This window comes from Pseudonocardia sp. ZF1 (genome assembly GCF_056835605.1).
In genome coordinates, this window is record NZ_JAJNBY010000001.1 from 3,008,178 (window position 1) to 3,236,207 (window position 228,030).

Annotated in this window: 218 protein-coding genes and 5 pseudogenes (2 of these 223 running past the window's edge); 93 read left to right on the plus strand and 130 right to left on the minus strand. The window is 74.7% G+C overall.

The annotated features are described in order from the left end of the window. Both ZF1_RS14595 and ZF1_RS14600 read right to left on the minus strand, forming a co-directional pair. Positions 1-1,200, minus strand: partial view of a molybdopterin oxidoreductase family protein gene (locus ZF1_RS14595; protein ID WP_405417028.1) — the 5' portion only. The gene continues 726 nt to the left of window position 1, outside the view; 1,200 of the gene's 1,926 nt are visible here — the first part of the coding sequence; the start codon lies at positions 1,198-1,200; its stop codon lies beyond the left edge, outside the window. A gap of 62 nt (positions 1,201-1,262) precedes the next feature. Continuing rightward, a complete protein-coding gene (locus ZF1_RS14600; protein WP_405417026.1) occupies positions 1,263-2,051 on the minus strand; it encodes an NTP transferase domain-containing protein in 789 nt (262 codons plus the stop codon). Positions 2,052-2,101: 50 nt separating this feature from the next. Here ZF1_RS14600 and fdhD point away from each other — a divergent pair, with 50 nt between their 5' ends. After that, positions 2,102-2,929 (plus strand): formate dehydrogenase accessory sulfurtransferase FdhD, encoded by an 828-nt coding sequence (fdhD, locus tag ZF1_RS14605; protein WP_482637524.1) that lies wholly within the window; start codon positions 2,102-2,104, stop codon positions 2,927-2,929. Between the two features lie 9 nt (positions 2,930-2,938). Here the strand turns inward: fdhD and ZF1_RS14610 are convergent, their stop codons facing one another. Beyond that, positions 2,939-3,895, minus strand: coding sequence for a DMT family transporter (locus tag ZF1_RS14610; RefSeq protein WP_482637525.1), 957 nt, complete (start codon positions 3,893-3,895; stop codon positions 2,939-2,941). A gap of 73 nt (positions 3,896-3,968) precedes the next feature. Between ZF1_RS14610 and ZF1_RS14615 the strand changes: the two genes are divergently transcribed. Next, positions 3,969-4,916: a LysR family transcriptional regulator gene (locus tag ZF1_RS14615; protein ID WP_062395109.1), complete on the plus strand. Its 948-nt coding sequence runs from the start codon at positions 3,969-3,971 to the stop codon at positions 4,914-4,916. A 52-nt stretch (positions 4,917-4,968) separates the two neighbouring features. Here ZF1_RS14615 and ZF1_RS14620 read toward each other — a convergent pair whose 3' ends face one another. Beyond that, positions 4,969-5,994 carry an LLM class flavin-dependent oxidoreductase gene (locus tag ZF1_RS14620; RefSeq protein ID WP_073574829.1) on the minus strand — a complete coding sequence of 342 codons (1,026 nt, stop codon included), beginning with the start codon at positions 5,992-5,994 and terminating at the stop codon, positions 4,969-4,971. Between the two features lie 88 nt (positions 5,995-6,082). Between ZF1_RS14620 and ZF1_RS14625 the strand changes: the two genes are divergently transcribed. Further along, on the plus strand, positions 6,083-6,592 hold the full coding sequence (locus tag ZF1_RS14625; protein WP_208823744.1) for a copper chaperone PCu(A)C domain-containing protein: 510 nt from the start codon (positions 6,083-6,085) through the stop codon (positions 6,590-6,592). A gap of 6 nt (positions 6,593-6,598) precedes the next feature. Here ZF1_RS14625 and ZF1_RS14630 read toward each other — a convergent pair whose 3' ends face one another. From ZF1_RS14630 to dop, 5 genes are all read right to left on the minus strand, one after another. Next, positions 6,599-7,117 (minus strand): SRPBCC family protein, encoded by a 519-nt coding sequence (locus ZF1_RS14630; RefSeq protein ID WP_374107506.1) that lies wholly within the window; start codon positions 7,115-7,117, stop codon positions 6,599-6,601. Then, entirely contained in the window at positions 7,114-7,929 is an 816-nt protein-coding gene (gene prcA, locus ZF1_RS14635) for a proteasome subunit alpha (protein WP_208823746.1), read from the minus strand. The genes ZF1_RS14630 and prcA overlap by 4 nt, the downstream gene beginning before the upstream one ends. 40 nt (positions 7,930-7,969) lie before the next feature. Continuing rightward, a complete protein-coding gene (gene prcB / locus ZF1_RS14640) occupies positions 7,970-8,857 on the minus strand; it encodes a proteasome subunit beta (RefSeq protein ID WP_083474099.1) in 888 nt (295 codons plus the stop codon). 164 nt (positions 8,858-9,021) lie between these two features. Further along, positions 9,022-9,219, minus strand: coding sequence for a ubiquitin-like protein Pup (locus tag ZF1_RS14645; RefSeq protein WP_020626587.1), 198 nt, complete (start codon positions 9,217-9,219; stop codon positions 9,022-9,024). 107 nt (positions 9,220-9,326) lie between these two features. After that, the gene (dop, locus tag ZF1_RS14650; protein ID WP_178373948.1) at positions 9,327-10,835 is read right to left on the minus strand and encodes a depupylase/deamidase Dop; all 1,509 of its coding nucleotides are present in this window, start codon (positions 10,833-10,835) and stop codon (positions 9,327-9,329) included. A gap of 109 nt (positions 10,836-10,944) precedes the next feature. Here dop and ZF1_RS14655 point away from each other — a divergent pair, with 109 nt between their 5' ends. Together ZF1_RS14655 and ZF1_RS14660 are read left to right on the plus strand one after the other, a co-directional pair. Further along, positions 10,945-11,502 carry an NUDIX hydrolase gene (locus ZF1_RS14655; protein ID WP_482637526.1) on the plus strand — a complete coding sequence of 186 codons (558 nt, stop codon included), beginning with the start codon at positions 10,945-10,947 and terminating at the stop codon, positions 11,500-11,502. Positions 11,503-11,668: 166 nt separating this feature from the next. Beyond that, on the plus strand, positions 11,669-11,863 hold the full coding sequence (locus tag ZF1_RS14660; RefSeq protein ID WP_062395124.1) for a hypothetical protein: 195 nt from the start codon (positions 11,669-11,671) through the stop codon (positions 11,861-11,863). 102 nt (positions 11,864-11,965) lie between these two features. Here ZF1_RS14660 and lpdA read toward each other — a convergent pair whose 3' ends face one another. Together lpdA and ZF1_RS14670 are read right to left on the minus strand one after the other, a co-directional pair. Further along, positions 11,966-13,369, minus strand: a complete 1,404-nt coding sequence (lpdA, locus tag ZF1_RS14665; protein WP_482637527.1) for a dihydrolipoyl dehydrogenase — start codon at positions 13,367-13,369, stop codon at positions 11,966-11,968. Positions 13,370-13,378: 9 nt separating this feature from the next. Beyond that, entirely contained in the window at positions 13,379-13,897 is a 519-nt protein-coding gene (locus tag ZF1_RS14670; protein ID WP_346107370.1) for a MarR family winged helix-turn-helix transcriptional regulator, read from the minus strand. Between the two features lie 90 nt (positions 13,898-13,987). Between ZF1_RS14670 and ZF1_RS14675 the strand changes: the two genes are divergently transcribed. Beyond that, a complete protein-coding gene (locus ZF1_RS14675; RefSeq protein ID WP_346107368.1) occupies positions 13,988-14,545 on the plus strand; it encodes a YceI family protein in 558 nt (185 codons plus the stop codon). A 76-nt stretch (positions 14,546-14,621) separates the two neighbouring features. Further along, positions 14,622-15,359 carry a DUF6597 domain-containing transcriptional factor gene (locus ZF1_RS14680; protein ID WP_482637528.1) on the plus strand — a complete coding sequence of 246 codons (738 nt, stop codon included), beginning with the start codon at positions 14,622-14,624 and terminating at the stop codon, positions 15,357-15,359. On the opposite strand, the gene ZF1_RS14685 is transcribed toward ZF1_RS14680, so the two are convergent. Then, the gene (locus ZF1_RS14685) at positions 15,356-16,315 is read right to left on the minus strand and encodes a LysR family transcriptional regulator (protein WP_251782495.1); all 960 of its coding nucleotides are present in this window, start codon (positions 16,313-16,315) and stop codon (positions 15,356-15,358) included. The genes ZF1_RS14680 and ZF1_RS14685 overlap by 4 nt on opposite strands. 109 nt (positions 16,316-16,424) lie before the next feature. Here ZF1_RS14685 and ZF1_RS14690 point away from each other — a divergent pair, with 109 nt between their 5' ends. From ZF1_RS14690 to ZF1_RS14700, 3 genes are read left to right on the plus strand one after another with little or no spacing between them, the layout of a single operon-like run. Continuing rightward, the gene (locus ZF1_RS14690; protein ID WP_482637529.1) at positions 16,425-17,726 is read left to right on the plus strand and encodes a CitMHS family transporter; all 1,302 of its coding nucleotides are present in this window, start codon (positions 16,425-16,427) and stop codon (positions 17,724-17,726) included. A 12-nt stretch (positions 17,727-17,738) separates the two neighbouring features. Beyond that, on the plus strand, positions 17,739-19,040 hold the full coding sequence (locus ZF1_RS14695) for an acyclic terpene utilization AtuA family protein (protein ID WP_482637530.1): 1,302 nt from the start codon (positions 17,739-17,741) through the stop codon (positions 19,038-19,040). Next, positions 19,027-19,347, plus strand: a complete 321-nt coding sequence (locus tag ZF1_RS14700) for an AtuA-related protein (protein WP_251782493.1) — start codon at positions 19,027-19,029, stop codon at positions 19,345-19,347. Before ZF1_RS14695 ends, ZF1_RS14700 begins: the two co-directional genes overlap by 14 nt. Before the next feature lie 19 nt (positions 19,348-19,366). Here ZF1_RS14700 and ZF1_RS14705 read toward each other — a convergent pair whose 3' ends face one another. The 5 genes and pseudogenes from ZF1_RS14705 to ZF1_RS14725 form a co-directional block, all read right to left on the minus strand. Further along, the gene (locus tag ZF1_RS14705) at positions 19,367-19,765 is read right to left on the minus strand and encodes a VOC family protein (RefSeq protein ID WP_482637531.1); all 399 of its coding nucleotides are present in this window, start codon (positions 19,763-19,765) and stop codon (positions 19,367-19,369) included. A 54-nt stretch (positions 19,766-19,819) separates the two neighbouring features. Beyond that, a complete protein-coding gene (locus ZF1_RS14710; protein ID WP_168172083.1) occupies positions 19,820-19,966 on the minus strand; it encodes a hypothetical protein in 147 nt (48 codons plus the stop codon). Positions 19,967-20,122: 156 nt separating this feature from the next. After that, positions 20,123-21,943 (minus strand): proteasome ATPase, encoded by a 1,821-nt coding sequence (arc, locus tag ZF1_RS14715; RefSeq protein WP_482637532.1) that lies wholly within the window; start codon positions 21,941-21,943, stop codon positions 20,123-20,125. A 226-nt stretch (positions 21,944-22,169) separates the two neighbouring features. Further along, positions 22,170-22,982 (minus strand): annotated as a pseudogene (locus tag ZF1_RS14720) (tRNA (adenine-N1)-methyltransferase); the annotation flags it as partial. A 233-nt stretch (positions 22,983-23,215) separates the two neighbouring features. After that, the gene (locus ZF1_RS14725; RefSeq protein WP_476651481.1) at positions 23,216-23,761 is read right to left on the minus strand and encodes a signal peptidase I; all 546 of its coding nucleotides are present in this window, start codon (positions 23,759-23,761) and stop codon (positions 23,216-23,218) included. A 127-nt stretch (positions 23,762-23,888) separates the two neighbouring features. Between ZF1_RS14725 and ZF1_RS14730 the strand changes: the two genes are divergently transcribed. The 5 genes and pseudogenes from ZF1_RS14730 to ZF1_RS14750 all read left to right on the plus strand — a co-directional run bounded on the left by ZF1_RS14730 (position 23,889) and on the right by ZF1_RS14750 (position 28,618). After that, positions 23,889-24,470 (plus strand): TasA family protein, encoded by a 582-nt coding sequence (locus ZF1_RS14730; protein ID WP_482637533.1) that lies wholly within the window; start codon positions 23,889-23,891, stop codon positions 24,468-24,470. Next, positions 24,467-25,711, plus strand: coding sequence for a calcium-binding protein (locus tag ZF1_RS14735; protein ID WP_482637534.1), 1,245 nt, complete (start codon positions 24,467-24,469; stop codon positions 25,709-25,711). Before ZF1_RS14730 ends, ZF1_RS14735 begins: the two co-directional genes overlap by 4 nt. Before the next feature lie 42 nt (positions 25,712-25,753). Then, entirely contained in the window at positions 25,754-26,641 is an 888-nt protein-coding gene (locus ZF1_RS14740) for a RecB family exonuclease (protein ID WP_482637535.1), read from the plus strand. Positions 26,642-26,648: 7 nt separating this feature from the next. Continuing rightward, on the plus strand, positions 26,649-27,494 hold the full coding sequence (locus ZF1_RS14745; protein WP_379672762.1) for a thioesterase family protein: 846 nt from the start codon (positions 26,649-26,651) through the stop codon (positions 27,492-27,494). A gap of 130 nt (positions 27,495-27,624) precedes the next feature. Continuing rightward, a pseudogene (locus ZF1_RS14750) lies at positions 27,625-28,618 on the plus strand (IS481 family transposase). A 102-nt stretch (positions 28,619-28,720) separates the two neighbouring features. Here the strand turns inward: ZF1_RS14750 and hisG are convergent. The 4 genes from hisG to metH all read right to left on the minus strand — a co-directional run bounded on the left by hisG (position 28,721) and on the right by metH (position 34,447). Further along, positions 28,721-29,611 carry an ATP phosphoribosyltransferase gene (gene hisG, locus ZF1_RS14755; protein WP_100877718.1) on the minus strand — a complete coding sequence of 297 codons (891 nt, stop codon included), beginning with the start codon at positions 29,609-29,611 and terminating at the stop codon, positions 28,721-28,723. A gap of 56 nt (positions 29,612-29,667) precedes the next feature. Next, on the minus strand, positions 29,668-29,931 hold the full coding sequence (locus tag ZF1_RS14760) for a phosphoribosyl-ATP diphosphatase (protein ID WP_062395155.1): 264 nt from the start codon (positions 29,929-29,931) through the stop codon (positions 29,668-29,670). A gap of 165 nt (positions 29,932-30,096) precedes the next feature. Continuing rightward, positions 30,097-30,798 (minus strand): HAD family hydrolase, encoded by a 702-nt coding sequence (locus ZF1_RS14765; protein WP_482637536.1) that lies wholly within the window; start codon positions 30,796-30,798, stop codon positions 30,097-30,099. Further along, positions 30,791-34,447, minus strand: a complete 3,657-nt coding sequence (metH, locus tag ZF1_RS14770) for a methionine synthase (protein WP_482638706.1) — start codon at positions 34,445-34,447, stop codon at positions 30,791-30,793. Before metH ends, ZF1_RS14765 begins: the two co-directional genes overlap by 8 nt. Before the next feature lie 138 nt (positions 34,448-34,585). On the opposite strand from metH, the gene ZF1_RS14775 reads away from it, so the two are divergent. Both ZF1_RS14775 and ZF1_RS14780 read left to right on the plus strand, forming a co-directional pair. Further along, entirely contained in the window at positions 34,586-35,476 is an 891-nt protein-coding gene (locus tag ZF1_RS14775; RefSeq protein WP_062395159.1) for a PAC2 family protein, read from the plus strand. A 13-nt stretch (positions 35,477-35,489) separates the two neighbouring features. Beyond that, a complete protein-coding gene (locus tag ZF1_RS14780; protein ID WP_482637537.1) occupies positions 35,490-36,617 on the plus strand; it encodes an MFS transporter in 1,128 nt (375 codons plus the stop codon). A 3-nt stretch (positions 36,618-36,620) separates the two neighbouring features. Here ZF1_RS14780 and ZF1_RS14785 read toward each other — a convergent pair whose 3' ends face one another. The 3 genes from ZF1_RS14785 to ZF1_RS14795 form a co-directional block, all read right to left on the minus strand. Beyond that, positions 36,621-36,980, minus strand: a complete 360-nt coding sequence (locus ZF1_RS14785; protein WP_251782485.1) for a DUF2237 family protein — start codon at positions 36,978-36,980, stop codon at positions 36,621-36,623. A gap of 57 nt (positions 36,981-37,037) precedes the next feature. Further along, positions 37,038-38,276: a cysteine--1-D-myo-inosityl 2-amino-2-deoxy-alpha-D-glucopyranoside ligase gene (gene mshC / locus ZF1_RS14790; protein WP_073574816.1), complete on the minus strand. Its 1,239-nt coding sequence runs from the start codon at positions 38,274-38,276 to the stop codon at positions 37,038-37,040. Between the two features lie 265 nt (positions 38,277-38,541). Continuing rightward, positions 38,542-39,534 (minus strand): bile acid:sodium symporter family protein, encoded by a 993-nt coding sequence (locus ZF1_RS14795; RefSeq protein ID WP_482637538.1) that lies wholly within the window; start codon positions 39,532-39,534, stop codon positions 38,542-38,544. A 49-nt stretch (positions 39,535-39,583) separates the two neighbouring features. Between ZF1_RS14795 and ZF1_RS14800 the strand changes: the two genes are divergently transcribed. From ZF1_RS14800 to ZF1_RS14810, 3 genes are read left to right on the plus strand one after another with little or no spacing between them, the layout of a single operon-like run. Beyond that, positions 39,584-39,919 (plus strand): helix-turn-helix domain-containing protein, encoded by a 336-nt coding sequence (locus ZF1_RS14800; RefSeq protein ID WP_482637539.1) that lies wholly within the window; start codon positions 39,584-39,586, stop codon positions 39,917-39,919. Next, entirely contained in the window at positions 39,805-40,488 is a 684-nt protein-coding gene (locus tag ZF1_RS14805) for a LysR substrate-binding domain-containing protein (RefSeq protein WP_482637540.1), read from the plus strand. Before ZF1_RS14800 ends, ZF1_RS14805 begins: the two co-directional genes overlap by 115 nt. A gap of 11 nt (positions 40,489-40,499) precedes the next feature. Then, positions 40,500-41,279 carry a transporter substrate-binding domain-containing protein gene (locus ZF1_RS14810; protein WP_482637541.1) on the plus strand — a complete coding sequence of 260 codons (780 nt, stop codon included), beginning with the start codon at positions 40,500-40,502 and terminating at the stop codon, positions 41,277-41,279. Between the two features lie 82 nt (positions 41,280-41,361). Here the strand turns inward: ZF1_RS14810 and ZF1_RS14815 are convergent, their stop codons facing one another. Together ZF1_RS14815 and ZF1_RS14820 are read right to left on the minus strand one after the other, a co-directional pair. Continuing rightward, entirely contained in the window at positions 41,362-43,320 is a 1,959-nt protein-coding gene (locus ZF1_RS14815; RefSeq protein WP_405416984.1) for a vWA domain-containing protein, read from the minus strand. Then, positions 43,313-44,707 (minus strand): sigma 54-interacting transcriptional regulator, encoded by a 1,395-nt coding sequence (locus tag ZF1_RS14820; protein ID WP_482637542.1) that lies wholly within the window; start codon positions 44,705-44,707, stop codon positions 43,313-43,315. Before ZF1_RS14820 ends, ZF1_RS14815 begins: the two co-directional genes overlap by 8 nt. Before the next feature lie 104 nt (positions 44,708-44,811). Between ZF1_RS14820 and ZF1_RS14825 the strand changes: the two genes are divergently transcribed. Further along, complete coding sequence (locus ZF1_RS14825) at positions 44,812-45,462, plus strand: TetR/AcrR family transcriptional regulator (RefSeq protein WP_482637543.1); 651 nt, start codon at positions 44,812-44,814, stop codon at positions 45,460-45,462. Next, positions 45,459-46,634 carry an oxygenase MpaB family protein gene (locus ZF1_RS14830; protein ID WP_482637544.1) on the plus strand — a complete coding sequence of 392 codons (1,176 nt, stop codon included), beginning with the start codon at positions 45,459-45,461 and terminating at the stop codon, positions 46,632-46,634. The genes ZF1_RS14825 and ZF1_RS14830 overlap by 4 nt, the downstream gene beginning before the upstream one ends. A 2-nt stretch (positions 46,635-46,636) precedes the next feature. Here ZF1_RS14830 and ZF1_RS14835 read toward each other — a convergent pair whose 3' ends face one another. From ZF1_RS14835 to ZF1_RS14875, 9 genes are all read right to left on the minus strand, one after another. Further along, positions 46,637-47,416, minus strand: coding sequence for a DUF6885 family protein (locus ZF1_RS14835; RefSeq protein ID WP_482637545.1), 780 nt, complete (start codon positions 47,414-47,416; stop codon positions 46,637-46,639). Continuing rightward, on the minus strand, positions 47,413-48,318 hold the full coding sequence (locus tag ZF1_RS14840; protein ID WP_482637546.1) for a M56 family metallopeptidase: 906 nt from the start codon (positions 48,316-48,318) through the stop codon (positions 47,413-47,415). The genes ZF1_RS14835 and ZF1_RS14840 overlap by 4 nt, the downstream gene beginning before the upstream one ends. 79 nt (positions 48,319-48,397) lie before the next feature. Then, positions 48,398-48,739: a BlaI/MecI/CopY family transcriptional regulator gene (locus ZF1_RS14845; protein WP_405421806.1), complete on the minus strand. Its 342-nt coding sequence runs from the start codon at positions 48,737-48,739 to the stop codon at positions 48,398-48,400. 74 nt (positions 48,740-48,813) lie between these two features. After that, positions 48,814-49,323, minus strand: coding sequence for a L,D-transpeptidase (locus ZF1_RS14850; RefSeq protein ID WP_482637547.1), 510 nt, complete (start codon positions 49,321-49,323; stop codon positions 48,814-48,816). Between the two features lie 188 nt (positions 49,324-49,511). Further along, positions 49,512-50,252 carry an enoyl-CoA hydratase gene (locus ZF1_RS14855; protein ID WP_482637548.1) on the minus strand — a complete coding sequence of 247 codons (741 nt, stop codon included), beginning with the start codon at positions 50,250-50,252 and terminating at the stop codon, positions 49,512-49,514. A 9-nt stretch (positions 50,253-50,261) separates the two neighbouring features. Then, entirely contained in the window at positions 50,262-52,601 is a 2,340-nt protein-coding gene (locus ZF1_RS14860) for an FUSC family protein (RefSeq protein WP_482637549.1), read from the minus strand. A 41-nt stretch (positions 52,602-52,642) separates the two neighbouring features. Further along, positions 52,643-53,626: an SGNH/GDSL hydrolase family protein gene (locus ZF1_RS14865; protein WP_482637550.1), complete on the minus strand. Its 984-nt coding sequence runs from the start codon at positions 53,624-53,626 to the stop codon at positions 52,643-52,645. Between the two features lie 194 nt (positions 53,627-53,820). Further along, entirely contained in the window at positions 53,821-55,137 is a 1,317-nt protein-coding gene (speD, locus tag ZF1_RS14870; protein WP_482637551.1) for an adenosylmethionine decarboxylase, read from the minus strand. A gap of 11 nt (positions 55,138-55,148) precedes the next feature. Then, positions 55,149-56,306 (minus strand): type III PLP-dependent enzyme, encoded by a 1,158-nt coding sequence (locus ZF1_RS14875; RefSeq protein ID WP_482638707.1) that lies wholly within the window; start codon positions 56,304-56,306, stop codon positions 55,149-55,151. 71 nt (positions 56,307-56,377) lie between these two features. Here ZF1_RS14875 and ZF1_RS14880 point away from each other — a divergent pair, with 71 nt between their 5' ends. Then, complete coding sequence (locus ZF1_RS14880) at positions 56,378-56,836, plus strand: pyridoxamine 5'-phosphate oxidase family protein (protein ID WP_346107315.1); 459 nt, start codon at positions 56,378-56,380, stop codon at positions 56,834-56,836. Positions 56,837-56,894: 58 nt separating this feature from the next. Here the strand turns inward: ZF1_RS14880 and ZF1_RS14885 are convergent, their stop codons facing one another. Together ZF1_RS14885 and ZF1_RS14890 are read right to left on the minus strand one after the other, a co-directional pair. Beyond that, the gene (locus tag ZF1_RS14885) at positions 56,895-58,514 is read right to left on the minus strand and encodes a flavin-containing monooxygenase (RefSeq protein WP_482637552.1); all 1,620 of its coding nucleotides are present in this window, start codon (positions 58,512-58,514) and stop codon (positions 56,895-56,897) included. Between the two features lie 27 nt (positions 58,515-58,541). Beyond that, positions 58,542-59,546: an alpha/beta hydrolase gene (locus ZF1_RS14890; protein WP_482637553.1), complete on the minus strand. Its 1,005-nt coding sequence runs from the start codon at positions 59,544-59,546 to the stop codon at positions 58,542-58,544. Positions 59,547-59,668: 122 nt separating this feature from the next. Between ZF1_RS14890 and ZF1_RS14895 the strand changes: the two genes are divergently transcribed. Beyond that, positions 59,669-61,414: a sigma-54-dependent Fis family transcriptional regulator gene (locus ZF1_RS14895; RefSeq protein ID WP_482637554.1), complete on the plus strand. Its 1,746-nt coding sequence runs from the start codon at positions 59,669-59,671 to the stop codon at positions 61,412-61,414. 10 nt (positions 61,415-61,424) lie between these two features. On the opposite strand, the gene ZF1_RS14900 is transcribed toward ZF1_RS14895, so the two are convergent. After that, positions 61,425-62,486: an acyl-CoA dehydrogenase family protein gene (locus ZF1_RS14900; protein WP_482637555.1), complete on the minus strand. Its 1,062-nt coding sequence runs from the start codon at positions 62,484-62,486 to the stop codon at positions 61,425-61,427. Further along, complete coding sequence (locus ZF1_RS14905) at positions 62,486-63,685, minus strand: acyl-CoA dehydrogenase family protein (protein ID WP_482637556.1); 1,200 nt, start codon at positions 63,683-63,685, stop codon at positions 62,486-62,488. Before ZF1_RS14905 ends, ZF1_RS14900 begins: the two co-directional genes overlap by 1 nt. Positions 63,686-63,749: 64 nt before the next feature. On the opposite strand from ZF1_RS14905, the gene ZF1_RS14910 reads away from it, so the two are divergent. After that, entirely contained in the window at positions 63,750-65,222 is a 1,473-nt protein-coding gene (locus tag ZF1_RS14910; protein WP_482637557.1) for an NAD-dependent succinate-semialdehyde dehydrogenase, read from the plus strand. A gap of 64 nt (positions 65,223-65,286) precedes the next feature. On the opposite strand, the gene ZF1_RS14915 is transcribed toward ZF1_RS14910, so the two are convergent. The 5 genes from ZF1_RS14915 to ZF1_RS14935 all read right to left on the minus strand — a co-directional run bounded on the left by ZF1_RS14915 (position 65,287) and on the right by ZF1_RS14935 (position 70,797). After that, a complete protein-coding gene (locus ZF1_RS14915) occupies positions 65,287-65,610 on the minus strand; it encodes a hypothetical protein (RefSeq protein WP_073574800.1) in 324 nt (107 codons plus the stop codon). Further along, entirely contained in the window at positions 65,607-67,664 is a 2,058-nt protein-coding gene (locus tag ZF1_RS14920) for a hypothetical protein (protein ID WP_482637558.1), read from the minus strand. The genes ZF1_RS14915 and ZF1_RS14920 overlap by 4 nt, the downstream gene beginning before the upstream one ends. Next, complete coding sequence (locus tag ZF1_RS14925) at positions 67,661-69,217, minus strand: lipopolysaccharide biosynthesis protein (RefSeq protein WP_482637559.1); 1,557 nt, start codon at positions 69,215-69,217, stop codon at positions 67,661-67,663. Before ZF1_RS14925 ends, ZF1_RS14920 begins: the two co-directional genes overlap by 4 nt. A 13-nt stretch (positions 69,218-69,230) precedes the next feature. Continuing rightward, positions 69,231-69,608 carry a hypothetical protein gene (locus ZF1_RS14930; protein ID WP_062395221.1) on the minus strand — a complete coding sequence of 126 codons (378 nt, stop codon included), beginning with the start codon at positions 69,606-69,608 and terminating at the stop codon, positions 69,231-69,233. Positions 69,609-69,708: 100 nt separating this feature from the next. Then, positions 69,709-70,797, minus strand: a complete 1,089-nt coding sequence (locus ZF1_RS14935) for a glycosyltransferase family 2 protein (RefSeq protein WP_482637560.1) — start codon at positions 70,795-70,797, stop codon at positions 69,709-69,711. A 567-nt stretch (positions 70,798-71,364) separates the two neighbouring features. On the opposite strand from ZF1_RS14935, the gene ZF1_RS14940 reads away from it, so the two are divergent. From ZF1_RS14940 to ZF1_RS14960, 5 genes are all read left to right on the plus strand, one after another. Further along, a complete protein-coding gene (locus tag ZF1_RS14940) occupies positions 71,365-72,237 on the plus strand; it encodes a glycosyltransferase family 2 protein (RefSeq protein WP_482637561.1) in 873 nt (290 codons plus the stop codon). 188 nt (positions 72,238-72,425) lie between these two features. Continuing rightward, positions 72,426-73,139, plus strand: coding sequence for an energy-coupling factor ABC transporter permease (locus ZF1_RS14945; RefSeq protein WP_174525502.1), 714 nt, complete (start codon positions 72,426-72,428; stop codon positions 73,137-73,139). Continuing rightward, on the plus strand, positions 73,136-73,486 hold the full coding sequence (locus ZF1_RS14950; protein WP_405416960.1) for a PDGLE domain-containing protein: 351 nt from the start codon (positions 73,136-73,138) through the stop codon (positions 73,484-73,486). Before ZF1_RS14945 ends, ZF1_RS14950 begins: the two co-directional genes overlap by 4 nt. Then, on the plus strand, positions 73,486-74,250 hold the full coding sequence (cbiQ, locus tag ZF1_RS14955) for a cobalt ECF transporter T component CbiQ (protein ID WP_482637562.1): 765 nt from the start codon (positions 73,486-73,488) through the stop codon (positions 74,248-74,250). The genes ZF1_RS14950 and cbiQ overlap by 1 nt, the downstream gene beginning before the upstream one ends. Next, the gene (locus ZF1_RS14960) at positions 74,247-74,990 is read left to right on the plus strand and encodes an energy-coupling factor ABC transporter ATP-binding protein (protein ID WP_208820854.1); all 744 of its coding nucleotides are present in this window, start codon (positions 74,247-74,249) and stop codon (positions 74,988-74,990) included. Before cbiQ ends, ZF1_RS14960 begins: the two co-directional genes overlap by 4 nt. A 161-nt stretch (positions 74,991-75,151) precedes the next feature. On the opposite strand, the gene ZF1_RS14965 is transcribed toward ZF1_RS14960, so the two are convergent. From ZF1_RS14965 to ZF1_RS14975, 3 genes are all read right to left on the minus strand, one after another. Further along, positions 75,152-76,402 (minus strand): SPFH domain-containing protein, encoded by a 1,251-nt coding sequence (locus ZF1_RS14965; protein WP_405416958.1) that lies wholly within the window; start codon positions 76,400-76,402, stop codon positions 75,152-75,154. Positions 76,403-76,490: 88 nt separating this feature from the next. Continuing rightward, positions 76,491-76,940: an NfeD family protein gene (locus ZF1_RS14970; RefSeq protein ID WP_405416957.1), complete on the minus strand. Its 450-nt coding sequence runs from the start codon at positions 76,938-76,940 to the stop codon at positions 76,491-76,493. Between the two features lie 112 nt (positions 76,941-77,052). Beyond that, on the minus strand, positions 77,053-77,892 hold the full coding sequence (locus ZF1_RS14975) for a DUF3097 domain-containing protein (RefSeq protein ID WP_251782453.1): 840 nt from the start codon (positions 77,890-77,892) through the stop codon (positions 77,053-77,055). A 145-nt stretch (positions 77,893-78,037) separates the two neighbouring features. Between ZF1_RS14975 and ZF1_RS14980 the strand changes: the two genes are divergently transcribed. Next, positions 78,038-78,832: a hypothetical protein gene (locus ZF1_RS14980; protein WP_224402445.1), complete on the plus strand. Its 795-nt coding sequence runs from the start codon at positions 78,038-78,040 to the stop codon at positions 78,830-78,832. A gap of 15 nt (positions 78,833-78,847) precedes the next feature. Here ZF1_RS14980 and ZF1_RS14985 read toward each other — a convergent pair whose 3' ends face one another. Continuing rightward, positions 78,848-79,732, minus strand: coding sequence for a LysR family transcriptional regulator (locus tag ZF1_RS14985; RefSeq protein ID WP_482637563.1), 885 nt, complete (start codon positions 79,730-79,732; stop codon positions 78,848-78,850). Between the two features lie 71 nt (positions 79,733-79,803). On the opposite strand from ZF1_RS14985, the gene ZF1_RS14990 reads away from it, so the two are divergent. Together ZF1_RS14990 and ZF1_RS14995 are read left to right on the plus strand one after the other, a co-directional pair. Next, positions 79,804-81,009, plus strand: a complete 1,206-nt coding sequence (locus ZF1_RS14990; protein WP_482637564.1) for an FAD-binding protein — start codon at positions 79,804-79,806, stop codon at positions 81,007-81,009. Between the two features lie 9 nt (positions 81,010-81,018). Next, positions 81,019-81,813, plus strand: a complete 795-nt coding sequence (locus ZF1_RS14995) for a potassium channel family protein (RefSeq protein WP_482637565.1) — start codon at positions 81,019-81,021, stop codon at positions 81,811-81,813. 7 nt (positions 81,814-81,820) lie between these two features. On the opposite strand, the gene ZF1_RS15000 is transcribed toward ZF1_RS14995, so the two are convergent. Next, positions 81,821-82,495, minus strand: a complete 675-nt coding sequence (locus tag ZF1_RS15000) for a response regulator (RefSeq protein WP_308215788.1) — start codon at positions 82,493-82,495, stop codon at positions 81,821-81,823. Next, complete coding sequence (locus ZF1_RS15005) at positions 82,492-83,643, minus strand: sensor histidine kinase (RefSeq protein ID WP_482637566.1); 1,152 nt, start codon at positions 83,641-83,643, stop codon at positions 82,492-82,494. The genes ZF1_RS15000 and ZF1_RS15005 overlap by 4 nt, the downstream gene beginning before the upstream one ends. A gap of 142 nt (positions 83,644-83,785) precedes the next feature. Here ZF1_RS15005 and ZF1_RS15010 point away from each other — a divergent pair, with 142 nt between their 5' ends. Next, on the plus strand, positions 83,786-85,375 hold the full coding sequence (locus tag ZF1_RS15010; RefSeq protein ID WP_482637567.1) for an alpha/beta hydrolase: 1,590 nt from the start codon (positions 83,786-83,788) through the stop codon (positions 85,373-85,375). Between the two features lie 120 nt (positions 85,376-85,495). On the opposite strand, the gene ZF1_RS15015 is transcribed toward ZF1_RS15010, so the two are convergent. Beyond that, a complete protein-coding gene (locus tag ZF1_RS15015) occupies positions 85,496-86,539 on the minus strand; it encodes a response regulator receiver protein (RefSeq protein WP_482637568.1) in 1,044 nt (347 codons plus the stop codon). Between the two features lie 768 nt (positions 86,540-87,307). After that, positions 87,308-87,607: a hypothetical protein gene (locus ZF1_RS15020; protein WP_405416945.1), complete on the minus strand. Its 300-nt coding sequence runs from the start codon at positions 87,605-87,607 to the stop codon at positions 87,308-87,310. 185 nt (positions 87,608-87,792) lie between these two features. On the opposite strand from ZF1_RS15020, the gene ZF1_RS15025 reads away from it, so the two are divergent. From ZF1_RS15025 to ZF1_RS15045, 5 genes are all read left to right on the plus strand, one after another. Next, positions 87,793-87,921: a hypothetical protein gene (locus ZF1_RS15025; RefSeq protein ID WP_482637569.1), complete on the plus strand. Its 129-nt coding sequence runs from the start codon at positions 87,793-87,795 to the stop codon at positions 87,919-87,921. Between the two features lie 2 nt (positions 87,922-87,923). Continuing rightward, on the plus strand, positions 87,924-88,595 hold the full coding sequence (locus ZF1_RS15030; protein WP_482637570.1) for a class I SAM-dependent DNA methyltransferase: 672 nt from the start codon (positions 87,924-87,926) through the stop codon (positions 88,593-88,595). Between the two features lie 4 nt (positions 88,596-88,599). After that, the gene (locus ZF1_RS15035) at positions 88,600-89,619 is read left to right on the plus strand and encodes a site-specific integrase (RefSeq protein WP_208820836.1); all 1,020 of its coding nucleotides are present in this window, start codon (positions 88,600-88,602) and stop codon (positions 89,617-89,619) included. A 2-nt stretch (positions 89,620-89,621) separates the two neighbouring features. Beyond that, on the plus strand, positions 89,622-90,584 hold the full coding sequence (pip, locus tag ZF1_RS15040; protein ID WP_482637571.1) for a prolyl aminopeptidase: 963 nt from the start codon (positions 89,622-89,624) through the stop codon (positions 90,582-90,584). Positions 90,585-91,229: 645 nt separating this feature from the next. After that, on the plus strand, positions 91,230-92,237 hold the full coding sequence (locus ZF1_RS15045; protein WP_482638708.1) for an MsnO8 family LLM class oxidoreductase: 1,008 nt from the start codon (positions 91,230-91,232) through the stop codon (positions 92,235-92,237). Between the two features lie 18 nt (positions 92,238-92,255). Here the strand turns inward: ZF1_RS15045 and ZF1_RS15050 are convergent, their stop codons facing one another. After that, complete coding sequence (locus ZF1_RS15050; protein ID WP_337831597.1) at positions 92,256-93,821, minus strand: alanine/glycine:cation symporter family protein; 1,566 nt, start codon at positions 93,819-93,821, stop codon at positions 92,256-92,258. Between the two features lie 142 nt (positions 93,822-93,963). On the opposite strand from ZF1_RS15050, the gene ZF1_RS15055 reads away from it, so the two are divergent. After that, a complete protein-coding gene (locus ZF1_RS15055) occupies positions 93,964-94,602 on the plus strand; it encodes a class I SAM-dependent methyltransferase (RefSeq protein WP_482637572.1) in 639 nt (212 codons plus the stop codon). Here the strand turns inward: ZF1_RS15055 and ZF1_RS15060 are convergent, their stop codons facing one another. The 8 genes from ZF1_RS15060 to ZF1_RS15095 form a co-directional block, all read right to left on the minus strand. After that, on the minus strand, positions 94,603-95,649 hold the full coding sequence (locus ZF1_RS15060) for a ferrochelatase (RefSeq protein WP_482637573.1): 1,047 nt from the start codon (positions 95,647-95,649) through the stop codon (positions 94,603-94,605). It abuts the gene before it with no gap. A 52-nt stretch (positions 95,650-95,701) separates the two neighbouring features. Beyond that, complete coding sequence (fabI, locus tag ZF1_RS15065; RefSeq protein ID WP_208820912.1) at positions 95,702-96,478, minus strand: enoyl-ACP reductase FabI; 777 nt, start codon at positions 96,476-96,478, stop codon at positions 95,702-95,704. A gap of 71 nt (positions 96,479-96,549) precedes the next feature. After that, complete coding sequence (gene fabG / locus ZF1_RS15070; RefSeq protein ID WP_208820828.1) at positions 96,550-97,260, minus strand: 3-oxoacyl-ACP reductase FabG; 711 nt, start codon at positions 97,258-97,260, stop codon at positions 96,550-96,552. Between the two features lie 52 nt (positions 97,261-97,312). Beyond that, a complete protein-coding gene (locus ZF1_RS15075) occupies positions 97,313-98,302 on the minus strand; it encodes a VWA domain-containing protein (RefSeq protein WP_405416939.1) in 990 nt (329 codons plus the stop codon). Next, complete coding sequence (locus ZF1_RS15080) at positions 98,299-99,213, minus strand: DUF58 domain-containing protein (protein WP_226357256.1); 915 nt, start codon at positions 99,211-99,213, stop codon at positions 98,299-98,301. Before ZF1_RS15080 ends, ZF1_RS15075 begins: the two co-directional genes overlap by 4 nt. Beyond that, positions 99,210-100,286, minus strand: coding sequence for an AAA family ATPase (locus tag ZF1_RS15085; protein WP_251782439.1), 1,077 nt, complete (start codon positions 100,284-100,286; stop codon positions 99,210-99,212). The genes ZF1_RS15080 and ZF1_RS15085 overlap by 4 nt, the downstream gene beginning before the upstream one ends. Beyond that, on the minus strand, positions 100,283-100,576 hold the full coding sequence (locus ZF1_RS15090) for a hypothetical protein (protein WP_476651532.1): 294 nt from the start codon (positions 100,574-100,576) through the stop codon (positions 100,283-100,285). Before ZF1_RS15090 ends, ZF1_RS15085 begins: the two co-directional genes overlap by 4 nt. Before the next feature lie 39 nt (positions 100,577-100,615). After that, the gene (locus tag ZF1_RS15095; protein ID WP_062395312.1) at positions 100,616-101,368 is read right to left on the minus strand and encodes a sulfite exporter TauE/SafE family protein; all 753 of its coding nucleotides are present in this window, start codon (positions 101,366-101,368) and stop codon (positions 100,616-100,618) included. A 106-nt stretch (positions 101,369-101,474) separates the two neighbouring features. On the opposite strand from ZF1_RS15095, the gene ZF1_RS15100 reads away from it, so the two are divergent. Continuing rightward, the gene (locus ZF1_RS15100) at positions 101,475-102,134 is read left to right on the plus strand and encodes a TetR/AcrR family transcriptional regulator (protein WP_482637574.1); all 660 of its coding nucleotides are present in this window, start codon (positions 101,475-101,477) and stop codon (positions 102,132-102,134) included. On the opposite strand, the gene ZF1_RS15105 is transcribed toward ZF1_RS15100, so the two are convergent. Next, complete coding sequence (locus ZF1_RS15105) at positions 102,135-103,745, minus strand: ATP-binding cassette domain-containing protein (RefSeq protein ID WP_482637575.1); 1,611 nt, start codon at positions 103,743-103,745, stop codon at positions 102,135-102,137. Between the two features lie 234 nt (positions 103,746-103,979). Here ZF1_RS15105 and ZF1_RS15110 point away from each other — a divergent pair, with 234 nt between their 5' ends. After that, positions 103,980-104,378, plus strand: a complete 399-nt coding sequence (locus ZF1_RS15110; RefSeq protein ID WP_482637576.1) for a VOC family protein — start codon at positions 103,980-103,982, stop codon at positions 104,376-104,378. Between the two features lie 59 nt (positions 104,379-104,437). On the opposite strand, the gene ZF1_RS15115 is transcribed toward ZF1_RS15110, so the two are convergent. Further along, positions 104,438-106,033, minus strand: a complete 1,596-nt coding sequence (locus tag ZF1_RS15115; protein ID WP_405416932.1) for an HNH endonuclease signature motif containing protein — start codon at positions 106,031-106,033, stop codon at positions 104,438-104,440. Between the two features lie 323 nt (positions 106,034-106,356). Here ZF1_RS15115 and ZF1_RS15120 point away from each other — a divergent pair, with 323 nt between their 5' ends. Then, positions 106,357-106,890: a hypothetical protein gene (locus tag ZF1_RS15120; protein ID WP_482637577.1), complete on the plus strand. Its 534-nt coding sequence runs from the start codon at positions 106,357-106,359 to the stop codon at positions 106,888-106,890. Position 106,891: 1 nt separating this feature from the next. Here ZF1_RS15120 and ZF1_RS15125 read toward each other — a convergent pair whose 3' ends face one another. Together ZF1_RS15125 and ZF1_RS15130 are read right to left on the minus strand one after the other, a co-directional pair. Continuing rightward, positions 106,892-107,068 carry a VOC family protein gene (locus ZF1_RS15125; protein WP_405416929.1) on the minus strand — a complete coding sequence of 59 codons (177 nt, stop codon included), beginning with the start codon at positions 107,066-107,068 and terminating at the stop codon, positions 106,892-106,894. Further along, positions 107,065-107,961: an EamA family transporter gene (locus ZF1_RS15130; RefSeq protein ID WP_482637578.1), complete on the minus strand. Its 897-nt coding sequence runs from the start codon at positions 107,959-107,961 to the stop codon at positions 107,065-107,067. Before ZF1_RS15130 ends, ZF1_RS15125 begins: the two co-directional genes overlap by 4 nt. Positions 107,962-108,033: 72 nt before the next feature. On the opposite strand from ZF1_RS15130, the gene ZF1_RS15135 reads away from it, so the two are divergent. Next, on the plus strand, positions 108,034-108,942 hold the full coding sequence (locus ZF1_RS15135) for a LysR family transcriptional regulator (RefSeq protein ID WP_224402348.1): 909 nt from the start codon (positions 108,034-108,036) through the stop codon (positions 108,940-108,942). Here the strand turns inward: ZF1_RS15135 and ZF1_RS15140 are convergent. Beyond that, complete coding sequence (locus tag ZF1_RS15140) at positions 108,926-110,293, minus strand: C40 family peptidase (RefSeq protein ID WP_251782430.1); 1,368 nt, start codon at positions 110,291-110,293, stop codon at positions 108,926-108,928. The genes ZF1_RS15135 and ZF1_RS15140 overlap by 17 nt on opposite strands. 331 nt (positions 110,294-110,624) lie before the next feature. Here ZF1_RS15140 and ZF1_RS15145 point away from each other — a divergent pair, with 331 nt between their 5' ends. After that, on the plus strand, positions 110,625-113,432 hold the full coding sequence (locus ZF1_RS15145; protein ID WP_482637579.1) for an aconitate hydratase: 2,808 nt from the start codon (positions 110,625-110,627) through the stop codon (positions 113,430-113,432). A 90-nt stretch (positions 113,433-113,522) separates the two neighbouring features. On the opposite strand, the gene ZF1_RS15150 is transcribed toward ZF1_RS15145, so the two are convergent. Continuing rightward, positions 113,523-114,272, minus strand: coding sequence for an IclR family transcriptional regulator (locus tag ZF1_RS15150; protein WP_251782428.1), 750 nt, complete (start codon positions 114,270-114,272; stop codon positions 113,523-113,525). A gap of 119 nt (positions 114,273-114,391) precedes the next feature. On the opposite strand from ZF1_RS15150, the gene ZF1_RS15155 reads away from it, so the two are divergent. From ZF1_RS15155 to ZF1_RS15190, 8 genes are all read left to right on the plus strand, one after another. Beyond that, on the plus strand, positions 114,392-115,675 hold the full coding sequence (locus ZF1_RS15155) for an SLC13 family permease (RefSeq protein WP_251782426.1): 1,284 nt from the start codon (positions 114,392-114,394) through the stop codon (positions 115,673-115,675). 25 nt (positions 115,676-115,700) lie between these two features. After that, entirely contained in the window at positions 115,701-117,086 is a 1,386-nt protein-coding gene (locus ZF1_RS15160) for an acyl-CoA synthetase (RefSeq protein ID WP_251782425.1), read from the plus strand. Positions 117,087-117,119: 33 nt separating this feature from the next. Continuing rightward, positions 117,120-118,514, plus strand: a complete 1,395-nt coding sequence (gene gad / locus ZF1_RS15165) for a glutamate decarboxylase (protein ID WP_482637580.1) — start codon at positions 117,120-117,122, stop codon at positions 118,512-118,514. Beyond that, entirely contained in the window at positions 118,511-119,386 is an 876-nt protein-coding gene (locus ZF1_RS15170) for a carbohydrate ABC transporter permease (RefSeq protein ID WP_482637581.1), read from the plus strand. Before gad ends, ZF1_RS15170 begins: the two co-directional genes overlap by 4 nt. Continuing rightward, a complete protein-coding gene (locus ZF1_RS15175) occupies positions 119,383-120,210 on the plus strand; it encodes a carbohydrate ABC transporter permease (protein ID WP_346103707.1) in 828 nt (275 codons plus the stop codon). Before ZF1_RS15170 ends, ZF1_RS15175 begins: the two co-directional genes overlap by 4 nt. An 8-nt stretch (positions 120,211-120,218) precedes the next feature. Then, positions 120,219-121,517 (plus strand): extracellular solute-binding protein, encoded by a 1,299-nt coding sequence (locus ZF1_RS15180; protein WP_482637582.1) that lies wholly within the window; start codon positions 120,219-120,221, stop codon positions 121,515-121,517. Between the two features lie 126 nt (positions 121,518-121,643). Continuing rightward, complete coding sequence (locus ZF1_RS15185) at positions 121,644-122,030, plus strand: VOC family protein (RefSeq protein ID WP_482637583.1); 387 nt, start codon at positions 121,644-121,646, stop codon at positions 122,028-122,030. Next, positions 122,023-122,712 (plus strand): NUDIX hydrolase, encoded by a 690-nt coding sequence (locus ZF1_RS15190; RefSeq protein WP_482637584.1) that lies wholly within the window; start codon positions 122,023-122,025, stop codon positions 122,710-122,712. The genes ZF1_RS15185 and ZF1_RS15190 overlap by 8 nt, the downstream gene beginning before the upstream one ends. 22 nt (positions 122,713-122,734) lie before the next feature. Here ZF1_RS15190 and ZF1_RS15195 read toward each other — a convergent pair whose 3' ends face one another. The 6 genes from ZF1_RS15195 to ZF1_RS15220 all read right to left on the minus strand — a co-directional run bounded on the left by ZF1_RS15195 (position 122,735) and on the right by ZF1_RS15220 (position 128,025). Beyond that, a complete protein-coding gene (locus ZF1_RS15195) occupies positions 122,735-124,027 on the minus strand; it encodes an HNH endonuclease signature motif containing protein (protein ID WP_482637585.1) in 1,293 nt (430 codons plus the stop codon). 82 nt (positions 124,028-124,109) lie between these two features. After that, complete coding sequence (locus ZF1_RS15200; protein ID WP_482637586.1) at positions 124,110-124,781, minus strand: hypothetical protein; 672 nt, start codon at positions 124,779-124,781, stop codon at positions 124,110-124,112. A gap of 3 nt (positions 124,782-124,784) precedes the next feature. Continuing rightward, a complete protein-coding gene (locus tag ZF1_RS15205) occupies positions 124,785-125,306 on the minus strand; it encodes a hypothetical protein (protein WP_482637587.1) in 522 nt (173 codons plus the stop codon). Between the two features lie 81 nt (positions 125,307-125,387). Further along, positions 125,388-126,566 carry a Cmx/CmrA family chloramphenicol efflux MFS transporter gene (locus ZF1_RS15210; RefSeq protein WP_482637588.1) on the minus strand — a complete coding sequence of 393 codons (1,179 nt, stop codon included), beginning with the start codon at positions 126,564-126,566 and terminating at the stop codon, positions 125,388-125,390. A 189-nt stretch (positions 126,567-126,755) separates the two neighbouring features. Further along, positions 126,756-127,544: a reverse transcriptase family protein gene (locus ZF1_RS15215; protein WP_482637589.1), complete on the minus strand. Its 789-nt coding sequence runs from the start codon at positions 127,542-127,544 to the stop codon at positions 126,756-126,758. Between the two features lie 103 nt (positions 127,545-127,647). Next, positions 127,648-128,025, minus strand: a complete 378-nt coding sequence (locus ZF1_RS15220; RefSeq protein WP_482637590.1) for a hypothetical protein — start codon at positions 128,023-128,025, stop codon at positions 127,648-127,650. Positions 128,026-128,338: 313 nt separating this feature from the next. Between ZF1_RS15220 and ZF1_RS15225 the strand changes: the two genes are divergently transcribed. After that, on the plus strand, positions 128,339-128,845 hold the full coding sequence (locus ZF1_RS15225; RefSeq protein WP_482637591.1) for a hypothetical protein: 507 nt from the start codon (positions 128,339-128,341) through the stop codon (positions 128,843-128,845). Here ZF1_RS15225 and ZF1_RS15230 read toward each other — a convergent pair. Further along, positions 128,784-129,242 carry a cupin domain-containing protein gene (locus ZF1_RS15230; protein WP_251782416.1) on the minus strand — a complete coding sequence of 153 codons (459 nt, stop codon included), beginning with the start codon at positions 129,240-129,242 and terminating at the stop codon, positions 128,784-128,786. The genes ZF1_RS15225 and ZF1_RS15230 overlap by 62 nt on opposite strands. Positions 129,243-129,252: 10 nt before the next feature. Further along, on the minus strand, positions 129,253-129,825 hold the full coding sequence (locus ZF1_RS15235; protein WP_482637592.1) for a class I SAM-dependent methyltransferase: 573 nt from the start codon (positions 129,823-129,825) through the stop codon (positions 129,253-129,255). Positions 129,826-129,931: 106 nt separating this feature from the next. Between ZF1_RS15235 and ZF1_RS15240 the strand changes: the two are divergent. After that, positions 129,932-130,093: pseudogene (locus ZF1_RS15240) on the plus strand (AraC family ligand binding domain-containing protein); the annotation flags it as partial. Between the two features lie 188 nt (positions 130,094-130,281). After that, positions 130,282-130,458: a helix-turn-helix domain-containing protein gene (locus ZF1_RS15245; protein ID WP_405416901.1), complete on the plus strand. Its 177-nt coding sequence runs from the start codon at positions 130,282-130,284 to the stop codon at positions 130,456-130,458. Here ZF1_RS15245 and egtD read toward each other — a convergent pair. The 4 genes from egtD to egtA all read right to left on the minus strand — a co-directional run bounded on the left by egtD (position 130,445) and on the right by egtA (position 134,958). Then, positions 130,445-131,434 carry an L-histidine N(alpha)-methyltransferase gene (gene egtD / locus ZF1_RS15250; protein ID WP_251782414.1) on the minus strand — a complete coding sequence of 330 codons (990 nt, stop codon included), beginning with the start codon at positions 131,432-131,434 and terminating at the stop codon, positions 130,445-130,447. The two genes, ZF1_RS15245 and egtD, sit on opposite strands and share 14 nt — an antisense overlap. Further along, positions 131,431-132,180, minus strand: a complete 750-nt coding sequence (gene egtC / locus ZF1_RS15255) for an ergothioneine biosynthesis protein EgtC (protein ID WP_346103683.1) — start codon at positions 132,178-132,180, stop codon at positions 131,431-131,433. Before egtC ends, egtD begins: the two co-directional genes overlap by 4 nt. Next, positions 132,173-133,462, minus strand: a complete 1,290-nt coding sequence (egtB, locus tag ZF1_RS15260) for an ergothioneine biosynthesis protein EgtB (protein WP_482638709.1) — start codon at positions 133,460-133,462, stop codon at positions 132,173-132,175. Before egtB ends, egtC begins: the two co-directional genes overlap by 8 nt. Before the next feature lie 68 nt (positions 133,463-133,530). Beyond that, complete coding sequence (gene egtA, locus ZF1_RS15265; protein WP_482637593.1) at positions 133,531-134,958, minus strand: ergothioneine biosynthesis glutamate--cysteine ligase EgtA; 1,428 nt, start codon at positions 134,956-134,958, stop codon at positions 133,531-133,533. A 123-nt stretch (positions 134,959-135,081) separates the two neighbouring features. Here egtA and ZF1_RS15270 point away from each other — a divergent pair, with 123 nt between their 5' ends. Genes ZF1_RS15270 through ZF1_RS15280 form a run of 3 tightly spaced genes read left to right on the plus strand, consistent with a single transcriptional unit; the run spans position 135,082 to position 137,309 of the window. Beyond that, entirely contained in the window at positions 135,082-135,654 is a 573-nt protein-coding gene (locus tag ZF1_RS15270; protein ID WP_226357288.1) for a TetR/AcrR family transcriptional regulator, read from the plus strand. A 27-nt stretch (positions 135,655-135,681) separates the two neighbouring features. Next, positions 135,682-136,686 carry a dihydroxyacetone kinase subunit DhaK gene (locus ZF1_RS15275; RefSeq protein WP_405416898.1) on the plus strand — a complete coding sequence of 335 codons (1,005 nt, stop codon included), beginning with the start codon at positions 135,682-135,684 and terminating at the stop codon, positions 136,684-136,686. Continuing rightward, positions 136,683-137,309, plus strand: coding sequence for a DAK2 domain-containing protein (locus ZF1_RS15280; RefSeq protein ID WP_346103675.1), 627 nt, complete (start codon positions 136,683-136,685; stop codon positions 137,307-137,309). The genes ZF1_RS15275 and ZF1_RS15280 overlap by 4 nt, the downstream gene beginning before the upstream one ends. Before the next feature lie 22 nt (positions 137,310-137,331). Here the strand turns inward: ZF1_RS15280 and ZF1_RS15285 are convergent, their stop codons facing one another. The 3 genes from ZF1_RS15285 to ZF1_RS15295 all read right to left on the minus strand — a co-directional run bounded on the left by ZF1_RS15285 (position 137,332) and on the right by ZF1_RS15295 (position 141,525). Then, complete coding sequence (locus tag ZF1_RS15285; RefSeq protein WP_476651562.1) at positions 137,332-139,203, minus strand: ABC transporter ATP-binding protein; 1,872 nt, start codon at positions 139,201-139,203, stop codon at positions 137,332-137,334. 186 nt (positions 139,204-139,389) lie between these two features. Further along, positions 139,390-139,599, minus strand: a complete 210-nt coding sequence (locus ZF1_RS15290; RefSeq protein WP_010240451.1) for a helix-turn-helix domain-containing protein — start codon at positions 139,597-139,599, stop codon at positions 139,390-139,392. 303 nt (positions 139,600-139,902) lie between these two features. Further along, on the minus strand, positions 139,903-141,525 hold the full coding sequence (locus ZF1_RS15295) for an ABC-F family ATP-binding cassette domain-containing protein (RefSeq protein WP_062395368.1): 1,623 nt from the start codon (positions 141,523-141,525) through the stop codon (positions 139,903-139,905). 149 nt (positions 141,526-141,674) lie between these two features. Here ZF1_RS15295 and ZF1_RS15300 point away from each other — a divergent pair, with 149 nt between their 5' ends. The 5 genes from ZF1_RS15300 to ZF1_RS15320 all read left to right on the plus strand — a co-directional run bounded on the left by ZF1_RS15300 (position 141,675) and on the right by ZF1_RS15320 (position 146,243). Beyond that, positions 141,675-142,466, plus strand: a complete 792-nt coding sequence (locus ZF1_RS15300) for an SDR family oxidoreductase (protein WP_405416894.1) — start codon at positions 141,675-141,677, stop codon at positions 142,464-142,466. 56 nt (positions 142,467-142,522) lie between these two features. Beyond that, positions 142,523-143,770, plus strand: coding sequence for a lycopene cyclase family protein (locus ZF1_RS15305; protein WP_476651565.1), 1,248 nt, complete (start codon positions 142,523-142,525; stop codon positions 143,768-143,770). Positions 143,771-143,878: 108 nt separating this feature from the next. Next, positions 143,879-144,328, plus strand: coding sequence for a universal stress protein (locus ZF1_RS15310; protein ID WP_476651566.1), 450 nt, complete (start codon positions 143,879-143,881; stop codon positions 144,326-144,328). Positions 144,329-144,332: 4 nt separating this feature from the next. Next, positions 144,333-145,373: an adenylate/guanylate cyclase domain-containing protein gene (locus ZF1_RS15315; RefSeq protein WP_405416888.1), complete on the plus strand. Its 1,041-nt coding sequence runs from the start codon at positions 144,333-144,335 to the stop codon at positions 145,371-145,373. 42 nt (positions 145,374-145,415) lie between these two features. Further along, the gene (locus ZF1_RS15320) at positions 145,416-146,243 is read left to right on the plus strand and encodes an arylamine N-acetyltransferase (protein ID WP_244327050.1); all 828 of its coding nucleotides are present in this window, start codon (positions 145,416-145,418) and stop codon (positions 146,241-146,243) included. A gap of 60 nt (positions 146,244-146,303) precedes the next feature. On the opposite strand, the gene ZF1_RS15325 is transcribed toward ZF1_RS15320, so the two are convergent. Genes ZF1_RS15325 through ZF1_RS15355 form a run of 7 tightly spaced genes read right to left on the minus strand, consistent with a single transcriptional unit; the run spans position 146,304 to position 152,788 of the window. Further along, positions 146,304-146,717 (minus strand): metal-sulfur cluster assembly factor, encoded by a 414-nt coding sequence (locus ZF1_RS15325; protein WP_020624271.1) that lies wholly within the window; start codon positions 146,715-146,717, stop codon positions 146,304-146,306. Next, positions 146,714-147,178, minus strand: coding sequence for a Fe-S cluster assembly sulfur transfer protein SufU (gene sufU / locus ZF1_RS15330; protein WP_062395379.1), 465 nt, complete (start codon positions 147,176-147,178; stop codon positions 146,714-146,716). Before sufU ends, ZF1_RS15325 begins: the two co-directional genes overlap by 4 nt. Before the next feature lies 1 nt (position 147,179). Beyond that, positions 147,180-148,517 carry a cysteine desulfurase gene (locus ZF1_RS15335; RefSeq protein ID WP_482637594.1) on the minus strand — a complete coding sequence of 446 codons (1,338 nt, stop codon included), beginning with the start codon at positions 148,515-148,517 and terminating at the stop codon, positions 147,180-147,182. A gap of 2 nt (positions 148,518-148,519) precedes the next feature. Then, complete coding sequence (sufC, locus tag ZF1_RS15340; RefSeq protein ID WP_253067930.1) at positions 148,520-149,305, minus strand: Fe-S cluster assembly ATPase SufC; 786 nt, start codon at positions 149,303-149,305, stop codon at positions 148,520-148,522. A 54-nt stretch (positions 149,306-149,359) separates the two neighbouring features. Next, a complete protein-coding gene (gene sufD / locus ZF1_RS15345) occupies positions 149,360-150,550 on the minus strand; it encodes a Fe-S cluster assembly protein SufD (protein ID WP_224402333.1) in 1,191 nt (396 codons plus the stop codon). Then, the gene (sufB, locus tag ZF1_RS15350) at positions 150,547-151,983 is read right to left on the minus strand and encodes a Fe-S cluster assembly protein SufB (RefSeq protein WP_062395386.1); all 1,437 of its coding nucleotides are present in this window, start codon (positions 151,981-151,983) and stop codon (positions 150,547-150,549) included. Before sufB ends, sufD begins: the two co-directional genes overlap by 4 nt. Then, positions 151,967-152,788 carry a helix-turn-helix transcriptional regulator gene (locus ZF1_RS15355; protein WP_476654891.1) on the minus strand — a complete coding sequence of 274 codons (822 nt, stop codon included), beginning with the start codon at positions 152,786-152,788 and terminating at the stop codon, positions 151,967-151,969. Before ZF1_RS15355 ends, sufB begins: the two co-directional genes overlap by 17 nt. A 201-nt stretch (positions 152,789-152,989) precedes the next feature. Here ZF1_RS15355 and mptB point away from each other — a divergent pair, with 201 nt between their 5' ends. From mptB to ZF1_RS15400, 9 genes are read left to right on the plus strand one after another with little or no spacing between them, the layout of a single operon-like run. Then, positions 152,990-154,669 carry a polyprenol phosphomannose-dependent alpha 1,6 mannosyltransferase MptB gene (gene mptB / locus ZF1_RS15360; RefSeq protein ID WP_482637595.1) on the plus strand — a complete coding sequence of 560 codons (1,680 nt, stop codon included), beginning with the start codon at positions 152,990-152,992 and terminating at the stop codon, positions 154,667-154,669. A 29-nt stretch (positions 154,670-154,698) separates the two neighbouring features. Then, positions 154,699-155,577 carry an ABC transporter ATP-binding protein gene (locus ZF1_RS15365; RefSeq protein ID WP_482638710.1) on the plus strand — a complete coding sequence of 293 codons (879 nt, stop codon included), beginning with the start codon at positions 154,699-154,701 and terminating at the stop codon, positions 155,575-155,577. Further along, positions 155,574-156,353: an ABC transporter permease gene (locus ZF1_RS15370; RefSeq protein WP_405416878.1), complete on the plus strand. Its 780-nt coding sequence runs from the start codon at positions 155,574-155,576 to the stop codon at positions 156,351-156,353. The genes ZF1_RS15365 and ZF1_RS15370 overlap by 4 nt, the downstream gene beginning before the upstream one ends. A 24-nt stretch (positions 156,354-156,377) precedes the next feature. Beyond that, a complete protein-coding gene (locus tag ZF1_RS15375) occupies positions 156,378-158,465 on the plus strand; it encodes a COX15/CtaA family protein (RefSeq protein ID WP_482637596.1) in 2,088 nt (695 codons plus the stop codon). Continuing rightward, positions 158,462-159,430, plus strand: coding sequence for an ABC transporter ATP-binding protein (locus tag ZF1_RS15380; RefSeq protein WP_482637597.1), 969 nt, complete (start codon positions 158,462-158,464; stop codon positions 159,428-159,430). The genes ZF1_RS15375 and ZF1_RS15380 overlap by 4 nt, the downstream gene beginning before the upstream one ends. Continuing rightward, complete coding sequence (locus ZF1_RS15385; protein WP_482637598.1) at positions 159,427-160,275, plus strand: ABC transporter permease subunit; 849 nt, start codon at positions 159,427-159,429, stop codon at positions 160,273-160,275. Before ZF1_RS15380 ends, ZF1_RS15385 begins: the two co-directional genes overlap by 4 nt. 46 nt (positions 160,276-160,321) lie before the next feature. Next, complete coding sequence (locus ZF1_RS15390) at positions 160,322-161,293, plus strand: quinone oxidoreductase family protein (protein ID WP_405416868.1); 972 nt, start codon at positions 160,322-160,324, stop codon at positions 161,291-161,293. A gap of 52 nt (positions 161,294-161,345) precedes the next feature. Further along, entirely contained in the window at positions 161,346-163,412 is a 2,067-nt protein-coding gene (locus ZF1_RS15395) for a S9 family peptidase (protein ID WP_100877642.1), read from the plus strand. Beyond that, on the plus strand, positions 163,409-164,476 hold the full coding sequence (locus ZF1_RS15400) for an amidase family protein (RefSeq protein ID WP_482637599.1): 1,068 nt from the start codon (positions 163,409-163,411) through the stop codon (positions 164,474-164,476). The genes ZF1_RS15395 and ZF1_RS15400 overlap by 4 nt, the downstream gene beginning before the upstream one ends. Positions 164,477-164,480: 4 nt before the next feature. On the opposite strand, the gene ZF1_RS15405 is transcribed toward ZF1_RS15400, so the two are convergent. Beyond that, positions 164,481-165,401, minus strand: coding sequence for a heme o synthase (locus ZF1_RS15405; protein WP_251782977.1), 921 nt, complete (start codon positions 165,399-165,401; stop codon positions 164,481-164,483). Positions 165,402-165,911: 510 nt separating this feature from the next. Between ZF1_RS15405 and tkt the strand changes: the two genes are divergently transcribed. The 9 genes from tkt to ZF1_RS15450 all read left to right on the plus strand — a co-directional run bounded on the left by tkt (position 165,912) and on the right by ZF1_RS15450 (position 177,257). Further along, on the plus strand, positions 165,912-168,032 hold the full coding sequence (gene tkt / locus ZF1_RS15410; protein WP_405416863.1) for a transketolase: 2,121 nt from the start codon (positions 165,912-165,914) through the stop codon (positions 168,030-168,032). 12 nt (positions 168,033-168,044) lie between these two features. Beyond that, the gene (gene tal / locus ZF1_RS15415; RefSeq protein WP_405416862.1) at positions 168,045-169,154 is read left to right on the plus strand and encodes a transaldolase; all 1,110 of its coding nucleotides are present in this window, start codon (positions 168,045-168,047) and stop codon (positions 169,152-169,154) included. Next, positions 169,155-170,843: a hypothetical protein gene (locus ZF1_RS15420; protein WP_482637600.1), complete on the plus strand. Its 1,689-nt coding sequence runs from the start codon at positions 169,155-169,157 to the stop codon at positions 170,841-170,843. 43 nt (positions 170,844-170,886) lie between these two features. Then, the gene (gene zwf, locus ZF1_RS15425) at positions 170,887-172,431 is read left to right on the plus strand and encodes a glucose-6-phosphate dehydrogenase (protein WP_062395412.1); all 1,545 of its coding nucleotides are present in this window, start codon (positions 170,887-170,889) and stop codon (positions 172,429-172,431) included. Positions 172,432-172,471: 40 nt separating this feature from the next. Then, complete coding sequence (opcA, locus tag ZF1_RS15430; protein ID WP_482637601.1) at positions 172,472-173,422, plus strand: glucose-6-phosphate dehydrogenase assembly protein OpcA; 951 nt, start codon at positions 172,472-172,474, stop codon at positions 173,420-173,422. Further along, positions 173,419-174,210, plus strand: coding sequence for a 6-phosphogluconolactonase (gene pgl, locus ZF1_RS15435; protein ID WP_476651580.1), 792 nt, complete (start codon positions 173,419-173,421; stop codon positions 174,208-174,210). Before opcA ends, pgl begins: the two co-directional genes overlap by 4 nt. Before the next feature lie 74 nt (positions 174,211-174,284). Next, the gene (gene purT / locus ZF1_RS15440; RefSeq protein ID WP_405416855.1) at positions 174,285-175,469 is read left to right on the plus strand and encodes a formate-dependent phosphoribosylglycinamide formyltransferase; all 1,185 of its coding nucleotides are present in this window, start codon (positions 174,285-174,287) and stop codon (positions 175,467-175,469) included. A gap of 71 nt (positions 175,470-175,540) precedes the next feature. Beyond that, on the plus strand, positions 175,541-176,014 hold the full coding sequence (locus ZF1_RS15445) for a VOC family protein (RefSeq protein ID WP_482637602.1): 474 nt from the start codon (positions 175,541-175,543) through the stop codon (positions 176,012-176,014). A gap of 10 nt (positions 176,015-176,024) precedes the next feature. After that, entirely contained in the window at positions 176,025-177,257 is a 1,233-nt protein-coding gene (locus ZF1_RS15450; RefSeq protein WP_405416851.1) for a patatin-like phospholipase family protein, read from the plus strand. A gap of 4 nt (positions 177,258-177,261) precedes the next feature. On the opposite strand, the gene ZF1_RS15455 is transcribed toward ZF1_RS15450, so the two are convergent. Continuing rightward, positions 177,262-177,600: a P-II family nitrogen regulator gene (locus ZF1_RS15455; RefSeq protein WP_179762659.1), complete on the minus strand. Its 339-nt coding sequence runs from the start codon at positions 177,598-177,600 to the stop codon at positions 177,262-177,264. Further along, a complete protein-coding gene (locus tag ZF1_RS15460; protein WP_482638711.1) occupies positions 177,597-178,916 on the minus strand; it encodes an ammonium transporter in 1,320 nt (439 codons plus the stop codon). The genes ZF1_RS15455 and ZF1_RS15460 overlap by 4 nt, the downstream gene beginning before the upstream one ends. Positions 178,917-179,233: 317 nt before the next feature. Here ZF1_RS15460 and ZF1_RS15465 point away from each other — a divergent pair, with 317 nt between their 5' ends. Then, entirely contained in the window at positions 179,234-179,659 is a 426-nt protein-coding gene (locus tag ZF1_RS15465; protein ID WP_482637603.1) for a DoxX family protein, read from the plus strand. Positions 179,660-179,736: 77 nt separating this feature from the next. Here the strand turns inward: ZF1_RS15465 and ZF1_RS15470 are convergent, their stop codons facing one another. The 11 genes from ZF1_RS15470 to uvrC form a co-directional block, all read right to left on the minus strand. Further along, positions 179,737-180,993, minus strand: coding sequence for a TrpB-like pyridoxal phosphate-dependent enzyme (locus ZF1_RS15470; protein ID WP_482637604.1), 1,257 nt, complete (start codon positions 180,991-180,993; stop codon positions 179,737-179,739). 61 nt (positions 180,994-181,054) lie between these two features. After that, positions 181,055-181,396, minus strand: a complete 342-nt coding sequence (locus ZF1_RS15475; protein WP_020627702.1) for an RNA polymerase-binding protein RbpA — start codon at positions 181,394-181,396, stop codon at positions 181,055-181,057. Between the two features lie 29 nt (positions 181,397-181,425). Then, complete coding sequence (gene secG / locus ZF1_RS15480; protein ID WP_020627703.1) at positions 181,426-181,659, minus strand: preprotein translocase subunit SecG; 234 nt, start codon at positions 181,657-181,659, stop codon at positions 181,426-181,428. 107 nt (positions 181,660-181,766) lie between these two features. Continuing rightward, the gene (gene tpiA / locus ZF1_RS15485) at positions 181,767-182,555 is read right to left on the minus strand and encodes a triose-phosphate isomerase (protein WP_482637605.1); all 789 of its coding nucleotides are present in this window, start codon (positions 182,553-182,555) and stop codon (positions 181,767-181,769) included. Beyond that, a complete protein-coding gene (locus ZF1_RS15490; protein WP_482637606.1) occupies positions 182,555-183,736 on the minus strand; it encodes a phosphoglycerate kinase in 1,182 nt (393 codons plus the stop codon). The genes tpiA and ZF1_RS15490 overlap by 1 nt, the downstream gene beginning before the upstream one ends. Beyond that, positions 183,733-184,746, minus strand: coding sequence for a type I glyceraldehyde-3-phosphate dehydrogenase (gene gap, locus ZF1_RS15495; protein ID WP_208821204.1), 1,014 nt, complete (start codon positions 184,744-184,746; stop codon positions 183,733-183,735). The genes ZF1_RS15490 and gap overlap by 4 nt, the downstream gene beginning before the upstream one ends. A gap of 313 nt (positions 184,747-185,059) precedes the next feature. Then, on the minus strand, positions 185,060-185,797 hold the full coding sequence (locus ZF1_RS15500) for a hypothetical protein (RefSeq protein WP_062395596.1): 738 nt from the start codon (positions 185,795-185,797) through the stop codon (positions 185,060-185,062). 105 nt (positions 185,798-185,902) lie between these two features. Beyond that, positions 185,903-186,898, minus strand: a complete 996-nt coding sequence (gene whiA / locus ZF1_RS15505) for a DNA-binding protein WhiA (protein ID WP_062395598.1) — start codon at positions 186,896-186,898, stop codon at positions 185,903-185,905. Beyond that, complete coding sequence (locus ZF1_RS15510) at positions 186,889-187,920, minus strand: gluconeogenesis factor YvcK family protein (protein WP_482638712.1); 1,032 nt, start codon at positions 187,918-187,920, stop codon at positions 186,889-186,891. Before ZF1_RS15510 ends, whiA begins: the two co-directional genes overlap by 10 nt. 29 nt (positions 187,921-187,949) lie before the next feature. After that, positions 187,950-188,849: an RNase adapter RapZ gene (rapZ, locus tag ZF1_RS15515; protein ID WP_208821208.1), complete on the minus strand. Its 900-nt coding sequence runs from the start codon at positions 188,847-188,849 to the stop codon at positions 187,950-187,952. Continuing rightward, positions 188,846-190,825 (minus strand): excinuclease ABC subunit UvrC, encoded by a 1,980-nt coding sequence (gene uvrC / locus ZF1_RS15520; protein WP_208821210.1) that lies wholly within the window; start codon positions 190,823-190,825, stop codon positions 188,846-188,848. Before uvrC ends, rapZ begins: the two co-directional genes overlap by 4 nt. 190 nt (positions 190,826-191,015) lie before the next feature. Here uvrC and ZF1_RS15525 point away from each other — a divergent pair, with 190 nt between their 5' ends. Next, entirely contained in the window at positions 191,016-191,816 is an 801-nt protein-coding gene (locus ZF1_RS15525; protein ID WP_346103620.1) for a DUF2786 domain-containing protein, read from the plus strand. Positions 191,817-191,820: 4 nt separating this feature from the next. Here the strand turns inward: ZF1_RS15525 and ZF1_RS15530 are convergent, their stop codons facing one another. From ZF1_RS15530 to metK, 11 genes and pseudogenes are all read right to left on the minus strand, one after another. Continuing rightward, positions 191,821-192,324: a PH domain-containing protein gene (locus ZF1_RS15530; protein WP_482637607.1), complete on the minus strand. Its 504-nt coding sequence runs from the start codon at positions 192,322-192,324 to the stop codon at positions 191,821-191,823. 31 nt (positions 192,325-192,355) lie between these two features. After that, entirely contained in the window at positions 192,356-192,847 is a 492-nt protein-coding gene (gene ribH / locus ZF1_RS15535; protein ID WP_405416842.1) for a 6,7-dimethyl-8-ribityllumazine synthase, read from the minus strand. 69 nt (positions 192,848-192,916) lie between these two features. Beyond that, the gene (locus ZF1_RS15540) at positions 192,917-194,185 is read right to left on the minus strand and encodes a bifunctional 3,4-dihydroxy-2-butanone-4-phosphate synthase/GTP cyclohydrolase II (protein WP_251782974.1); all 1,269 of its coding nucleotides are present in this window, start codon (positions 194,183-194,185) and stop codon (positions 192,917-192,919) included. 74 nt (positions 194,186-194,259) lie between these two features. Beyond that, complete coding sequence (locus ZF1_RS15545; RefSeq protein WP_405416840.1) at positions 194,260-194,892, minus strand: riboflavin synthase; 633 nt, start codon at positions 194,890-194,892, stop codon at positions 194,260-194,262. A 12-nt stretch (positions 194,893-194,904) separates the two neighbouring features. Continuing rightward, positions 194,905-195,936 (minus strand): bifunctional diaminohydroxyphosphoribosylaminopyrimidine deaminase/5-amino-6-(5-phosphoribosylamino)uracil reductase RibD, encoded by a 1,032-nt coding sequence (gene ribD, locus ZF1_RS15550; RefSeq protein WP_482638713.1) that lies wholly within the window; start codon positions 195,934-195,936, stop codon positions 194,905-194,907. A 70-nt stretch (positions 195,937-196,006) separates the two neighbouring features. Then, a complete protein-coding gene (rpe, locus tag ZF1_RS15555) occupies positions 196,007-196,693 on the minus strand; it encodes a ribulose-phosphate 3-epimerase (protein WP_482638714.1) in 687 nt (228 codons plus the stop codon). Between the two features lie 77 nt (positions 196,694-196,770). Next, a pseudogene (locus tag ZF1_RS15560) lies at positions 196,771-198,222 on the minus strand (RsmB/NOP family class I SAM-dependent RNA methyltransferase); the annotation flags it as partial. Between the two features lie 890 nt (positions 198,223-199,112). After that, entirely contained in the window at positions 199,113-200,045 is a 933-nt protein-coding gene (gene fmt, locus ZF1_RS15565) for a methionyl-tRNA formyltransferase (protein ID WP_405416836.1), read from the minus strand. Then, entirely contained in the window at positions 200,042-200,590 is a 549-nt protein-coding gene (def, locus tag ZF1_RS15570; RefSeq protein ID WP_062403164.1) for a peptide deformylase, read from the minus strand. The genes fmt and def overlap by 4 nt, the downstream gene beginning before the upstream one ends. Before the next feature lie 103 nt (positions 200,591-200,693). Then, the gene (locus ZF1_RS15575) at positions 200,694-202,787 is read right to left on the minus strand and encodes a primosomal protein N' (RefSeq protein ID WP_476651601.1); all 2,094 of its coding nucleotides are present in this window, start codon (positions 202,785-202,787) and stop codon (positions 200,694-200,696) included. A gap of 97 nt (positions 202,788-202,884) precedes the next feature. Continuing rightward, positions 202,885-204,087, minus strand: a complete 1,203-nt coding sequence (metK, locus tag ZF1_RS15580) for a methionine adenosyltransferase (RefSeq protein ID WP_238590020.1) — start codon at positions 204,085-204,087, stop codon at positions 202,885-202,887. A gap of 346 nt (positions 204,088-204,433) precedes the next feature. Here metK and ZF1_RS15585 point away from each other — a divergent pair, with 346 nt between their 5' ends. Then, the gene (locus ZF1_RS15585; protein WP_224402321.1) at positions 204,434-204,955 is read left to right on the plus strand and encodes an SH3 domain-containing protein; all 522 of its coding nucleotides are present in this window, start codon (positions 204,434-204,436) and stop codon (positions 204,953-204,955) included. 73 nt (positions 204,956-205,028) lie between these two features. Here the strand turns inward: ZF1_RS15585 and coaBC are convergent, their stop codons facing one another. From coaBC to pyrR, 11 genes and pseudogenes are all read right to left on the minus strand, one after another. After that, a complete protein-coding gene (gene coaBC, locus ZF1_RS15590) occupies positions 205,029-206,246 on the minus strand; it encodes a bifunctional phosphopantothenoylcysteine decarboxylase/phosphopantothenate--cysteine ligase CoaBC (RefSeq protein WP_482637608.1) in 1,218 nt (405 codons plus the stop codon). Positions 206,247-206,255: 9 nt separating this feature from the next. Continuing rightward, a complete protein-coding gene (rpoZ, locus tag ZF1_RS15595; protein WP_020627644.1) occupies positions 206,256-206,525 on the minus strand; it encodes a DNA-directed RNA polymerase subunit omega in 270 nt (89 codons plus the stop codon). A 38-nt stretch (positions 206,526-206,563) separates the two neighbouring features. Next, a complete protein-coding gene (gene gmk, locus ZF1_RS15600) occupies positions 206,564-207,175 on the minus strand; it encodes a guanylate kinase (protein ID WP_459559828.1) in 612 nt (203 codons plus the stop codon). Between the two features lie 12 nt (positions 207,176-207,187). After that, positions 207,188-207,502 carry an integration host factor, actinobacterial type gene (gene mihF, locus ZF1_RS15605; protein WP_020627642.1) on the minus strand — a complete coding sequence of 105 codons (315 nt, stop codon included), beginning with the start codon at positions 207,500-207,502 and terminating at the stop codon, positions 207,188-207,190. Positions 207,503-208,011: 509 nt separating this feature from the next. Further along, positions 208,012-208,845: an orotidine-5'-phosphate decarboxylase gene (pyrF, locus tag ZF1_RS15610; RefSeq protein WP_251782382.1), complete on the minus strand. Its 834-nt coding sequence runs from the start codon at positions 208,843-208,845 to the stop codon at positions 208,012-208,014. Further along, the gene (gene carB / locus ZF1_RS15615) at positions 208,842-212,153 is read right to left on the minus strand and encodes a carbamoyl-phosphate synthase large subunit (RefSeq protein WP_482637609.1); all 3,312 of its coding nucleotides are present in this window, start codon (positions 212,151-212,153) and stop codon (positions 208,842-208,844) included. The genes pyrF and carB overlap by 4 nt, the downstream gene beginning before the upstream one ends. Next, a complete protein-coding gene (locus ZF1_RS15620) occupies positions 212,153-212,425 on the minus strand; it encodes a hypothetical protein (protein WP_482637610.1) in 273 nt (90 codons plus the stop codon). Before ZF1_RS15620 ends, carB begins: the two co-directional genes overlap by 1 nt. A 404-nt stretch (positions 212,426-212,829) precedes the next feature. Further along, positions 212,830-213,933: pseudogene (gene carA, locus ZF1_RS15625) on the minus strand (glutamine-hydrolyzing carbamoyl-phosphate synthase small subunit); the annotation flags it as partial. After that, the gene (locus ZF1_RS15630; protein WP_482637611.1) at positions 213,933-215,225 is read right to left on the minus strand and encodes a dihydroorotase; all 1,293 of its coding nucleotides are present in this window, start codon (positions 215,223-215,225) and stop codon (positions 213,933-213,935) included. The gene ZF1_RS15630 and the pseudogene carA, both read right to left, overlap by 1 nt. Then, complete coding sequence (locus ZF1_RS15635) at positions 215,222-216,166, minus strand: aspartate carbamoyltransferase catalytic subunit (protein ID WP_392701008.1); 945 nt, start codon at positions 216,164-216,166, stop codon at positions 215,222-215,224. The genes ZF1_RS15630 and ZF1_RS15635 overlap by 4 nt, the downstream gene beginning before the upstream one ends. Then, positions 216,163-216,756: a bifunctional pyr operon transcriptional regulator/uracil phosphoribosyltransferase PyrR gene (gene pyrR / locus ZF1_RS15640; RefSeq protein WP_062395627.1), complete on the minus strand. Its 594-nt coding sequence runs from the start codon at positions 216,754-216,756 to the stop codon at positions 216,163-216,165. The genes ZF1_RS15635 and pyrR overlap by 4 nt, the downstream gene beginning before the upstream one ends. Before the next feature lie 583 nt (positions 216,757-217,339). Between pyrR and bldD the strand changes: the two genes are divergently transcribed. Next, entirely contained in the window at positions 217,340-217,831 is a 492-nt protein-coding gene (bldD, locus tag ZF1_RS15645) for a transcriptional regulator BldD (RefSeq protein ID WP_020625790.1), read from the plus strand. 107 nt (positions 217,832-217,938) lie between these two features. Here bldD and nusB read toward each other — a convergent pair whose 3' ends face one another. Further along, positions 217,939-218,358 carry a transcription antitermination factor NusB gene (gene nusB, locus ZF1_RS15650; RefSeq protein ID WP_073574690.1) on the minus strand — a complete coding sequence of 140 codons (420 nt, stop codon included), beginning with the start codon at positions 218,356-218,358 and terminating at the stop codon, positions 217,939-217,941. A gap of 1 nt (position 218,359) precedes the next feature. Next, positions 218,360-218,920 (minus strand): elongation factor P, encoded by a 561-nt coding sequence (efp, locus tag ZF1_RS15655; protein WP_100877618.1) that lies wholly within the window; start codon positions 218,918-218,920, stop codon positions 218,360-218,362. 105 nt (positions 218,921-219,025) lie between these two features. Between efp and ZF1_RS15660 the strand changes: the two genes are divergently transcribed. Genes ZF1_RS15660 through ZF1_RS15675 form a run of 4 tightly spaced genes read left to right on the plus strand, consistent with a single transcriptional unit; the run spans position 219,026 to position 223,947 of the window. Further along, a complete protein-coding gene (locus tag ZF1_RS15660; RefSeq protein WP_100877617.1) occupies positions 219,026-219,691 on the plus strand; it encodes a response regulator in 666 nt (221 codons plus the stop codon). Beyond that, a complete protein-coding gene (locus tag ZF1_RS15665; RefSeq protein ID WP_482637612.1) occupies positions 219,678-221,783 on the plus strand; it encodes a histidine kinase in 2,106 nt (701 codons plus the stop codon). The genes ZF1_RS15660 and ZF1_RS15665 overlap by 14 nt, the downstream gene beginning before the upstream one ends. 29 nt (positions 221,784-221,812) lie before the next feature. Beyond that, a complete protein-coding gene (locus ZF1_RS15670; protein ID WP_482637613.1) occupies positions 221,813-222,748 on the plus strand; it encodes an ABC transporter ATP-binding protein in 936 nt (311 codons plus the stop codon). Further along, positions 222,745-223,947 (plus strand): ABC transporter permease, encoded by a 1,203-nt coding sequence (locus ZF1_RS15675; protein WP_482637614.1) that lies wholly within the window; start codon positions 222,745-222,747, stop codon positions 223,945-223,947. The genes ZF1_RS15670 and ZF1_RS15675 overlap by 4 nt, the downstream gene beginning before the upstream one ends. On the opposite strand, the gene ZF1_RS15680 is transcribed toward ZF1_RS15675, so the two are convergent. Continuing rightward, on the minus strand, positions 223,934-225,013 hold the full coding sequence (locus ZF1_RS15680) for a M24 family metallopeptidase (protein ID WP_482637615.1): 1,080 nt from the start codon (positions 225,011-225,013) through the stop codon (positions 223,934-223,936). The genes ZF1_RS15675 and ZF1_RS15680 overlap by 14 nt on opposite strands. 46 nt (positions 225,014-225,059) lie before the next feature. Between ZF1_RS15680 and ZF1_RS15685 the strand changes: the two genes are divergently transcribed. Beyond that, positions 225,060-225,776, plus strand: a complete 717-nt coding sequence (locus ZF1_RS15685; RefSeq protein WP_482637616.1) for an MBL fold metallo-hydrolase — start codon at positions 225,060-225,062, stop codon at positions 225,774-225,776. 24 nt (positions 225,777-225,800) lie between these two features. Next, positions 225,801-226,316 carry a hypothetical protein gene (locus ZF1_RS15690; RefSeq protein ID WP_482637617.1) on the plus strand — a complete coding sequence of 172 codons (516 nt, stop codon included), beginning with the start codon at positions 225,801-225,803 and terminating at the stop codon, positions 226,314-226,316. Here the strand turns inward: ZF1_RS15690 and ZF1_RS15695 are convergent. Further along, positions 226,272-227,201, minus strand: coding sequence for a YhjD/YihY/BrkB family envelope integrity protein (locus ZF1_RS15695; protein WP_073574683.1), 930 nt, complete (start codon positions 227,199-227,201; stop codon positions 226,272-226,274). The two genes, ZF1_RS15690 and ZF1_RS15695, sit on opposite strands and share 45 nt — an antisense overlap. 140 nt (positions 227,202-227,341) lie before the next feature. Here ZF1_RS15695 and ZF1_RS15700 point away from each other — a divergent pair, with 140 nt between their 5' ends. After that, entirely contained in the window at positions 227,342-227,926 is a 585-nt protein-coding gene (locus ZF1_RS15700; protein ID WP_251782374.1) for an HdeD family acid-resistance protein, read from the plus strand. An 18-nt stretch (positions 227,927-227,944) separates the two neighbouring features. On the opposite strand, the gene aroB is transcribed toward ZF1_RS15700, so the two are convergent. Next, positions 227,945-228,030: the final stretch of a 3-dehydroquinate synthase gene (gene aroB / locus ZF1_RS15705; RefSeq protein WP_083658199.1), read on the minus strand. The gene runs 1,048 nt beyond the window's last position; 86 of the gene's 1,134 nt are visible here — the last part of the coding sequence; the start codon falls outside the window, past its right edge; it ends in the stop codon at positions 227,945-227,947.

The window sequence follows — 228,030 nt, forward strand, 5'->3', positions numbered from 1 at the left end:
CCAGTCCGCGGCCGCGGGCAGCACGACGTCGGCGAGCTCGGCCGTCGCGGTGCGGAAGATGTCCTGGACGACGAGGTGGTCGAGGGAGGACAACAGGTGCCGGGCGTGGGTGGCGTCGGCCTCGGACTCGGCCGGGTTCTCCCCGATGCAGTACAGCGCGCTCATCTGTCCGGCCTCCATCGCCTCGAACATCTGCGACAGGTGCCGGCCGGGACGGTCGGGGAACTCGACGCCGCCGTAGACGGCGTGGAAACGGGCGTGGGCCTCGGCGTCGCCGACGTCGTAGCCGCCGGGCAGCTTGGCCGGGATGGCACCCATGTCGCCGCCGCCCTGCACGTTGTTCTGCCCGCGCAGCGGCACCAGGCCGGAGCCGTAGCGGCCGACGTGCCCGGTCAGCAGCGCGAGGTTGATCAGGGCGAAGACGTAGTCGGCGGCGTTGTGGTGCTCGGTGATGCCCAGGGTCCAGCAGATCTGGGCGCGGTCGGCGCGGCCGTAGGCGTGCGCCAGCTCCCGGATCGACGACGCCGGTACCCCGGTGATCTCCTCGGCGCGCTCCAGCGTGTACGGCTCCACCGCGGCCCGGTAGTCCTCGAAGCCGGTGGTGGAGCGCTCGACGAACGCGTGGTTCACCAGCCCGGCGTGGATGATCTCGCGGCCGACCGCGTTGGCCAGCGCGATGTCGGTGCCCACGTCGAGCCCGAGCCAGGAGTCCGCCCAGTGCGCGGTGGAGGTGTGGCGCGGGTCGACCGAGAACATCCGGGCGCCCTTGCGGATCCCCTGCAGCACGTGGTGGAAGAAGATCGGGTGCGTCTCGCGGGCGTTACTACCCCACAGGACGAGGAGGTCGGCGTTCTCCGCCTCGACGTAGGCGGAGGTGCCGCCGCCGGCACCGAACACTGCCGTCAGACCGACGACGCTGGGAGCGTGTCAAGTGCGGTTGCAGCTGTCGACGTTGTTGCTGCCCATCACCGCCCGGGCGAACTTCTGGGCGACGTAGTTCATCTCGTTGGTCGCCTTGGAGCAGCTGAACATGCCGAAGCGGTCGCCCGGGACACCGGCGAACCCGGCCGCGGCACGGTCGAGGGCCTCGTCCCAGGACGCCGGGCGCAGCACCCCGTTCTCGCGGACCAGCGGCTCGGTGAGGCGGACGTGGCGGGGGCGGAAGCCCCGGCGCGATCCCTGCGGGCGGGTGGCGGTCATCGTCGACCTCCGGGGTGGTGGTGACCTTCGGCCTCCGCACCGTAGCAAGGTCGAGACCCCCGTCACACCCCTTCGAGCTCGTCACCGGTCACCAGCGGGAACCACGGCGGCAGCGGCCCCGTCCCGCCCGCGACGGCCACCGGGCGCCCCAGCTCCCCCGCCGTGCGGGCGCGGACGGTGCGGATCACGCCCCCCTCGACCAGCCGCACCGCGGGCAGCGGGCGGGCCCGGGCCGCGGCCAGCTCGGCGGGGGTGTTGACGTTGGTCAGCGACGCCAGGTCCGGGTCGAGGCGGGCCAGTACCGGGTCGCTGCGCAGGGTCTGCTCGCCGAGCCGGCGCACCGCGACCCGGTCGAACAGCGACGGCGGGCGGCCCTGCCCGGCCGCGGTCAGCCCGTCGATCACGGGGGCGAGTGCGGTGGCGTAGGCGGCGGCGAGCGGCTGGTGGTGCCCGAACGCCTCGGGCAGCGCGACGTCGTGCTCCCCGCGCAGGTCCAGCACGCGGGCGGCGAAGGCGGGGTGCAGCAGCGGCAGGTCGACCGACGCGACGAACGCCGCCTGCGCCCGGCCCGCGACGGCGGCCAGCCCGGCGCCGATCGCGGGCAGCGGGCCGAGCCCGGGGACCGGGTCGTCGACGACCTCGGTGCCCGGCGGCAGCTCCGGCAGCTCCTGCCCGGCGGCACGCACCACGACCAGCGGCCCGTCCACCGCCCGGCCCAGTACGGCGACGGTGCGGGTCAGCAGTGCCGCCCCGTGCCAGTCCAGCGACGCCTTCGCCGACCCCATCCGCGAGGACGCACCGCCCGCCGGCACGATCCCCGCCCCCGGCCGCCGACCCCCGTACCCGCGCACGCGGCCGATCCTCCTCCTACCCTGGGGGTCGACAGCGGGAGGGGATCGGAATGGGACGGCTCACCGTGCGGCGACCGGTGCTGCACCTGAACGCGGACGGCAGCACCCGCTCGCGGCCGGACACCCTCGTGGCCGAGGAGCCGCTGGAGCTGCGCGTCGGGGGGAAGGCGCTGTCGGTGACGATGCGCACCCCCGGCCACGACGTGGAGCTCGCGCACGGGTTCCTGCTGACCGAGGGTGTGATCGGCTCCGGGCTGGACCTGGCCGGGGCCCGCTACTGCAACTCCGTCGACGAGCAGGGCCGCAACACCTACAACGTGCTCGACGTGGACCTGGCCGAGGGCGTCGCCCCGCCGGACGCGTCGGTGGAGCGGAACTTCTACACCACCTCGTCGTGCGGGGTGTGCGGAAAGGCCTCGCTGGACGCGGTGAAGCTCAAGACCCGCCACTCCCCGGCCGCGGACCCGCTGCGGATCGGCCGGGAGCTGCTGCTGGAGCTGCCCGACCGGCTGCGCGAGCACCAGAAGGTGTTCGGCTCCACCGGCGGGCTGCACGCCGCCGCCCTGTTCGACGCCGACGGCGGCCTGCTCGCCGCCCGCGAGGACGTGGGCCGGCACAACGCGGTGGACAAGGTGCTGGGCCGGATGGTGATGGACCGCCGGGTGCCCGCCACCGGCACCGTGCTGATGGTGTCGGGGCGGGCGTCGTTCGAGCTGGTGCAGAAGGCCGTGATGGCCGGGGTGCCGATGCTCGCGGCGGTGTCGGCGCCGTCGTCGCTGGCCGTCGAGCTGGCCGAGGAGTCCGGGATGACCCTGGTCGGGTTCCTGCGCGGGCGGACCGGCAACGTCTACACGGGGGCCGAGCGCATCGAGCTCTGACCAGGCGGGTCAGGCCCGCGGGGTGAGCGTGGCCCAGGCCCGTTCGTGGCGGTCCACCACCCGTCGCAGCCGCCCGGTGGTCCCGGCCGGACCGACCAGCGCGGCGACGGTGGCGACGACCAGCGCGCAGCCCGCGACCTGCCACGCGGTCAGGGTCTCCCCGAGCACCAGCATGCCGAGCACCACCGACAGCACCGGGTGCACCAGCAGCAGCGCCCCCGCGGTGCCCGGCGCCAGCCCGGCCGAGCCGCGCCCGATCAGCACCCAGGACACCACCTGCCCGGCCAGTGCCAGCACGATCAGCCAGGCCCAGGTCGTCGCGGGCAGGGCGACCGCGATCCCGCCCCCGGCGACGGCGACGATCCCGCAGGTCACCCCGGCCCCGACGGTCGCCAGCGCGACCGGGGTCACCAGGTGACCCGGGCGGCCCCGCGACACCGAGCGGTTCAGGTGCAGGAACCCGGCGTAGGCGATCCCGGCGAGGGTGCCGAGCACCGCGCCGCGCACCGGCTCGGGTCCACCCACCCCGGCGCCGAGCACCCCGCCGGCCAGCGCGATGCCGCCCAGCAGCAGCGGCGCCGCGTACACCAGCCGGCGCGGGACCCGCTCCCCCGCGACGACCCAGGCGATCAGCGGCAGCGCCAGCACCTGGATGTTGAGCACCACGTTCGCGATCCCGGCGCCCGCGTCGAGCACCGCGCGGGTCCACAGGAGGAAGTCCGCACCGAGGAACACCCCGGACAGCAGGGACCAGCCGACCGTCGCCGGCGGGAGGCCACCGGCGCGGCGGTACTCGGCCAGTGCCCACGGCCCCAGCACGACCAGGGCGAGCACGCACCGCCAGACCGACGCCGTCGCCGGGTCGGCGCCCGCGAGCGCGACGAGGATGCCGGTCCAGGCCAGGACCGAGGCGCCGGCGACGAGAAGGAGGGCGGAGTGCGGATCGGGGGTGGTGCGTGCGTTCACGTGCTCCACGATCCCCGCCGGCACCGCGAAGCTCCAATGATTGTTCCTACCCGGTACCGATAAGCTGTGCTGTGTGATCTCCTGGGACCGGCTGCGGGTGTTCGACGCCGTCGCCGAGCACGGTTCGGTCGGCGCCGCCGCGGCCGCGCTGCACATCACCGGGCCCGCGGTGACCCAGCAGCTGCGCAAGCTCGAACGTGAGACCGGCACCCGGCTCGTCGAACCGGACGGGCGGGGGATCCGGCTCACCGCGGCCGGGCACGTGCTGGCCGGGCACGCGGCCACCGCGGCGGCGACCGTCGCCGGCGCCGAGCGCGACCTCGCCGCCCTGCACGACGACGCCGCCGGACCCCTGCGGATCGGCTCGGTCGCGAGCGCCCTGCGGACCCTGCTGCCCGAGGTCATCGACGGACTGGCCGCCGCGCACCCCCGGCTGGTCCCCACCGTCGACGACGGCGAGGTCGTCGACCTGCTGCCCGCGCTGCAGTCGCGCGACCTGGACGCGGTGCTCATGGAGAGCTGGACCCAGCGTCCGGCCCGGCTGCCCGCGGGGATCCGGGTGACCGCGCTGGCCACCGAGCCCGCGATGCTCGCCGTCCCCGCCGACGACCCGCTCACCGGGCCCGACCCGGTGCCGCTGCGCACCCTGGCCGGGCGGGTGTGGACCTCCGGCCCGGTCGGCACCGAGCCCTACGAGGCGCTGCTGCAGCTGCTGCGCGGCGTCGGGACCGAACCGGACATCCGCTACCGGGTCGGCGACTTCGCCACCCAGCTGGCGCTGGTCCGTGCGCGGCTCGCGATCGCGCTGGTCCCGGGCATGGCGGTGGCGGGGTCCGCGGTCCCCGGCGGCACCGGCCCGGTCCCGGTCACCGCCGACGACGGCGTGCGCCTGCTGCCCTGCCGGCCCGCGGCGGGCCGCTCACTGGTCCTGGCCACCCGCGGGTCCGACGCCGACCTCCCCGCCCTGCGCGCCCTGGTCGACGGCCTGCGCGCCGCGGCGGCCCGCATCATCCCCGCCTGAGTCCCGGGGCCGCAGCCACTCCCTCCGGCCGCCGGGGGGAGTGTGGGTCCGCTCAGGCGAGCATGTCGCGCACCATCGGGATGACCCGGGTGCCGTACAGCTCGACCGCGCGCAGCCGGGCGGACACCGGCTGCGGCCCGACGGTGTAGATCAGGTCGAAGCGCTGGGCGCCCAGCGAGCGGATCGAGTCGGCGATGCGGCGGGCCACCGTCTCGGGGGACCCGACGTGCAGCGCACCGCCGGAGACCTCGGCCTCGAACCGGGCGCGGTCCAGCGGCGGCCAGCCGCGCTGGGCGCCGATCCGGTCCATCTGCGCCTTGTACGGGGCGAAGAAGATCTCCTTCGCCTCCTCGTCGGTGTCGGCGACGAAGCCCGGCGAGTGCATGCCCACCGGCTTCGCCGCGTGCCCGAACTGTTCGACGGCGCGGTGGTAGAGGTCGACGTAGGGCGCGAAGCGTCCGGCCGGGCCGCCGATGATGGCGAGCATCAGGCCCAGGTCGTGGCGGGCGGTGCGGACCACCGACTCCGGCGAGCCGCCGACACCGACCCACACGGGCAGCCGGCGGCCGGTCGTCGGGAAGACCTCGACGCCGTCGAGCGCGGCGCGGGTGGCGCCCCGCCAGGTCACCGGCTTCTCGTCGAGGAGCTGCACGAACAGCTCCAGCTTCTCCTCGAACAGCTGCTCGTAGTCGTTCATGGAGTAGCCGAACAGCGGGAAGGACTCGGTGAACGAGCCGCGGCCCACGATGACCTCGGCACGGCCGTCGGACAGCGCGTCGAGGGTGGCGAAGCGCTGGTACACCCGCACCGGGTCGTCCGAGCTGAGCACGGTGACGCCGGAGGACAGCCGGATCCGGGAGGTACGGGTCGCGATCCCGGCGAGCACCGTCTCCGGGGTGGTGATGGCGTACTCGGGGCGGTGGTGCTCCCCCAGCGCGACGACGTCGACGCCGGCCCCGTCGGCCAGCACCACCTCGTCGACGACCTGGCGGATGGCCTGCGGGTGCGACAGCGGCGTGCCGTCGTCGCCCACCGGCACGTCGCCGAAGGTGTCCATGCCGAAGACGATGTCGCTCATCCGCTCCCCCAATATGGTTGATTCTTCAACCATCATGCCACGGAGACGGACCGTGCGTGGACGGGCCCGGAACGGGGAACCCGGGCACATGCGACGTACCGCGCCCGCACTGCTGGCCCTGTTCCTGCTCGCGGGGTGCGGCACCGCCGCACCCACCGTCGACCTGGACGACCCGATGGGCACCGCGGGCGACGCGGTCGCCTCGATCGGCACGATCGAGATCCGCGACGCGGCCATCGCACCCGCCGACGACGCCGAGGGCGGGATCGCCCACCCCGCGGGCTCCGACGTCGGGCTGCGCCTCGTCGCGGTCAACAGCGGCGACACCGCCGACCGGCTGGTCTCGGCGAGCTCCCCGCTGGCCGAGGACGTCGCCGTCGGCGGCGAGCAGGCCCTGCTCGGCGGCGCGACGCTGCTGGTGGGGGACACCGGGTCCACCGTCCCCGCCGGCGCGGCGTCGGTCACCCGGGCCACGGTGACCCTCGACGACCTGCGCCAGGCACTGTCGGTCGGCCCGACCTACCCGGTCACCCTCACCTTCGAGCGCGCCGGGTCGATCACCCTGGAGCTCCCGGTCGACAACCCGGACCGCGGCTGAACCCGCTCAGCGCTCGCGCGCCCCGAGGCGACGCAGCAGGTTGGCCGCGAACCGGTCCCCGGTCGCGTCCATCGTCGCCTTCATCGTCCGGGTCACCACCGGCGCCGCGAGCCGCGACAGCGGCATGTCGACGTCGACGGTCAGCGAGATCTCCAGATGCGTCGCCGGCGAGCCGTCCGGCTCCGGGTCGGCGTCGCTCAGCGCGTAGTAGCCCTCCGCGCCCGCCCACTCGCTGACTCCGGTGGGCGGCGCATGGGTGAACTCGATCCGCTTGCCCTCGACGAAGGTCATCCGCTCGGTGAACACCGGTTTGATGCCCACCCCGAGCACCGCGATCCGCACCATGTGCCAGCGCCACAGCTCGTAGCCGTCGACGGCCGCGTCCCGCGCGGAGTCGGCGTCGATCCGGTTGAGCAGCGGCGTCAGCGTCGGCAGCACATCGGGATCGGTCAGGACGCGCCAGACGTCGTCTCGCGAGGCCGTCACGACGGCCTCGGACGCGGTGGTCGCGGAGAAGCGGGTCAGGACGCCCCGTCCCCGCCCAGTGCCCCACCGGCGGCCGGGGTGTCGTCCCCGCCCGCCACGTCGGGCTCGGGCTCCTCGGTGCCGCGGTTCGCGGCCGGGAGCAGGTCGGCCAGCGCCGCACCCTCGAGACGGCGGAAGGTCCGCCGTGGCCGGGTCCGGTCGAGCACCGCGACCTCGAGCGCCTCGGCGCCCAGGACCCGCGGCTGCGCGTTCGCGCCGTTGCCGGGCGACGCCGGGTCCGCGCCCGGCACCTGCAGCCCGCCCAGCGCCACCTCGATCGCCGCGCCCAGCTCCAGGCCGTACTCGTAGGTCTCGGACAGCTTCTGCGAGATCGGCTCGGTCTGACCGCCCATGACGACGAAGCGCGGCTCGTCGGTGATCGACCCGTCGTAGGTGATCCGGTACAGCTGGTCCCCGGCCGCCTCGACGCCCACCTCGGCGACGCAGAGCTCCACCTCGAAGGGCTTCTGCTGCTCCACGAACGCGGTGCCCAGCGCCTGGGCGTAGGCGTTGGCCAGCATCCGGCCGGTCACGTCGCGCCGGTCGTAGGTGAACCCGCGGAAGTCGGCCATCCGGATCCCGCCGGTACGCAGGTTCTCGAACTCGTTGTACCGGCCGACCGCGGCGAAGCCGATCTTGTCGTAGATCTCGGAGACCTTGTGCAGCGCCGTCGACCGGTTCTCCGCGACGAACAGCACGCCACCGGCGTAGGTCAGCACGACCACGCTGCGGCCGCGCGAGATGCCCTTGCGGGCTAGCTCGGAACGGTCGCGCAGCAGCTGGTCGACGGAGGAGTAGAACGGCATCGTCATGGGGAGGCGCTCCAGGCTCGTGCTTCGTGCGGGGAGGGGGTCAGCGGGACGGACCGCCAGGGCGCTCCCGGCGCCCGGCGATCACCTGGTCGACGACGGCGGCGATCTCGGCGTCGTCGCGGCGCACGGCGCCCTCGGCGGTGATGCCGACGACCACCGGGTAGATGCGCCGCACCGTGTCCGGCCCACCGGTGGCGGTGTCGTCGTCCGCGGCGTCGTAGAGCGCCTCGACCGCGGTGCGCACCGCGCCGTCGAGGTCCGCGGCCGGGTCGTGCAGCTTCTTCAGCGACGACTTCGCGAACACCGAGCCGGAACCGACCGCGTGGAAGCCGAGGTTCTCGTCGTACCGGCCGCCGGTCGGGTCGAAGGTGACGATCCGGCCGGCCTGCGCCGGGTCGGCGGCGTCGGTGTCGTAGCCCGCGAACAGCGGGACGACGACGAAGCCCTGCATCGCCGCGCCCAGGTTCTGGCGGACCATGCCGGCGAGCTTGTTGGCCTTGCCGTCGAGCGAGAGCGGGACGCCCTCGAGCTTCTCGTAGTGCTCGAGGTCGACCGAGAACAGCCGGACCATCTCCAGCGCGATCCCCGCGGAGCCGGCGATGCCGACGGCGGAGTGGGTGTCGGTGACGAACACCTTCTCGATGTCGCGCTGGGCGATCACGTTGCCCGCGGTCGCGCGCCGGTCGCCGGCGATCACGACGCCGCCGGCGAACAGCAGCGCGACGATCGTGGTGCCGTGCGGGACGCCCAGGGCGTCGGCGGAGGTGCCGGGACCGGCTGTCCGGTCCAGGCCCGCGCCGGGGAGCAGGTGCGGGGCCGCGCCGCCGACGAAGTCGGAGAACGACTGCGACCCGGTCAGGAAGGTGCCGAGCTGACCCGTGTGGTGCCCGGGCACCAGCCCGGAGGTGACCGACGGCCGGAACTCCATCTCTCGGACGTGCCTTTCGTTCGAACTGCGTGCGCCGGTGGTCCCGCTCCCCCACGTCGGCGGGGTCCGCGGCCCTTCCGGCACGGCCGGGCCCGCAGGTGCGGACCCGGCCGGGACGGTACTGCTGGTGCCGGGGTGCGGCAGGGTGAGTGGCCTCGTGGGGCTCACTCACCGCCCTTCTGCACGTAGGACCGCACGAAGTCCTCCGCGTTCTCCTCCAGCACGTCGTCGATCTCGTCGAGGATGGTGTCGACGTCCTCACCGAGCTTCTCGCGGCGCTCCTGACCGGATCCGGACGCGTTCTCCCCGGACTCGTCGTCTCCGTCGCCGCCACCCTGGCGCTTGGTCTGCTCCTGGGACATGACGCCTCCTCCTCGCAGAGTTGCCTGCAGGTTCACCCTACCCACCGGGGGCGACAAAATCGCCTGTTGCGCAGCGGCGTGTGATCCGCTCCCCCCGGCGGGCGGGCTCAGGAGGCGGTGAGCTTGTCGACCAGCTCCTCGGCCGTCGACACCGCCTCGAACAGCTCCCCCACGTGCTTGCGGGTCCCGCGCAGCGGCTCGAGTGTCGGAATGCGCACCAGGGACTCGCGGCCCAGGTCGAAGATCACCGAGTCCCAGGACGCGGCGGCGACCTCGACCGGGAACCGGCCCATGCAGGTGCCGCGGAAGTAGGCGCGGGTGTCCTCGGGCGGCTCGGTCATCGCCGCGGCGACCTGCTCCTCGGTGACCAGCCGGCGCATCGACCCGCGGGTGACGAGCCGGTTGTAGAGACCCTTGGCCAGCCGCACGTCGGAGTACTGCAGGTCGACCATCCCGAGCCGGCCCGACGCCCAGGTCAGGCCGTCGCGCTCGCGGTAGGCCTCGAGCAGCTTGAGCTTGGCCGTCCAGTCGAGCCGGTCGGCGGTCAGCATCGGGTCGCGCTCCAGGTCGACCAGCACCGACTCCCACTCCTCGACGACCTCGCGGGTGTCGGGGTCCCACTCCTCGCGGCGCGGGGAGACGGTCTGCTCCATGTGCTCGACCGCGCGGGCCAGGTACTCCTGCTGGATCTGCACCGCGGTGAGGTGACGGCCGTCGGCCAGCGGGACGGTCCGCTGCAGCGTCGGGTCGTGGCTGATCCGCGAGACCGACTTCACCGGCTCGGCCAGGCGCAGGTCCTCGAACGAGCGCCCCTTCTCGATCATGTCGAGGACCAGGGCGGTGGTGCCGACCTTGAGCAGCGTCGAGATCTCGGACAGGTTCGCGTCGCCGATGATGACGTGGAGGCGGCGGTACTTGTCGGCGTCGGCGTGCGGCTCGTCGCGGGTGTTGATGATGCCGCGCTTGAGCGTGGTCTCCAGCCCGACCTCGACCTCGACGTAGTCCGAGCGCTGGGCGATCTGGTAGCCGGCCTCGTCACCCTGCTGGCCGAGGCCGACCCGGCCGGCGCCGCAGACGACCTGGCGGGTCACGAAGAACGGGGTGAGGCCGGTGACGATCGACGGGAACGTCGTCGTCCGGGCCATCAGGTAGTTCTCGTGGGAGCCGTAGCTGGCGCCCTTGCCGTCGACGTTGTTCTTGTAGAGCTGCATCCGCGGCGCGCCCGGCACGGTGGCCGCGCGGTTCGCCGCCTCCAGCATGATGCGCTCGCCGGCCTTGTCCCAGGTCACGATGTCGCGCGGGGACAGGACCTCGGGAGTGGAGTACTCCGGGTGGGCGTGGTCGACGTAGAACCGGGCGCCGTTGGTGAGGATGACGTTCGCCGCGCCGAGGTCGTCGAGGTCGGTGTCGAGCTGCGGCGCCAGCGACGGCGCCGACAGGTCGAACCCCCGGGCGTCGCGCAGCGGCGACTCCACCTCGTAGTCCCAGCGCGCCCGGCGGTTGCGGGGCACGTCCGCCGCGGCGGCGTAGGCCAGCACCACCTGCGTCGAGGTGACGACGGGGTTCGCGGTGGGGTCACCGGGCACGGCGATGCCGTACTCCACCTCGGTGCCCATGATCCGGCGGGCCGTCACGACCGGCCCCCTGCGCGAGAGTGCATTGCACGAGACTAACCGTCCGCGCCCCCACCCGGGGTGCACCGAGGCCCGGCGGGATCATCGTGGCGTGACCGATCCCGCATGTGAGCGCCTGACCGTCTTCGACGCCGGGGGCGCGCCCACCGGCGTCGCCGAACGCGGCGAGGTCTACGCGCGCTCGCTGTGGCACGCCACGACGGCGGTCCTGCTCCGCTCCGCCGACGGCACGCGGGTCTACGTGCACCGTCGCACCGACACCAAGCTGGTCATGGCCGGGATGTGGGACTGCCTCGCCGGCGGGGTCCTCGACGAGGGCGAGACCCCCGACGCGTGCGCCGCCCGCGAGCTGGGCGAGGAGCTCGGCATCACCGGCGTGCCGCTGGAGAAGCTGGCCGTGGTCGCCTTCGACGCCGCCGCGCTGGGTGTCGACACCGGGCCCGGCACCGGCCCGGACGGTCTGCGGGCCCACGTGCACGTCTACCGCGCCTTCTCCGACGGCCCGGTGACCCACCAGCCCTCGGAGGTGGCCGAGGGCGGTTGGTGGACCCTCGACGAGCTGGCGGCCCGGATCGGCGCGCCGGACCGGGCCTGGGTCCCCGACGGCCTGTACGTCACCCGCCTGCTGCTGGCCGACCTCGTCCGTTAAGGTCCTCGGGCCAGCGCGTTTACCAGTGGGTAACATACGTCACCCACATCGGTACCTGAATCGGTCGACACCGGGCGGGTCGCGCGACGCCACCCCGGGAAGGGCCCAGCGTGGAGCCTCCCCGACGCCCACCACGCCCACCACGCGACAGTTCCAGGAGTCACCCATGGTCAGCATCTCGGTCTCGGCCCGTTCCCTCGCCGCCGCCAGGCTGATCGATCCCGACGTCAACACCGCCGCCGTGCAGGCCGCGGTGGAGGCGGCACTGGCCGCCGAGCGCCACGAGCAGCGCGCCGCCGCGGGCTCCACCACGCGTCGCGAGCACACCGCCCGCCGCGAGCCGGACTCCCGCCGGTCCTGACCCTCCCCGCCCCGCCGGCGGGTCCCCGTGCACCCGGAGGCGGGGCCGGACAGCGCGACGGGCCCGCATCCCGGGTGGGACACGGGCCCGTCGCGGCCGTGATCAGAAGTTGATCATGTGGCCGGCCAGGCCGTGGATCGCCTCCTGCAGGCACTCCGACAGGGTCGGGTGCGCGTGCACGTTGCGCGCCATCTCGTGGACGGTCAGGTCCCACTTCTGGGCCAGGGTCAGCTCGGGCAGCAGCTCGGTCGCCTCGGCGCCGATGATGTGCCCGCCCAGCAGCTCGCCGTAGGTGTCGTCGGCGATCAGCTTGACGAAGCCGGCGGGCTCGGCCATGCCGTGCGCCTTGCCGTTCGCGGTGAACGGGAAGGTCGCGGTGTTGACCTTCCAGCCCTTCTCGTCGGCCAACTCGCGGGCCTCGGTCTCGGTGTAGCCGAACGACGCGACCTGCGGGTTGCAGAAGGTCGCGCGCGGCATCATCTTGTAGTTCAGCTCCTGGGTCTCGGCGCCCGCCAGGGTCTCGGCGGCGACGATGCCCTGCGCCTCGGCGACGTGGGCGAGCATGAGCTTCGCGGTGACGTCACCGATGGCGTAGACGTGCTCCACACTGGTGCGCATGTAGTCGTCGATCTCGATGGCGCCGCGCTCGGTGAGGTTCACGCCGAGCTTGTCGAGGCCGTACCCGTCGACCCGCGGGGCGAAGCCGATCGCCTGCACGACCTTGTCCGCGCGCAGCTCCTCGCTGCCCTTGGACGAGGAGACCGAGACGGTGACACCCTTGCCGTCGTCGGTGATGGACTCGACCTTCGTGGAGGTCCGCACCGTCACGCCGAGCTTCTTGTAGGCCTTGAGCAGCTCCTTGGACACGTCCGCGTCCTCGAGCGGGAGCAGCCGGTCCAGGTACTCGACGATGGTGACGTCGACGCCGTAGTTGGCCAGCACGAACGCGAACTCGACGCCGATCGCACCGGCACCGGCGATGATCACGCTCTCCGGCAGCTCGCGGGTGAGGATCTGCTCCTCGTAGGTCACGACGCGGTCGGACAGCTCGGTGCCCGGCAGCAGCTTGACGGTGGAGCCCGCAGCGATGATCACGTCGTCGTAGGTGACGGTCTCGTTGCCGCCCTTCGACAGCTCGACCTCGATCTCGCCCGGCTTGGTGAACCGGCCGAACCCGTCGAGCTCGGTGATCTTGTTCTTCTTCATCAGGAAGTGCACGCCCTTGACGCGACCGTCCGCGACCGAACGGCTGCGGTCGAAGGCGGCGCCGAAGTCGAGCGACACCTCACCGGACAGACCGAAGGTCTTCTGCTCCTTGGTGACGATGTGCGCGATCTCGGCGTTGCGCAGCAGCGCCTTGGAGGGGATGCAGCCCACGTTGAGACAGACACCGCCCCAGTACTTCTCCTCGATCACCGCCACACTGCGGCCGAGCTGGGCAGCACGGATGGCCGCCACGTATCCACCGGGTCCGGCTCCGAGTACGACGACGTCGAAATGAGGCATGTGCCCAGCCTAGGACGCCTGGGCCGGGTCCGGGCCGTCCGGTCCCGAGTCCCGGGTCACGGGCCACTCCCCGCCACCGGACAGGTGCGCGACGACCGCCTCGCACGCCTCGCGCAGCCCGGCCTGCTGGGCAGGGGTCAGCCCGTCGAACACCGCCTCGCGGACGCTCTCGACGTGGTCCGGGGCCGCACCGGCCAGCACCTCGAAGCCGCGGTCGGTCAGCCGGGCCAGCTGGCCGCGGCGGTCGGTGGGACAGGACCGCCGCTCGATCCAGCCCGCCTCCTCCATCCGGGCCACCGCGTGCGACACCCGGCTGCGCGAGGACAGCGCGGAGTCCGCGAGGACGCTCATGCGCAGAGTGCGGTCCGGCGCCTCGGACAGGCGGACCAGGATCTCGTAGTACGCCTGGGGCATCCCCGCCCCGGACTGCAGCCGTCGCTCGACCTTGTCCGACACCAGCCGCTGCGCGGCGAGGAACGCCCGCCACGTCCGCTGCTCCTCGTCGTCGAGCCAGCGTGTGTGACCCACAGCACCCTCCGAAACATTTGAGCGTTTCTCTTGTTGTCCCTAGTATCGCTCTCAACAAGTGAAAGTTCAACCATCTCGCGAGGAGACATCATGACCACGGCCACCACGATCCCCGGCTACGTCGTCGGCACCTGGGACATCGACGCGGCGCACTCCGACGTCTCGTTCTCCGTCCGTCACATGATGGTCAGCAAGGTCCGCGGGCGCTTCACCGGCGTCTCGGGCGAGCTCGTCACCGCGGAGAAGTTCGAGGACTCCAGCGTCACCGCGACCGTCGACGCCACCTCGCTGACCACCGGCCAGGAGCAGCGCGACGGCCACATCCGCTCCGCCGACTTCTTCGACGTCGAGAAGTACCCGGAGTGGGCCTTCCGCTCCACCGGCCTCACCGCCAAGGGTGAGGACTTCGTCCTGGCCGGCGACCTCACGATCAAGGGCGTCACCCGTCCCGTCGAGTTCGACCTCGAGCTGGGCGGCTTCGGCCCGGACGCCTACGGCGGCACCCGCGCCGGCTTCACCGCCACGACCACCGTCAAGCGCTCCGAGTTCGGGGTCGACATCGAGCTGCCGATGGACGGTGGCGGCGTCGTCGTCGGCGACAAGATCAGCGTCCTGCTCGAGATCGAGGCCGTCCTGAAGACCGCCTGACCGCACCCTCGCACGCCTGCGCGACCCCGGACCGCACCCGCGGCCCGGGGTCGCGGCGCGTCCGTAGCCTGACCGTGTGCGCAGCTACGCCGAGACGCCTCCCACCGGGCCGCTGCGCGCGGTCGTCGAGGTGGCCTGGCGGGCGCACACCGGTACCGCGCCGCACACCCAGCGGGTCCTCCCCGACGGCTGCATGGACCTGCTCCTGTCCGGCGGCCGGGCGGTCGTCGCGGGTCCCGACACCGCGGCGCACCTCGCCGGCTCGCCCGCGGGCGGCGTGACCACCGGCCTGCGCTTCCGCCCCGGCGCCCTCCCGGCCCTGCTGGGCGTCCCGGCCGACGCGCTGCGCGACCGCCGGGTCCCGCTCGCCGACGTGCTCGACCCCGGCCGGCGCCGGCTGCTCCGGCCCACCTCCGCCGGCGACGGCGACACCGGCGACGCCGCGTGGCTCGCCCGGCTGGCCCTCGCCCTGCAGGCGGCGGCCGCGGACGACCGGACGCCCGCCCCGCTCCCCCGTCCCGCGCTGCGCGCCCTGGCCGGGGGCATGCCCGCCGCGGAGCTGGCCGACCGGCTCGGCGTCACCGGACGCACCCTGCACCGCCGCTGCGTCGCCACTCTCGGGTACGGACCGGCCGTCGCACGGCGGGTGCTGCGCTTCCGGGCCGCGGCCGCGCTGCTGTACGACGGCGTCCCCCCGGCCGCGGTCGCCGCCCGCACCGGCTACGCCGACCAGCCCCACCTGTCCCGCGAGGTCCGGGCCCTGGCCGGGGTGTCCCCCGGCGCCCTCCCGGTCGCCGCCCGGCCGGGCTCCTAGGCCCGGTCCCCCGTGCCGGGAGGCGCGACCGGTGCCGCCCACCGCGCGTGCGCCGGCAGGGGCGGCCGTACCGACGCCCCGGTCAGCAGCCCGGCGAACGCGGACGCGGCCGGGACGGGGCGGCGTCCGCGCGGGAGCACCAGCGCGATCCGCCGCCGGACGACCGGATCGGCGAGCGGGACCGCGGCCAGTCCGGCGAAACCGGTGAGCGGCACCACCAGCCCGGGCACGGCCGTCACGCCGAGTCCGGCCGCGACGAGCCCCGCGACCGCGGCGATGTTGCGGGCCGCGACGCCGCGCCCGGGGCGGCTGCCCGACTCGGCCAGCGCCCGGTCCACGTGCTGGCGGATGCTCGTGGACGCGTCGAAGTCGACGAACTCCTCGCCGTCGAGGTCGGTCCAGCGCAGCTCCGGGCGCCCGGCGAGCGGGTGACCGGGAGGCAGCAGGGCGCAGAACCGGTCGGCGGCCACCGGGGTGACCAGGAGGTCCTCGGGGGCCCGGCCGTGCACCACGGTGACGGCGAGGTCGGCCCGGCCGGAACGCACCCGCTCGGTGACCTCGTCGGCGAGGGCGTCGGAGATCTCCGGGCGGACCCCCGGGCGGCGGCGCAGGAACGCCGACACCACCCCCGGGAGCAGGATCGCCGCGAGCGACGGCAGCGTCGCGATCCGCACGGTGCCCGCCTGCCCGTCCAGGACGTGCTCGACGTGGCGCAGCTCCGCCGCGACCCCGTCGAGGGCCCGGCGCGCGGCCGCGACGACCGCCGCGCCGGCCGGGGTCGGTTCCAGGCGGCGGGTGGTCCGCTCGAAGAGCCGCGCCCCGAGCAGCCGCTCGACCTCGGCGACCGTGCGGCTCAGCGAGGGCTGCGCAGTCCGCAGCACGGCCGCGGCCGCGGTGAATCCCCCCGCGTCGTGCACCGCGACCACCGTCCTGAGCTGCTGCAACGTCAGATCCATGTCGCCACCGCATCAGTCGATCCGGATTCGGTCTTTGACGATCATAGGTTCCGGCCCGCACCGTACGTCCGGGCCGATGCCGGCCCGGACGCCGACGAGGAGGTCGACGATGCTCGCCGCGATCGGATTCCTGACCATCGCCGTGTTCCTGGCGGCCGTGCTGTCCGGGCGGGTGTCGGTGCTGCTGGCCCTGACCGTCGTCCCGGCCGCCGCCGCCGTCGCCGCCGGGCTGGGCGGCGGGCTGGGCGAGTACGTCGCGACCGGTCTGGAGACCGTCGCCCCGGTCGCCATCATGATCACCTTCGCGATCCTGTACTTCAGCCTGATGCTCGACACCGGGCTGTTCGACCCGGCGATCCGCCGGGTGGTCCGGTGGGCGGGCGGGGATCCGTTGAAGATCTGCGTCGGCACGGCCGCGCTGACCGTGCTCGTCGCCCTCGACGGTGACGGCGCCTCCACCTTCCTGATCATGGTGAGCGCCATGCTGCCCCTCTACGACCGGCTCGGGATGCGCCGGATCGTGCTGGCGGCGCTGGTGTGCCTCGGGGCCGGGGTGATGAACATGATCCCGTGGGGCGGCCCGACGGCGCGGGCGATGGCCGCGCTCGACCTCACCGCCTCCGACGTGTTCGTGCCGCTGCTGCCCGCCATGGCCGCCGGGATCGCCTGGGTGCTGCTCGCGGCCTGGGTCATCGGCCGCCGCGAACGCGCCCGCCTCGGCGTCGTCGCGCTGCCCGAGCCCGCCGACGCACCCGGGGCCGCCGGGGCGCCCGCCGTGCGGTCGCGGGCCGACCGGGTCCGGTTCGTGGTCAACGTCGTGCTCACCCTGACCCTGGTCGTCGTGCTGCTCCTGCAGCTGGCCGACCTGCCGGTGGTGTTCCTCTGCGCCTTCGTCGTCGCACTGCTGGTCAACCGGCCGACCTGGGACGGCCAGCGCGCGCTGTTCGAGAAGCACGGCCACAACGTCGTGCTGGTGACGGCGATGATCTTCGCGGCGGGCGTGTTCACCGGCGTCCTGGGCGGCACCGGGATGATCGCCGCGATGGCGCAGTCGCTGGTCGGGCTCGTCCCCGAGGGCGCGGGCGGCGTGCTCCCCGTCGCGGTGGCGCTGACCTCGATGCCGCTCAGCCTGGTGTTCACCCCGGACGCGTACTACTTCGGCGTCCTGCCGGTGCTGGCGGAGACCTCGGCCGCGCTGGGCGGCGACCCGGCGGAGGTCGCCCGGGCCGCGATCCTGGGCCAGATGACCACCGGGTTCCCGCTCAGCCCGCTCACCGCCTCGACCTTCATCCTGCTCGGGCTCACCGCCGTCGAGCTGGGCCGCCACCAGCGGTTCGTCTTCGGGTGGGCGTTCGGCACCACCGCCGTCATGACCGTCGTCGCGCTGCTCACCGGCGCCCTGAACCTCTGAGGAGAGACCCCGATGCCCTCGGCCACCACCCGGATCGGCAGCGGTGCAGGCTTCGCCGGTGACCGCATCGGGCCCGCGGTCGACCTGGCCCGCCGCGGCGCGCTCGACGACCTCGTCCTGGAGTGCCTCGCCGAGCGCACCATCGCCCTCGGCCACCGCCGGCGCCTCGCCGACCCGGCCACCGGGTACGACCCCCGGCTCGGGCAGCGGCTGACCGCGCTGCTGCCGGACCTGCTCGCGGGCGGGGTCCGGCTGCTCACCAACATGGGGGCGGCCAACCCACCGGCGGCCGGTCGTGTCGTGCGCGAGCACCTCGACCGCCTCGGGTCCGCCGCGCCGGTGGCCGTCGTGACCGGCGACGACGTGTTCGACGTGGTCGACCCGGCGGCGCGCGCGGCCGAGGACGGCGTCCCCCTGCACGAGCACGGCGAGCTCGTGTCGGCCAACGCCTACCTCGGCGCCGACGCGATCGCGCCCGCGCTGGACACCGGCGCCGCGGTCGTCGTCACCGGGCGGGTGGCGGACCCCTCGCTGTTCCTCGCGCCGCTGGCGCACCGGCTCGGGTGGGATCTCGACCACCCGGACGAGGCCGCCGCGGGCACCCTGGTGGGACATCTGCTGGAGTGCGCCGGGCAGCTGACCGGCGGGTACGCCGCCGACCCCGGGCACCTCGACGTCCCCCGGCTCGCCGATCTCGGGTTCCCGTTCGCGGACGTCGCCGCCGACGGGACCGCGCGCTACGGCAAGCTCGACGGCACCGGCGGCCGACTCGACCGGCACACGGTCCGCGAGCAGCTGCTCTACGAGGTGACCGACCCGACCGGCTACCGCACCCCCGACGTCGTCCTGGACCTGCGCGGCGTGTCCGTGGACGACGACGGCCCCGACCGGGTCCGCGTCACCGGCGCCACCGGCCGGGCCCGCCCGGACGAGCTCAAGGTCAGCGTCGGCTACCGGGCCGGGCACCGGGTCGAGGCCGGGATCTCCTACGTGGGCCCGAACGCCGGGGCCCGGGCCCGGCTGGCCGCCGACGTCGTCGCCGAGCGGGTCCGCGGCCTCGCCGTCGCCCCCCGGATCGAGGTCCGCGGCGGCGACACCGACGCGCGGCTGCGGGTCGCGGCGCTGCACCACGACCCGGACGTGCTCGACGTCCTCGCCCACGAGGTGGAGGCGCTCTACACCAACGGCCCGGCGGGCGGGGGCGGTGTGCGCGCCCGGCTCGACGAGGTCGTCGGTGTGCTGTCCACCCTCGTCCCCCGCGCGGCCGTCGTCCCGCGGGTCACCGTCCTGGAGGCCGGCTGTGCTGCTGCATGAGATCGCGCACTGCCGCGCGGGGGACAAGGGGACGGTGGCGACGCTGACCGTGGTCCCGTACGACGACGCGTCCTACCCGCTGCTCGTGGCCGTGCTGACCCCGCAGCTGGTGCGGGCGGGCCTGGACCGCTGGGTCGGCGGCGAGGTCACCCGCCACGAGCTGCCCCGGGTGAGCTGCCTGCAGTTCGTCTGCACCGGGATCCGCGGCGGCGGGGTCACCGTGTCGACCGAGCTGGACACGCACGGCAAGTCGTTGTCGTCGCGGCTGCTGGCACTGGCGCTCCCGCCGCCGCCCGGCCCGCGGTGAGCGGGGTCCGCGCCGCGGGTCAGGCCCAGGCGAACAGGTCCAGCGACGAGCCGTCGGGGTCGGCGACGGTGGCGTAGCGCTGCCCCCACGGCGCGTCGAACGGGTCCAGCACCGAGGCGTGACCGGCCGCGGTGATCCGGCGCCAGGCGTCGTCGACGGCCGCGGCGGTCGGCAGCCGGAACGCCAGCCCGACCCGTCCGTGGCCGTCCGGGGCGACGCCCGGGTGGAAGCCCTCCACCATCGACTGCAGGTCCAGGGCCAGACGCACACCGCCGCGCAGCGTGGTCTCCACGTGCGCCTCGGTCTCGGAGCCCTCGGGGAACTCCAGCCCCAGCAGGCGGTAGAAGGCCAGCGAGCGGGTCATGTCGGTGACCACGATGCCGATCATGTCGAGCTCGGCGCCGATCGAGGTGTCCATGCCCACGACGCTAGGCCGCGGGCGGCCCGGCGTCGTGAACGGATCGGACAGCGCTCAGCGCTTCCCGCGGAAGCGGCGCAGCATGTCCTGCGCCCGCTGCCGGTTGCGCGGATCGCTCGCCATCCGCTTGGCCTGGTCGCTGTAGCGACGCCCCTGCGGGCTCTTCAGGAATGCGCTGATGCGCCCGATGATGCCGGCCATGACGACCTCCGTGGTGGCGGGCCGCGACACGGACGTGCACGGCTCCGGGCACAGGATGCCCGTTTCGTCCGGACATCATTCCACCGGGTGACGATCCCCGGACACACGACGGGCCCCGCCGCAGGATGCGGCGGGGCCCGTGCGCGCGGAGCGCGCCTACAGGTACTGGCCGGTGTTCGACGCGGTGTCGATCGCACGGCCGGTGGCGTCGTTCTTGCCGGTGACCAGGGTGCGGATGTAGACGATCCGCTCCCCCTTCTTGCCCGAGATCCGCGCCCAGTCGTCGGGGTTGGTCGTGTTCGGGAGGTCCTCGTTCTCGGCGAACTCGTCGACGATCGCGTCCAGCAGGTGCTGGACCCGCAGCCCCGGCTGGCCGGACTCGAGCACCGCCTTGATCGCGGACTTCTTCCCGCGGTCGACGATGTTCTGGATCATCGCGCCGGAGTTGAAGTCCTTGAAGTAGAGGGTCTCCTTGTCCCCGTTGGCGTAGGTGACCTCGAGGAAGCGGTTCTCCTCGGACTCGTCGTACATCCGCTCGACGATCCGCTGGATCATCGCGGTGGTGCACGCCGTGCGGTCGCCGCCGAACTCGGCCAGGTCGTCCTCGTGGATGGGCAGGGTGTCGGTGATGTACTTGGAGAAGATGTCGATCGCGCCCTCGGCGTCCGGGCGCTCGATCTTGATCTTCACGTCGAGCCGGCCCGGCCGCAGGATCGCCGGGTCGATCATGTCCTCACGGTTCGAGGCACCGATGACGATGACGTTCTCCAGGCCCTCGACGCCGTCGATCTCGGCCAGGAGCTGGGGGACGATCGTCGTCTCCACGTCGGAGGACACACCCGAGCCACGGGTCCGGAAGATCGAGTCCATCTCGTCGAAGAACACGATCACCGGGGTGCCGGCGCTCGCCTTCTCCCGCGCGCGCTGGAAGATCAGCCGGATGTGCCGCTCGGTCTCGCCGACGAACTTGTTGAGCAGCTCGGGGCCCTTGATGTTGAGGAAGAACGCGCGCCCCTCGTCCGGGTCGTCGCCCCGCTGCTTGGCGATCTTCTTCGCCAGCGAGTTCGCGACGGCCTTCGCGATGAGCGTCTTCCCGCAGCCGGGCGGCCCGTAGAGCAGCACGCCCTTGGGCGGGCGCAGCTCGTACTGGGTGAACAGCTCGGTGTGCAGGAACGGCAGCTCGACCGCGTCCTGGATCTGCTCGATCTGCCGGGACAGGCCGCCGATGTCGGAGTAGGCGATGTCCGGGACCTCCTCGAGCACGAGGTCCTCGACCTCGGCCTTGGCGACCCGTTCGTAGGCGTAGCCCGCCCGCGAGTCGACCATGACCGAGTCGCCGGACTTGAGCGGGCTGGTGCCCTCCTCCTGTCCGAGCTCGAACAGCGGCGCCGCCAGCCAGACGACCCGCTCCTCGTCGGAGTGGCCGACGACCAGGCCACGACCGGCCGAGCCGTCCTCACCCGGACGGGAGATGATCTCCCGCAGCGAGTAGAGGTCACCGACCTGCTCGAAGCCCATGGCCTCGACCACGGTGAGCGCCTCGTTGAGCCGGACGGACTGGCCGCTGCGCAGCGTCTCGCCCTCGACCGCCGGGGACACGGGGACCCGCATCCGGCGGCCGGAGGTGAAGACGTCGACCGTGTCGTCGTCGTGCCGGCCGAGGAAGACCCCGTAGCCGGACGGCGGCTGCGCGAGCCGGTCGACCTCCTCGCGGAGCGCGACCAGCTGGCCGCGGGCCTCCTTGAGGGTCTCGGTCAGCTTCTCGTTCCGAGCGTTGAGCGCGGAGAGCCGGCTCGTGGTCTCGGCGAGCCGCTGTTCCAGCACTCGGGCGTGCCGGGGCGTCTCGGTCAGCCGTTGACGCAGCGAGGAGATCTCGTGCTCGAGATGACGGATGTGCTCGGCGGCCTCAGCGGGGCTGAGGTCGCGGTCAGACTGGAAACCCTGGTTGCCGGGACCGTCGTCGTAGGGGTGGTTCACGGCAGCCTCCCTCCGTGTTCCGTCTCACCACGGTACCCGTGACGGGTGACCGCGACGGTGCGTCGAACCGGTGATCCGGGCCTCAGCCGGTCGGCACCATGTGGTCACTCTGCGGCTTCACGGGCGTCACCGCCACGTCCACACGGAGGGTAGTTCGTAACGTTCTCGTTCCGCGCTCCGGCGCGTCGCGGCCGCGATCCGGTCGAAACCGGACAGAACGCACAGGTCAGCGGCCGGTCGGCCGTCGCTGCTGCCGGGGCGGCGTGACGCCGTCGGCGAGCCGCCGGGTGGTCAGCAGGAAGGCCGTATGGGCGATCATCCGATGCTCCGGACGGACAGCCAGACCCACCACGTGCCAGGGGCGGACCATCGCCTCCCAGGACTCGGGCTCGGTCCAGCACTGCATCTCCCGCAGCGCCTCGGTGAGCACCGACAGCTGGGTGGTGGTCGCGACGTAGCCGACGAGGATCCCGCCCGGCACCAGGCAGTCGCGCACGGTGTCGAGCACGTCCCACGGCGAGAGCATGTCCAGCACGACCCGGTCGACCTCGCCGCGGTGCTGCCGGACGTCACCGACGGTCAGCTCCCAGTGCGGGGGCCGGTGGCCGAAGAAGGTCTCGACGTTGGTGACCGCCTGCGGGGCGTGGTCGTCGCGGACCTCGTAGGAGATCACCTTGCCGGTCGGCCCGACGGCCTGCAGCAGCGAGCAGGTCAGCGCGCCGGACCCGGCGCCGGCCTCCAGCACCCGCGCGCCGGGGAACACGTCGCCCCACATGAGGATCTGCGCGGAGTCCTTGGGGTAGATCACCTGGGCGCCGCGGGGCATCGACAGCACGTAGTCGGCCAGGCGGGGACGCATGGTCAGGTACGGCGTGTTCGCCGCGGAGTGCACGAGCCCGCCCTCGGGCGAGCCGATGATGTCGTCGTGGTCGATCTGGCCGCGGTGGGTGTGGTACGCCCCGCCGGCCTGGAGGACGACGGTGTAGCGGCGCCCCTTGGGGTCGGTGAGCTGCACCCGGTCGCCCTCGCGGAACGGCCCGCCGCGGCGCGGGGGCTCCCAGACGACGTCGGCGCTCCCGGCGACGTGGTGGTCGTCGGCGGGGCCGTCGTCGGCCGGGTCGGCGTCGGTGGGGCCGGCGTCGGCCGGGTCGGCGTCGGTGGGGCCGGCGTCGGTGGGGCCGGCGTCGGTGGGGTCGACGTCGGTGGGGTCGGCGTCGACGGGACCGGTGGCACCGTCGGAGGTCGGGAGGGCGTCGTGCACGGGCGACGACGCTATCCGCGCTCCCGCACGGCCCGGTCGCCGGGGCGTCGGCGGCGCGGCACGAGCAGGCCGAGCCCCAGCAGCAGGAGCACCGCTCCCCCACCGACCACCAGGCCCGGGCCGGTGCGCAGGAACCCGGCTGCGCCACCGACCCAGGGCAGGTGGTACCAGACCCGGCCCAGCAGGTCCCGCGCCGTCACCGGATGCGGATCCGGCGCCGGGTTCGCGTCGCCGCGGGTGGTGAACGCGGGGCCGGGATCGACCGCGACCACACGGTGGGTGACGGTCCGGGTCTCGCCGCTGGTCCGGTCGCGGTCGACGAACGAGATCACGTCACCGATCACGACGTCGGCCGCGTCCACCGGGCGGGACACGACCAGCGAGCCCACGGGAAGGGTCGGGACCATGCTCCCGGACAGCACCGTGTACGCGCGGGACCCGGTCAGCGCTGGGACGACCGCGACCGCCGCGGCCATCCCGACCAGCCCGAGCACGACGACGGTGACGAGCGCCCCACCGATCCGGCGCCACGCGGACGGGCGGGATACGGCCGGCACCGGCCATGACGTATGCGAGGGAGCGACGGAATCTCGGCCCATCCGCTCACCCTAGGTCCGCTCCCGGACACCCGACGTACACGATCGGGCGGTGAGCTGCGACGATGCAATGGGAACCTCCACGCGCATGGACACACGCACACGCGTCGGGATCGGTGTCGTCGCGGTCGCGGTCGCGGTACTCGCGATCGGCCTCGGCACCTACGCCGCCTTCACCGACACCGAGGACGGGCCGGGTGGGCAGGTCTCCTCCGGCACCCTCGACCTCACCGTCGGCTCCAACGCCGACAAGGTCCTCTTCAACCAGGCCAACATCGCCCCCGGCTTCTCCACCACCGTCACCGTCGACGTCCGCAACGCCGGTTCCGTCCCCGGCACCGTCACCGGATCGCTGACCGCGACCGGGTCCGACGTCACCTGCACCGAGCCCGAGGCGGAGGCGGAGAAGGTGGCCGCGAACGCCTGCGCCGCCGGCGGCAACCTGCAGGATGAGATGACCGTCCAGGTCGTCTCCGGGCCGGGGGTGGGCACCGCGGGGGCGGCGGTTCCGCTGCGCACCTTCGTCCAGAGCCCGCTGCCGTCCGGGCCGCTGGGCGCCGGGGCCACCGGTACCTACACGCTGACCTTCGCGCTGCCGCCGTCGGCGGACAACAAGGTGCAGGGCGACCGGATCACCGTCGGCTCGACGTTCACCCTGAACCAGTCGTGAGCCCGGCGGTCCCCCGGCGGCGGGCAGCGCTCGCGCTGGGGGCCGCGGCCGTGATCGTCGCGGTGTCGGCCACGGCCTGGGGCACCTGGGCCGTGTTCACCGACAGCGACCGGGGTGCCGCGGGGTCGACCTCGGCGGGCACGGTGGTCCTGGGCGGTCGCGCGACCCCGCCCGCGGTCGCACTGACCGGCCTGCGGGCGAACTCGACGACGACCACCTCGGTGACCGTGGACTACCGCGGTTCGGTGCCGGCGACGCTGTCGGTGTCGCTGCCCGCGTACTCCTCGACCGCCTGCACCACCGGGGTCGGCGGGCTGCTCGACGGCCTGAACGTCGGCTCGCTCACCGTCCGGATCGGGTCGCGGACCGCCGAGTCGTACTGCGCGCTGCTCGACGGGAAGGACCGCATCGTCACCACACTCGCCCCCGGCACCGTGGTGACGGTCCCCCTGACCGTCGCGGTCGGACCGGTCGTGCTGCTGCCGCGCACCGAGGCGGCGACGCTCCGGCTGGCGGTCTCGGGCGGCTTCACCGACCGGGTGGACGGGACCCTGCGGATCGGCACGAACCTGCTCGGCACCCGGTCCCTGCGGGTCGCCGCGCCGAGCGTCGTCCCGGCCGTCGCCGCCCCGCCCGCCGAGTGCGTCGACGCCGGCATCACCTCGGTCACCGAGACCGTCGTCCTCAGCGGCGACGGCGCCGTCTTCGACGCCCGCACCGACCGGCCGGGGGCCACCGGGCCGCTGCTCGTCGTGGGCACCCCCGGACCCGACCGCATCACGGGGTCCCCGGGCCGGGACTGCCTGGTCGGGGCGGGCGGGGACGACGTACTCGACGGCGGGGCCGGGGACGACGTGCTGCTCGGCGGCGACGGCGACGACCGCCTCTCCGGCGGGGACGGGGCCGACCGGCTCTACGGCGGCGCCGGAGCCGACACCCTGCTCGGCGGCCCGGAGAACCCGCGCGAGCCGGACGTTCTGCACGGCGGCCTCGCCGACGGCTCGACCTGCCCGGACGCCGGCCCGGAGGACCTCCTGACCGCGTGCACGGCACCGGCCCCCGCCGCGACGCCACCGGCGACCGCACCGTCACCGGCACCCGGCGCGACTCCGGTGCCGGAGGGCTCGGCCGACCCGGCCGCGCCCGGGGATCCCGCCTCCACACCCCCGGAGCCGGCCCCGCCCGCGCCGGCCGTGCCCGAGGGCGAGCCCGACCCGGCGACGACCGCCCCGCCCGGCTGATCGGATCCCGGAATCGTCGGGGGGCCCGGCTAGCCTGCCCGCGTGACCGTCCAGGAGCCCCCGTCCGCCCGCGCGGCCGGACCCGGTGCGTCCCCGGCCGCCACCGCACCGCGTCCCCCCGCCCTGTCCCCGTCGCGTGCGGCGGACTTCCGCCGCTGCCCACTGCTCTACCGGTTCCGTGCGGTCGATCGGCTCCCGGAGCCGCCGTCGCAGGCGCAGGTCCGCGGGACACTGGTGCACGCGGTGCTGGAGCGGCTGTTCGCCCGGGACCCGGCCGACCGGACCCCGCAGGCCGCGCGGGAGCTGCTCGGCCCCTGCTGGGACGACCTCGCGGCCGCGGAGCCCGCCGCGGCGGCGCTGTTCAGCGGCCCGGAGGACCCGCAGCTCGCGCTCTGGCTGGACTCGGCCTCCGCGCTGCTCGACCGCTACTTCGCCCTGGAGGACCCGGCCGGCGTCTCCGCGACGGCGGTGGAGACCCGCATCGAGGCGGCCCTGCCCGGCGCCGGCGACGCGGCGCCGGTGCCGCTGCGCGGCATCCTGGACCGGCTCGACGACGGTCCCGACGGGCTGCGGGTGGTCGACTACAAGACCGGCGCGACGCCCGGCGAGGGCTACGAGTCCGGCGTGCTGTTCCAGCTCAAGTTCTACGCACTGGCCGTCCTGCTGACCCACGGCCGCGTCCCCGACGAGCTGCGCCTGCTCTACCTGGCCGACGGCACCGCCCTGACCTACCGGCCCGACGCCGAGGAGCTCACCCGCTTCGGGCGCCTGCTCGAGGCGGTGTGGACCGCCATCCGGCTCGCCGCCCCCACCGGGGACTTCCGGCCCCGCACCGGCCCGGCCTGCCGCACCTGCGACCACACGGCCCACTGCCCCGCGTGGGGCGGTACTCCCCCGCCGTATCCCGGCTGGCCGGGCGGCGCGGCATGATCGACGGGTGAGCGCACCGCCCCCTATCCCGCCCGGCCCGTTCTACCTGCCCCGCGGCGAGCAGACCGCCGACGGCGTCACCCACGCCGCCTTCGAGGCGACGCCGTCGACGACCGGCCCCTGGTTCGCCGACGCCCAGCACATGGGCCCGCCCTCGGCGCTGCTGGTCCGCGCCCTCGAACGGCTGCCCGAGTCCCGCCCCGGCGGCGCCGAGGCGGGGTGGCGGATCGCCCGCGTCACCGTCGAGGTGCTCGGGGCGGTGCCCGCCGGGCCGGTCACGGTCACCGCGGGCGTCGAGCGGCCCGGGCGGACGATCGAGCTGCTGTCGGCGACGATGCGCGCCGGTGACCGGGACGTGCTGCGGGCCCGGGCCTGGCGGCTCGCCGCGTCCGACACCGCCGTCGTCGCGCAGGGGCAGGCAGCCGCGCTGCCCGGGCGGGACGCCGCCGTCGTGCGCACCGAGCGGCCGGACGGCTGGCTGCCCGGGTTCCTCGACGCGATCGAGTGGGCCTGGCTCGACGGGGGCAGCCTCGGCGACGAGGGCCCGGGGCGCGGCTGGATCCGGATGCGGGTCCCGCTCGTCGAGGGTGAGGATCCGAGCCCGGCGCAGCGGCTGATGGTCGCCGCGGACTGTGCGAACGGGCTCGCCGCACCGCTGGACGTGACGCGCTGGCTGTTCGTCAACACCGAGCTGACGGTGCACCTGCACCGGGCCCCGGCCGGCGAGTGGATCGGCGTCGACGCCGCGACCGTCGTCGGGCCGGACGGGCTGGGCACCTGCTCGGCCACCCTGTTCGACGACGACGGGCACACCGGCCGGATCGCCCAGGCCCTGACCGTCCGGGCCCGCTAGGTGTACTGACCGGAGACGTTGGTCGAACTCGTGTGACGACACGATCTAGCTGATCTTGAAGGGTGAGGACCTCCTGCGGAGGGTGTGGAGCTGTCGAAGGCACCCGCACCCACAACCACAGGAGGTCCTCGTGGTCCACGCTAACGCTCCACTGTCCGAACGCGGCCGACTGCGCCTGGCGCGTCTGATCGTCGAGGGCGACGTGCCGATCGCTGCGGCCGCTGCCCGGTTCCAGGTGGCCTGGCCGACCGCGAAACGCTGGGCCGACCGCTACCGCCTCGACGGCCCGGCCGGCATGGCCGATCGCTCCAGCCGGCCGCACCACTCGCCGCGGGCGACGCCGGCACCGGTGGTGCGCCGGATCGTGCACCTGCGCTGGAAGAAGCGCCTGGGCCCGGTCCAGATCGCCGACCGGGTCGGTGTCGCTGCCTCGACCGTGCACCGGGTGCTGGTGCGGTGTCGGATCAACCGCCTCGCCCATGTCGACCGCGCCACCGGAGAACCGGTGCGTCGCTACGAACACCCCGCCCCCGGGGATCTGCTGCACGTGGATGTGAAGAAGCTCGGCAACATCCCCGACGGCGGCGGCTGGCGCTATGTCGGACGCGCCCAGGGAGACCGCAATCGAGCAGCCACCCCCGGCAAACCGCGCAACGCCCACCACCAGGCGAAGATGGGCACAGCATTCGTGCACACCGTGCTCGACGACCACACCCGCCTGGCCTACGCCGAGATCCACGACGACGAGACCGCCGCCACGGCCATCGCCGTCCTGCGCAACGCCGTGGCCTGGTTCTCCGCCCGCGGGGTCACCACCCGCCGAGTCCTGTCCGACAACGGCTCGGCCTACCGCTCCCACGCCTGGCGCGACACCTGCCACGCGCTGCGGATCACCCCGAAACGCACCCGTCCCTACCGCCCACAGACCAACGGAAAGATCGAACGGTTCCACCGCACTCTCGCCGACGGCTGGGCCTTCGCCCGGCTCTACACCGGCGAGTCGCAACGCCGAAAGGCGCTACCCGGGTGGCTGCACGAGTACAACCACCACAGGCCCCCACACCGCCATCGGTGGTCTCCCACCGATCAGCAGGTTGACCAACCTGTCCGGGCAGTACAGCTAGCCGTACGGCCGCCGGCACCGCCCCGGCCGCACGACGGCGGCCCGCCACCGGAGTCACCGGGGCGGGCCGCCGTGGGGGGAACGGACGTCGGACGGGGTGGGCTCAGTGGCCGTGGCCGTTGACCGTCATCGCGCGGCAGGACCGGATCTCCGAGGTGAGGATCGCGGTGGCGCCGATGTCGGCGAGCTTGTCCATCACGCGGTTCGTGTCCTTGGTGCGCACCATCGTGCGGACCGCGACCCAGCCCTTCTTCGACAGCGGCGAGACCGTCGGCGCCTGCAGGCCCGGTGCGACCTTCTCCACGGCCTCCAGCAGCCCCTCCGGGCAGTCGAAGTCCATCATCAGGTACTCGCGGGCCACGACGACGCCCTGCAGCCGGTCGGCGAAGACCTTCTTCAGGCGGGTGGTCTCGGCGTCCTCGGCGCGGTCGTGCCGCTTCTCCCGCTCGATGAGCGTGGCCTGCGAGGTGGCGATGGCCTCGCCGATGATCTGCAGACCGTGCTGGCGCAACGTGCGCCCGGAGGACACGACGTCGGCGATCGCGTCGGCCAGACCCAGCTGGATGGAGATCTCCACCGCGCCGTCGAGCTTCACGATCTCCGCGCCGATCCGCTTGCCGGAGAGGTACGAGCGGACCAGACGGGGGTAGGACGTCGCGATCTTGCGGCCGTCGAGGTCCTCGATCTTCCAGTCGGCGTCGGCCGGGGCCGCGAAGTGGAACCGCGACTTGCCGAAGCCGAGCGGGATGATCTCCTGGGTCTGGCTGCCCGACTCCTCCATGAGGTCGAAGCCGGTGACGCCCAGATGCAGGTCACCCTTGCCGACGTAGGTCGCGATGTCCTTGGGCCGCAGGTAGAAGAACTCGATCTCGTTCTCGTCGTCGACCACGCTGAGGTCACGCGAGTCGGTCCGCTGGCGGTACCCCGCCTCGCGCATCATCGTCGCGGCGGGCTCGGCCAGGGTGCCCTTGTTCGGCAGTGCCACGCGGAGCATTTCCGCTCTCCTGACGGTCGTCGTCGGTGGTGGTGGTGTCGGTGGGTCGGGTCGACCTACAGATGCTTGTACACGTCCTCGAGGGTGAGCCCCCGCTGGAGCATGATCACCTGCAGCCGGTACAGCAGCTGCGAGATCTCCTCCGCCAGCTCGTCGTCGCCCTGGTACTCGGCGGCGATCCAGACCTCACCGGCCTCCTCGAGCACCTTCTTGCCCTGGGCGTGCACCCCGGCGTCCAGCGCGGCGACGGTCCCCGAACCGGCCGGCCGCTCCTGGGCCTTGGCCTGCAGCTCGGCGAACAAGTCGTCGAATGTCTTCACGGGTACCAGTGTGAACGGTGACCCACGCCGCACGCCGGGCGCATCCGGGGCGGTAAGCCGTGTGGGCAACGGACCGCGCCGGATGGTTCACCCGGAGTGAGCAAGACCAGGTCGGGGTGCCGCTCGTCGCCGCGAACGGCCCGCTCACACCGGTGCCTGCGCCGTTCAGCGGGCCCGGACCTCCGCGAGGACCGCCCCGAGCTCGGCCGGCCCGATCCCGGCGAGGGTCTCGCGCAGCACCCGGCGCGGACCGGCCGGCACCTCGAGCTCGCAGGGCACCACCAGGACCGCGCAGCCGGCCCGCTCGGCCGACAGCGCACCCGTCGGCGAGTCCTCCACCGCGACGCAGTCGCCCGGTTCGACCCCGAGCAGCTCGGCGCCGCGCCGGTAGGGCTCGGGCTGCGGCTTGGGCTCGCGCACCTCGTCGCCGGGCACGACGGCGGCGAAGTGCTCCCGGCCCAGGGTCTCCAGCGCCCGCTCCACCAGCACCCGGATGGTGTTGGTGACGAGCACGGTCGGGATGCCCGCCTCGCGCAGGGCGCCGAGCAGCTCCCGGGCACCGGGCCGCCACGGCACGCCGTGGGAGAACAGCTCCCCGGCGCGGTCGTAGAGCCACTCGCCGGTCTCGCGGTACTCGTCGGCGGGGATCGTGTCGGGGTCGCGCCCGGCCTCCCGGAAGCAGATCCGCAGCGACGAGTCGAGCGAGCCGCCGACGGACTCCAGGCGGGCCGCGAGGCTCAGCTCCGGGGCGCCGAGGTGCTTCATGAGGTCGTTGAGGGCGACCTCCCACACCTTCTCCGAGTCGATCAGGGTGCCGTCCATGTCCAGCAGCACGCCCGCGGGCCGGGTCGTCGTCGGCTCAGGCATCGGGGGTGTACCCCAGGTTCGGGCGCAGCCACTTCTCGACGACGGCGACGTCCACGCCGAGCCGGCCGGCGTAGTCGGCGACCTGGTCGGACCCGATCCGGCCGACGGTGAAGTACCGCGACTCCGGGTGGGCGAACATCATGCCGCTGACCGCGGCCGCCGGGGTCATGGCGAAGGACTCGGTGAGCCCCACGCCGGTCTCCTCGGCGCCCAGCAGGTCGAACAGCGGCCGCTTGAGCGTGTGGTCCGGGCAGGCCGGGTAGCCGAACGCGGGACGGATGCCCCGGAACCGCTCGGCGTGCAGGTCCTCGACGGCCTGGTTCGCGTCGGGCTCGAACCACTCGCGGCGGGCCTGCCGGTGGGCGTACTCGGCGAAGGCCTCGGCGAGCCGGTCGGCCAGCGCCTTCACCATGATCGCCTTGTAGTCGTCGAGCGCGGTCTCGAACTCGGCGGCCATGTCCTCGGCGCCGTGGATGGACACCGCGAACGCGCCGAGGTGGTCCCCGTCGGGCGCCACGTAGTCGGCGAGGCTGCGGTTGGCCCGCCCCTTCGGCTTGACGGTCTGCTGGCGCAGCATCGGCAGCCGCACGTCACCGCCGTCGGGTGAGATCACGATGTCCTCGCCCTCGGCGCGGGCCGGCCAGAAGCCGTAGACGCCGCGGGCGGTGAACCGGTCCTCGGCGATGATCTGGTCGAGCATCGCGTTGGCGTCGTCGTAGAGCTCCTTGGCGACCGGCGAGTTCAGGATCTGCGGGAACTTGCCCTTCAGCTCCCAGGCCAGGAACAGGAACTGCCAGTCAATCAGCTCGCGGAGTTCGGCGATCGTGGGCTCGCACGGGCGGGCCCCGGTGAACTCGGGGACGGGCAGCTCACCGAAGTCGATGCTCTCGCGGTTGGCGACGGCGTCGGCGAAGGGCAGCAGCGGCGTGGCCTGCCGGCCCTCGTGCTGCTCGCGCAGCCGCTGCTGGTCGGCGTCGTTGCGCCGGGACAGGGCCTCGGCGCGGTCGTCGTCGAGCAGGTCCGACACGACCCCCACGACCCGGGAGGCGTCCAGAACGTGCAGGACGTCGCCCTGGTACTGCTGGGCGATCTTCACCGCGGTGTGCTGGCGGGAGGTCGTGGCCCCGCCGATGAGCAGCGGCAGCTTCAGGCCGCGCCGCTCCATCTCGGTGGCCACGTTCACCATCTCGTCGAGCGAGGGGGTGATCAGGCCGGACAGCCCGACGACGTCGGCGCCCTCGGCGACGGCGGTGTCGAGGATGGTCTGCGCGGGCACCATCACGCCGAGGTCGATGACCTCGTAGCTGTTGCAGCCCAGCACGACCCCGACGATGTTCTTGCCGATGTCGTGCACGTCGCCCTTGACCGTGGCCATGACGACCTTGCCGTGGCCGCGGGCGTCGATCTCGCCGCGGGCCTTGGCCTCCTCCTTCTCCTTCTCCATGAAGGGCTCGAGGTAGGCGACGGCGCGCTTCATCACGCGGGCGGACTTCACGACCTGGGGCAGGAACATCTTGCCGTCGCCGAACAGGTCGCCGACGACCTTCATGCCGTCCATCAGCGGGCCCTCGATGACGTCGAGCGGCCGCGCGGCCTGCGCGCGGGCCTCCTCGGTGTCGGCCTCGACGAAGTCGACGATGCCGTGCACGAGCGCGTGCGACAGGCGGGCGCGGACGTCGGCCTCCCGCCAGGACAGGTCGACCTTGCGCTGGGTGCCCTCGCCCTTGAACCGGTCGGCGTTCTCCACGAGCCGGTCGGTGGCGTCGGGGCGGCGGTTGAACAGGACGTCCTCGACCATCTCGAGCAGGTCGGCCGGGATGTCCTGGTAGACCGCGAGCTGGCCGGCGTTGACGATCCCCATGTCCAGGCCGGCCTTGATGGCGTGGAACAGGAAGGCCGAGTCCATGGCCTCGCGGACGACGTTGTTGCCGCGGAAGGCGAAGGACAGGTTCGAGACACCACCGGAGATGTGGGCGCCGGGGCAGCGCTCCTTGATCCGCGGGCAGGCCTCGATGAAGTCCTTCGCGTAGTCGTTGTGCTCCTCCATGCCGGTGGCGATGGCGAGGATGTTCGGGTCGAAGATGATGTCGTGCGGGTCGAGCCCGGCCTTCTCGACGAGCAGGTCGTAGGCGCGGCCGCAGATCTCGACCTTGCGGTCGGCGGTGTCGGCCTGGCCGGTCTCGTCGAAGGCCATGACCACCACGCCCGCGCCGTAGGCCTTGACCTTGCGGGCCTGCTCCAGGAAGGGCTCCTCGCCCTCCTTGAGGCTGATCGAGTTGACGACGCCCTTGCCCTGCACGCACTGCAGGCCCGCCTCGATCACCGACCACCGCGAGCTGTCGATCATGATCGGCAGCCGGGCGACCTCGGGCTCGGTGGCCAGCAGGTTGAGGAAGGTGCGCATCTCGTCGGCGGACTCGAGCAGGTCGGCGTCCATGTTGACGTCGAGCATGTTCGCGCCGCCGCGGACCATGTCCAGCGCGACGTCGAGCGCGCCGTTGTAGTCCTTCGACTCGATGAGCCTGCGGAACCGCTTGGAGCCGGTGACGTTGGTCCGCTCGCCGATCATCACGAACCCGGTGTCGGGGCCGATCTCGAAGCGCTCCAGGCCGGAGAAGCGGGTGCGCTGCGGGGCCTCGGTCGGCACCCGCGGCGGCAGCCCCTTGACCCGGTCGGCGATGTGGCGGATGTGCTCCGGCCCGGTGCCGCAGCAGCCGCCGACGATGTTCACCAGCCCGGACTCGGCGAACTCCTTGAGGAAGTCCGCGGTCTGCTCGGGGGTCTCGTCGTAGCCGCCGAAGGCGTTCGGCAGGCCCGCGTTGGGGTAGGTCGCGACGAACGCGTCGCTGATCTCGGCGAGCGCGACGGCGTGCGGGCGCATCTCGTCGGCGCCCAGCGCGCAGTTCAGCCCGACGACGAGCGGCGCGGCGTGGCGCACGGAGGTCCAGAACGCGTCGACGGTCTGCCCGGACAGGGTGCGCCCGGAGCGGTCGACGATGGTCACCGAGATCCACACCGGGAGGTGCGGGGCGACGTCGTGCGCGGCCTGCAGCGCGGCCTTCGAGTTCAACGTGTCGAAGATGGTCTCGATCAGCAGGACGTCGACGCCGCCGGAGTCCAGCGCGGCGATCTGCTGGGCGTAGGAGTCGTAGACCTGCTCGTAGGACACCGCCCGGTAGGCGGGGTCGTCGACCTTCGGCGACAGCGACAGCGTGACGTTCAGCGGACCGATGGAGCCGGCCACCCACTTGGGCTCGCCGGTGGCCTTCTCGGCCTCGTCGGCGGCCTCGCGGGCCAGCCGCGCCGCGGCCACGTTCATCTCGTCGACCTTCGACTCCAGGCCGTAGTCCGCCTGGCCGATCGTGGTCGCGGTGAAGGTGTTGGTGGTCGTCAGGTCGGCGCCCGCGTCGAAGTAGTTGCGGTGCGCCTGCAGGATCAGGTCCGGACGGGTGAGGTTGAGCAGGTCCGGGTCGCCGTTGGTGTCCTTGGGGTGGCCGTGCAGCCAGTCCGCGGAGTAGTCCTCCGGGGTGAGGCCGAGGCCCTGGATGACGGTGCCCCACGCCCCGTCGATGACGCCGATGCGCCGACCCAGCAGCTCCGTCAGCTGCTCGGTCCGCCGGGCCGCTCGTTCGACCCGTTCGGGGTCGATCGGGCGGGTCGTGCTGTGGTCGTCCGAAGAGATGTCCACCGAGTGATCCGCTCCCGTCGTAGCTGACACGATCAACCACGGTACCTGGTGACGGGGAGGGAACCCGGCCGTGCGCCCGCGGGGTCGTAGGCTGGGGCGATGACCGACCGAGAGCCGAGCACCACGGGCGGCGACAGCACTCCGCACCTGGTCGACCCGGTCCTCATCGCGGCGTTCGAGGGCTGGAACGACGCCGGTGAGGCCGCGAGCACCGCGCTGGAGCACCTCGAGCTCAGCTGGGACGCGAAGCCTCTGACCTCGATCGATCCCGAGGAATACTACGACTTCCAGGTCACGCGCCCGCACGTCAAGCTCTCCGACGGCGTCACCCGGCGGATCGAGTGGCAGACCACGCGGCTGTCGTGGGCGACGCTGCCGGGCACCGACCGGCATGTCGTCCTGGTGAACGGGATCGAGCCGAACCTGCGCTGGAAGACGTTCTGCGCGGAACTGGTGGGCCACGCGGAGCGTCTCGGCGTGACGAAGGTCATCACATTGGGAGCCCTGCTCACCGAGGTCCCGCACACCCGACCGACGCCGGTGAACGGCACCTCCTGGGACGCGGAGTCGCAGAAGGCGATGGGCACCGAGCCGTCGAACTACGAGGGCCCGACCGGGATCGTCGCGGTCTTCCAGCAGGCCTGCGTGCAGGCCGGCATCCCGGCCGTCTCCTACTGGGCCGAGGTGCCGCACTACGTCTCGCAGGCCCAGGTCCCGAAGGCCGCGGTCGCGCTGCTGCACCGGATCGAGGAGTCCCTCGACGTCGAGGTGCCGCTCGGTGTCCTGCCGGAGAAGGCCGAGGAGTGGGAGCGGACCGTATCGGAGATGGCCGACGCCGACGACGAGGTCCGCGAGTACGTGCGCCAGCTGGAGGAGCAGGCCTCGGAGTCCGACGACGAGGAGGCCCGCACCGAGCTGCGCGAGACCTCCGGCGACTCGATCGCGGCGGACTTCGAGCGCTACCTGCGCCGCCGCGGCCCCAACTCCTGACGGGCCGCGGCTCGTGGTGGCGCTGCGCCGGGCGGCGCTGTTCCTGGGCGCGTTCCTCGGGCCCTTCGGCGGTGGCCTGACCGCGGCGATGCTGCCGGAGCTGGGCGCCGACTTCGGCGTCCCGACGGCGACGGCGTCGGTGTCGATCACCACGTACCTTCTGCCGTTCGCCGGGGTCATGCTCGTCTCGGGCACCCTCGGCGACCGGTGGGGACGGGGGCGCACCGTCGTCGCCGGGTACGCGCTCTACGTCGTCGCCTCGCTGGCCTGCGTGCTTGCGGTGTCCTGGCCGGTCTTCCTGGCCGGGCGGGCGCTGCAGGGTGTCGCGAACGCGTTCACCACCCCGGTTCTGCTGGCGGCGCTGGCCGCCGCGGTGGAGCCGGACCGGCTGGGCCGGGCGCTGGGCTGGTTCGGGTCGCTGCAGGCGGCCGGGCAGACCTCGGCGCCGCTGTTCGGCGGGCTGGCCGCCGAGGTCGACTGGCGGTGGGCCTTCTGGGGTGCGGCCGGCGTCGCGCTGCTGCTCGGCGTGGTCGGGATCCCCGGCGGCTCGGCCCGCGCCACCGGCGACGCCCGCCCCCGGCTGCGCTCGGCGTGGACCGGTCCGGTGCTGCGGCTCGGGCTGGTCGCGGCGATCGGCTGGGGCTGTCTGGCCGGGCTGAACTTCCTGCTCGCCCTGCGCCTGGAGGAGCAGTTCGGGCTGGGTGCTGGGCCGCGCGGGCTGGTGCTGACCGCGCTGGGGGTGGCCGGGATCCTCACCGCGCGCCTGATCGGCGGCGCGGTGGACCGGCTCGGCCCGCGCCGCTGCGTGCTGACCGGGGCCGTCGGGGGCGGCGTACTCGTCGCCCTGATCGGACTGGTGCCGGTGCTGGGCGTGGTCGTCGCACTGTGGGCGCTGGGCGGTGTGTGCAGCCAGCTGATCCTGGTCGGGGTGAACGCACTGGTCCTCGGCCCGGCCGGAGGGGGCGGGGGCGGGGCGGTGTCGGTGGTGCAGGCGGTGCGCTTCGCCGGGACGGCCGCATCGCCGGTGGCGCTGACGCCGGTCTACCACGCCGACCCGCTGGTGGCGTTCTTCGCGCCCGCGGCGCTGCTCGCGGCGGGCGTGCCGGCCGTCCTCGCGGTCGACCGGACGCGCCGCGCCTGAGTCTCACCCGTGGGCGTGCGCCCGCAGGTCGTCGAGGTCGACCCACTCGAGGGTGCGGGCGTGCGTCGCCTCGAGCACCACCGGCGGTGCGACGCCCTCGCGCAGCGCCTCGGCCCAGCGGCTCGCGCACAGGCACCACCGGTCCCCCGGCACCAGGCCGGGGAACCCGAAGCGCGGGTTCGGGGTCGTCAGGTCGTTGCCCTGCTCGCGGGAGAAGTCGAGGAACTCCGCGGTGACGCGGGCGCAGACGGTGTGCACGCCCGCGTCCTCGCCCCCGGTGTCGCAGCATCCGTTGCGGTAGAAGCCGGTGAGCGGATCGGTCCCGCAGGTCTCCAGCTCACCGCCCAGCACGTTGAGGGCCATCCCCGGAGTGTCCCGGCCGGGCGCCCGCCCTGCCGGTCGGGACGGGTACCGGACCGGCTACAGGGTCACCCCGAGCAGCGCGTCCAGCGCGGTGCGCACCTGCTGCGGGGCCGCGGTGTCGGTACCGCGGCGGGTGAGCGCCTCCTCGGCCCAGGCGTCGACGGCGGCGAGCGCACCGGGGGTGTCGAGGTCGTCGGCGAGGTGGGTCCGCAGCTTCGCGACCAGCTCGGCCGCGTCCGGCCCGGCGTCGAGGCCGACGGCCTCGCGCCAGCGGGTCACCCGCCGGTCGCCCTTCGCGTGCACCTCGTCGGTCCAGGACCGGTCGGTGCGGTAGTGCCCGTCGAGCAGGGCGACCCGGATGACGTTCGGGTCGACGCGGGCGTTGCGCAGCTTGGAGACGAAGACCAGGTTGCCCTTGGACTTCGACATCTTCTCGCCGTCGAGGCCGATCATGCCGGTGTGCACGTAGTGCCGGGCGAACGGGTGCTCACCGGTGAGGGACTCGGTGTGCAGGGCGCCGCACTCGTGGTGCGGGAAGATCAGGTCCGAGCCGCCGCCGTTGAGGTCGATCTGCGGGCCGAGCCGGTTCAGGCCGATCGCGGCGCACTCCACGTGCCAGCCGGGGCGGCCGCGGCCGAGGCCGGAGTCCCAGGCGGGCTCGCCGGGGCGCGCGGTGCGCCACAGCAGCGGGTCGAGCCGGTTGCGCTTGCCCGGCCGGTCCGGGTCGCCGCCGCGCTCGGCGGAGAACCTCAGCATGGTGTCGAGGTCGTAGTTCGACTCGTAGCCGAAGTGCCCGGTGGCGGTCACGTCGTGGTAGACGTCGGGGTACTCCGGGTCGTCGATCCGGTAGGCCGCGCCGGCGGCGACGAGCTTCTCGACCAGCTCGGCGATCTCGGGGATCGCCTCGACGGCGCCGACGAACTGGCGGGGCGGCAGAACGCGCAGCGCCTCCATGTCCTCGCGGAACAGGGCGGTCTCGCGCAGGCCCAGCACGACCCAGTCGTCCTGGTCGCGCTCGGCGCGCTCCAGCAGCGGCTCGTCGATGTCGGTGACGTTCTGGACGTAGTGCACGTCGTGGCCGAGGTCGCGCCAGTAGCGGTTGACCAGGTCGAACGTCAGGTAGGTGGCGGCGTGGCCGAGGTGGGTCGCGTCGTAGGGGGTGATCCCGCAGACGTACATCGTCGCGACCGGGCCCGGCGCCGTGGGCCGGACCCGGCCGGTGGCGGTGTCGTGCAGGCGCAGCGGCGGGCCGCTGCCCTCCAGTGCCGGGACGTCGGTCGGGGCCCAGGTCTCCATGCGGTCAAACCTACCTAGCTCTCGGAAGCGGTCACGCATGCGAACGCGCGGCGTCCGTCGCAGATTCCGGTGCGGGACGGGGTGCCGGTCACCACCACTCGACGTCGAGCTTGGCCTCGATGTCGCGGACGTGCCGGCGTGCGCAGGCCGGGCACAGCCGGCCGTCGCGGCCGCGCTCGTCGCGGTCGGTCACCCAGCCCGCGACGGCGGCGTCCCCCGGCGTCGTCGGGACCGGGGGCGCCGCAGAGACGGCAGGCGGTCGGCGTCACGCCCGCGATGGTTCTCCGGCGGCCCGGTCGGTGTCGAGCGCCGCGCGGCGCCGGCCGACCCGGTCGGCGATCATCGCGCACGCCATCAGCTGGATCTGGTGGAACAGCATCAGCGGCAGCACCACCAGCGCCCCGGCGGGGCCGCCGAACAGCACACCGGCGATCGGCAGCCCGCTGGCCAGGGACTTCTTCGACCCGCAGAACACGATCGCGATGCGGTCGGCGTCGTCGAAACCGAGCGCGCGGGCCCCGAGCGAGGTCACCACGAGCGCCAGCGCGAGCAGCAGCAGGCAGATCCCGAGCAGCACGAGCAGCGAGACCGGGGTGAGCCGTCCCCAGATCCCGGCGACGACGCCCTCGCTGAACGCGGCGTAGACGACGAGCAGGATCGACCCGCGGTCCACCAGCGACAGACGCTTCTTGTGCCGGGCCACGAACCGGCCGATCAGCGGCCGTGCGGCCTGCCCGGCGAGGAAGGGCACCAGCAGGCGGAGCGCGATGTCACCGAAGCTCGACGCGTCGAACCCGCCGCTGGTGGCCAGCAGCAGCGCGGCCAGCACAGGGGTGAGGACCACCCCGAGCACGTTCGACACCGACGCCGCGACGATCGCGGCGGGCACGTTGCCGCGGGCGATGCCGGTGAAGGCGATCGAGGACTGCACGGTCGACGGCAGACAGCACAGGAACACGACGCCGGCGGCGAGCGGCGCGGGCAGCAGCCACTCCGGCAGCAGCAGCACCGACAGGCCGAGCAGTGGGAACAGCACGAACGTCGCCGCCAGGACGGTGCCGTGCAGCCGCCAGTTCCGCAGCCCGCCCAGCGCCTCCGCGGCGGAGAGGCGGGCGCCGTAGAGGAAGAACAGCAGGGCGATCGCGGCGGTGACGGCGACGTCGACGACCTCGACCATCGCGCCGCGCGCGGGGAACAGCGACGCGACGCCGACGGTCACGAGGAGCAAGGCCAGGAACGGATCGGGACGGACTCGCATGGGTTACATCCTGCAAGCCGTCCGCCCATCGGGAAACCGACTGATCACCATGACTGTGTCCGCGATCTATGATGACCGGGTGCTCGACCCCGTCCGGCTGCGGTCCTTCGCCGCCGTCGCGCGTGCCCGCAGCTTCACCCGGGCCGCCGCCACGCTCGGCGTCGGCCAGTCCACCGTGAGCCAGCACGTGCGGCGCCTGGAGGCGACGGTCGGCCGCCCGCTGCTCGACCGCGACACCCACTCGGTGTCGCTCACCGTCGACGGCGAGCGATGCTGGAGTTCGCCGCCACCATCCTCGACGCGGGTGACCGGGCGATGGCGCACTTCCGGGCGTCGCGGGTGCACGGCCGGGTGCGGTTCGGGGTGTCGGAGGACCTGGTCCTGACCCGGCTGCCCGCGGTGCTCGCGGACTTCCGCCGCCGCCACCCCGAGGTCGACCTGGAGCTGACCGTCGGTCTGGCCGGCGGGCTCGAACACCGCCTCGACGCCGGGGAACTGGACCTGATGTTCGCCAAGCGCCTCCCCGGCCCCGACGACGGCCGGCTCGTCGTCCGCCGCGACCGCTTCGTCTGGGTCGGGGCGCCCGGACTTCCGCTCGGCCCCGGCGACCCGGTACCGGTCGTCGCCTATCCCCCGCCGAGCCTGTCGCGCACCGCCGCCGTCGGGGCCCTGGAGGCGGTCGGGCGGCCGTGGCGGATGGCCTGCACCAGCGGCAGCCTGTCCGGCCTGCGGGCCGCCGCCCTCGCCGGGCTGGGTGTGCTCGCGCACGCCGCGACGCTGATCCCCGACGGGCTGGAGGTCGTCGGGGACCGTGCCGGGCTGCCCGAGCTGGGCCCGGTCGAGCTGGTGCTCGCGCACGGGCGGCGGCACAGCGACCCGGCCGAGGCACTGGTCCGCAGCATCCGCACCGCAGACCTCCGTCCGGAGTCGTGGACACCCCCGAACGGCGGCTAGGGTCCCGGGCCGTGCGCCGCCTGCCGATCGTCCTGCTGCTCGCGATGCTGGTCGCCGGGTGCGGTTCGCCCGCCGCACCGGGGTCCCCGACGCTGGACCGGGTCGCGTCGTCGCACGTGCTGCGGGTCTGCTCCACCGGGGACTACCGGCCGCTGACCGCACTGGCCGCGGACGGCACCTGGTCCGGGATCGACGTCGACATGGCCCGCGACCTCGCCGCCGAGCTCGGTGCTCGCGCGGAGCTGGTCCGCACGACCTGGGCGACCCTGCTCGACGACGTCGTCGCCGGGCGCTGCGACATCGCCGTCGGCGGCGTCTCGGTCACCCCGGACCGCGCGGAGCGGGCCGTGTTCACCGAGCCCTACCTGCGCGACGGCAAGACGCCGATCGCGCGCTGCCCCGACGTCGCCCGCTACGGCACGGTCGCCGACATCGACCGCCCCGGCGTCCGGGTCGTGGTGAACCCGGGCGGGACCAACGAGCGCTTCGCCCGGGCGACCTTCACCCGCGCGACGATCGTGGACCACCCGGACAACTCGACGATCTTCGACGAGATAGTGGCCGGCCGCGCGGACCTGATGGTCACCGACGCGATCGAGACCCGCTGGCAGGCCGCACAGCACCCCGGGGTGCTGTGCGCGGTGCACCCCGACGCCCCGTTCACCGACTCGGAGAAGGCCTACCTGACCCCGGCCGGCGACCCGGCGTTCACCGAGCGGGTGAACACCTGGCTGCGCACGGCGCGCACCGACGGCACCTGGAACCGCCTCGCCCGTCCCTGGCTCGGCTGAGTCCACACCCCCTGCCGGGCGGCCACACCCGTCACGCCAGGTGTGGTCGCCGGTGAACGGGTGTGGCTGTCGGGACGCGCGGTCAGCCGGTGCGGCGGCGCAGGTAGTCCGAGACCACCTCCGCGCCGAGGCCGTCGAGGTCGGGCTGCACCACCCGTCCCCCGGCGCGGCGCGCGAGCCGGTTCACGAACGACAGCAGCCCCGGGTCGTCGCCGAGCACGAAGAACGTGAACGCCGCGTCCATCCCGATCAGCCGGTCCAGGCCGTCCACCGTCGCCCGCAGCGTGTGCGGGCTGGGCGGGTAGTCGAAGAACGCCTCGCCGTCGGGTTCCAGGTGCGCGGTCGGCTCGCCGTCGGTCACCACCAGGACAACCGGTGTCGCGTCGGGCTGGCGGGCCAGCCGCTCCCGGGCCAGGAGCAGCGCGTGGTGCAGGTTGGTGCCCTGCATGTACACGCCCTCCAGCCCGATCAGCTCGGCCAGGTCCACGGTCTGCGCGTGCCGCCCGAAGGTGATCAGCGACAGGTCGTCGCCGCGGAACCGGGTGGAGATGAGCTGGTGCAGCGCCAGCGCGGTGCGCTTCATCGGCACCCAGCGTCCCTCGGCCACCATCGACCACGACGTGTCGACCAGCAGCGTCACCGCGGCCCGGGTGCGCTGCTCGGTCTCGACGATCTCGACGTCGGACACGTCGAGTGCCCGGTCGTCGCCGCCGGCGCGGCGCAGCTGGGCGTTGAGCAGCGTCCGCGGCACCGACCAGGCCTGGGTGTCGCCGAAGGCCCACGGCCGGGTCGACCCGGTCGCGTCGCCCGCCGCCCCGGCACGCCGGGTGTCGCGCTGCCCCTGCCGCCCGGAGATCCGGTCGGCGACGTCGCGCAGCACCGACTGCCCGAGTGTCCGCAGCGCCTTGGGCGAGAGCATCAGCGAGCCGTCGGGGGCGCGGCGGAACAGGTCCTGACGCTGCAGCTCGCGTTCCAGCTCGGCGAGGGTGCGGGCGTCGGCGGCGGCCTCCGGGCCGAGCATCTCGGTGAGCGCGTCGAGGTCGATGTCCTCCATCCGCGCACCGGGGTAGCTCTGCGCGAGCTGTTCGGCCAGGGCGTCGAGCTGCCCCAGCTCCTCCATCGCGCGGGTCGCCTCGCCCATCCCCATCGGGTTCTCGCCGCGGAAGTCGCCCTCCCCCGACCAGTCCTCGCCCGGGCGCAGGCCCTGCAGCTGGGCGTCGAGCCGGGCCAGCGACTGCGACAGCCGCGGGTCGCCGAACGCCTGCTGGGCCAGCTCGGCCAGCTCGGCGCGCTGCTCGGCCGACATCGAGTTCATCATCCGCTGGGCCGCGGCGGACCGGGCGGCGAGCGCGTCGACCAGCTCCTCGGTGTTCTGCGGGTTCTCCGGGAAGTGCTCGCCGTGCTTGCCCATGAACTCGGCGAACTGCTCGGTGGTGTCCTCGCCGCGTGCGTGCCGGTCGAGCAGGTCGTTGAGGTCGTCGAGCATGGCGTTGATCCGCTCGACGTCCTCCGGCGTGGCGTTCTGCATGGCCTGCTTCATGCCCTCGAAGCGCTGGTCGAGCAGCTCCCGGCCGAGCAGGTCACGGATCTCCTGGTAGGCCTCGCGGGCGTCGGAGGACCGCCAGTCGTAGGAGCTCAGCTCCCGCACCGAGCCGCCGGTGTCGGGCGGCAGGGCGTCGAGCTGCATCTCGCGGAACCGCGCGTCGTCGGAGTCCTCGTTGCCCAGCGCCTCGCGCTCGGCGTCCAGCGCACGTTGCAGCAGCTCACGGACCTCCTGCAGCGTCCCGTCGATGCGGTTGTCGCGCTGCAGGTCCCGGCGCCGCTCCCACACCCGGCGGGTGAGGTCGTCGAGCCCGCGCCGCCCGTCGAGGCCGCGACGGAGAAGCTCCTGCAGCGCCTGGCGCGGCGAGGAGCCCTCCATGACGTCGCGGCCGATCTGGTCCATCGCCGCCCGGATGTCGTACGGCGGCGCCAGCGGGTCGGGCCCGCCCGCGTAGGGGCCGTAGGCGTACCGGCGGCGACGACGCCTGGGATCAGCCATACGACACCGTGTCACCGTCGTCGGAGGAGTCCTTGGCCAGCTTGCGGGTCAGGAACAGGTACTCCAGCGCCAGCTCCGCGGCCGAGGCCATCGGGCCCGGGTCCTCGGTGCCCGCGGCGCCGAGCTTCGCGGCGATCTCGGTGAGGGCGTCGACCTGTGGCAGCGCGGCGACGACGTCCTGCGCCGGGATCCGCTCGCCGGTCCGGACCGGGCGGGTCGAGACCGCGACGGCCAGCTCGTCGAGGTCGACCCCGCGCAGCGCGAACCGGGCGGTGTCGGCGGTCGCGCGGCGCAGCAGGTGCTCGAGCACCTCGTCCTCGCGACCCTCCTCCCCCGACGCGAACTCGATCTTGCCGCGGAGCACCGCGGGGACCGACTCGAGGTCGACGGGCCGGGCGTAGGGGGTCTCCTCGCCGGTCAGCGCGGCACGGCGCAACGCCGCGGCGGCGACGGTCTCGGCCGCGGCCACGGCGAACCGGGCCGAGACGCCGGACCCCTGGTCGACCGCGGACGAGTCGCGCAGGTGCCGGGTGAACCGGGCGACGACCTCGAGCAGGTGCCGCGGCACCTCGGCGACGAGGTCGGCCTCCTGCGCGACGAGCTCGACCTCGGGGGCCAGCTCCAGCGGGTAGTGGGTGCGGACCTCGGCGCCGAACCGGTCCTTGAGCGGGGTGATGATCCGCCCGCGGTTGGTGTAGTCCTCGGGGTTCGCGCTGGCCACGAGCAGCACGTCCAGTGGCAGCCGCAGCGTGTAGCCGCGGACCTGGATGTCGCGCTCCTCCATCACGTTGAGCAGTGCGACCTGGATGCGTTCGGCCAGGTCGGGCAGCTCGTTGATGGCGACGATGCCGCGGTGGGACCGCGGGACGAGCCCGAAGTGGATGGTCTCGGGGTCGCCCAGCGAGCGGCCCTCGGCGACCTTGACCGGGTCGACGTCGCCGATCAGGTCGGCGACCGAGGTGTCGGGCGTCGCGAGCTTCTCGGTGTAGCGGTGGTCGCGGTGCACCCAGGCGACCGGCAGGTCGTCGCCGAGCTCGGCGGCGCGCCGGATCGAGGCGGGCACGATCGGCTCGTAGGGGTGCTCGCCGATCTCGGAGCCCTCGATGACGGGGGTCCACTCGTCGAGCAGGCCGGCCAGCGACCGCAGCAGGCGGGTCTTGCCCTGGCCCCGCTCACCGAGCAGGACGAGGTCGTGGCCGGCGATGAGGGCCCGCTCGAGCTGCGGGACGACGGTGTCGTCGAAGCCGACGATGCCGGGCCAGGGGTCGCGGCCCTCGCGCAGGGCCACCAGGAGGTTGTCGCGGATCTCGTGCTTCACGGGGCGCTGTACATGACCGGACGCACGCAGCGCACCGACGGTACGGGGAAGGTCAGGTGTGACGGGCACGATCTCCACGCTACGCCCGGTTCCGGACTGCAGCGCGTCGTCGCGGAACCGTGTTCCGCGGATCGGACTGGAATCTGTCTGGTTGTACAGATAGTTTGTCGGGTATGGCCGATCCCACCCCCGACGGGCGCCGACGACGCGGCGCCGACACCCGTCGTGCGCTGGTGCGGGCCGCCGTCGAAGTGGTCACCGCGCACGGCTTCGACCGGCTGACGCTGCGCCAGGTCGCGGACCGGGCCGGTGCCTCGGCCGCGTCGGCGACCTACCACTTCGGCACCGTCGACACGCTGCTGGAGGCGGTCGCCGTCGAGCTGGAGCACGACGCCGTCGCACGGCTGGGCGAGCTGACCCGCCGGGCCCGCTCCGGTGACCTGACCCTGCTCGACGCCTGCACCGCCTACCTGGTCGACCTGCTCGGCCCCCGCCGCCCGGTGTTCCTGACGATGCTGGAGCTGCGCGTCCGCGTCGCCCGGGGCCACGGCGGCACCGCCACCGGCCCGGCCGCCGCGGAACCCGACGCGGCGCTGGTCGACCTCATCCAGGACCACGTCGGGAACCGGGAACGGGCCCGCGAGCTGTTCGCCGGGGTCTTCGGGCTGTCCGCGCTGGCCGTGTTCGCCCCCGTCCCACCGGGCGAGCCCGAGCTGCGGGCCCGGATGGCCCGGCTGCTCGCCGGAGCCGGGCTCACCACCCACGACGACCGCGCCGTCCCGCAGGAGACCCCGCACGAGACCCAGGAGGACCGGTTCCCGTGACCGCCACCCGACCCCCCGGTGCGCCCGACCGCGATGCCCTCGCCGCCCGCTTCGGCCCCCGGCGGGCCGACCTCGCGGTGCGCGCCCGGACCGCGGGCGACCCGCTCGCCGACGCCGTCGTCGCCGAGATCCGCGCCGCGGGCCGCGAGGACGGCCGCGCGCTCACCGCGGCGCTGCAGCGCGGCATCCGCGACGGGCTCGCCTCGCTGACCGGGCCCTCCCCCGCCGTCGCGGCCCTGCTCACCTCGGCCGAGTCGGTGCCCGCGGGCACCGACCCCGCGATCCTCGACACCGGGATCCGGCCCATGTTCACCGCACCGCCCGCGGTGCACACCCTGTCCCTGTCGGCCGGGGCGCTGCTGCGCACCTACGGCTCCCCGTCGATCGCGGTGCTGCTCGGCACCACCGGACGGCTGGTGGAGTCCGCCGAGCGCCGCCTCACCGAGACCGGCACCTGGCTGCTCGCCGCCACCCTGCCCGGCGGCATGCGCCCCGGCAGCCCCGGCTACGTCGGCACCCTGCAGGTCCGCATGCTGCACGCCCACATGCGCGTGCTCGCCCGCGACCGCGGCCTCGACGAGGCCGTGCACGGCACCCCGGTCAACCAGGTCGACCTGGCCCGGACCTGGCTTGACTTCACCCTCGTCTCGATGCGGGCCGAGGCGACGATCGGGTTCGGGCTCACCCCCGCCGAGACCACCGAGGTCTACGCCTGCTGGCAGCTGCTGGCCCACCAGCTCGGCATCGACCCCGAGCTGGTCCGCGACGTCGCCTCGCACGCCGACGCCGAGGAGCTCGACGCGCTGGTCACCGCCGTCACCGGACCGCCGGCCCCCGAGTCACGCGCGCTGGCCGGGGCGCTGATCGGGGCCGTCGCCGCGCTGCTCGTGCAGCCGCTGCGTCTGCCCGTGCCCCAGGGACGCCGTCTGCTGCAGGCGCTGGCCCGGCGCTTCCACGGCGCCGCGGTGACCACCGGGCTGGGCCTGCGGCGCAGCCCCGGCTGGGAGGTGGCCGTCGCCGTCCTGGGGCGGGTGGTCGCGGTGCAGCGCCGGTGGGTCCGGCGCAGCCCGGCGTCGCTGGAGGCCGCGCGGATCCGCAACATCGCCGCCACCCGGGCGCTGCTCGCCGAGGACCGCGGCGGCCCTTCCCTGTTCGAGACGCACGGCGCCTGAGGTCAGGCCGGGTCGTCCCACCAGCACGGGGACAGCCCGGCGGCCCCGACGGCCGCGGTCAGCGCGTCGCGGCGCCGGTCCGGCCCCACCAGGACCAGGCCGCCGCCGGGGCCCAGCGCCACCGCGACCCGGTCGGTCGGCTGCAGGTGCAGCCCCGGCCCGAGGTCCGGCGAGCCGAGCTGCGGGTAGGTGTCGGCGACGGCGAGCAGTGGCCCGCCCGGCCCGTCCCGGCGCCCCCACAGCGCGACGACGTGCGCGACCGACCAGTCCGGCCCCGGCCGGACCCCGGCGTCGAGGTCGGCGGCCGGGGTGGCCGCGGCGACCAGCTCCCCGGTCCGCAGCGCGGCCAGCACGCCGACCGGGCCGTCGGCGGTGACGGCGTCGAGCAGCGCGCTCAGGCGCGCGGCCGTCCAGTCCCCCGCGGCCGGGACCGCGGCGAGCGACTCCCCGGAGAACTCCTCGACCGCACGACCGAGACCGGCCACCGGGGTGCCCGCCTGCTCGTCGTCCGCGGCGACCGGCAGGCCACGCAGGTAGCCGGTGTCCGCCGGCGCCCCGGGCGGCCGCGACGACACGTCGTCGCCGGCCCGCACCCGGGTGCCCGCCGCGTGCGCGAAGGCGGCCACCGTCGGTGCCGGCAGCGACGACAGCGCGGCCACGAGCAGCCGGGCGACGAACGGCCCGGCCAGCTGGTCGGGCTGGGGCAGCGACGCCGCGTGCACCCGCAGCAGCGCCTCCGCCCCGGGGAACGCACGGACCGGGCCGGGCGCCGGAGTGCTCACGGGGCGACCAGCAGCCACACCGGCACCGCGACCAGCGCGAGGGCGACCAGCCGGATCAGCCCGTGCACGACGCGGGGCAGCGCGGGGGGCGGGGCGGTGATCCGGTCGATGCGGGCCTCCAACGCGTCGGTGAACGACGACAGCGCCGCCGCCGGCGCGGACCCGCCGACGGCCTTGAGCGCGGTCGCCAGCTCGGTCGGGTCGCACAGCCTGCGGGCGACGTCGTCGGCCCGCATCTCGATCAGCCGGGCCACCGCGAGCTGGGCGTGCACCATGCCGCGCACGAACGGCGCCGTCGCCCCCCACGCGACGAAGGGGAGCACGACCAGGTCGTGCCGCTCACGCAGGTGCGCCCGCTCGTGGGCCAGCACCGCGACGACCCCGGCGGTGTCGAGGGTGTCCAGGACCCCCGCCGACACCACGAGCCGGGAGCTGCGCCCGGGCAGGCAGTAGGCGACCGGGACGGGATGGTCGAGGACACGGGTACCGGAGGCGTGCGGCCACGGCGTGGCGAGCACGTCGAGCAGGTCGCGGTGGCGACGGCGGGCCCGCAGCGTCCGCACCGTGGTGATCACCAGGACCGACAGCAGCCGCACCAGCACCCCGAGCGCGATCAACAGGGCACCCACGTGCAGCGGGTCCATCCGGTCCGGCCACTCGCCCGCCGCCACCGATGCCGACAGCGCCGCCGCCGCGGTGGGCAGGCTGTGCCCCATCGGCGCGAGCCCGTAGGCCAGCCCCGCACCGAACAGCGAGATCCCGCCGCCGAGCCCGACGGCCTGCCACAGCAGCAGCGCTCCGACGGGGTCGCGGCCGGGCCAGCGCGCCCGGGCCAGGGCACGACTGACCGGCTCGGCGAGCAGTACGCCGAGCAGTCCGAGTCCGAGCGCGGTCAGCTGCATCGCCTCACATCGTCGCGGAGCGCGCGGCGCGGCGCTGCATCACCCCCGCGACCGGACGGGCTCGTGGAACGCCGGCGGCTCAGCCGAGCAGGTCGCGCAACCGCGACCGCTCATCCTCCGACATCGAGCCGAGGAACCGCGCGAGGGCGGCACCCCGGTCTGACGCGTCGTCGAGCGCGTCGGTCATCAGCTCGGCCACGTGGTCCTCCCGGCTGGCCACCGGGCGGTAGTGGTGGGCGCGGCCGTCGCGGATCCGCCGGACCAGCTGCTTGCGCTCGAGCCGGCCGAGGACGGTGAGCACGGTCGTCGTGGCCAGGTCGCGGTCGGCGAGCTGGTCCTGCACCTCACGGGCGGTCATGTCCCGGTCGGTCTCCCAGAGGACGTTCATGACCGCCCGCTCCAACTCGCCCAGACTCGTCACGAAGGTCATCCTACGCGAACCTTTCTACTGCGCGTAGAACCCCTGCGGGAGATGGCTCACACCCGCGGTGCGGCTCAGTGGATCTGCACCTGGTCGCCGACCTGCAGGTGGTCGAACCACTGGCGCGCATCGGTCTCGGCGAGCTTCACGCAGCCGGCCGACGGGGTCGAGAGGTCGCCCTGGTGGAAGGCGATACCGCCCTGGGCGAAGAACACCGACCACGGCATCTGGGTCAGCCGCTCCCGGCTGGTCCACTGCTCGGCCTTCCACTGCACGGCGAAGGTCCCGGTCGGCGTCGGGGCCTCCGGGTCGCCGGGGCGCATCGCGACCGGTCCGGCGACGACCCGACCGGCGTCGAACAGCCAGGTGGAGCGGCTCTCCAGATCCACACAGGCCCGCGCCGAGGAGGTGCACGGTGTGCCCGGGACGAGCTCGCCGGTGGCGACCTGCCGGTCGGTGGGATCGGGCTGCTCCGACGGCTCGGCCAGGGCGGGGCCCGCCAGGAGCCCGGCGGTCAGGGCCCCGGTCAGGGCGACGCCCACCGCGAGGAGCCCGGCGGTCCGGCTCCGTCCCCGTGCCCGCATCCGTCCGCCCCTCCGCCGGGCGCACGCCCCACGTCCCCGGCCCGTCGGGACCGACCGGAAGCACAGTGCGACCGGCTGGTTCCCCACGGTAGCCCAACATGATCTTGAGCTGAACGGGCGAGTTCGACACCGCCGATCGGCGGTGCACGAGAAGCGTCGGACGGTCGCTGCGTCGTCCGGTCCCGCGGTCAGCGGCCCCGGAACACCGGTGCGCGCTTCTCGGTGCGGGCGGCGCGCCCCTCGGCGATGTCCTCCGCGGCCCAGCATCCGCGGAACTCCGCGGTGAGGCCGTCGACCACCGCCGGGTCGGTATGGCCGCCACGGCCGAACGCGTCCACCGAACGCTTGTTGTAGGCCAGGGTCAGGGGGGCCATGGTCGCGATGTCACGGGCCAGGGCGTGTGCGGCGTCGCGGTCGCCGAGGGTGTCGGCGAGACCGCGGGCGTGGGCGGTGACGGCGTCGACGGTGGCGCAGGCCAGCAACAGGCTGCGGGCCGTGCCGCCGCCGGCGATCTGCACCAGGCGCTCGATCGTCCACGGGTCCACGGCCAGACCGAGCCGCGCGGTCGGCAGCCCGAACACCGCCTCCGGGGCGGCGACCCGCAGGTCGCAGGCCAGGGCCAGCTGCAGCCCGCCGCCGATCGCGGGCCCGGTCACCGCGGCCACGGTCGGCATCGGCAGGTCGGCGACCGCGTGCAGCCCGGTGTAGAGCGCGTCGAGGAACTCGTCGGTGTAGACCTCGCCGAAGTCGGCGCCGGAGCAGAACGCCGGCCCGTTCCCGGCGACGACCACCGCCCGCGCGCCGGCCGCGCGGACCTCGGCCGCGGCGTCGACCAGCTGCCGGCAGGTCGCGATGTCCAGGGCGTTGCGGCGCTCGGGGCGGTTCAGCTCGATCAGACCGACGTCGTCGTGGGTGCTCACGGAGATCACGGCCGGACCCTAACCCGCCGCCGCGGCCCCGGACCCGTCCGCGTGACCGGCGCCGCGCGCGGCGGGGGCGGGCTCGCTCCAGGTCTGCCCGCACAGCTCCCGGGCCAGGCCGACGGCGAGCTGGTCGATCCGGCGGAGCAGCCGCGCCGCGGTCAGCCGGCGCGTCCGCTCGGTACCGGGACCGGCGGCGGTCCGTGACGCCGCGTCCGCCTCGGCGGCGTCGAGCAGCTCCTCCGCGGAGCCGACGCCGTAGTCGGCGGGGCCCGCGCCACTCGGGTGCTCGCGCCGGTCGGCGGGGCCCCAGGCGTCGTCGAGGATGCGGCGCAGGCCGTCGAGGTCGGCGCGGACCCGCTCGGCCGCGGGGCCCAGGGTCGCGGCCCAGCCGGGCACCGACGCGGTCGCGGCCTGGGCGGCGAGCTGGCGGGTGTAGTGGTCGACGGCGCCGACGACCCGCACGGTGTGGTGCACCCCGCGGCGCAGCGGCCTGCGGGCGACGGGGTGCTGCAGCGGCACCGCGCGGGTCCGCACGGTGGCCACCGCGGTGTCCACGGCGCGGGCCTTCTCCAGCGGGTCACCGGCGCCGGGGCGGCCCAGCGCCGCGTCGACCGAGGTGCGCAGGGAGACGTCGACGGCGGTGAGGGCGTCGTCGAGGGCCTCGGCGAAGGCCGTGCGCGACCGGGTGGGCAGGACCAGGTAGGCGGCGAGCATGCCCAGCGCGCCGCCGACGACGGTCTCCTCGACCCGCAGCACCAGGGTCTGCACGCTGAACTGGCCGATCACGCCGTAGAGCAGGGCCAGCACCGCGGTGATCCAGAACGCCATCATCGCCTGCGAGATCCGCACCAGGTACAGGGCGAGGAACACGCAGACGAACAGCAGCGCCAGGCTGGCGACGACGTTGCCGCCCACCAGCAGCGCCAGCAGCATCCCCGCCACGACCCCACCCGCGGTGCCGACCGCGCGGGCCCAGCCGCGGCTCAGGACGTCGCCGCGGCTGGCGGTGCCGGCGAACACCACGAACGCGGCGATCACCGCCCAGTACCAGCGCGCCGGGGAGACCAGCTCGCCGACGACGATCGCGAGGCTGGTGGCGACGCCGACCTGCACGGCCTGGCGGGTGTGCAGCGCGAGCCCGCCGAACCGGTCCCGGCCCGCCGGCGGCGGCAGCTGTGCGGGGACGGGCTCGGGTGCCGGGTCGCCGCCCGCGGTCTCCCGGTCGGTGTCGTGGTGCTCGGCGATCCGCAGACGGGCCTGCTCGACGGTGGTCTGCATCGCGTCGGCGAGCCGGACGACGGCGAACCCGATGCGCTGCTCGCGCGCGGCGGGCCCGACCCCGGCCGGCCGGTCCACGATGTCGGCGACGGCGGACCGTGCGGCGTCGTAGAGGCGGGCGGCGATCGCACCGGGCGTCCCGACGGCGGTGGCCGCGGCGAGGGCCCGCAGCCCCTCGGCCAGTTCGGCGCGGTCGTCGTCGGGGATCGGGTCGTGGTGCTCGACCGACCGACGGACCGACATGGCGACCCGTTCGGTGGCGAGCTCGGAGTCGATGATCCACTGCCGCAGGCCCGCGACGGGGCCGGCTGTGCCGTCGGGGCCGTCGTCGGTGTCGTCGTCGGTGTCGTCGAGCCGGTCGGTCACCAGCAGCGCGGTCTCGTTGAGCCGGGCCTGGGCACGCACCAGCGGGTCGAGGTCGGGCTCACCGGCGGTGGTCTCCACCGCCTCGACCGCGGTGAGCAGCAGCGCGTGCAGCCGCGCCTCGAACGCCCGGAACAGCGCGTCCAGCACGGCCTCGGAGCGGCGGGTGAACACCAGGCAGCGCAGCAGGAAGGTGCTGCCGATGCCGATCACCGCCCCGGCCAGCAGGAACGGCAGCTCGCCGGGGCCGGCGTGCAGGAACTGCACGAAGAAGAACGGCATGAACGCCGCCATGCCGAGCGCGACCCCGCGCGGCCCGTACCGCCGGACCGCGACGGCGACCATCATGACCAGGACGAACACGACGTCGGCCGCGACCCGGTCCGTCGCCAGCAGCGCGGACACCGTCGCCGACGCCGCGGCGGGCAGGATCATCAGGGCGGTGGTGACCCGCCGTCGCCGCAGGTCGTTCTCGTTCACCGCCAGGTTGCTGATCATCGCCAGCACCACGGAGAACAGCACGATCGTGACCGGCTGCCCGGTCAGCGCACGCAGCACGCTCGCGGCGACCGCGGCCAGCAGCATCGCCGCGGTCGCGACCGAGGCCAGGTGCAGCCGGGTGTGGCCCGGGTCGACCGCGGCCGCCCACGTCCGCAGCTCGCCCCACCGGGCCGGCACCGGCAGGCGGCGCCCCCGCTCGACCGTCCCCGTCACGGTGCGAGTCTGACACGCACCGCGTGCCGGAGGTCCCTACCTCAGTTCGCGGTGCGGGCCTGCGGCGGCAGCGACTCGGTCGGCACCGGGTTGGTCGCCCCCGGGACCGGCTGCGAGGTGGGCCGGGCGACCCGGATGCCGAGCACGTCACCGGCGGCCGCGGCCATCGCGCGCATCCCCTGGGCGTTGGGGTGCACCGGCGCGGCGGGCGAGGTCGGGACCAGGCCCTCGACCCACTTGACGCCGGGCAGCGTGCAGGCGTCGTGGCCGATGGTCGGGGTGTAGGTGTCGACGTAGTCGACACCGGCGTCGCGGGCGGCGTCGGCCAGCATCGCGTTGAGCTTCTTCTCGGTCTCGCGCAGGTAGGCGGTGTCACCCGGGCTGAACGGGATGACCGGGTAGCAGCCGGGACCGGTGTCCGGGAGGATCGACGGGTACCCGACGACGGCGACCCGTGCGGCGGGCGACCGGTCGCGGATCGTCGCGAGCACGTCGGAGACCTTGGACTCGGTGTCGTCGATCCGCTCGGCGAGCTGGTCGGTGCCGCCCGCGGTGTAGAAGTCCTCGCAGGCCGCGCCGAACAGGTTCGCCGAGGAGCGGCGCACGCACTCGCCGATGATCCCGGAGAAGCCGATGTCGTTGCCGCCGATGGTCAGGGTGACCAGCGACTCGGAGCCGTCGAGGGCGTCGAGCTGCGGCGGGTTCGGGCCGGCCTGGACCTGCTGCGGGGCGGTCATGTCCTCGGTCGTCGCGCCGCTGCAGGACACGTCGGTGAAGCGGCCGATGCCAGCCGAGCGCGCGAGCACCGACGGGTAGTTCTGGTTCGAGCGCAGGCACCCGGACGGCGTGCCCTGCTGCACCGGGACCAGCGGGCCTGCGGCGTAGGAGTCGCCCAGGGCGACGAAGCGCCCGACCGGGGCGGTGTCGAGGTTGCGCGCGGACAGCGTGGTCTCGGCGAACGTGGTCGGCGCCTCCGCCTGCGCGGGCGCGAGGGCGCTCATCCCCGCCGAGCTCAGCAGGGTCATGGTCGCCACGGCGAGCCACCGGGACGGACGGGCACGGCGCACGGGCTCTCGGACCTCCGGTCGGACGTCGCCGGCGTGGGCACGCCGGTCCTGACCGACCAACGATCATCGTCGCCGACCGGTTACGCCCCGTTCGGCGCACGTGACGGGCCGGGTCCGACCCGGCCCGTCACGCACCGTGGGCGGGGGCTCGCTCAGTCGGTGAGCCTGCGCAGCGACAGCGGTGCCACCAGGCGGTGCCGCAGCGCGGTCGCGTCCCAGAGCTCCGGCTGCGACGGCATCGACGCGAGCCGCCCGGCGGCGACCGCGCCGGGGTCGTCCATCGGCTCGCGGACACCGGCGAGGAAGGCCCACTCGTGCTCCTCGCAGCCGATGTAGACCCCGCGCCCGCCGGTCTCGCCGAACACCGCGGCGAAGCGCTGCCAGGCCGAGCGCAGCGTCGCGTCCCGCCACACCGCCGGGCTGCCCGCCTGGAACACCAGGACCCCGCCGGGGGTGAGCCGCCGCGCGCAGGCGCGGACGAAGTCCTCCTCGTAGAGCCGGTTGATCTGGGCGTCGGGCTCGTCGGGGCGCTCGTCGGGCAGGTCGACGACCACCAGGTCCCAGTGCTCGTCGGACTCCAGGACGAACTGCCGACCGTCGCCGTAGGTCAGGTGCACCGGGCCGTCGCCGCGCTCGGCCGCGGCGAGGGACTCGGGGGTGTAGCCGTAGGGCAGGTACTCGGCGCAGATCCGGACGGCCTCGGCGTCGATGTCGACGTGGTCGACCCGGCTCGCACCGGCGGCGACCGCCATCTCCGACGCGACACCCTCGGAGGAGCCGACGATCAGCACCCGGTCCAGCTCGCGGGCCAGCAGGGCGCCGGGCCACACCAGCGCCTCGTGGTAGGTGAGCTGGGTGTGCTCGGTGGACTGGCGCTCGTCGTCGCAGAAGAGGGTGACGCCGTGCGCGGTGTCGGCGACCACGACGTGCTGGAACCCGGTGTGCGCGACGTGGTGGACCCGGCCGAGGTCCCAGCGCCGGGTCAGGCCGGGCGAGATGGGCTCGGTGACGGTGCGCGGGGCGCCGCCGCGGTCCACGACCTGCAGCGCGGTGTCGGTCGCGCCGACACGCTCGGCGAGGCGGCGCACGGCGTCGACCGGGTCGGCGCTCTCACCGCAGGTGAACACGTCGACGTGCATGCCGCCGTGCTCGGGCCAGGTGTGGATCGAGGCGTGCGACTCGGCCAGGACCGCGACGACGGTCGCCCCCTGCGGCTCGAACCGCTCGACGACCACCTGGCGGACCTGGGCCCCGGCCTCGGTCAGCGCGGCGGTCAGGTCGCTGCGCAGGCGGTCGCAGTCGTCGAGGATCTCGGGGGCGATGCCACCGAGCTCGGCCAGGACGTGTCTGCCGACCGGTGACGACGTGCTGGGCAGCGCGGGTGCGCCCGTCCCGAGCCCGACGGCCGGATGCAGTTCTCCGGCCGCGGCGGCGGGCACGGACATGATCGGCGAGGTGGAGGATGACACGTCCGGACACGTTAACCGGGATGTGGGAGTGACGCCCCCTCCCCCGCGACGAGCACCTCGAGCGGGCCGAACCCGTTGAACCCGACCGAGGCGTAGCTCGAGGTGTAGGCGCCGGCCCCGAGCAGGTCGACCACGTCGCCCGCGGCCAGGTCCAGCGGCAGCGCGACCGGGGTGCGGCGGTAGACGACGTCGTCGCCGTCACAGGTGGGGCCCGCGACGACGACCGGTCCGCGCGGGCCGCTGCGCCCGGGCACGCGCAGCGGGTAGGCGATCGCCTCGCCCTCGGTCTCGGCCAGCCCCTGGTAGCGGCCGACGTCGAGGTAGACCCAGCGGCGGTGGTCCACGCCCGGGCGGCGGGACACGCGCAGCACCCGGGCGCGCAGCACCCCGGCCGGGGCGACCAGCGCGCGGCCCGGTTCCAGCAGCAGCGTCGCGCCGTCCACGTGCCCGGCGTCGACGGCCGTGGCCACCGCGGCGCGCACGGCCGCGACGTAGTCCTGCGCGGGGGCGACGGCGGCGCGGTAGGCCACCGGCCAGCCGCCGCCCAGGTCGAGCTCGGGACGGCGCAGCCCGGCCCGCCCGGCGGTCGCCAGCGCGAGCGCGACGGCCCCGGCGTAGGTGGCGGGGCGGGTCTGCTGGGAGCCCGCGTGGAAGGTGACCCCGGCGGCGACCAGGCCGCGGTCGGCGACCCGCCCCAGCAGCGCGACGGCGGCGTCGGGCGGCGCCCCGAACTTGCCGTGGAACGGCGTCGCCGAGCCGGTGTCGTCGACCGAGAGCCGGACCTGCACCCGGGCGCCGGGGACCTCGGCGGCGAGGGCGTCGACGTCCTCGGCGCTGTCGGTGACGAACCGGGTGACGCCGTCGCGGGCGGCCCGGGCGGCGGCACCGGGGCCACGCACCGGGTTCCCGTGCTGCAGCGTCGCCGGGTCCGCACCGGCGGCCAGGCACAGGTCGATCTCGGCCTGGGAGGCGACGTCGAACCCGGCCCCGGCCGCGACGAGGACGCGCAGCACGGCGGGCTCCGGGCAGGCCTTGACGGCGTAGAGGATCCGGGCGTCGCCGAACGCGGCGGCCAGCGCGCGGTACCGCTCGCCGGCGACGGAGGGGTCCAGCGCCAGGTACGGCGTGGGACGGTCGGTGGCGAGCAGCTGCTCCAGGGCGGGGCTCAGGTCGTGCACGTGGTGATGCTCTCCCCGGCCGCACCACCCGCACCGGCCGGGGTCTGATCTAGGTTCGGACGATGACCGCACCGAAGCCGCAGCGCCGCGCCCGGAAGATCGCGATGACCCCGGAGGAGGTCACCGCCTTCCTCGACGCCGAGCGCACCTGCCGGGTCGCCACCAACGGCGTGAACGGCCCGCACGCCACCCCGCTCTGGTACCTGTGGGACGGCGAGGCGCTCTGGCTGACCTCGCTCTCGCGCTCGCAGCGCTGGGTGGACCTGCAGCGCGACCCGCGGATCGCCGTGGTCGTCGACGCCGGGCACGACTACGCCGAGCTGCGCGGGGTCGAGCTGCGCGGCTCCGTCGAGGTCGTCGGCGAGGTGCCCCGCACCGGCGAGCCGAACCCGGAGCTGGAGCGGGTCGAGCAGGCCTTCGCCGCCCGCTACACCGGCGGCCAGGTCGTGATCGACGGACGGCACGCGTGGCTGCGGCTGCGCCCGGAGAAGATCACCAGCTGGGACTTCCGCAAGATGTGATCACCGGGTGTGCGGGGTCCGGTGCCGGATCCGGCACCGGACCCCTCACCGGTGGCGATCACCGGGAGCCTCCCGAGCCGTGCATCGCGAACCCGCGGTACCCGTCGCGGGCCACGGTGGACAGCTCCTCACGGTAGGCCTTGTGCCCGGCCATGTAGAACATCACCGCGTTCGGCTTGCCGGGGATGTTCGCCCCGAAGATCCACGAGTCGGCCTTCGGGAACAGCGTGGCGTCGGCGATCTCCCGGCAGAGCCGGGACCAGCCCTGCTCGGCCTCGGCCGTCGGCTCGATCGTGCCGATGCCGCTGCGCTCGGCGTGCCCGATCAGCTCACCGATCCACTCAACCTGGGCCTCGATGCTCGGCGGCAGGTTGGTGAACGGCCCGTTCGGCCCGAGGATCATGAACATGTTGGGGAAGCCCGCCTTCGACACACCGAGGTAGCTCGACGGCCCGTCGGTCCAGTGGTCGTCGATGTGGCGGCCTCCGCGGCCGCGCAGGTCCATCGCCCCGTAGTTGCCGTCGACGGCGTCGAAACCGGTCGCGAGGACGAGCACGTCGAGCTCGTGCACGACCCCGTCGGCGGTGCGCACCCCGGCCGGGGTGACCTCCGCGATCGGGTTCTCCCGGATCGAGACCAGCTCGACGTCGTCGCGGTTGAAGGTCTCGTAGTACCCCTCGTTGCAGATCGGGCGCTTGGCGTAGAGGTCGGTCGGTGTGAGCTTCCGGGCGGTCTCCGGGTCCACGACGATCTCGGAGATCTTGCGCCGGATGAACGCGGCGGCCGCGGCGTTGGCCTCGGGATCGGTCGCGATGTCGCAGAACGTGCCGAACATGAACCGGAACCCGTTGCCGGCGTCCCAGTTCTCCTGGAAGACGCGCTCGCGCTCCTGTGCGGACACGCTCATCGCCTCGACGGCGCTCTCCTCGAACCCGAACGCCACGACCGAACCGCGCACCTGGTCCCAGATCTCGGGGAAGTGCTCCTTGGTGCGGTCGACCTCGTCCTGGGTGACCGGTCGGTTGCCGGAGGGCACGTTGTACTGCGGGCTGCGCTGGAAGACGGTGAGGTGAGCTGCGCGCGGGGCCGCCGCGACGATGAACTGGGCGCCGGTCGAGCCGGTCCCGACGACGCCGACCCGCCGCCCGGTGATGTCGAGGTCGTCGGGCCAGGCGTTGGTGTGGACGGTGCGCCCGGCGAAGGTGTCCAGCCCGGGGAGGGCGGGGATGTTGCTGCGGGCCAGCAACCCCAGGGCGTTGACCAGGTAGCGGCAGCGCACCGTCTCGCCGCCGGAGGTGCGCACCCGCCAGAGACCGGCGTCCTCGTCGTAGACCGCGGCGGTCACCTCGGTGCCCAGCGTGATGTCCCGGCGCAGCCCGTACCGGTCGACGACGTGCTCGAGGTAGGCCAGGACGTCGGGCTGGTCCAGGTAGCGGGTGCTCCAGTTCCATTCCTGCAGCAGGTCCCGGTCGAACGAGTAGCGGTAGACGAACCCCTCGGTGTCGGACTTCGCGCCGGGGTACCGGTTGAAGTACCAGGTGCCGCCGACGCCGTCGCCCTTCTCGAAGGCGCGGACGCTCAGGCCGAGCCGGTCCCGCAGCGTGTGCAGCATGTAGATCCCGCCGAACCCGGCGCCGACGACGACGGCGTCGACATCGGGGGTGGTGGACGTGGTCATGGTGTGCTCCCGGTGGGTGTAGAGGGGTCAGCCGCGGTACCAGGCGGCGAGGGCGGCGAGCTCCTCGTCCGCCTCGGGCGCGGTGCCGGCGAGGAACGGGAAGACGTGCTGCATGCCCGCGACGACCGACAGCGTCACGTCGACACCGGCGGCCCGGGCCCGGTCCGCGAGCCGGACGGCGTCGTCGAGGAGCGCCTCGGCACCCCCGGCGTCGACGTAGAGCCGGGGGAGGCCGGTGAGGTCGGCGTGCAACGGGTTCGCCAGCGGTGCCCGCCGGTCGACGTGCCCCTCCCCCAGGACGCCGGCGATCATCCCTTCCAGCAGGGGCACCGTGACCAGGGCGTCCGAGGCGGCGTTGGTGACGAGCGTGGCGCCGGTGTTCTCCATGTCCAGCCACGGCGAGAACGCGACGACCCGGCCCGGCAGCGGTCGGCCCGCGTCGCGCAGGGCGAGCACGGTGGCGATCGCCAGGTTCCCGCCCGCGGAGTCACCGATGGTCGACACGTCCGCGGGGGCGGTCCCCCGGGCCAGCAGCGCCTCGAACACCGCGACGGTGTCCTCCACCTGTGCCGGGTGCCGGTGCTCCGGCGCGCGACGGTAGTCCGCCACGAACGCCGTGGCGCCGACGGCCCGCGCGACGTGCCCCGCGAGCTTGCGATGGCTCGACGCCGAGCCGACGGCGAACCCGCCGCCGTGGGTGTAGAGCAGGACCTGCGCGGGATCCGCCCCGACCGGCAGCGCCCAGATCCCCGGGACACCCCCGAGCGACTCCTCCCGGTAGGTCACGTCCTCGGGTTCACGGGTGGCCTGGTGCCACTCGTCGAAGATGCTGCGGAACAGCCGCGTGGTCAGGTCCGGGGTCGCCGCGATGACGGCGGACCAGTCGGCGTAGAGCGCGCGCAGCGCGTCGGACTCCGTGGACGCGCCCGTCGGGCGGGTCGGTGGTGCCGTCGTCATCGCGGTCCTCCTCCGGTCGGCCGGAGCGACGGCGGGCGCCGCGCCGGCGGTGGCGTGGCCGTCGATGGTGGGCACCGCGGAGGCACCGCGGGTGTTCCGTTCTGGAACGCCCACCGGCCACTCCCCCTGGCCAGGATGGTGTGACCTGGGGCACGGTGGACGTGTCCGCAACGGGCGGCGAGGGGCGGATCGGGGCGATGACGCGTCGGGACGAGGACACGGCGGTGCCGGCCCTGTCGGCCGGGCAGCGCCTGCGCATCCGGCGCAGCCGCGAGACGCTCGTCGACGGGGGGCTGCTGGCGCTGCCGCCCGGCCACGCGGGCGTGCCGCCGCTGATCGAGCAGAGCTGGCGGCGCTGCATCGGCGAGGCGGTGCCGACGGCGCCGGAGCGCATCGGCTACGCCGACCCCGGCGACGACCACACCGCGCTGCGCTGGGCCGCGGCGCCCGTGCTGGAGCGGCTCGTGGACAGCTTCGCCGACGTCCCGGTGGCCATGGTGCTGTCCGACGCGACCGGGCGCATCGTCCGCCGCCACGTCGGTGTCCGGCGCCAGCGCACGCTCATGGACCGGGCGAGCGCGGTGGAGGGCTCGGACTTCTCCGAGCGGTCGGTGGGCACCAACGGCATCGGCACGGTGCTGGTCGAACGACGCCCGGTCCTGGTCCGGGGCCCCGAGCACTACAACGCCCTCCTGGAGAACCTCACCTGCGCGGGCACCCCGCTGGTCGAGCCCGGGACCGGCCGGACGGTGGGCTCGCTCTCGCTGGCCTGTGCGGTGCGCGACGTGCACCCGCTCATGGCGGTGATGGCCGCCGACATCGGCCGCCAGATCGAGGCCCGGCTGCTCGACGAGGCGGGCGAACACCGTCGCAGGCTGGTGCGGGCCTACCTCGCGCTGGAGCGGGCCACGACCGGGGCGCTGGTCGTCGACGCCGACACCGTCCTGGCCGACCGGCACGCGCTGGCCCACGCCGGCCCGGACCTGCACACCCTGCTGTGGGACCTCCTGCGCGACGGGGGCCCGGACCGGCCACGCCGGATGCGGGTGCCGATGCCCGACGGCCCGCACGACGCGGTCGTCGCCCCGGTCGAGGGCACCGGGGGGACCGCGTTCAGCATCCGGCTGGCGCCCCGCCGGGCAGCACCCGCGGTGGCGGCCCCGGCCACCGTCCGGGGAGCCGCGCTCCACCACGACCCGGAGGTCGACCACCGGCTCCGCGAGGCCGTCTCCCACCGGGAGACCGTCGCCGTGACCGGCCCCGGCGGCAGCGGAAAGCTGCGGACCGCCCGCCGCGTGCTGTCCCGCCTGGGCCACGACGGCGCCGTGGTCGTCGAGCCGCACCGGGAGCCCGAGTGGTGGGAGACGGCCCGCGCGGCGCTGGCCGCCGGTCGCGGGCTCGTCCTGCGGCGGGTGCACCTGTCACCGGGGCCGCGCCCGGCGCTCCTGCGGGACCTGGCCGCGACCGGCGTCCCGTTCGTCCTCACCGCCGACGCCGACCCCACCGACGACACCACTCCCGCCCTCCTCGGCCAGGTCGCCACCACCGTCCGCCTCCCGGCGCTGGCGGCGGGCCGCGAGCACCTCCCGGCGCTGGTGGAGACGCTGCTCGCGGAGCTGCCCCCGCCCGCGTCGGGGTCCCGGCTGTCCGGCGCGGCCCTGGACCGGCTCCGGGCCTGGCACTGGCCCGGTGACCTGGCCGAGCTCCGCACCATGGTCACGGCGGCGGCCCGCCGCGCCGACGGCGGTACGGCCGACGAGGCCGACCTCCCCGACCGCCTGCGCACCGCCGGCCGGGAGCTCGGTCTGCTGGAGGCCGCCGAACGCGACGCCGTGGTCGACGCCCTGCGCGCGGCGGGCGGGAACCGCACCCGGGCCGCCCGCACACTCGGGATCGGGCGCAACACCCTCTACCGGAAGCTGCGCGAGTTCGGGGTGTCCTGACCGGCGGCGTTCAGGGCCGCCCGGTCACCAACGGCCAGAGCCCGTCGGCGCCCGCGTCCAGCGCGGCCGCCCCGACCCGGTCGTTCCAGAACGCCTCGTCACCGTCCTCGTCGCGCCAGGCCCACAGCCGGGTCGTGACCAGCCGCAACGCGTGCTCGCGGGTGAACCCGATGGCCCCGTGCACCTGGTGGGCGATCCGTGCGACCGCCGTCGCCGCCTCCGAGCAGCGGGCCTTCGCCGCGGCGACGGCGAACGCCGTCTCCGGGGCGGCGAACCCCGCGCGCCGCGCGGTCGAGGTCGCGGCGGCGGAGGCGGCGGAGGCGGCGGCGACCTCGGCGCCCGCCTCGGCGAGCATCTGCTGCACGGCCTGGAAGCGGCCGATGGGACGACCGAACTGGGTGCGCTCCCCGGCGTAGGCGACCGAGCGGGCCAGTGCGCCGCGGGCCGCGCCGGCGAGCAGCAGCGACCGCGCCAGCGCCGCCCGCAGGGTCAGCTCCGCCGCCGCCCCGGCGGGGGCGGTACCGGTGGCCAGCGGCGTGACCCCGTCGAGGGTGAGGCCGTCGCGGGGCTCCTCGGCGAGGTTGGCGCCCTCGGTGACCGCCGCCGCGCCCGTGTCGAGCACGAGGACCCGGTCGCCGTCGAGGACGACGACCGCGGCCAGCGAACGCCCCCACGGCACCCGGGTCAGGGCCGCCGACACCGTGCCGGCCGTGCCGCCGCTGCCGGTCACCGTCCCCCCGGCGGTCCCGGCCGGGCGGTCCCCGCCGGTCGCGTCGGTGACGACGGCGGCCAGCGGCCCGTCCGGCACGGCGAGCCCGGCGGCGCGGGCCAGCCACCCGGCGAGCAGGTCGGTCTCGGCCAGCGGCAGGCGGGCCGCGTCGGCGCCGGCGACCTCCAGCAGCACGGCGGCGTCGTCGAGGGTGCCGCCGGTGTCCGGGTCGGTCAGCGAGGTCAGCCCGGCCCCGGCACACGCCTTCCAGGCCGCCGTGTCCAGCCCGGTCCCGTCACGGTCGTCGGAGCCGGCGGCGAGGATCGAGGCGGCCAGGTCGGCCAGGTCGCTGTTGCGGGCCATCAGCGCAGTCCCATCCCCCGCGCGACGATGCCGCGCAGGACCTCGTTGGTGCCGCCGCGCAGGGTGAACCCGGGCGCGTGCAGCACGGCGTCGGCGAGCAGCCGGGCGAACCCGGACTCCGCGCCGGGGTCCGGCGGGATGTCGACCAGCAGCCGGGCGGCGTCGACGATCTCGTTCTCGTAGCGGGTACCGAGATCCTTGACCAGGGCCGCGGCCAGCTCGGGGGCCCGGCCGGACTCCAGCGCCCCGGCGACGGCCAGCGACATGGCCCGCAGCGTCCACAGCCGCGACACCAGCGACCCCACGCGACGACGGGTGCCGGCGTCGGCACGGCCGGCACCGGCGAGCTCGCCGACCAGCGCCGCCAGCAGCGGATAGGTCGACAGGAACCGCTCCGGTCCGGAGCGCTCGAACGCGAGCTCGCCGGTGACCTGGGCCCAGCCGTTCCCCAGCTCGCCGAAGACCCGCGCGTCGGGGATGAACACGTCGTCGAAGCGGACCTCGTTGAAGTGGTGCGCCCCGGTGAGCAACGGGATCGGGCGGATCTCCACCCCGGGCGAGTCCAGCTCCACCAGGAACTGGGACAGCCCCGCGTGCCGGTGCGCGTCGTCGCGCGGCTCGGTGCGCACCAGCGCGAAGAACGCGTGCGCGTGGTGCGCCCCGGAGGTCCACACCTTGGTGCCCGAGAGCCGCCACCCGCCGTCGACGCGGGTCGCCCGGGTCCGCACCGACGCCAGGTCGGAGCCCGAGTCCGGTTCGGACATGCCGATGCCGAAGTACACCTCGCCGCGGGCGATCCCGGGCAGGAACGCGCGACGCTGCTCCTCGGTGCCGTGGCGCAGCAGCGACGGCCCGATCTGGCGGTCGGCGATCCAGTGCGCCGCCACCGGTGCGCCCGCGGCGAGCAGCTCCTCGGTGACGACGTAGCGCTCCAGCGCGGTCCGGCCGTGCCCGCCGTACTCGGTGGGGATGGTCATCCCGAGCCAGCCGCGCTCCCCCAGCCGCCGCGAGAACGACTCGTCCCAGCCGGAGAGCCACACGTCCGCACGCGGGGTCCAGCGGGCGGCGCCGCGCTCGTCGTCGAGGAAGGACCGGACCTCGGCCCGCAGGTCCGCCAGCCCGGCGGGGAGCTCGACCGGGTCGGGCACGAGCTCGGGCAGGGCCGCTGCCGGTGTCGATGTCGCTGCCACGGGCCTCATCATGACCCAGCCCCGCCGGCGCCGCCGGTGTCTATGGGCCGACTCACCGGGGTACGTTCCGGGCATGACCACCAATGCTGACGAGCGCAGGGTGCTGGATGCCGTCCCCACCGGCCTGTTCATCGGCGGCCAATGGCGGCCGGCGGAGAACGGCGCGACCGCGAAGGTGGAGGACCCGGCCACCGGAGAGGTGCTGACCGAGGTCGCCGACGCCTCCCCCGCCGACGGCATGGACGCCCTCGCCGCCGCGCACGCCGCGCAGCCCACGATCGCCGCGATGGCGCCGCGGGAGCGCAGCGAGATCCTGCGCCGCGCCTACGACCTGCTCCACGAGCGGATCGACGACCTGGCCCTGCTCATGACCCTGGAGATGGGCAAGCCCTTCGCCGAGGCCAAGGGCGAGGTCGTCTACGCCTCGGAGTTCCTGCGCTGGTTCTCCGAGGAGGCCGTGCGCATCGACGGCGGCTACCAGGTCGCCCCGAACGGCCAGACCCGGTTCCTCACCATCCGCCAGCCCGTCGGGGTCTGCGTGTTCGTGACCCCGTGGAACTTCCCGCTGGCCATGGGGACCCGCAAGATCGCCCCGGCGGTCGCCGCCGGCTGTGCCTCGGTGATCAAGCCCGCGCCGCAGACGCCGCTGACCATGCTCGCGTTCGCGCAGGTGCTGGCCGACGCCGGCCTGCCCGACGGCGCCCTGAACGTCATCAACGCCACCGACGCCGGCGCGGTGATGGAGCCGATCCTGCGCGACGGCCGCGCCCGCAAGATGTCGTTCACCGGGTCCACCCCGGTCGGGAAGCTGCTGCTGTCCCAGGCCTCGGACAAGGTCATGCGGTCGTCGCTGGAGCTGGGCGGCAACGCCTCGTTCATCGTGCTCGACGACGCCGACGTCGACGCCGCCGTCGAGGGCGCCATGATCGCCAAGATGCGGAACATGGGCGAGGCCTGCACCGCCGCCAACCGGTTCTACGTCCAGCGCGGCGTCGCCGAGGAGTTCACCGCGAAGCTCGCCGAGCGGATGGGCGCGCTCAAGGTCGGCCGCGGCACCGAGGAGGGCGTGAACGTGGGCCCGCTCATCGACGCGAAGGGCCTGGACAAGGTCACCGACCTGGTCGCCGACGCCGTCGCCGCCGGTGCCTCGGTCGCGATCGGCGGGAAGGCCCAGGACGGGCCGGGCTACTTCTACCCGCCGACCGTGCTCACCGACGTGCCGGTGAACTCCCGGCTCAACCACGAGGAGATCTTCGGCCCGGTCGCGCCGATCACCGTCGTCGACAGCGCCGACGACGCACTGGCCGCGGCCAACGCGACCGAGTTCGGCCTGGTCAACTACGTGTACACGCGCGACCTGAACCGGGCGCTGCACATCGCCGAGAACCTCGAGAGCGGCATGATCGGGCTCAACACCGGTCTGGTGTCGAACCCGGCCGCCCCGTTCGGCGGCGTCAAGGAGTCCGGGCTGGGCCGCGAGGGCGGCACCGTCGGCATCGACGAGTTCCTGGAGACCAAGTACGTGGCCATCGGCTACAGCGGCTGACCCCACGCACGACCGAGGGCCCCGGTGCCGTACGGCGCCGGGGCCCTCGTGTGTCGCGGGTCGGTCAGTTGGCCGGGGCCGCGGGTGCCGCCGGGGCCGGGGCCTGCGGCTGGATCGGCACCGCCGGGTCCTGGCCGGGCACCGGCTCGGCGGGCTGGGTCACGTCAGCCCGGCCCCCCGAGACGAGCTCGACCAGCTCGACGCCGCCGTTGAGGGTCAGCATCACGACCAGCAGCGCCACCGAGGCGACGGCGGCCGCGGTGAGCCCGCGCTGCGCGGACCCGCTGGTGACCAACCGGCCACGGCTGGTCTCCACCACCCAGGCGCGGGCGGCGAACACGGCCAGCATCAGGCCGAACGCGAGCCAGGTCAGGAGGAATCCGTTCACGGGTTCGGCACCTCCCCGCCGGCCGCCGGGGCCGGGGCCGTCGCCGGTGCCGGGACGCCCGGCGCCGGGAGCGGCTCGTTGCGCACCAGGATCGCGTCGAAGCCGCTCTCGTAGGTCGCGCGGTACTGGCCCGACGCGATGAGCTGGTTGCGGATCTCGATCGTCCAGCCCGGCTCGCGGTCGTTCAGGACGACGCCCTGCTTCTCGATCGCCGGGTAGAACAGGATCGTCTGCGGCTGGACCTGGTCGATGCAGCGGAACGGGTCCGCGGCGAGGACCGCGCAGCCCTGACCGCCCGAGGCCATGTTGTTGTTCTCGCCGACGCCCTCCAGGGCGTAGGGCCCGACCGTCGACAACGGCTGCACCGTCGCCCCGGGCGGCGCCTCGGCGTAGGCCTTGCGGGTCATCTGGACGTCCTCGGTGGTGACGTCGGTGTAGGCCTCGTTACCGCCGCGGATGAAGATCAGCAGACCGAAGACGACCACCATGCCCACCGCGAGCAGCCGTTCGCGCTTGCGGTCGACGCGGGCGAAGGCCCGCAGCGCGTCGACGGCCAGGATCGACAGGATCGGCAGGCCGTAGAGCAGCACGCGCAGGAGCAGCTCGCCGCCGTAGCTCTGCACGACCGCCATCCCCATGGGGATGATCGCCAGCAGGATCGGCACGAGGTCGCGGCGGCGGCGCCAGTAGACCCAGGCACCGGCGAAGCCGAGGACGTAGGTCAGGCCGGTCATCGCGACCCGGAACCCCTTGCCGACGAGCTGGCCCGTGTCGCCCTGGAAGCGGTCCGCGACACCGGCCTGCAGGGCGCTGCCGTCGTCGCCGCTACCGATGATCATGCTGATCTGGTTCATCCAGAAGTCACGGGCGCCGATCAGCACGAAGATCGTCACCGCGGCGATCGCGACGATCACCAGCCCGCGTCCGCGGAACCGGCCGACGACGGCCAGCACGGCCAGCTGGCCGATGATGGCGAACGGGGTCAGCTGGTGGGCCGGGGCGACGGCGATGACGCACAGCGCTGCGCAGAAGTAGATCAGCAGCAGCTGCCGGGCGGGCAGCGTCGGTGTGTTCGGCGGGGTCAGCGCCGACACCAGCCAGCGCCGCCACCGGGGCAGCGGTGGCGCCCCGCGGTGGGCCCGTGGCCAGCCCGGGACCCCGGCGTTGTCGACGCGGCGGGTCGCCAGCGGGCCGAGCGCGAAGGTCAGCACCGTCAGCAGCAGCACGATGGCGGTCGCCTGCGGGGAGAAGTAGTCCTGCTCGATCCAGTTCAGGCCGATGAACAGCCAGGCCGCGACCCACGGCGCGCGGGTGCCCCCGAGCATCGAGCGGGCCAGGGCGTAGACGCCGATCGCCCACACCGCGGTGACCGCGGGCGGGTACCAGCGCAGGATCGTGTCGAGCTGGTCGGCGCCCGCGGCGTCGCGGATCCAGGCCCACTGGGCGAAGAACGCGGGCCAGTAGAACCGCGCGTCCACGCCGGTGGGCGGGACGCCGTTGTTACGGGCGACCGCGTCGACGAACCCGGAGATCAGCCAGGCGGTGGTGAACCGGGCCTGGGGCTGCACGACCGAGGGCAGGCCGGTGGAGCACAGCAGCAGCACCCCCGTCGCGGCACCCAGCATCGGGATGCGCGGGCGGCGCGACCAGAGCTCGAGCAGGCAGGCGCCGATGGCGAGCAGCAGCGCGACCCACGCGAACGGGCTCAGCGCCGGGGCCAGGCCCCAGCCGTCCAGGTCGGACAGGTCGGTCGTCGCGGCGGCGACGGGCAGGAGCAGCACCGCGAGCACGGCCAGGACCGGCGCGCCCCAGACCCACAACGGGGACAGCGGCTCGGCGGTCTCGGGTGCGGGCGGCGGGCCGTCACCGGGCGGGCGCGGGACCGGGCCGCGGACGGCCATGGTCGGCGAGTCCGGGCCGGGCGGCGTGACGAACTGGGTCCGCTCGCTCGCGCTCTCCTCCGCGACGCGGGTCCGCGCGACGGCGGGCTCCTCGCCGCGGTGGCCGCGGGTGGACGGGTCGGGGCCGCCCGTCCGGCGGGTCTCCGACGTCACGACTTCACCTCCGGTGTGCTCCGGCGGTTCCACGCCGGGACGAATCTGAGTGCCAGTGCGCAGAGGATCTGCGCGCCGACGTAGCCGAGGACGACCGGCAGCATGGTCATGCTGACCGATGCGGTTCCGGGGTCCGGCAGCGGGACCAGACCGGCGAAGACCACGACCAGGCCGGTGTTGAGCAGCTGGATCTTCGCGTAGCCCATCCCGTCGCCGTCGGCCTGGCGGCGGGCGAGCTCGAACACGACGATCAGCCGGAAGAACAGGCCGCCCATGAGCACGGCCAGCGCCGGGGCGCCGGGCGCGTAGCCCTCGCCGAGCAGCGACAGCACCGGGTAGCCCAGTGCCGCGCCGAGCCCGAGCGCCGGGACGAACAGCAGGAGCATCCGGCGCCGGGCGACGCGGGCGAACTCCTCGGCGCGGTGCGGCTCCCGGGCGGTCTGCACGGTCAGGGAGTTGGTGAAGAACGTCGCGGCCAGGTCGATGACGGTCACCGCCTGCCAGCAGATGAAGAAGACCGCGCCGATCTCGTTGCCCATCCGGAAGTTCGCGAACAGCGGGACCTGGTTGTAGAGCAGCGCGTTGCCGCACTGCGCCAGCGCGGTCGGCGCCAGGAACGCGATCATCTCCGGGCGCGTCGGCAGCGTGCCCGGCCCAGCGGCGCGGGCGAAGCGCCGCACCATGAACCAGAGCAGCACGGTGCCCGCGGCGATCCACAGCACCACCGGGATCGCCCAGGACAGCACCAGCGCCTCGGAGGCGAGCGTGGTTCCCAGTGCCAGCAGCAGCACGATCCGGGTCACGGCGAAGGTGCCGTTGCGCCACACCGCCACCCACGGCCGCCCGATGGCGACCATGACGAAGTCGTGGACGACGAACACGCACCAGCCGGCGCAGGTCAGGACCAGGACGACCAGACCCCAGCCGAACGATCCGCCACCCGCGGCCTCCGCGACCCGGGGCACGAGCGTGCCGTAGATCAGGCCGATCAGCCCGGACAGCGGCATGATCAGCAGCAGCGAGCCGAAGGTGAGCCGGACCGACTTGCGGCCGGCCCCGGGGAGCCAGCGCAGCAGCGCCAGTCCCAGGTTGAGCTGGGCGACGCCGCCGATCAGCTGGAAGGCCGACACGAACTCCGAGGCCCGGCCGACCTCGGCCTGCGGCATGATCCGGGTCGCGATCAGCACACCGAGCAGCCCGGCGACCGAGCCGAAGCCCGAGCACAGGGTCAGGGCGATGCCGTCGCCGATGCCGCCGTTGCGGTCCGGGACCTGCTCGCCGTCCTCACCGCCGCCGTCTCCGCCGCCCGGTCCGGGCGGCGGGGTGGGCGGCGGGGTCGGCGGGTTCTCGCCGGGCCCGCGCAGCCCGACCAGCGGCGGCAGGTACTCGGTGTGCTGCTCGGCGTTGCGGCGCGAGTGCGCCCGCGCGTGGGCGGTGGCGAGACGCTGGGTCGGGGCGTCCGGGTCGACACCCGCCGCCTGCGGTCCGGGGACGGGGCCGGGACCGGACGTACCCGCGGCGGGGCGGGGACGCGCCGGCCCGACCGGCCTCACCGGGAGGTCCCGCTCACTGGGCCACCACGGCGTGGCGCAGCAGGAACGGGACCGACAGGAGCGTGACGACGAACAGGGCGACGCTCGGGTACCAGAGCCCCAGGCTGACCATGAGCTGGCCGCCGATCAGGGTGACGGCGGTGCCGACCCCCAGCGTCAGCAGCCAGACGTGCGCGGCGGGCGCGCGGCGCAGGAAGCCCGCGGCGGCCCAGCCGGGGCCGAGCAGCAGGAAGCCGATGGTGACCAGCAGCCGGAACTCGCCCAGCGCGCCCCCGCTGATCCCGGCGATGCTCAGGCCGCAGGCGATGACGCCGGCGGCGACGAGCAGGATCGCCACGTACCGCCGCGCGGTCCTCGCGCGGGTCAGCTCGGCTGCGGACTGCACGCTCACCGCGGCTCACTCCTCTTCACTGGTGGTTCTCCCGGCGCCACGCCCCTCGTGGGGCGTGGGCCGGTGGGGCACGGACCGGCCCGATCCGGTCCCGGGGCGCTCAGGACGCCTCTTCCCCCCATGCGTACCGCACACCGGTCCGCTCGGGACGGGCGGACCCGTCGCGCTCGGCGCCGACGGGGCGCTGCTCGCGGGCGACCGGCGACGGGGCCGGCTGCTGCGGGGCGGGCCGGCCCGCCCCGGGCTGCGGCTGCGGGGCCGGGCGCGACGGCTGCTGCTGCGGGCGCTGCGGGGCCGGTGCGTCGGCGTGCGGCCGCGGGGCCGGGCGCTGCGGCTGCGCCGCCGGGACGGCACGGTCCGGCACCGCGGGCGGCACCGGCGCCGTGGCCGGGGTGGCGGGCACCGCCGGGTGCCCGGCGGGCGGGACCACCGCGGCGGGGCCGGGGACGGCCGTGGCGGGTGCGGCGGGCCGGTCGTCGCGACCGGCCCGCCGCCGCTCGGCGGCGAGGGTCCGCAGGACGCGGGTGCCGTCGGCGAAGGTGCGCAGGTTCGTCTCGCCGAACATCCGCTCCTTCTCCACCGAGGGGACCTCGGTGATCGACAGACCGGCGGCGGCGACGCGGCAGTTCAGGACCGTCTCGATCTCGAACCCGTCGCCCCAGTACATCCCGCCGTCCGGGTGCGGCGGCATGTCGACCGCGGGCAGCTCCAGCAGCGGCAGGATGTCGGCCCAGAAGGCGTTATAGCCGTAGCAGAGGTCGCTGTAGCGGGTCCCGAACAGCGTGTTCGCGATCAGGTTCAGACCGGCGTTGCCACCCTTGCGGAGCAACGTGATGTCGTCGCTGCCGCCCCCCTTGGTGAACCGGCTGCCCTTCGCGAAGTCGGCGCCCTCGACGAGCGCGGCGACGAAGCGCGGGATCTCCTGCGGGTCGGCCGAGCCGTCCGCGTCGAACATGACGATGGCGTCGCCGGTGGCCGCGGCGAAACCGCAGGCCATCGCATTGCCCTTGCCCTTGCGGGTCTGGCGGACGATCCGGACGCCGGGCAGGACACGGCGTGCGGTCTCGACGGTGCCGTCCCGGGAGTCGCCGTCGACGACGATCACCTCGTACACGGCGGGACGCACGGCCGCGACGGCCGGCAGGACCACCTCGAGGTTCCGTGCCTCGTTGCGGGTCGGCACGATCACCGACACCCTCGGTTGGTTCGGACGACGTGGTCCGTGGTCAGGGCGCTTGTTCACCGGTCTCTCCCCCGAATCGATCGGTCCTGGCGCGCGGTTGGCGAGCAGTGCGTGTCCGGTCGTGACGACGATGCCGACATCGACCGGATCCGTTACCCCACAACGGGGGTCATCCGGCTTATCTCCGGCGCCGTCGGTCGCGTTACGTGACCCGCACCGCATCGGGTGTCGCCCGGACGGCGCAAGGCCTCCGGACTCCGTCGCCGCGGCGTGGAACGACCACGCGAACACGACGACCGATACTACGGACGTCGTCCGGGCCGCCGCGGTGCGGGACCGGCCCACCGGGACCCCGGCCGACGAGCGGTGATCGTCGGGCGGCGAGCGGCGGGACGTCCGGCCGACGATCACGGTGCGTATCCGTTCCGTCCCGATGGTCCCGGTCGGACGTCGCTCGTCCGCGCCGCCGTCCGGCCCGCCGACCGGGGCGGGTAGCGTGGCTCGCCGCCTGCTCGTCCGATCCGTTCCACCCCTGCGAGGTACCCGATGAGGCCCGGCGGCTTTGTGCCCAGCGTGTCCGTCTGCATTCCGGTCCACAACGGCGAGACCTATCTCGCCGAGACCATCCGCAGCGTGCTGGAGCAGACCTGGCGGGACTTCGAGCTCGTCGTGCTGGAGAACGGCAGCACCGACGCGAGCTGGGAGATCGCGACCTCGTTCCGCGACCCGCGGATCCGGGTCGAGCGCAACCGGCAGACACTGCCGCAGGGCGACAACTGGAACCGCGCCGTCGAGCTCTGCCGCGCACCGCTGGTGAAGCTGGTCTGCGCCGACGACCTGCTGCACCCGCGCTGCCTGGAGCTGCAGGTTCCGCCGATGCGCGACGACCCGTCGCTGTCGGTGGTGGCCTCGCGCCGGCACATGATCGACGAGCAGAGCCGGGTCATCGTCCCGCGCCGCGGCCTCGGCGGCGGCCTGGTCGGGCTGCACTCGGGCAGCGAGGTCGCGCGGCGGGTCATCCGCAACGGCGCGAACCCGATCGGCGAGCCGGGCAACGTCCTGTTCCGGCGCGAGCAGTTCGTCACGGCGGGCGGATGGCGCCCGGAGCGGCGCTTCATCATGGACCTCGACCTCTGGATGCGCCTGCTCCAGTACGGCGACTTCCTCGGCGTCCCGGAGACCCTGGCCGCGTTCCGGATCGCTCGCGGCTCGGTCTCCTCGGAGTTCGAGCAGCAGATCTCCGAGGAGCAGCAGCTGCTGTTCGACGAGCTGGGCGACTCCGGGGTGTTCGACGTCCGCCCGATCGACGTGCGGATCGGCCGGCTCGCCCTGCCGCTGGGCCGGGCCCGGCGCAAGGCGCTGTTCCGGGTCTCGCGCATCGCCGCCCGCAAGGACGACAAGCTGATCGCCGAGCGCGACGAGGCCGCGGCGGCCGACGCCCTCTGACCGCGGGCGCCCGACCGCGCGCCGTCCGGACGGACGGCGTCCCGGACTCTCCGATCGGCGGGGTCGATACCGGACATCCGGGACATGCAGGCGCCTATCTACTGCCAGGCCTTTGCGGCAGCACCGCCGTCGCGTTGAATCCCCTCACCCGGCCGGGTGGCGGCCGGTCCGACCGGTGAGGGGGCGCGATGCAGACGCACGCGGTCGCCATGCACATGAGCGACGGGCTGGTGAACGGCCCGACGGCGCTGCTGTTCGCCGTCGTCGCGGTGATCGCGCTGACGGTGGCCGTCCTGCGCGCCCGCGCGGACCTCGACGACCGCACCGCGCCGATGGCCGGGCTGGTCACGGCGTTCGTCTTCGCCGTCCAGATGATCAACTTCCCGATCCTTCCCGGGGCCAGTGGGCACCTGCTGGGCGGGGCGCTCGTCGCGATCCTGGTCGGCCCGTGGGTGGGCATGATCGCGATCTCGATCGTGCTCGTGGTGCAGGCGCTGCTGTTCGCCGACGGCGGCATCACCGCACTGGGCCTCAACATCACGAACATGGCCGTGATCGGGGTGGTCGTCGGCTGGCTGGTGGCGCGCTCGCTGCGCCGGTTCGCGGTGCGGTCCCGCGGCGGGCTGGTCGCCGTCGCCTTCGTCGCGGCCCTGCTCAACACCGTCGTCGCGGCGATGGGCTTTGTCCTGGAGTACGCGATCGGAGGCGCCGGCGGCGCCACCCTCGGCACGGTGTTCGCGCTGATGGGCGGGCTGCACGTGCTGATCGGCATCGGTGAGGGCGTGATCACCGCGGCCACCGTGGGCGCGGTGGCCGCCGCCCGGCCGGACCTGGTGTACCTGCTGCGCGGCACCGGGCGCCCGCTGGCCCGCCGCTCGACCTCCGAGGAGGGTGCGCGATGAGCGCCACCGCCCGCCGTCGCCCGCTGCTGTTCTTCGCCGGGTTCCTGATCGTGTCCCTGGTCGTGGCCGGGCTGGTCTCGTCCTTCGCCTCCCCCGACCCCGACGGCCTGGACACCGTCGCGCGGGACGGCTGCACCGCCGTCGCGACCCCGGACGGCGAGGAGCGGCTGGAGGGCACCTGCATCGCGATCCACGAGAGCGACCACGCCATGGCGTCGAGCCCGCTCGCCGGGTACTCGGTCGTGGGCGGCGAGGGCACCACCGGCGTCGCCGGGGTAGCCGGGGTGCTGGTGACGGTCGTCGTCGCGGGCGGGGTGTTCCTGCTGCTGCGCCGCCGGGACGGCTGATGGGCGCCGGGCACGCGCACCCGCTGTACCTGCACCGCGACTCCCCCGTCCACCGGCTCCCCCCCGAGGTGAAGATCGTCTCGGCACTGCTGGTGGTGGTGTGCGTGGTCGCGACCCCGCGCGAGGCGTTCGCGGTGTTCGGCGGGTTCGCGCTGCTGCTGGCCGCGGTGTGGGCCCTGGCCGGGGTGCGCCCGGGCTGGATCCTGCGGCGCTCGGTGATCGAGCTGCCGTTCGTGGTGCTCGCGGTGCTGCTGCCGTTCACCGGCCCGGCGCCGACGCTGGACTGGCTCGGCCTCACGCTGTCCCAGCCGGGACTGCTCGGGGCGTGGAACATCCTGGTCAAGGGCACCCTCGGCGTCCTGACCTCGCTGACCCTCGCGGCGACGACGCCGATGCGCGACCTGCTCGTCGGCCTGCAGCGCCTGCACGCCCCGGCGATCGTCACCACGATCGCCACCCTGATGCTGCGCTACGCCGACGTGATCACCGGCGAGGCCCGCCGGATGCGGCTGTCCCGGATCTCCCGCGGCCACGACCCGCGGTTCCTGTGGCAGGCCGGGGCGACCGCCCGCGGGATCGGCTCGCTGTTCGTACGGTCCTACGAGCGCGGCGAGCGGGTGCACCTGGCGATGCTGTCGCGCGGCTGGACCGGCACCATGCCGCCGTCGGGCGACGCCCCGACCACGTCACGGCAGTGGCTGGCCGGGCTGACCGTCGCCGGGGTCGCGGTGCTGCTGGCCGGCTCCGGCTGGGTGGCCGCATGAGCCCGCCGTCGCTGCGGCTGACCGACCTCGCCTTCGCCTACCCCGACGGCCACCAGGCGCTGTTCGGCGTCGACCTGACGATCGCCCCCGGCGAGCGGGTCGCGCTGCTCGGCCCGAACGGCGCCGGGAAGACCACCCTGGTGCTGCACCTCAACGGGATCCTCGGCGGCGGGGACGGCGCGGCGGGCACCGTCGAGGTCGGCGGGCTCCGGGTGGAGAAGCGGCACCTGCGCGAGATCCGCCGCCGGGTCGGGATCGTCTTCCAGGACCCCGACGACCAGCTGTTCATGCCCACCGTCGCCGAGGACGTGGCCTTCGGCCCGGCGAACTTCGGGCTGCGCGGGCCCGCGCTGCGCGAGCGGGTCGACGAGGCCCTGGCCGCGGTGGGGATGGCCGACGCCGCCGACCGTTCCCCGCTGCACCTGTCCGGCGGGCAGCGCCGCCGGGTCGCGCTGGCCACGGTGCTGGCGTGCGACCCGGAGATCCTGGTGCTCGACGAGCCGTCGTCGAACCTGGACCCGGTGGCCCGCCGCGAGCTGGCCGAGGTGCTGCTGGGGCTGGGCCGGACCATGCTCATGGTCACCCACGACCTGCCGTACGCGCTGCAGCTGTGCCCGCGCAGCGTCGTGCTGGACGGGGGCACCGTCGTCGCCGACGGGCCGACCCGCGACCTGCTGGCCGACGCCGAGCTGCTCGCCCGGCACCGCCTGGAGCTGCCCTACGGCTTCGTGCTCGCCTGATCCCGGCCCACCCGGCGGCGCAGCCCGAGCACCGCCGGCAGGCTCACGGCCGGTGCGCCGACGACGACCGGCCGGACGCCGTCGTACACGACACCGCCCCACCCGGCGAACCGGATGGGGCGGTGCGGTCACCGTCGACGGTGACGTGCGGCCGGGGTGGCTCAGCCGCGCTGTTCCTGGCCGTTCGGGTGGCCCTGCACCGCGCCCGGGGATCCGATGCCGGGGACCTCGCGGGAGGCCTCCAGCTGGGCCGGGGCCGCACCGCCGCCGTTGCCGGCCTCGGTGCCGGGGACCGGCGGGACATCCGAGCCGACCGGCGGGACCTCCTGCTGGGCCGCCGCGGTGGCCGCCGCGACCTGCTTGGCGATCTCCGGGTCGGACGAGGTGTCGAACCAGTCCTCGACGCCGTCGTCCTCGGCGGGCCGGGAGACGGTGCCGTCGTCGGGGCTGGGCTCGTAGCGGAAGACGCCGTCCTCGCCGGGCGCACCCAGCATCCGGGTGAAGCCCTCCAGGGCCTTCCCGAAGTCGGACGGGACGACCCACAGCTTGCTGGCCTCGCCCTCGGCCATCTGCGGCAGCGTCTGCAGGTACTCGTAGGCGAGCAGCTCCGGGGTCGGCTTGCCGGCCTTGATCGCGGCGAACTTCTTCTCGATCGCCTTCGACTCACCCTGCGCCTCGAGGTACAGCGCGGCCCGGCGGCCCTGCGCCCGCAGGATCTCCGACTGCCGCTCGGCCTCGGCGGCGAGGATGGCGGCCTGCTTGGCGCCCTCCGCGGTGAGGATCTGGGACTGCTTGTTGCCCTCGGCGCTGCGGATGGCCGACTCCCGCTGGCCCTCCGCGGTGAGGATCATGGCCCGCTTCTCGCGGTCGGCCTTCATCTGCTGTTCCATCGAGTTCTGGATCGAGGGCGGCGGGTCGATCGCCTTGATCTCGACCCGGGCGACCCGGATGCCCCAGCGCTCGGTCGCCTCGTCCAGCTCGCCGCGCAGCGCCGTGTTGATCCGGTCGCGCGAGGTCAGCGTCTGCTCCAGCGTCATGCCGCCGACCACGTTGCGCAGCGTCGTGGTGGTGATCTGCTCGACACCGGCGATGTAGTTGGCGATCTCGTAGACCGCCGCCTTGGCGTCGTTGACCTTGAAGTACACGACCGTGTCGATGTTGACGGTCAGGTTGTCCTGCGTGATGACCGGCTGCGGCGGGAACGACACGACCTGCTCACGCAGGTCGACCCGCTCGCGGGTGCGGTCGACGAACGGCACCAGGATGGCGGGGCCGCCCTCCCGGATGCTGTGGTAGCGGCCCAGCCGCTCGATGATGTAGGCCCACTCCTGCGGGACGATGACGACCGACTTGACGACGATCGTCACGACCAGCACGAGCAGGACGATGCCGATGATGAACTCGGCGCCCATGTGCTCTCCCCTCCTGCGCGCCGGAGAACCGGCGCCCGTGTCGCCCCGGAGTCCCCGGGGCGTCGTGGCCGTCCCGCCGCGGTGGCGGTCAGGACGGCGGTAGCTCCCCCCGACCGGTGACGAGCACGGCCGCCCCGGTCACCTGCAGGATCGTGACGGTGGCGCCGGCCTCGAGGACCTCCACCCCGTCCATCGACCGCGCCGACCACACCTCGTGTCCGATCCGCACCTGCCCGCGCTCGCCGTCGACGCGCTGCACGACCTCGGCGGAGGCGCCGACGAACCGGTCCTGGTGGCGTTCGAACGTGCCCATGTGCTCGGCCAGCCTGCGTTTCGCCACCGGTCGCACGGCCAGCAGCAGCAGTACCGCGACGGCGCCGCCCACCCCGGCTGCCGGGAGCAGCGTCAACCCGAGTGCGGCCCCGGCCGCCGCGGCGAGTGCGCCGCCGCCGAGCATGACGAGGAACAGCTCCCCGGACACGACCTCGCTGCCGATCAGTACGAGACCGATGAGCAGCCAGATCAGTGCCGGATCCATCGCCCCAGGGTGCCAGAATGTCCGATTCCCTGTCGGCGTTTCGTCGGTATGCTCCGCACCGCTTGGCCCGATCGTTACCGGTCGGTGCCGGAGTCCGCCCCCGGTGTCGGGGTCAGGCCCCCTCCGCGGTGACGAAGTCGATGAGGCGCTCGACCGCGCCGATCATCGGGGTCTCCAGGTCGCGGTAGCTGCGGACCGCGCCGAGCACCCGGCGGGCACCGTCGGCGGGCTCGCCCCACCGCAGCGCCGCGCAGACCCCGGTCTTCCAGTCGGTGCCGCGCGGGATCACCGGCCACTCGCGGATCCCGACGACCGAGGGCTTCACGGCCTGCCAGACGTCGACGTAGGGGTGGCCGGTGACCAGGACGTGCTGCTGCGCGTCGCGGGTCGCCCGGTAGGCCTCGCGGGCCTGGCGGGTCTCCTTGGTGCCCTCCACCAGGTGGTCGACGAGGATGCCGAGGCGCCGGTGCGGGCCCGGGTCGAAGTCACGGACCGCGGCGGCGAGGTCGTCGACGCCGTGCAGCGGCTCCACGACCACGCCCTCGACGCGCAGGTCGTGCCCCCACACCTGCTCGACCAGTGTCGCGTCGTGCAGGCCCTCCACCCAGATCCGGGCGGCGCGCGCGGTGCGCGCCTTCAGGTTCGCGACGTGCACCGAGCCGGACGCGGACAACGTGCGGCCCGCGGGGGCGGCCCGCGGACGCACCAGCGTCGCGGGGCGGCCCTCGTACAGGAAACCGGCGGGGCGCAGCGGGAAGATCCGCCGGCCGCCGAAGCGGTCCTCCAGCGTCACCTCCGAGCCGGTGACGGTCACCACGGCACCGCAGAACCCGCTGGCCGGGTCCTCGACGACCAGGCCCGGCTCGGCGGCGACCTCGGTCACCCGGCTCTCCCGCGGCGCACGGGTGCCCGCGGTGTCGAACATGCCCCGGTAATCGTGGGTCCGGCTCATGGTGAACCAGTATCGGTCGACGCCGGTCGGTGACCGGGGCACGACACGCCCACACTCCGGTGGTCACGCACAGCGTGACCCTCGTAGCGCTGTGTCACCCACGTGCCGGGTGTGCGACGCCGGACGGGCCGTTAGCCTGACCGCCGTGTCCTGTGCCTCCACGACCTTCGCCGTGTGGGCCTCGGCCTGGCTGGCCGGGTCCGCCGCACCCGACGACGTCCTCGACGCGCTCGCGCCGTGGTCGGAGGCGCACGACGTGCTCGCCGCCGACGACGTCACCGCCGCCGCGACCGGACTGCCCGGCCCCGGGTCGGCGCCGACCTCGACGGCGATGCTGCTGGCCGCCGTCCGCCGCGGCGCCCCGCGCGGACAGGCCCGGCTGGTGCTGCCGGCCCCCGGGGACGTGCGCGGCCTGCCCGGCCCGGGCCCGTTCTCCGACGCCGCGATCACCGCGGGCGAGGGCGTGCTCTTCGCCGACGCCGGGTTCGGCGTCGTGCCGTCACCGATCGCCGACGGGGTGGTCCGCTGGACCGCGCACGCCGTCGCCGACCCCGGCCCGGTCCCCGAGTACGTGGCGCTGAACGAGGCCGAACGGGAGCTGCGCGGCCAGGTGCGGGCCGCCGCCGCGGCGCTGACCGACCTGGGCGTGGCCCGGCACCGGCCCGGCGTGCGCGAGGAGATCGCGGCCTGGCTGCGCCGCCGCCCGCAGGCGCTGTGGCCCGGCGGGATGCCCCCGCAGGCGCTGCGGGTGCTGCAGCAGGCCGACGAGGTGGACGCGATCCTGTCCGCCGCCTCCGGCGACGAGCCCGGCGGCGCGCTGTCGGCGTCGGCGGCCGTCGCCCGCTCCGACGCGCTGCGCCCCATCGCCACCGCGGTGCGGGTCGCCCGGCGCGCCGCGGTCGCCGAGGCCGTCCGGGTCCTGGTGTCGGTCCCCCGCTGATGCCCGCGCCGGGCGTCACCGGAGCAGCGACTCCAGCAGCGCCCGCGCCGCCGGTCCGCCGGGCCCGCCCGAGCGCCAGACCAGGTGCAGCCGCGTCCGGATCTCCGGGGTGATCGGCACCGCGACCGGCGGCCGGGCCAGGGCCGCCACCCCGGCCGCGCCGAGCGCGGGTTCCGGGACCACCGCCACCCCCGCCCCGCGCGCGGCCAGGCGCAGCAGCAATGTCATCGCGCCGGACTCGAACCCCACCCGGGCGGTGAGCGACCGGGCCGCCAGTGCCGCGTCCAGCGCGGCCCGCAGACCGTGCCCGCGGGGCAGGCAGATCAGCGGCCGGGCCGCGAGCTCGTCCAGGGTCACCGCGGCCTGTCCGGCGAACGGGTCGTCCGCGGCGACCGCCGCGACCAGGGGGGACTCGACCAGCACCCGTCCGTCGAGGCCGTCGGGCGGGGCGTGCGGGAACCCCAGCACGGCGACGTCGAGCCGCCCGGCCCGCAGCTCGTCGACCAGCTCGTCGGTGGTCCCCTCCCGCAGCGTCACCTCCAGCTGCGGGTGTGCGGCGGCGAAGGCCCCGACCGGGTCGGCGAGCACGGTGTCGGGCAACGACGTGGCCATGCCGACCGCGACCCGGCCGCGCAGCAGCCCGCGCAGCGCGGCGACGGCGTCGCGGGCGTCCTCCACGGCGGCGAGCGCGGCGCGGGCGTGCGGCAGCACCGCCAGCCCGGCCTCGGTGGGCGTGACCGCGCGCGGGCCGCGTTCGACCAGGGGCGCGCCGAGCTCGCGTTCCAGCTGCCGCAGCTGCGCGCTCACCCCGGGCTGCGCGACGTGCAGCGCCGCGGCGGCCGCGGTGACGGTCCCGGAGTCGACGACCGCGACGAGGTAGCGCAGGTGTCGCAGTTCCATAAGCAGCGATGCTAACCGGTAGACGATCCATCTCTTCGACTTCTGCCGCGGGCGGGCCCAGGCTCGGAGCCATGACCAGCACGCGGAGCTTCCAGACCGGCATCACCCACCGCCCCTCGGCCGTCGTGACCGTCACCGGCGCGGACGACGTCGTCGCCGCGCTGGCCCGGGCCGGCCACGACGGCCTCGCCGTCACCGTGCACGCCACCGGGCACGGCCTGCGCCGCCCGTGCAACGGCGGCCTGCTGATCGACACCGCGCCGATGGCGGAGGTGACGGTCGACCCGGTCGCGCGCACCGCCCGCGCCGGGGCCGGCGCGACCTGGGGCGACGTCGTCGCCGCGGCCGCGCCGCACGGCCTGCGCCCGCCGCACGGCAGCGCACCGTCGGTCGGCGTCGTCGGGTACCTGTCCGGCGGCGGGCTCGGCCTCGCCGTCCGCGCCGACGGCTGGGCCGCCGACCACGTCCACGCCGTCGAGCTCGCCCGCGCCGGCGGCACCGTCCGGGTGTCCGCGGCGTCGGACCCCCGCTACTTCGCCCGGCTGCGCGGCACGGGCCCCGACGACGGCGACGTCGTCACCGCGGTCGTCGTCGGGCTGCTCGGCTCCGACGGCCTGGTCGGCGGCGGGCTCGTGCGCGTCCTCGGCGACGCGGACACCCCCGGCGACCCGGCCGCACTGCACGCCTGGGCGGACTGGACCTCGGCCCTGCCCGACGACGTCACCTCCGGGGTGTCCGTCGTCCCCTACCCGGACCTGCCGTTCCTGCCCGCCCCCCTGCGCGGACGTCGCGTCCTGCGGGTCGGGGTCGTCGGCACCGGCGGACCCGGCCGGACCGACGCGCTGCTCGCGCCGCTGCGCGCCGCCGTCGCCTGGGACGACGACACCGTCGCCCCGCTGGACCCGCGCGCGTCGGCCCGGGTGTACGCCGAGCCGGAGTTCCCGCACGCCTACCTCGGCGACGACGTGCTGGTCGACGGGCTCGACCGCGACGGCCTCGAGCGGGTCGTCTCCCGCACCGGTCCGATGGTCGTCACCGGGATCCGGCACCTGGGCGGCAGGGCCGGGCGGGCCCCGGCCGTCGCCGACACCGTCCACGGCCGCGACACCGCGTACTGCGTGAACGTCCTGGCCCCGTTCGGCGACGACGCCGTGCCCACGCAGGTCGCCTGGCGGGAGGTCGACCACGTCCTGGACGGGTTCGCCGCCCGCGCGACCCGCGAGCGGTCGCACCCGGCGTTCCGTTTCGGGCCGCACCGCGGTGTCCCGGCCTCGTAGTCTCCGCCCATGACAAGTGCCGCGCCCCGACCGGAACCACGCCTGCGAGCGTGGGAAGCACGGACCGATGTCGGTCTGACGGCGCTCTCCGCCGGGTTCCTGCTGCTCTACGCCTGCGAGGTGCTGCTGACCCGCCCCGGGTCGCCGGCGTGGCGGGCCCTGGAGACCCTCCTGTGGGTGCTGTGGGCGGTGTTCGTCGCCGACGTCGCGATCCGGCTGTGGCTGGCCCGCGACCGGTGGCGGTTCCTGCTCGACAACCCCCTCGACGTCCTGGTCCTGCTCGCCCCGTTCCTGCGGTTCCTGCGCCTGGTCCGGCTGGTCGGCGCGGTGTCGGTGCTGACCCGGACGCTGCGGGACGACCTGCGCGGCCGGGTCAGCGCCTACCTCGTCGTCACCGTGTCGCTGCTGGGGTTCGTCGCCGCGCTCGGCGTCTACGAGGCCGAACGCGACGTGCCCGACGCAACGATCACGACCTTCGCCGACGCCCTGTGGTGGGTCCTGACCACGATCACGACCGTCGGCTACGGCGACCGCTACCCGGTGACGACCGAGGGCAGGCTGGTCGCGGCCGGCCTGATGATCGCCGGGATCGCCGTGCTGGGCACCGTGACCGCGACCATCGCCAGCTGGTTCACCGAGCAGATCCAACGGTCCCGTACCGAGGCCGCCCGCCACGACGAGCCCGACCCCGCCGGGCCGGGCACCCCCGACCCGGCCACCTGGGCCGAGCTCCTCGCCGAGCTCCGCCGGCTGCGCTCCCGCCTCGACGAGCTGGAGGCGGCCCCCGGGCAGCCGCCCGGCTGACACCGGGTCAGACCGGCGGGGACAACCCGGCGTCGTGCACCAGCAGCGCCACCTGGACCCGGTTGTTCAGGTCCAGCTTGGTCAGGATCGCCGAGACATGGGTCTTCACCGTCGCCACGCTGATGTGGTGACGGGCGGCGATCTCGGCGTTGGACCGGCCCGCGCCGAGATCGAGGGCGATGGTGCGCTCCCGCTCGGCGAGGCGCTCCAGCCGTCGCCGGGCCGCGGCCCGGGTGCTGTCCCGGTCGGTCTCGGCGACCCGGTCGATGAGCCGGCGGGTCACCTCCGGCGAGAGCACCGGACGCCCCGCGGCGGCGTGCCGGACGGCGAGCACGAGCTCGTCGGGCGGGGTGTCCTTCAGCAGGAACCCGGCGGCGCCGGCCCGCAGCGCGCGCAGCACGTGGGCGTCGGCGTCGAAGGTGGTGAGCACGACGACCTGCGGCGCGCCGGGGCGGCGGCGCAGCGTCTCGGTGGCGGTGAGCCCGTCGGTGCCCGGCATCCGGATGTCCATCAGCACGACGTCGGGCCGGTGCCGCTCGGCCAGCGCGACCCCCTCGGCCCCGTCCCCGGCCTCGGCGACGACGGTCAGGCCGTCGGCGCCGCGCAGCATCATCGACAGTCCGAAGCGGACGACCGGGTCGTCGTCGACGATGAGCACCGCGACGGGGTCGGAGGCGGTCACGACGGCCACGGTAGCCGCATCCCGGTCCGCCACCCGCCGTCCGGGGTCGGGCCGTGGTCCAGCCGGCCCCCGACGAGCGTCGCCCGCTCGGCCAGCCCCCGCAGCCCCTGCCCGGCCCCCGGCCGGTCGGCGCGGGCGGGCCGGGCCGGTGCCGGGTTCGCCACCTCGACGACGAGCCCGTCCCCGGCCCCGCCGGTCACCGTCACCGTGACCGGGGCACCCGGCGCGTACGTGCGCGCGTTGGTGAGGGCCTCCTGCACCAGCCGGTAGGCGGTGCGCCCCGCGGTCTCGGGCACCGGGTGCTCCCCGGTGGTGACGCCGGGCCCGTCGTGCAGGACGACCGCGGTCCCGGTCCGGCGGGTCTCCTCGAGCAGCTCGCCGACGTCGGTGATCCCGGGCAGCGGCAGCTCCCCCACCGGCGCCCGGAGCACCCCGATGACCTCCCGCAGGTCCTGCAGGGCGCGGTGGGCGTTCGCCCGCACGACCTCGGCGGCCCGCGCGGTCTCCTCCGCCGGCGCGTCGCGGTGGAACGCCAGCGCCCCCGCGTGCACGCTGAGCAGCGACAGCCGGTGCCCGAGCACGTCGTGCATCTCCCGGGCCAGCGCCTCCCGCGCCTCGTGCGCGGTGCGCTCGGCCCGCAGCGCCGCGGCGGACTCGGCCATCGCGGCCCGCTCGCGCAGCGACTCGACCAGCAGCCGGCGGCTGCGCGCGAGCAGCCCCCAGCCGAACACCGCCGCGTGTCCCGCCACCAGCGCCCCGACCAGCAGCCACAGCGGGGCCTCCGGCGCGGGCCGCCAGGAGTAGTACACCGCGAACGACGCGAAGCTGCCCAGGAACACCGCGGCCGAGACCCGGGCCGGGCAGCGGGCGGCGACCGCGAACAGCGCGACCAGCCCCGGGACGGACGCGACCTCGGAGAACGTGCACAGCACGACGACGCCCACGGCCACCGGCAGCGGGTACCGGCGCCGCCACCAGAGCGCGACGCAGGCCAGCATCCCCGCCGCGACGTCGACACCCAGCAGCAGCTCGGGTCCGCCCGGCGACGACACCACCCGCAACCGGGCCATGAGCAGCCCGATCAGGGCCGTCACCACGACCACCAGGCCGTCGACGACCCACCGCCGGTACGCCGCGACATCGGTCATGCCGCCGAGGCTAGGACCCGTACCGGCGCGGACGCCTCCGTCCCACGACCCGGACGCGCTCATCCTTCGGACGGACCCCGGCGGGCAGAACTCTCCCCCGGACGGATCCGGACGGCCGGACGGCCTCCCCAGACTCCACCGCATGCACGCCCTGCACCGACTCCTCCGGCCGCTCGCCGTCCTCGCGGCCGTGGTCGCCCTGACCCCGACCGGCTGTGCCGCCGCCGCACCCGCCGTGCCGTCCGCGCCCGCGGTCCCGCCACCCGACCCGGTCACCTGGAGCGCGTGCGGCCCCGGCCTGGAGTGCGGCACCCTCGAGGTCCCCCAGGAGTACACCGACGCCGACGGCCCCCGGGTCTCCCTCGCGGTGATGCGGCACCGTGCCACCGATCCCCAGCGCCGGATCGGCACCCTGTTCTTCAACCCGGGCGGCCCCGGGGTCGCCGCGACCGACACGCTGCGCGCGATGCCCGCCACCCCGGGGTCGCCGGGCACGTTCGGGCCGGAGGTGCTGGCGCGCTTCGACGTCGTCGCGATGGACCCGCGCGGCGTCGGCGCCTCGTCGGCGGTGCGCTGCCGCACCGACGCCGAGCGCGCCACGGCCGCCGCGAGCACCGCCGCCGACCCCGCCGTCCCCGGCGGCGCCCCGCTGCCGACCCTGCTCGCCGAGGCGAGGGCGCTGGCCGAGGGCTGCGCGGCGCACCGGACCCCGGCGTTCCTGGCGAGCCTGTCCACCGACAACGTCGCCCGCGACCTGGACCGGCTCCGCACCGCGCTCGGCGAGGAGACGATCACCTACTACGGCATCTCCTACGGCACCGTCGTCGGCCCGATGTACGCCACCCTGTTCCCGGACCGGGTCCGGCAGATGGTCCTCGACGCGCCCGTCGACACCACGTTGTGGACCGGGGACTCCCTGGAGTTCCTCGACGAGGTCGCCGTCGCGAGCGAGCGGACCCTCGACGCCTGGTTCGACACCTGCCGCACGGAAGGTGCCGCGGTCTGCCCGTTCGGCGACGGCGACCCGGCCGCCGCGTTCGACGCGCTCGTCGCCGGTCTGGAACGCCGTCCCGCCCCGGCCCGGGCGGTGGAGGGTCTCGCCCCGGCCGGCGTCGTCGACGGCGCCATGCTGCTGGAGACCGCCCGCGGCGCGGCGGGCGACCGCGCCCTCTGGCCGGTGCTGACGACGGCGCTGGCGACCGCGCAGCAGGGCGACGGCACCCTCGCCCACCTGCTGTACCGCACCCTGACGGTCTCGCCGTTCGGTGTCCCGACCGCGACGCAGGAGCAGCACACCGCGGTGCGCTGCGCGGACTGGAGCACCCCGGCCGACGTCGGCGCGCACACCGCGGCCGCCGAGCGGGCGGTCGAGCACGCACCGCGGATCGGCACCCGCGCCGCCTACAGCGCGCTGGCCTGTGCGGTGTGGCCCGCGCCGAACACCGACCGGGTCACCGCGCCGCTGACCGGCGCGGGCGCCCCGCCGGCGTTGGTGGTCGGCGGCCGGCTCGACCCGGTCACGCCCCACACCTGGGCGGAGCGGACGGCCGACACCCTGGACCGGGCGGTCCTGCTGACCCGCGAGGGTGTCGGGCACGGCTCGTACGGCACCGACCCCTGCGTCGACGCCGCGGTGGAGGCCACGCTGCTCGACACCACGCTGCCGGCGGCGGGCACCGTGTGCACACCGCCGCGGGCCACCACCCGTCCCGGGACGGTCCCGGGCGGCTGAGGTCAGCCGTGCGTGAGCACGGCGAACAGGGCCGGCACCAGCACCGTCACCCCGGTCGCGAGCTCCGGCGCGGTGGTCAGTTCCAGCAGCCCGGCCGTCCCGGTCGCCGGCCGCCGGGCCTCACCCCCGCACCGCGGCCGCGAGGGCCGCGAGGTCGTCGGGGTGCATCCGGGCCGGGCCCGGCTCCGGTGCCGCGGCACGCAGCCGGTCCCGTTCCGCGGCGAGCCCGTCCCGCTCCCGGCGGGTGTCGTCGAGCCGGCGGGTCAGCTCCTCGGCCGCCGTGCGGGCGCTCTCGTGCTGCGCGCGCAGCCCGTCGGCGACGGCGCGGGCCTCGGTCAGCAGGTCGCGCTGCGCGGCGAGCCGGCTGCGCTGCTCGACGACGGTCTCGACCAGACCCGCCCGGTCGGCGACGACCGCGGCGTGGTCGGCCCGCAGCGCCGTCAGGTCGGCGTCCAGGCGGTCCCGGTCGCGGGTGGCGGCGTCGGCGCGGGCGAGGGCGGCATCGCGCTCGTGCTCGGCGGTCCGGGCGGCGAGCACCGCGGCCTCCCGGTCCCGGATGGCGGTCGCGGCGGTGTCCCGGGCCTCGCGGGCGTCGGCGACGGCGGCGTCCCGGGCGGCGACGGCGTCGGCGGCCTGCTGCCGCGCCGCACCGAGGGCCTCGGTCGCCCCGAGGGCGGTGGCGGCGGCCTCCTCGGCCCGGGTCACCGCCTCCGCCCGCTCCTGCCGGGCCTCGGTCGCGGCCCGGTCCGCCTCACGGGCCCGGTGCTCGGCCGTCTCCCGGGCGGTGTCGGCCTGCCGACGGGCGGCGTCGGACTCGGCGGCGCCCGCGCGGGCTGCCTCGGTGGCGGCCAGGGCGTCGCGCTCGATCTCGTCGAGCCGGTCCAGCACAGCGGCCAGCGCCCCGGACAGCTCGGCCACCGGCCCGGCGAGCGCGCCGACGTGCTCGCGGAGCCGGTCCGCGTCGAGCGCGAACGCCCCGGTCCCGGTGTCGAGGCCGAGAGCACCGAGGGCCTCCCGCTCGGCGCGGGCCATCTGCGCGCACGTCCGCCCCTGCTCCCACCGGGTGTCCCGGCAGAACGACCGCGGACGGCCGCCCTGCGGCCCGGGCGGGGGCAGCTCCGCCCGGCACCGGCTGTATCCGCACCGCACCACCGTGTCCGTCACGCCGACCATGCTAGCGGTTCCGGTTATACGAACTGATACCTGGTTTCAGGTTTGTTGATCTGAACTTGTACAACACGGGATAATGCAGAGAATCCCGGGTTTCAGTCCCACGGGTGTACCGACCGTCGCCGGGGCGCGGGAGCCTGCGGGGAACCGTGGTGGAGCGGGACCGCCGGGGCGGTGTGCGGTCGGGCCGGCACGGAGGCGCCGGGCCACCCCGCGACCACGTCGCTGTTCGTGCCGTCATCCGGCATGTGGCCGTCCCGCCCGGCCGGCGGCGGGCAGGTCCAGGCGCTCGACGGGCCCGGCCGCTCCCCCGACGTAGGGCGGCCACCCGGGCCCGGAGCTGCCGATCCGACGGGGCCGGTCGAGGAAGTCCCCGGACGCGAGGGACCCCGCCCGGTCCCCCGTCGTCGGGCAGGCCGTGCGGCCCGACGAGCACGAGCGTGGCCGCCGCGGCCGCGACGGCGATGCCGCCACCCCGGCGGTGCGCCACGACCCGGCACCGCCCGACCCGCTCGACCGGCGCCGTGACCGCCCCGACCGCGAGCGGGGTCGTGTCGTCCACCGCGGGACCTGCTGACGGGCCGGCGCCTCCAGCGCCTGCCGGGGGGCAGGCAGCGCCCGGAGACGCCGTCCGGGCGCGACCCGATCGACCTTCACGTCGAACACGCTCCGGCCCGTGCGGTTGTCCACGCGACGACCCGGGGACACGATCCCTCTGGGGAATGTGACCCCGGCACCGCGTCGCAGGCGGGATTGCGTCGATCAGTCCCAGTAGTGGTAGTAGGCGGTGTACGTCGGCTCGGCCTGCGACGCCGGGTTGCCGTTCGAGGCGCAGACGTACTTCCCCCCGACCGGGGTCGCAGTGAAGGAAGCGATCGCCGACTCGTATGCCGATCTGCTCTGGAACGTGCCCACGGACGTGATGTGCTCGCCGGCCTGAGCCACGCCGGCACCGGCGAAGCCGAGCGCGCCGACGCTCGCCACGGATGCGACGGCGAGGGTCGCCGTCCGACGGATGGACTGCCTTCTGTTCACCACGAGATCCTCCTCATTGCTGGACATCGGTGTCGGCTGCCGCCATCCCACCGGGTCCTGCGGCAGTGCTGCGGATCCTCGGGCATCGGCGTCGGGAGCCCTCCCAGGTCGTCCCGCCACGCCGCCGCCGTGAACGGTCGAGCGTGGCCGCGCGGCCCCGGGCCCCGATCACCGGCGATAGCCTGGCCGGGAAGCGGGCGGGAGGAGCGGCAATGGGCAGGTCACCGTGGTTCGGGCCGAAGCGGGTCGGGTGGGGACTGCGCCCGCAGACCCGGCAGGGCCGGGTGCTGACGGCGGCGTTGGCCGTCGCACTGCTCCTCGTCGCCGCGGTCGTGCACTGACCGTGTCCCCGGTCCCGCGCCCCGCCGACCTCGACGCCGTCCGCGACTCCTACGACCGCGTCGCCGACAACTACGTCGACATGGTCGTCACCACCGGCCTCGGTGACGTCCGCACCCACCCCTGGCTCCGGGCCGCCATGGACATCTTCGCCGATGCCGTCGTGGGCCGCGGGCCGGTCCTCGACGTCGGCTGCGGGCCGGGGCAGGTCACCGCCCACCTCGTGGAGCGCGGCGTCGACGCGTCCGGGATGGACCTCTCCCCCGCCATGGTCGCCCACGCCCGGCGGCTGTACCCGCACTGCCGGTTCTCGGTCGGCTCGGCCACCGAGCTCGCGGTCCCCGACGCCTCGCTCGCCGGGGTCCTGGGCTGGTGGTCGCTGTTCCACCTGCCCCGCGACGTCCTGCCGTACGTCCTGGCCTCCTTCACCCGCGCCCTCGCCCCCGGTGGGCGGCTGATCCTGGCGACCCACGTCGGCGACGGCGAGCTCGAACGCACCGAGTGCTACGGCGGGGTGCCCGTCCGCTGGACCACCCACCTGTGGCGGCCCGAGCAGCTGCGCGACCTCCTCGGGCGGGCCGGGCTGCACCCCGAGGCCGAGCTCCTCCTGCACCCCGACGAGCGGACCGGCCCGGGCGTGGTGATCGTGGCGCGGGCACCGGGACCGGCAGGATGACCCCGTGACCGACCCCGCCCCCACCGGCGTCCCCGGCGCCGAGCTGCTCGCGCCGCAGGTGGACCTCCCACTGACCGAGCAGGAGGCCGCCTACGTCGCGGCCGCCCGGTCGGCCAACACCCGTCGCGGCTACGCCTCGGACTGGCGGGAGTTCAGCGGCTGGTGCGCCCGGCACGGGCACGAGGCGCTGCCCGCCGCCCCCGAGGCGCTGTCCGGCTACATCACCGAGCTCGCCGGGGCCGGGGCGAAGGTCGGGACCATCAGCCGCCGGCTCTCCTCGATCCGGTTCGTGCACGTCATGCGCGACCTGCCCGATCCCACCGACGCCCGCCGCGTCACCGCCGTCTGGGAAGGCATCCGCCGCACCCACGGTGCCCCGCCGGTCCAGGCCCGGCCGCTGATGCCCCCCGACCTCGACGACGTCGTCGACGCCTGTCCCACCACCCGCAGCTACGCGACCCGCCCGGGTGAGGACGACCTCGCCGGCCTGCGCGACCGGGCCCTGCTGCTGGTCGGGTTCTTCTCCGCGCTGCGCCGCTCCGAGCTGGCCGCGCTCACCGTCGCCGACGTCGCCGACCACCCGCGCGGCCGCGTCCTGTCGATCCCCCGGTCCAAGACCAACCCGTACGGCACCGAGCCCGAGCTCGTCGTCCTCCCGCACGCGCACCGGGCCGCGCGCTGCCCGGTCACCGCGCTGCGGACCTGGCTCGACGCAGCCGGGATCACCGAGGGCCCGGTGCTGCGCAAGGTCACCCGCGGCAACCGGGTGACCGACCGGCCGCTGCACCCGGAGTCGGTCAACGAGATCGTCCAGCGCGCGGTGGCCCGTGCCGACATCGGCCCCGGCCCCTGGTCGGCGCACTCCCTGCGCGCGGGCCACGTCACCTACGCCCACCAGCGCGGCGCCTCCGACCGGGCCATCGCCCACCAGACCCGGCACCGCTCCCTGGCCACCGTCGGCGCCTACATCCGCATCGACAACGCCTGGGAGGACAACTCCGCCGCCCTGCTGGCAGGTCTGTAGCCGTGCCCGTCCACCCGCCGATCGAGCCCTACGACGCCGGCACCCTCACCACAGACGACGGCCAGACCCTCCACTGGGAGACCTGCGGCAACCCCGACGGGCGACCCGCGCTGGACCTGCACGGCGGCCCCGGTTCGGGTGCCTCGGCCGGGGCCCGCCGGTACTACGACCCCGAGCGGTACCGGATCGTGCTGCTCGACCAGCGCGGCTGCGGCCGCAGCAGGCCGCTCGCCTCCGACCCCGCCGTCGACCTGGGGCGCACCCAGACCACACAGCTGCTCGTCGACGACATCGAGCGGCTCCGCGAGCTGCTGGCCGTCCCCTCCTGGGTCGTGCGGGGCGGCTCCTGGGGCAGCACCCTCGCCCTCGCCTACGCCCAGGCCCACCGGCGGCGCGTCGACGCGCTCGTCCTCGCCGCGGTCACCACGACGACCGAGCTGGAGGTCCGCTGGATCACCGAGGACATGCGCCGGATCTTCCCCGCCGCGTGGGACCGCTTCGCCGGCGCCGTGCCCTCTCACCTGCGTGGCATCCGCCTCGTGGACGCCTACGCGACCCTGCTCGCCGACCCCGACCCGGCCGTACGTGAGGACGCCGCCCACGAGTGGTGCCGCTGGGAGGACACCCACGTCTCCCTCGCACCGGGCCACCGGCCGAGCCGACGCTACGAGGACCCGGCGTTCCGGCTCGTCTTCGCCCGGCTGGTCACGCACTACTGGCGGCACGCCGCGTTCCTCCCCCACGACGCCCTGCTCCGCGGCGTGACCCGGCTCGCCGGGATCCCCGGAACCCTGGTCCACGGCCGGTACGACGTCTCCGGCCCTCCGGACATCGCCTGGGACCTGCACCGGCGCTGGCCGGGCAGCGAGCTGCGGATCATCGACGACGCCGGGCACGGCGGCGCCGGGGCGTTCACCGACGCCGTCGTCGACGCGCTCGACCGGGCCGCCGACCGACCCCGCTGACCCGCGGGCCGTACCGGACCGCACACCGGTCGCCGGCACGGGCCACCGGACCTTCCCGGGCGGTGCCGGCCCCTCCCGGTCCTGGCGGTTCGGTTGTCGTCGTTTCATCGACGATTCGCTGGCGTCAATGCTTCATTGACAGAGAAGGGCTACGACGTAGGAGTCGCCGGCGGCCCCTCGTCCGCACGGCCGCCCGGACCGCGCCCCCGCCCTGGACGCGATCGGCGCGAGAACCCGTCCACCCCGGCGGCCCGACCACGTGTCCTGTCGACGCACGGGCACGGGCCGTCGACGACCGGCCGGGCCGGGGAGCCGAGGCCGGACCGACCCCCGGCCTCGCACCGGACCGCCTGATGATCCGCGCCGGCCGGGGTACCGCCGGCACGACCGGCCCGGCCACGGTCGTTCCGGCCGACAGCGCGGGCCGGCCTCCCCTCCCCCGTCTCCGCGGCCGGCGGGTGTCGCCGCTCGGTTGACCGCGCGTAGGCGTCAATGATTCCTTGACAACGTGAGTCCCGGCGCTCCGGCTCCCGGCGCGTTGACCCCCTGCCCGCGGCGGCTCTAGATTCGGACGAGCCCCGGTGCCGACTCCGTGCACCCCGCCTGTCGCAGGAGTGCACCCTGTCCACGATCCCGCTGTCGTGCCTGGACCTGAACCCGGTCCGGCCCGGCGGAACCGCCACCGACGTCGTCTCCGACGCGATCGTGCTCGCACGCCAGGCCGAGTCGCTCGGCATGCTGCGCTACTGGGTCGGCGAGCACCACCTCAACCCGCTGCTCGGGTCGACCAGCCCGATGGTGCTGCTCTCGCACCTCGCGGCCCGGACCGAGCGCATCCGGCTGGGCGTCGCCGCCACCCTGGTCGCCTACCACCCACCGCTGCGCCTGGCCGAGGACGCGACGCTGCTGTCCGCCCTGTCCGGTGGCCGCACCGACCTCGGGCTGGGCCGGTCGGTCGCCGCCCGTACGCCGCGCACCGTCGGGTTCGACCACGACCGCCCGCACGTCGAGGCCCGGCTGCTCGAACGCGGCCTGGGCACCTTCAGCGGGCGCTGCGACCAGCTCCTGCGCCTGCTCGCAGGCAAGGAGCCGGGACTGCAGGGCACGCCGGTCGACCTGCTCGACGCCGTGACCCCGCAGGTCTGGGTGCATGCAGCGGGCGCGGGCGAGAGCGCCGAGTACGCCGCGCGCAACGGGCTGCCGATGGGCGTCGCCTACTTCTCCCGGCCGACCACCGTGCTCGAGGCGATCGACCTGTACCGCGAGCGGTTCGTACCGGGCCCCTACCGGGACCGCCCGCACGTCGCGATCGCGGTGTCGGCGCTGGCCGCGGACACCGAAAACGAGGCCGCCGCACTGGGCTCCGGCTACGACGTCTGGCTGCGCGGGCTCGCCCTCGACGCCGGCGCGCACCACTACCCCACCGCCGACGAGAGGGCCGGTCTCCCTCCGCTGGACCCGGACGAGCAGGTCGCGCTGGACGACCGCCTGCGGACCCGCGTCGTCGGCCGGGCGGACGCGGTGGCGAGCCGGCTCGCCGCGATCGTCGAGGCCGCGGAGGCCGACGAGCTCGTCGTCGAGACCGTCGCCCCCACCCTCGACGACCGCCTGCGGTCCTACGAGCTGCTCGCCCGGGCGTGGGCCCGGATCTGACCGGGCCCACGCGACGGGTCAGAGCATCGCCCGCTCGGACGGTTCCACCTCGGTGACCTCGCCGGAGGCGAGCTTCGCGCGGAACGCCCGGACCTCCTTCTTGACCACCGGGGCCAGCACGTAGAGGCCCAGGATGTTGAAGAAGGCGAGCAGGAAGAGCACCGCGTCGGCGAAGTCGAGGACGCTGCCCAGGGTCAGCACCGAGCCGACGACCACGAAGAAGCAGAAGACCGTCTGGTAGACGCGCTCGGACACCACGTTCTTGCCGAACAGGTAGGTCCAGGCCTTCTGCCCGTAGTAGCCCCACGTGATGATCGTGGAGACGGCGAACAGGAACACCGCGACCGCGAGCACGTAGGGGAACCACGGCAGCACCGTGGCGAACGCGTCGGAGGTGATGAGCACGCCGTCGGCCACGTCGGAGCCGCCGCTGGCGAACGCGGTCGCCTGGGCCTGCTGCCAGAAGGGCGTACCGGCGATCACGATGGTCAGCGCGGTCATCGTGCAGATGACCACGGTGTCGACGAACGGCTCGATCAGGGCCACGTACCCCTCGGTGGCCGGGTTCCTCGTCCGCACCGCCGAGTGCGCGATCGGCGAGGAGCCCAGGCCCGCCTCGTTCGAGAACGCCGCCCGCTGGAAACCGACGATCATGGCGCCGAGCGCACCGCCCACCACACCCTCGGCGGAGAACGCTCCCGAGAGGATGAGCCCGAACGCCGTCGGGACCTGCGCGATGTTCACGGCGATCACGACGAGGCAGGCGGTCACGTAGACGATCGCCATCGCCGGGACGAGACGACCCGTGACCGCACCGACGGACTTGATGCCCCCGAACACGACCGCCCCGACGAGCGCGGCCAGCAGCAGACCGAAGACGAACGCGGCGCCGCCGCTGCCGAGCAGACCGGTCTCGCCCCCGGTGACGTTGCGGAGCTGGGCGAAGGTCTGGTTGGCCTGGAACATGTTCCCGCCGGCGACGCCGAAGAAGAGGATCATCACCGCCGCACCGGCGGCCAGGACCTTGCCCAGGCCGCGGCCGAACGCGTTGGGGATCCGCTCGGCGACACCGATCCGCAGGTAGTGCATCGGACCGCCGGACACCGTGCCGTCGGGGTGCACTTCGCGGTACTTCACGCCGAGGGTGCACTCGACGAACTTGGTGGCCATGCTGAGCAGCCCGGCGACGATCATCCAGAACGTCGCGCCGGGACCACCGATCGTGACCGCCACACCGACGCCGGCGATGTTGCCCAGACCGACGGTGCCCGACAACGCGGAGGCCAGGGCCTGGAAGTGGGTGATCTCCCCCGGCTCGTCGCGCCGGGTGTAGCGGCCACGGACGATCCGCAGGGCGAGCCCGATGCTGCGGAACTGGACGAACCCGAAGTAGAGGGTGAACAGCACCCCGGCCAGGATCAGCCAGCCCACGATCAGCGGGAAGTCCGCTCCGAGGACGGTCACCTCGTAGAAGACGATGTTCGACAGCCCGGTCGAGATCGGATCGAACACCGAGTTGATGGACAGCTCGATGCTCTCGAGCACGCCGGGTTGCGGCGGTGCCGTGGTCGGTACGGAGGTCATGGGGCGGAACTTCACCCCATGTGGACATGAACCACAACAATACGGACGAACGGTTACCGAATCGTCGATGTCGGCCGGGACCTTGACCTCGACCGAGGTGGAGGTCGGATGCTCCCGGGACGTCCCCCGAGAGGAGCATCCGATGGAGCTGACCCTGCCCGTCTCCCGGTTCGACCAGGCCTACCGCGACGGCGACCCGCCCTGGGTGATCGACGAGCCGCAGCCGGCGGTCGTCGCACTCGTCGACTCGGGAGCGGTCACCGGCACCGTCCTCGACCCGGGTTGCGGCACCGGCGAGCACACGATCCTGCTCGCCGGGCTCCGGTACGACGTGCTCGGCGCCGACGCGGCCCCGACCGCGGTCCGGCGGGCCCGGGAGCGGGCCGCGGCCGCGGGCGTGGACGCCCGGTTCGTCGTCGCCGACGCGCTCGCCCCGGACGGCCTCGGCCCGTTCGACACGGTGGTGGACAGTGCCCTGTTCCACCTGTTCGACCCCGGTGACCAGGCCCGCTACGCCCGCGCGCTGGCCGGGGTCGTGCGTCCCGGCGGCGTGGTGCACGTGCTCGCCCTGGCCCGGACCGGCGCCGCCGCCGAGTTCGGCCCGGTGATCGACGCGGCCGACATCCGGGCCGCGTTCACCGGACCGGACTGGACGGTGGAGACCGTCGGACCGGCGTCCTACCGGGGGATCGTGACCGCCGGCCTGGCCGGGTCCTACGGCGAGCCGGCTGGGACCAGGGTCGAGGTCCCCGCCCATCTGGCCCGGGTGCGGCGGCGCTGATCAGCTCGGCCGGGCGGGCCGCCGCTGCGGCACGCAGCAGTCGACCGCGCAGGGCGCCCCGTTGCGGGTGCACCCGGCGGACGGGCCGGTGCCCAGCCGCCGGGCGGGTACGCCGTCGGAGTGCTCCCGCACGAGCTCGACCACCATGTCGGCGAAGCGTGGGTCGGGTCCGGCGGTGGCGGCGCGGGCGAAGCCCATGCCGTGCTCGGCGGCACGCTCGGCCGCCTCGTTGTCGAGGTCCCACACGACCTCGACGTGGTCGGACACGAACCCGACCGGCGCGACGACGACCGCGGGCACACCCTTGGCGTGCAGGTCGTCGATGTGGTCGACGATGTCGGGCTCCAGCCACGGCACCTGCGGCGGACCGGAGCGGGACTGCCAGACGACGTCGAACTCGTCGACGCCCACCTCGGCGGCGACCAGCGCCGCGGCCTCGGCGACCTGGCGGGAGTAGCGGTGCCCGCTGTCGGCCGGGGTCCCGGCGGCCGCGTCGGCCGAGGTCGGGATGGAGTGCGCGGTGAACACCAGCCGCGCCACCTCGCGACGGTCCTCGGGCAGCTGTGCCCACGCGGTCCGCACGGCGTCGGCGTTGGCGCGCACGAAGTCCGGGTGGTCGTAGAAGTGGCGCAGCTTGACCAGCTCGGGGGCCGCGTCGCCGACCGCGTCCCGGGCCCGGGAGATGTCCTCGTGGTACTGGCGGCAGGCGGAGTAGCCGCCGTAGGCGCTGGTCGCGAACACCAGCGCCCGCCCGACGCCGTCCTCGGCCATCTCGCGCACGGTGTCCTCGGCGAAGGGCCCCCAGTTCCGGTTGCCGAAGTACACCGGCAGCTCGGTGCGCGCGGCGATCGCCGCGACCAGCTCGCGGTTGCGGGCGTTGATCGGCGAGACCCCGCCGAAGTGCTGGTAGTGCTCCTCGACGGCATCGAGGCGCTCCGGTGGGACCCCGCGCCCCCGGGTCACGTTCTCCAGGAACGGGCGAACCTCGTCAGGGGCCTCGGGGCCGCCGAAGCTGAGCAGCAGAATCGCGTCGAACTGTTCGGGCACGACCCCGATTATCGACCCCGGCCCGCGCCGACGCGCGCGGGCCGGTACCGGCTCACACGCCGACGGCGTGCACCCCGCCGTCGGCCATGATCATCGAACCGGTAGTGGTCGGCATCCAGTCCGACAGCGCGGCGCACACGGTCTTGGCGACCGGCACCGGGTCGTTCATGTCCCAGCCGAGCGGGGCGCGCTTGTCCCACACGTCCTCGAACGCGGAGAAGCCCGGGATCGACTTGGCGGCCATCGTCTTCACCGGGCCGGCGGCGACCAGGTTGACCCGGATGCCGTCGCGGCCCAGGTCGCGGGCCAGGTATCGGGTGACCGACTCGAGCGCGGACTTCGCGACGCCCATCCAGTCGTAGGCGGGCCACGCCTGCCGGTTGTCGAAGTCCATGCCGACGATCGAGCTGCCCGGGCCGAGCAGCGGCTTGCACGCCATCGCCAGGGACTTCAACGAGTACGCCGACACCTGGATCGTGGTGGCGACGTCCTCCCACTGCGCGTTGAGGAACGCGCCCTCGCCGAGCGCGCCGGGCGGGGCGAACCCGATGGAGTGCAGCACGCCGTCGAGGCGCGGCTCGTCGCCCAGGTGTGGGGTGATCCGCTCGACGAGCGAGTCCAGCTGCTCCTGGTCCGACACGTCCAGCTCGACGACCGGTGCGGGCTTCGGCAGCCGCATCGCGATCCGCTCGACCAGCCGCATCCGGCCGAAACCGGTGAGCACGACCTCGGCGCCCTGCTCCTGGGCGATCTTGGCGGAGTGGAAGGCCAGCGAGGCGTCGGTGATCACACCGGTGATCAGCAGCCGCTTGCCGTCGAGCAGTCCCATGACGTCCTTTCGAGAGTTCTGCATGCCCGGGCCGGTGGGCACGGTGCCGATGTCCGCTCCGCGGACCTCGCTCAGTGCCCCATGCCCAGGCCGCCGTCGACCGGGACGACCGCTCCGGTGACGTAACCGGCGCCGGGCGAGGCGAGGAAGGCGACGACCGAGGCGATCTCGCCGGTGTCGGCGTAGCGCGAGAGCGGGATGGTCCCCAGGATCTCCTCGCGCCGCTTCTCGGGCAGCGCACGGGTCATGTCGGTGTCGACGAACCCGGGGGCGACCACGTTCGCGGTGATGCCGCGGCTGCCCAGCTCGCGGGCGACCGAGCGGGCCAGGCCGACGAGCCCGGACTTCGAGGCGGCGTAGTTGACCTGCCCGGCCGAGCCGGAGAGGCCCACGACCGACGATACGAAGATCATCCGGCCCTTCTTGGCCTTCAGCATCCCGCGCGAGGCCCGCTTCGCGACCCGGTAGGCCGCGGTGAGGTTGGCGTCGACGACCTTGGTGAAGGACTCCTCGGCCATCCGCATGAGCAGGCCGTCGTCGGTGATGCCGGCGTTGGACACCAGCACCTCGACCGGGCCGTGCGCGGCCTCGACCTCGGTGAACGCGGCGTCGACGGACTCGGCGTCGGTGACGTCGCAGTGCACCGGCAACAGCCCGTCGGGGATGTCGTCCTTCCCGGAGCGATAGGTCACCGCCACCTGGTCGCCCTCCGCCGCGAACGCCTGTGCGATCGCCAGGCCGATGCCGCGGTTTCCTCCGGTCACGAGCACGCTACGTCCCACGGGGGGTGAACCTAACGCACTACCGGCCGGTACCCGCGAGCGGAGATCACCCTCACGGCAGTCGCCTGCCGAGCAGGATGCCCGCGCCGAGCCCGCCGATCAGGAGCACGAACCCGCCGATCATCCAGGGCCTGCTCGCGTCGACCTCGCGTTCCTCGTAGCCGAGCTCCTCGGACAGGTCGGAGTAGACCGCGCGCAGCTCGGACTCGGTGGCGGCGGTGAAGAACCGGCCGCCCGAGAGCTGCGCGATGCGCTCCATGGAGGCGTCGTCGACGGCGACGGGGGTACGCCCGCCGTCGAGCTCGATCGTGCCGTAGCTGGTGCCGAAGGAGATCGTGGACACCGGGACGCCGCGGTTCTTCGCCTCGGCGGCCGCGGTGAACGAGCCGCGCGGCTCGTTCTCCCCGTCCGGTCCCGGGACGGTCTGGGTGCCGTCGGAGAGCAGCACGATCCGCGCCGGTGGCGGCACGCCCGCCGCGTCCGGGCCGCCCTGCAGCGAGCGGGAGAAGGTGTCGATCGACTGCATCGCCGTGAAGATCGCCTCACCGGTCGCGGTGGACTCGGCGAGCTGCAGGTTGTCGACGCCGTTCTTGACCGCGCTGCGGTCGGTCGTGGGCGAGACGAGCACCGCCGCCGTCCCGGCGAAGGACACCAGCCCCAGGTTGACGCCGGGGGTCAGCTGGTCGGCGAACTGCTTGGCCGCGACCTGCGCGGCGGCGAGCCGGGTCGGGGCGACGTCGGTGGCCTTCATCGACAGCGACACGTCGATCACCAGCATCACCGTGGCCCGGTTGCGCGGCACCTTCGCCATGGCCTGCGGCCCGGCGAGCGCCACGGTGAGCACCGCCAGCGCCGCGATCAGCGCGATCGCCGGGAGGTGCCGCCACCGGCCCGGCCGCTTCGGGGCGACCGACTCCAGCAGCTCCAGGTTGGTGAACCGCACGACGTCGCGACGGCGCCGCCGCAGCAGCCACACGTAGGCCGCCGCGAGCGCGGCGACGACGAGCAACCCGAGCAGCCACCAGGGGGCGGTGAACGTCACGCGAGCCTCCGCGGAGCAGCGGCGTGCTTGCGGGCGACGGCGAACCGCACGATGTCGGCCACCCAGTCGGTGTCGGTGCGCAGGGTCAGGTGCCCGGCCCCGCAGCGGCGCAGCGCGGTGGCCACCCGGTCGCGGTGCTCGGAGGCGGCGGCCGCGAACTCGCGGCGCAGCAGCGGCGTGGTGTCGACCTCGCGCTGGCGCCCGGTCTCGGGGTCGGCGAGCACGACGGTCCCGACGTCGGGCAGCTCCAGCTCCCGCGGGTCGACGACCTCGATCGCGAGCAGCTCGTGGCGGGCCGACAGCGCCCGCAGGGACCGCTCCCAGGTCGGCTCGCCGAGGAAGTCCGACACCACGACGACCAGCCCGCGCCGGCGCGGCGGGCGGCGCAGCTCGTCGAGCGCACCGGACAGGTCGCCCCGGGTGCCCTCGGGTGCCGGCGGCATCGTCGCGACCCGGCGGACCAGGCCGCGGGCGTGCGCCAGGCCGCCGCGGGCGGGCAGCCGCAGCGTCGACTCCCCGTTCGCGACGACGGCGCCGAGCCGGTTCCCGCCGCCGGTCGTCAGCTGGGCGACCGCGGTGAGCCCGGCCAGCGCCAGGTGCCGCTTGTCGGTGCGGGCGGTGCCGTAGTCGATGCTGCGCGACAGGTCGACCACCGCCCAGGTCTCCAGCTCACGGTCGGCGACGGTCTCGCGCACGTGCGGCGCGGTGGTGCGGGCGGTGACCGACCAGTCCATCCGGCGGACGTCGTCACCGGGCTGGTAGGGCCGCGCGTCACCGGGCTCGGTGCCGGGCCCGGGCAGCAGGCCGATGTGGTTGCCCTGGAGCAGCCCGTCCAGCCGGCGCCGGACGGTGAGCTCCAGGGTCCGCAGGGAGGCCTCGAGCCGGACGAGGTCGGCGGACCCCGCCGTCACGCCGGTCCCTGGCCGGCACCCGGTGCGGGCGGCCACGCCGTCGACGCGCCCTCGGGCCCTCCCCCGGGCCGGGCGCTGACCTGCGGCAACGGCACGGTCTGCAGGACCCGGGTGACGATGTGGTCGACCGGCACCTGGTCGGCGATCGCGTCGTAGGACAGCACCAGGCGGTGGCGCAGCACGTCCGGGGCGACCTCCAGCACGTCCTGCGGGAGGACGTAGTCCCGGCCGCGGACCAGAGCCAGCGCGCGGGCGGCGGACACGATGCCGAGCGACGCACGCGGCGAGGCGCCGTAGGCGATCCAGGACGCGACGTCGGACAGGCCGTGCTCGGACGGCAGCCGGGTCGCGACGACCAGCCGCACGACGTAGTCGACCAGGGCGTGGTGCACGAACACGTCCGCCGCGGTGCGCTGCAGCCGGACCAGCTCCTCGGGGGTGAGGACCTGGGAGGGCACCGGCGGGGTGGACCCCATCCGGTAGATGATCTCCCGCTCCTCCTCGACGCCCGGGTACTCGATGATCAGCTTGAACAGGAAGCGGTCGCGCTGCGCCTCGGGCAGCGGGTAGACGCCCTCGTTCTCGATCGGGTTCTGGGTGGCGAGCACGAGGAACGGGTCGGGCATCGGGTGGTCGCGGCCGGCGAGGGAGAGCTTGCGCTCGGCCATCACCTCGAGCATCGCCGACTGCACCTTGGCCGGCGCGCGGTTGATCTCGTCGGCGAGCACGAAGTTCGCGACGACCGGACCGAGCTCGACGTCGAACTCCTCGCGGCCCTGCCGGTAGATGCGGGTGCCGAGGATGTCGGCGGGCACCAGGTCGGGGGTGAACTGCAGCCGGGAGAAGCTGCCGCCCACGACCGTCGCGAACGTCTCCACGGCGAGGGTCTTCGCGACGCCGGGGACGCCCTCCAGCAGCAGGTGCCCCTTCGCGAGGAGCCCCACCAGCATCCGCTCGACGAGGCGGTCCTGGCCGACGATCACCCGCTTCACCTCGAGGACCGCACGCTCGAGCCGCTCGGCGTCGCGGGCGGGGGTGATCGGGTCCGGACCGGTCGAGGCAGTCGTGCTCACGGTCCCATCCCACCGTGTCGGCCGTGTGGATCCGGTGAGGCGTGCGACTCCGGGCGGTCGGGCCCGCCCGCGGTGGGGTCCTGCGCGGTGAACCGGATCGTCATCGCCAGGTAGTCGCGCAGCGACACGGTCCGCGGCGCCGCCCGGTGCCGGGTCCAGACCGTGTTCGCCCGGGCCGGGGTCAGGTCGTGTGCGTGCGCGACGACGGCCCGCGCCTCGGCCGGACCGATCTCACGACCGGCCAGCGCGGCGAGGGCCACGGCCAGCTCGGCGGCGCGGTCGTCGTCCACGACCCCAGGAGAGCAGACACCCCCGACAGTTCCGGGCGCTCACTCCACCAGCAGGAACACGATCGCCGCGACCCCGATCACGACGATCACGGTCCGCAGCACCGCGGGCGGCAGCCTGCGGCCGACCTTCGCACCGAGCAGCCCGCCGACGATCGAGCTGACCGCGATGATGCCGACGACCGTCCAGTCGACCGGCGCGACAACGGCGTAGATCGCCCCGGCGACGATGTTCACGACCGAGGCGAGGGTGTTCTTGAAGGCGTTGAGCCGCTGGAGCGGGTCCGCGACGAGCAGCCCCATCACCCCCACCAGCATGATCCCCTGGGCGGCGGTGAAGTAGCCGCCGTAGACGCCCACCAGGAAGACCAGCACGTAGAGCACCGGCGAGCCGGTCCGGTCCGGACGCGGGCGGTCGCGCAGCCGGCGGGCCAGCAGGGGCTGCACGGCGACCAGCAGCACCGAGGTGCCGACCAGGACCGGCACGATCGTCTCGAACGCGTCCGGCGGCAGCGACAGCAGCAGCGCCGCACCGACCACGGCCCCCAGGAACGACGCGACGCCGTACTTCGCCAGGCGGCGACCGTGCCCGGCCCACTCCTTGCGGTAGCCGACGGCGCCGGTGACCGAGCCGGTGATCAGCCCGATGGCGTTCGACGTCGTCGCCGTCACCGGGGGGAAGCCCAACGCCACGAGCACCGGGAAGGTCACCAGCGTCCCCGACCCGACGACGGTGTTGATCAACCCCGCCCAGAGCCCGGCCAGCGCGATGACCCCGACCTCCCACAACTCCATCGGGACACCCTACGAACCGGACACCGGCACTCCTCCCGGTGCGGCACGCGTAGGGCTTACGCAGCGTGCGTAGGGCTCCCTACGGCGTGCGTGGCATGATCGACGCGTGACCGCCGTCGACGACCCCCGATGGGCCGCTCCCCCGGCCCCGGTGCGCCGGACGCTGGACCGCGGGTCGATCGTCGCCACGGCGCTGCACCTCGCCGACGCCGACGGCCTGAGCGCGGTGTCGATGCCGCGACTGGCCCGCGAGCTGGGGTCCGCGCCGATGTCGCTGTACCGGCACGTGCCCGGCAAGGACGCGCTGGTCGACCTCGTCCTGGACCTCGCACTGGGCGAGCCGCCGGACCTGTCAGGCTGCGGGCTGCGGCTGGGCTGCGAGATCTGGGCGGCCGCCCTGCGCGACGTGCTCGACGAGCACCCGTGGACCGTCGGGCTGCTCGCCGGTCCCCGCGCCACCGGCCCCGCCGAGTGCGCGTGGTCGGAGGCCCTGCTGGCGCACGTCGTCGGGGCGGGGCACCCGCTGCACGCGGCCGTCGAGGTGCTGCACCTGCTGCACGGCTACGTCCGGGGCGCGGCGGCCCTGGCCGGGGACCGCCTGCCCACCCTCGACGACGTCCGCCGCTCCGGCCGGGCGGAGCGCCTGCCGGTGCTGTCCCGGCTGCTCGGCGGCGCCGTCGTGCGCGGGCCCGGCGGCGGTGAGCCGCTGTTCGACTCCGGGCTGCGCCGCACCCTCGACGCCGTCGAGGCCGGGCTCCGGCCCTGATCACCCGGCCGGGTCGAGCTCCAGCCGCGGCCAGTCGGCCAGGTCGCGCAGCAGCTGCCGGTCGTGGGTGGCGACGACGACGGCCGCCGGGGTGTCCCGGACCATCGCGGTGAGCTCGTCCACGAGCCGCGCGGACAGGTGGTTGGTCGGCTCGTCGAGCAACAGCGTCGTCGGGCGCTCCGCCAGGGCGCGGGCCAGGTCGAGCCTGCGCCGCCGGCCCTCCGACAGCCGCCCCACCGGGGTCCGCAACGCCGCCGCGTCGAGCAGGCCGTGGGCGCCACCACCGACGTGCTCCAGCACGGCACGCGCGGGCCGCCGCGGGTCGAGCACCGCGGTCTCCTGCCCCAGCCGGACGACCCGGGCGCCGCTCGCGGTGCGCACCGACCCGGCGTCCGGAGCGAGCGCCCCGGCCAGCACGGCGAGCAGCGTCGACTTCCCGGCCCCGTTCGGGCCGGTCACGAGCAGCCGGTCGCCCGCGTCGAGGACCAGGTCGACCGGACGGGCGAGCCGGCCCCGCACGCCGACCCCGTGCGCGCGCAGCTGGGGCGCGCCGGGGCGCACGTCGAGGTCGGGACGGCGCAGCGACGACGGCGGTACCGGGACGTCGATCCGGTGCGCGTCGAGCTCGGCCCGGCGCCGGTGCAGCGCCTGCACCACCCCCGGGGCCCGGGACTGGCGGGCGTGCTTGCCGGTCCCCTTGTCCGGACGCCAGCCGGTCGAGAGCCGGTCCCGCGCGGTGGCGACGGCGTCGGCGAGGCGACGGTGCTCGGCCTGCTGTTCGGCGTGCTCGGCCTCCCAGGCGGCGCGGGCCCGGTCCCGCGCGGTCCGCCAGCCGTCGTAGCCGCCCGCGGTGAGCCGGGGCGCGCCGTCGCGGGTCGGATCGAGGTCGCAGAACTCGTCGGCGACGTCGCGCAGCAGGGCCCGGTCGTGGCTGACCACGGCGAGCCCGCCCGGGTGGGCGCGCAGGGTGCGGGTCAGGAAGTCGAGCCCGGCCGCGTCGAGGTGGTTGGTGGGCTCGTCGAGGAGCAGGACGTCGTGGCGGGCACCGAGCAGGCACGCCAGCCGCACGCGGTGGCGCTGCCCCACCGACAGCGTCTCCAGTGGCCGGGTGCGGTCGGTGCAGGCGCCGAGCGCACCGAGGGCGACGTCGACGCGGCGTTCGGCGTCCCAGGCGTCGAGCCGGGTCGCGGTGTCCAGGGCCGCGGCGAACCGGTCGTCGGCGCCGGGCGCGCCGTCGGTGAGCGCCGCGGTCGCCGCGTCGAGCTCGCGCAGCGCCGTCCGCGAGCCGGCGAGCGACTCCGCGGTCAGGGTGCCGACGGTCTCGCCGTCGCGGGCGGGCACCTCCTGGCGGGCCAGCGCGACGGTGCCGGCGCGGTGCACGACCCCGGCGTCCGGCGCGAGCAGGCCCGCGAGGACGTGCAGGAGCGTGGACTTGCCGCGCCCGTTCTCCCCGACGACGGCGAGCCGCGAGCGGGCGGAGACGGTCAGCGTCACGCCGGTGAGGACGCGGTGCGACCCGCGGGTGACGACGACGTCCTCGGCACGCACGTGGGCGGCCGCGCCGGCGTCGACGGCGGGCAGGGGTGAGGACGGTTCGGGGGTGGTGTGCACGAGAGGGCTCCGCGGCATCCGAGATCGGAGCCGGGCAGCACGGGATGCGCCGCCCGGCGGGGACCGGGACGGCGGACGCGGTTCGGAAGGGGTGAAGGGCGCCGCCGTCAGCGGGCGGTGCGGACCTTCTGCGACCAGATGCCTCGTGCCATGGTGTCGAGCCTACCCACCGGCAGGTGTCCGTGTCGTCCGGTTTCGGACACGCCCCACCCGCCCCGTCCCACCGGAGGACCGATGCCCGCCCGCGCCCTGCCGTTCCTGACCTTCCAGCCGCCGCGTGGCCCGAGCGCGAGCGAGGCGATGGAGTTCTGGACATCCCTGTTCGACGACGGCGAGATCGTCTCGGTCACCCACCGCCCCGACGATCCGAACGCGGTGGTTCTCGCCGAGTTCGTCGTCGCCGGGCAGCGCCTGCGGTGCAGCGACAGCCCGCCGGTGCACCAGTGGGACTTCTCCCCCGCCGTCTCGCTGTGGGTGGACTGCGAGTCCGGCGACGAGCAGGAGCGGCTGCTGGCGGCCCTCGCGACCGGTGGGCGGGAGTTCATGCCGCTCGACGACTACGGCTTCGGCCCCTTCGCCTGGGTCGAGGACCGCTTCGGCGTGTCCTGGCAGCTCGCCGCCCCGGCGGCCTGAGCAGCGGACACGGCCCGAGCGGGGCTCCGCCAGACCACCCTGCCCGTTCGGCACGGTGATCAGAAGGGCGCGACGACGGCGTCGGCGTCGTGGTCGTGGTCGTGGTCGTCCGCGTCCGGCAGCGGATCGGTGAAGACCCGGTGGTCGAACGGCCGCGTCGTCGCCCGGCGGCCGCACGGTGCCACCCAGGTCAGGCTGCCGTCGGTCCCGGCGAGCACCTGCCAGCCCGGCGCGTCCTTCAGCGCGTGGTCGGCCCGGCACAGCCCGAACAGGTTCTCCGCGCTGGTCCGCCCGTCCCCGCCCGCCCAGGGGCGGTGGTGGTCGAGGTCGCGGACCCGTCGGCTGCACGCGGGGCCGCGACAGGTGCAGTCCCGCGCCCGGACGTGGTCGGCCATCGCGACCGGCGGCCGGTAGCGGGTGCGTCCGACGTCGAGCACCGTGCCCGACAGCGGGTCGGTCACCAGCCGCTGCCACACACCGCCGGCGGCGAGGGCCCGGGCGAGGTCGGCGGGGATCGGGCCGTGCCCGACCAGCTCGGCCGGTGCCGCACCACCCATCAGCGTGCTGAGCGGGACGACGACCTGGATCAGCGGGCGGCGCCCCACCGCCTCCTCCGGGTCCGGCTTCGCGGCGAGCACCCGCGCGACCGCTGCGAGCAGGCCGTCCTCGTCGGTGCCCGCCCCGTCCGCGCCGAGCGCGTCCCGGACCGTGCCGACGTCGGTCAGCGTCAGCGTGCCCTGCAGCAGCTGGTGGGCGAGGTCGACGCGCTTCTGGTCCAGGGTGCGGTCGTCGCACGGGTCGTCCAGGGAGCGCGCGAGCCGGTCGACGCACTGCCACGACGCCTCCACCTGCGCGGCGGTGCCGCCCAGCCAGAGCGAGCCCATGCCGTCGTCCCCCGGGGAGAGCGACATCCGCCGCTCCGACCGGGCCCGTTCGTGGCGCTCGCGGGCGCCGTCCGGGTCGACGCGGGCGATGTGGCGGCGCAGCCGGTCCCGCAGCAACCGGCGGTGCGCCTCCGGAGCTCCCGGGAGGACCGCGGCCTGCACCCGGCGGGCGCGCTCGTCGTCGAGGACGAGTGTCGACGACGAGATCGCCTCGGCGGCGCCCTGGTCGATCGCCCCCGACTCCCACGCGGCCAGGGTCTCCGGCAGCACCTGGGCGAACCGCTGCGCCTGCCCGATCAGCGACCGCGCGTGGTCGCGCGGGACCCGCAGCACGATCGCCACCTGGTCCGGCAACCACCGGGAGACGGGCTGCACCGCACGCGGGTCCGCGCCCGGCGGTGCGGCCCCGCTCCCGGCCGGGTGGCGCTCCGCGATCAGCGCGACCGACCGCATCCGCAGGGCACTCGCACGGCGCACCCAGTGCTCGGCGCCCTCCAGGACGTCGAGCACCTGCAGGTCGGTGAGCCGGTCGGGCGGGGCTCCGGCGACCAGGCACCGCAGCGCCTCCCAGGCGACGTCGTCGATCCCGCCGGAGGGGTCGGGCGGGGGCTCGGGACCACACATCTCGCCGCACAGGTCGATCGCGAGACCGTGCGGGCACCGGGTCGCCTCCTCCACCGCCTCACGGCGGCGCCGGTGTTCGAGCCAGGCCGGGTCGTCGGCGGGATCGGTGTGGCTCAGCACGTCCAGCACGTCCACCTGATCGATCATATGTTCGATTATAGGTCTCCTAGCTGGACCTTTCCAGGTCGTTCGGCGCTCGCATCCGCCCGTCCGCCGCAGCCCGGCAGCGGACGATCCCCGCGCACCGGCTCGCGCCGCCACCTCCCCGACCTCATCACGCCTGGGCCTCGCGCCCCCGCGGCCACTCCCCGCGCCCCCGACCGACGCGCCCGCCGGAGCACGTCGGTCGCGCCTCGACGGCCAGGCCGTCCCGCCACGACTCGAGCTCCGCTCCGACGACGGCGTCCCTGGCCCGACCACTCGGCTGGACGGCGGAGGCGCGCGACCCCCGCACGCGCGAGGATGACCCAGTGCCCCGTCTCGCCGTCCCGCTGCTCGCCGCCCTGGCGCTCCTCGCCCCGACGAGCGCGACGGGTGCGGCGACCGCGGCGAGCGGGACGACGAGCCCGGCGGCCAGGGCCTCGTGCATCGCCGACCCACCCCGCTCCGCCCACGCGTTCACCGGCACCGTCGCCTCGACCTCCGCCGACGGCCGCGTCGCGCAGGTCCGTACCGACGACGGCCGCGACGTCCAGGTCGTCGGCTCCCCCACCCCCCGACCGGACACCGCGACCTCGGTCGACCGGTCGTACGCCACCGGGACCCGCTACGAGTTCCACCCGCTGAACCCGGCGAGCCCGTACGAGGACAACATCTGCACCGCCACCCACGAGGTCGCGGCCGCGCCCGCGGCACCGCCCGAGCCTCCGGCCACCACGGAGCCGACGGGCGCGTTCGTGACGGCCCTCGTCGCGCTCGGGGTCGTCGCCCTGGTCGGGACCGCGGCGGCGTTCCTCGTCCCGAGCCGCCGTCGCCGCAACCGCCGACGGCGCCGGCGCGCCTGACTCACGGCCCGGAGAGCAGGTCCCACCGGTTCCCGGCGACGTCGCGGAACACCGCGACCGTGCCGTGGGCCGCCACCCGCGGCGGTCCCTCGAACTCCACCCCGAGCGCCACGAGCCGCTCGTACTCCGCGGCGGCGTCGTAGTCGTCGACCACGAGCGCGGTGCAGCGCAGTCTCATGCCGCCACCGGTACCCGACGCCGGGCGGGCGCGGAGGCCACCAGCACCCCGCCGACGACCACCACCCCGGCGACCAGCTCGGTCACCGACGGCCGCTCCCCCAGCAGCACCATCGCCAGGCTCATCCCGACCACCGGCACGAGCAGCGAGTGCGGCGCGACGAGCCCCGCCGGGTAGCGGCGCATCAGCCCGGTCCAGATCCCGGCGGCGAGCACCGTCGCGACCAGCGACAGGTACACGAGCGCGACCAGCCCGGCGACGCCGTCGGGGGTCACCATCGCGACGACGTCGCCCCAGGCGCCCGGACCCTCCACCACGGCCGAGGCGGCCAGCATCGGCACCGGCGGCACGACGGTCATCCACAGCGTCAGGTGCAGCGGGTCGACCGCCTCGCCGTCGCGCTGGGCCAGCCGGCTGCACAGGTTCCCGGCCGCCCAGCCGAGCGCGCCGAGCAGGGTCAGCACGACCGGCAGCAGCGCCGCGGACTGGGCTCGGGCCAGCGCGATGCACCCCAGCCCGAGCACGGCGACGCCGATCCCGGCCCACTGCCGCGGCGTCACCCTCTCGCGCAGCAGCAGCGCACCCATCACGAGCGTGAACGGTCCCGACGCCTGCAGGACCAGCGACGCGAGCCCGGTCGGCATCCCGGCGTACATCCCCAGGAACAGGAAGAGGAACTGCACCGTGCCGAACCCGAGCCCGTAGCCGACGAGCCAGCGCAGCGGAACCCGCGGCCGCGGCACGAGGAGCACCGTCGGGACCGCCAGCACGAGCATCCGCAGCCCGGCCAGGAACAGCGGCTGGAAGTGCTCGAGCCCGACGTGGATGGCGATGAAGTTGGCGCCCCACAACACGGCGACGACGACGGCGAGCAGGCGGTCACGAACGGTCACGGCGTCCACGCTGCCGTCCCGAGACCGTGCAGACCAGCGACAACAACTGAAACGATGTTGTAGCGTTCCTGCATGGATGTGCGGCGGCTCCGGATCCTGCGCGAGCTCGCCGACCGCGGCTCGGTCACCGCTGTCGCCGCGGCGCTGAACTTCACCCCGTCCGCGGTGTCCCAGCAGCTCAAGGCACTGTCCCGGGAGGCGGGCCTGGAGCTGACGGCACCGGACGGGCGCGGGCTGCGGCTCACCGCGGCCGGGCGGGCCGTCGTCGACGGGGCGCAGGAGGTGCTCGACGCGCTGGGCCGGCTGGAGGAGACCACCGCGGGCCTGCGCGAGCAGCCGCTGGGCACGGTCCGGGTGGTGTTCTTCCCGTCGGCGGCCCGGCTGCTGCTGCCCGGGCTGCTGCGCCGGGCGTCGGCCCACCCCGGGCTGGCGCTGTCCTGTCGCGACCTCGACCTGCGCCCGGAGGAGGTCCCGGCCGCCGCGGCCGACGCCGACGTCGTCGTCACCCACCACGACGAACGGCTCGACCCGCTGCGCACCGGCCGGCTCACCGTGCACCCGCTCCTGCGCGAGCCCCTCGACGTCGCCCTGCCCCCGGACCACCCGCTGGCCCACCGCGCCGAGGTGCACCTGTCCGACCTGGTCGACGCCGACTGGATCTCGGTCGCCGTCGGGTGGCCGGTCGACGACGTGCTCAACTCGCTCGCACTGGTCACCGGCACCGTGCCGCGGGTGGTGCAGCGGATCAACGACTTCTCGGTCACCGAGGAGCTCGTCGCGCACGGGCACGGCGTCGCGCTGCTGCCCCGCTACTCGACCGACCACCGCGACGGCGCCCGGCTCGCACTGCGCCCGCTCGCCGGGGTGCGGGCCGCCCGGCTGGTGCGGGCCGTGACCCGCGGTGCGGTGACCCGGCCCGCGGTGCGGCTGGTGCTCGACGAGCTGACCGGCGAGGCCGCGGCCGTCAGAGCAGCCGGGTGACCTTGTTCAGGCCGTCGTAGCGGACCGGGGTGACCCGGACACTCGCGCCCGAGTACGGGGCCTCGAGCATCTTCCCGTCGCCGAGGTAGATGGCGATGTGGTGGGTGCGACCGCCCTCGGCCCAGGACAGCATGTCCCCGCGCCGCATGTCCGAGATCGGCACCAGCCGGCCGGCGTTGGCCTGGTTGCCGCTGTAGCGGGGCAGGCTGATGCCGACCCCGGCGAAGGCGAACTGCATCAGACCGGAGCAGTCGAAGCCGACCTTGCGGAAGTCGCCGTGGGCGTCGGCGACGCCGCCGTCGCGGATCCCGCGGGTCGGTCCGCGCGAGTTGCCGCCGCCCCAGGCGTAGATGGTGCCGAGCTGGGCCATCGCCCGGTCGATCACGGTCTCGATCGCCGCCGACCCGGTGCGCCGCGGCGCGGGGCCGTCCGACGGCGCGGACTCCTGCGCGACCCGCGACGCCGCCTCCTCCCGGGCCCGCCGGTCGGCCTCGGCCTGGAGCCGGGCCTGCTCGGCCCGCCACGCCTCGTAGCGCTGACGCTGGGCACGCAGCCCGGCGTCGGCGTTCTCGGCGGCGTCGAGCCGCGACTGCACGTCGGTGCGTTCGGTGTGCACCGCGTCGAGCCGGGTCTGCTGGGCGTCGGCGGCCGCGACGGCCTCGTCGACGGCGGAGTCGGCCGCCGCCGAGGCCTGCTCGGCGTCGGCGCGGCGCCGGTCGGCCTCCTCCTGCGCCGCGCGGGCGAGGGAGTCGGCGTTGGCCTGAGCGATGCGGGCCTGCTGGAGCTGCTCCAGGACCGCGGCCTGGTCCTCGCTGAGCGCGTCGGTGAGCCGGGCCCGGTCCATCAGGTCCTGCGGGTCGGTCGCCCGCGAGAGCAGCCCGAGCGGGCCCAGGTCGAGACCGTGGGTGTAGACGTCGCCGACGAAGGCGTCGATCCGGGTCCGGGCGTCGTCGACGGCGCGGCCCGCGGCCTCGGTCGCGGCGCGGGCGTCGGCGGCCCGGGCCGCGGCGGTCTCGGCCTCGCGACCGGCGGCGTCGGCGGTGTCCCGGGCGGCGAGCGCCTCCTCGTTGCGCCCCGCGACCTCCATCTGCAGCTGCTCGGCCTGCGCGTCGAGCTCGGCGAGGCGGGCGGTGAGCCGGCCGACCTCGGCGGCCCGGTCCTGCACCGACTGGCGGCTGCGCTCCAGCTCGTCGTCGCCGGGGTTCGGCGGCGGCGGGGGCGGCGGCTGGGCCGGGAGCACCGCGGCGGCGGGCACGACGACGGTCGCGGCCGCGCCCACCCCGGGCGAGGCCAGCGCGACCGCGACGAGCACGGCCACCACGACGAGGGTCGCCGACGGCTGGCGCGTCACGGGGAGGTTCCTTCCGGGGGGGCGGGCGGGATCGACGGGGAATCGACTGGGAACAGTGCCACTCGCGTCACCCGAACCCCGTGCGACACACCGGACCCGTCCACCGCACGAGGGACACCACACCCGTGACGGCACCGCGACCCCGGCCACACCCGCCTCGCCAGGCTTATAGGACAGGCGTACTATTTGCGTCACGAGGGTCCGCGCTGCTGCCGGCACGGCGGTGCGCGAGACTCCGGCACGACGCAGGTGAGCACCCCCGGCCCGCGAGGCGGGGCGCGTTCACCGCACCGGACAAAGCGACCGCCCACCACCACGGGAGGACCACCAAGTGGCCAGCACCGACAGCTTCGGCGCCCGAGGACAGCTCGACGTCGGGGGCACCGGTTACGAGATCTTCCGGCTCTCCGCGGTGGAGGGCTCCGCGCGCCTGCCGTTCAGCCTGAAGGTCCTGCTCGAGAACCTGCTCCGCACCGAGGACGGTGCGAACGTCACGGCGGACCACATCACCGCCCTGGCGAACTGGGACCCGCAGGCCGACCCGGACACCGAGATCCAGTTCACCCCCGCCCGGGTGATCATGCAGGACTTCACCGGCGTGCCCTGCGTCGTCGACCTGGCGACCATGCGCGAGGCCGTGACCGAGATGGGCGGCGACCCGTCCAAGGTCAACCCGCTCGCGCCCGCCGAGCTGGTCATCGACCACTCGGTGATGATCGACTTCTTCGGCACCGCCGACGCGTTCGAGCGCAACATCGAGTTCGAGTACGGCCGCAACAAGGAGCGCTACCAGTTCCTGCGCTGGGGCCAGGGCGCCTTCGACGAGTTCAAGGTCGTCCCGCCCGGCACCGGCATCGTGCACCAGGTCAACATCGAGAACCTGGCGCGCGTGGTCATGCCGCGCAACGGGCAGGCCTACCCCGACACCCTGGTCGGCACCGACTCCCACACCACCATGGTCAACGGCCTGGGCGTGCTGGGCTGGGGCGTCGGCGGCATCGAGGCCGAGGCCGCGATGCTCGGCCAGCCGGTCTCGATGCTCATCCCGCAGGTGCTCGGCTTCAAGCTGACCGGGGAGATCCCGACCGGTGTGACCGCCACCGACGTGGTGCTCACGATCACCGAGATGCTGCGTCGCCAGGGCGTCGTCGGCAAGTTCGTCGAGTTCTACGGCGCCGGCGTCGGCGCGGTGCCGCTGGCCAACCGCGCCACCATCGGCAACATGAGCCCGGAGTTCGGCTCGACCGCGGCGATCTTCCCGATCGACGAGGAGACCGTCCGCTACCTGAAGCTGACCGGCCGCTCGGCGGAGCAGATCGCGCTGGTCGAGGCCTACGCCAAGGAGCAGGGCCTCTGGCACGACCCGGACCACGAGCCGGTCTTCTCCGAGACCCTCGAGCTCGACCTGTCGACGGTCGTCCCGTCGATCGCCGGCCCGAAGCGCCCGCAGGACCGCATCGAGCTGACCGACGCCAAGCCGGCGTTCCGCAAGACCGTGCACGACTACACCGACGACGGCGTGGCCCCGAGCCCGCTCGCCGGCGTGGACGAGTCGTCGAACGAGTCCTTCCCGGCCAGCGACGCCCCGGCGCTCTCCTTCGCCGACGACGACGCCGCGCCGGTCGTCATGTCGGCCGCGGACGGCTGCGAGGGCCGCCCGTCCAAGCCGGTCACCGTGAAGTCCGACTCGCGCGGCGAGTTCGTGCTCGACCACGGCGCCGTGGTGATCGCCTCGATCACCTCCTGCACCAACACCTCGAACCCCAGCGTCATGCTCGGCGCGGCGCTGCTGGCGAAGAACGCGGTCGAGAAGGGCCTGACCACCAAGCCGTGGGTCAAGACCTCGATGGCCCCGGGCAGCCAGGTCGTCACCGACTACTACGAGAAGGCCGGTCTCTGGCCCTACCTCGACAAGCTCGGCTACAACCTCGTCGGCTACGGCTGCACCACCTGCATCGGCAACTCCGGCCCGCTGCCGGAGGAGATCTCGGCGGCGGTCAACGACAACGACCTCACCGTCGTCTCGGTGCTCTCGGGCAACCGGAACTTCGAGGGCCGGATCAACCCCGACGTCAAGATGAACTACCTGGCGTCCCCGCCGCTGGTCATCGCCTACGCGCTGGCCGGGACGATGGACTTCGACTTCGAGAACCAGCCCCTGGGCCGGGACTCGGACGGCGCCGAGGTCTACCTGCGCGACATCTGGCCCTCGACCGAGGACATCAACGCGGTCGTGGACTCCTCGATCACCTCGGAGATGTTCACCAAGAGCTACTCCGACGTGTTCCGTGGCGACGACCGCTGGCGCGCGCTGCCCACCCCGGAGGGCCGGACCTTCGAGTGGGACCAGAAGTCCACCTACGTCCGCAAGCCCCCGTACTTCGAGGGCATGAAGGGCGAGCCGGACCCGGTCACCGACATCTCCGGCGCCCGTGTGCTCGCGCTGCTCGGCGACTCGGTCACCACCGACCACATCTCGCCGGCCGGTGCGATCAAGCCGGGCACCCCGGCCGCGGAGTACCTGGACTCCCACGGCATCGAGAAGAAGGACTACAACTCCTTCGGTTCGCGGCGCGGCAACCACGAGGTGATGATCCGCGGCACGTTCGCGAACATCCGGCTGCGCAACCAGCTGCTCGACGACGTCTCGGGTGGCTACACCCGCGACTTCACCCAGGACGGGGCGCCGCAGTCGTTCATCTACGACGCCGCGCAGAACTACGCCGCGCAGGGCACCCCGCTGGTCGTGCTGGGCGGCAAGGAGTACGGCTCCGGCTCCTCGCGTGACTGGGCGGCCAAGGGCACCGCGCTGCTGGGCGTGCGCGCCGTCATCGTCGAGTCCTTCGAGCGGATCCACCGTTCGAACCTGATCGGCATGGGCGTCGTCCCGCTGCAGTTCCCGGACGGCGAGTCGGCGACGAGCCTCGGGCTCGACGGCACCGAGACCTTCGACATCGCCGGCATCACCGAGCTGAACGACGGGAGGACCCCGAAGTCGGTGCACGTGACCGCGACGAAGGACTCCGGCGAGACCGTCGAGTTCGACGCGAAGGTCCGGATCGACACCCCCGGTGAGGCGGACTACTACCGCAACGGCGGCATCCTGCAGTACGTCCTGCGGGGCATGCTGAAGAGCTGACGCGCGCAGCACCCACCACCACACGGAGCCCGTCCCCTCACCGAGGGGCGGGCTCCGTCGTTCTGCGGGGTCGTTCCTGCGGGGTCGTTCCTACGGGCGGGCCCCCAGGTCGCGGGAGATGCGCCGGGCCGCGTCGGCGGCGGCGCGGCCGTGGTCGTCGAAGACCTCCTCGGACATGCGCACCGTGGGGCCGGACACCGACAGCGCCCCGACCGGACGGCCGTCGGGACCGAGGACGGGGGCGCCGACCGCGGCGATGCCGTCGGAGAGCCCCTCGGGATTGACCGACCACCCGCGCTCGCGCACCTCGGCGATCCGGGCCCGCAGCAGGTCGGGGTCGACGACGGTGTGCCGGGTGGAGGGTTCCAGCGGGCCGGCGAGGTAGGCGTCGACCTCCGCCGGGGTGCAGGCGGCGAGGTAGGCCTGGCCGGTGGCCGAGGCGTGCAGCGGGATGCGGTGGCCCAGCGGCAGGAACGCGCGCAGCCGGTGCGCGGTGTCGAGCCGTTCGAGCAGGACCAGCTCGCGGCCGTCCGGGGCGGCCAGGTGCACGGTCTCCCCCGTCGCGAGCTGCAGCTCGTGCAGCACCGGGACCGCCACCGCGCGCAGGCCCCCGGCGTCGCGGGCCTGGTTGCCGACGGCGAACGCCCGGTAGGTGAGCCGCCAGCGCGCGGTGTCGTCGGCGACGCACCAGCCGACCTCGCCCAGGGTGCGCAGGATCCGCTGCACGGTGGACTTCGGCAGCGCGACGGCGCGGGCGAGGTCGGACAGCCCCACGGGCTGCCGCTCCCCCACCGCCTCCAGCACGCGGACCGCGGAGACGACGCTGTTGGTCGGAGCCATGTCCGGTGTTGACCTCCCCCGTTCGGGCGACCTACTGTCCGCTCCCAGACGGTCCACTGTACGAACCACTGTGCCACCAGATGGACCGACACGACAAGCGCGTACCAACGGGGGTAGGCATGGCGGTGCAGGTCATCACGCTGGTGGTGTTCGCGGCGGTCTTCGTGATCGCCGAGGTCCGCCGGTCCCACATCGGGATCGTCATGTTCGCGGCCGCCGCCGGCATGGGGCTGCTCGTCGCGGGCCTGCCGCTCGACGACATCGTCGCGGGCTTTCCCGTCGACATCCTGGTCCTGCTGGTCGGGGTGACGTTCTTCTTCGGGATCGCGAAGTCCAACGGCACCATCGGCCGGCTGGTGGACCGGGCGCTGGTCGTCGTCGGCGACCGGACCGCGGCGCTGCCGCTGACGTTCTTCGTGCTCACCGGTGTGGTGTCGGCGATGGGCTCGCCACTGGGCGGGCTGGTCATGGCGCCGATCGGGATGACGGTGGCGCACCGGCGCGGGATCGACCCGATGCTGATGGCGCTGGCCATCGGCACCGGGCTGTCGGCGGGCGGATTCGCGCCGACGTCGCTGTTCGGGATCGTCACCTGGGGGACGGCGTCGGCGGCGGGCATCGCCCTCAACCCGCTGACCCTGTTCGCGGTCGCGATCATCGCGAACCTGGTGCTGCTGGGCGCGTCCTACCTGATGTTCTCCGCCCGCAGCCGCGTCCCGGTCACGACGGGCGGCGGCGCCGGGCCCGAGGTGCCCGGCGACGAGGAGCCCCCGGCCCGCGAGCCGTTCCGCATGACGCACTGGATCACCGTCGTCGCGATGCTCGGTCTGGTCGCGGCGGTCGTCGTGCTGGCGGTGCTCGGCGCCGAGCCCGACGTCGGGGTGCTGGCCTTCGCCTTCGGCGCGGTGCTCACCCTGGTCGACCCGGACAGCGGCCGCGGCGCCCTGAAGGAGATCGACTGGTCCACCGTCCTGCTGGTGGGCGGCATCATCACCTACGTCGGTGTGCTGCAGGAGATCGGCTCGGTCGACCTGCTGGGTGACCTCGCCGCGAGCCTCACCGTCCCGCTGCTCGCCGCCCTCGTGGTCTGCGCGGTGTGCGGGCTGGTGTCGGCGTTCGCGTCGACCACCGGCATCCTCGCCGCGCTGGTGCCGCTGGCGATCCCGCTGGTCCAGCAGGGCGGGATCCCGGGCTGGGCGCTGATCTGCGCACTGGGGGTCTGCTCGTCCATCGTGGACGTGTCACCCTTCTCGACGGTGGGTGCGACGCTGGTCGCCACCACCGTCGACGAGCAGGAACGTCCCCGCATGACCGCGCTGCTGACCCGCTGGGGCCTGTCCATGGTCGTCATCGGCCCGATCGCGCTGGTGGGAGCCCTCGTGCTGCCCGCCATGGCGGTCTGACCCCGTCACCACCAGGAGAACGACGTTGTTCCTCACCTCGCTCACCGACAGCCACGACCTCGACCGCGCCGTCACCGTCGGCGACGACGTGCTCTCGCGCGCCGAGCTCGTCGACCGGGCGGGCCGGTTCGCCGCGGGCATCCCCGCGGACGGCCCGGTCGCGGTGCACGCGACCGCCTCGATCGACACCGTCGTCGCCGTCACCGGCGCGATCCTCGCCGGCGTGCCGGTCGTGCCCGTGCCGCCGGACTCCGGACCCGCCGAGCGCGGCCACGTCCTCACCGACTCCGGCGCCACCGCGTGGGCCGGGGAACGACCCGACGACGTCGACCTCCCCGTGGTCCTCCCGGGGTCGCAGCCGATCGGCACGCGCCCGGTCGACCCCGCGGCCACCGCGATGCTGCTCTACACCTCCGGCACCACCGGCCGCCCCAAGGGCGCCCAGCTGTCCGGCGCCGCGATCGCCGCCGGCCTCGACGCCCTGTACGAGGTCTGGGACTGGACCCCCGACGACACCGTCGCCCACGGCCTGCCCCTGTTCCACGTGCACGGCCTGATCCTGGGTGTGCTGGGGTCGCTGCGCCGCGGGTCGCGGGTCGTGCACACGGTGAAGCCGCAGCCCGCCCGCTACGCCGCGGTCGGGGCGTCGATGTACTTCGGGGTGCCGACGGTGTGGAACCGGATCGTCGACGAGCCCGACGCCGCCCGCGCCCTGTCCCGGGCCCGGCTGCTGGTGTCGGGCAGCGCGCCCCTGCCCGCATCGCTGTTCGACCGGATCGCCGCGCTCACCGGGCAGGCACCCGTCGAGCGCTACGGCATGACCGAGACCATGATCACCCTGTCCGCACACGCCTCCGGGGAGCGCCGCGCCGGCTGGGTCGGACTGCCCGTCCCGGGCGCGCAGACCCGGCTGCTCCCCGCGTCCGACGAGGCACCCGAGGACGTCCCCGACGACGGCGAGACCGTCGGGCGCCTCGAGGTCCGCGGCCCGATGCTGTTCGACGGCTACCTGAACCGCCCGGACGCGAACGACGAGTGCTGGGCCGGCGAGGGCTGGTTCCGCACCGGTGACCTCGCCGTCCGCGACGCGGGCGGGTTCCACCGCATCGTCGGCCGCGAGTCCACCGACCTCATCAAGTCCGGCGGCTACCGGATCGGGTCCGGCGAGATCGAGGCCGTCCTGCTCGACCACCCCGCCGTGTCCGAGGTCGCCGTCGTCGGCGCCCCCGACCCCGACCTCGGCCAGAGGATCGTCGCCTACGTCGTCGGCGACACCCGCGACGGACAGGCCCTCATCGACCACGTCGCCGGGCAGCTGTCCTGGCACAAGCGGCCGCGCGAGGTCGTGTTCCTGGACGCCCTGCCCCGCAACCCGATGGGCAAGGTCCAGAAGAAGCTGCTCGGAACCTGAGCGGACCGGGCCGATCGGTCCTAGGTTCGGATCATGCCCGGTGCGCACTCACCCTCGGAGGACCGCGGCGACGACCGCGCGGTCCCGGTCAACCCCGTCTTCGCCTCCGAGCCTGTCGACATCCCCCGCTTCCGCATCCCCGGCACCGGGATGCACCCGGAGGTCGCCTACCAGGTCGTGCACGACGAGCTGATGCTCGACGGCAACGCCCGGCTGAACCTCGCCACGTTCGTCACGACGTGGGCGGAGCCCCAGGCCGAGCGGCTGATGGCCGAGTCCTTCGACAAGAACATGATCGACAAGGACGAGTACCCGCGGACCGCGGACCTGGAGCAGCGGTGCGTGCGGATGCTCGCCGACCTGTGGCACGCCCCCGACCCGGGGCGGGCCGTGGGCTGCTCGACGACGGGGTCGTCGGAGGCGTGCATGCTCGGCGGGCTGGCGCTCAAGCGGCGCTGGCAGCACCGGCGGAAGGCGGCGGGTCTCCCGGCGGACCGGCCGAACATCGTGATGGGCGTGAACGTCCAGATCTGCTGGGACAAGTTCGCGAACTACTGGGACGTGGAGCCGCGGCTGGTCCCGATGGAGGGCGACCGGCTGCACCTGGGCGTCGAGGAGGCCGTCGCGCTGTGCGACGAGAACACCATCGGCGTCGTCGCGATCCTGGGGTCCACCTTCGACGGCAGCTACGAGCCAATCGCGCAGCTGTGCGCGGCGCTCGACGACCTGCAGTCCCGCACCGGGCTGGACGTGCCGGTGCACGTCGACGGCGCGTCCGGGGCGATGATCGCGCCGTTCTGCGACCCGGACCTGGAGTGGGACTTCCGGCTGCCGCGGGTGGCATCGATCAACACCTCCGGCCACAAGTACGGCCTGGTGCACCCGGGCGTCGGGTGGGCGGTGTGGCGCGACACGGACGCGCTGCCCGAGGACCTGGTGTTCCGGGTGAACTACCTCGGCGGTGACATGCCGACGTTCGCACTGAACTTCTCCCGCCCCGGCGGCCAGGTGATCGCCCAGTACTACAACTTCCTGCGGCTGGGGCACGAGGGCTACGCCCGGGTGCAGGGCACCTGCCGGGAGATCGCGACCGGGCTGGCCCGGCGGATCGAGGCGACGGGCGCGTTCCGGCTGCTCACCGACGGCTCGCAGCTGCCGGTGTTCGCGTTCACCGTCGCCGACGGCGAGCCGTTCTCGGTGTTCGACGTGTCGGCGGGTCTGCGCGAGACGGGGTGGCTGGTCCCGGCGTACACGTTCCCGGGGAACCGGGAGGACCTGGCGGCGCTGCGGATCGTGGTCCGCAACGGGTTCAGCCACGACCTGGCCGCGCTGCTGCTCGACGACCTGGCGCGGCTGCTGGAGCGGCTGCGCCGCCAGGCCGGTCCCGTCCGCGGGAGCGAGGCCGCGGGCTTCGCCCACGGGACGTGAGCCGGTCCCGGCGGGACACCCGCACCGCGTACCTGCTGCTGGCCCCCAGCCTGGTGGGCGTGGTGCTGTTCCTGCTGGTCCCGGTGCTGATCGTGCTGGGGCTGGCGCTGTTCCGGTGGGACCTGGTCGGGCCGCGGACCTTCGTCGGGCTGGACAACGTCGCCGCGGTCGCCGCGGACGGCCGGTTCGCGCGGTCCCTGCTGGTGACGGCGTTCTTCGTACTCATCGTCATCCCGGTGCAGACCGTGCTCGGGCTGGCGGCCGCGCTGCTCCTGGACCGCGGGCTGTCCGGGACGACGGTGTTCCGGGTGGTCTTCGTGCTGCCGTGGATCTGCGCGCCGCTGGTGCTGGGCGTGGTGTGGCGGTGGATCCTGTCCCCCACCGACGGCGCGCTCAACGCGCTGCTCGGGATCCGCGTCGAGTGGCTGGCCGACCCGGCGCTGGCGCTGCCGTCGGTCGCCGCGGTGACCGCCTGGACCCAGGTCGGCTACGTCGCCCTGTTCTTCCTGGCCGGGCTGCGCGCCATCCCGGACACGATCGTGGAGGCGGCCCGGCTCGACGGGGCCTCGGCGTGGCAGCTGCTGTGGCGGATCCGGTTGCCGCTGCTGCGCCCGACGCTGTTCTTCGTGCTGGTCACCGGGGTGATCTCCAGCTTCCAGGTGTTCGACTCGGTGTACGCCCTCACGCCGAACGGCGGCCCGCAGGGTGTCACCGACGTCGTCGCGGGGCGGATCTACTACGAGGCGTTCGAGAACCGCGCGGTCGGGCAGGCCGCGGTGATGGCGGTGGTGTTGTTCGTGATCCTGGTGGTGGTGACCGTGGCCCAGCAGCGGTGGTTCAGCCGTCGCACGACCTACGAGCTCGACTCGTGAGGCGCGGCAGGCTCGTCGACGCGGCCGTGCTGGTCGCGCTGCTGGTGGGCGCGGTGGCGACGCTGGCGCCGTTCGTGCTGAGCGTGACGACGGCGCTGAAGACGACCCGGCAGTTCGCGTCGACGCCGGTGCTGTCACCGCCGGCCCCGCCGACGGTGGAGAACATCGTGACCCTGTTCGGCCGGGACTACGACTTCGTGACCCCGATCGCGGTGACCGCCCAGGTGGTGGTCGTCGTCCTGGTGGGGCAGCTGCTGTTCTCGGTGCTGGCGGCGTACGCGTTCGCGCGGCTGGAGTTCCCCGGCCGGGACGCGCTGTTCTGGGTGTACCTGGGGACGCTGATGGTGCCGCAGGCGGTGACGGTGATCCCGCTGTACCTGATGATGACCGAGGTGGGGCTGCGGAACACGTTCTGGGCGCTGGTGCTGCCCTACGTGCTCGGGTCGCCGTTCGCGATCTTCCTGTTGCGTGAGCACTTCCGGACCATCCCGCAGGACCTGATCGACGCCGCCCGGCTCGACGGCGCCGGGACGATCGGGATCCTGCGGCACGTCGTGGTACCGGTGAGCCGGCCGATCCTCACGACGCTGGCGGTGATCACCGTGGTGACGCACTGGAACAACTTCCTGTGGCCGCTGGTCATCACCTCCGGCCGGACCTGGCAGGTGATGACGGTGGCGACCGCCGGGCTGCAGACGCAGTACAACGGGAACTGGCCGGTCGTGATGGCGGCGACGACGGTGGCGATCGTCCCGCTGATCGTGCTGTTCCTGGTGTTCCAGCGCAGCGTGGTCCGCTCGATCACGATCACGGGGTTCCGGTGAGACGGCGGATGGGCGCCGCTCTGGCGCTGGTCGGGGTGCTGCTGCTGGCGGCGTGCTCACCGGCGTCCCGTTTCGACGACGACGCCGACGGCGTCACCACGGTGACGCTGCGGCTGTGGGACACCCGGGTCGCGGCGGCCTACGAGCGTTCGTTCGCGGCGTTCTCGCAGGCCAACCCGGACATCCGGGTCGAGCTCGTGCAGGTACCGTTCACGGACTACTTCACCTCGCTGCCGCTGGACGTCGCGTCCGGCACCGCGACCGACGTCTACTGGGTCAACTCGTCGAACTTCGGGGCGTTCGCCGACGCCGGGAGACTGATCGACGTCGGTGCCGCGCTCGCCGACCAGCGCGCCGGCTGGGTGGACGCCGCCGCCGCGCAGTACACCCGCGGCGGGACCCTGTGGGGCGTCCCGGTGGTGACCGACGGCCGGATCGCCGTGTTCTACAACAAGGACCTCGTCCGCGCGGCGGGCGTCGACCCGGCCGCGCTGCGCTGGGACCCCACCGACCCGGCCCGTGACACCCTGCTCCCCGCCGCCCGGAAGCTCACCCGCGACGCCGCCGGACGCAGCGCCGGCACCCCCGGGTTCGACCCGGGCACCGTGCGCCAGTACGGCTTCAACGCCGCCCGGGACCTGCAGGCGATCTACCTCGACTTCCTCGGCTCGGCGGGTGGCCGGCTCCAGGCGCCCGACGAGACCTTCGACGTCGCGACGCCCGCGGGCGAGCAGGCGTTCGGCTACCTGGTGAACATGATCAACACCGAGCGGGTGGCGCCGTCCGCGGCGGACACGAACCAGAACCCGGACTTCAGCCGCGACCAGTTCCTGCAGGGCCGGATGGCGCTGTTCCAGAGCGGCACCTACAACCTGGCCAACATCGCCGAGGGCGCCACGTTCGACTGGGGCGTCGCCCCCATGGTCGAGGGCCCGCGGGGCCGGGTCAGCGTGGTGTCGAGCATCGTGGCCGCCGGCAACGCCGACAGCCCGAGGCGCCCGGAGATCCTGCGGGTGCTGCGCTGGCTGGGCTCCCCCGAGGGAGCCGCCCCGGTGGGCGACAGCGGCGCCGGGCTGCCCGCGGTGACCGCGGCCCAGCGTGGCTGGTTCGACTACTGGGCGCGCCGCGGCGTCGACACCCGGGAGTTCGTCGCGGACGGCCCGACGACCCCGGCCCCGTCCGGCCCGAAGGTGGGCGCGGCGACGACGGCGATGGAGCCCGCGCTCGACGAGCTGTTCGCCGGCCGGGTGCCGGTCGGCCCGGGGCTGCGGACCGCGCAGGACATCGGCAACGCCGCCCTGCGCTGATAACCTCCGCGGTGCGCCCCCGATGGGCCCAGCCGGAAGGAGTTCCCGCCAGTCCCGCACGGGCCCGCGGGCGCAGCTCCTCCCGCAGGTCGTGCGCGTGGTCCCCGCTGTCGTCAGGAGACCCGTATGGCCTGCACGTTCAACCACACGATCATCGCCGCCCGGGACCGGGTGGCCTCCGCCGCGTTCTACCGGCACGTCCTGGAGGCGGCGCAGGCGCCGTCCTGGGGGCCGTTCACCAACCTCGCCCTCGACGGCGGTGTCCTCCTCCAGTTCGCCGACCTGCCGCTCGACGTGGTGCCCGAGATCCAGCCGCAGCACTACGCGTTCCTCGTCGACGACGCGCTGTTCGACCGCGCGTACGCCCGGCTCGTCGAGGACGGGACGGAGCACTGGGCCGACCCGCAGCGCACGCGTCCCGGGGAGAGCAACCAGGAGCACGGCGGGCGCGGGGTGTACTTCCTCGACCCGGCCGGTCACTATCTGGAGATGATCACCCGGCCGTATGTGTGACGTCGCCGCGGCCCGGCGCTGGCTCCACGCCGCCCGGCCCGACCCCGGCCGGGCCCCGGACTGGATGGGGCCGCTGCTGCGCGGGCTGGAGCACGCCGGGCCGCGCGATATCAGCGCGAACGACCTGCCCCCCGACCACGTCGGGCCCCGGCAGTCGGCCGTTCTGGTACTGCTCGGCCAGGGCCCGGACGGACCGGAGGTCGTGCTGCAGCGGCGGGCCCGACGACTGCGCCACCACTCCGGGGAGATCTCCTTCCCCGGGGGCCGCGCGGACCCGGGCGACACCGACCCGGCCGCGACGGCGCTGCGGGAGGCCACCGAGGAGACCGGGCTGGACCCGTCCGGTGTGGACGTCGTCGCGATGCTGCCGCGTCTGATCCTGCTGACCGGGTTCCACGTGACCGCGGTGCTCGGGCACTGGCGGACGCCGACCCGGCTGCACGCGGTCGACCCGGCCGAGACCGAGGCGGTGCTGCACGTGCCGCTGGCGGCGCTGGCCGACCCGGCGCACCGGTTCCGGCTCCGGGCCGGCGGCGGGGCCTGGCGGGGCCCCGGGTTCCGGGTGGGCGGCGACGTGGTGGTGTGGGGGTTCACCGGCGACGTCGTCGACGCGGTGCTGCGCCTGGGCGGGTGGGAGCGGCCGTGGCCGCCCGGCCCGGAGCTGGAGTGGGAGTCGCTGTGACCGCGGCGCCCGCGTAGGCCGCTCACGACGAGGCCAGGACGGCGTCGAGCAGCACCGGAGCACTGTGCCGAGGGCTTCGTGGGACGGGCAGGTCGGGCCGGTGGAGCGGGTTGCGCCGGGGCCCGCCCGGCACCCAGGGCGGTGGATGGAACACCGGGAACCCGCCGTCGATCTCGACCGCCCAGTCCCCGATGTGGATCATGCGATGGTGGTGCGGACACAGCAGCACCAGGTTCGTCAGGTCGGTGCATCCACCGTGGGCCCAGTGCCGGACGTGGTGGGCCACGCACCACTGCGGCGGCGCCTCGCACCCCGGGAAGGCGCACCCGCCGTCGCGCTGGGCCAACGCCCGACGCTGCGCCCGGTTCGCCAACCGCGACTCCCGGCCGACGAACAACGGCTCGCCCGTCGACGCCAGCACGATCGGCACCACCCGCGCATCACACGCCAACCGCAGAGCGTCCTGCGCCGCAATCGCCGCGGACGACCCACCCGCACCGAACCCGAGCAACCCGGCCCCGGCACCCGACGTCAGGGTCTCCAGGGGCACCGTCACGGTCAGCGCCACCGACTGCCCGTTCTCGACGCCGAGGTCCCCGACCGCCAGCAACCGACGGGCCAGCTCGACCAGACCGTCCCCGTTGCGCTCGGCCGTGGAGCGTTCGTCCCGTGCCTGCCCGGCGCCGTCGGGCGGGACCGGGGCGGTCAGCGGCGACAGCGCGCTGCGCAGGACCGCGGCGGACTCGGTGTCCAACCAGCCCCGCGCCTCGAACCCCGACCCCTGCGGACGCAACGCGAGCCGGTTCCGGGTCGGCTTCGGTTCCCGCGGACGCGGCCCGTCGGGATCCAGCAGCGCGACGGCCCGCCTGCCGAGCGTGTCCACCGCATCGGGATCCAGGGTCCCGGCGTGGGCGACGAGGTCGGCCTCCAGCACCGGCCGGTGCTCGCCGAGATGCGGGGGCAGCGAGGCGAGCACCCGGATGATCACGCGCACGTGCTCGGGGGTCACCGCGCCCTGCTCGAACGCCTCCGCCGGCACCGGCAGCTCGGGGTCGACCTGGTCACCGGTGATCAGGAACAGCGGCGAGAGCTTCCGGGCGGCGTCGACCCGGGCACGGGCGGTGGACGCCCCGACGTTCTGCACCGCGCGCAGCAGGTCCGCGGTGTCCCGGAACCCCTTCGCCCCGGCCAGACCGCGGGTGGCGACCTCGGCGACGAGGGCGACCAGGGACGCGGACTCGCGGTTGATCCGTTCCTGGACGGCCGCGATCGCGACGAGAAGGTCCTCGTCGTCGGTCTTCCAGAGCTCGTCCACGCATCTGATTCTACTCGACCATGCGTTCGATGAGTGCCCGTTGAGCTGCGCGGACGGTGTACGGCGACGAGCGGCTCGGTGGTCAGCCCACGTCGGGTGCGTAGCTCGCCACGACCCATCCGCGCTCGTAGTCCATGTCCCACTCCAGATAGAGGGCGGGGCCGCCGCCGGTCGTCGTCATGAAGGCGGACACCCGGCCGGAGCCGACGACGTCGTAGTTCAGCTCGACACGCGACTCGGCGGGGATGAACGCGAGCAGGTTCGGCACCAGGGGGCGGCCGACGTTGTCCGTGGCGTCGTCGGCGCTGAGCCGGCGCATCCCGGTGGCGTCACCGGCCCGCCACGCGGTCAGGAACTCGTCGGCGCTGCGTCGCGCATGGCGTTCCTGCACCTCGGCACGGTCGACGCAGGCCCGGTCGCTGTCCGGGCCGGTCTCGCCGCGGCAGACGTCGTTCAGCTGCTGCCAGCGCGCCCAGAGCCCGTCGAGGTCCGTCCCGGCCACGGCCGACGGTGGGACGGGCGCCGGGGTCGCGGCGGGAGCCGTCGTGCGCGGGGTCTGCTCGACCGCGTCCACCCCCGTCGCCGACGCCGCGGTGGCGACCGGTGGGGGAACGACCACGGCGACCGCGGGAGGCGCGGGCGGTGCGGCGACCGGATTCGAGGCAGGCATCACGACCAACGCGGTGACCACGCCGGTCGTGAGTACGACGAGGACCCCGACCAGTGAGAGCCACCGTAGGAGCGTCGCGTGCACGGCTCAGCCCCCGCAGATCGGGTCGAGAGGGTTCTGCAGACATCTCGCCCGCTCGGCCGAGCCCACCGGGTAGCCCGCGCCCGGTTCGTACTGGCCTCGGGCGACCAGCTCGGCCGGGTCCACGTACTCGCCATTCTGCCGTCGCTGCTGCTCCAGGTACTCCCGCTGCGCCTGCTCCTTCGCGGCGTTCGGCTCGGGGCAGGCCTTGTTGGTGATGTCGTTCGGGTGCGCCGGGTCCCCGAACTTGGCGTCCGCCCACGGCTCACAGGTGTAGACCACCGGCTCCGGGACGAACGACTCCAGCGGCGCGTCGGGCACGATCCCGTCCGGGACCACCGGCGCCGGGAAGTCCCGCGCCACCGCGCTCGGCCCCGACGCCGCCGCCCGCAGGGCCGCCGGCCCGGCGACCACCGGCGCCGCGGAGGCGAACGACGCGACGCAGAGCGCGGCGGCCGTCGTCGCCGGCACCACAGCGGCCAGGACGAGGCGGGGCACGGAACGGCGTGCGCGGCGGTGCAGGATCATCGCGCGGTCTCCCCGGTCGACCTCGGGGGCCGCCCGACACGGCCCGTACGCCCGGTGGATCGCTCCGGACGGAGCACGTCGTTATCGACCGGACGGCCGTTCATCGGAAGTGATGACAGGGTCCGTTGCAGCACGTGGCGGGCGGGCGACGTTCGCCAGCAGCGGCGCGGCGACCAGGGCCAGCGCCGCCGCCGTCCACACCGGACCGGTGGGCCCGGCGACGGCGAGTCCCGCACCGCCCAGCAGCGGGCCCACCGTCGCCCCGGCGTTCAGCGACGCGGTGGCGACCGCGCCGCCGAGGGTCGGCGCCTCGCGGGCGAGCGTCAGCGCCCGCGCGATCAGCGTCGAGCCGACCGCGAACCCGAGCGCGCCCAGCAGGCCCACCAGCGCGAGGACCGCCACCGGGTGCGCGGCACCGACGGCGAGCGCCACCCAGCCCGGCGGCAGCGCGCCGCCCGCGACGAGCAGCAGCGGACGGGTGCGGGTGTCGGCGAACCGGCCCGCGACGCCCACCCCGGCGACGGCGCCGACCCCGAACAGCAACAGGCCGGCGGGCACCGCGGGCGGGCCGCCCGCCGTCGCCAGCAGCGGGGACAGGTAGGTGTGCGCGGCGAACGTCGAGCCGTTCACCAGCGCGCCGAGCGCGAGTGTCCGGACGACCGGGCCCCGGCGCAGCACCGTCAGCTCGGCCCGCGGACCGGGCGCGGGTGCCCGGCCGCCGTCGTCGGCCGGGACCCCGGCGACGACCCCCACCAGCGCGACGGCGGCGACCGCCGCGACCGACCAGAACGTCGCCCGCCAGCCGAACGCCTGCCCCACCAGCGCCCCGGCCGGCACGCCGGCGATCAGGGCGAGGGTCGTGCCGGACAGCAGGGTCGCGGTCGCGCGGGCGGTGCGCTCCGGCGGCACGGCGGCGACCGCGACCGACAGGGCCACGGCGAGGAACCCGGCGGTGCACAGCGCCGCGAGCACCCGGGTGACCAGCAGGACCCCGAGTCCGGGGGCCAGCGCCCCGGCGACGTGCACAGCGACGAACGCGGCGAGGAACCCCCGCAGCGCGAGCCGCGGTGGCAGCCGACGGGCGGCGAGCGCCACGAGCGGCGCGCCGACGACCATCCCGACGGCGAACGCCGAGGTCAACGACCCGGCGGCGAGCGGGGTGACGCCGAGGTCGGCGGCGATGTCCGGGACGAGCCCGGCGAGCATGAACTCCGAGGTGGCCTGCGCGAACACGGCGCAGGCGAGGACGACGAGCAGCACGGTGGAACTCCGTGGGTGACGGGGTCGTGGAACGGACGCCGGTCCGGCCTCGTCACCGGGAGCAGGCAGGGGAGGTCGCCGCCACCGGTGGGGACCGGTGGCTACCGCCTGTTCGACTCCGGGCTGCTCACGGCCGTCACCGTAGCCGCCGCGCTCCCCCGGCGCCCGCCGTTTCCGCTCCCGGGCCGCTCACCAGACGATGCGGTCGAACAACTCCCGCAGTCGCGCCGCCCGGGCCGGGCGCCCGTGCCCCACCCAGGCGATCCGTCCCAACAGGTGATCGCGGAACGCGGGGTGCCCGGCCCGGTTCCGGGCGTCCGGGCCGGTGCTGGCCGCGTTGTGCAGGATCGCGCGGAGCTCGTCGTGGTCGCGGCGCGACGCCGCGGGCTCGCTGCCGTTCACGACGAGCCCGACGATCCTCTGCCGGTGGTGCGCGGGCATGATCCGGGTCTTGTCCGGGCGGACGCGGAAGCCCTCCTCCGCGGCGATCGCGGCCACCCGCTGCGCCAGGCCCTGCACCGGCAGCGTCGCGTCGCCGGAGAACACGAGGTCGTCGGCGTAGCGGCCGTAGACGGCGCCGACCGCGGCGGCCAGGCCGCTCAGCCGCCGGTCCAGCCCGTAGGTGAGCAGGTTCGCCACCGTCGGCGACGACGGCGCCCCCTGCGGCAGGTGCGGTGCGGCCAGGCGATCGAGCAGCCGTCGTCGCGGGGCGGGGTCGCCCCGGTGCGGGCAGGCGCGCAGCACCCCGGGCGGGGTGGTGATGACGAGCAGCCCGGCGACGGCGGCGGCGACGGCGGGCGGGTACCCCGCGACCAGCAGGAGTCCGGCGACCCGGCCGCCGGTGACGTGGGAGTAGAAGCCCTCCAGGTCCAGGCGCAGCACCATCGGCCGGGCCCGGTGCTCCGCGGCGAGGGTGTGCGGGCTGCGGCCGCGGACGTGGCCGTGCGCGGCCGGGTGCACCGGGATCCGGTCGAGCACGCTGCGCACGATCCGGCGCTGCAGCTCGGCGAGCCGCGGGCGGGTGCCTCGACCAGGCGCGGCGTCCCGGAGCGCGACGGTGTCCAGTGCCGCCGGTAGTGGGTCAGCGGGCCGTCCGGGGCGCGGCGCCGCCAGCCGCCGGGGTCGGCGAACCAGGCGAGCTCGCCGTCGTCGAGGTGCAGGGCGGCGGCCAGGGCGGGCAGGTCGTCCAGCGCGGCACCGGCAGGCGCCACACCGGGTCGGGCTGGACGACCGTCCGGTGCCGGCGCGGCCCCGCCAGCAGCGTGGCGACCTCGGCCTCGACACCGGCCGGGGATCCGCGCGGGGCGCGGCGCCGCCGGGCGACGAGGGCGCCCACGACGCCGGCCAGCTCGTCGGGGCCCGACCAGCCGCCGAGCCGGGCGAGCCGCTCGGTCAGCGGGTCCGTGCCCCAGCGCCCGGCGCAGGCGGCCGCGGCGATCGCCGCCGGGTCCGGTGCCATCAGCGGCCCCGTGCCGTGCGGCGGCCCCCGGACGGCGGGGTGATGCGGCGGCGGGGGTCGACCGGTGTTCTCCGTCCGCCGCGCGCCGCCGGCAGCGCTGTCCTGCCACCCGCGCGCGGGACGCCGTGCTGCATCGTGCCGGTGCACCCCGGGGTTGCCCCGGAGTCGCGGGCCCCGGCCGGAACCGGGGCGGCCGCCTGCTCGTCCGTCCGCCGCCGCATCGGCACCGACGCTACCGGTCGGACCGCCCCGCGGCGCCCACCCGACGCGGTGACGGCCGGACGGCCGGGACGGCCCCGTATCGTCGGCCCCCGTGAGTGCCGTGCCGTCCGAGGGGCCGTCCGAGGGGCCGCCGTCCTCCGGGGTGCCGTCGCGTGGGACGCCGGTCGTCGCCGCGGTGGTCGCCGTCCTGGTGGTCGCCCAGCAGGTCCCGGGCCTGGTCTTCCGGCACGGGACGGCGGTGCCGGTGCTGCCGGTCGGGCTGTGGCGGGCCTGGCTCCCGCTGATCCTGGCGGGGCTGGTGCTGCTCGCGCTCGCGGCGCTGTGGGGTCGCCGGCACCCGGGGCCGGCGGGCACCGTGGGCCGGGTCGTGGGGCTGCTGCTCGCGCTGGGCCCGGCGACGCTGCTCGCCTACCGCGGGCGGCTCGTGGATCCGCTGGCCGTGTTCACCCTGGGGCTGGACCCGTCGGTGCGGGCGTGGCCGGTGATCGACGTCGTGCTGGGGACGCTGCTCGCGGTCACCCTCGCGGTGACGCTGCTCAGTGCCGTGGGTGCAGGGGGTCGACCCAGGGGACGTGCTCGGGGTCGGGCACCCCGGTGATGTCGAGGTTGACCACGATCGGCTCCTGACCGGAGCGGGTCAGCACGCACTCCAGCGGCTCGTCGTCGAGGGCGTTGATCTCCTGGTGCGGCACGAACGGCGGCACGAAGATGAACCCGCCCGGCCCGGCCTCGGCGGTGAACTCCAGGTTCTCGCCCCACGTCATCCGGGCCCGGCCACGGACGACGTAGATGACGCTCTCCAGCTCCCCGTGGTGGTGCGCGCCGGTGCGGGCACCGGGGTGGATGGTCACCGTGCCCGCCCACAGCCGCTGCGCGCCGGCCCGGTCCCCGGTGACGGCGGCGGCGCGGTGCATGCCGGGCGTCTGCGGGGTGTTGGCGTCGAGCATGTCGCCGGGGATGACCCGGACGCCGTCGTGGCGCCAGTCGGTGCTCATGCACTCGACCCTAGCCGCGGCCGGCCCGGAACCGGAACGACCGCGCACCCGGCTCGGTCTCCGGCCGTACGAGCCCGGCCGCCCCGAGTCGCCGCGGCAGCGTCGCCGGGTCGACCGCGGTCAGGGTGTCCCCGATGTGGATCGTCCGGAACCGCAGCGACATCCGGGAGTCGATGCCGGCGAACGTCCCACCGGGACGCAGTACCCGCGCGGCCTCGGCGAAGAGCCGGTCCTGCTCGCCGGGCGTCGGCACGTGGTGGAGCATCGTGAAGCAGACGACGGCGTCGAAGCTGCCGTCCGGGAAGGGCAGGGCGGCGCCGTCGCCGTGCCGGACGTCGACGCCGAGCTCACCCCCGAGGTCCGCACGCAGGTCCGCGGCCAGCTCCGGGTCGACCTCCAGCGCGGTCAGCACCCCCGTGCGCGGCGCGAGCCAGCGGGTGGTGACGCCGTAACCGGGGCCGATCTCCAGGACCTCTCCGGTGAGGTCGACGTCGCGGACGGCCCAGGGCAGCGTCGTCCCGTGCATCCGGTCGGCCCAGGAGTCGGAGCGGCAGATCCGTCGGTGCAGCGCGTTCATGGCCATGCCCGCGACGCTAGGCGCCACCCGCGGTGGCCGGGAGCCGTGAGGCTGCCGCATCGTGTCGCGTTCCGGCCTGCCCGCGCACGTCCCCGACGTGCCGGGCGCCGCGGTGCTGGTCTCCCGCATCCCACTCGACCGCGGGTACGCGTTCGCCGAGCACACCCACCCGGCCCACCAGCTCGCCTGGGCGGCGGCCGGGGTCCTGCGGGTCACCGTCGCCGACACCAGCTGGGTCCTCGGCCCCGGACGGGCGCTGTGGCTGCCGGCCGGGGTCCCGCACGTCACGGCCGCCACCGAGAACGCGGCGATGCGCGGGATCTACCTGTGGCCCGGCCGCTGCCCGATCGACTGGCCCACGCCGTGCGTGCTCGCGGTCGAGCCGCGGGTCGCCGCCCTGCTGGAACACCTGGCCGGGCCGGGGCCCGCGACGCCCGAGCGGGCCCGGGGACGCTGCTGCGGATGCGCGTCGCGCTGGAGCAGCTGGCCGCGGGCCGCCCGGTCGGCGTGGTCGCCCGGCACGTCGGCTACGCGACGCCCTCGGCGTTCGTCGCGGCGTTCCGCCGGGAGACCGGGACCACGCCCTCGGCGGTGCTGCGCCCGGCCGGCGCAGCACCGCCGGACCTCAGGCGGCGGTGAGCAGCGTCAGCGCGAACCGCGCGTCGGGATCGACCCAGCGCCGCGTCGTGGCGAACCCGGCGGCGGCGGCGAACGCGTCGACCGTCGCGGGGGTGAACTTCGCCGAGATCTCGGTGGCGAGCTCCTCCCCCGCCGCGAACGCGACGTCGAGGTCGAGGTCGGCGATCCGCACCCGCATGTCGCGGGTGGCGCGCAGCCGCATCTCGATCCAGGAGTTCTCCGCGTCCCAGACGGCGACGTGGTCGAACGCCTCGACGTCGAAGGTCGCGTCGAGCTCGCGGTTGAGCACGTGCAGCACGTTGCGGTTGAACTCCGCGGTGACCCCGGCGGCGTCGTCGTAGGCGGGGACCATCACGGCCGGGTCGGTGGCCAGGCCGGTGCCGAGCAGGAGCTGCTCACCGGGCCGGAGCACCGAGCGGACGTGGCGGAGGAAGTCGTGGCGCGGGCCGGGCATCAGGTTGCCGATGGTCCCGCCGAGGAAGGCGATCATCCGCTTCCCGCCGGGCTCGGCGCCGGGCAGCCGGTCCAGGTCGCGGGTGAAGTCGCCGACCACGCCGTGCAGCTCCAGCTCCGGGTAGTCGCGGTGCAGCTCGTCGATGGCGCCGCGCAGGGCGGACTCGCTGACGTCCTGGGGCACGTAGCGGCGCAGCGTCCCGGCACGGGCGAACGCGTCGAGCAGCAGCCGGGTCTTGGTCGACGACCCGGACCCCAGCTCGACGACGGTGTCGGCCCCCGAGGACCGGGCGATGTCGTCCACGGAGTCGGTGAGCAGCGCCCGCTCGGTGCGGAACGGGTAGTACTCGGGCAGCTCGGTGATCCGCTCGAACAGCTCGGACCCCCGGGCGTCGTAGAACCACTTCGGCGGCAGCTCCTTCGGCGACGCGGCGAGCCCGCGCGTCACGTCGGACCGCAGCGCGGTGCCGGCATCGGTGTCGGAGAGGTGGACGTCCAGCTGGATGGCGCCGGGAGTGCTCACGGAGCTCCTAGGTCATGACTCTCGTGATGGCCCGGTCGGGCCACCACCAGGTGCCGGTCGGGCACCTGTGTCCAGTCGGGGAACGCATCGGTGGGTTCGGAGGCGACGGTGACGCCCGCCGGTCCGGCCCGGACGGCGAGTGCGTGCCGCCAGGCCGTGGCCCAGATCGTCGTGCCGTCGGTGAGCAGCAGGTTCAGCCGCGAGCCGGGCGCGCTCCGCTCGGTGTCGGCGCAGACCCGGGCCAGCAGGTCGGCGGGGTCGGCGCCGTCGGCGAGACCGCGCCGGACCACCGCCCACAGCAGCGCGGCGTCGGTGGGGGCGTCGAGGGTCATCAGGTCGGTGACGGGCAGCGCCGCCGCGGCGGCCGCGAGGGAGTCCGGCCAGCCGCGGACGACGCCGTTGTGGCTGAACAGCCACCGCCCGTCGGTGAAGGGGGCGGCGGCGGTCGCCGTCACCGGCATCCCGACCGTCGCCGAGCGGACGGCGGCGAGCACGGCGCCCGACGTCGTCGCCCCGGCCAGCGCGGCGTAGGAGGTGTCGGCCCACAGCGGCGACGCCGACCGGACGCGCACCGGCGTCGTGCTGCCGGGCGGGTACCAGCCGGTGCCGTGGCCGTCGGCGTTGATCGTGCCGCCGCCGCGCATGTCGGCCGGGGCGTAGGACTGCGCGAGCAGCCCGTGCTCCGGCTCCAGGACCAGCGACGCCAGTGTGGCCGGCTCCCCCAGGTACGCGAGGTGCCTACACACCGGCGTCGCGGACCAGCCGGAACCCGGCGAAGATCTGCCGGCGGATCGGGTGGTCCCAGTTGCGGAACGTCGCCCGGATCGCCGCCGGGTCGGTGCCGAACGACCCGCCGCGCAGTACCGCGTAGTCCCCGCCGAAGAACACCTCGGAGTACTCGGGGTACGGGAACACACTGAACCCCGGGTAGGGGTGCCAGCCGGAGTCGCACCACTCCCAGACGTCGCCGACCATCTGCTGCACGCCGAACGCGGACGCGCCCGCCGGGTAGGAGCCGATCGGGGCGGGCTGGAGGTTGCGCTGTCCGAGGTTGGCGTGCTCGGCGCGCGGCTCGTCGTCGCCCCAGGGGAAGCGCCGCGAGCGGCCGGTCGCCGGGTCGTGGCGGGCGGCCTTCTCCCACTCCGCCTCGGTGGGCAGGCGCTTGCCGGCCCAGCGGGCGTAGGCCTGCGCCTCGTGGAAGGACACGTGCACGACGGGTTCGTCGTCGGGCACCCGCTCGACGACGCCGAACCGGCGCCGCCACCAGGTGCCGTCGCTGTCGCGGGACCAGAACCGCGGCGCGACCAGTCCCTCCTCGGTGCGGTGCGCCCACCCGGCGTCGGTCCACAGCCGCGGGTCGTCGTAGCCGCCCGCGTCGACGAACGCCGCGAACGCGCCGTTGGTCACCGGGTGCACGTCGATCCGGAACGCGGGCAGGTCCACGACGTGCGCGGGCCGCTCGTTGTCCAGCGCCCACGGCTCGGCCGAGGTCCCCATCTCGAACGGGCCCGCCGGGACGAGCACCTCCGCGGCCGGGTCGACCGCACCGGCCGGGCGGGGCGGCGGGGCGGCGTCGAGCACCGGCCCCCCGGAGCGCAGCTGGTGGGTGGCGAGCATGGTCTCGTCGTGCTGCTGCTCGTGCTGCACGATCATCCCGAACGCGAAGCCCTCGGCCTCCAACCGGCGGCCGCGCAGCGGGCTGCGGTGCAGCGCGTCGAGCGCCTTGTCCCGCACCTCGGCGACGTAGCCGCGGGCCTCGGCCGGGGTGAGCAGCGGCAGCTCGACCCGCGAGGAACGGGAGTGCTGGAACGCGTCGTAGAGGCCGTCGATCTCCGGGCGCAGCGGCTCGCGGCCGCCCACGTCGCGGACGAGCCACAGCTCCTCCATCGACCCGATGTGCGCGAGGTCCCAGACCAGCGGCGACATCAGCGGCGAGTGCTGGGCGGCCAGCTCGCCGTCGTCGAGGGCGGTGAGCGCGGTGCTGCGATCGCGGGAGCGGCCCAGCAGGGCGGCGACGCGGGTACGCATCGTCTCCGGGCTCTCCCCCGGGGTCGCGGGGCCGGTCAGCGGTCCGGCGGGAACGGCGGGATCGGCGGTCATGCCACGTCCTCCTGGGCAGCCTGGTCGGCGGTGTCGACGGCGGACCGGCCGGGTTCTCGACCGGTCACCTCTCGTGCGGCGGGCGCGCCGGGCAGGGCGGAACCCAGATGGAGCCCCGGCGGGAACGGATCGGCGGTCGGGCCCGCACCCTGCTCGGCGGGGTCGATGTCATCGGCGGGGCAGCGCCCCTGCAGCACGCGCCGCTCGGTGACCTCGCGCAGCCGGGCCAGAAGCGGGCCCGGCCCGGTGGTCAGCGGATGGTCCGCGGCGGCCAGCACGTCGCAGGCCAGCGGGAACAGACCGGCGGCCGCCGCGGCCAGAACCGGGTGGTCCAGCCCGTGGCGGGCGGCGGCGACCCACTCGTCGCGGACCGGCTCGCACAGCTCCCGGACACGGTCGACGACGGGGCCGGAGGAGGTGAGCGCCAGCAGCACCGCGGCCGGCAGCGCCCAGTCGTCGCCGGCCTGACCGTCGACGTAGCGCACCTCGAGGTGGCCGTGCGGGCGGACCGGCGGGAAGAGGGTCGAGACGTGGTAGTCGAGGTCGGCCAGTGTCGGGGGCCGGTCGAGGACCCCGCCGCGGGCGCGGCCGGACACCCAGTCGGCGAAGGTGACCCCGGCCGGCACCGACCAGGTCCCGGTGCCGCGCACGCACAGCAGCGGGGTGGTGACCACCCGGCGCGCCCAGGCGGCGGCCGGGTCGGTACCGGGCGTCGCGGTGGGCGGCGGCGCGGTCCGCGCGGGGTCGAGGCTGAGCCAGCACGCCTGCCGGGAGGACTTCCAGCCGGTGCGGCGGCCGTGCTGCACCGGCGAGTTCGCGAACGCTGCGAGCAGCACCGGGCCCAGCTCGTGCAGGACCGCCCAGCGTTCGGCGATCCCGGCGGCCGGGCCGGCGTCCAGGCTGACCTGGACCGCCGCCGTGGAGCACATCCCGCTGCGTCCGTGCGGGCCGACGCCGTCGAACACGCACTCCATGGCCGCGTAGCGCGGCAGGTCCAGCAGCCGCCGGGCGGGCCGGACCGGGTCGGCGGCGCGGTCGTGCGGCCGCAGGCCGTGCTCGGCGAGCAGACCGTGGAGGTGGGCTGCGTCGGCGCCGAGGGCGCCGAGGAGGGCCTCGAGCGAGTCAGCGGGAGCGCTGGAGATCTCGATCTGGCCGCCCGGCTCGACGGTCACGGTGCCGCCCGCGGGGAGCGGGGCCGCGTGCGAGGCGGGGTCCAGAGAGGCCGGGCGGTGTGGGCCGAGAGCGGCACGCACGGCGTCGAGGTCGACCGGGTCGGCCGGTCGACCGGGTCGGTGGAGCATCCATTCGATCTCGACACCGGCCAGGGTCGGGGGGCCGTGTTTGAAGCAGACCGAGGCCACGTAGGCCTCGGCCTCCCCCACGCTGCGGAGCACACCGTCGGTGCTCTGGTCGTTTGGGGTCACCACGTCGACGCTACCCCCGCCGTGTGACACCCGCACGCGATGAAATCATGGTCGCCGGCACCGCCGGTGACCGGCGACACGACCGTCCCCACATGCAGGACAAGCGTACGGAATACTGGGGGCATGCCCCGTGTCAGCACCGACCAGCTCGCCGCACGCCGGCAGCAGATCCTCACCGGTGCCCGGACCTGCTTCGCCGACCACGGCTACGAGGGCGCCACCGTCCGGCGGCTCGAGGAGTACACCGGGCTGTCCCGTGGCGCGATCTTCCACTACTTCCGGGACAAGGAGGCGCTGTTCCTGGCCCTGGCCGAGCAGGACGCCACCCGGATGGCCGACGTCGTCGCCGAGCAGGGCCTGGTGCAGGTGATGCGCGACCTGCTGCGCGGCGGCTCGGACCGCAGCTGGCTGGGCACCCGCCTGGAGGTCTCCCGACGGCTGCGCACCGAGCCGGAGTTCCGGGCCCGCTGGCAGGAGCACTCCGGCGCGCTGACCGCCGCGACCCGGGCCCGGCTGGAACGCCAGGCCGCGGCCGGCGCGCTGCGCGACGACGTGCCGGTGCCGGTGCTCGCCCAGTACCTGGAGCTGGTGCTGGAGGGGCTGGTCTCGCACCTGGCGATGGGGCTGCCCGCCGACGACCTCGGCCCGGTGCTCGACCTCGTGGAGAACGCCGTCCGCGCGCCGTTGATGCGCTGACCGCCCACGGCCAGCATGATCGGCGCCATGCCGTTCCCCTTCCACCCGGCGGGCGACGACCCCGTCCCGGCCGCCGTCCGCGGGTTCGCCCGGGCCCACCCCGACCTCGTCGCGCTGCACGAGGACCCGATCCACCTCCTCGCGCGCCACCGGGCACCCGGCAGGCGGGTCGGGCTGGTCTCCGGCGGGGGTTCCGGTCACGAGCCGCTGCACGCCGGGTTCCTCGGCCGCGGGATGCTCGACGCCGTCGCCCCCGGGCCGGTGTTCACCTCCCCGCACAACAAGGCCGTGCTGTACGCGTCCCGGGCCGCGGCGGGCCCGGACGGGGTGATCCACATCGTCAAGAACTACACCGGCGACCGGATCAACTTCGGCATCGCCGCGGAGCGGCTGCGGATGGAGGGCGTCGACGTCGCCCGCGTCCTCGTCGACGACGACCTGGCCACCGACGGGCTCGACACCGCGACCGGGCGGCGCGGGACCGCGGCGACCGTCGTCGTCGAGAAGATCCTCGGCGCCGCCGCGGACACCGGCGCCGGGCTGGCCGAGCTCGCGACGCTCGGTGCGGACGTCGCCGCCGCCTCGCGCAGCCTCGCCGTCGCCTCCCGCGCGCAGACCTCGATGCGCACCGGGGAGCCCGCGTTCGCCCTCGACGGGCAGCTCGACTACGGCGTCGGCATCCACGGCGAGCGGGCCCGGCACTCGGTCGACCGGCCGCCCACCGAGGAGCTCGTCGACCGGATGCTCGACGAGGTCGTCGCGGGCCTGCCCGACGGCCCCGACCAGGTCGTCCTGGTCGTCAACGGCATGGGGGGCACGGCACTGCTGGAGCTCTACGTGCTCGCCGAGCTGGCCGCCGCCGGGCTGGAGGCGCGCGGGCTGGAGCGGGTGGGCCTGCTCGTCGGCACGTTCGTCCCCGCCCTGGACATGGCCGGGTTCTCGCTCACCCTGACCCGGATGCGCCCGGAGTGGACGGCCCTGTGGGCCGCGCCGGCGCAGACGGCCGCCTTCCCCCGGACGGAGACCTCATGACCGGCCACCCCCTCGACCAGGACGCCGTGCTGGCCCGCTTCGCCCGGGCCGTCGAGGACGGCCACGGCGTGCTCACCGACCTCGACCAGCACTCCGGCGACGGCGACTACGGCGACAACCTGCGCGCCGGGGTCCGGCTGGCCGTCGCGTCGGCCGGGCGCGGACCACAGCGCGGGTTCGGCGCGCTCGGCGAGGTCTTCCTCGACGAGGTCGGCGGCACCAGCGGCCCGCTGCTGGGCCTGCTGTTCTCCGAGATCGCCCGCGCGCTGTCCTACGGCTCGGCCGACGCGGCCGCGTTCGCCGCGGGCGCCCGGGCCGGGCTGACCGCGATCCAGCGGGTCGGCGAGGCCGAGGTGGGCGACCGGACGATGGTCGACGCGCTGGCCCCGGCCGTGACCGCGCTCGACCGTTCGGGGTACGCCGCCGCGGCGGCCGCGGCCCTCGACGGCGCCGAGCGGACCGCGGAGCTCGCGGCCCGGCACGGCCGCGCGTCCTACGTCGGCGAGCGCGCGAAGGGCGCGCCGGATCCCGGCGCGGTCGGCGTCGCGCTGCTGTTCGCCGCCGTCGCCGCGGTGGCCGAGCCCGGTGCCGAGGTGGCGGACCCGCTGGCGGGCCTGGCCTGAGCGCCGGGCCAGCCGGCGTGGCTCAGCCCGCGGTCGTCGCCGCCGGGAGGAACTGGGTCCGGTAGAGCGTGGCGTAGCGGCCGTCGGCGGCCAGCAGCTCGTCGTGGGTGCCGGACTCGACGACCTGCCCGCCCTCCAGCACCGCGATCCGGTCGGCCGCCCGCACGGTGGACAGCCGGTGCGCGATGACGATCGCGGTCCGCCCGACCAGCGCCTCGGCCAGCGCCTCCTGCACCGCGGCCTCGGACTCGGAGTCGAGGTGCGCGGTGGCCTCGTCGAGGATCACCACCCGCGGGCGGGCCAGCAGCAGCCGGGCGATGGTCAGGCGCTGGCGCTCACCGCCGGACAGACGGTAGCCGCGCTCCCCCACCACCGTGTCGAGGCCGTCGGGCAGCGTGTCGAGCAGGTCGCCGAGCCGGGCGCGGCGCAGTGCGTCGATCATCTCGTCGTCGGTGGCGTCGGGCGAGGCATAGCGCAGGTTGCCGGCGATGGTGTCGTGGAACAGGTGCCCGTCCTGGGTGACCATCCCGACGGCGCCGCGCAGCGTGGCGAACGACAGGTCCCGCACGTCCACCCCGGACAACTCGACCGAGCCGGCGTCGACGTCGTAGAGACGGGGGACCAGCGAGGCGAGCGTGGACTTCCCGGCCCCGGACGACCCGACCAGGGCCAGCAGCCCGCCGCCGTGGACGTGCAGGTCGACGCCGTGCAGCACCTCGGTGTTGACCCGCTGGTCGAGCACCGCGACCTCCTCCAGCGAAGCCAGGGAGACGTCGGTGGCGCTGGGGTAGGTGAACCGGACCCCGCGCAGGGCGACGTCGACGGGGCCGTCGGGCAGCACGGCCGGGTCGGGTCGCTCGGTCAGCATCGGGCGCAGGTCGAGCACCTCGAAGACCCGCTCGAAGGCGACCAGCGCGGTCATCACGTCGACGCGGGCGTTGGCCAGCGCCGTCATCGGGGTGTAGAGCCGGGTCAGCAGCAGCCCGAGCGCGACGACGGTGCCCGCCGGGATCGCCCCGGTCACCGCGAGGTAGCCGCCGAGGCCGTAGATCATGGCCTGGGCCAGCGCAGACACCAGCTGCAGCGCGGTGACGAACAACCGCGACACCATCGCCGACCGGACACCGATGTCGCGCACCCGCGACACCTGGCCCCGGAAGACCGCGGCCTCGGAGTCGGGGTCGCCGAACAGCTTCACCAGGGTGGCGCCGGGCGCGGAGAAGCGCTCGGTCATCTGGTTACCCATGGTGGCGTTGAGCTCGGCGGCCTCGCGGCGCAGCTCGGCGAGCCAGGTCCCCATCCGCCGGGCCGGGAGCACGAACACCGGCAGCAGCAGCATCGCCAGCACGGTGACCTGCCAGGCCAGACCGATCATGACCGCGATGGCCAGCACGAGCTGGATGCTGTTGGACAGCACCGTGGACAGGGTGCCGGTGATGGCGGTCTGGGCGCCGATCACGTCGTTGTTGAGCCTGCTGACCAGCGCCCCGGTCCGGGTGCGGGCGAAGAACGCCAGCGGCATCGACTGGACGTGACGGAACACCGCCACCCGCAGGTCCTCGATGAGTCCCTCGCCGAGCCGCGCGGAGAACCAGCGGCCGGCGAGCCCGACCAACGCCTCCAGGACGGCCATCCCGGCGATCGCCCCGGCGATCACCATCACGACGCGGGCGGCGTCGGGCAGCTCGTTCGCCGCGACGATCGTGTTGACCACGCGCCCGGCCAGCACCGGCGTCGCGACGCCGATCACGGCGGTGACGGTGGTCAGGGCCAGGTAGGACAGCAGCCAGCGGCGGTAGGGCCGGACGAAGCCCCAGATCCGGGGCCAGGTGCCCCGCGCGATGGAGCCACGGCGGATGGACGTCGAGTCCGCCCCCCGGATGACCCCGCGCATCAGAGCGAGCGGGCGATCCAACGGTGTTCCCCTTCGCCGGTGGTGGACGGCGAGGGTTCACGTTACGGCGCGTACGGCGGGCGGGCGCGGTGGTCCCGCGCGCGGCGCCCCACGACACACCCCGGACACACGACGACGCCGCCCCGGGCTCGCTGCTCGACCCGGTCGGCGGCGCCGACGAGAGGACTACTTCTTCTTGGTACGGGTGGCGCCGCCACGCCCGCGCAACGTCACACCCGTCTCGGACAGGACCCGGTGGACGAAGCCGTACGACCGCCCGGTCTGCTCGGCCAGCGAACGGATGCTGGCGCCCTTCTCGTACTTCTTCTTCAGGTCGGCGGCGAGTTTGCCCCGCTGCGTCCCGGTGATCCGGGCGCCCTTCTTCAGCTCGGCCATCGGCCCTCCTCATCCCCTCCGCGGATGCCCCCGCGGACCGCCGCATCTGGCGCGACGATCAGGCCATGATGATCCAGTTGACCATTTATGACCAGAACGCGGAAAATGCGATCGGCGAACGGTTACCCCGAACGGCGCAGCACCGCGCGTACCGTTCGGAATCGTCATCCGTCGAGCAGCGCAGAGGATTACCCCGTCGGAACGGGTAGTGCACGATTCCGGGAGCCACACGCGGTACGTCCCGGACACTTCCAATGATCTTGGTGGTCCGGTCGGGTGATCACCGCTGCGTGCGGTGACCGGTCACGCGAGCTGGACCAGTTCCAGGTAGTCGGCCGACCAGTGGTCCTCGGTGCCGTCGGGCAGGACGATCACCCGGTCCGGCTCCAGCGCCTCGACCGCACCCGGGTCGTGGGTGACGAGCACGACGGCGCCCTCGAAGCGGCGCAGCGCGTCGAGCACCTGCTCGCGGCTGGCCGGGTCCAGGTTGTTCGTCGGCTCGTCGAGCAGCAGCACGTTCGCCGCCGAGGACACCAGACCGGCCAGGGCGAGCCGGGTCCGCTCACCGCCGGACAGCGTCCCGGCGGGCTGCTGGAGCTGCTCCCCGGAGAACATGAACGACCCGAGCAGGGTCCGCAGCTGCTGCTCGGCGGCGTCCGGGCTGGCGTGGCGGATGTTGTCCCAGACCGAGGCGTCCATGTCGAGCGTGTCGTGCTCCTGGGCGAAGTAGCCCCGTCGCAGCCCGTGGCCGGGCACGACCCCGCCGGAGTCGGACTCCTCGGTGCCGGCCAGGATCCGCAGCAGCGTGGTCTTGCCGGCGCCGTTGAAGCCCAGCACCACGACCTTCGACCCGCGGTCCACCGCGAGGTCCACCCCGGTGAACACCTCCAGCGACCCGTAGGCCTTGGACAGGTTCTCCGCGGTGAGCGGGGTGCGCCCGCAGGGCGCCGGGGTCGGGAACCGGATGTGCGCGACGCGGTCGGCCTGACGCTCGTCGTCGAGACCGGCGAGCAGGGCGTCGGCCCGGCGGGCCATGTTCTTGGCGGCGACGGCCTTGGTGGCCTTCGCGCCCATCTTGGCGGCCTGGACGTGCAGCGCGGACGCCTTCTTCTCGGCGTTGGCCCGCTCGCGGCGACGACGCTTCTCGTCGGTGGAGCGCGCCTCCAGGTAGCGCTTCCAGTCCATGTTGTACTGGTCGGCCTCGCCGCGGGTCGCGTCGAGGAACCAGACCTTGTTCACCACCGCGGCCAGCAGGTCGGTGTCGTGACTGATGACGACCAGACCGCCCTCGTGCTGCTGCAGGAACCCGCGCAGCCAGGTGATCGAGTCGGCGTCGAGGTGGTTGGTGGGCTCGTCGAGCAGCAGCGTGGTCGCCGACTGCGACCCGCCGTCGGAGGCGGCGAACAGGATCCGGGCCAGCTCCACGCGCCGGCGCTGACCGCCCGAGAGCGTGCGCATCGGCTGGGCCAGCACCCGCTCGGGCAGCCCCAGGTGGGTACAGATCCGCGCGGCCTCGGACTCCGCGGCGTAGCCGCCGAGGGCGGAGAACCGTTCCTCGAGCCGCCCGTACTCGCGCACCGCCTTGTCGTTCGCGGCCGGGTCGGCCAGCTCGGCCATCGCCGTCTGCGCCTTCTCCATCTTCGCCAGCAGCACGTCCAGGCCGCGGGCCGAGAGCACCCGGTCCTTGGCCGTGACCGACAGGTCGCCCTCGCGCGGGTCCTGCGGCAGGTAGCCGACCGGGGAGTTCGCGCTCCGCTGCCCGGAGTACGGCTCGCCCTCGCCGGCCAGCACCCGCATCGAGGTGGTCTTGCCGGCGCCGTTGCGCCCGACCAGACCGATCCGGTCGCCGGGCTGCACCCGCAGGGTGGCACCGGAGAGCAGGATGCGGGATCCGGCGCGCAGTTCGAGGTCGGTCGTGGTGATCACGTGGAGGAGCTCCAGACGGAGGACGAGGAGTGACGCTGAGAGGACCGGATGCGGGCACGGTCGTGCCCGGACGCCGGTCTACTCGATCAGGACCACGCGACCAGACTACCGGCCGGGTCCACCCGATTCCCCACGTAGGGTCGGGCCCCATGACCGATCTCACCTCCCTGGCCGGTCGGGCGGCACTGGTCACCGGCGCCTCGCGGGGCATCGGGTACGGCGTCGCCGCCGCGCTGCTGGCGCGCGGCGCGTCGGTGACGATCACCGGCCGGCGCGCCCCGGAGCTCGACGCGGCGGCGTCGGGGCTCGCGGCGGGCGCGGGGGTCGGCACCGGCCGGGTGCTCGCCGTCGCCGGCAACGTCGGGGACGCGGCGCACCGGGCCGCCGCGGCGGAGGCGACGGTGGCCGCGTTCGGCTCGCTGGACGTGCTGGTCAACAACGCCGGGATCAACCCCCAGCACGGGCCGCTGGTCGAGGCCGACCTCGACGCCGTCCGCAGGGTCCTCGACGTCAACGTGGTCGCCGCGCTCGGGTTCGTCCAGCAGGCGCACCGGGTGTGGATGGGCGCGCACGGCGGCGCCGTCGTCAACGTCGCCTCGGTCGCGGCGTTGCGGCCCACCGGCGTCATCGGGGCCTACGGCGCGTCGAAGGCCGCGCTGCTCACCCTGACCGAGGAGCTGGCCGGCCAGCTCGGCCCCGGCGTCCGGGTCAACGCCGTCGCCCCCGCCGTGGTGCGGACGAGGTTCGCCGAGGCGCTCTACGCCCACGACGAGGCGTCCGTCGTCGCGGGCTACCCGCTGGGGCGCCTCGGCGAGCCCGCGGACGTCGCCGAGGCGGTGGCGTTCCTCGTCTCCGACGCCGCGTCCTGGGTCACCGGGGCCACCCTGCGGATCGACGGCGGCAGCCTGTCCGCCGGCCGGCACCGGCCGGGCCCGCGATGACGGGGACGAGGAGCGGGACGGCGTCGTCGAGCCGGTCGGGTGCCCCCGGAACGACGGTGGCCGACGTGCTGGTGCTCGGCGGTGGTCCGGCCGGGCGGGCGCTCGCGGCGGCGTGCGCGGAGGCCGGGCTGCGCACCACGCTCGCCGACCCCGCCCCGGAGCGGGCGTGGACGGCCACCTACTGCGCGTGGCCCGAGGAGCTCCCCCCGCACCTGCCCGCGGCGATGGTCGCGACCCGGCCGGAGGCGGTGGCCGTGCTGCCCGGCGGTGGCACCCGCGCGCTGGGCCCGTACGCGGTGCTCGACACCGCCGGGCTGCGCGCCCACCTCGACGCCCGGCTCGCCGGGGTCACGGTGCTGCCCGGGCGCGCCGCCGCCGGCGACGTCCGGCCCGACGGGCACCGGTACCGGGTGCGGCTGCACCCTCCGGGCGGCCGGGGCGGGAGCGGCGGCCCCGGTGACGGCGGGGCCCCGCGGGACGACACGGCACGCGTCGTCGACGCCGCCCTGGTCGTCGATGCCACCGGGGCACCGTCGCGGCTGCGCCCCGGCCCGGCGGGCGGGACCGAACAGACCGCGTGGGGCATCGTCGTCGACGAGCGGGTGGCCGCGCCGGTGGTGGGGCCCGGCGAGGCCGTCTTCATGGACTGGCGCTCCCCCGGCCCGCACCGCCCGGGGTGGACGGACTGGCCGACGTTCCTCTACGCCGTCCCCTACGGCGACGGCACCGTCCTGCTGGAGGAGACCTCCCTGGCACGACGGCCGGGACTGGGGCTGCCCGAGCTGCGCGACCGGCTCGCGGCCCGGCTCGCCGGGGCGGGCGTCGACGTGCCCGACACCGCCCCCGTCGAGCGCGTCCGCTTCCCGGTCGACACCCCGCGCGGCCCACGGCACCCCGTCGGGTTCGGGGCGGCGACCCCGCTGGTGCACCCCGCGACCGGGTTCAGCGTCGCCCCCGCGCTCGGGCTGGCCCCGAAGCTGGCCGCCGAGCTGGCCCGGCACCTGCCGCACGACCCGGCCGCCGCGACGACGGCGGCCCGCCGGCTGCTCTGGCCCCGGTCGGCCCGCGCGGTGCACCGCCTGCGCCGCCACGGTCTGCGCACCGTGCTGGAGATGCCGCCGCGGCTGGTGCCGGACTTCTTCGACGCGTTCTTCGCCGGCCGCAGCGGTCGCGCGTTCCTCACCGGCCGCGACGACCTGACCGGCACCCTCGCCGGGATGGCCGGGGTGTTCCGGGCCGCTCCGCCACCCGTACGAGCGCACATGCTGCGATCAGCCGCCGCATTTCACTCGAAAGGGCGATGACGGGAGGGGCTCAGGACAAGTTGATCGGATACCACGTAGTAACGTCGTCGCACGCGGTGACGCCGGCCGCAGGACCGGCGACGCGCGACCGTTCCCCGGGAGGCACCTGTGTCCGCATACAAGACCATCGTCGTCGGCACCGACGGCTCGTCGACGTCGTTCGCGGCCGTCGAGCGCGCAGCCGGGGTGGCCGCGGACAGCGGCGCGAAACTGGTCATCGTCTCCGCCTACACCCCGGCCAGCCGGGAGGATACCTCGGCCGCCGAGGACGCGCTGAAGGACGAGGCCTTCCTCGTCACCGGCTGGACCCCCGCCGAGGAGGCGCTGCGCGAGGCCTCCGACCGGGCCGCCGCCGCCGGCGCGAAGGACGTCTCGACCTCCGCCGAGGACGGCGCGCCGGTCGACGTCCTCCGCAAGGCGGTCAAGGAGCACAGCGCCGACCTGCTCGTGATCGGCAACCGCGGTCTGAACACCTTCTCCGGGCGGCTGCTCGGCTCGGTGCCCGCCGACGCGACCCGCCGTGCCGGCGTGGACGTGCTCGTCGTGCACACCACGTGATCGCGTGACGTCCGAACCCGGACCACCCCGTCCGCTGCCCGACCCCGCCTCGATCGACTGGAGCGAGATCGACGACGGGGCGCTGGACGAGTTCATCCTGGGCGCGCCCCGCGAGTTCACCCGCGACGAGCTGGTGGCGGCCGCGGGGCTCGACCCGGAGGAGTCGGGGCGGCTCTGGCGGGCGCTGGGGTTCGCGGACTCCGATCCGGAGGACCGCGTCTACACCCGCGCCGACCTGGAGGCGGCCAGCACCGTCGCCCGCCTGACCCGGGACTGGCTGCCCGACAAGAACGCCCGCGAGGCCGTCGCCCGCGCGGTCGCGCAGTCGCTGTCGCGGCTCGCCGAGTGGCAGATCGGCATGCTCGCCCAGGTCGCCGCCGCGCACATCGGCGAGCTGACCCCGCGCGACGCGGCCCGGCTCGCCGCCGACGTGCTGCCCGAGCTGGAGTCGCTGCAGTCCTACGTGTGGCGGCGCCACCTCGCGGCGACGGCGTCGCGCTGGGTCGCGGGGGCGCAGCGGATGGACGCCGCGGACATCGCGGCCGACACCTGGCCGCTGTCGGTCGGGTTCGCCGACATGGTCGGCTTCACCCGCACCACCCGCCGCCGTTCGATGGACGAGCTCGGCGAGATGATCGAGCGGTTCGGCTCGGTGACGACCGAGGTCATCGCGAACGGCCGGGGCCGGGTGATCAAGACCGTCGGCGACGAGGTCCTCTACGTCACCGAGCACCCCGCCGACGCCGCGGCCATCGCGCTCGGCCTGCGCGACCGGGTCCGGACCGAGCCGGCGCTGCCGCAGCTGCGGATCGGCCTCGCCCACGGCATGGTGCTGGCCCGCTACGGCGACGTCTACGGCGAGGTCGTCAACGTCGCGGCCCGGCTCACCTCCGAGGCCCGCCCGGACACGGTGCTGGTCGACAAGGAGATGTTCGAGTCGCTGCGCGACGACCCGCGCTTCGACCTGCGGCGGATCGCGACACTGCACACCCGCGGCTACTCCCACCTGCGGGCGTGGGCGCTGCGCGGCGCCCGCGAACGCTGATCCTTGACCTGAACCCGGGTCGAGGTGACAGCCTCGGGCACCATGACGAGCACGGTGACCACCTCCGCCGCCGCGTACCTCGACCTCCTCGGGGTCGACCGGGCGACACCGGACCGGGCGCTGCTCGACCGGGTCGTGACCGCGCACAACGCGACCATCCCGTTCGAGAACCTCGACCCGTTCACCGGTGTCGAGCCGCCGACCACCTCCGACGGCGTCGCGGCGAAGCTGGTGCACGGCCGGCGCGGCGGCTGGTGCTTCGAGCACAACCGCCTGCTGTACGACGTGCTGGGCGCGGTGGGGTACCAGGTCACCCCGCTCGTCGGCCGGGTCCGCCTCGGGCTGGCCCCGGCGGACCCGCCGACGTCGCGCACCCACCGGCTCACCCTCGTCGACACCACGGAGGGCCGCTTCACCGTCGACGCCGGGTTCGGCTCGACGGTGCCGACCACCGCGCTGCGGCTCGTCGCCGGGCTGGAGCAGCCGACCCCGCAGGCGACCTACCGCTACGCCCGCGACGACCACGGTGCCTGGGTCCTGCAGCGGCGCGGCAGCGGTGACTGGGCCGACCAGTACGTCTTCGACCTGGTCCCCGCCCCGGACGTCGACTTCGCGATGGGCTCCTGGTACCTGACCCACCACCCGGCGTCGCACTTCCGGACCGGGCTCGTCGCCGCGCGCACCACCCCGGAGCACCGGACCACCCTCGACGGGACCCGGCTCACCGTGCGCACCGCCGACGGCGACGTGGCGCGGCACGACCTCACCTCCCCCGCCCGGGTCCGGGACGCGCTGGAGGAGCACCTCGGTGTCGACACCGGCGCCGTCGCGGGGCTGGAGGACCGGCTGCGGGAGGTCTACTTCCCGTGAGACGACGACGGGCCGGACCCCCTGGTGGGGATCCGGCCCGTCGGGGGCGGTGCGGGGTCGTCAGACCCGGAAGCCGAGGGCCCGCAGCTGCTCGCGGCCGTCCTCGGTGATCTTCTCGGGGCCCCACGGCGGCATCCAGACCCAGTTGATCCGGACGTCGTCGACGAGGCCGCCGTCGGGACCGGCGGTGAGCGCGGAGCGGGTCTGCTCCTCGATCACGTCGGTCAGCGGGCAGGCCGCCGAGGTCAGCGTCATGTCGATGACGGCGGTCCCGCCGTCCCGGTCGATGCCGTAGACGAGGCCGAGGTCGACGACGTTGATGCCCAGCTCGGGGTCGACGACGTCCTTCATCGCCTCCTCCAGGGCCTCGAGGGTCGCGCCGTCACCGGCGTCGGCCCGTGCGGGCGGCTCGGGCATGCCCGCCGCGCCGCGCACCACGTCCTCTGAGGTGCTCTGTTCGGTGGTCTCGCTCATGCCGGACTCCCCTCGGAGTTCTCGATGCGGGCGTCGGTGCGGCTCACCGCGTCCTTGAATGCCATCCAGCCCAGGAGAGCACACTTGACCCGCGCCGGGTACTTGGCGACGCCGGCGAAGGCCACGCCGTCGCCGATGACGTCCTCGTCGGGCTCGACCCTGCCGCGTCCCTGGGCCATCTCCTGGAACGACGCCATGATCTTCCACGCCTCGCCGACCGGCTTGCCTGCGACGAGGTCGTGCAGCACCGACACCGACGCCTGGCTGATCGAACAGCCCAGCGTCTCGTAGGACACGTCGGTGACCACGTCCCCGTCGACCTTGACCCGCAGCGTGACCTCGTCCCCGCAGGTGGGGTTCACGTGGTGGGTCTCGGCGTCGTAGGGCTCGCGCAGACCGGCACCGTGCGGGTCGCGGTAGTGGTCCAGGATGATCTCCTGGTACATCTGCTGGAGCTGCACGTCACACCGTCCCGAAGAACGTCTGGGCGGCGCGCACCCCGTCGGCCAGCGCGGTGACCTCGTCCAGGGTGTTGTACACCGCGAACGACGCCCGGGCGCTGGCCACGATGCCGAAGCGCCGGTGCAGCGGCCAGGCGCAGTGGTGACCCACGCGGATGGCGACACCGGCGTCGTCGAGCACCTGGGACAGGTCGTGGGCGTGGATGCCGTCCACGACGAACGACACCGCTCCCCCGCGCAGCTCCGCCCCGGGCGGGCCGACGATGCGCAGCCCGTCGATCGCGGACAGCTGCTCGAGCGCGGCCGCGGTCAGCGACGCCTCGTGCGCGGCGACGGTGTCCATCCCGATCGCCCCGAGGTAGTCGACCGCGGCGCCGAGGCCGACGGCCTGCGACGTCATCGGCACCCCGGCCTCGAACTTCTGCGGCGGCGGCGCCCACGTCGCGCCCTCCATCCGGACGGTCTCGATCATCGAGCCACCGGTGAGGAACGGCGGGAGCGCCTCGAGGAGCTCCCGGCGGCCGTAGAGGACGCCGACCCCGGAGGGCCCGAGCATCTTGTGCCCGGAGAAGACCGCGAAGTCCACCCCGAGCCGGTGCAGGTCGACCGGCATGTGCGGCACCGACTGGCAGGCGTCGAGCACGGTCAGCGCGCCGACCGCGGCGGCCCGCTCCACCAGCTGCGCGACCGGCGCGACGGCGCCGGTGACGTTCGACTGGTGGGTGAACGCCACGACCCGCGTCCGGTCGCTGAGCCCGAGCGAGTCGAGGTCGATCCGGCCGTCGTCGGTGACGGAGTACCAGCGCAGGGTCGCGCCGGTCCGCCGGCACAGCTCCTGCCACGGGATGAGGTTCGCGTGGTGCTCCAGCTCGGTGACGACGACCTCGTCACCGGGGCCGAGCGCGAACCGTTCGGGGGCGGCGTCGAGCCCGGTCCGGACCGAGGCGTTGCCCAGGCCGTAGGCGACCAGGTTGATGCCCTCGGTCGCGTTCTTGACGAACACGACCTCGTCGTCGTTCGCACCGACGAACGCCGCGATGCGTGCCCGGGCGGACTCGTAGGCGTCGGTGGCCTCCTCGGCGAGCTGGTGCGCGCCCCGGTGGACGGCCGCGTTGTGCCGCTCCAGGAACGTGCGCTCGGCGTCGAGCACCTGGCGCGGCCGCTGGGAGGTCGCACCGGAGTCGAGGTAGACCAGCGGCTTCTCCTCGCGCACGGTGCGCGCGAGGATCGGGAAGTCCGCCCGGATCCGGGCCACGGCGTCGGCACCGAGAGCAGCGCCGGCGGAACGAGCATCGGCACTGTGGCCGGCCGTGGTCCCGGTTCCGTGGGTGAGGGTCATGGTCAGGCCAGTGCCTTCTGGTCCGCCGCCGCCTTGTCGGCCTGGGTGAACCGGACGTAGCCGTTCTTCTCCAGCTCGTCGGCCAGCTCGGGGCCGCCGGACTCGACGACGCGGCCGCCGGCGAACACGTGCACGCGGTCCGGCTTGATGTGGTTCAGGATCCGCGTGTAGTGCGTGATCAGCAGGACGCCGGTCTCGCCGCTCGACCGGTACCGGTTCACGCCCTCGGACACGACGCGCAGGGCGTCGACGTCGAGGCCGGAGTCGGTCTCGTCGAGCACGGCGAACTTCGGGTTCAGCAGCTCGAGCTGGAGCACCTCGTGGCGCTTCTTCTCACCGCCGGAGAAGCCCTCGTTGACCGAGCGGTCGGCGAACTCCGGGGAGATGTCGAGGCCGGCCATGGCCTCCTTGACCTCCTTGACCCAGGTCCGCAGCTTCGGCGCCTCGCCGCGGGTGGCGGTGGCCGCCGAGCGCAGGAAGTTCGCCATCGACACGCCCGGGACCTCGACCGGGTACTGCATGGCCAGGAACAGCCCGGCCCGCGCCCGCTCGTCGACCGACATCTCCAGGACGTTCTCGCCGTCCAGCAGCACCTCGCCACCGGTGACGGTGTACTTCGGGTGCCCGGCGATGGCGTAGGCCAGCGTGGACTTGCCGGAGCCGTTCGGCCCCATGATCGCGTGCGTCTCGCCCGCGCGGACGGTGAGGTTCACACCGCGCAGGATCTCCTTGGGGCCGTCCTCGGTCTCGACCGAGGCGTGCAGGTCCTTGATCTCCAGAGTGGACATCGGTGGTGGTCGCTCCGTATTCGGGAAGTGTGCGGAATCGGTGCCGAGCTGCGCTCAGACGCCGGTGAGCGCGAGCTCGGCCTCGACGGCCGCCTCGAGGCGCTCCTTGAGCTCCGGCAGCGTGATCTTGTTCAGGACCTCGCCGAAGAACCCGCGGACGACCAGGCGACGCGCCTGGTCCTCGGGGATGCCGCGGCTGCGCAGGTAGAACAGCTGCTCGTCGTCGAACCGGCCGGTGGCGCTGGCGTGGCCCGCGCTCACGATCTCGCCGGTCTCGATCTCCAGGTTGGGCACGGAGTCGGCGCGGCAGTGCTCGGTGAGCACCAGGTTCCGGTTGAACTCGAAGGTCTCGGTGTTCTCGGCGGCGGCCCGGATCAGCACGTCGCCGATCCACACCACGTGCGAGGAGTCCTTCGTCAGGCTCTGCAGCGCGTTCTTGTAGAGCACGTTGGACTTGCAGTTCGGCACCGCGTGGTCCACCAGCAGCCGCTGCTCGAGGTGCTGGCCGGCGTCGGTGAAGCCGAGCCCGACGAGCTCGGCGTCGCCGCCGGGGCCGGCGTAGCGCACGGTCGAGGAGACCCGGACCAGGTCGCCGCCCAGCTGGACCGTGGTGGCCCGCAGGGTGGCGTCGCGCCCGATCGAGTAGTGCTCGGCGCCCACGTGCACGGCGTCGTCGGCCCACTCCTCGGTCACGACCAGCGTGAGCTGCGAGCCGTCGCCCAGGACGACCTCGGTGTTGTCGGCCAGCACGCCCGACCCCCGGTGCACCACGACGACCGTGGCCTGCGTGTGCGGGGTGGTGCGGATGTGCAGGTGGCCGGCCGCCGTGACGCCCTCGCCGGGGCCGTCCACGGTGACGGTCACCGGGTCGAGCTTCTCCCCGTCCAGGGTGACCAGGGTGGCCTCGCCGAACCCGGACCAGGCCGCGGCGGCGACCCGGTCGAACGGGACACCGCCCTCGCCGATCCGGGCGTCGTCGCGGCCGACCTTCTCGACGGTCACCCCGGCGGCCTCGGTGACCGAGACCGGCGCGGTGCCCTCGAACGCGGCACTGCCGTCGTGCAGGCCCTTGAGCCGGCGCAGCGGGGTGAACCGCCAGTTCTCCTCGCGGCCACCGGGGACCTCGAACGCCTCCACGTCGAAGGACTGGAAGCGCTCGCCGGCCGAGGCGATCGGGACCTCGCCCTGCCCCTCCTTGGCGCCCTTCAGCTCGGGCGCGAGGCCGGCAACGTCACTCGTCGTCATCCGACGGAACCCTCCATCTGCAGTTCGATCAGCCGGTTCAGCTCCAGCGCGTACTCCATCGGCAGCTCGCGCGCGATGGGCTCGACGAACCCGCGCACGACCATGGCCATGGCCTCGTCCTCGGTCAGACCGCGGCTCATCAGGTAGAAGAGCTGGTCGTCCGAGACCTTGGAGACGGTGGCCTCGTGCCCCATCGACACGTCGTCGTTGCGGATGTCGACGTAGGGGTAGGTGTCCGAGCGCGAGATCGTGTCGACCAGCAGCGCGTCGCACTTCACCGTCGAGCGGGAGTTGCGTGCCCGCGGGTTGACCTGGATCAGGCCGCGGTAGGACGTACGCCCGCCGCCGCGCGCCACCGACTTCGACACGATCGTCGAGGAGGTGTTGGGCGCGAGGTGGACCATCTTGGCGCCGGCGTCCTGGTGCTGGCCCTCGCCCGCGAACGCGATCGAGAGGACCTCGCCCTTGGCGTGCTCGCCCATCAGCCACACGGCCGGGTACTTCATGGTCACCTTGGAGCCGAGGTTGCCGTCGACCCACTCCATGGTCGCGCCCTCCTCGGCCTTGGCGCGCTTGGTGACCAGGTTATAGACGTTGTTCGACCAGTTCTGGATCGTGGTGTAGCGGCAGCGGCCGCCCTTCTTGACCACGATCTCGACGACGGCCGAGTGCAGCGAGTCGGTCTTGTAGATCGGCGCGGTGCAGCCCTCGACGTAGTGCACGTAGGCACCCTCGTCGACGATGATCAGCGTCCGCTCGAACTGGCCCATGTTCTCGGTGTTGATCCGGAAGTAGGCCTGCAGCGGGATGTCGACGTGCACGCCCGGCGGCACGTAGATGAACGAGCCACCGGACCAGACCGCGGAGTTCAGGGCGGAGAACTTGTTGTCACCGGACGGGATGACCGAGCCGAAGTACTCCCGGAACAGCTCCGGGTGCTCCTTCAGCGCGGTGTCGGTGTCCAGGAAGATGACGCCCTGCTGCTCGAGGTCCTCGCGGATCGAGTGGTAGACGACCTCGGACTCGTACTGCGCGGCGACACCGGAGACCAGGCGGGCCTTCTCGGCCTCCGGGATCCCCAGCTTGTCGTAGGTGTTCTTGATGTCCTCGGGCAGGTCGTCCCAGGTGGCGGCCTGCTTCTCCGAGGAGCGCACGAAGTACTTGATGTTGTCGAAGTCGATCCCGGACAGGTCGGAGCCCCAGCGCGGCATCGGCTTCTTGCCGAAGATGTCGAGCGCCTTCTGCCGGAACTCCAGCATCCACTCGGGCTCGCTCTTCAGGCGGGAGATGTCGGCGACGACCTCGGAGGACAGGCCACGCTTCGCGATGGAGCCCGCCTCGTCGGAGTCGGCCCAGCCGAAGTCGTACCGGCCGAGCGCCGCGATCGTCTCCTCCTGCGTGAGCTCGGTGCGCACATCAGGAGTGGTCGTCATAAGGACTGCCTCCCTTTCGGGGACCGTGGTGGGAGAGGGTCCCGCCGTCGGCGGGGCCCCCTTCTTCTTGCACCTGCCGCACCTGCGCAGTGGGTCTTCCACTCACGGTGACGGAACGGCCTTGCTTCTTACCTCTCGCCCGCGCGAGGAGTTCGGGATCCTCGAGCGGGACGTGTGTGGTGCACGCGGCGTCGCCGCGGGCGATCGTGGCCAGCCGCTGCACGTGCGTGCCCAGGAGCTCGGCGAAGGCACGCGTCTCGGCCTCGCAGAGCTCCGGGAACTCGGTGGCCACGTGGGCCACCGGGCAGTGGTGCTGGCACAGCTGCACCCCGAAGCCGCCGTGGCGGGCCTGCGCAGCGTAGCCGCGGGCACTGAGCACCCGGGCCAGCGCTTCGACCCGTTGCGCGGGCTCCGCCGGAGCGGTCACCGCGTCGAGGTCGGACCCGAGCAGCTCGCGCACCCGGTGCCGGGCGAAGGCGTCGACCGCCTCCTCCCCCGCCGTCTCGGCGAGGAAGCGCAGTGCCTGGGTGGCCAGGTCGTCGTACCCGTGCCCGAACCGGACCCGGCCCGTGTCGGTGAGCAGGTACTCCCGGGCCGGACGGCCCCGGCCGCGCGGACGGGCGGACCGGGCCGGGGCCCGGACCTCCGCCTCGCCGTCGGCGATCAGCGCGTCGAGGTGCCGGCGCACGGCGGCCTCGGTGAGCTCCAGCTCGGCCGCCACGACGGCGGCCGTGACCGGACCCTGCTCCATGAGCACCCGCGCCACGAGTGCGCGGGTACCCGTGCCGGACCCGACGGGCACCACGGCGTCGCCGCCGACGCCGTGCCCGCAGGCAGGGTCGTCGAGGCGCCGCGGCGCTGTCCGGTCCGTTTTCACAACATCAGTGTTGCGTATATGGCCCGGCACGGCAAAACAGACCCCCCGCCGTGGTGACCGGGCTCACTCCACCCGCAGGTGAGGGCCGGTACCGGACCCCCCGTCACCGCACCACTAACCTCTCCTCCCATGGTGACGCCCGAGGTCGCCCCGCCCGGGCGCGACGACCCCCCGACGCGTGCGGCGCCGTCCGATCCCCCCGCCACACCGCCGTCGACCGGCCACCCGGCCCGGCGCGGCCTGCGTGAGCAGGCCCGGATCGCGCGGATCGTCGGTCTGACCGGCGCCCTGCTGATGGGGATCAGCGCGCTGGGCTCCGGGGCGTTCCCGGTACCGAACCCGCTCAACGGGCTGCGCGTGATCGGGCTCCCCTCGCGCAACGTCACCCTCGCGATCGCCGTCACCTACGCGGGCCTGCTCATGGTGGTCACGGCCTGGCTGTGGATCGCCCGGATGCTCACCACCCGCGGAGCGCACCACCCCGCGCCCGAGCGCCGCGAGCTCGGCCGCACCGCGATCCTGTGGGGGGTGCCGCTGGCGCTGGCGCCGCCGATGTTCTCCAAGGACATCTACAGCTACCTCGCCCAGAGCGCGACGCTCGCCCGCGGGATCGATCCGTACTCGATCGGTCCCGCGCAGGCGCTCGGCATCGACGACCCGCTGGTCCGCGGGATCCCCACGGTCTGGCGCGACACCCCGGCGCCCTACGGCCCGCTGTTCCTCGGCCTCGGCCGCGGGATCACCGCGCTGTCCGGGGAGAACGTGGTGCTCGGCATCCTCGAGCACCGGCTGCTCGCGCTGCTCGGCGTCGCCCTGATGGTGTGGGTGCTGCCCCGGCTGGCCTCCCGGTTCGACCTCGACGCCGGCCTGGTCCTGTGGCTCGGCGCGGCGAACCCGCTGGTGCTGTTCCACATGGTCAGCGGGATCCACAACGAGTCGATCATGCTGCCGCTGCTGCTGCTCGGGCTCTGGGTGATGCTCGGGCGCGACGACACCGTCCGGCCGTGGTGGCGGATCACCGGCGGTGCCGCGCTGATCGTCGCCGCGGCCTCGGTGAAGCTCCCGGCGCTGCTCGCGCTCGGCTTCGTCGGCGTGTACCTGGTCCGCAGGCGCGGCGGCAGGCTCCTCGACTGGGCCGTGATGACGGCCTGGCTGTCCGCGATCGCCGCGGCCGTGCTCACCTTCTTCAGCCTGGCCACCGGGCTGGGGTTCAACTGGGTGCGCGGGCTGTCCGCACCCAGCGTGCTCATCTCGCCCATGTCGATCAGCACCAACCTGGGGCTGCTCGCCGGGCAGGTCGGCCGGCTCGCCGGGCTCGGCGACCACACCGAGACCACGATGGGCCTGATGCGCAGCCTGTTCGTGCTGCCGATCGCGGTGATCGTGGTCGTGCTGCTGCTCGGCTGCCTGCGCGGGAGGGTCGACCCGGTCACCGGCACCGGCCTCGGGCTCGGCGCCGTCGTGCTGCTCGGCCCGGTCGTGCACCCCTGGTACCTGTTCTGGGCGCTGCTGCCGCTGGTCGTGACCCGGGCGATGCCGTTCTACCGCCGCGGCCTGCTGCTGCTGTCGGTCGTGCTCGCGCTGGCCGTGCCGCCCACCGGCGCCGACTTCTTCTTCCGCGGGTTCCAGCTGCCGCTGGCCATCACCGCGGGCGCCGCCATGTACACCCTCGCCCTGTACGTGGTCGCCCGGCTGATCCGCTCCCCCGGTGACGCCGGTGACCCGGCCCGCCCGGACGACGGCACCGGCACCCCGGGCGGCGCCACCGCCGGGACCCGCGCGCCGTCGGACCCGGAGCCCGCCCGGTGAGCGCCGCCCTGGAGATCCGCGGCCTCGTCGTGCGCTACGGACCCACGACCGCCGTCGACGGCATCGACCTCGACCTCGCCCGCGGCGAGGTGCTCGCCCTGCTCGGCCCGAACGGCGCCGGCAAGTCCTCGACCGTCGAGGTGTGCACCGGGTTCCGGGCGCCCTCGGCCGGACGGGTGCGGGTCCTCGGTCACGACCCGGCCGACGAGGCCGTCCGCCCCCGGGTGGGCGTCATGCCGCAGGGCGGCGGCGCCTACCCGGCCGTTCGGACCGGGGAGATGCTGCACCTGGTCGCCGACTGCGCCGCGCACCCGCTCGACGTCGACATGCTCCTCGACGTGCTCGGCCTGCGCCCGCGGGCGGGCACCCCGTACAAGCGGCTGTCCGGTGGGGAGCAGCAGCGCCTGGCGCTGGCCTGCGCCGTCGTCGGGCGCCCGGAGCTGGTGTTCCTCGACGAGCCGACCGCCGGTCTGGACCCGCAGGCCCGCCACCTGGTGTGGAACCTGGTCCGGGCGCTGCGCCGCGACGGCGTCGGGGTGCTGCTCACCACCCATCTGATGGACGAGGCCGAGCAGCTCGCCGACGACGTCGTCATCATCGACCACGGCCGGGTCGTCGCGCACGGCTCGCCCGCCCAGCTCACCGCGGGCGACCAGACCGAGCTGCGGTTCCGGGCCCGGCCCGGCATGGACGTCGCCGGTCTCGACGCCCGGCTGCCCGCCGGCTACGCCAGCTGCGAGACCTCCCCCGGCCGCTACCGGGTCCGCGGCCGGATCGACCCGGGCGCGCTCGCGGCCATCACCTCGTGGTGTGCCGACCAGGGCGTGCTCGCCGACGACGTCCAGGTCGTGCGCCGCAGCCTGGAGGACGTCTTCCTCGACCTCACCGGACGGGAGCTGCGCTCGTGACGACCCCCTTCCCCGAGGGCCTGTTCACCCCCGCCCCCGGCCGCGGCAACGCGCTGACCATGCTGCGGGCCCAGGGCGGCCTGGAGACCCGGCTCGCGCTGCGCAACGCCGAGCAGGTGCTGCTGACCCTGCTCATCCCGGCGGCGCTGCTCGCCGGGCTCACGCTCGTCCCGGCGGTGCCCGCCCCGGAGCCGCGGGTGGCGTGGCTGTTCGCCGCCATGCTGGCGCTGGCCGTGATGAGCTCGGCGTTCACCAGCCAGGCCATCGCGCTCGGCTTCGACCGCCGCTACGGGGCGCTGCGCAGGCTGGCCGCGACGGCGTTGCCCCGCTGGCTGCTGGTGTGCGGGCGGCTGGCCGCGGTCGCCGCCGTCGTCGTGATCCAGGTGGTGCTGCTCGGCGTGCTGGCGGCGCTGCTGGGGTGGTCCCCGGCCGGTGCCCGGCTCGACGGCGCCGCGCTGGCGGTGCTGCTGGGCGCGGCCGCGTTCGGGGCGCTGGGCATCCTGCTGGGCGGGACGCTGCGCGCGGAGATCGTGCTCGCCGTCGCCAACCTGGTGTGGTTCGCGCTGCTCCTGGCCGGTGGGATCGTCGTGCCGGTCGCGGACCTGCCGGGGCCGCTGGCGGCGCTCGCGCCGTGGCTGCCCTCGGGCGCGCTGGCCGAGGCGCTGCGCTCGGCCCTCGGCGCGGGAGAGTTCCCGGCGGCCGGGCCGCTGCTGGTGCTGACCGGCTGGGCGGTCGTCGCCGGGGTGGCGGCGTCGCGGCTGGTGCGCTGGACCTGAGCCCCGTCTTCTACGATGCGTAGTGTGCTGCTGTCGCGCGTGCCCTCCACCCCGCCGGTGCTGATGCGCCGGCTGGCGATCGCGAACCTCGTCGCCCAGATCGGGATCGGGGTGACCGGCTCGGTGGTCCGGGTCACCGGCTCCGGCCTCGGCTGCTCGACCTGGCCGCAGTGCGAGCCGGGCAGCATGATCCCGGTCGACCACGCCGAGATCGCGCCGCTGCACATGTGGATCGAGTTCTCCAACCGGCTGCTCGGCATCCTGGTGGTGCTCACCGCGGGCGCGGCGCTGCTCGGCGCGCTGTACACCCGGCCGCGGCGCCGCCGCCTCACCGGGCTGGCCCTGGCGATGCCGCTCGGCGTCGTCGCGCAGGCCGTCATCGGCGGGATCACCGTGCTGCTCGGGCTGGCCTGGTGGACGGTGATGCTGCACTTCCTGGCCTCGATGGTGCTGGTCTGGTTCGCGGTGCTGCTCGTCGGCGCCGCAGGCGAGGCCGACGACCCGGTGACCCGCACGGTCCCCGCCGGCGGACGCGGTCTGGTGCTGTTCTCCACCGCCGTGCTGGCCGTCCTGCTCGTCGCAGGGACCCTGGTCACCGCGGCCGGCCCGCACGGCGGAGACCCGGAGACCCCGCGCCTGGACGTGCCGATCCCCGCGCTCGCGCAGCTGCACGTGGACACGCTGTTCCTCTACCTCGGCACCCTGGTCGGGCTCGGGTTCCTGCTGCACGCGGTGTCCGCCCCGCGGGCGCTGGTGCGCCGGTTCCGGGTGCTCGTCGTGGTCGTCCTCGCCCAGGGCGCGCTCGGCGGGGTCCAGTACGCCCTCGGGGTCCCGGAGCTGCTGGTGTCGCTGCACGTGCTCGGCGCCGGGCTGACCGCCGCCGCGGCCGCCTGGGTGTGGGCCGGTACCGCGACCCGCCCGGCCCCGTCGACCCCGCGCCACCCCGACCGGCGACCCGGCGGACACCGCCGCGCCGGAGCCCGCCGCCGCGTCGGTCTGAGTCGGTCCGACCGGCCGCTGCACGATCGGGTGACACTCGGGCACTCTGGAGCCATGACCTCCGCATCCCGGTTGCGACGCGGCGGGATCGCCGTGGTCCTCGCGGCCGCCCTCGCCGTCGCCCTCACCGTGTCGCTGTCGGCGGGCCTGCTCACCACGCGGGCCTCCGCCGCCCCCGAGCTGCCGCCCGTCACCCCGGAGCAGCTCGTCGCCTCGGTCGTCGCCGCGGAGCCGGTCGCGCTGGCCGGCACCGTCGCCGTCGACAACCGGCTGGGGCTTCCCGCCGTGCCGGGACTCCCCTCCGACGGGCTGACCGACGGCACCTCCACCGCGCGGGTCTGGTCCGACGGGACGGGCGACGGCCGCCTCGCCGTCCCCAGCGACGACGGCGAGCGCACCTACGTCCGCGACGGCGCCACGACCTGGGCCTACGACTCCACCGACCGCACCGCGACCCGGTTCCCGAGCCGGGGACACACCCCGGACGCCGACGCCGCGAAGGACCCGGCCGAGGTCGCCCGGACCGTCGTGGCGCGGCTGGGCGCCACCAGCGTGCTGCGGGTCGACGGCACCACCGAGGTCGCCGGCCGCCCCGCCTACACCCTGGTCCTGGCGCCGAAGCCCGGTGAGCGCACCGTGCTGCGCGAGGTCCGCGCCGCCGTCGACGCGCAGACCCGGACCCCGCTGGAGCTGACCGTCCTCGGCGCCGGGACCGACCCGGTGCTGCGGATCGGGTTCGACGACGTCACGTTCGGCCCGCAGGACCCGGCCCTGTTCACCTTCACCCCGCCGCCCGGCGCCACCGTCCGCGACGGTACCGCCGGGACGGTGGAGCAGCCCGGCCCCGGGGGCCCCGGCGGCACGCCCGCACGGGCCGCCGCGCCGACCGTCGTCGGCGAGGGCTGGGACACCGTGGTCGTCGGCCGCGTCCCGCAGCGCTCCGGCGACCAGCGGGGCCCGGACCTGTCCGGGCTCGGCACCCCGGTGTCCGGACCGTGGGGCTCCGGCCGCGAGATCACCACGAACGCGGGCTCGGCGATCCTGGCCGGCGACGGCCGCGTCGCCGCCGGTGCCGTCGGCCCGGAGGTCCTCGGCGAGGCCCTGGCCCGGTGACGACCACCCGCTCCGCCCCCGCCGGCCACGTGGCGGACGGGGCCGCGGACGAGCAGCAGCCGGCCGCCCGCGTCCGGGACCTGCGCAAGGTGTTCGGGCGGGTCACCGCCGTCGACGGCGTGGACCTCGACGTCCCGGCCGGGTCGGTGTTCGGGATGCTCGGCCCCAACGGCTCGGGCAAGACGACGCTGATCCGGATGCTGCTCGGGCTGACCACGCCGACCTCGGGCAGCGTCGAGCTGCTCGGGCTCCCGGTACCGGGCGGGCTCGCCGCGACGCTCCCCGACGTCGGCGCGCTGGTCGAGGGGCCGGGGTTCCACCCGTTCCTGTCCGGGCGGGAGAACCTGCGCCGGGTCGCGGCGACCGAGCCGCGGCTCGCGCCGGGCGAGGTGCGGCCCGCGGTGGAGGCGGCCCTGGAGCGGGTCGGGCTGGCCGCGGCCGCCGGGCGCCGGTTCCGCGGCTACTCCCTCGGGATGAAGCAGCGCCTCGGGCTGGCCGCGGCGCTGCTCGTCCCGCGGCGGCTCGTCGTGCTCGACGAACCCACCAACGGCCTCGACCCGGCCGGGACACGGGAGATCCGGGCGATCGTCGCCGAGCTGCGGGCGGGCGGGGCGACGGTGCTGCTGTCGTCGCACCTGCTGCCGGAGGTCGAGGCGGTGTGCACGCACGTGGCCGTGCTCAAGCAGGGCACGCTGCTCGCGGCGGGACCGCTGGACCGGCTGCTCGGCGCCGCCGATGGTGACTGGGAGATCGCGACCACCGACCCGGCGGCGGCGCTGCGGGAGCTCGGGGCCGCGGGCGCCGACGCCCGGGCCGAGGGCTCGGCCGTCGTCCTGGCCGCCGACGCCGACGGGCCGCGGCTGTTCGCCGGACTCGTCGGGGCCGGGGTGGCGGTGCACGGGCTGGCCCGGCGCCGCACCGGCCTGGAGGAGCTGTTCACCCGGATCACCGAGGGCGACGCGTGAGCGCCCCGCCCGCCCCGCCCCGGCCGGTGTCGTGGCGGCGGCTGCTCGGGGCCGAGTTGCGCTGGGTGCTGCGCAGGCCCCGGACCTGGGTGATGGTCGCGCTGCTCGGGGCGGTGCCGGTCCTGATGGCGGTCGGGCTCGTGCTGGCCGACGGGCCGCGCCGCGGCCTGCTCTCGGAGGTCGTCGGCAACGGGCTGACCCTGCCCGTCGCGGCGCTGACCCTGCTGATGGCGCTGCTGCTGCCGCTGGTGGTCACCGTCGCGGCGGCGGACGCGATCGCCGGAGAGGCCGAGCACGGCACCCTGCGCGGGCTGCTGCTGGCCCCGGTGGGGCGGCTGCGGCTGGTCGCGATGAAGGCGTTCGGGGTGCTGGTGGTGGCCGCGGTCGCGGTCGCGGTGGTCTGCGTGGTCGGGCTGGTGGCGGGGTGGGCGCTGATCGGGCCCCCTGCGGTCGTCGGCGACGGCGGGGCGCTGCTGACGATGTCCGGCTCGGTGCTGGACCTGACGTCGGCCGTCGGCCGGATCGCGCTGGTCGCGCTGTGGACGCTGGGGCAGCTCGCCGCGGTCGGCGCGGTGGCGCTGGCGGTGTCGTCGTTCACCGAGCACCCGCTGGTGGTGCTGTCCTCGGTGCTCGGCGGGATCATCCTGTCCGGGGTGCTCGGCGCGATCCCCGCCCTGGAGCCGATCCGCCCGTTCCTGCTCACCGACGGCTGGTCCGCCGGGGTCGACGTGCTGCGCGACCCGCTGCCGACCGCCGGGCTCGTCTCGAGCACCGGGCTCGCGGCGGGCTGGTTCGCCGCCGCCGCGGTCGTGCTCGTGTCCCGGATGCTCCGCCGCGACGCGTGAGGGCATGATCGGGCCCGTCAGCAGCGGCGAGCGACGAGGAGGACACATGCGTGCGGTACGGGTGAGCGAGCCCGGCGGGTCCGAGGTGCTGGAGGTGGTCGACACCGACGCCCCGGTCCCGGGTGCGGGCGAGGTGCTGGTGGAGGTCGCCGCGGCCGGGGTGAACTTCATCGACACCTACCAGCGCGAGGGCATCTACCCGATGGAGACGCCCTACGTCGCCGGGCTGGAGGGCGCGGGCCGGGTCACCGCGCTGGGCGCGGACGTCGACGGTGTCGCGGTCGGGGACCGCATCGCCTGGGCCAACACCCTGGGCAGCTACGCCGAGCAGGTCGCCGTGCCCTGGGCGAAGGCCGTCCCGGTGCCCGAGGGCGTCGCCGACGACGTCGCGGTCGGTGCGGCGCTGCAGGGCATGACCGCCCACTTCCTGGTCAACGACTGCGTCCCGCTGCACGGCGGGGAGACGATCCTGCTGCACGCCGCCGCCGGTGGCGTCGGGCTGCTGCTCACCCAGCTGGCCGTCGCGAAGGGCGCCCGGGTGATCGCGACGACGTCGACGCCGGAGAAGGCCGAGCTGGCCCGCGGCGCCGGCGCCGCCGAGGTGATCGACTACACGGCCGTCGACGACCTCGCCGCCGCCGTCCGCGACCTCACCGGCGGCGCGGGCGTGCACGCCGCGTTCGACTCGGTCGGGCGCAGCACCTTCGACGCGAGCCTCGCCTCGGTGCGCCCGCGCGGCACACTCGTGCTCTACGGCGCCGCGTCCGGCCCGGTCGAGCCGTTCGACCCGCAGCGGCTCAACGCGGCCGGGTCGCTGTACCTGACCCGCCCGAAGCTGTTCGACTACATCGCCACCACCGACGAGCTGCGCACCCGCGCCGCCGCCGTCTACGGCGACGTCGCCGCGGGCCGCCTCGACGTGCGGATCGGGCACCGCTACGACCTGGCGGACGCCCGTACCGCACACGACGACCTGCAGGGCCGCCGCACCACCGGGAAGGTGCTGCTCGTCCCCTGACGGTTCCGGAACGGGGTCGGTCCGCCGCGCGGCGTGCGGTAGAACCGACGGCGTGACCGACACCCCCTTCCACGACCTCGACGCCTACGTCGCGCTCCCCCGCCTCGGCGGGCTCGCCCTGTCCCCCGACGGCACGCGGCTGGTCACCGGGGTCTCCGAGCTCGACGCCGACGGCACCCGCTACCGGACCGCGCTGTGGGAGGTCGACCCCGCGGGCGAGGCCCCGGCGCGGCGGCTGACCCGGGGCGCGGCCGGCGAGTCCGGGCCGGTCTTCACCCCCGACGGTGACCTGCTGTTCCGGTCGGCCCGGCCGGACCCGGACACGGCGGGCGAGGCCGAGCCGCCGACCTCGCTGTGGCGGCTGCCGGCCGCCGGCGGCGAGGCCGAACCGGCGGGGTCGCGCCCCGGTGGCATCTCGGACGTCGCCGTCGCGGCCGACGCGGGGACGGTGGTCGTCTCCGCACCGACCCTGCCCGGGTCGGTCACCACCGCCGACGACGAGCGGCGGCGCACCGCCCGCACCGAGGGCAAGGTCACCGCGATCCTGCACACCGGCTACCCGGTGCGGCACTGGGACCACGACCTCGGCCCGGACGAGGAGCGGCTGCTGCTCGCCCCGCCCCGCGCCGATGTCCCCCGTGGCGGCTCCGGGGAACCGGACGGGACCGACGCCGACCCCTGGACGGACCTCACCCCCGCGCCCGGCCGTGCACTGGACGAGACCTCCTTCGCCGTCTCCCCCGACGGGGCGCGCGTGGTCACCGGCTGGCACCGGGCGCACGGGCACGGCACCTGGCGCCCCGGGCTCGTCGTCGTCGACACCGTCACCGGCGCGCGCACCGACCTCACCACCGACGACGGCCACGAGTACGGCACGCCCCGGATCAGCCCCGACGGGCGCACCGTCGTCGCGCTGCGCGAGCGGGTGTCCACCCCGGAGACCGCGCCGCGGATCGACCTCGTGCTGATCCCGCTCGACGGCGGCGAGCCGCGCCCGGTCGCGCCCGGCTGGGACCGCTGGCCCACCTCGGCGCGCTGGACGCACGACTCGGCCGCGCTCGTCGTGACCGCCGACGAGGACGGTCGCGGCCCGCTGTTCCGGGTCGTGCCGGGCCCGACACCGCAGGACGACACCGTCACCCGCCTGACCGGCGACCACGGCACCTACTCCGACCCGTGCCCGTCGCCGGACGGGCGGTGGGTCTACGCCGTGCGCCACGCCTACGACGCTCCCCCGACCCCGGTCCGGGTGCCCGCCGACGGCCGCGACGCCGAGCCGGAGCTGCTGCCCGCGCCGGCGCAGGCGCCCGCGCTGCCGGGCACCCTCACCGAGCTCGAGACCACCGCCGCCGACGGCACCCGGGTCCGCGCCTGGCTGGTCCTGCCCGACGGCGCCGACGCCGCGCATCCGGTGCCGCTGCTGCTGTGGATCCACGGCGGCCCGCTGGCCAGCTGGAACGCCTGGTCGTGGCGGTGGAACCCGTGGCTGATGGCCGCCCGCGGCTGGGCCGTGCTGCTGCCCGACCCGGCGCTGTCGACCGGCTACGGCCAGGACTTCGTCCAGCGGGGCTGGGGCGCCTGGGGCGGGACGCCGTTCACCGACCTGATGGCGGCCACCGATGCCGCCGTCGCCCGGCCGGAGATCGACGGCACCCGCACCGCGGCGATGGGCGGGTCCTTCGGCGGTTACATGGCCAACTGGGTCGCCGGGCACACCGACCGGTTCGCCGCGGTCGTCACCCACGCCAGCCTGTGGGCGCTCGACCAGTTCGGCCCCACGACCGACCACGCCGACTACTGGCTCACCGAGATGACCCCGGAGATGGCGCAGGCCCACAGCCCGCACCACCACGCCGACGCGATCGTCACCCCGATGCTCGTGATCCACGGCGACCGCGACCACCGCGTCCCGATCGGCGAGGGCTTGCGGCTCTGGTGGGACCTGGTGTCGCGGCAGGCCGACCCGGCGGCGAACCCGCACCGGTTCCTGTACTTCCCCGACGAGAACCACTGGGTGCTCGCGCCGAACCACGCGAAGGTCTGGTACCGGACGGTGTGGGCGTTCCTGGACCACCACGTGCTGGGCGAGGAGTGGGAGACCCCGGACCTGCTGCGGTGAGCACCGGTCCGGGCGCGGTCGCGGTGGCACGGGACCGCCGCGACCGCACCGAGCCCTGGCTGCGGGCGTTCCTGCGGCACGACGACCACGACGTGCCCGTCCCCGGCCCCGCCGTACCGGGTCCGCTCGCCGGCCTGCCGATCGCGGTGAAAGGGCTGCACGGGCACCGCACCCCGGCCGTGCGCGCGCTGCTCGCCGCCGGTGCCGTCCCGATCGGGGCGACCTCGGTGCCGCGTCCGGGCGGCCACCAGACGTGGGGATGGACCGACCGGGGCCCCACCCGCAACCCGTGGCGGGCCGACCGCTCCCCCGGTGGGTCCTCCGCCGGATCCGCGGCCGCCGTCGCCGCCGGAGTCGTCGGGATGGCCACCGGCTCGGACGGCGCCGGGTCGGTCCGCATCCCCGCGGCCTGGTGCGGCGTGCTCGGCTACAAGCCGACCGCGGGGCTCGTCCCGTCGGCCGACCCGCGCGGTCTCGCGGTACCCGGTGTGCTGGTACGGGACCCGGCACTGCTGCGGCCGTGGCTCGACGCCGTCGCCCGCCCGCGCCGGCCGGCCCGGCCGGTGGCGGCGCCGGCGACGGCGGTGTGGTCGGCCGACCTCGGTCTCGACGCCGAGCCCGACCCCGTGGTGGTCGCGGTCGCCGCGACGGCCGCCCGGGACCTGCTCGCCCGTGCCGGGATCACCGAGATCGCGACGCCGGTCCGGCTGCCCGACCCGGCCCCGGCGTGGGCGGCGCTGCGCGCGGGACGAGTCGCGCCGCGGACACCCGGCGAGGCCGTGCCCGCCACGGTGTTCGCGGCGGCGGACCTGCTGCTGACCCCGACCACGCCCGCCGGCCCGCACGGCCACGACGGTCCCGGCGGCCGGATGAACGTGGCTCTGACGTGGGCGTTCAACCTGTCCGGCCACCCGGCGGTGAGCGTTCCCGCCGGTACAGGACCCGACGGCTGCCCGGTCGGGCTGCAGATCGTCGCCCGGCACGGGGCGGATGCGGCGCTGCTGGACCTGGTCGAGCGGGTGGTCCCGCCCGCGGCGGTCGCCCCCGCGCCGGGCCGTGGGTGACCGGTCAGAACAGGACCGGCAGCCCCAGCGCGGCGTCGACGGCGATCGCCGCGAACAGCACGCACAGGTAGATGTTCGACAGGTGGAACAGCGGCATCGGGGAGATCTCGCCGCCGGACCTCACCTGGTGGTGCAGCCGGTGCGCCCGGTACACGAAGTACGCCCCGCCGAGCAGCGCCACCGCGAGGTACACCCACGACGTCGCCGGCAGCAGGAGCAGGCTCCAGGCCACCATCACCCAGCTGTAGACCACGATCCGCACCGACACCGCCGGCGCGGGCGCGACGACCGGGAGCATCGGCACCCCGGCGGCGGCGTAGTCCTCGCGGTAGCGCATCGCCAGCGCCCAGAAGTGCGGCGGCGTCCAGAAGAAGATCACACCGAACATGACCAGCGCGGGCCACTCGACGGTGCCGGTCACCGCGGCCCAGCCGATCACCACCGGCATGCAGCCCGCGGCGCCGCCCCACACGATGTTCTGCGAGGTCCGCCGCTTGAGCAGCATCGTGTAGACGAGGACGTAGAACGCGATCGCGGCCAGCGACAGCACGGCGGCCAGCCAGTTCGTGGTCAGGCCCAGCCACACCGAGCTCAGCGCGGCCAGGACCAGGCCGAACACCAGCGCGTTGCGGGTGGGGACCTGTCCCCTCGCCAGCGGGCGGCGGGCGGTACGCGCCATCTTCTGGTCGATGTCGGCGTCCACGACGCAGTTCAGCGCGTGGGCCGCGGCCGCGGCCATCGCGCCGCCGACCAGGGTGGCCGCGATCAGCACCAGCGAGGGCACACCGCGCTGGGCCAGGAACATGGCGGGCACGGTGACCACGAGCAGCTGCTCGATGATCCGCGTCTTGGTGAGGCCCAGATAGGCCGCCACCGTGGCGCGGACGCGCGCGAGACGCCCGGTCGGTGCCGGCGGCACCACCACGGTCGTCGCGGGGGGCGTCGCCGCCGGCGCGGCGTCCGGCCCGGCCGGGACGTGCTCGGCCGGGACACCGGCCTCGTCGGCCCGGCTCCGCCCTGACGCGGGTGCGCTCACCTGTCCGTACCTCGCTCGGTTCGACGTAGTGATCCCGTGCCGCGCCGCCCGAGGGGCCGCACCGGCTCGGTGCCGTGGACACGGGGTGGTCGCCGCGGTGGCGACCTCCCTAGTTCTACAGCGCGTCGATGCTAACCGGTGGCATGCGCCGCGGGCCCGCCGGGTACGCCGACACCGGCGGCCCGGTCCGCCGATCGCCACGAGGCGCAAAGCCGCAGGCCGCGGGCGTGAGCAGTAGGGTGTTCCGCGTCGGGGCGGCGACGATGCCGCCAGGTGATCCGGGTCGCACCACACACCCGCCGACGTCGCCGCCGCGGAACGGCCGCGACCACCGGGCGGGCATCCGGATCCACGACCGGCAGACCGACATTCGTCGACGCGAGTACAGGAGCCATCGCCTTGTCCGACACCGCTACGTCCCCCCACGCCGGGGACGGCGCCGTCGCCGCGCTCACCCGCGCGCACGTCCCCGACGACTGGACCGACCTCGACCGCAGGGCCGTGGACACCGTTCGTGTACTGGCCGCGGACGCGGTCCAGAAGTGCGGCAGCGGACACCCCGGCACCGCGATGAGCCTGGCCCCGCTGGCGTACACGCTGTTCCAGCGCGTCATGCGGCACGACCCGGCCGACCCCGACTGGATGGGCCGCGACCGGTTCGTCCTGTCCGCCGGGCACTCCAGCCTCACCCTCTACATTCAGCTCTTCCTGGCCGGCTACGGCCTGGAGCGGGAGGACCTCGAGCAGCTGCGGAAGTGGGGCTCGCTGACCCCGGGCCACCCGGAGTGGGGCCACACCCGCGGTGTCGAGATGACCACCGGCCCGCTGGGCCAGGGGTTGTCCTCGGCCGTCGGCATGGCGATCGCGGCCCGCCGCGAGCGCGGCCTGTTCGACCCGGACGCCCCCGAGGGTGCCTCGCCGTTCGACCACCAGATCTACGTGATCGCCTCCGACGGCGACATCGAGGAGGGCGTCACCTCCGAGGCGTCGTCGCTGGCCGGTCGCCAGGAGCTGGGCAACCTCACGGTGATCTACGACGCGAACGAGATCTCCATCGAGGACGACACCAACATCGCCCTCAACGAGGACACGGCCAAGCGCTACGAGGCCTACAACTGGCACGTGCAGGTCGTCGAGGGCGGCGAGAACGTCACCGGCATCCTCGCCGCGCTGGAGGCCGCGAAGGCCGAGACCGACCGCCCGTCGATCATCATCCTGCGGACGGTGATCGGCTACCCGTCGCCGAACAAGATGAACACCGGCGCCGCGCACGGTGCCGCGCTGGGCGACGACGAGGTCCGCGAGGTCAAGAAGGTCCTCGGGTTCGACCCGGACCAGGAGTTCGAGGTCGACGACGACGTCCTCGCCCACACCCGCGCGGTCGGCGAGCGCTCGCGCGCCGCCCACGACACCTGGCAGGGCACCTTCGACGAGTGGGCGCAGCGCGAGCCGCAGCGCAAGCAGCTGCTCGACCGGCTGCTCGCCAAGAAGCTGCCCGAGGGCTGGGAGTCCGCGCTGCCGTCGTTCGACGTCGACGAGAAGGGGCTGGCGACCCGCAAGGCGTCCGGTTCGGTGCTCGGCGCGCTCGCCGAGGTGCTGCCGGAGCTGTGGGGCGGCTCGGCCGACCTCGCCGAGTCGAACAACACCACCATGAAGGGCGTCGACTCGTTCGGCCCGAAGTCGGCCTCGACCGGTATGTGGTCCACCTCGCCGTACGGGCGCACGCTGCACTTCGGTGTCCGTGAGCACGCCATGGGCGCGGTCCTCAACGGCATCGCCCTGCACGGCCCCACCCGCGCCTACGGCGGCACGTTCCTGGTCTTCTCCGACTACATGCGCCCGTCCGTGCGGCTCGCGGCGCTGATGAAGACCAACCCGATCTACGTGTGGACCCACGACTCGATCGGCCTGGGCGAGGACGGCCCGACCCACCAGCCGATCGAGCACCTGGCGTCGCTGCGCGCGATCCCCGGCCTGTCGGTGGTCCGCCCCGGCGACGCCAACGAGACCGTGTACGGCTGGAAGGCCGCCCTGGAGCGGCCCGACGGCGGCCCGGTCGGCTTCGCGCTGACCCGGCAGAACGTGCCGACACTGGCCGGCACCTCCGCCGAGGGCGTCGCCCGCGGTGGTTACGTGCTCGAGGAGGCCTCCACCGGCGTCCCGCAGGTCCTGATCGTCGCGACCGGCTCCGAGCTGCACCTCGCGGTCGCGGCACGGAAGAAGCTGGAGGCCGACGGCATCGGCACCCGTGTCGTGTCGCTGCCCTGTTTCGAGTGGTTCGCCGAGCAGGACCAGGCCTACCGCGACTCGGTCCTGCCGCCCGCGGTGAAGGCCCGGGTGTCGGTCGAGGCCGGCATCGCGATGCCGTGGCACGCCGTCGTCGGCGAGGCCGGGCGCTCGATCTCCATCGAGCACTTCGGCGCCAGCGCCGACCAGGCCACCTTGTTCGAGAAGTTCGGCTTCACCCCCGACACCGTCGTCGACGCCGCGCGGGAGACCCTCGCCGCGACGTCGGACTGAGAGGAGCGAACCATGACCAACGAGCGACTGGCCGCGCTGTCCGCGGCCGGGGTGTCCATCTGGCTCGACGACCTGTCCCGGGAGCGCCTGGCCAGCGGCAACCTCGCCGCCCTGATCGACGACAAGCACGTCGTCGGGGTGACCACCAACCCGACGATCTTCGCCGGTGCGCTGTCCGACGGCGCCGCCTACGACGAGCAGGTCCGCGAGCTCGCCGCCCGCGGTGCCGACGTCGACACCGCGATCCGCGAGATCACCGTCGCCGACGTCCAGCAGGCCTGCGACGTGTTCTCCGGGGTGTGGGAGCGCACCGGCGGTGTCGACGGCCGGGTCTCCCTGGAGGTGGACCCGCGCCTGGCGCACGACACCGAGGGCACCGCGGCCCAGGCGAGCGAGCTGTTCAAGGCCGTCGACCGGCCCAACCTGCTGGTGAAGATCCCGGCGACCGAGGAGGGCCTGCCGGCCATCACCCGGGCGACCGCCGAGGGCATCAGCGTGAACGTGACGCTGATCTTCTCCGTCGAGCGCTACAAGCTCGTGATGGACGCCTACCTGACCGGTCTGGAGCAGGCGAAGGAGAACGGGCAGGACCTGTCCCGGATCCACTCGGTCGGCTCGTTCTTCGTGTCCCGGGTGGACTCCGAGATCGACGGCCGGCTGGAGAAGATCGGTGGCGACGCCGCGCTCGGCCTGCGTGGCAAGGCGGCCGTCGCGAACTCGCGGCTGGCCTACGCCGCCTACCGCGACGCCTTCTCCGGTGCCCGCTGGGACGCCCTCGCGGCCCACGGTGCGCACGCCCAGCGCCCGCTGTGGGCCTCCACCGGGGTGAAGAACCCGGACTACCCGGACACGCTGTACGTGTCCGAGCTGGTCGTGGACAACACCGTCAACACGATGCCGGAGAAGACCCTGCTGGCCTTCGCCGACCACGGTGAGGTCGACGGGGACAAGGTCACCGACACGGCCGGGGCGTCGCAGCAGGTCTTCACCGACCTGGAGGGCCAGGGCATCGACCTCGACGACGTGTTCCTCACCCTGGAGAACGAGGGCGTCGAGAAGTTCGAGAAGTCCTGGACCGAGCTGCAGGACACCGTCCGCGGCCAGCTCGACTCCGCGAAGTAGTTGAACGAGGCCACTCCCGGTGGCGACGGGGCCGACCTCGGCTCCGCCGCCACCGGCGGCCCGTCCGCACCCGCACCGTCCCCGGTGCGGGTGCGGCTCGCCGGTGAGCCGTTCGCCGGAGCGGCCCGGCGGATCGCCGCCGAGCTGGCCGGCGAGACCGTCGCCCCCCGGCTCGCCGACGCCGACCCCAGCGTCTGGGGGCCCCGCGCCGCGGGGGCCCCGCCCCGTACCGGCTGGACCGGGCTCGCCGCCCGCAGCCGGCCCCTCGTCGGGCAGGTCGCCGCGCTGCGCGAACGGTTCGCCGTCGCCGGTGCGCACCGGGTGCTGCTCGTCGGTACGCCCGACGCGGTCGCCGCGGCCCGCGTCGTCGCCGGCACCGACCCGGGTGGGGCCCGGCTGACCGCACTGGACTCCGCGGACCCGGTGCAGGTCGCGGAGGCGCTGTCCGGGGAGCTCGCCGAGACCGTCCTCGTCGTCGCCGACGCGGCGGGCACCGACCCCGTCGTCGCGGCCGTCACCCGGGTGGTCGCCGCCGCGATCGCCGAGGAGGTCGGCGCCGACGCCCTCGCCGCGCGCACCGTGCACCTGACCGAGCCCGGCTCACCGCTGGACACACCCGGCGACCCCGGCCCGGTCGTGGTCACCCTCGACGCGGACGTGCCGGGCCGCTTCGGCGTGCTGGGCCCGCTCGGGCTGGTCCCCGCGGGGCTCGCCGGGGCGGACGTGCCCGCCGTCCTGGGCGACGCCGTCGCCGCCGAACGCGCGCTGGCCGCCGACGACCCGGACAACCCGGCGCTGCTGCTGGCCGGCGCACTGGCCGCGGGCCGCGGCTCGCTGCTGGCCCTGCGCGACGCCGAGCGCTCCCCCGCCCTCACCGGCTGGCTGGCCCCGCTGCTCACCGCGGCCGGGCTCACCGTCGTGCCGGTGCCGCCCGACGAACCGGTCGGCGCGGGCCCCGCCCCGCAGGAGCCCACCGCACCCGCGGGCGTCGTGGACGTGCACGCCGACGGCACCGGCCCCCGGCCCGGGCCGGGCCAGGGCGCGGTGCGGCTCGACGCCGGCCCGGGTGCCGCGGTCGTGCTGTGGCAGGCCGCCGCGGCGCTGGCCGGGCGGGTCCTCGACACCGACCCGTTCGCGCCCGCGCCGCCCGCGCCCGCCGAGGGTTCCGACCCCGAGCCGTCGTTCGTCGACGGCGGGATCGCCGTGCACGCCGGGGACTGGCTGCCGCCCGCCACCCGCACCGTCGCCGGTGCGCTCGACGCGCTGGCCGCCGTCGCCGACGGGGCCCCGGCGGTCGTCTCGGCCTGGCTGGACCCGGAGTCCGACGCCTCGGTCGCGGTGCTGCGCGGGCCGCTGGTGGCCCGGCTCGGGCTGCCCGTCGCGTTCGGCTGGGCCCCGGCCTGCCGCAGCGGCGACACCGGCGCACCGGACGTCGCGGTGCACTGTCACCTGACCGGGAACGGGTCCGGCGGTGATCTTCCGGGTTCCGTCGGCGCGGACACCGTGCCTCCCGGTCCGGGACTGGATAGCCTGCACGCGGCACAGGCCCGGGCGGTCATGGACGATCAGCGGCGCCGGGGACGTCCGGTGCTCCGGCTGCACCTGACCGACCGGCTCGCCGGACTGGTCACCCTGGCCAGGGCGGTGACATCGACACCGACGTCGACCGAGCCCTCGACCGAGCCGTGACCCCGGTGCCCCGATCACGAGAACACCAGTACTAGGAGGGGCGATGCCCACCGCGAACGGCGGACGGACCAACCCGCTGCGCGACCCCCGTGACAAGCGGCTCCCCCGGATCGCCGGCCCCTGCGGACTGGTGATCTTCGGAGTGACCGGGGACCTGTCCCGCAAGAAGCTCATGCCCGCGATCTACGACCTCGCCAACCGGGGGCTGCTGCCGCCGGGCTTCGCCCTCACCGGCTTCGCCCGCCGCGACTGGGACCACGAGGACTTCGGCCAGGTCGTCTACGAGGCCGTGCGCGAGCACGCCCGCACCCCGTTCCGGCAGGAGGTGTGGGACCGCCTCGCCGAGGGGCTGCGGTTCGTCCAGGGCTCCTTCGACGACGACGCCGCCTTCGACGAGCTGGAGCGCACCGTCCGCGAGCTCGACGAGAAGCGCGGCACCGGTGGCAACCACGCCTTCTACCTGTCGATACCGCCCGGCGCGTTCCCGGTGGTCTGCAAGCAGCTCGCCCGCTCGGGGCTGTCCGCCCAGGAGGACCCGGACGTGTGGCGCCGGGTCGTCATCGAGAAGCCGTTCGGCCACGACCTCGCCTCGGCCATCGAGCTGAACGCGATCGTCAACGACGTCTTCCCCGAGGACTCGGTGTTCCGCATCGACCACTACCTCGGCAAGGAGACCGTCCAGAACGTGCTGGCGCTGCGGTTCGCCAACCAGCTGTTCGAGCCGATCTGGAACGCCAACTACGTCGACCACGTCCAGATCACCATGGCCGAGGACATCGGCCTGGGCGGGCGGGCCGGCTACTACGACGGCATCGGCGCCGCCCGCGACGTCATCCAGAACCACCTGCTGCAGCTGCTCGCGTTCACCGCGATGGAGGAGCCGACGTCGTTCTCCTCCGACGAGCTGCGCGCCGAGAAGATCAAGGTCCTCAAGGCGGTCAAGCTCGCACACCCGCTCGACGCCACCACCGCCCGCGGCCAGTACGAGGGCGGCTGGCAGGGCGGCGAGGAGGTGCCCGGGTTGGCCCAGGAGGAGGGGTTCGACCCGGAGTCGACCACCGAGACCTTCGCCGCGATCACCTGCGAGGTCGAGAACCGCCGCTGGGCCGGGGTGCCGTTCTACCTGCGCACCGGCAAGCGTCTGGGCCGCCGCGTCACCGAGATCGCCGTGGTGTTCAAGCGGGCCCCGCACCTGCCGTTCGACGCGACGATGACCGAGGAGCTGGGGCAGAACGCCCTGGTCATCCGGGTGCAGCCGGACGAGGGCGTCACCATGCGCTTCGGGTCCAAGGTGCCGGGCAGCCAGATGGAGGTCCGCGACGTCACGATGGACTTCGGCTACGGCAACGCCTTCACCGAGGCCTCCCCCGAGGCCTACGAGCGGCTCATCCTCGACGTGCTGCTCGGCGAGCCGTCGCTGTTCCCGGTCAACGAGGAGGTCGAGCGGTCCTGGGAGATCCTCGACCCGGTCCTGGAGCACTGGGCCGCCGACGCGCGCGGCCCGGACTCCTACCCCGCCGGGTCCTGGGGCCCGGTGTCGGCCGAGGAGATGCTGGCCCGCACCGGGCGCCACTGGAGGCGGCCGTGAGCGCACGGACGGCAGCCGCGGAGAAGACGGAGACCCCATCGTGATCATCGATCTCCCGTCGAGCACCACCTCGGCGGTCAACCGCAAGCTCGTCGAGCTCCGCGAGTCCGGTGGCGTGTTCGCGCTGGGCCGGGTGCTGACCCTGGTCGTCGTCACCGACGACGGCCCGGAGCTCGAACGCGCGATCGACGCCGCCAACGCGGCCAGCCGCGAGCACCCCTGCCGGGTGATCGTCCTGGCCCGCGGGCAGCGGCGGGCCTCGCCGCGGCTCGACGCCCAGATCCGGGTCGGCGGCGACGCCGGCGCCAGCGAGGTCATCGTGCTGCGCGGCTACGGCCCGCTCGCGGCCGAGGAGGCGGGCGCGGGCATGGTCATGCCGCTGCTGCTGCCGGACGCCCCGGTCGTCGCGTGGTGGCCGAACGAGGCGCCCGCCTCGCCGTCGGAGGACGCGGTGGGCCGCCTCGCGCAGCGCCGCATCACCGACGCGCTGTCGTCGAAGAACCCGGTGAAGGCGTTCGAGGCGCGCCGCAAGGACTACGCGCCCGGCGACACCGACCTGACCTGGACCCGGCTCACGCAGTGGCGGGCCCAGCTGGCGGCCGCGCTGGACGTGCCGCCGTACGAGGACATCAGCGCCGCGGTCGTCGCCGGGGAGGCGGTGTCGCCGTCCACCGAGCTGATCGCGGGCTGGCTCGCCGCGAGCCTGGGGGTGAAGGTGAAGCGCTCTCCGTCGGAGAGGGACCACGGGCTCTCGCTGGTCCGGCTGACGCGCCCGTCCGGTGACGTCGAGCTGGCCCGCCCGGACGGCAAGACCGCCCGGCTGACCCAGCCCGGCCAGCCGGAACGGCTGATCGCGCTGGCCCGTCGGCACGTGTCGGACTGTCTCGCCGAGGAGCTGCGCAGGCTCGACCCGGACGAGGTCTACGCCGAGGCTCTCGCCGGGGTGGCGAAGGTGACCCGCGGCCGTACCCCGGTGAAGGTGCGCGCGTGAGCGCCGCGACGCAGGTGCAGGTCGCGGTGCACCCGGACAAGGACGCGCTCGCCGCGGCGACCGCGGCCCGGCTGATCACCGCGCTGGTGGACCTGCAGGCCGCGGGCACCGTCCCGCGGCTGGTGCTCACCGGCGGCGGGGTCGGGATCCAGCTGCTGCGCGACGTCGCCGCCTCCGCGGCGCGCGACGCCGTCGACTGGGCCCGGGTGGACCTGTTCTGGGGCGACGAGCGCTTCGTCCCCGCCGACGACGGCGAGCGCAACGACCGCCAGGCCCGCGAGGCCCTGCTCGACGCGCTGCCGCTGGACCCGGCCCGGGTGCACCCGATGCCCGCGGCCCCGCCGGGCGGCGGCACGCGCGACGACGCCCTCGCCGCGGCCGCCGACTACGCCCGGCTGCTCGACGACCTGGCCGGCCCCGACGAGGACGGCGTCCCCGCGTTCGACGTGACCCTGGTCGGGATGGGCGAGGAGGGCCACACCCTGTCGGTGTTCCCCGACTCCCCCGCCGTGCACGAGCAGGCGGCGACGGTCGTCGCTGTCTTCGACTGCCCGAAGCCGCCGCCGACCCGGATCTCGCTGACCCTGGCCGCCGCGCGCCGCTCGCGCGAGGTGTGGGTGGTGGCCGCCGGGGCGGGCAAGGCACCGGCCGTCGCGGGTGCGCTCACCGGCACGCCGGAGACCGAGCTGCCGGTCGGCGGGGCCCGCGGCACCGTCACGACCCGCTGGCTGCTCGACACCGAGGCCGCCGCGGACCTGCCCGACGGGATCGTCGCCCGAGTCTCCTGACGGGCGGCCCCCGGATGTGAGATGCCGCGCCCGGGCGGGGTGCCGCACGTGGACCTGCGGTTAGGGTCCCCGTCATGCGTATCGGCACCCCGCTCGGCCCGGACCCCACCCGCGTGCTGCTGCTCGGCTCGGGTGAGCTGGGCAAGGAGGTCGCGATCGCGTTCCAGCGCCTCGGCGTGGAGGTCGTCGCCGTCGACCGCTACCCGCACGCCCCCGCCCACCAGGTGGCGCACCGGTGGCACGCGATCGACATGACCGACCCGGTGACGCTGGCGACGCTCATCGAGCAGGAGGCGCCCGACCTCGTCATCCCCGAGATCGAGGCCATCGCCACCGGCGCCCTGGCCGAGATCGAGGTGGCCGGGACGACCGTGGTCCCCACCGCGCGGGCCGCGAAGCTGACCATGGACCGCGAGGGCATCCGGCGCCTCGCCGCCGAGGAGCTGGGCCTGCCCACCTCCCCCTACGTGTTCGCCGACACCCTCGACGAGGTCCGCGACGCCGTCGCGACGGTCGGGCTGCCGTGCGTGCTCAAGCCGGTGATGTCCTCCTCCGGCAAGGGCCAGTCGGTCCTGCAGAGTGCCGACGACGCCGACGCCGCCTGGGAGTACGCCCGTACCGGCGCCCGGGTGTCGAACCCGCGGGTGATCGTCGAGGGCTTCGTCGAGTTCGACTACGAGATCACCCAGCTCACCGTCCGGCACGCCGGCGGCACCGCGTTCTGCGAGCCGATCGGGCACCGCCAGGAGAACGGCGACTACGTCGAGTCCTGGCAGCCCCAGCCCATGTCCGACGCCGCGCTGGCCGCCGCCCGCGACGTGTCCGCCCGGATCACCGAGGCCCTCGGCGGGTGGGGCCTGTTCGGGGTGGAGCTGTTCGTCCGCGGCGACGAGGTGCTGTTCTCCGAGGTGAGCCCCCGCCCGCACGACACCGGCCTGGTCACCCTCGCCACCCAGCGGCTCTCGGAGTTCGAGCTGCACGCCCGCGCCGTGCTGGGCCTGCCGGTGGACACCGCGCTGCGCTCCCCCGGCGCGTCGGCGGTGGTCTACGGCGGCAAGGAGATGGACGCCCCGGCCTACGAGGGCGTCGCCGACGCGCTCGCGGTCGAGGGCGCGGACCTGCGGCTGTTCGGCAAGCCCTCCTCGACCGAGCGGCGCCGGATGGGCGTCGCGGTCGCCCACGCCGACGACGTCGACACCGCCCGGGAGCGCGCCACCCGCGCCGCGGGTCTCGTGCGTCCGGTCCCCCGGGAGCGATGAGTCCGGCGCACCGCCGGGGTCTCCCCCTCGTGTGACGCCGAGAGCCGGCGTCGCGGGAAGGGGACGACATCATGAAGCCGATCACGCCGTGCCTGTGGTTCGACGACGTCGCCGAGGAGGCGGCACGGTTCTACACCGGCATCTTCCCGGACTCGGGCGTCGACACCGTCGTGCACTACGGCCCGGAGGTCCCCGACCGGGAGGGCCGGGTCCTGACCGTGGGGTTCCGGATCAACGGCCAGCCCTACACCGCACTGAACGGTGGTCCGGTGTTCACCCTCTCCGAGGCGATCTCGATGGAGGTGCACTGCGAGTCCGCCGAGGAGGTCGACCGTTACTGGGACGCCCTGGTCGACGGCGGCGTCGAGCAGCCCTGCGGGTGGCTCAAGGACCGCTACGGGGTGTCCTGGCAGGTGATCCCGCCGGGGGTGCGGGAGTGGCTGACCTCGCCGGACGCGGAGGCCCGGTCTCGGGTCGCGCGGGCCGTGTACGCCACCCACGGCAAGCTCGACGCCGTCGCCCTGGAGAAGGCGTACCGCGGGTAACCTGGTCCGGGTGGCGGCACGGACCGGACTCGTCGTGGCGGGCGCGGGAGCGCGCGGCGCCTACGAGGCGGGTGCGCTGACCGAGCTCCTGCCGCGGATGGCGCGGCGGTGGTCGGCGCCGTCGGTGCTGGTCGGCACGAGTGCGGGCGCGCTCAACGTGGCCGCGCTGGCCGGGCTGTCCGACGTCGCCCCGGACGCCGCGGCCGCCGAGCTCGTCGCCCGCTGGTCCTCGGTGCGCACCGAGGAGGTCGTGGCGCTGCCGTCGTCGGCGGTGGAGGCGACCGCGGCCTACCTCGGGGACCTCGCCGGGGTCCCGTCGTGGCTGCGGAGGCTGCTGCTGGTGCCGGACCGGGTGACCCGCCTCCTCGACGCCGACCGGCTGCGCCCGGTGGTGGACCGGGTCGTCGACTGGGACCGGCTGCACGACGCCGTCGCCCGCGGCCGGGTCGACGCCGTCGGGGTGGCGTGCACCGCCGCCGGGACCGGCGGGACCACGGTATTCGTCGAGCGCGGGCCGGACGTGGCGCTGCCGCCGTACGACCCGGGTCGCGACATCCGCTACGTCGACGCCCGGCTGGACCCGGACCACCTGCTCGCCTCGGCCGCGGTGCCGGTGCTGTTCGCGCCGCGTCGCATCGAGGGCGAGGCGGCCGGCTGGTACCTCGACGGCGGGGTCCGGCTCAACACCCCGCTCAAGCCCGCACTGCGCCTGGGCGCGGACCGGGTCGGCGTCGTCGCGACGACACCGGACGTCCCGTTCGGCGAGTCCGCCGCGGCGCCGTCCCCGGCGGACCGGGTGCCCGACGTGTACGCGGTCGCCGCGCTGGCGCTGCGCATCGTGCTGGGCGCCGGGGTGACCGAGGACCTGCGGACCCTGCGCGCGGTCAACGCGCTGGTCGACCGCGGCGAGGACCGGCGGCACCGCCGGATCGCGACCTGGTTCGCCGGGCCGCCCGCCGACCGGGCCACCGAGCTGGCGGAGCTGGCCGACGCGGTGCGCCGCCGCGAGTACGGCGGGCTTCGCGCGCTGCGGAACCCGTCGCTGGCCGTGCTGGAGCGGCTGGTGGGCGGTGCGGTGCCGGACGCCGACACCACCCACGGCGCGGAGCTGCTCAGCTTCCTGTTCTTCGACCCGGTGTTCGCCGCCGCGGCGGCGGACCTGGGTGCGGCGCACGCCGCGCGCGCCGTCGCCCCCGAGGGCGGGGCGGCGCGCCGCCGGACGGCCCGTCCGGCGGCGCGCTGACGGCTCAGACCGCGTCGCTGCCGCGTTCGCCCGTGCGGACGCGCACGATGGTCTCGACCGGCTGCACCCAGATCTTCCCGTCGCCGATCTTGCCGGTGCGGGACGCCTCGACGACGGCGTCGACGACCTTGTCGGCGATCTCGTCGTCGACGACGGTCTCGATACGCACCTTCGGCACGTAGTCCACCGAGTACTCCGCGCCGCGGTAGATCTCGGTGTGTCCCTTCTGCCTGCCGTGCCCGCGGACCTCCCCGACGGTCAGCCCGAGCACACCGAGGTGTTCGAGCGCACCGCGGACGTCCTCCAGCGCGAACGGCTTGACGATGGCGGTGACGAGCTTCATCGGCTCTCCCCCACGGGCTCACGGGTGGCCGGCGTCGCGGGGCGGGAGGCCCCGGCGAGCGCGCGGGTGCCCAACGACGAGAAGTCGTAGGCGGTCTCGGCGTGCTCGGTCTCGTCGATGCCGGTGGCCTCGTTCTCCTCGTCGATGCGGAACCCGATGGTCACCTTGATCAGGTAGCCGAGGACCAGCGCGACGACGAAGGAGTACAGCAGCACCGCACCCGCGGCGAGCGCCTGGCGGCCCAGCTGGACCAGCCCGCCGCCGTAGAACAGGCCGTTGTCGCCGACGGCGGCGGAGTTGACGCTGTTGTCGCCGAAGAAGCCGATGAGCAGGGTGCCCACGATGCCGCCGACGAGGTGGACGCCGACGACGTCGAGGGAGTCGTCGAGGCCGAAGCGGAACTTCAGCCCGACGGCCAGCGCGCACACCGCACCGGCGATGAGCCCGATGGCCAGCGCCCCGACCGGCTGCACGAACCCGCACGCCGGGGTGATCGCGACCAGCCCGGCGACGGCGCCGGAGGCCGCACCGAGGGTGGTGGGGTGCCCGTCGCGGACCTGCTCGACGAGCAGCCAGCCGATCAGCGCGGTGGCGGTGGCGAGCATGGTGTTGGTGAACGCGGTCGCGGCGAGGTCACCCGCGGAGAGCGCGGAACCGGCGTTGAAGCCGAACCAGCCGAACCACAGCAGCGCCATGCCCAGCAGCACGAACGGGAGGTTGTGCGGACGCATCGGCTCGCGCGGCCAGCCGCGACGCTTGCCGAGCACGATCGCCAGCGCGAGCGCCGCGGCACCGGCGTTGATGTGCACCGCGGTGCCACCGGCGAAGTCCTCGGCCTTGAGGGTGTTGGCGATCCAGCCGCCGACGTTGTCCGGGCCGGTGAAGCCGTCGAAGGCGAACACCCAGTGCGCGACCGGGAAGTACACGATGGTCACCCACAGCACGACGAACGCGGTCCAGCCCCAGAACTTCGTGCGGTCCGCGACGGCGCCGGAGATCAGCGCCGGGGTGATGACCGCGAACATGAGCTGGAACATCACGAACGCCGGCGCGGGCAGGGCGTCGGTGCCCGGCCACGGGGCCGAGTCGCTGCCGACGCCGACCATCGCGCCGACGGTGTTCGCCAGCCCGGCGAACTCCCCGCCGCCGATCAGGCCGCCGCCCACGTCGTTGCCGAAGGCCCAGCTGTAGCCGTACAGCGCCCACAGGACGCTGACCACGGCCAGGCAGATGGTGCTCATCATCAGCATGTTGAGCACGGACTTGCTGCGGGTCATCCCGCCGTAGAAGAACGCCAGTCCCGGCGTCATCAACATCACCAGCGCGGCGCTGACCAGCACCCACGCGGTGTCTCCCGCATTCACGCCCACGCGTCCTCCGTCGTCGCAGTTCCCCGACCCCGGCAGGGATGGTTCGCCCGCGGTGTTTCGTGGAGCAACCGGATGCGGTTTCCGGTGGGTGTCGGGTCCGGGCATCCGGCACGCCCGGCGCAGACACCGCCGACGCGACACACGACGCAGCCGGGACCGACGGTCCGAACCCGGACCGGGCGCAGATGAGTTCCGGCGACGGCCCCGGTCTCCACTGCAACGGCGGCCCCGGCCCGGGACCGCGAGCACCGAGGGAGCCCGCCATGACCACCACCACCCGTACCGGGACCGCGTCCACCACCTCCGACACCCGTCGTCCGCGGGCCGCCACCGTCGGCCTGTGGGTGCTGCAGGTGCTGCTGGCCGCGGTCTTCGTGATGGCGGCGCTGCCGAAGGTCGACGCCGACCCGGTCGCGGTCGCCGGGTTCGACCTGCTGGGCCTGGGGACCGTCGGCATGGTCGTGGTCGGCTGGCTGGAGCTGGCCGGCGCGGTCGCCCTCCTGGTCCCGCGGCTGTGCGGGCTCGCCGCCGTCTGCCAGGTCGCGCTGATGGTCGGGGCCACCGCGGTCACCGTGGTGCTGATGCCCGCGATGGTCGCGTTCCCGGCGCTGACCCTGGTGGCGGTGTGCGTGGTCGCGTGGGCCCGCCGCCGCGACACCGCGGCCCTGCTGCGCGGCCTGCGCCGCTGACCGCCCGCACGGCGACGGCCCGTCCCCTGCTCCGGGGGACGGGCCGTCGTGGTGCGGGTCGGGCTCAGCCGATCCCGTCAGCCCATCTCGTCGAGCCGGCCGTTCGTGTAGTCGTCGTAGGCGGCCAGGTCGAGGAAGCCGTGACCGCAGTAGTTGAACAGGATCACCTTCTCCTCCCCGGTCTCCTTCGCGGCGAGCGCCTCGTCGATGGTGGCGGCGATGGCGTGCCCGCACTCCGGCGCGGGGATCTTGCCCTCGGTGCGCGCGAACTCGATGGCGGCCTCGAACACCTTCCCCTGCGGGTAGGCGACGGCCTCCATCCGCTCGTCCTTGACCAGCGAGGACACCAGCGGCGAGTCACCGTGGTAGCGCAGCCCGCCGGCGTGGATCGACGGCGGCACGAAGTCGTGGCCCAGGGTGTACATCGGCATCAGCGGGGTGAGGCCCGCGGTGTCGCCGAAGTCGTAGTCGTAGCGGCCCTGGGTCAGCGTCGGGCACGAGAGCGGCTCGACGGCGAGCAGCCGCACGCCGGAGTCCGGCACGAACGGGAAGGCGATCCCGCCCAGGTTGGAGCCGCCACCGCACGGCGCGATGACGACGTCGGGCAGCCGCTCCCCCGCCAGCGCCAGCTGCTCCTTCGCCTCCAGACCGATCATGGTCTGGTGCAGCAGCACGTGGTTGAGCACCGAGCCGAGCGCGTAGTGGGTGTCGGAACGGCCGACGCAGTCGCGGACCGCGTCGGAGATGGCCGAGCCCAGCGAGCCGGGGTGGTCGGGCTCGTCGACGGGCGACGGCACGACCTCGCCGCCCCAGGTCTCGATCGCGATCCGCCGGTAGGGCTTCTGCCCGTAGGACGCCCGCACCATGTAGACCTTCAGGTCCAGGTCGAACTGGGCCGCGGCGAACGACAGCGCGGTCCCCCACTGGCCCGCGCCGGTCTCGGTGGTGAGCCGGGTGGTGCCCTCCCGCGCGTTGTAGAACGCCTGGGCCACGGCCGTGTTGGTCTTGTGGCTGCCCGAGGGCGAGAGGGACTCGTCCTTGAAGTAGATCCGCGCCGGCGTGCCCAGCGCCTTCTCCAGCCGGGTCGCGCGGACCAGCGGCGTGGGCCGCCACAGCCTCAGGATGTCGAGGACCTCACCGGGGACGTCGATCCACGGCTCGGCGCTGACCTCCTGCTCGATCAGGGCGGTCGGGAACAGCGGCGCCAGGTCGTCCGGGACGACCGGCTCGCGGGTCCCGGGGTGCAGGGGCGGCTGCGGCGGCGTCGGCAGGTGCGGCACGACGTTGAACCATGCCGAGGGGATCCGGTCCGGGGGCAGCGTCCAGCGGCTCATGACCACCGAATCTAACCCGGACGTGCGCCCGGTCACGAACCCGGCGCGCCGTGGGACCGGGTCAGAGCTCCCGGGAGGCCCGCAGCCGGCCGAGGGCCTCCTCGAGGATGGCCTCGCCGTCGGCGTCGCTGCGCCGCTCCTTCACGTACGCCAGGTGCGTCTTGTACGGCTCGGTCCGGGGCGCGGCGGGCGGGTTCTCCGCGTCGCGTCCGCCCGGCAGCCCGCAGCGCGGGCAGTCCCAGGTCTCGGGGACCTCGGCCTCCGCGGCGAACCAGGTGTTGTTGACGTGCCCGTTCGCGCAGTAGAACGGGATGCGCTCGCGCGGAGCGGTCTCGCCCCGCTCGTTCTCGCCCATCGGTCCCGCACCGACCCGGGTACCGCGGATCGCGTTGCCGCCTGCCATGTCCCGTTCCCTCTCGTCCGTCCGAGGTGTCAGCCTGTGGCCAGCAGCAGGCCGTTGCCGACCACCGCGATGAGCCAGATGAGACCGACGAAGACCGTGTAGCGAGCGATGTTGCGGTCCGCCGCCGCCGAGCCGGACAGGCTCGACTGCACGCCGCCACCGAAGAGACTGGTCAGACCACCACCCTTGCTGCGCTGCAGCAGGACCATCGCGATCAGCAGGAGGCTGGTCACGATCAGGATGATCTGGAGGGTCAGGATCACGTGCGCTTCCCCATCAGTGGTCGCTCGCCGGAGTGGGGAGAGAATACTCCAGCGGCCCCGGCCCCCACTGACAGGGGACCGGGGCCGCGGGACGGGAACGGGGCCGCCTACGGCAGCGGACCACCCGCGGCGATCGCCGACAGCTTCGCGAACTCCTCGGCATCGAGGCTGGCGCCGCCGACGAGTGCGCCGTCGACGTCGGTCCGGGCCACGATCTCGCCCACGTTCGACGACTTCACCGAGCCGCCGTAGAGGACGCGGACCGTCCCGGCGACCTCGTCGGAGTACAGCTCGGCCAGCGTCGCCCGCAGCGCGGCACAGACCTCCTGCGCGTCGGCCGGGCCCGCCACCTTGCCGGTGCCGATCGCCCAGACCGGCTCGTAGGCGAGCACGAGACCGGCCGCCTGCTCGCCGGTGACGCCCTTCAGCGCCCCGCGCAGCTGGTCGGTGCAGTGCTGCACGTGGGTGCCCGCCTCGCGGACGTCCAGGCCCTCGCCGACGCACAGGATCGGGGTGATCCCGTGCTTGAGCGCGGCGAGCACCTTGGCGTTGACGACCGCGTCGTCCTCGCCGTGGATCTCGCGCCGCTCGGAGTGCCCGACGGCGACGTAGGTGCAGCCCAGCTTGGCCAGCATGACGCCCGACACGTCACCGGTGTAGGCACCGGAGTCGTGCGGGGACAGGTCCTGGGCGCCGTGCACGAGGCGCAGCTTGTCGCCGTCGATCAGCGTCTGCACGCTGCGGATGTCGGTGAACGGCGGCAGGACGGCCACCTCGACCTTGTCGAGGTACCGGTCGGGCAGGGCGAAGGCGAGCTTCTGCACCACCGCGATGGCCTCGAGGTGGTTGAGGTTCATCTTCCAGTTGCCCGCGATGAGGGGCTTGCGGGTGGCCATCAGGCGTCCTCCTCCAGCACGGCGACGCCCGGCAGGGTCGCGCCCTCCAGGAACTCCAGGGACGCGCCGCCCCCGGTGGAGATGTGGGAGAACGCGTCCTCGGCGATGCCGAGCGCCCGGACCGCGGCGGCGGAGTCCCCGCCGCCGACGACGGAGAAGGCGTCGCCGTCGGCGATCGCCTGCGCGACACCGCGGGTGCCCTCGGCGAACGGTGCCAGCTCGAACACGCCCATCGGGCCGTTCCAGAAGATCGTCTTCGCGTCGGCGATGCGGGCCGCGAACTCCCGCACCGAGTCGGGCCCGATGTCGAGGCCCATCCAGCCGTCGTCGATCCCGTCCACCGGCACCGTCTTCGTGTTCGCGTCCGCGGAGAACGCGTCGGCGACGACGACGTCGGTCGGGAGGACGATCTTGCCGGACTCCAGGAGCGTCCGGCAGGTGTCGACCTGGTCGGACTCCAGCAGCGAGGAGCCGACACCGTGGCCCTGCGCGGCGAGGAACGTGAAGCACATCCCGCCGCCGACGAACAGCGTGTCGACCTTCGGCAGCAGCGCCTCGATCACGGCCAGCTTGTCCGAGACCTTGGAGCCGCCGAGCACGACCGCGTACGGGCGCTCCGGCGAGCCGGTCAGAGTGCGGAGCACCTCGACCTCGGACAGGACGAGCCCGCCTGCGTAGGCGTCGAGCCGCTGCGCGACGTCGTAGACCGACGCCTGCTTGCGGTGCACCACGCCGAACCCGTCGGAGACGAACGCCGCGTCGTCGCCGACCAGGGCGACGAGCTCGTCGGCGAACGCGCCGCGCTCGGCGTCGTCCTTGCTGGTCTCGCGGGCGTCGAACCGGATGTTGTCCAGCATCACGACGTCACCGGCGGCCGTCGACGGCAGCGGCGTGCCGAGCTCGACCAGGCGCACCGGGGCGCCGAGCAGCTCGCCGAGCCGCTGCGCGACCGGGGCGAGCGAGAGCTTCTCGTCGGGCCCGTTCTTCGGGCGACCCAGGTGCGCGGTGACGACGACCTGCGCGCCCGCACCGGACAGCGCCTGGATCGTCGGCACCGACGCACGGATGCGGCCGTCGTCGGTGATGTTCCGGTCGTCGTCGAGGGGAACGTTCAGATCGGAGCGGACCAGCACGGTCCGGCCCTGTACGCCCTCGGCGACGAGGTCGTCGAGGGTCCTCACAGCTTCGACGCCACCAGACCGGTGATGTCGACGAGGCGGTTGGAGTAGCCCCACTCGTTGTCGTACCAGCCGACGATCTTGACCTGGTTGCCGATGACCTTGGTCAGACCCGAGTCGTAGATGCACGAGTGCGGGTCGGTCACGATGTCGGAGGAGACGATCGGGTCCTCGGTGTACTTCAGGACGCCGGAGAGCGGGCCCTCCGCGGCCGCCTTCATCGCCGCGTTGATCTCGGCGGCGGTGACCTCCTTGCGGACCTCGACGGTCAGGTCGGTGGCCGAGCCGGTGGGGATCGGCACCCGCAGCGCGTAGCCGTCGAGCTTGCCCTTGAGGTGCGGCATGACCAGCGAGATCGCCTTCGCCGCACCGGTGGAGGTGGGGACGATGTTCAGGGCGGCGGCGCGGGCGCGGCGCAGGTCCTTGTGCGGCCCGTCCTGCAGGTTCTGGTCCTGGGTGTACGCGTGGATCGTGGTCATCAGACCCTTCTCGATCCCGGCCAGGTCGTCGAGCACCTTCGCCATCGGCGCGAGGCAGTTGGTGGTGCAGGACGCGTTCGAGACGATGGTCTGCGAACCGTCGTAGTCGCCGTCGTTGACGCCCTTGACGATGGTGATGTCCTCGTCGGTCGCCGGGGCGGAGATGACGACCTTCTTGGCGCCGCCGTCGAGGTGCTTGGCCGCGGCCTCGCGCTTGGTGAAGATGCCGGTCGACTCGACGACGACGTCGACGCCCAGGTCCTTCCAGGGCAGCTCGGCGGGGTCGCGGACGGCCAGGCCCTTGAAGCCCTTGCCGTCGACGACGATCTCGTCGCCCGAGGTGGTGACCTCGTAGGGCAGGCGCCCCAGGATCGAGTCGTACTTGAGCAGGTGCGCGAGCGTCGCGTTGTCGGTGATGTCGTTCACCGCGACGATCTCGATGTCCGTGGTGCCGGCGGCGCGCTGGGCGTCCACCGCCCGCCAGAAGTTCCGGCCGATGCGGCCGAAGCCGTTGACTCCTACGCGGACCGTCACAGATGCCTCCAGGGCTCGTCGTGCCTGTCGTCTTCTCCCCCGGCCCGCCGGGTCCCGGCGGTGGGGTGTGGCAGGTCGATCGCGGGTCGGCGCCCGTGGCGGGCGCCGGCGCGTGCCGTGCTCGGCAGCCACCCTATCGGCGCATCGGCCGTCGCGACTCCCGTAGGGCCCGTGACCTGCGCCGCGCTCGGGGATCGGGCGCGGTCGGACCGCTCCGGACGGGCCCCGGTGTGGGGACGGACCGGTACCGGCCGGTATCCGGACACACGACGGCCCCGTGCCCGGGCGGGTCACGGGGCCGTCGCGGGCGTGCTCAGGCCAGGCGGAGCAGGCGGCGCCAGCCGGGGCGGGTGTCGGGGACGCCGGCGGCGGCGCGCTCGTCGTCGGAGAAGCCGTCGACGGGCTCGTGCGGGCGGCCGTCGCGGGCGCGGGTCACGAACGCCGAGGCCGCGGACAGCGCCGCGGTGACCCCGGCCGCGCCGGGACCGGCGGTGATGGTGGCGGTGACCGGCACGCCGAAGCGCTCGGCCCCGTCGCCCGCGGGCCGCTCGGCGACGGCGACGGCGGCGTCCCCGCCCTCGCCCCGGTTCTCCCCGGACGCGGCCGCCCGCGCGCCCGCGGCGGCCGGGATCGTGCCGGTGGTCACGTCGACCAGCACGAACTCCCAGGCGTAGGTGCTCTGCTGGTGGACGATGCGCTCGCGGACGGCGGAGGTGTCGCCGACGGCGCCCTCCCCGACGAGCAGGACGACGACCCGCTCGGGGCGGTCGGCCTCGTCGCGGGCGGCGAGCTCGTCGCCGACGGCGCCGAGCAGCCGGGCCGCGCCGCCGCGCAGGTCCGGGCCGCCGAGCGGGCGCAGCTTCGCGGGCAGTGCGGTGCGGGCCTCGGCGGCACCGACCGGGACGGCGGGCGGGTGCGTGCCGTCGGGCAGCGAGCGGGTGAGGTCGTCCCCGGTGGCGACGACGACCTGCAGGTGACCGTCGTGGGCGTCCTGCTCGGCGAGCAGGTCCGCGAGACCGGAGCGCAGCGCGGGCAGGAGCGGCCGCAGCATGCTGGATCGATCGAGATGAACGGCGAGGAGGGTGGAGCCCGGGATCGTCACGGCGGCATCATGCCCGACGCCCCGCACCCCCCTCGTGACGGGGTGTGACCGCGGTCAGCGCCCGCCGCCCTCCTCCTCCAGCATCTCGGCGGTGACGGCGGACTCGGTGTCGGGGATGCCGAGCTCGGCGGCCTTCTTGTCCGCGGTCTGGAGCAGCCGCCGGATCCGGCCGGCCACGGCGTCCTTGGTCATCGGTGGGTCGGCCAGCTGGCCCAGCTCCTCCAGCGACGCCTGGGTGTGCTCGGCCCGCAGCCGCCCGGCGGCCTGCAGGTGCTCGGGCACCTCGTCGCCGAGGATCTCCAGGGCGCGGCTGACCCGGGCCGCCGCGGCGACCGCGGCCCGCGCCGAGCGGCGCAGGTTGGCGTCGTCGAAGTTCGCGAGCCGGTTGGCCGTCGCCCGGACCTCGCGGCGCATCCGGCGCTCCTCCCAGGACAGGACGCTCTGGTGGGCGCCCATCCGGGTCAGCAGCGCGCCGATCGCGTCGCCGTCGCGGACCACGACCCGGTCGGCGCCGCGCACCTCGCGGGCCTTCGCCGCGACGCCCAGCCTGCGTGCCGCGCCGACCAGGGCCAACGCGGCCTCGGGGCCGGGGCAGGTGACCTCCAGTGCGGAGCTGCGGCCCGGCTCGGTGAGCGACCCGTGCGCGAGGAACGCACCACGCCAGGCGGCCTCGGCGTCGGACAGGTCACCGGAGACCACGGGCGGCGGCAGCCCGCGCACCGGGCGGCCGCGGTTGTCGAGCAGCCCGGTCTGGCGGGCGAGTCCCTCGCCGTCGCGGATCACCCGGATCACGTAGCGGGCGCTGCGGCGCAGACCGCCCGCGGTGATCACGTGCGCGTCGGCGGTGTGGCCGTACAGCTCGTGGATCTCGCGGCGCAGCCTGCGGGCGACCGAGCCGGTGTCGACCTCGGCCTCGATCACCACCCTGCCGCCCACGATGTGCAGGCCGCCTGCGAAGCGGAGCAACGAGGCGACCTCCGCGCGCCGCGACGACTGCTTGGTGACGGTGAGCCGGCTCAGCTCGTCCTTCACCGTGGCGGTCATGGCCATCGGGAGCTCCTAACGCGCTGCGGGCTGTCGTGCTGCGGCCTGTCGTGCGTGCCGTTCTCCGCCGGGACCCGGCCGGGGGTCAGAGTGCCGAACACGTCGGCGAGTGCCCCGGCCAGTGCGTCCGGGTCGTGCCGCGGGGTCGCCGCCCGGGCGTCGGCGACGGCGGCCGGCCACACCCGTCCGCCGGGGACCAGCAGGTCGGCGGCGGCCGCGTCCAGCCGGTCCGGCAGGCTCACCGACCCGGCGTCGGCCAGGACGGCGTGCACCCGCAGACCGGGAGCGTGCCCGGACAGTACTTCAAGGTGCTGTTCGGGGGAGAAACCGGCGGTCTCCCCCGGCTCGGGGGCCAGGTTGAGCAGCACGACCCGGGCCGCCGGGGTCTCCAGCAGCGCGTCGCGCAGCCCGGGCACGAGCAGGTGCGGGAGCACGCTGGTGAACCACGAGCCGGGTCCGAGGAGCACGACGTCGGCGTCGCGCACCGCGCGGACGGCCTCGTCGCAGGCGGGCGGGTCGGCGGGCCGCAGCCAGACCCGGCGCACCCGGCCCGGGGTGGAGGCGACGGCGACCTGACCGCGGATCAGGTGGGCGCCGTCGACGCCGTCCAGCGCGACCTCCGCCTCGATGTCCAGCGGCACCCGGGCCATCGGCAGGACCCGTCCGGCGCAGCCCATCAGCTCGCCGACGGTCGCCAGTGCGCGCACGGGGTCGCCGTCGCGTTCCAGCAGCCCGGCGAGCAGCAGGTTGCCCACCGCGTGCCCGGCCAGGGCGCCGGTCCCGCCGAAGCGGTGCTGGACCAGCCCGGACCAGAAGCGGCCCCGCTCGTCGTCGCCGGCCAGGGCCGCGAGTGCCATCCGCAGGTCGCCGGGCGGGAGCAGGCCGAGCTCGCGGCGCAGCCGCCCCGAGGACCCGCCGTCGTCGGCCACGGTGACCACGGCGGCGATGTCGGTGACCGGCGGGCAGCGGCGCAACGCGGTCAGCGTGGCGTGCAGGCCGTGCCCACCGCCGAGCGCGACCACGCGCAGTCCCCCGGTGCGCTCGGGTGGGCGTGGGCTCACTCGCGCCCCATGTCGCGGTGCTCGACGTTGACCTGGATGCCCTCGCGGTCGGCGAGCCGGCGCCCGATCTCCTCCGAGATCGCCACCGAGCGGTGCTTGCCGCCGGTGCAGCCGACGGCCACGGTCAGGTAGCGCTTGCCCTCGCGCCGGTACCCGGCGCCGACGAGGTCGAGCAGCTCCAGGTAGCGGTCGACGAACTCCTCCGCGCCCTCCTGGGACAGCACGTAGTCGCTGACCTCCCGGTCGCGGCCGGTGAACGGGCGCAGCTCGGGGATCCAGTGCGGGTTGGGCAGGAACCGCACGTCGACGACGAGGTCGGAGTCCAGCGGCAGCCCGTACTTGTAGCCGAACGACAGCACCGTCACCCGGGTCGCGGCATGCGCGCTCTCCTGGGCGAACGAGCCCTCGATCCGGGTCCGCAGGTCGTGCACCGACAGGTTCGAGGTGTCGACGACGAGGTCGGCGTCCTCGCGCAGCGGCCGCAGCACCTCGCGCTCGGCGTTCAGGCCGTCGGTGATGCGCCCGGCGCCCTGCAGCGGGTGCGAGCGGCGGTTCTGCTCGAAGCGGCGCACCAGCACCGCGTCGGAGGCCTCCAGGAACAGCAGCTTCGGCCGGTAGCCGCGGCCGTCGAGGTCCTTGATGACGGCACCGAGGTCGTCGGTGAACGCGCGGGAGCGCACGTCCATCACCACCGCGATCCGGGCCACCTCGCCCCGGGCCCGCGATCCCAGCTCGACCATCGTGGCGATGAGCTCGGGCGGCAGGTTGTCCACCACGAACCAGCCCAGGTCCTCCAGGACCTTCGCCGCGGTGCTGCGCCCGGCCCCGGACAGGCCGCTGACCACCGCGACCTCGATCCCCGGGCCCGCGGTCACCTCGCCGTTGTCGTCGGTCATGCCTTCTCCCCCTCGGTTCCGGCGTGCAGGGCCGCGACCACGGACTCGGCGGTCCGGCGACCGAAGCCGGGCACACCGGCGATCTCGTCGACGTCGGCGGCGCGCAGCTTGCGCACCGACCCGAAGTGCTTGAGCAGCGCCTGCTTGCGGGCCGGGCCGAGCCCGGGGACCCCGTCGAGAGCGGACGCCGTCATGCCCTGCGAACGACGCTGGCGGTGATAGGTGATGGCGAACCGGTGCGCCTCGTCCCGGATCCGCTGCAGCAGGTAGAGCCCCTCGCTGGTCCGGGACAGGATCACCGGGTCGGTGTCGTGGGGCAGCCAGACCTCCTCGAGGCGCTTGGCGAGCCCACAGACCGCGACGTCGGTGATCCCCAGCCCGGCCAGCTCCGCGGCCGCCGCGTCGACCTGCGGCTTCGCGCCGTCGACGACGAGCAGGTTCGGCGGGTAGGCGAACTTCTTGGGCCGCCCGGTCTCCGGGTCGATCCCGGTGCGCACGGTGTCGCCGGGCGCGACCTCCCCGGAGCCCTCGGTGGGGGCCGGCTCGTCGGCGGTCTCGGCCAGGTAGCGGCGGAACCGGCGGCGCACGACCTCGGCGATCGAGGCCACGTCGCCCTCGGCGGCGGCCTCACGGATCTCGAAGCGGCGGTACTCGGACTTGCGGGGCAGCCCGTCCTCGAAGACCACCAGCGACGCGACCACGTTCGTGCCCTGCACGTGGCTGATGTCGATGCACTCGATGCGCAGCGGCGCCTGGTCGAGCTCCAGGTTCTCCTGGATCTCCTGCAGCGCGGCCGACCGGGCGGTGAGGTCCCCGGCGCGGCGTAGCTTGTGCTGGGCGAACGCCTCCTTCGCGTTCCGCGCGACGGTCGCGGCGAGGTCCCGCTTGTCACCGCGCTGCGGCACCCGGATCCCCACCCTGGAGCCGCGCAGCCCGGTCAGCCAGCGCTCCAGCGCGGGCGTGTCGGAGGGCAGCACCGGGACCAGGATCTCCTTGGGCACCGGCTGCGCCGCGTCGTCGGCGGCGCCCGCGAGGGCGTGCTGCTCGCCGTAGAACTGGGAGACGAACCGCTCGACGAGCTGCTCGGTGTCGGTCGGCTCGACCTTGTCGATCACCCAGCCGCGCTGGCCGCGGACCCGGCCGCCGCGGACGTGGAAGACCTGGACCGCGGCCTCCAGCTCGTCCTCGGCGAAGGCGACCACGTCGGCGTCGGTGCCGTCGCCCAGCACGACGGCCTGCTTCTCCAGGGCGCGGCGGAGCGCCCCGAGGTCGTCGCGCAGCCGGGCGGCGCGCTCGAACTCGAGGTTCTCCGAGGCCTCGGCCATCTCGCGTTCGAGCTGGCGGACCATCCGGTCGGTGCGTCCGGACAGGAAGTCGGAGAAGTTCTCGACGATGTCGCGGTGCTCGTCGGCGGTGACCGTGCCCACGCAGGGGGCGGAGCACTTGTCGATGTAGCCGAGCAGACAGGGCCGCCCGATCTGGCCGTGCCGCTTGAAGACCCCCGTCGAGCAGGTGCGCGCGGGGAAGACCCGCAGCAACAGGTCGAGGGTCTCGCGGATGGCCCAGGCGTGGGCGTACGGGCCGAAGTAGCGGACGCCCTTGCGGCGCGGGCCGCGGTAGACGTGCAGCCGCGGGTACTCCTCGTGCATCGTCACGGCGAGGACGGGATAGCTCTTGTCGTCGCGGTAGCGGACGTTGAACCGAGGGTCGTACTCCTTGATCCAGTTGTACTCGAGCTGGAGGGCCTCGACCTCGGTCCCGACGACCGTCCACTCCACCTTCGCCGCGGTGGTGACCATCTGCCGGGTGCGCGGGTGCAGGCCGGACAGGTCGGCGAAGTAGGAGTTCAGCCGCTGCCGCAGGCTCTTGGCCTTGCCGACGTAGATCACCCGGCCACGGGGGTCGGAGAAGCGGTACACCCCGGGCGACTCCGGGATCGTCCCGGTCGCCGGACGGTAGGTGCTGGGGTCGGCCATGGTGACTCCCAGGGTAGTTGCGGGCACCGACGGTCCCGGTCCGGCCCCGGCCTCGGCGCGGGCCCCGGACGAGGTGTAGGGACGCGTGTCGGCCGGGGACCTCGCGCGGCCCCGCCGGAACTGTCGGTAGGGTCCGGTACACCTCGCCCTCGAACACGAGTTCGACCATACCGAGCCCGAGGAGACCGCCGTGAGCACCGCGCAGGAGACCGGCCCCCGCACCGACATCGGCACCGCGCCGGGTGAGCAGGTGCCCGGGGCCCGGCTGGACCGGATCCGCAAGCTGCTGGCGAAGGCGGAGCGGGCCGGCACGCCGGACGAGGCCGAGATCTACACCGACAAGGCGTTCGCCCTGATGGCACGGCACGGGATCGACGAGGCGCTGCTCGCGGCGGCCCCCGGCGCCGGGGCGGCGCGGGCCGACCCGATCGGCCGGAGCCGGATCACCGTCGACAACCCCTACAGCGGGGCGAAGGCGCGGCTGCTGGGGTGGACGGCGTCGGCGCTGCGCTGCCGCTGGGTGATGCACGACCAGCGGGGCGGCTCGGTCGCCGCGGTCACCGTGTTCGGGTTCGCCTCCGACCGGGAGCGGGTGGAGCTGCTCTACACCTCGCTGCTGCTGCAGGCCACGGCCGCGCTGGCCGCGGTCCGCCCGCCGGACCCCGGCGAGTCGGTGGCGGCCTACCGGCGGTCCTGGATCTACGGCTTCGCGGGCCGGGTGTACGAGCGGTTGTGCGAGGCCGAGCGCTCCGCGCTGGGCGAGACCGAGGCGGAGACCGGGCGGGCGGCGGCGTCGACCGAGCTGGTGCTGGCCGACCGGGGTGCCGAGGTGGACCGCGCCTACGACGCCGAGTTCGGCCGGCTGCGCCGCGCCCGCCGCCCGCAGGTGTCGGGCAGCGGTTTCCGGCACGGTGCCGCCGCGGCCGACCGGGCCGACCTGGGCGGCCCGCGCCTGGACGGCCGGGCCGGGGCGCCGGGCATCGGCGCCTGAGCCGTCACTCCCCCAGGACGGCGGTGCGGTGCAGGGTGCGCAGGGTGCGGACGTGGCGCACGGCCAGCCCGCGGTCGACGGCCTGCACGGCGAGCACCGACTGGTACTCGTCGTCGGGCAGCTCCAGGCGGGCCGAGGCGGCACCGTCGGGGAACGAGACGCCGTGCACGTCGGCCCAGTCGTACCACCGGGCGGTGATGACGTTGCGGACCTCGATGCCGTGGCTGTCGGCGCGCACCCGGGGGCGGGCCATGAGCAGCAGACCGCCGGCGACGAACGCCCCGATGACCATCATCGCGACCTGGTCGGCCGGCTGGAAGATCACCCCGGTGTCCTCGGCGGGCATGAAGTAGGCCGCGATGAGGAAGAACACCATCACGCCGGCGGCGCTGAGCCAGGCGGTCCAGCGGATGACCCGCGGGCGCAGGGTCACCGCGTCCGGTCCGGGTCCGGTCCGGGTCCGGTCCGCCGGGGCGGGGGCGGTGGAGTCGGTCGGCTGCTCGGTCACTGGAGTCTCCCTGTGCTGACCCGGGTCGGGATCACGGGCGGGTCGGGGCGCCGGCGCGCAGGTCGCGCAGCGCCAGCGCCGATTCGAGTGCGGCGATGCAGGCCTCGGACCCCTTGTCCTCGGCGGCGCCCGGCGCACCGGAGCGGTCGACCGCCTGGTCCACCGTGTCGGTGGTGAGCACGCCGTTGCCGACCGGGGTCGACTCGTCGAGCGCCACGCGGGTGAGGCCCGCGGTGACGGCGTCGCAGACGTACTCGAAGTGCGGGGTGCCACCGCGGACGACGACACCGAGCGCGACGACGGCGTCGTGACCGCGGGCCAGCTCCTGGGCGACGACCGGCAGCTCGACGGTGCCGGGTACCCGCACGACGGTGGGCTCGGCACCGGCCTCCCGGGCCGTGGCGACGGCCCGTTCCAGCAGCCGGTCCACGATCTCGGCGTGCCAGCGGGCCGCCACCACCCCGACCCGCAGTCCGCTCGCGTCCAGCTGCGTGGCCCCGGAGGGCCGGCCCTCACCGCTCATGGGCCGATTCTCGCCTCTCGGCCCGCGCGCCGCGCCACGGGGTCTCCCGGTGCGCGGTGCGCGGCCGGGTCACAGCGCCGGATCGGCGACCTCGCCGAGGTCGGGCAGGTCGTGGCCCATCCGGTCGCGCTTGGTGCGCAGGTAGCGCAGGTTCTGCGGGGTCGCGCGCACCGGCATCGGCTCGCGGCCGACCACGCGCAGTCCGTAGCCCTCCAGCCCGGCCCGCTTGTCCGGGTTGTTGGTGAGCAGCCGCATCGACCTGACGCCGAGGTCGGCGAGGATCTGGGCGCCGATGCCGTAGTCCCGGGCGTCGGCGGGCAGCCCCATCGCGAGGTTGGCGTCGACGGTGTCGGCGCCGGCCTCCTGGAGCTGGTAGGCCTGCAGCTTGTGCAGCAGGCCGATCCCCCGGCCCTCGTGTCCGCGCATGTAGAGCACGACGCCGCGGCCCTCCTTCGCGACGGCCTCCAGGGCCGCGTCGAGCTGGGGGCCGCAGTCGCAGCGCAGCGAGCCGAGGACGTCGCCGGTGAGGCACTCGGAGTGCACCCGGACGAGCACGTTCTCGCCGTCGTCGGCGGGGGTGGCGATGTCGCCCATCACCATGGCGATGTGCTCGGTGCCGTCGAGGGTGCAGTCGTAGCCGTGCGCGAGGAAGTCACCGTGGCCGGTGGGGATCCGCGCGGTGGCGACCCGCTCGACGTGCTTCTCGTAGCGGCGCCGGTAGGCGATGAGGTCGGCGATGGTGATCAGCGTGAGGTCGTGGTCGGCGGCGAACACGCCGAGCTCCTCGCCGCGGGCCATCTCGCCGGTGTTCTTCTCCGAGACGATCTCGCACAGCGCGCCGGCGGCGGGCAGGCCCGCCATCCGGGCGAGGTCGACCGCGGCCTCGGTGTGCCCGGGGCGGCGCAGCACGCCGCCCTCGCGGGCCTGCAGCGGCACGACGTGACCGGGCCGGACCAGGTCGTGCCGGTCGGTCCCCGGGTCGGCGAGCGTGCGGATCGTGTGCGCGCGGTCCTGGGCGGAGATTCCGGTGGTGATGCCCTCCTTCGCGTCCACGGTGACGGTGTACGCGGTGCGGAAGGAGTCGCGGTTGGTGTGGTGCATCGGCGGCAGGTCGAGCCGCTCGCAGGCCTCCCCGGTGATGGCCACGCAGACGTAGCCGGAGGTGTAGCGGACGGTGAACGCCAGCAGCTCCGCGGTCGCCTTCGACGCCGCGAAGATCAGGTCGCCCTCGTTCTCGCGGTCCTCGTCGTCCATCACGACGACCGGCTTGCCCTCGGCGATGTCGGCGATGGCCTTCTCGATCTGGGCGAAGCGCTCGGCCCGCTCCGAGGGGGACATCGCGGTGTGCGGGGCGTCGGGCAGCTTGCCCGACCCTTGGCCTGCCGGAGTGACCGGCGACGTCAACGGCTCGCTCACCGGGCGACCCCTTCCTGTCCGGACCCGGGCCCCTGCAGGTACCCCGCGGTCATGCGTTCCACGTACTTGGCGATCACGTCGACCTCCAGGTTGACCGGGTCCCCCGGGGTGCGCGACCCCAGTGTGGTCTCGGCGAGGGTCGTCGGGATCAGCGCCACCCCGAACCCGTCCGGGTACACGGTGGCGACGGTCAGCGAGACACCGTCGACGGCGACGGAGCCCTTCTCCACGACGTAGCGGGCGAGCTCGGCGGGCAGCGAGAAGCGGACCTCGTCGCTGCGCTCGCCGGGGGTGCGGGAGACGACGGTGCCGACGCCGTCCACGTGCCCCTGCACGATGTGGCCGTCGAGCCGGCCCCCGGCGGGTACGGCGCGCTCCAGGTTGACCCCGGACCCGGCGCCGACGGCGCCGAGCGAGGTCCGCTTCAGCGTCTCGGGCACCAGCTCCAGGGTGAGCGTGGCCGCGCCCGGCCCGGTGACGACGGCGGTGAGGCAACAGCCGTTCACCGCGACCGACTCCCCGTGCCCGACCTCGGCGGCCAGGGCCGCGCGCACGGTCAGCACGACGACGTCGTCGTCGGTGCGGACGTCGACGACCTCGCCGACCTCCTCCACGATCCCGGTGAACATCGCCCGTCCCTCCTACTGCGGCACGTCCGGCCCGGTCGGGCCGGATGCCGGTCGTGCGTCGATGACCACGTCGTCGCCGACGCGGTGGACCTCGTCCACGTGCAACCGCACGATGTCGGCGATCGTTACCACGCCCGCGTCGCCGAGGGCGTGCGGTCCCGCGCCGAGCAGGGCCGGGGCCAGGTGCACGAGCACCCGGTCGACGAGTCCTGCGGCGACGAACGCACCGGCGAGGGTCGGTCCGCCCTCGAGGAGCACGTCCACCACGGTCCGGTGGCTGAGCTCGGCGAGCACCTCCCCCGGATCGCGGGTGCGGAGGTGGACCACGTCGGCGGTGCCGGTTTCGTCGGTCCGGGCCAGCCGGGCGCCGGGCGGGACGTCGCGGTGTCCCACCACCACCCGCAGGGGCTGGTGGTCGAACAGGGTGCCGTCGGGCCGGCGGGCGGTCAGCGCCGGGTCGTCGGACAGGACGGTACCCGTGCCCGCGACGATCGCGTCCATCCTGCGGCGCAGGTCATGCACCGCGCCGCGCGCGACCGGGCCGGTGATCCAGCGGCTGGTGCCGTCGGCGGCGGCGACGCGGCCGTCGAGCGTGGTGGCGACCTTCCAGGTCACGTGGGGACGTCCGGTTCGTGTGCGGTGCAGCCAGCCGCGCAGCGGACCGAGCGCGACCTCGTCGGCGAGCGTGCCGAGTGTCACATCCACCCCGGCGGCGCGCAGCCGGTCCAGACCGCCCGCGGCGACCGGGTTCGGGTCGGCGACCGCGGCGTGCACGCGGGCGACACCCGCCTCCAGGAGAGCTTCCACGCACGGCGGGGTGCGGCCGGTGTGATTGCACGGTTCGAGGGTGACCACCGCGGTGCCGCCCGCGGCACGCGCGCCCGCCGCGGCGAGTGCGACCCGTTCGGCGTGCGGGCCGCCGGGTGGCGCGGTGGCGCCGACGCCTGCCACCTCGCCGTGCCGGTCGAGGATGACGCAGCCGACCGCCGGGTTGGGGCTGGTGGTGCCGTGGACCTCCACGGACGCGGCCAGCGCACGGCGCATCGCCGCCACCGTGCGGCGGTCCGGGCCGGTCGGGTCGTCCACTGCTCCTCGCTCCGGGGCCGGGGCGGGCTCAGCCGGCCCAGCGGTGCGGGTTCGCGCGGCGGACGCTGTCGCGCAGCGCGGTGACGGCGCGGCCCGGGTCCTCGGCGCCGTAGACGGCCGACCCGGCGACGAAGCAGTCGACGCCGGCCTCGGCGGCCGCGTCGATGGTGTCGGCGTTGATGCCGCCGTCGATCTCGACGAGCACGGTGAGGTGCCCGGTGTCGACCAGGTTGCGGACGGTGCGGACCTTGTCGAGGACTTCGGGGATGAAGCTCTGCCCGCCGAAGCCGGGCTCGACGCTCATGACCAGCAGCGTGTCGTAGTGGCGGAGCACCTCGACCCAGGGGTCGAGCGGGGTGCCGGGCTTGATCGACAGCCCGGCGAGGGACCCGGCGGCGCGCAGGTTCTTGGCGAGCATCACCGGATCGTGGGCGGCCTCGGCGTGCACGGTGACGTTGCGGGCGCCCGCCTCGGCGTAGCCCGGGGCCCAGCGGTCCGGGTCCTCGATCATCAGGTGGCAGTCGAGCGGGATGTCGGTGGCGGCGCGCAGGCTCTGCACCACCGGCAGGCCGAGCGTCAGGTTCGGCACGAAGTGCGCGTCCATGACGTCGACGTGCAGCCAGTCCGCGCCGTTCCCGGTCCCGTCGCCGCCCACGGCGGCGGCCTCCTCGCCGAGTCGGGCGAAGTCGGCCGAGAGGATGCTGGGCGCGATCATCGGGTGCACGCCGAGGAGGTTACTGGCCGCTCGCCGGCGGCCCCGCACCCGTGGGCGAGGCCGCCGTCACACCGCGGTCAGCCCTCGAGCGGTCGGCGCAGCAGCGCCAGGAACATCGCGTCGGTGCCGTGCACGTGCGGCCACAGCTGGACGGTCGGCCCGTCCCCGAGGCCGGGGACCTCGCCGGGCAGCCAGGCGCGCGCGTCGAGCTGGTCGACGGCACCGGCCGGGCCGGGGCGTCCCTCGCGGCCGACGATCCGGCCGACGACGCCGACGGTCTCCGACACGTGCGGCGAGCAGGTGACGTAGGCGACGACGCCGCCGGGGCGGACGTGCCGCAGCGCGGCGACGAGCAGCTCGCGCTGCAGCCGGGTCAGCGTCGCGATGTCCTCGGGGCGGCGCCGCCAGCGGGCCTCGGGGCGGCGGCGCAGCGCGCCCAGCCCGGTGCAGGGCGCGTCGACGAGCACCCGGTCGTAGCCGCCGTTGGGCAGCGGGGCCTCCCGGCCGTCGGCGACGTGCACGGTGACCGGCAGCTCCGCGACGGACCGGCGCACGAGGTCGGCGCGGTGCTCGCTGGACTCGACCGCGTCGAGCGTCCCGCCCCGCGCGGCGACGAGCCCGCCCAGCAGCGACGCCTTGCCGCCCGGCCCGGCGCACAGGTCGAGCCAGCGGCCGGTGTCCTCGCCCAGCAGCTCGGCCCGGGCGAGCGCGGCGGCGACGAGCTGGCTGCCCTCGTCCTGGACGATCGCGAGCCCCTCGGCGACGGCGTCGAGCTCGCCGACGTCCCCGCTGCCCGGTTCCAGGTGCACGCCGTAGGGCGAGTAGGGCGCCTGCTCGCCGCCGGTGGCCAGGGCCAGCTCCTCGGCGGTGATCTCGCCGGGCCGGGCGAGCAGGTGCACGCGCGGCCGGGTGTCGTCGGCGGCGAGGGCGGCGGTCAGCTCCTCGCCGGTGCCGCCGAGCGCGTCGGCGAAGGCCTGCGCGATCCAGCGCGGATGGGCGTGGCGCAGCGCGGCGTCGCCGACCGGGTCCTCGGCGGGGTCGGGGGCGAGGCGGTCGAGCCACTCGGCCTCGGTGTGCTCGCCGATGCGGCGCAGCACCGCGTTGACGAACCCGGCCGACTGCGAACCGTGGTCGGACCGGACCAGCTCGACGCAGGTGGTGACGGCCGCGTGGTCGGGCACCCGGGTGCGCAGCAGCTGGTAGGCGCCCAGGCGCAGCGCGTCGAGCAGGGCGTGCTCGATCTTGGCCAGCGGGCGGTCGGTGCAGGCGTCGATGATCGTGTCGAGCAGGCCCTGGGCGCGCAGGGTGCCGTAGCCGAGCTCGGTCGCCAGGCCGGCGTCGCGGTCGCGCAGCCGGTGGCGGCGCAGGATGCCGGGCAGGGCGAGGTTGGCGTAGGCGTCGCGCTCGCGGACGGCGGTCAGCAGCTCGTAGGCCGCCTGCCGGGCGGGGTCGACGGCCGGGGGCCTGCCGGGGCCGCTGCGGCCACGGGGCGGGCCGGAGTTGCGGGGGCCGGAGGTGCGCTCGCGGCGGGGGCCGCGGTCCCCGCCACGGTCCCCGCGGTCGTCGCGGCCGCCGCGGCGGTCGTCCCCGCGGTCGGGGCGGGGACGGTCGCCCTGCGGGCGGTCACTGCGGGGACGGTCACTGCGGGCGCGGTCGCCCTGGGGTCGGTCGCCCCGGGGCCGGTCGCCACGCGGGCGGTCGTCACGGTCGTACGGCGGACGGTCACCGCGGGGGCGGTCGTCACGTCGGTCGGGGCGGGGCCCGTCGCCGCGTGCACGGTCGCCGCCGGGGCGGTCGCCGCGCGGGCGGTCGTCACGGGTGCGGTCCTCACGGTTCCGGTACGGCCGGTCCCCACGGGGACGGTCGTCGCGGGTGCGGTCCCCGCCGCGGGCGCGGTCGTCGCCGCGCGGCCGGTCGTCGCGGCCCCGGAACGGGCGGTCGCCGCGGGGACGGTCGTCGCGCGACCGGTCCCCGCCGTCGCGCGGGCGGGCCACGTCGCCGCCGGAGCGCGAGTGGCTGGGCCGGTCGGAGTCGCGCCACCCACCGCCACGGCGCTCCCCGGAGCCACCCGGACCACCGGAGCCGGACCCGCCGCGCCGGTCGCCGGACCCCGGGCCGCCGCCCCAGCCGGACCCGGTGCGCGGGCCGCGGTCGTCGCGCGACCGGTCACCGCGGGCCCGGTCGCCGCCCGACCGGTCACCGCCGGGCCTGTCGCCGCCGCGGTGCCGATCGTCGCCGGCGCGCCGCTCGGGGCGGTCGGACCGGCCGGGCCGGTCGCGGTCGGGTCGGGGGTCCTGCTCGCTCACGTGGTCTCCTCGGCGGGGTCCGCCGTGGCCGGGGGCCGGCCGTCGTCCGGGATGTCGGGAAGTCGGTGTGGTGTCGGGAGGTCGGTGCGCCGGACCGGGGCGGGTGGCGGCGGTCAGCCCAGGTACTCGACGCCGTCGATCCGGGCGCCGCGGGCCCAGTCCGGCGCGGGCATGAACCGCTTGCCCTTCGGCTTCACCTCGCCCAGCTCGACCGGGACGGTCGCGGTCCCGGCCAGCACCCGGCGGCGCTCGACCCGCAGCTCCCCCGGAGCGAGCTCCACCTCACCGGTGCGCAACGGGCGGACCGGGCCGAGCCCGAGGCGGTCGTCGCGGAACCCGCACCACGCACCGGGCTCGGGGGTGACCGAGCGGATCAGCCGGTCCAGCGCGGCGGCCGGGGTGGTGAAGTCGGCGCGGGCGTCGGCGGTCGTGACCTTCGGCGCGAGCGAGACCCCCTCGGCGGGCTGCGGGACGGCGGTCAGCGTGCCGTCGGCGATGCCGTCCAGGGTCGCGGCGAGCAGCCGGGCACCGGACTCGGCGAGCCTGCCCAGCAGGTCGCCCGCGGTGTCGGTCGCGCCGACGGTCTCGGTGACCAGGCCGTAGGTGGGCCCGGTGTCCATGCCCTCCTCGAGCCGGAACGTGGTGGCGCCGGTGACGTCGTCGCCGTGCCGGATCGCGGACTGCACCGGGGCCGCGCCGCGCCAGGCGGGCAGCAGCGAGAAGTGCAGGTTGACCCAGCCGTGGACGGGCACGTCCAGCACCGGGCGGGGCAGCAGCGCCCCGTAGGCGACGACCGGTGCGCAGTCCGGGGCGAGCGCACGCAGGGTGTCGAGGAACTCCGGGTCCGACGGCTTCGCGGGGGTCAGCACCGGGACCCCCGCCGCGTCGGCGAGCTCACCGACCGGGGAGCGGGTGAGCCTGCGGCCGCGCCCGGCGGGGGCGTCCGGGCGGGTCAGCACCGCGACGACCTCGTGGCCGGGGTGCTCCAGCAGCGCCCGCAGCGACGGCACCGCCGGGTCGGGGGTGCCGGCGAACAGCAGCCTCATCGAGCCTTGCCGAACATGGGGTGCGGGCTCGCCTTGACCACCGGCTCGGGCTCGCCGAACCAGGCGGCCTCCCGGATCTCGCGCATCGCCAGCTTGCGGGTCTCGGCGTCGAGCCGGTCGACGAACAGCACGCCGTCGAGGTGGTCGGTCTCGTGCTGGATGGCCCGCGCCAGCAGCTCGGAGCCCTCGACCACCTGCGGCTCGCCGTGCATGTCCCAGCCCCGCGCGACGACGTGCAGCTTGCGCCGGCAGTCCCAGCCGAGCCCGGGGATGGACAGGCAGCCCTCCATGCCGAACTGCTCGTCCTCGCCGACGGCCTCCCAGGTCGGGTTGACCAGGTGCCCGGAGAAGCCGTCGCAGTCGTAGACGAACACCCGCTTGCCGACGCCGATCTGCGGCGCGGCCAGACCGGCGCCGCCCTCGTCGTGCATGGTGTCGGTCAGGTCGCTGACGAGCTTGCGCAGCTCCGCGTCGAAGTCGGTGACCTCGGTGGCGCGGGTGCGCAGGACCGGGTCGCCGAACAGCCGGACGGGCTGGATGGGCACGGGCTTCCCCTCACGGCGGACGAGTGCGGTGATCAGCGCTCCATTGTGCCACTGCGGCACCGCCGCTCCCGTCCGGTGTCACGGCGGTGACGCGGCGCACCGCTCAGTCGATCTCGTCGGGGTCGAGCCGGACCCGGACGGTCTCGGGGGCCTTGCGGGCGGTGCGCAGGGCCTGCGCGTCGTGCAGGGCACGGGCCAGATCGCGACCGGCGCGGCGCGGGACCCGCAGCAGCGCGCGCTCGCGGACCTCGTCGGCGGCGCCGGGCCGGTCCGGCGGGTCGATCTCGACCGGTCCGAGCAGCTCCACCCCCTCGGGCGGGGACGGGTCGACGCGCCCGGTGCCGAGCACCGCGTCGCAGATCTCGGCGACGGCGGCGGGCGGCCCCTCCACCGAGGCCATCCGGATCGCGGGCGGGAACCCCACCTCGGCGCGTTCGGCGAGCTCGGCCTCGGCGTGCCCGGCCGGGTCCCACCGCACCAGCGCCTGCACCGTGGGCACCGACGCCTCGGCCACGACGACGACCCGTCCGCCGTCGGTGTGCGGCACGACCCCGGCGGCCGCGGCGAACCAGCGGCGCAGCGTCTCCTCGGCGACGCGCAGGTCGGGCCGGGCGAGCATCGCCCAGCCGTCGAGCAGCAGCGCGGCGCCGTAGCCGGCCCCGCCGCCGCCGTCGACGACCGGCTCCGCCCCCGGCGTGGCGACGACCAGCGCGGGCCCGGCCGGGACGGTGTCGAGGACCTCGGCGCCCCCGCCGGAGGTCCGCACGGTGATGCCGGGAAAGGCGCGGCCGAGCTCCTCGGCGGTGCGCCCGGCGCCGACCACCCCGGCCCGCAGCCGTCGCGACCCGCAGTGCCCGCAGCGGAACGCCGGCTCGGCCCGGCCGCACCAGCGGCAGGCGGGCAGTGCACCCTCGGAACCCGCGCCGGAACGCGGCAGGCCCAGCGGGCCCGCGCAGTGCCGGCAGCGGGCGGCGTCGCGGCAGGACGCGCACGCCAGGAACGGCAGGTAGCCCGACCGCGGCACCTGCACCAGCACCGGGCGCCCGGCGGCCAGCGCGGCGCGGGCGGCCTCGAACGCGACGCCCGGGACGCGGGCCGCGCGGGCGGCCGGGTCACGCACGAGCTGGGTGTCGGTCTCCCCGATCGCGGTGACCCGTGGCATCCGGGCACGCACCCCGGCACGGTCGGCCGCGATGGGACTCGCCCAGCGGGTCTCGACGAGCACCTGCGCCTCGGCGGTCCGGGCGAACCCCGCGAGCAGCAGCGCGGCGCCCTCGCGGTGCGCGCGCAGCACCAGCACGTCGCGGACCTGCGGGTAGGGGGCGCGGGGCTCGGAGTGGGAGTCGTCGCCGTCGTCCCAGACGGCCAGCAGGCCGAGCTCGCCGAGCGGGGCGAACGCCGCGGACCGGGTGCCGACGACGACGCGCACGCTCCCCCGCCGCACCGCCAGCCAGCGCCGGTAGCGCTCGGCGGGCCCGAGCTCGGCGGTCAGGGCGACCACCCCGTCCTCGCCGAGCAGCGCCGCGCAGGCGCCGTGCAGCCGGGCGACGTCGCGCTGGTCGGGGACCACGAGCAGGGCCGAGCGGCCGGCCGACCGGGTGGCGACGGCGGCCTCGGCCAGCCGGGCCGCCCACTCCTCCCCCGGCAGCGCCTGCCAGACGGCGTGCGCGGCGCGCCCGCCCGCCAGCGCGTCGAGGAACGCACCGCCGCGCGGGTAGGCCTCCCAGCCCGCACGGTCGACCGGGGCGGGCTCGGCGGCGCCGCGTTCCCGCGGGGTCTCGGACTCGACGCGGGCGTGCCGGGCGGGTACCGCGAGGCGCACGACGTCGGCCATCACCCCGGCGTAGCGGTCGGCGACGGCCCGGGCCAGCCCGGCCACCTCGGCGGTGAGCACCGGTTCGGGCGAGACGACCTTGTCGACCCAGGCGAGCTTCCCGGCGTGGGCGGTGTCGTCGGAGCGCTCCAGCAGGAACCCGTCGACCAGCCGGCCGGCGAACCGCACCCGCACCCGTACACCGGGGACGGCGGCGTCGTCGAGATGGGTCGGGACGCGGTAGTCGAAGGCCCGGTCCAGGTGCGGCAGCGCGACGTCGACCAGCACCCGCGCGACCGGACGGGCCGGGGCGGGCTGCCACTGCCCCCGGTCGCGCCCCGGGCGGCGGGCGCGGGCCGCCGGGGCCGTACGCGGAGAGCTCACGCCGAGGGTCTACCACGCGGCACCGACGCCCCCCGGAGACGCCCGTGGCCGCCGACCGCGCGGGGCGGTCGACGGCCACGGGGCACGTGCTCGGCGCTCAGCCGCCGGCGACCGACTTCAGGGCGTCGGCGCGGGAGGTGTCCTCCCACGGCAGCTCGACGTCGGTGCGGCCGAAGTGGCCGTACGCGGCGGTCGGGCCGTAGATCGGGCGCAGCAGCTTCAGGTCGCGGATGATCGCGGCCGGGCGCAGGTCGAAGACCTCCTCGATGGCGGCCTGGATCCGCGCCGGGTCGACGTTCTCCGTGCCGAAGGTCTCCACGAACAGCCCGACCGGGGCGGCCTTGCCGATCGCGTAGGCGACCTGGACCTCGATCCGCCCGGCGAGCCCGGCGGCGACGGCGTTCTTGGCGACCCACCGCATGGCGTACGCGGCGGAGCGGTCGACCTTCGACGGGTCCTTGCCGGAGAAGGCGCCGCCACCGTGGCGGGCCATGCCGCCGTAGGTGTCGACGATGATCTTGCGGCCGGTGAGGCCCGCGTCACCCATCGGGCCGCCGAGCACGAAGCGGCCGGTCGGGTTGACCAGCAGCCGCGGCTGCGACGGGTCCCAGCCCAGCGCCTCCACCTCGGGGGTGACGACGTGCTTGAGGATGTCGGGGGCCAGCATGCCGTCGAGGTCGACGTCCGCGGCGTGCTGGGAGGACAGGACCACGGTGTCGAGGCGGACCGGCTTGTCGCCGTCGTACTCGATGGTGACCTGGGTCTTCCCGTCCGGGCGCAGGTACGGCAGCGTGCCGTTCTTGCGGACCTCGGTCAGCCGGCGCGACAGGCGGTGCGCCAGCGCGATCGGCAGCGGCATCAGCTCGGGGGTGTCCTCGCAGGCGTAGCCGAACATCAGGCCCTGGTCGCCCGCGCCCTGCTTGGCGATCTCGTCCTCGGCGGACTCGACGCGCTTCTCGTAGGCGGTGTCGACGCCCTGGGCGATGTCGGGCGACTGCGCACCGATCGCGATGTTGACGCCGCAGGACGCGCCGTCGAAGCCCTTGGCGGAGGAGTCGTAGCCGATCTCGAGGATCTTGTCCCGGACCAGCTGCGGGATCTCGACGTAGGCGTTGGTGGTGACCTCCCCGGCGACGTGCACCTGACCGGTGGTCACCAGGGTCTCGACGGCCACCCGGCTGCTCGGGTCCTGCGCGAGCATCGCGTCGAGGATGGTGTCGCTGACCGCGTCACAGATCTTGTCGGGGTGGCCCTCGGTGACCGACTCGCTGGTGAACAGGCGACGGCTCGTGGTTGACACGCGCAGTTTCTCCATCCCGTTGGAAACGTTCTCCACTCCGGCGCGACGACCCCGCCGCGCTCGCTCGGACGCACGACCATGATCGCGAGCGCCCCTCGGGATGCAGGGTAGTCCAGACCGGCCGCCCGTACGGGACCCGCACGAAGGAACTCACACACGGAGCGTGACAACGCCCGGCGAGTTCGCTACCCGGCGTCGCCGGATGGGGTGATTGACCCTCCGCTCACGAATCGAACGGGCGTCGGCTCGTTGGGCGGGACAACACCTCGCACGCCCCGCGGGGTCGCCCACGAACGGATCCGCACGGTGGCCGCCCCGGCCCCGGCGGCACGGAGGTTGTTCCACCATGAAGCCGAACTCGCGACGCGTCGCAGCCGTCCTCGGCGCACTGGCCGTGGCCGGCGTCACCACCACCGGGATCATCGCCGGCACCGCGTCGGCCGCCGGTACCGGCACCTGCACCCAGAGCGTCAACGTCCGCTCCGAGCCCGAGGCCGACGCGCCGATCGTCGGCGTGTGCGAGCGGGGTGAGTCCACCTCGACCGGGGAGACCCAGGACGGGTTCGTCGAGCTCCCCGAGTACGGCGGCTGGGCGATGTCCCGATACGTCTCGACCTCCGGCGCCGAGCGCTCCGGGTCCTCGGAGGACTCGCTGACCCCGAGCAGCACCGAGCGGTCGGCCCCGTCGACCTCGTCGCCGTCGACCGCGAGCCCGCGGTCGACCTCCTCGGCGACGCCGTCCACGTCCTCGCCGCGGTCGACCTCGTCGGCCACGCCGTCCACGTCGGGTGAGGGGTCGGGCGAGGGGTCCGACTCCTCCTCCGACGAGGCGGAGCCGACGCGCAGCTCCTTCTTCGACGAGGACTGAGTCCGGTCGCACACGACGACGGGCCCGCGCCGGGAGTTCCCCGGTGCGGGCCCGTCGTCGTGTGCGGGGATGCTCAGCGCAGGCGCGGGACGACCGCGTCCCAGATGCGGGAGGCGAGCAGCGCCTTGGAGCCGAACGGCAGCTCGTCCTCGCCGCCGTCGCGGGCGAGCAGCCAGCCGGCGTTGTCCGTGGTCTCGAAGGCCTTGCCGTCGCCGACCGCGTTCACCACCAGCAGGTCACAGCCCTTGCGGGTGAGCTTGGCGCGGCCGTGGTGGAGCACGTCGCCGTCGGCGTCGCCGGTCTCGGCGGCGAACCCGACCACGACCTGACCCGGCCGCGGCGGGTCGGCCACCAGCCCGGCGAGGATGTCGGGGTTCTGGGTCAGCCGCAGCGGCGCCGGCTCCGCGTCGCCGCGCTTGATCTTGTCGACGGCGGTGTCGACCGGCCGGAAGTCCGCGACGGCGGCGGCCATCACCACGGCGTCCGCGTCCACAGCCGCACCGCGAACGGCGGCCTCCATGGCGACGGCGGTCCCCGCGGCGACCACGTCCACCCCCGCCGGGGCGCCGAGGTCCGCGGTGTGCCCGGCGACGAGCGTCACCCGCGCGCCGCGCTGGGCGGCGACCCGGGCCAGCGCCCAGCCCTGCCGGCCCGAGGACCGGTTGCCGAGGAAGCGGACCGGGTCGAGGTCCTCCCGGGTCCCACCGGCACTGACGACCACGTGGCGGCCCTCCAGGTCCCGCGGCAGCGCGTCCGGGCGCTCCAGCAGCAGCCGGGCCAGGTCGACGATCTCGGCCGGGTCGGGCAGCCGGCCCTTACCGGTGTCCGCGCCGGTCAGCCGGCCCGCGGCGGGTTCGATCACCACCGTGCCGCGGGCGCGCAGCAGGGCGACGTTGTCGACCGTCGCGGGATGCTCCCACATCTCGGTGTGCATCGCGGGCGCCAGCACCACCGGGCACCGGGCGGTCAGCAGCGCCGCGGTCAGCAGGTCGTCGGAGCGGCCGTGCGCGAGGCGGGCCATGAGGTCCGCGGTGGCCGGGGCGACGACGACGAGGTCCGCGCCCTTGCCCAGGGCCACGTGCGGCACCTCGTGGACGTCGTGGAACACCCCGGTGGCGACGGGCCGGCCGGACAGGGCCTCGAACGTCGCGGCCCCGACGAACCGCAGCGCGGACTCGGTGGGGATCACCCGCACCGCGTGGCCGGACTCGGTCAGGCGACGCAGCACCTCGGCGCTCTTGTAGGCGGCGATGCCGCCGGAGACGCCGAGGAGCACCTCGGGAGGAGCCATCGAGAGGTCTTACTCGCCCTCGGTGTGCTCGAGCATCCCCGCCTGGATCTCGCGCATCGCGATCGACAGCGGCTTCTCGCGCGGGCCCGGCTCGACGAGCGGGCCGACGTACTCGAGCAGGCCCTCACCGAGCTGGGAGTAGTAGTCGTTGATCTGCCGGGCGCGCTTGGCCGCGTAGATGACCAGCGCGTACTTCGAGCTGACCTGGCCGAGCAGGTCGTCGATCGGCGGGTAGGTGATGCCCTCGGGGGCGGTGGAGGTGCCGGTGGGCGTGCTCACGTGGTGGACTCCTGAAGAACGAGGGGGACCGGGGGCGCTCAGACGGCGCCGCGGTCGACCGCCAATGCTACCAACCGGCCGATCACGGCCTGCAGGTCGTCGTTGACGACCACCTCGTCGAACTCCCCCTGGGCGTCCATCTCCTCGATGGCGGTCCGCAGCCGGCGCTCGCGCTGCTCGGGGGTGTCGGTGCCGCGGTCGGTGAGCCGGCGGGCCAGCTCCTCCATCGACGGCGGCGCGACGAAGACGGTGACGGCCTCGGGACGGACCCGCTTGACCGACCGGGCGCCCTGCAGGTCGACCTCGACCAGGACCGGGCGGCCCTGGGCGAGCGCCTGCTCGACGGGCGCGGCGGGGGTGCCGGAGCGCTGCAGCCCGCCGTGCACCTCGGCCCACTCGAGGAGTTCGCCGCGCTCGACGAGCGCGTCGAACTCCTCGCGGGACACGAAGCGGTAGTCACGGCCGTCCACCTCGCCCGGCCGCGCGGGCCGGGTCGTGGCGGACACGCTGAACAGCAGCTCCGGCAGCGCCTCGCGCAGTCCCGCGACCACGCTGCTCTTGCCCACCCCGGAGGGCCCGGCCAGCACGAGCAGCCGCCCGCGGGCGGGACCGGTCCGGCCGGAGGACATGACGGAGGAGGTGTCGGTCACGGGACGCCCGGATCAGCTCGGGTAGCGCTCGAGCAGCGCCTTGCGCTGGCGGTCACCCAGACCACGCAGACGGCGGCTGGTCGCGATCTCCAGCTCCTCCATGATCTGCTGGGCGCGGACCTTGCCGACGTTCGGCAGGGCCTCGAGCAGCGCCGAGACCTTCATCTTGCCGAGGACCTCGTCGGTCTCGGCCTTCTTCAGCACCTCCTCGAGGGTGGTGCCGCCGCGCTTGAGGCGGTCCTTCAGCTCGGCCCGGGCCCGGCGCGCGGCCGCGGCCTTCTCCAGCGCGGCGGCGCGCTGTTCCTCGGTCAGCTGGGGAAGGGCCACGGTTGGTTCCTCCGTACTTTCCTGTGTCGTTCTCGTCGTTCTCGCCGCCGTGATCCCGGCTCGCGCCGGGGTGTCGCGTCAGCGATCGGGTGGTGGGTCGCACCGACCCGTCCGGGGGACGTCCCCGGCGTCGTATTCGAACGTACCCACGACCTCCACGGAAGCGTCAATGGGGGTCCCACCTCCGGTTTCGGCCGTCAGGAGGTGATCAACGGCACCCTGTTCGAACCACGACAGGAGTGCCATCCGGCTCCCCCGTAGGGCGGGTCGGCGCAGTGCTGCCCGCCGGACGGGGCAGCCGGCCCACCACCGGACGCGCCCGATCGACGTCCCGGTGCGCCCGGGGGCGCCCGGCGGGTGGCGCGGACCGTCCGGCGCGCGTCCGGCGTCGCCGGCCCACCACCGGGCCCACGCCGTCCGGGAGTCCGTGATCGCGACGCGTGAGGTGTCCGGCGCCGGATCCGGCACCGGACACCTCACGGCGGACGATCACCGGGACCGGCGCCCGCTCAGTGCGACCCGGCGGCGGTGGAGGCCAGCTCCTCCCCGAGCAGGTGCGCCGCGTCCCGCAGGGCGACGGCGTCGGGGCCGGCCTGCAGCACACCGCGCGCCGACACCGGCAGGACCGGGCCCGCGGTGCCCGCGAACCGCGACACCACGTCGGCCGGGCTCGCGCCCTGGGCACCGAGCCCGGGCACCAGCACCGGGCCGTTCAGCGCGGTCAGGTCGAGGCCGTGCTCGTGGGTGCCGCCGACGACGACGCCCACCGCGCCGCGGGGCCGGGCACCGGCGTTGCGGGCGGCGGCGTCGTCGACCATCCGCTGGGCGACGCTCACCCCGTCCGCCGTCGTGGCGCACTGCACCGCGGCACCGTCCGGGTTGGACGTGCGGGCCAGCACGAACACCCCGCGCCCGGCCTCGTCGGCGGCGGTCAGCGCCGGCTCCAGCGACCCGAACCCCAGGTAGGGCGACAGCGTGAGCGCGTCCGCCCCGAGCGGCGCGCCGACGCGCAGGTAGGCGTCGGCGTAGCCGTCCATGGTGGACCCGATGTCGCCGCGCTTGGCGTCGAGCAGGGTCAGGGTGCCCGAGCCCGCGAACCCGGCGAGCAGCCGTTCCAGCACCGCGACGCCGGCCGAGCCGTGCCGCTCGAAGAACGCCGCCTGCGGCTTCACCACCGACACCGCCCCGGCGAACGCCGCGTGGCAGCGGTCGGCGAACGCGGCGAGGCCGTCGGCGTCGTCGGTGAGGTCCCAGGCCGCCAGCAGTGCCGGGTGCGGGTCGATCCCGACGCACAGCGGCCCGTGGGCGGCGACGGCCCCGTCGAGCCGGGCGGCGAAGCTCACGCCTTGGCCTTCAGCGCCGCGTGCGCCTGCTGCAGCGACCGCACGCCGATCCCGCCCGAGGCGAGCGCCTCGATGCCCTGCACCGCGGCCGCGGTCCCCTGCACCGTGGTGATGCACGGCACCCCGCGCGACACCGCGGCGGCGCGGATCTCGTAGCCGTCGACGCGCGGGCCGGGGTTCCCGACCGGGGTGTTGACGATCAGGTCGACGTCCCCGGCGAGGATGGTGTCGACGATCGTCGGGGTCTCCGGTCCGGAGCCCTCGCTGTGCTTGCGCACCACGGCGACGTCGATCCCGTTGCGGCGCAGCATCTCCGCGGTGCCCTCGGTGGCGAGGACCTGGAAGCCCATGTCGGCCAGGCGGCGGATCGGGAACACCATCGCCCGCTTGTCGCGGTCGGCGATGGACACGAACACCGTGCCCGAGGTCGGCAGCGAGCCGTAGGCGGCGGCCTGCGACTTGGCGAACGCCGGGCCGAAGGCGGAGTCGAAGCCCATGACCTCGCCGGTGGACTTCATCTCCGGGCCGAGCAGCGGGTCGACGCCCTGGCCCGCGGTGTTGCGGAACCGGTTGAACGGCAGCACCGCCTCCTTGACCGCGACCGGGGAGTCGGCGGGCAGCGCGCCGCCGTCGCCGGTCGCCGGGAGCAGGCCCTCGCCGCGCAGGTCGGCGATGGTGGCGCCGAGCATGATCCGGGCGGCGGCCTTGGCCAGCGGCACCGACGTCGCCTTGGACACGAACGGCACCGTCCGCGACGCCCGCGGGTTGGCCTCCAGCACGTAGAGCACGTCGCCGTGCAGGGCGTACTGGACGTTGAGCAGCCCTCGCACGCCCACGCCGTGCGCGATGGCGGCGGTCGCCTCGCGGACCTTCGCCAGCACCGAGGAGCCCAGCGTGATCGGCGGCAGGGTGCAGGAGGAGTCCCCGGAGTGGACCCCGGCCTCCTCGATGTGCTCCATCACGCCGCCGAGGTAGATCTCCTCGCCGTCGCACAGGGCGTCGACGTCGATCTCGATGGCGTCGTCGAGGAACTTGTCGACCAGCACCGGGCGGTCCGGGGAGATGGTGGTGGCGCGGGCGATGTAGCCGGCCAGGGTCGCCTCGTCGTAGACGATCTCCATGCCGCGGCCGCCGAGCACGTAGGACGGCCGCACGAGCACCGGGTAGCCGATCCGGGTGGCGATCCCCCGGGCCTGCTCGAAGGAGGTGGCCATGCCGAACTCCGGGGCGGGCAGGCCGGCCTTGCGCAGGACCTCGCCGAACGCGCCGCGGTCCTCGGCCAGGTCGATCGCGGCCGCGGAGGTCCCGACGACCGGCACCCCGGCGTCGGTGAGGCGCTGCGCGAGCCCCAGCGGGGTCTGCCCGCCGAGCTGCACGATGACGCCCGCGACGGTGCCGGAGGCCTGCTCGGCGTGCACGACCTCCAGGACGTCCTCGAAGGTCAGCGGCTCGAAGTAGAGACGGTCGGCGGTGTCGTAGTCGGTGGACACCGTCTCCGGGTTGCAGTTGACCATGACGGTCTCGAACCCGGCGGCGCGCAGCGCCATGACCGCGTGCACGCAGGAGTAGTCGAACTCGATGCCCTGCCCGATGCGGTTCGGGCCGGAGCCGAGGATCAGGACCTTCGGCTTCTCGGTCTGCGGGGCGATCTCCGACTCGGCCGCGGGATCGGTCTCGTAGGCCGAGTAGTGGTACGGCGTCCTCGCCGCGAACTCGGCGGCGCAGGTGTCGACGGTCTTGTAGACCGGCCGGATGCCGAGGCGGTGGCGCAGGGTGCGCACGCCGTCCTCACCGGCGAACTCGGGGCGCACCGCGGCGAGCTGACGGTCGGACAGGCCGTGGCGCTTGGCCCGGCGCAGCAGGTCGGCGTCGAGGACGGGTGCGGCCTCGAGCTCGGCGCGGATCTCCCCCAGCAGCGCGATCTGGTCGACGAACCAGGGGTCGATGCCGGAGTTCTTGGCCACGTCGTCGACCGACTGGCCGGAGCGGAGCGCGCGCTCGACCTCGTAGATGCGGCCGTCGACCGGGACGGTGTACTGCGGTTCGCCCTCCGGGTCGGGAGCGGTCCAGAACCCGGCCCGGGCCCGCTCCATCGAGCGCAGCGCCTTGCCCAGCGCCTCCGGGAACGAGCGGCCCAGCGCCATCGCCTCGCCGACGGACTTCATGGTCGTCGTCAGCTCGGGGTCGGCGCCGGGGAACTTCTCGAACGCGAACCGCGGGATCTTGACCGCGACGTAGTCCAGCGACGGCTCGAACGCGGCGATGGTCTCACCGGTGATGTCGTTGCGGATCTCGTCGAGGGTGTAGCCGACGGCGAGCTTCGCGGCGATCTTGGCGATCGGGAAGCCGGTGGCCTTCGACGCCAGCGCCGAGGACCGGGAGACCCGGGGGTTCATCTCGATCACGACCAGGCGCCCGGTCTCGGGGTGGATCGCGAACTGGATGTTGCAGCCGCCGGTGTCGACGCCGACCGCGCGCAGCACGGCGATGCCGACGTCGCGCATGTGCTGGTACTCGCGGTCGGTCAGGGTCATCGCCGGGGCGACGGTGATCGAGTCACCGGTGTGCACGCCCATCGGGTCGATGTTCTCGATGGAGCAGATGACGACCACGTTGTCGTGGTGGTCGCGCATGAGCTCCAGCTCGTACTCCTTCCAGCCGAGCACCGACTCCTCGATGAGGACCTCGGTGACCGGGGAGGCGGCGAGCCCGGCGCCGGCGAGGCGCTCCAGGTCCTGCGCCGAGTGCGCCATGCCCGAGCCGAGCCCGCCCATGGTGAACGACGGCCGGATGACCACGGGCAGACCCAGCTCGTCGGCGGCGGAGCGGACCTCCTCCATGGAGTGGCAGACCCGGGAGCGGGGGACGTCGCCGCCGACCCCGATCACGATGTCCTTGAACTTGAGCCGGTCCTCGCCGCGCTCGATCGCGTCGACGTCGGCGCCGATCAGCTCGACGCCGTGGCGCTCCAGGGCACCGTTCTCGTGCAGCGCGATCGCGGTGTTGAGTGCGGTCTGCCCGCCCAGGGTCGCGAGCATCGCGGTGACCGGGGTGCCGTTGTCGCGCTCGGCGACGATGACCTTCTCGACGAACTCCGGGGTGATCGGCTCGACGTAGGTGGCATCGGCGAACTCCGGGTCGGTCATGATCGTCGCCGGGTTGGAGTTGACCAGGGAGACCCGGATGCCCTCGGACTGCAGCACCCGGCACGCCTGGGTGCCGGAGTAGTCGAACTCGCAGGCCTGACCGATGACGATCGGCCCGGAGCCGATCACCATGACGTGGTCGATGTCGTCGCGGCGGGGCATCAGTGGTCCTCCTGCCGGGCCTGGTCGTGCCGGTCCGGGTGCTGCGGGGTGGATGGGGATCCGGTGGGCGGTGGCGGCCACGGGCGGTCGTCGACGGGCCGGGCACGGCCGGACACCGGGTCGCCGCCCGGTGCCGGGTCGGCCGGGGTGTCCTCGGCGTCCGGGTCGGCGGTGGCGCCCGGGTGGGCGGGCGTACCGCCGTCGCGGCGCAGCGCGTCCTCGATGTCGGAGAACGGCGCCGTCAGCGGGTCCGGGGTGCCGGGGCGGCCCACGGCGGGCATCCGGCTGGTGGGCGGCTCGACCTCGTCGCGGCCGGTGGCCGGGGAGCCGGCCGGCGGGGTGACGGGCAGCCGGGTGGTGTGCTCGTCGGCGGCGTCCGGTCCGGCGTCGGCACCGCCGTGCGGGCCCTCCGGGCTGCCCGGCTCGAACCCGCCCGCGGCCGGGGCCGGGGTCGGGGCGGGCGGGTGGGCCGCAGGTCGACCGACGGGGCCGCGGTCGCCGTCGGCGGCGTGGCCGGGTCGGGCTGGGCGGTCATCGCCGGCGCGGCCTCGGTCCCGGCCCCGGGCCGGGCCTCGGCCTCGGAGTGGGTCTCGGCCTCGGGCCGCGGGTACGGCGCGGGTGCGGTGCCCTCGGGCCGCTGTCCGGCGACGCCGGCGTAGCCGACCGGGTACTCGGTCATGAGCTCCACGAAGCGGTCGAACAGGTCCGACGCGTCGTGCGGGCCCGCGGCGGCCTCCGGGTGGTACTGCACGGAGAACGCCGGGAAGTCGAGCCCGGCCATGCCCTCGACGCAGCCGTCGTTGGGACAGGTGTGGGTGATCTGGGCGCGGCCGTAGGGGGTGTCGAACTCCTCGCCCGCCTCGCCGGACACCGCGAAGCCGTGGTTCTGCGAGGTGATCGCGATCCGCCCGGTGGCGTGCTCGACGACCGGGATGTTGATGCCCCGGTGGCCGTAGCGCAGCTTGTAGGTGGACCGGCCGAGCGCGCGGCCGAGGATCTGGTTGCCGAAGCAGATCCCGAACAGCGGGATGCGCCGCTCCAGGACCTGCCGGGCGAGTGCGACGGGGCCGTCGGCGGTGGCCGGGTCACCCGGGCCGTTGGCCAGGAAGAAGCCGTCCGGACGCAGCGACTCGACGGTCTCGATGGTGCTCGACGCGGGCAGCACGTGCACCTCGATGCCCCGGGCGGCCATCATCCGGGGGGTGTTGAACTTGATGCCGACGTCCAGGGCGGCGACGACGAAGCGTCGCTCCCCCACTGCGGGCACCACGTAGGCCTCGGCGGTGGTGACGGCGCCGTAGAGGTCGGCGCCCTCCATCTGCGGGGACTGCGTGACCCGCTCGACCAGCTCGTCGTCGGGGGCGAGGCCGGGGCCGGAGAAGATCCCGGCGCGCATGGCGCCCTGCTCGCGCAGGTGGCGCACCGCGGCGCGGGTGTCGATCCCGGCGATCCCGACGACCCCCTGGGCCCGCAGTGCGTCCTCCAGCGAGCCGGTCGCCCGCCAGTTCGACGCCCGCCGGGCGGGGTCGCGCACGACGTAGCCGGCGACCTGGATCGCCCGCGACTCGTCGTCCTCGTCGTTCCAGCCCGTGTTGCCGATCTGCGGTGCGGTCTGCAGCACGATCTGGCGGTGGTACGACGGGTCGGTCAGGGTCTCCTGGTACCCGGTCATGCCGGTGGTGAACACGGCCTCACCGAGTGTCTCCCCGGTGGCGCCGTACGCCTGTCCGCGGAAGATCCGCCCGTCCTCGAGCACCAGTAGCGCTGTCCTGTCCCCCATCACTGCACAACCTTCCCGTCCTGCGCGGTGATGCGTCCCCGCAGCACCGTCGCGACCACCGTTCCGGGCAGCCGCATTCCCTCGTACGGCGTGTTCGCCGCCTTGCTCGCCAGCTCCGCACCGCGGACCGTCCAGACCCCGTCCGGGTCGACCAACGCGAACGTCGCCGGCTCCCCCTCCGCGATCGGACGGCCCTGGTCGGGCAGGTTCCCGATCTCCGCGGGGCGCTCCGACAGCACCCGCGCGACGCCGTGCCAGTCCAGCAGGCCCGGCTCCACCATCGTCTCGACCAGCACCGACAGCGCGGTCTGCAGGCCCAGCATGCCCGGCTTCGCGGCCTGCCACTCGGTGTCCTTGTACTGCGCGGCGTGCGGGGCGTGGTCGGTCGCGACGACGTCGATCACGCCCTCGGCCAGCGCCTCGCGCATCGCGCGGGTGTCGTCGGCGGTGCGCAGCGGCGGGTTGACCTTGTTCACCGGGTCGTAGCCGGTCAGCCGGGAGTCGGTGAGCAGCAGGTGGTGCGGGGTGACCTCGGCCGACACCCGCACGCCCTGGGCCTTGGCCGCGCGCAGCACGTCGATCGTGCGGGCGGTGGAGATGTGGCAGACGTGCAGCCGCGCGCCGGCCTCGCGGGCCAGCGCGCAGTCGCGGGCGACGATCGTCTCCTCCGCGGTGGCGGGCCACCCGGCGAGCCCGAGGCGCGCGGCGACGGCACCCTCGTGCGCCTGGGCGCCGCCGGTGAGGCGGTGGTCCTCGGCGTGCTGGGCGATGACGACGTCGAGCGCGGAGGCGTACTCCAGCGCGCGGCGCATGATCAGCGGGTCGTTCACGCAGCGGCCGTCGTCGGAGAACATCCGCACCGCGGCGCGGGAGGCGGCCATCGTGCCGAGCTCGGCGAGCTTTTCGCCGCCGAGGCCGACGGTGACCGCACCGACCGGGTGCACGTCGACCAGCCCGATCTCCTCGCCGCGCCGGCGCACGTGCTCGACGACGACGTCGGAGTCGGCGACCGGGGTGGTGTTCGGCATCGCGAACACGGCGGTGAACCCGCCGAGCGCCGCGGCACGGCTGCCGGTCTCGATGGTCTCGGACTCCTCGCCGCCGGGCTCGCGCAGGTGCACGTGCAGGTCGACGAAGCCGGGCAGCAGCACGGCGCCGTCGGCGTCGAGGACCTCGGTGCCCTCGGGCGCGGTCAGGCCGGTGCCGATGGTGGCGACGACGCCGTCGGCGGCGAGCACGTCGACCGGGTCCCCGCCGTAGGGCCGGGTGTTGCGGATCAGCAGGTCGGTCATTCGGGAGCTCCGGCGAGAAGGTGGTAGAGGACGGCCATCCGCACGTGCACGCCGTTGCGCACCTGGGCCAGGACGGCGGAGTCGGGGGCGTCGGCGACCGCGGGGGCGATCTCCATGCCGCGGATCATCGGGCCGGGGTGCAGGACGACCGCGTGGTCGGGCAGGAGCCCCGCGCGGTCCTCGGACAGCCCGAAGCGCACCGCGTACTCGCGCGCGGAGGGGAAGAAGCCGCCGTGCATCCGCTCGGACTGCACGCGCAGCATCATGACCGCGTCGAGTGCGGGCAGCTCGGCGTCCAGCTCGTGGGACACCCGGCACGGCCAGGACTCGACGCCGGTGGGCAGCAACGTCGGCGGCGCGACGAGCACGACCTCGGCGCCGAGGGTCGCGAGCAGCAGCACGTTCGACCGGGCGACCCGGGAGTGCAGGACGTCGCCGACGATCCCGATCCGGCGCCCGGCGATGCCGCCGAGCCGGTCGCGCAGGGTCGCGGCGTCGAGCAACGCCTGGGTGGGGTGCTCGTGGGTGCCGTCACCGGCGTTGACGATCGCGGTGGGGGTGCCGGTGACCTCGCGGTCGGCGTCCACCCAGTGCGCGAGCCGGTGCGCCGACCCCGAGGCGGGGTGGCGCACGATCACGCAGTCCGCGCCCATCGAGGACAGGGTCAGCGCGGTGTCGCGCAGCGACTCGCCCTTGGAGACCGAGGAGCCGGAGGCGGACACGTTCACGGTGTCGGCGCTCATCCACTTGCCGGCGATCTCGAACGACACCCGGGTGCGGGTGGAGTTCTCGTAGAACATCGTGATGACCGTGCGGCCGCGCAGCGTCGGCAGCTTGCGCACCTCGCGGCCGAGCAGCGCCTCGCGCAGCCGGTCGGAGGTGTCGAGCAGCGCGGTCGCCTCGGCGGCGTCGAGGTCGGCGACCGAGAGCAGGTGTCTCACCTGTCCCCCTCTCCCTGGGTGATCCAGACGCCGTCGCTGCCATCGATCTCGGTCAGCGAGACCAGGATCTGCTCCGAGCGCGACGTCGGGACGTTCTTGCCGACGTAGTCGGCGCGGATCGGGAGCTCCCGGTGGCCGCGGTCGATCAGCACGGCGAGCTGCACCGCGCGCGGACGGCCCTCGTCGCGCAGGGCGTCGAGCGCGGCGCGGGTGGTGCGCCCGGACATGAGGACGTCGTCGACGAGCACGACGAGCCGGTCGTCCACGCCGCCCTCGGGCACCGCGGTGGACTCCAGCGCACGGGCCGGGCCGCGGCGCAGGTCGTCGCGGTAGAGGGTGGCGTCGACCGAGCCGACGGCCGGTGCGGCGCCGGCGAAGTCGGTGATCGCGGCGGCGAGCCGGTGGGCCAGGTGCACGCCGCGGGTGGGGACGCCCAGGAGCACGAGCCCGTCGGGGTTCTCGGCGCTGAAGGCGGTCTTCTCGATGATCTGGTGCGCGATGCGCGCGACGGTGCGGGTGACGTCGGCGGCGGACAGCAGTTCCCGTGCGGGCTGCTGTGCGTCGGCGTCCCCGCGGCGGTTCTGCGCCACGAGGTGGTCTCCTTCCCCGCCTCACCGGACGGGTCTTAAAGGACGGTCGTACACGAGCTGTGCGCCAACCTAGCAACTCGGCGGGTGCCCGCGCGGGACGGCCGCAGCGCGTCACACCGCGAGCCGCGCCACAGCCGCGTCACCCGTTCGAGGTCACGTTCCCGTCACGATGCGCGATGGCCGACGGCCGTCCGGCACGACACCTTGCGATACCCGATTCTGCCCATGCGCACCCACAGGGGCGGGTGGTGGGATCGCGCACCCACACCCTGCGCTACCGCTGACGAGGGACGTGGACTGCCCCGTTCGTGTGGGAAACCGCTCGTCAACCCCCCGAGCAGGGGGTCGAACTTGACGGTGCCGGACCGGACCCGGAGGATTACTCTCCGTATCAATCAGCACGCGTGCAGCAGCGCCGCGACGAGCGGGACGGTCGGGACGCCGGCACCCGCCGGAGCTGCCGCCCCGAACGGGACCACCCACAGGGGCGACGACGCGGCAGGCGCGACAACGCCACCGGTGCACCGCCGGTGACCGGCCGGTCCGGCCACACCGGTACGGACCGTCAGGAACGAGGAGATCGATGGGCGACTACGCCAAGGCGCTCGGGGGCAAGCTCCGGGCGATCAGGCAGCAACAGGGGCTCTCCCTGCACGGCGTCGAGCAGAAGTCGGGCGGACGCTGGAAGGCGGTCGTCGTGGGCTCCTACGAGCGCGGGGACCGTGCGGTGACCGTGCAGAAGCTGGCCGAGCTGGCCGACTTCTACGGCGTCCCGGTGGCCGAGCTGCTCCCCGAGGGCCGCATCCCGTCCGGCAGCGAGCCCGCGACGAAGATCGTGATCAACCTGGAGCGGCTGCAGCAGCTCCCCGCGGACAAGGTCGGGCCGCTGGCCCGCTACGCCGCGGCCATCCAGAGCCAGCGCGGCGACTACAACGGCAAGGTGCTCTCGATCCGCGCCGAGGACCTGCGTTCGCTCGCGATCATCTACGACATGTCCCCCGGCGAGCTGACCGACCAGCTCATCGACTGGGGAGTGCTCCCGCCCGAGGCGCGTCCCGGGCAGCACGTGGGATGATCTGTTCCACCGGCCGCGTCCCAGGGGAAGGGTGACGCGACCGGTCGGGCGGTGGCCGGGGTCTGCACAGTCCCCCGGCCACCGCCCTTCGTGTGTTCAGGCCCTGGTCAGAGGGTCGCGCGCAGGTGCTCGGCGATGTCGGAGATCTGGCCGAGCACCCCGTTGACGTAGCGCGGGGAGTCGTCGGTCGACAGCGTCCGGGCCAGCTCGACGGCCTCGGTGATCGCGACCGGGTCGTCGACGTCGTCGACCCACAGCAGCTCGTAGATCCCGAGCCGCAGCAGGCCGCGGTCGACCGCGGGCATCCGGTCGACGTCCCAGCCCTCGGCGTGCTCGGCGATCAGCTGGTCGATCCGGTCCCGGTGGGTCGCGACGCCCTCGACGAGCCGCGCCGCGTAGTCCTGCACGGGCGGCGCGTCGTCGGTCTCGCGGCGCGCGGCGAGCACGGACAGGGCGTCCTCACCGCGGGCCTCGGCCTCGAAGAGGATGTCCAGAGCCCGTTTACGGGCCTTGGTGCGTGCGCGCACCTCAGCTCACGCGGCCGAGGTAACGGCCGTCCCGGGTGTCGACCTTGACCGTGGTGCCGCTCTCCAGGAACAGCGGCACCTGGATCTCGGCGCCGGTCTCCAGGGTCGCGGGCTTGGTGCCGCCGGTGGAGCGGTCACCCTGCAGGCCCGGGTCGGTGTGGGAGATGACCAGCTCGACCGAGGTCGGGAGCTCGATGAACAGCGGCTCACCCTCGTGCAGCGACACCTGGGCGGAGGCGTTCTCCAGCAGGTAGCGCGCGGCGTCGCCGACGGCCTTCTCCGGGATCGGGATCTGGTCGAAGGTGTCGCCGTCCATGAAGACGAAGTCGGTGCCCTCGCGGTACAGGTAGGTCATGTCGCGGCGGTCCACCGTCGCGGTGTCGACCTTGGTGCCCGCGTTGAAGGTCCGGTCCACGACCTTCCCGGACATCACGTTCTTCAGCGTGGTGCGAACGAACGCACCGCCCTTGCCGGGCTTGACGTGCTGGAACGCCGTCACGGTCCACAGCTGGCCCTCGATGTTCAGGACCAGGCCGTTCTTCAGGTCGTTCGTGGTCGCCACGTGCGCGCTCTCCTGCTCGGATCTCGGATTCGTGCGTCGGTCAGGGTACCGCCACCCGGTTCGCAGGCCCGCCCGAGGGGCGGGCGACCTGCCAGGATGGGCGCCATGACGGTGCGGGTGGTGGTGGCCGACGACCAGGCGGTGGTGCGGGCGGGGCTGCGGACGGTGCTGGCGGCGGCGCCGGACATCGACGTCGTCGGGGAGGCCGGGGACGGCGCGGAGGCCGCCGAGCTGGCCGAGACCCTGCGCCCGGACGTCGTGCTGATGGACGTCCGGATGCCCGGCACCGACGGCATCGAGGGGACCCGACGGATCCGCGCGCTGCGCGACCCCGGCATCCGTGTGCTGGTGGTGACGACGTTCGACCTGGACCGCCACGTCTACGACGCCCTGCGGGCCGGCGCGTCCGGCTTCGTGCTGAAGGACGTCGAGCCGGAGGACCTCCAGGTCGCGGTCCGCACCGTGCACGCCGGGCACGAGCTCTTCGCGCCGTCGGTCACGCGGCGGCTCGTCGGCTCGTTCGTCCCGGCCGACCCGCCCGCCCCGGCCGGGCCCGCGGCCACGCTGACCGAGCGGGAGCGGGAGGTGCTCGGTCTGGTCGCCGCCGGGCTGTCCAACGCCGAGATCGCCGACCGGCTGGTGCTGGGCGGCACGACGGTCAAGACCCACGTCTCGAACCTGCTCACCAAGCTGGGGCTGCGCGACCGGGTGCAGCTGGTGGTGTTCGCCTACGAGCACGGGCTGGTGGGAGCCGCCGGTGCCGACGGCTGAGCCCGGCCCGGACGCCCCCGCGCCCGCCCCCACGCCGCTGCCCGGCACGCGCGCCGGGGATGTCGCGCTGGCGGTGCTGGCGCTGATCCTGGTCGCCCAGGAGCTGGTCACCACCCTGGTCCTGGAGATCCCCGGCTACACCCACCGGCTCACCCCGCCGCTGTCCGTGGCGCTGGCGGCGGTGCTGAGCCCGGCGATGGCCGCCACCGTGCTGCTGCGCCGCCACCGGCCGCGGCGCGCCTACCTGGTCCTGGCCGTGCTCACCGCCCCGGCGATGGCGTTCCTCGGCGGGTTCGCGACGTTGCTGTGGCCACTGCTGGCCTTCTCCGTCGCGCGGGCTCCGCAGCGCGGACCGGCCGGCGCGGCGGCCTGGGTGACGCTGCCTTGGCTCGGTGCGCTCGGCCTGGCCGGGCTGCTGCGCGTCCCGGTGTCGCCGGATCCGGCGACCGAGGCGGGGATGCTCGTCGGCGGCTCGGTGGTGGTGGCGCCGCTGCTGGTGATCGCCGCCCTCGCAGGGCGCTGGAGCCGGTCCGCCGCGTTGCGCGCCGACCGGGAACGGGCCGAGACCGACCGGCTGCGGCACGGCACCGCGCTGGACGCCGAGCGGTCCCGGATCGCCGAGGAGATCGGCGGCGGGGTGCTCAGCGGTCTGCGCGGCCTGGTCGCCCAGGCCGGCGCGCTGGGCCCCGGCGCGACCGAGGCCGACCTGCGGGCCGTGCGGGAGCGGGCCCGGTCGGTGCTGGCCGCGATGCGCCGGGTCCTGGGCGTACTCCGCGCGCCCGCCGCCGTCGAGCCGGGTCCCGTCGCCGTCGCGGTGCCGGAGCCCGCCGTTCCCCCGCGGCGGCGCCGGCTGCCGGTACCCGACCGGGCCGGGCTGTGGGCGCTCGTCGCGTTCGTGGTCCCGGCACTGCTGATGGGGGCGCTGGTCGCCCCGGTGGCCGGCCTGGACACCGGGCAGCCCGTCGTCGACGGGTTCCTGCGCATGCTGCAGCTGCCGTGGCGGAACCCGGCCGCGGCGGTCGTCGTGGTGGCGCAGTTCGCACTCGTCGCCTGGTGGCGGACCGCGCCGGTGCCGGCGCTGTTGCTCGCCGGGGCCGGGTCGCTCGCCGCGGGTCTGCTCGACGGCTCGAACGTGTTCGCCGAGTCGGCCTGGGTGCTGCTGGTCTGGGGCGCGGCGACCGCGGCGCCGGTCGTGCCGTCCGCGGTGGCCGTGGTGGTGTCGACGCTCGTCGTCGTCGCCGGGGGTGTCCTGACGGGGGTGTGGGACCGGCTCGGCTACCCGGAGTCGGTCGTCGTGCTGAACTTCCTGGCCGTGGTGCCGCTGTGGGCGGCCGGGGTCGCGGTCCGCCACCACCGGCTCGACACCGCGGCCCGGCGGCGCGCGCTCACCGAGGCGGGCGTGCGCGACGCGCTCACCCGCGAACGCCTGCGCGTGGCCCGCGACCTGCACGACGTCGTCGCCCACCACGTCTCCGCGGTGGCGGTGCAGGCCGGGGCCGCGCGGCTCGCCGCCGACCCGGCGACGCGCGCCGAGGCGCTCGGGCACATCGCCGACTCGGTGCGCCGGGTCGCCGAGGCGCTGCCCGCGCTGGCCGATCTGGGTCCGGACCCGGACGGCGCGGACCTGTCCCCCGCCGCGCTGGAGGCGCTGGTGGCGCCGTCCCGCTCGGCGGGTCTGCCGGTCGCGGTGACGGTCGAGGGCGCTCCGGCGGAGACGCCCGGTGAGGCGGAGCTGTTCGCGCGGCGCATCGTCACCGAGGCCCTGACCAACACCCTGCGCCACGCCGGGCCCACCCCCACCCGGGTACGGGTCACCCAGGGCGGCGCCGACGAGCCCGTCGTCGTGGAGGTCGACGACGACGGCCCGGTACCCGGCCACCGGCCCGACGGGACCGGCTCCGGCCTGGGCCTGCTCGGCATGCGGGAACGGGTCGCGCTGCTCGGCGGCGACCTGTGCACCGGCCCCGGCGACGGTCCGGGGTGGACGGTCCGCGCGGTGCTGCCCCGCAGCCCGCTCGTCCGCGAGGACGACCCCGCCGCGTCGCCGATCTCGTCCTGCGCGCCGATCCGCGAGGGGACACCCGGCTCGTAGCGTCGGCCCCCACGAGCGGGGAGGGACCGATGACAGCACAGCAGCAGCTCCGGGCCGGGCCGGTGACCGGCACCGGCGCGACGCTCGAGATCGACGCGCTGACCAAGCGCTACGGCGGCACGGTCGCCCTGGACGGGGTGAGCTTCGACGTCCGCCCGGGCGAGATCTTCGGCTTCGTCGGCTCCAACGGCGCCGGGAAGACGACGACGATGCGGATCGCCCTCGGGGTGCTGGCGGCGGACTCCGGGCAGGTCCGCCTCGGCGGGCGCCCGGTCGATCTCGACGTGCGCCGCACCATCGGCTACATGCCCGAGGAGCGCGGGCTGTACCCGAAGATGAAGGTCGGCGTGCAGCTCACCTACCTGGCCGAGCTGCACGGCGTCGACCGGGCCGCGGCGCGCCGGGCGGTGCTGCGCTGGGCCGAGCAGCTCGGTGTCGACCACCGGCTCGGTGACACCGTCGACGCGCTCAGCCTGGGCAACCAGCAGCGCGTGCAGCTGGCCGCCGCGCTCGTGCACGACCCGGCGGTGCTGGTGCTCGACGAGCCGTTCTCCGGGCTGGACCCGGTCGCCGTCGACGTGATGAGCGAGGTGCTGCGAGAGAAGGCCCGCGCCGGGGTGCCGGTGCTGTTCTCCAGCCACCAGCTCGACCTGGTGCAGCGGCTGTGCGACCGGGTCGGGATCCTCGTGGCCGGCCGGATGCGGACCGTCGGCACCGTCGGCGAGGTGCGCCGCGGTGGCGGCACCCGGCTGGAGGTCCACGCCCCCGCCGCCGCACCCGGCTGGGCGCAGGGCCTGCCCGGGGTCACCGTGCTCACCCACGACCGCGGCCGCACCGTCCTGGCGCTCGGCGACGGCGCCGACGACCAGCGGGTCCTCGCCGCGGCGCTCGCCACCGGGCCGGTGCGCGGCTTCACCGTCACCACGCCGTCGCTGACCGATCTGTACCGGGAGGTCGTCGCATGACCGGGTCCGCCACCCTGCCCGCGCACCGCGCGGTCGCGCTCGTCGCGCGTCGCGAGTTCCGGGTGCAGGTGCACAAGCGCAGCTTCTGGATCAGCAACGCGATCATGGTGCTGGTCATCGTCGGCGGCATGGTCGCCTACGCGGTGTTCGGCTCCGGCGGCGACGACCGTCCCACCGTCGGGGTCGCCGGGGACGCCTCGCTCGCCGCGGCGGTCACGACCGCCGGGGAGCGGCTCGGCCTGCCCGTCGAGGTCCGGGAGGTGCCGTCCGCGGCCGCCGGGCGCGACGCCGTCGCCGCCGGGGACCTCGACGTCGCCCTGACCGCGGACGGCCCGGCGGGCGCGGTCGCCGTCGTCGACTCGGACGTGCCGTCGGCGACCCGCGCGGTGCTCGACGCCGCGCTCGCCGACCGGGCCACCGCGGCCGCCCTGGGGACGGTGGGACTCACCCCGGCCGAGCTGGCCGCCGCGACCCCGCCCGCCGGGCTCACCGTCGACGCGCTGGATCCTGCCGACCCCGAGGCCGGGCAGCGCACCGCGCTGTCGTTCGCCGTGCTGATCGTGATGTTCATGCAGATCGTGGGCTTCGGCCTCACCGTCGCCATGGGCGTGGTCGAGGAGAAGTCCAGCCGCGTGGTGGAGCTGCTGCTGTCGACGATCCGCCCGCTGCACCTGCTGTGGGGCAAGGTGCTGGGCATCGGCGCGGTCGGGCTGGTCCAGCTGCTGCTCTACGGCGTCGTCGGCATCGGCGCCGGGATCGCCACCGGGCTGCTGACGATCACCGGCACCGCGCTCGGGGTGTTCGGCGCCGCGCTGGGCTGGTTCGTCCTCGGCTACGCGTTCTTCGCGGTGCTCTACGCCGCGGCCGGGTCCCTCGTGTCGCGCCAGGAGGACGTCAACTCCACCACCGGGCCGCTGATGATGCTGCTGTTCGCGATGTACGGCGTCTCGTTCTGGTTCCTGGGCTCGCCGGACTCCGCGGTGCTCGGCGTGCTGTCGTGGATCCCGCCGTTCCCGGCGATGCTGATGCCGCTCATGATCGCCGACGGGTCCGCGACCGCCTGGCACGTCGCCGGGTCGGCCCTGGTCATGCTGGTGGCGCTGGTCCTGCTGGCGAAGGCGGGCGCCCGGGTCTACGAGCGGTCGGTGCTGCGGATCGGGGCGACCGTGCCGTGGCGGGAGGCGCTCAGATCTCGATGAGCTCGCGGGGCAGCCCGGTCAGCGGCACGGCCGGGCCGCCCGCGACGACGTGCAGGGTGTCCTCGATCCGCACCCCGCCCCGTCCGTCGAGGTAGACGCCCGGCTCGACGGTCACGACGTTGCCGGCGTCGATCCGACCGGTGGCGGTGGTCCCGAGCCACGGCGGCTCGTGCACCGCGAGCCCGACCCCGTGGCCGAGGCCGTGCGGGAACCGTTCGCCGTGCCCGGCGGCCGTGATCACGTCCCGGGCGGCCGCGTCGACGGCGGTCACCGACGCCCCGGGGACGAGTGCGGCCCGCCCGGCCGCGGCGGCGGCGTCGACCAGGGCGTGCAGCTCACGCTGCCAGTCCGCGGCCGGGCCCAGGCAGAACGTGCGCGTGGTGTCGGAGTGGTAGCCGTCGAGCGCCGCCCCGAAGTCGATCTTGACGAGGTCGCCGCGACGCAGCTCGGTGCCGGTGGGGCGGTGGTGGGGCACCGCGGAGTGCGGACCGGCGGCGAGGATGGTGTCGAAGGCGGGGCCGTCGGCGCCCAGGCGGCGCATCCGGTCGTCGAGGTCGAGCGCGACGTCGGCCTCGGTGCGTCCCGGGCGCAGGCCGCCGTCGTCGAGCAGGGCGCGCAGCGCGCTGTCGGCCAGCGCGCAGGCCGCGGCGATCCGCTCGACCTCGCCGGCATCCTTGACCGCGCGCAGCCGCCCGGCCAGGCCGGGGGCGCGGCGCAACCTGCGGCCGGGGACGGCGTCACGGACCGCGGCCAGCCCGTCGACGGTGAGGGTCGCCGAGTCGTAGCCGAGGGTCAGCCCGGCGGGGACCCGGGCCGCGGCGGCCGGCGCGCTCGGCCGGTCGACGAGGATCTTCAGGCCGGGGCACTGCTCCGCGGCCTGGACCCGGTAGCGCCCGTCGGTGCAGAGCAGGTCGCCGCCCGGGTCGGCGGCGATCACCGCGGCGGCGTTGGAGCCGGTGAACCCGGTGAGGTGCCGGACGTCGATCAGGTCGGTGACCAGCAGTGCGTCCAGTCCGGCGGCGGGGAGCAGGGCGCGCAGGGCGTCGCGCCGGGCGGGGTGGGACATGGCCCGAACCCTATGTGCGGTGTCGCGCCTGTCTAGGGTCACCGGCATGGGTCTCTACTTCCGCCAGCTGCTGTCGGGCCAGGACTACGCCGTGGGTGACCCGGTGGCCACCCAGATGGTCAACTTCTCGTACCTGATCGGCGACGACGAGACCCGCGAGGCCGTCGTCGTCGACCCGGCCTACTCCCCCGACGAGCTGCTCGCGACCCTCGACGCCGACGGCATGCGCCTGACCGGGGTGCTGGCCACGCACCACCACCCCGACCACGTCGGCGGCACGATGATGGGCTTCGACCTCGTCGGCGTCGCGCAGCTGATCGGGTCGCACCCGGTGCCGATCCACGTGCAGCGCACCGAGGCCGACTACGTGACGCGGGTGACCGGGCTGTCGGCGACCGACCTGACCCCGCACGACCACGACGACGTCGTCGAGGTGGGGAACGTCGCGATCCGGCTGCTGCACACCCCCGGCCACACCCCGGGCAGCCAGTGCTTCCTGGTGCCCGGCCCGGACGGCGACCGGCTCGTCGCCGGGGACACGCTGTTCCTGCAGGGCTGCGGGCGCACCGACTTCCCGGGCGGCGACACCGCGCAGATGTACCACTCGCTGCAGCAGCTGGCAGCGCTGAAGGGCAACCCGACGGTCTACCCGGGGCACCGGTACTCGCCGGCGTCGAACGCCCCGCTCGACGACGTGCGGGCCACCAACACCGTCTACCGGGCGACCTCGGCCGAGCAGTTCGTGGCCGCGTTCGGGTCATGACGGTCGGACCGTGACGGCCGGGTCGTGACCCCGGCCGCGGTGGTGCTCGTCGAGGGGGCCAGCGACGCCGCGGTGCTCGAGACCCTCGCGCGACGTCGCGGCACCCCGCCCGGCGACGTGGCGATCGTCGTCCTGCACGGCTACACCAACCTGGGCACCGCCCTGGCGGCCCTCGCCCCGGCCGCCCCGGACCGGGTCGCCGTGCTGTGCGACGCCGGGGCCGCGGCGTACTGCCGCCGGGCCGCCGGGGCGGCGGTGCCGGTCCGGGTGTGCGACGCCGACCTGGAGGACGAGCTGCTGCGCGCGCTCGGCACCGCGCGGGTGCACGCCGTCCTCGACGCCTGCGGTGAGCTCGCCGCGCTGCACGCCCTGGCCCGTCAGCCCGGCCGGCGCGGCCGCGGCGACGACGAGAACCTGCGCCGGTTCCTCTCGGCGCGCTCCGGGCGCAAGGCCCGCTACGGCGCGCTGTTCGCCGTCGAGCTGGACCTGCGGGCGCTACCGGACCCGCTGCGCCGGGTCCTCGACGACGTCGGTCTCTGACCGGGGTGCGGGGTCGGTCCCGTCGGTCGCGATCCACGCCGCGGAGAACACCAGCAGCCGCGACAGCAGGAACAGGAAGAACAGCGTCGCGAGCACGGTGCCGAACACGGCCCCGCCCGCGGTGTCGGACACGGCGCCGACGACGAGCGCGACCCCGAGCTTGAGCAGCTCCAGCGCGACCGCGCCGACGGCGGCGGGACGCACGACCCGGCCCGGCGGGACCGGCCGGCGCGGCAGCCGGGCCAGTACGAAGCAGAACACGGCCCAGTCCAGGACCAGCACCACGACGGCGCCGAGCACCCGCAGCGCGACCCGGCCGCCGAGCGCGTCGCGGACGCCGACCAGCTCCAGGGTGAACCCGGCCAGCCCGGTCACGGCGAACGTCACCACCACCGAGGCGAGGACGGCGACGCCGAGCACGGCCAGCGCGCCCAGGTCCCACAGGACCCGGCGCGGCGAGACGATCCGCTCGGCGGGCAGCCGGAACTGCGCCGACAGCGCCTCCCGCAGGTACGACGTCCACGTCGACCCGGCCCACAGCACCCCGAGCGCACCGATCCCGACGAGCGACCCGCTGCGGTCGGCGGCGGCCTCCACGGCGGGGGCGACGGCGCCGGTCAGCCCGGCCGGGAACGCCGCCTCGACGGCGAGGACCAGGTCGTCGCGGGAGGTGGTGCGCCAGAACACGAGCAGCCCGAGGGCGAAGAACAGGACGAGCAGCAGCGGCACCGCCGCGATCACGGTGTAGAACGCGACCGCGGCGGACAGGTGGTTGCCGCGCTGGTGGCGGTAGCGGTCGGCGGCCCGGCGGGCGTGCCCCACCAGGGACGACCGGGCGGGGAGCTCACGGAGCCGTCGCAGGCCGTCCCGGATCACGTCGCGCACCCGGTCATCCTCTCCCACGGCCCCCATCGCGATCCGCGCCGGAGCGCCGGTGCCACGGGGGGACCTTCGCCCCGGTCGCGGCTCCGGTGCGGGTGGGACCGTTACCCGCCACAACCCCTCCACCCGGACGGAGCACGACCATGGTCGACGCGAGTGACGGAACGGGACGGGCGCCCACCGCCGAGGACGCCACATCACACGGGGTCCGCGGACTCGTCGTACTCCGCGGTGTCCTGGTCCTGCTGTTCGGGCTGGCCGTGCTGGTGACCCCTGGCCTGGCCCTGCTGGTGCTGATCTACGTCTTCGCCGCGTACGCGCTGGTCGACGGCGTCGTCGCGGTCGTGCTCGGGATCCGGCACCGGGGCGAGCGACCCGGCTGGGGCTGGGCCGTCGCGCAGGGCGTGGTGTCGGTCGTCGCCGGTCTGGCGGCCTTCGCGCTGCCCGGGACCGCGGCGCTGTTCTTCCTCTACGTGGTCGCGTTCTGGGCGATCGTCGCCGGGGTCGTCACCGCGGTCTCGGCGAACGAGGTCCGCAGGCACGGCGGGCCGTGGGGATGGGTCGCCGGACGGGCCGTTCTCGACGTGCTGTTCGGAGTACTGCTGCTGCTGTGGCCCGCGTCCGGGATCCTCGCGATGCTGTGGCTGGTCGGGACGTTCGCACTGGCCGCAGGGGTGCTGCTGCTCGTGCAGGCCGTCGGGTCGCGTACCCACCCCGCCCTCGGCTGAGGTGTACCGACCGCGGTCTCAGCCGGAGATCGCGGCGTACGCGGTCTCCAGCAGCGCCGGGTCCGGGCCCTCCAGCCGCCCCGGCTCGGCGAGGCCGTCGAGCA

Coding starts and splice junctions, on each gene's coding strand:
- fdhD (WP_482637524.1), top strand. CDS start 2,102: ATGGGACGGCTCACCGTGCGGCGACCGGTGCTGCACCTGAACGCGGAC.
- ZF1_RS14620 (WP_073574829.1), bottom strand. CDS start 5,994: ATGAGCGACATCGTCTTCGGCATGGACACCTTCGGCGACGTGCCGGTG.
- ZF1_RS14625 (WP_208823744.1), top strand. CDS start 6,083: ATGCGACGTACCGCGCCCGCACTGCTGGCCCTGTTCCTGCTCGCGGGG.
- prcA (WP_208823746.1), bottom strand. CDS start 7,929: ATGACGATGCCGTTCTACTCCTCCGTCGACCAGCTGCTGCGCGACCGT.
- prcB (WP_083474099.1), bottom strand. CDS start 8,857: ATGGAGTTCCGGCCGTCGGTCACCTCCGGGCTGGTGCCCGGGCACCAC.
- ZF1_RS14645 (WP_020626587.1), bottom strand. CDS start 9,219: ATGTCCCAGGAGCAGACCAAGCGCCAGGGTGGCGGCGACGGAGACGAC.
- dop (WP_178373948.1), bottom strand. CDS start 10,835: ATGGGCACCGAGGTGGAGTACGGCATCGCCGTGCCCGGTGACCCCACC.
- ZF1_RS14660 (WP_062395124.1), top strand. CDS start 11,669: ATGGTCAGCATCTCGGTCTCGGCCCGTTCCCTCGCCGCCGCCAGGCTG.
- lpdA (WP_482637527.1), bottom strand. CDS start 13,369: ATGCCTCATTTCGACGTCGTCGTACTCGGAGCCGGACCCGGTGGATAC.
- ZF1_RS14675 (WP_346107368.1), top strand. CDS start 13,988: ATGACCACGGCCACCACGATCCCCGGCTACGTCGTCGGCACCTGGGAC.
- ZF1_RS14685 (WP_251782495.1), bottom strand. CDS start 16,315: ATGGATCTGACGTTGCAGCAGCTCAGGACGGTGGTCGCGGTGCACGAC.
- ZF1_RS14690 (WP_482637529.1), top strand. CDS start 16,425: ATGCTCGCCGCGATCGGATTCCTGACCATCGCCGTGTTCCTGGCGGCC.
- ZF1_RS14695 (WP_482637530.1), top strand. CDS start 17,739: ATGCCCTCGGCCACCACCCGGATCGGCAGCGGTGCAGGCTTCGCCGGT.
- ZF1_RS14705 (WP_482637531.1), bottom strand. CDS start 19,765: ATGGACACCTCGATCGGCGCCGAGCTCGACATGATCGGCATCGTGGTC.
- ZF1_RS14710 (WP_168172083.1), bottom strand. CDS start 19,966: ATGGCCGGCATCATCGGGCGCATCAGCGCATTCCTGAAGAGCCCGCAG.
- ZF1_RS14730 (WP_482637533.1), top strand. CDS start 23,889: ATGGACACACGCACACGCGTCGGGATCGGTGTCGTCGCGGTCGCGGTC.
- hisG (WP_100877718.1), bottom strand. CDS start 29,611: ATGCTCCGCGTGGCACTGCCGAACAAGGGCACCCTGGCCGAGCCCGCC.
- ZF1_RS14765 (WP_482637536.1), bottom strand. CDS start 30,798: ATGCCTGAGCCGACGACGACCCGGCCCGCGGGCGTGCTGCTGGACATG.
- ZF1_RS14775 (WP_062395159.1), top strand. CDS start 34,586: ATGACCGACCGAGAGCCGAGCACCACGGGCGGCGACAGCACTCCGCAC.
- ZF1_RS14785 (WP_251782485.1), bottom strand. CDS start 36,980: ATGGCCCTCAACGTGCTGGGCGGTGAGCTGGAGACCTGCGGGACCGAT.
- mshC (WP_073574816.1), bottom strand. CDS start 38,276: ATGGAGACCTGGGCCCCGACCGACGTCCCGGCACTGGAGGGCAGCGGC.
- ZF1_RS14795 (WP_482637538.1), bottom strand. CDS start 39,534: ATGCGAGTCCGTCCCGATCCGTTCCTGGCCTTGCTCCTCGTGACCGTC.
- ZF1_RS14800 (WP_482637539.1), top strand. CDS start 39,584: ATGACTGTGTCCGCGATCTATGATGACCGGGTGCTCGACCCCGTCCGG.
- ZF1_RS14805 (WP_482637540.1), top strand. CDS start 39,805: ATGCTGGAGTTCGCCGCCACCATCCTCGACGCGGGTGACCGGGCGATG.
- ZF1_RS14815 (WP_405416984.1), bottom strand. CDS start 43,320: ATGGCTGATCCCAGGCGTCGTCGCCGCCGGTACGCCTACGGCCCCTAC.
- ZF1_RS14825 (WP_482637543.1), top strand. CDS start 44,812: ATGGCCGATCCCACCCCCGACGGGCGCCGACGACGCGGCGCCGACACC.
- ZF1_RS14840 (WP_482637546.1), bottom strand. CDS start 48,318: ATGCAGCTGACCGCGCTCGGACTCGGACTGCTCGGCGTACTGCTCGCC.
- ZF1_RS14850 (WP_482637547.1), bottom strand. CDS start 49,323: ATGCGGGCACGGGGACGGAGCCGGACCGCCGGGCTCCTCGCGGTGGGC.
- ZF1_RS14865 (WP_482637550.1), bottom strand. CDS start 53,626: ATGACCCTGCTGAGCTCGGCGGGGATGAGCGCCCTCGCGCCCGCGCAG.
- ZF1_RS14880 (WP_346107315.1), top strand. CDS start 56,378: ATGACCGCACCGAAGCCGCAGCGCCGCGCCCGGAAGATCGCGATGACC.
- ZF1_RS14885 (WP_482637552.1), bottom strand. CDS start 58,514: ATGACCACGTCCACCACCCCCGATGTCGACGCCGTCGTCGTCGGCGCC.
- ZF1_RS14895 (WP_482637554.1), top strand. CDS start 59,669: ATGACGCGTCGGGACGAGGACACGGCGGTGCCGGCCCTGTCGGCCGGG.
- ZF1_RS14900 (WP_482637555.1), bottom strand. CDS start 62,486: ATGGCCCGCAACAGCGACCTGGCCGACCTGGCCGCCTCGATCCTCGCC.
- ZF1_RS14905 (WP_482637556.1), bottom strand. CDS start 63,685: ATGAGGCCCGTGGCAGCGACATCGACACCGGCAGCGGCCCTGCCCGAG.
- ZF1_RS14910 (WP_482637557.1), top strand. CDS start 63,750: ATGACCACCAATGCTGACGAGCGCAGGGTGCTGGATGCCGTCCCCACC.
- ZF1_RS14945 (WP_174525502.1), top strand. CDS start 72,426: ATGCAGACGCACGCGGTCGCCATGCACATGAGCGACGGGCTGGTGAAC.
- ZF1_RS14950 (WP_405416960.1), top strand. CDS start 73,136: ATGAGCGCCACCGCCCGCCGTCGCCCGCTGCTGTTCTTCGCCGGGTTC.
- cbiQ (WP_482637562.1), top strand. CDS start 73,486: ATGGGCGCCGGGCACGCGCACCCGCTGTACCTGCACCGCGACTCCCCC.
- ZF1_RS14960 (WP_208820854.1), top strand. CDS start 74,247: ATGAGCCCGCCGTCGCTGCGGCTGACCGACCTCGCCTTCGCCTACCCC.
- ZF1_RS14965 (WP_405416958.1), bottom strand. CDS start 76,402: ATGGGCGCCGAGTTCATCATCGGCATCGTCCTGCTCGTGCTGGTCGTG.
- ZF1_RS14970 (WP_405416957.1), bottom strand. CDS start 76,940: ATGGATCCGGCACTGATCTGGCTGCTCATCGGTCTCGTACTGATCGGC.
- ZF1_RS14975 (WP_251782453.1), bottom strand. CDS start 77,892: ATGAGCCGGACCCACGATTACCGGGGCATGTTCGACACCGCGGGCACC.
- ZF1_RS14985 (WP_482637563.1), bottom strand. CDS start 79,732: ATGGAACTGCGACACCTGCGCTACCTCGTCGCGGTCGTCGACTCCGGG.
- ZF1_RS14990 (WP_482637564.1), top strand. CDS start 79,804: ATGACCAGCACGCGGAGCTTCCAGACCGGCATCACCCACCGCCCCTCG.
- ZF1_RS14995 (WP_482637565.1), top strand. CDS start 81,019: ATGACAAGTGCCGCGCCCCGACCGGAACCACGCCTGCGAGCGTGGGAA.
- ZF1_RS15005 (WP_482637566.1), bottom strand. CDS start 83,643: ATGACCGATGTCGCGGCGTACCGGCGGTGGGTCGTCGACGGCCTGGTG.
- ZF1_RS15010 (WP_482637567.1), top strand. CDS start 83,786: ATGCACGCCCTGCACCGACTCCTCCGGCCGCTCGCCGTCCTCGCGGCC.
- ZF1_RS15020 (WP_405416945.1), bottom strand. CDS start 87,607: ATGTCCAGCAATGAGGAGGATCTCGTGGTGAACAGAAGGCAGTCCATC.
- ZF1_RS15025 (WP_482637569.1), top strand. CDS start 87,793: ATGGGCAGGTCACCGTGGTTCGGGCCGAAGCGGGTCGGGTGGGGACTG.
- ZF1_RS15050 (WP_337831597.1), bottom strand. CDS start 93,821: ATGACCTCCGTACCGACCACGGCACCGCCGCAACCCGGCGTGCTCGAG.
- ZF1_RS15055 (WP_482637572.1), top strand. CDS start 93,964: ATGGAGCTGACCCTGCCCGTCTCCCGGTTCGACCAGGCCTACCGCGAC.
- fabI (WP_208820912.1), bottom strand. CDS start 96,478: ATGGGACTGCTCGACGGCAAGCGGCTGCTGATCACCGGTGTGATCACC.
- ZF1_RS15095 (WP_062395312.1), bottom strand. CDS start 101,368: ATGGAGTTGTGGGAGGTCGGGGTCATCGCGCTGGCCGGGCTCTGGGCG.
- ZF1_RS15110 (WP_482637576.1), top strand. CDS start 103,980: ATGCCCGCCCGCGCCCTGCCGTTCCTGACCTTCCAGCCGCCGCGTGGC.
- ZF1_RS15115 (WP_405416932.1), bottom strand. CDS start 106,033: ATGATCGATCAGGTGGACGTGCTGGACGTGCTGAGCCACACCGATCCC.
- ZF1_RS15125 (WP_405416929.1), bottom strand. CDS start 107,068: ATGAGACTGCGCTGCACCGCGCTCGTGGTCGACGACTACGACGCCGCC.
- ZF1_RS15135 (WP_224402348.1), top strand. CDS start 108,034: ATGGATGTGCGGCGGCTCCGGATCCTGCGCGAGCTCGCCGACCGCGGC.
- ZF1_RS15150 (WP_251782428.1), bottom strand. CDS start 114,272: ATGGCTCCGACCAACAGCGTCGTCTCCGCGGTCCGCGTGCTGGAGGCG.
- ZF1_RS15155 (WP_251782426.1), top strand. CDS start 114,392: ATGGCGGTGCAGGTCATCACGCTGGTGGTGTTCGCGGCGGTCTTCGTG.
- gad (WP_482637580.1), top strand. CDS start 117,120: ATGCCCGGTGCGCACTCACCCTCGGAGGACCGCGGCGACGACCGCGCG.
- ZF1_RS15180 (WP_482637582.1), top strand. CDS start 120,219: ATGGGCGCCGCTCTGGCGCTGGTCGGGGTGCTGCTGCTGGCGGCGTGC.
- ZF1_RS15185 (WP_482637583.1), top strand. CDS start 121,644: ATGGCCTGCACGTTCAACCACACGATCATCGCCGCCCGGGACCGGGTG.
- ZF1_RS15190 (WP_482637584.1), top strand. CDS start 122,023: ATGTGTGACGTCGCCGCGGCCCGGCGCTGGCTCCACGCCGCCCGGCCC.
- ZF1_RS15205 (WP_482637587.1), bottom strand. CDS start 125,306: ATGATCCTGCACCGCCGCGCACGCCGTTCCGTGCCCCGCCTCGTCCTG.
- ZF1_RS15220 (WP_482637590.1), bottom strand. CDS start 128,025: ATGGCACCGGACCCGGCGGCGATCGCCGCGGCCGCCTGCGCCGGGCGC.
- ZF1_RS15230 (WP_251782416.1), bottom strand. CDS start 129,242: ATGAGCACCGACTGGCGCCACGACGGCGTCCGGGTCATCCCCGGCGAC.
- ZF1_RS15235 (WP_482637592.1), bottom strand. CDS start 129,825: ATGGCCATGAACGCGCTGCACCGACGGATCTGCCGCTCCGACTCCTGG.
- ZF1_RS15245 (WP_405416901.1), top strand. CDS start 130,282: ATGCGCGTCGCGCTGGAGCAGCTGGCCGCGGGCCGCCCGGTCGGCGTG.
- egtB (WP_482638709.1), bottom strand. CDS start 133,462: ATGCGTACCCGCGTCGCCGCCCTGCTGGGCCGCTCCCGCGATCGCAGC.
- ZF1_RS15270 (WP_226357288.1), top strand. CDS start 135,082: ATGCCCCGTGTCAGCACCGACCAGCTCGCCGCACGCCGGCAGCAGATC.
- ZF1_RS15275 (WP_405416898.1), top strand. CDS start 135,682: ATGCCGTTCCCCTTCCACCCGGCGGGCGACGACCCCGTCCCGGCCGCC.
- ZF1_RS15280 (WP_346103675.1), top strand. CDS start 136,683: ATGACCGGCCACCCCCTCGACCAGGACGCCGTGCTGGCCCGCTTCGCC.
- ZF1_RS15285 (WP_476651562.1), bottom strand. CDS start 139,203: ATGCGCGGGGTCATCCGGGGGGCGGACTCGACGTCCATCCGCCGTGGC.
- ZF1_RS15290 (WP_010240451.1), bottom strand. CDS start 139,599: ATGGCCGAGCTGAAGAAGGGCGCCCGGATCACCGGGACGCAGCGGGGC.
- ZF1_RS15300 (WP_405416894.1), top strand. CDS start 141,675: ATGACCGATCTCACCTCCCTGGCCGGTCGGGCGGCACTGGTCACCGGC.
- ZF1_RS15320 (WP_244327050.1), top strand. CDS start 145,416: ATGACGAGCACGGTGACCACCTCCGCCGCCGCGTACCTCGACCTCCTC.
- ZF1_RS15325 (WP_020624271.1), bottom strand. CDS start 146,717: ATGAGCGAGACCACCGAACAGAGCACCTCAGAGGACGTGGTGCGCGGC.
- ZF1_RS15335 (WP_482637594.1), bottom strand. CDS start 148,517: ATGACCCTCACCCACGGAACCGGGACCACGGCCGGCCACAGTGCCGAT.
- sufC (WP_253067930.1), bottom strand. CDS start 149,305: ATGTCCACTCTGGAGATCAAGGACCTGCACGCCTCGGTCGAGACCGAG.
- sufD (WP_224402333.1), bottom strand. CDS start 150,550: ATGACGACGAGTGACGTTGCCGGCCTCGCGCCCGAGCTGAAGGGCGCC.
- sufB (WP_062395386.1), bottom strand. CDS start 151,983: ATGACGACCACTCCTGATGTGCGCACCGAGCTCACGCAGGAGGAGACG.
- mptB (WP_482637595.1), top strand. CDS start 152,990: ATGGTGACGCCCGAGGTCGCCCCGCCCGGGCGCGACGACCCCCCGACG.
- ZF1_RS15390 (WP_405416868.1), top strand. CDS start 160,322: ATGCGTGCGGTACGGGTGAGCGAGCCCGGCGGGTCCGAGGTGCTGGAG.
- tal (WP_405416862.1), top strand. CDS start 168,045: ATGACCAACGAGCGACTGGCCGCGCTGTCCGCGGCCGGGGTGTCCATC.
- zwf (WP_062395412.1), top strand. CDS start 170,887: ATGCCCACCGCGAACGGCGGACGGACCAACCCGCTGCGCGACCCCCGT.
- purT (WP_405416855.1), top strand. CDS start 174,285: ATGCGTATCGGCACCCCGCTCGGCCCGGACCCCACCCGCGTGCTGCTG.
- ZF1_RS15445 (WP_482637602.1), top strand. CDS start 175,541: ATGAAGCCGATCACGCCGTGCCTGTGGTTCGACGACGTCGCCGAGGAG.
- ZF1_RS15455 (WP_179762659.1), bottom strand. CDS start 177,600: ATGAAGCTCGTCACCGCCATCGTCAAGCCGTTCGCGCTGGAGGACGTC.
- ZF1_RS15460 (WP_482638711.1), bottom strand. CDS start 178,916: ATGTTGATGACGCCGGGACTGGCGTTCTTCTACGGCGGGATGACCCGC.
- ZF1_RS15465 (WP_482637603.1), top strand. CDS start 179,234: ATGACCACCACCACCCGTACCGGGACCGCGTCCACCACCTCCGACACC.
- ZF1_RS15470 (WP_482637604.1), bottom strand. CDS start 180,993: ATGAGCCGCTGGACGCTGCCCCCGGACCGGATCCCCTCGGCATGGTTC.
- ZF1_RS15475 (WP_020627702.1), bottom strand. CDS start 181,396: ATGGCAGGCGGCAACGCGATCCGCGGTACCCGGGTCGGTGCGGGACCG.
- tpiA (WP_482637605.1), bottom strand. CDS start 182,555: ATGGCCACCCGCAAGCCCCTCATCGCGGGCAACTGGAAGATGAACCTC.
- ZF1_RS15500 (WP_062395596.1), bottom strand. CDS start 185,797: ATGCTGCGGCCGCTCCTGCCCGCGCTGCGCTCCGGTCTCGCGGACCTG.
- whiA (WP_062395598.1), bottom strand. CDS start 186,898: ATGGCCATGACCGCCACGGTGAAGGACGAGCTGAGCCGGCTCACCGTC.
- rapZ (WP_208821208.1), bottom strand. CDS start 188,849: ATGACCGACGACAACGGCGAGGTGACCGCGGGCCCGGGGATCGAGGTC.
- uvrC (WP_208821210.1), bottom strand. CDS start 190,825: ATGGCCGACCCCAGCACCTACCGTCCGGCGACCGGGACGATCCCGGAG.
- ribH (WP_405416842.1), bottom strand. CDS start 192,847: ATGAGCGGTGAGGGCCGGCCCTCCGGGGCCACGCAGCTGGACGCGAGC.
- ZF1_RS15540 (WP_251782974.1), bottom strand. CDS start 194,185: ATGTCCCCCTCGGAGCGGGCCGAGCGCTTCGCCCAGATCGAGAAGGCC.
- ZF1_RS15545 (WP_405416840.1), bottom strand. CDS start 194,892: ATGTTCACCGGGATCGTGGAGGAGGTCGGCGAGGTCGTCGACGTCCGC.
- ribD (WP_482638713.1), bottom strand. CDS start 195,936: ATGCGCCGTGCGCTGGCCGCGTCCGTGGAGGTCCACGGCACCACCAGC.
- rpe (WP_482638714.1), bottom strand. CDS start 196,693: ATGATCGCGCCCAGCATCCTCTCGGCCGACTTCGCCCGACTCGGCGAG.
- fmt (WP_405416836.1), bottom strand. CDS start 200,045: ATGAGGCTGCTGTTCGCCGGCACCCCCGACCCGGCGGTGCCGTCGCTG.
- ZF1_RS15585 (WP_224402321.1), top strand. CDS start 204,434: ATGAAGCCGAACTCGCGACGCGTCGCAGCCGTCCTCGGCGCACTGGCC.
- coaBC (WP_482637608.1), bottom strand. CDS start 206,246: ATGGCTCCTCCCGAGGTGCTCCTCGGCGTCTCCGGCGGCATCGCCGCC.
- carB (WP_482637609.1), bottom strand. CDS start 212,153: ATGCCCCGCCGCGACGACATCGACCACGTCATGGTGATCGGCTCCGGG.
- ZF1_RS15630 (WP_482637611.1), bottom strand. CDS start 215,225: ATGACCGACCTGCTGATCCGCAACACCCGGCCCTACGGCGGGGACCCG.
- bldD (WP_020625790.1), top strand. CDS start 217,340: ATGGGCGACTACGCCAAGGCGCTCGGGGGCAAGCTCCGGGCGATCAGG.
- ZF1_RS15660 (WP_100877617.1), top strand. CDS start 219,026: ATGACGGTGCGGGTGGTGGTGGCCGACGACCAGGCGGTGGTGCGGGCG.
- ZF1_RS15670 (WP_482637613.1), top strand. CDS start 221,813: ATGACAGCACAGCAGCAGCTCCGGGCCGGGCCGGTGACCGGCACCGGC.
- ZF1_RS15675 (WP_482637614.1), top strand. CDS start 222,745: ATGACCGGGTCCGCCACCCTGCCCGCGCACCGCGCGGTCGCGCTCGTC.
- ZF1_RS15680 (WP_482637615.1), bottom strand. CDS start 225,013: ATGTCCCACCCCGCCCGGCGCGACGCCCTGCGCGCCCTGCTCCCCGCC.
- ZF1_RS15685 (WP_482637616.1), top strand. CDS start 225,060: ATGGGTCTCTACTTCCGCCAGCTGCTGTCGGGCCAGGACTACGCCGTG.
- ZF1_RS15700 (WP_251782374.1), top strand. CDS start 227,342: ATGGTCGACGCGAGTGACGGAACGGGACGGGCGCCCACCGCCGAGGAC.